175 protein-coding genes, 7 tRNA genes, 1 rRNA gene and 3 pseudogenes are annotated in these 191,393 nt (G+C 66.7%); 96 read left to right on the forward strand and 90 right to left on the reverse strand.

The features are described 5' to 3' along the window. The 15 genes from ING98_13240 to folD all read left to right on the forward strand — a co-directional run. The coding region (locus ING98_13240) for a CTP synthase (protein ID MCA3102832.1) at positions 1 to 1,508 on the forward strand (1,508 nt) is incomplete at its 5' end. Next, positions 1,508 to 2,350, forward strand: a complete 843-nt coding sequence (gene kdsA / locus ING98_13245) for a 3-deoxy-8-phosphooctulonate synthase (GenBank protein ID MCA3102833.1) — start codon at positions 1,508 to 1,510, stop codon at positions 2,348 to 2,350. The genes ING98_13240 and kdsA, both read left to right, overlap by 1 nt. Before the next feature lie 55 nt (positions 2,351 to 2,405). Beyond that, positions 2,406 to 3,689, forward strand: coding sequence for a phosphopyruvate hydratase (gene eno, locus ING98_13250; protein ID MCA3102834.1), 1,284 nt, complete (start codon positions 2,406 to 2,408; stop codon positions 3,687 to 3,689). A gap of 58 nt (positions 3,690 to 3,747) precedes the next feature. Beyond that, positions 3,748 to 4,089, forward strand: a complete 342-nt coding sequence (ftsB, locus tag ING98_13255; protein MCA3102835.1) for a cell division protein FtsB — start codon at positions 3,748 to 3,750, stop codon at positions 4,087 to 4,089. A 135-nt stretch (positions 4,090 to 4,224) separates the two neighbouring features. Further along, a complete protein-coding gene (locus tag ING98_13260) occupies positions 4,225 to 5,439 on the forward strand; it encodes a methyl-accepting chemotaxis protein (GenBank protein MCA3102836.1) in 1,215 nt (404 codons plus the stop codon). 27 nt (positions 5,440 to 5,466) lie between these two features. Next, entirely contained in the window at positions 5,467 to 5,832 is a 366-nt protein-coding gene (locus ING98_13265) for a response regulator (protein MCA3102837.1), read from the forward strand. A gap of 53 nt (positions 5,833 to 5,885) precedes the next feature. Then, entirely contained in the window at positions 5,886 to 8,180 is a 2,295-nt protein-coding gene (locus ING98_13270; GenBank protein ID MCA3102838.1) for a chemotaxis protein CheW, read from the forward strand. A gap of 517 nt (positions 8,181 to 8,697) precedes the next feature. After that, a complete protein-coding gene (locus ING98_13275; GenBank protein MCA3102839.1) occupies positions 8,698 to 10,290 on the forward strand; it encodes a HAMP domain-containing protein in 1,593 nt (530 codons plus the stop codon). 25 nt (positions 10,291 to 10,315) lie between these two features. After that, the gene (locus ING98_13280) at positions 10,316 to 10,840 is read left to right on the forward strand and encodes a chemotaxis protein CheW (protein ID MCA3102840.1); all 525 of its coding nucleotides are present in this window, start codon (positions 10,316 to 10,318) and stop codon (positions 10,838 to 10,840) included. 26 nt (positions 10,841 to 10,866) lie between these two features. Then, a complete protein-coding gene (locus ING98_13285; protein MCA3102841.1) occupies positions 10,867 to 11,751 on the forward strand; it encodes a chemotaxis protein CheR in 885 nt (294 codons plus the stop codon). After that, a complete protein-coding gene (gene cheD, locus ING98_13290) occupies positions 11,748 to 12,362 on the forward strand; it encodes a chemoreceptor glutamine deamidase CheD (protein MCA3102842.1) in 615 nt (204 codons plus the stop codon). The genes ING98_13285 and cheD overlap by 4 nt, the downstream gene beginning before the upstream one ends. Further along, the gene (locus tag ING98_13295; GenBank protein ID MCA3102843.1) at positions 12,362 to 13,477 is read left to right on the forward strand and encodes a chemotaxis response regulator protein-glutamate methylesterase; all 1,116 of its coding nucleotides are present in this window, start codon (positions 12,362 to 12,364) and stop codon (positions 13,475 to 13,477) included. Before cheD ends, ING98_13295 begins: the two co-directional genes overlap by 1 nt. A 71-nt stretch (positions 13,478 to 13,548) precedes the next feature. Next, positions 13,549 to 13,854, forward strand: coding sequence for an STAS domain-containing protein (locus ING98_13300; GenBank protein MCA3102844.1), 306 nt, complete (start codon positions 13,549 to 13,551; stop codon positions 13,852 to 13,854). 63 nt (positions 13,855 to 13,917) lie between these two features. Further along, the gene (locus ING98_13305) at positions 13,918 to 15,699 is read left to right on the forward strand and encodes a SpoIIE family protein phosphatase (GenBank protein MCA3102845.1); all 1,782 of its coding nucleotides are present in this window, start codon (positions 13,918 to 13,920) and stop codon (positions 15,697 to 15,699) included. 81 nt (positions 15,700 to 15,780) lie between these two features. Further along, positions 15,781 to 16,623 carry a bifunctional methylenetetrahydrofolate dehydrogenase/methenyltetrahydrofolate cyclohydrolase FolD gene (gene folD, locus ING98_13310; protein ID MCA3102846.1) on the forward strand — a complete coding sequence of 281 codons (843 nt, stop codon included), beginning with the start codon at positions 15,781 to 15,783 and terminating at the stop codon, positions 16,621 to 16,623. A 54-nt stretch (positions 16,624 to 16,677) separates the two neighbouring features. On the opposite strand, the gene ING98_13315 is transcribed toward folD, so the two are convergent. After that, on the reverse strand, positions 16,678 to 20,214 hold the full coding sequence (locus ING98_13315; protein ID MCA3102847.1) for an FAD-dependent oxidoreductase: 3,537 nt from the start codon (positions 20,212 to 20,214) through the stop codon (positions 16,678 to 16,680). 266 nt (positions 20,215 to 20,480) lie between these two features. On the opposite strand from ING98_13315, the gene ING98_13320 reads away from it, so the two are divergent. Beyond that, positions 20,481 to 21,542 (forward strand): patatin-like phospholipase family protein, encoded by a 1,062-nt coding sequence (locus ING98_13320; protein ID MCA3102848.1) that lies wholly within the window; start codon positions 20,481 to 20,483, stop codon positions 21,540 to 21,542. Positions 21,543 to 21,582: 40 nt separating this feature from the next. Here the strand turns inward: ING98_13320 and ING98_13325 are convergent, their stop codons facing one another. Next, positions 21,583 to 22,827 (reverse strand): alanine--glyoxylate aminotransferase family protein, encoded by a 1,245-nt coding sequence (locus ING98_13325; GenBank protein MCA3102849.1) that lies wholly within the window; start codon positions 22,825 to 22,827, stop codon positions 21,583 to 21,585. A 258-nt stretch (positions 22,828 to 23,085) separates the two neighbouring features. Between ING98_13325 and malQ the strand changes: the two genes are divergently transcribed. Further along, positions 23,086 to 25,305, forward strand: coding sequence for a 4-alpha-glucanotransferase (gene malQ, locus ING98_13330; protein ID MCA3102850.1), 2,220 nt, complete (start codon positions 23,086 to 23,088; stop codon positions 25,303 to 25,305). Between the two features lie 7 nt (positions 25,306 to 25,312). Here the strand turns inward: malQ and ING98_13335 are convergent, their stop codons facing one another. Then, positions 25,313 to 26,251 (reverse strand): tripartite tricarboxylate transporter substrate binding protein, encoded by a 939-nt coding sequence (locus ING98_13335; GenBank protein MCA3102851.1) that lies wholly within the window; start codon positions 26,249 to 26,251, stop codon positions 25,313 to 25,315. Positions 26,252 to 26,536: 285 nt separating this feature from the next. On the opposite strand from ING98_13335, the gene ING98_13340 reads away from it, so the two are divergent. Further along, a complete protein-coding gene (locus ING98_13340) occupies positions 26,537 to 27,352 on the forward strand; it encodes an aspartate dehydrogenase (GenBank protein ID MCA3102852.1) in 816 nt (271 codons plus the stop codon). A gap of 30 nt (positions 27,353 to 27,382) precedes the next feature. Here the strand turns inward: ING98_13340 and ING98_13345 are convergent, their stop codons facing one another. From ING98_13345 to ING98_13370, 6 genes and pseudogenes are all read right to left on the reverse strand, one after another. After that, complete coding sequence (locus ING98_13345; protein ID MCA3102853.1) at positions 27,383 to 27,976, reverse strand: HNH endonuclease; 594 nt, start codon at positions 27,974 to 27,976, stop codon at positions 27,383 to 27,385. A gap of 97 nt (positions 27,977 to 28,073) precedes the next feature. Then, positions 28,074 to 28,169, reverse strand: a tRNA-Sec gene (locus ING98_13350). Positions 28,170 to 28,189: 20 nt separating this feature from the next. Next, positions 28,190 to 30,142 (reverse strand): selenocysteine-specific translation elongation factor, encoded by a 1,953-nt coding sequence (gene selB / locus ING98_13355; GenBank protein ID MCA3102854.1) that lies wholly within the window; start codon positions 30,140 to 30,142, stop codon positions 28,190 to 28,192. Positions 30,143 to 30,149: 7 nt separating this feature from the next. After that, positions 30,150 to 31,556: an L-seryl-tRNA(Sec) selenium transferase gene (locus ING98_13360; GenBank protein MCA3102855.1), complete on the reverse strand. Its 1,407-nt coding sequence runs from the start codon at positions 31,554 to 31,556 to the stop codon at positions 30,150 to 30,152. Continuing rightward, positions 31,544 to 32,104 (reverse strand): DinB family protein, encoded by a 561-nt coding sequence (locus ING98_13365; GenBank protein ID MCA3102856.1) that lies wholly within the window; start codon positions 32,102 to 32,104, stop codon positions 31,544 to 31,546. The genes ING98_13360 and ING98_13365 overlap by 13 nt, the downstream gene beginning before the upstream one ends. Positions 32,105 to 32,134: 30 nt before the next feature. After that, positions 32,135 to 32,233 (reverse strand): annotated as a pseudogene (locus ING98_13370) (NrdH-redoxin). Positions 32,234 to 32,521: 288 nt separating this feature from the next. Between ING98_13370 and ING98_13375 the strand changes: the two are divergent. The 5 genes from ING98_13375 to ING98_13395 are packed head-to-tail and all read left to right on the forward strand — an operon-like array spanning position 32,522 to position 37,421. Beyond that, the gene (locus ING98_13375) at positions 32,522 to 33,325 is read left to right on the forward strand and encodes a 2,4-dihydroxyhept-2-ene-1,7-dioic acid aldolase (protein ID MCA3102857.1); all 804 of its coding nucleotides are present in this window, start codon (positions 32,522 to 32,524) and stop codon (positions 33,323 to 33,325) included. An 18-nt stretch (positions 33,326 to 33,343) separates the two neighbouring features. Then, positions 33,344 to 34,516 carry a hypothetical protein gene (locus ING98_13380; GenBank protein ID MCA3102858.1) on the forward strand — a complete coding sequence of 391 codons (1,173 nt, stop codon included), beginning with the start codon at positions 33,344 to 33,346 and terminating at the stop codon, positions 34,514 to 34,516. Beyond that, positions 34,513 to 35,406: a succinate--CoA ligase subunit alpha gene (locus ING98_13385; protein ID MCA3102859.1), complete on the forward strand. Its 894-nt coding sequence runs from the start codon at positions 34,513 to 34,515 to the stop codon at positions 35,404 to 35,406. Before ING98_13380 ends, ING98_13385 begins: the two co-directional genes overlap by 4 nt. Positions 35,407 to 35,443: 37 nt before the next feature. Next, positions 35,444 to 36,610, forward strand: coding sequence for an acyl-CoA/acyl-ACP dehydrogenase (locus tag ING98_13390; protein MCA3102860.1), 1,167 nt, complete (start codon positions 35,444 to 35,446; stop codon positions 36,608 to 36,610). Between the two features lie 31 nt (positions 36,611 to 36,641). Next, entirely contained in the window at positions 36,642 to 37,421 is a 780-nt protein-coding gene (locus ING98_13395; GenBank protein ID MCA3102861.1) for an SDR family oxidoreductase, read from the forward strand. A gap of 55 nt (positions 37,422 to 37,476) precedes the next feature. Here the strand turns inward: ING98_13395 and ING98_13400 are convergent, their stop codons facing one another. The 6 genes from ING98_13400 to ING98_13425 all read right to left on the reverse strand — a co-directional run bounded on the left by ING98_13400 (position 37,477) and on the right by ING98_13425 (position 43,362). Next, positions 37,477 to 38,673 carry an alkaline phosphatase family protein gene (locus ING98_13400; protein MCA3102862.1) on the reverse strand — a complete coding sequence of 399 codons (1,197 nt, stop codon included), beginning with the start codon at positions 38,671 to 38,673 and terminating at the stop codon, positions 37,477 to 37,479. Positions 38,674 to 38,677: 4 nt separating this feature from the next. Then, positions 38,678 to 39,214: a hypothetical protein gene (locus tag ING98_13405; GenBank protein ID MCA3102863.1), complete on the reverse strand. Its 537-nt coding sequence runs from the start codon at positions 39,212 to 39,214 to the stop codon at positions 38,678 to 38,680. Positions 39,215 to 39,437: 223 nt separating this feature from the next. Further along, the gene (locus tag ING98_13410) at positions 39,438 to 40,139 is read right to left on the reverse strand and encodes a VIT1/CCC1 transporter family protein (protein ID MCA3102864.1); all 702 of its coding nucleotides are present in this window, start codon (positions 40,137 to 40,139) and stop codon (positions 39,438 to 39,440) included. 16 nt (positions 40,140 to 40,155) lie between these two features. Further along, the gene (locus ING98_13415) at positions 40,156 to 41,055 is read right to left on the reverse strand and encodes a DMT family transporter (GenBank protein ID MCA3102865.1); all 900 of its coding nucleotides are present in this window, start codon (positions 41,053 to 41,055) and stop codon (positions 40,156 to 40,158) included. A 14-nt stretch (positions 41,056 to 41,069) separates the two neighbouring features. Then, positions 41,070 to 41,687 carry a methyltransferase domain-containing protein gene (locus ING98_13420; GenBank protein MCA3102866.1) on the reverse strand — a complete coding sequence of 206 codons (618 nt, stop codon included), beginning with the start codon at positions 41,685 to 41,687 and terminating at the stop codon, positions 41,070 to 41,072. Positions 41,688 to 41,778: 91 nt separating this feature from the next. Beyond that, complete coding sequence (locus ING98_13425; GenBank protein MCA3102867.1) at positions 41,779 to 43,362, reverse strand: alkaline phosphatase D family protein; 1,584 nt, start codon at positions 43,360 to 43,362, stop codon at positions 41,779 to 41,781. Positions 43,363 to 43,419: 57 nt separating this feature from the next. Here ING98_13425 and ING98_13430 point away from each other — a divergent pair, with 57 nt between their 5' ends. Both ING98_13430 and ING98_13435 read left to right on the forward strand, forming a co-directional pair. After that, the gene (locus ING98_13430; protein ID MCA3102868.1) at positions 43,420 to 43,944 is read left to right on the forward strand and encodes a YeeE/YedE family protein; all 525 of its coding nucleotides are present in this window, start codon (positions 43,420 to 43,422) and stop codon (positions 43,942 to 43,944) included. Further along, positions 43,941 to 44,402 carry a YeeE/YedE family protein gene (locus ING98_13435; GenBank protein ID MCA3102869.1) on the forward strand — a complete coding sequence of 154 codons (462 nt, stop codon included), beginning with the start codon at positions 43,941 to 43,943 and terminating at the stop codon, positions 44,400 to 44,402. Before ING98_13430 ends, ING98_13435 begins: the two co-directional genes overlap by 4 nt. A gap of 87 nt (positions 44,403 to 44,489) precedes the next feature. Here ING98_13435 and ING98_13440 read toward each other — a convergent pair whose 3' ends face one another. The 3 genes from ING98_13440 to ING98_13450 all read right to left on the reverse strand — a co-directional run bounded on the left by ING98_13440 (position 44,490) and on the right by ING98_13450 (position 48,045). Then, complete coding sequence (locus ING98_13440; protein MCA3102870.1) at positions 44,490 to 45,158, reverse strand: hypothetical protein; 669 nt, start codon at positions 45,156 to 45,158, stop codon at positions 44,490 to 44,492. A 90-nt stretch (positions 45,159 to 45,248) separates the two neighbouring features. After that, a complete protein-coding gene (locus ING98_13445) occupies positions 45,249 to 46,238 on the reverse strand; it encodes a tripartite tricarboxylate transporter substrate binding protein (protein ID MCA3102871.1) in 990 nt (329 codons plus the stop codon). A gap of 91 nt (positions 46,239 to 46,329) precedes the next feature. Then, complete coding sequence (locus ING98_13450) at positions 46,330 to 48,045, reverse strand: amidohydrolase family protein (GenBank protein MCA3102872.1); 1,716 nt, start codon at positions 48,043 to 48,045, stop codon at positions 46,330 to 46,332. Positions 48,046 to 48,332: 287 nt separating this feature from the next. Here ING98_13450 and ING98_13455 point away from each other — a divergent pair, with 287 nt between their 5' ends. The 12 genes from ING98_13455 (at position 48,333) to pnp (ending at position 62,010) form a co-directional block, all read left to right on the forward strand. After that, on the forward strand, positions 48,333 to 48,890 hold the full coding sequence (locus ING98_13455) for a hypothetical protein (protein MCA3102873.1): 558 nt from the start codon (positions 48,333 to 48,335) through the stop codon (positions 48,888 to 48,890). Between the two features lie 94 nt (positions 48,891 to 48,984). Further along, a complete protein-coding gene (gene rpoE / locus ING98_13460; GenBank protein ID MCA3102874.1) occupies positions 48,985 to 49,584 on the forward strand; it encodes an RNA polymerase sigma factor RpoE in 600 nt (199 codons plus the stop codon). A 1-nt stretch (position 49,585) separates the two neighbouring features. Further along, a complete protein-coding gene (locus ING98_13465) occupies positions 49,586 to 50,059 on the forward strand; it encodes a sigma-E factor negative regulatory protein (protein ID MCA3102875.1) in 474 nt (157 codons plus the stop codon). Then, positions 50,056 to 51,156, forward strand: a complete 1,101-nt coding sequence (locus ING98_13470; GenBank protein ID MCA3102876.1) for a MucB/RseB C-terminal domain-containing protein — start codon at positions 50,056 to 50,058, stop codon at positions 51,154 to 51,156. The genes ING98_13465 and ING98_13470 overlap by 4 nt, the downstream gene beginning before the upstream one ends. Positions 51,157 to 51,326: 170 nt before the next feature. Next, the gene (locus tag ING98_13475; protein ID MCA3102877.1) at positions 51,327 to 52,802 is read left to right on the forward strand and encodes a DegQ family serine endoprotease; all 1,476 of its coding nucleotides are present in this window, start codon (positions 51,327 to 51,329) and stop codon (positions 52,800 to 52,802) included. Positions 52,803 to 53,039: 237 nt separating this feature from the next. Next, entirely contained in the window at positions 53,040 to 53,483 is a 444-nt protein-coding gene (gene rimP / locus ING98_13480) for a ribosome maturation factor RimP (GenBank protein MCA3102878.1), read from the forward strand. Between the two features lie 13 nt (positions 53,484 to 53,496). Then, positions 53,497 to 54,984: a transcription termination/antitermination protein NusA gene (gene nusA, locus ING98_13485; protein MCA3102879.1), complete on the forward strand. Its 1,488-nt coding sequence runs from the start codon at positions 53,497 to 53,499 to the stop codon at positions 54,982 to 54,984. Between the two features lie 92 nt (positions 54,985 to 55,076). Further along, the gene (gene infB, locus ING98_13490; GenBank protein MCA3102880.1) at positions 55,077 to 57,908 is read left to right on the forward strand and encodes a translation initiation factor IF-2; all 2,832 of its coding nucleotides are present in this window, start codon (positions 55,077 to 55,079) and stop codon (positions 57,906 to 57,908) included. Next, positions 57,908 to 58,273: a 30S ribosome-binding factor RbfA gene (rbfA, locus tag ING98_13495; GenBank protein ID MCA3102881.1), complete on the forward strand. Its 366-nt coding sequence runs from the start codon at positions 57,908 to 57,910 to the stop codon at positions 58,271 to 58,273. Before infB ends, rbfA begins: the two co-directional genes overlap by 1 nt. Positions 58,274 to 58,289: 16 nt before the next feature. Next, entirely contained in the window at positions 58,290 to 59,348 is a 1,059-nt protein-coding gene (gene truB, locus ING98_13500; protein ID MCA3102882.1) for a tRNA pseudouridine(55) synthase TruB, read from the forward strand. Between the two features lie 72 nt (positions 59,349 to 59,420). Continuing rightward, positions 59,421 to 59,690 (forward strand): 30S ribosomal protein S15, encoded by a 270-nt coding sequence (gene rpsO, locus ING98_13505; protein ID MCA3102883.1) that lies wholly within the window; start codon positions 59,421 to 59,423, stop codon positions 59,688 to 59,690. A gap of 223 nt (positions 59,691 to 59,913) precedes the next feature. Further along, positions 59,914 to 62,010, forward strand: a complete 2,097-nt coding sequence (pnp, locus tag ING98_13510; GenBank protein MCA3102884.1) for a polyribonucleotide nucleotidyltransferase — start codon at positions 59,914 to 59,916, stop codon at positions 62,008 to 62,010. 69 nt (positions 62,011 to 62,079) lie between these two features. On the opposite strand, the gene dksA is transcribed toward pnp, so the two are convergent. Then, positions 62,080 to 62,502 carry an RNA polymerase-binding protein DksA gene (gene dksA / locus ING98_13515; GenBank protein MCA3102885.1) on the reverse strand — a complete coding sequence of 141 codons (423 nt, stop codon included), beginning with the start codon at positions 62,500 to 62,502 and terminating at the stop codon, positions 62,080 to 62,082. Positions 62,503 to 62,709: 207 nt separating this feature from the next. Here dksA and ING98_13520 point away from each other — a divergent pair. Beyond that, positions 62,710 to 62,786: transfer RNA gene (locus tag ING98_13520), tRNA-Arg, on the forward strand. Positions 62,787 to 62,877: 91 nt separating this feature from the next. Next, positions 62,878 to 62,953: transfer RNA gene (locus ING98_13525), tRNA-His, on the forward strand. A 223-nt stretch (positions 62,954 to 63,176) separates the two neighbouring features. Here ING98_13525 and ING98_13530 read toward each other — a convergent pair. The 3 genes and pseudogenes from ING98_13530 to ING98_13540 form a co-directional block, all read right to left on the reverse strand. Continuing rightward, a pseudogene (locus tag ING98_13530) lies at positions 63,177 to 64,006 on the reverse strand (nucleotidyl transferase AbiEii/AbiGii toxin family protein). A 531-nt stretch (positions 64,007 to 64,537) separates the two neighbouring features. Then, complete coding sequence (locus tag ING98_13535; protein ID MCA3102886.1) at positions 64,538 to 65,680, reverse strand: twin-arginine translocation pathway signal protein; 1,143 nt, start codon at positions 65,678 to 65,680, stop codon at positions 64,538 to 64,540. 1,132 nt (positions 65,681 to 66,812) lie between these two features. After that, positions 66,813 to 67,457 (reverse strand): hypothetical protein, encoded by a 645-nt coding sequence (locus tag ING98_13540; protein MCA3102887.1) that lies wholly within the window; start codon positions 67,455 to 67,457, stop codon positions 66,813 to 66,815. Between ING98_13540 and ING98_13545 the strand changes: the two genes are divergently transcribed. The 5 genes from ING98_13545 (at position 67,431) to ING98_13565 (ending at position 72,454) form a co-directional block, all read left to right on the forward strand. Next, positions 67,431 to 68,402: an ornithine cyclodeaminase family protein gene (locus ING98_13545; protein MCA3102888.1), complete on the forward strand. Its 972-nt coding sequence runs from the start codon at positions 67,431 to 67,433 to the stop codon at positions 68,400 to 68,402. The two genes, ING98_13540 and ING98_13545, sit on opposite strands and share 27 nt — an antisense overlap. An 88-nt stretch (positions 68,403 to 68,490) precedes the next feature. After that, on the forward strand, positions 68,491 to 69,501 hold the full coding sequence (locus ING98_13550; GenBank protein ID MCA3102889.1) for a tripartite tricarboxylate transporter substrate binding protein: 1,011 nt from the start codon (positions 68,491 to 68,493) through the stop codon (positions 69,499 to 69,501). 36 nt (positions 69,502 to 69,537) lie between these two features. Beyond that, complete coding sequence (locus tag ING98_13555) at positions 69,538 to 70,980, forward strand: amidohydrolase family protein (protein ID MCA3102890.1); 1,443 nt, start codon at positions 69,538 to 69,540, stop codon at positions 70,978 to 70,980. 23 nt (positions 70,981 to 71,003) lie between these two features. Continuing rightward, entirely contained in the window at positions 71,004 to 71,402 is a 399-nt protein-coding gene (locus ING98_13560; protein MCA3102891.1) for a hypothetical protein, read from the forward strand. Further along, positions 71,399 to 72,454, forward strand: a complete 1,056-nt coding sequence (locus tag ING98_13565; GenBank protein MCA3102892.1) for a GTP-binding protein — start codon at positions 71,399 to 71,401, stop codon at positions 72,452 to 72,454. Before ING98_13560 ends, ING98_13565 begins: the two co-directional genes overlap by 4 nt. A gap of 7 nt (positions 72,455 to 72,461) precedes the next feature. Here the strand turns inward: ING98_13565 and ING98_13570 are convergent, their stop codons facing one another. From ING98_13570 to smpB, 4 genes are all read right to left on the reverse strand, one after another. Continuing rightward, positions 72,462 to 73,823, reverse strand: a complete 1,362-nt coding sequence (locus ING98_13570) for an MmgE/PrpD family protein (protein MCA3102893.1) — start codon at positions 73,821 to 73,823, stop codon at positions 72,462 to 72,464. Positions 73,824 to 73,825: 2 nt separating this feature from the next. Further along, entirely contained in the window at positions 73,826 to 74,824 is a 999-nt protein-coding gene (locus ING98_13575) for a tripartite tricarboxylate transporter substrate binding protein (GenBank protein MCA3102894.1), read from the reverse strand. A gap of 141 nt (positions 74,825 to 74,965) precedes the next feature. Then, complete coding sequence (locus ING98_13580) at positions 74,966 to 75,541, reverse strand: rhomboid family intramembrane serine protease (protein ID MCA3102895.1); 576 nt, start codon at positions 75,539 to 75,541, stop codon at positions 74,966 to 74,968. 61 nt (positions 75,542 to 75,602) lie between these two features. Further along, positions 75,603 to 76,043 carry an SsrA-binding protein SmpB gene (gene smpB / locus ING98_13585; GenBank protein MCA3102896.1) on the reverse strand — a complete coding sequence of 147 codons (441 nt, stop codon included), beginning with the start codon at positions 76,041 to 76,043 and terminating at the stop codon, positions 75,603 to 75,605. Positions 76,044 to 76,385: 342 nt separating this feature from the next. Between smpB and ING98_13590 the strand changes: the two genes are divergently transcribed. Together ING98_13590 and ING98_13595 are read left to right on the forward strand one after the other, a co-directional pair. Continuing rightward, positions 76,386 to 76,823: a type II toxin-antitoxin system RatA family toxin gene (locus ING98_13590; protein ID MCA3102897.1), complete on the forward strand. Its 438-nt coding sequence runs from the start codon at positions 76,386 to 76,388 to the stop codon at positions 76,821 to 76,823. Further along, complete coding sequence (locus ING98_13595) at positions 76,820 to 77,149, forward strand: RnfH family protein (protein ID MCA3102898.1); 330 nt, start codon at positions 76,820 to 76,822, stop codon at positions 77,147 to 77,149. The genes ING98_13590 and ING98_13595 overlap by 4 nt, the downstream gene beginning before the upstream one ends. Before the next feature lie 69 nt (positions 77,150 to 77,218). Here ING98_13595 and ING98_13600 read toward each other — a convergent pair whose 3' ends face one another. Beyond that, on the reverse strand, positions 77,219 to 77,767 hold the full coding sequence (locus ING98_13600; GenBank protein ID MCA3102899.1) for a DUF4124 domain-containing protein: 549 nt from the start codon (positions 77,765 to 77,767) through the stop codon (positions 77,219 to 77,221). A gap of 280 nt (positions 77,768 to 78,047) precedes the next feature. On the opposite strand from ING98_13600, the gene guaB reads away from it, so the two are divergent. From guaB to ING98_13630, 6 genes are all read left to right on the forward strand, one after another. Continuing rightward, positions 78,048 to 79,508 (forward strand): IMP dehydrogenase, encoded by a 1,461-nt coding sequence (gene guaB, locus ING98_13605; protein ID MCA3102900.1) that lies wholly within the window; start codon positions 78,048 to 78,050, stop codon positions 79,506 to 79,508. A 45-nt stretch (positions 79,509 to 79,553) separates the two neighbouring features. Beyond that, positions 79,554 to 81,143, forward strand: a complete 1,590-nt coding sequence (guaA, locus tag ING98_13610) for a glutamine-hydrolyzing GMP synthase (protein ID MCA3102901.1) — start codon at positions 79,554 to 79,556, stop codon at positions 81,141 to 81,143. Between the two features lie 491 nt (positions 81,144 to 81,634). Beyond that, positions 81,635 to 82,618, forward strand: coding sequence for a hypothetical protein (locus ING98_13615; GenBank protein MCA3102902.1), 984 nt, complete (start codon positions 81,635 to 81,637; stop codon positions 82,616 to 82,618). Continuing rightward, positions 82,612 to 83,388 carry a hypothetical protein gene (locus ING98_13620; GenBank protein ID MCA3102903.1) on the forward strand — a complete coding sequence of 259 codons (777 nt, stop codon included), beginning with the start codon at positions 82,612 to 82,614 and terminating at the stop codon, positions 83,386 to 83,388. Before ING98_13615 ends, ING98_13620 begins: the two co-directional genes overlap by 7 nt. Positions 83,389 to 83,835: 447 nt before the next feature. Then, positions 83,836 to 84,183, forward strand: coding sequence for a hypothetical protein (locus ING98_13625; GenBank protein ID MCA3102904.1), 348 nt, complete (start codon positions 83,836 to 83,838; stop codon positions 84,181 to 84,183). A 204-nt stretch (positions 84,184 to 84,387) separates the two neighbouring features. Continuing rightward, a complete protein-coding gene (locus ING98_13630; protein MCA3102905.1) occupies positions 84,388 to 85,164 on the forward strand; it encodes a hypothetical protein in 777 nt (258 codons plus the stop codon). 272 nt (positions 85,165 to 85,436) lie between these two features. Here ING98_13630 and ING98_13635 read toward each other — a convergent pair whose 3' ends face one another. From ING98_13635 to ING98_13655, 5 genes are all read right to left on the reverse strand, one after another. Continuing rightward, positions 85,437 to 87,359, reverse strand: a complete 1,923-nt coding sequence (locus ING98_13635; protein MCA3102906.1) for a potassium transporter Kup — start codon at positions 87,357 to 87,359, stop codon at positions 85,437 to 85,439. A gap of 89 nt (positions 87,360 to 87,448) precedes the next feature. Continuing rightward, on the reverse strand, positions 87,449 to 88,153 hold the full coding sequence (locus ING98_13640) for a winged helix-turn-helix domain-containing protein (protein ID MCA3102907.1): 705 nt from the start codon (positions 88,151 to 88,153) through the stop codon (positions 87,449 to 87,451). Beyond that, positions 88,150 to 89,631 carry a DUF4118 domain-containing protein gene (locus tag ING98_13645; GenBank protein ID MCA3102908.1) on the reverse strand — a complete coding sequence of 494 codons (1,482 nt, stop codon included), beginning with the start codon at positions 89,629 to 89,631 and terminating at the stop codon, positions 88,150 to 88,152. Before ING98_13645 ends, ING98_13640 begins: the two co-directional genes overlap by 4 nt. Before the next feature lie 356 nt (positions 89,632 to 89,987). Then, a complete protein-coding gene (locus ING98_13650) occupies positions 89,988 to 91,154 on the reverse strand; it encodes a twin-arginine translocation pathway signal protein (protein MCA3102909.1) in 1,167 nt (388 codons plus the stop codon). A 40-nt stretch (positions 91,155 to 91,194) separates the two neighbouring features. Beyond that, entirely contained in the window at positions 91,195 to 91,794 is a 600-nt protein-coding gene (locus tag ING98_13655) for a DUF3313 family protein (protein MCA3102910.1), read from the reverse strand. 165 nt (positions 91,795 to 91,959) lie between these two features. Between ING98_13655 and ING98_13660 the strand changes: the two genes are divergently transcribed. From ING98_13660 to ING98_13680, 5 genes are all read left to right on the forward strand, one after another. After that, positions 91,960 to 92,907 carry a LysR family transcriptional regulator gene (locus ING98_13660; protein ID MCA3102911.1) on the forward strand — a complete coding sequence of 316 codons (948 nt, stop codon included), beginning with the start codon at positions 91,960 to 91,962 and terminating at the stop codon, positions 92,905 to 92,907. Between the two features lie 170 nt (positions 92,908 to 93,077). Next, a complete protein-coding gene (locus tag ING98_13665; GenBank protein ID MCA3102912.1) occupies positions 93,078 to 93,359 on the forward strand; it encodes a type II toxin-antitoxin system RelE/ParE family toxin in 282 nt (93 codons plus the stop codon). Positions 93,360 to 93,370: 11 nt separating this feature from the next. Next, positions 93,371 to 93,691: a HigA family addiction module antidote protein gene (locus ING98_13670; protein ID MCA3102913.1), complete on the forward strand. Its 321-nt coding sequence runs from the start codon at positions 93,371 to 93,373 to the stop codon at positions 93,689 to 93,691. A 281-nt stretch (positions 93,692 to 93,972) separates the two neighbouring features. Further along, on the forward strand, positions 93,973 to 94,557 hold the full coding sequence (locus ING98_13675; GenBank protein MCA3102914.1) for a cysteine hydrolase: 585 nt from the start codon (positions 93,973 to 93,975) through the stop codon (positions 94,555 to 94,557). 52 nt (positions 94,558 to 94,609) lie between these two features. Then, positions 94,610 to 96,331 carry an EAL domain-containing protein gene (locus ING98_13680; protein MCA3102915.1) on the forward strand — a complete coding sequence of 574 codons (1,722 nt, stop codon included), beginning with the start codon at positions 94,610 to 94,612 and terminating at the stop codon, positions 96,329 to 96,331. Between the two features lie 20 nt (positions 96,332 to 96,351). Here the strand turns inward: ING98_13680 and ING98_13685 are convergent, their stop codons facing one another. From ING98_13685 to ING98_13700, 4 genes are all read right to left on the reverse strand, one after another. Then, positions 96,352 to 97,113: an SDR family oxidoreductase gene (locus ING98_13685; GenBank protein MCA3102916.1), complete on the reverse strand. Its 762-nt coding sequence runs from the start codon at positions 97,111 to 97,113 to the stop codon at positions 96,352 to 96,354. 92 nt (positions 97,114 to 97,205) lie between these two features. Then, positions 97,206 to 98,681, reverse strand: coding sequence for an alpha/beta fold hydrolase (locus ING98_13690; GenBank protein ID MCA3102917.1), 1,476 nt, complete (start codon positions 98,679 to 98,681; stop codon positions 97,206 to 97,208). A gap of 34 nt (positions 98,682 to 98,715) precedes the next feature. Further along, on the reverse strand, positions 98,716 to 99,132 hold the full coding sequence (locus ING98_13695) for a hypothetical protein (protein ID MCA3102918.1): 417 nt from the start codon (positions 99,130 to 99,132) through the stop codon (positions 98,716 to 98,718). 3 nt (positions 99,133 to 99,135) lie between these two features. Next, positions 99,136 to 99,984, reverse strand: coding sequence for an amino acid ABC transporter substrate-binding protein (locus ING98_13700; GenBank protein MCA3102919.1), 849 nt, complete (start codon positions 99,982 to 99,984; stop codon positions 99,136 to 99,138). A gap of 536 nt (positions 99,985 to 100,520) precedes the next feature. Between ING98_13700 and ING98_13705 the strand changes: the two genes are divergently transcribed. Beyond that, positions 100,521 to 102,029 carry a trypsin-like peptidase domain-containing protein gene (locus ING98_13705; protein MCA3102920.1) on the forward strand — a complete coding sequence of 503 codons (1,509 nt, stop codon included), beginning with the start codon at positions 100,521 to 100,523 and terminating at the stop codon, positions 102,027 to 102,029. A gap of 9 nt (positions 102,030 to 102,038) precedes the next feature. Here ING98_13705 and ING98_13710 read toward each other — a convergent pair whose 3' ends face one another. Further along, on the reverse strand, positions 102,039 to 104,615 hold the full coding sequence (locus ING98_13710; GenBank protein MCA3102921.1) for a cation-translocating P-type ATPase: 2,577 nt from the start codon (positions 104,613 to 104,615) through the stop codon (positions 102,039 to 102,041). A gap of 194 nt (positions 104,616 to 104,809) precedes the next feature. On the opposite strand from ING98_13710, the gene ING98_13715 reads away from it, so the two are divergent. Both ING98_13715 and ING98_13720 read left to right on the forward strand, forming a co-directional pair. Then, on the forward strand, positions 104,810 to 105,673 hold the full coding sequence (locus ING98_13715; GenBank protein MCA3102922.1) for a hypothetical protein: 864 nt from the start codon (positions 104,810 to 104,812) through the stop codon (positions 105,671 to 105,673). Positions 105,674 to 105,878: 205 nt separating this feature from the next. Then, on the forward strand, positions 105,879 to 106,925 hold the full coding sequence (locus tag ING98_13720) for a tripartite tricarboxylate transporter substrate binding protein (protein MCA3102923.1): 1,047 nt from the start codon (positions 105,879 to 105,881) through the stop codon (positions 106,923 to 106,925). Positions 106,926 to 106,944: 19 nt separating this feature from the next. Here the strand turns inward: ING98_13720 and ING98_13725 are convergent, their stop codons facing one another. Next, positions 106,945 to 107,772: a cupin domain-containing protein gene (locus tag ING98_13725; protein ID MCA3102924.1), complete on the reverse strand. Its 828-nt coding sequence runs from the start codon at positions 107,770 to 107,772 to the stop codon at positions 106,945 to 106,947. Positions 107,773 to 108,017: 245 nt separating this feature from the next. Between ING98_13725 and ING98_13730 the strand changes: the two genes are divergently transcribed. Beyond that, on the forward strand, positions 108,018 to 108,602 hold the full coding sequence (locus ING98_13730) for a hypothetical protein (GenBank protein MCA3102925.1): 585 nt from the start codon (positions 108,018 to 108,020) through the stop codon (positions 108,600 to 108,602). A gap of 397 nt (positions 108,603 to 108,999) precedes the next feature. Beyond that, positions 109,000 to 111,549, forward strand: coding sequence for a chemotaxis protein CheW (locus ING98_13735; GenBank protein MCA3102926.1), 2,550 nt, complete (start codon positions 109,000 to 109,002; stop codon positions 111,547 to 111,549). Between the two features lie 155 nt (positions 111,550 to 111,704). Here the strand turns inward: ING98_13735 and ING98_13740 are convergent, their stop codons facing one another. Further along, entirely contained in the window at positions 111,705 to 112,808 is a 1,104-nt protein-coding gene (locus ING98_13740; GenBank protein MCA3102927.1) for an alpha/beta fold hydrolase, read from the reverse strand. A 123-nt stretch (positions 112,809 to 112,931) separates the two neighbouring features. Further along, positions 112,932 to 113,855 (reverse strand): NADP-dependent oxidoreductase, encoded by a 924-nt coding sequence (locus tag ING98_13745; GenBank protein MCA3102928.1) that lies wholly within the window; start codon positions 113,853 to 113,855, stop codon positions 112,932 to 112,934. Positions 113,856 to 113,966: 111 nt separating this feature from the next. Here ING98_13745 and ING98_13750 point away from each other — a divergent pair, with 111 nt between their 5' ends. Continuing rightward, entirely contained in the window at positions 113,967 to 114,656 is a 690-nt protein-coding gene (locus ING98_13750) for a substrate-binding domain-containing protein (GenBank protein MCA3102929.1), read from the forward strand. A gap of 43 nt (positions 114,657 to 114,699) precedes the next feature. Here the strand turns inward: ING98_13750 and phnE are convergent, their stop codons facing one another. Genes phnE through ING98_13770 form a run of 4 tightly spaced genes read right to left on the reverse strand, consistent with a single transcriptional unit; the run spans position 114,700 to position 118,121 of the window. Continuing rightward, on the reverse strand, positions 114,700 to 115,497 hold the full coding sequence (phnE, locus tag ING98_13755) for a phosphonate ABC transporter, permease protein PhnE (GenBank protein MCA3102930.1): 798 nt from the start codon (positions 115,495 to 115,497) through the stop codon (positions 114,700 to 114,702). After that, positions 115,494 to 116,327, reverse strand: a complete 834-nt coding sequence (locus tag ING98_13760) for an ABC transporter permease (protein MCA3102931.1) — start codon at positions 116,325 to 116,327, stop codon at positions 115,494 to 115,496. Before ING98_13760 ends, phnE begins: the two co-directional genes overlap by 4 nt. Beyond that, complete coding sequence (locus ING98_13765) at positions 116,327 to 117,163, reverse strand: ATP-binding cassette domain-containing protein (GenBank protein ID MCA3102932.1); 837 nt, start codon at positions 117,161 to 117,163, stop codon at positions 116,327 to 116,329. The genes ING98_13760 and ING98_13765 overlap by 1 nt, the downstream gene beginning before the upstream one ends. A gap of 16 nt (positions 117,164 to 117,179) precedes the next feature. Further along, positions 117,180 to 118,121, reverse strand: a complete 942-nt coding sequence (locus ING98_13770) for a putative selenate ABC transporter substrate-binding protein (protein ID MCA3102933.1) — start codon at positions 118,119 to 118,121, stop codon at positions 117,180 to 117,182. 178 nt (positions 118,122 to 118,299) lie between these two features. On the opposite strand from ING98_13770, the gene ING98_13775 reads away from it, so the two are divergent. The 8 genes from ING98_13775 to ING98_13810 all read left to right on the forward strand — a co-directional run bounded on the left by ING98_13775 (position 118,300) and on the right by ING98_13810 (position 124,814). Further along, positions 118,300 to 119,001, forward strand: coding sequence for a maleate cis-trans isomerase (locus ING98_13775; GenBank protein ID MCA3102934.1), 702 nt, complete (start codon positions 118,300 to 118,302; stop codon positions 118,999 to 119,001). An 88-nt stretch (positions 119,002 to 119,089) separates the two neighbouring features. After that, positions 119,090 to 120,043, forward strand: a complete 954-nt coding sequence (locus tag ING98_13780; GenBank protein MCA3102935.1) for a tripartite tricarboxylate transporter substrate binding protein — start codon at positions 119,090 to 119,092, stop codon at positions 120,041 to 120,043. 31 nt (positions 120,044 to 120,074) lie between these two features. Continuing rightward, the gene (locus ING98_13785) at positions 120,075 to 120,761 is read left to right on the forward strand and encodes a hypothetical protein (protein MCA3102936.1); all 687 of its coding nucleotides are present in this window, start codon (positions 120,075 to 120,077) and stop codon (positions 120,759 to 120,761) included. A gap of 36 nt (positions 120,762 to 120,797) precedes the next feature. After that, positions 120,798 to 121,796 (forward strand): quinone oxidoreductase, encoded by a 999-nt coding sequence (locus tag ING98_13790; GenBank protein MCA3102937.1) that lies wholly within the window; start codon positions 120,798 to 120,800, stop codon positions 121,794 to 121,796. 10 nt (positions 121,797 to 121,806) lie between these two features. Further along, positions 121,807 to 122,202: an ArsC family reductase gene (locus ING98_13795; protein ID MCA3102938.1), complete on the forward strand. Its 396-nt coding sequence runs from the start codon at positions 121,807 to 121,809 to the stop codon at positions 122,200 to 122,202. A gap of 75 nt (positions 122,203 to 122,277) precedes the next feature. Further along, positions 122,278 to 122,841 carry a tRNA adenosine(34) deaminase TadA gene (gene tadA / locus ING98_13800; protein MCA3102939.1) on the forward strand — a complete coding sequence of 188 codons (564 nt, stop codon included), beginning with the start codon at positions 122,278 to 122,280 and terminating at the stop codon, positions 122,839 to 122,841. Then, the gene (locus ING98_13805; GenBank protein ID MCA3102940.1) at positions 122,828 to 123,805 is read left to right on the forward strand and encodes an LD-carboxypeptidase; all 978 of its coding nucleotides are present in this window, start codon (positions 122,828 to 122,830) and stop codon (positions 123,803 to 123,805) included. Before tadA ends, ING98_13805 begins: the two co-directional genes overlap by 14 nt. 268 nt (positions 123,806 to 124,073) lie before the next feature. Then, positions 124,074 to 124,814, forward strand: a complete 741-nt coding sequence (locus tag ING98_13810) for a glucose 1-dehydrogenase (GenBank protein ID MCA3102941.1) — start codon at positions 124,074 to 124,076, stop codon at positions 124,812 to 124,814. An 18-nt stretch (positions 124,815 to 124,832) separates the two neighbouring features. On the opposite strand, the gene ING98_13815 is transcribed toward ING98_13810, so the two are convergent. Continuing rightward, a complete protein-coding gene (locus ING98_13815; GenBank protein ID MCA3102942.1) occupies positions 124,833 to 125,936 on the reverse strand; it encodes an NADH:flavin oxidoreductase/NADH oxidase in 1,104 nt (367 codons plus the stop codon). A gap of 10 nt (positions 125,937 to 125,946) precedes the next feature. After that, on the reverse strand, positions 125,947 to 127,323 hold the full coding sequence (locus ING98_13820; protein ID MCA3102943.1) for an anion permease: 1,377 nt from the start codon (positions 127,321 to 127,323) through the stop codon (positions 125,947 to 125,949). Between the two features lie 177 nt (positions 127,324 to 127,500). Between ING98_13820 and ING98_13825 the strand changes: the two genes are divergently transcribed. Together ING98_13825 and ING98_13830 are read left to right on the forward strand one after the other, a co-directional pair. Next, positions 127,501 to 128,421: a dihydrodipicolinate synthase family protein gene (locus tag ING98_13825; protein ID MCA3102944.1), complete on the forward strand. Its 921-nt coding sequence runs from the start codon at positions 127,501 to 127,503 to the stop codon at positions 128,419 to 128,421. A 68-nt stretch (positions 128,422 to 128,489) separates the two neighbouring features. Next, positions 128,490 to 128,924 (forward strand): heme-binding protein, encoded by a 435-nt coding sequence (locus tag ING98_13830; protein ID MCA3102945.1) that lies wholly within the window; start codon positions 128,490 to 128,492, stop codon positions 128,922 to 128,924. Between the two features lie 49 nt (positions 128,925 to 128,973). Here the strand turns inward: ING98_13830 and ING98_13835 are convergent, their stop codons facing one another. The 18 genes and pseudogenes from ING98_13835 to ING98_13920 all read right to left on the reverse strand — a co-directional run bounded on the left by ING98_13835 (position 128,974) and on the right by ING98_13920 (position 149,412). Further along, a complete protein-coding gene (locus ING98_13835; GenBank protein MCA3102946.1) occupies positions 128,974 to 129,978 on the reverse strand; it encodes a tripartite tricarboxylate transporter substrate binding protein in 1,005 nt (334 codons plus the stop codon). A 130-nt stretch (positions 129,979 to 130,108) separates the two neighbouring features. Then, positions 130,109 to 130,546, reverse strand: a complete 438-nt coding sequence (locus tag ING98_13840; GenBank protein MCA3102947.1) for a DUF126 domain-containing protein — start codon at positions 130,544 to 130,546, stop codon at positions 130,109 to 130,111. Then, entirely contained in the window at positions 130,543 to 131,799 is a 1,257-nt protein-coding gene (locus ING98_13845; GenBank protein MCA3102948.1) for an aconitase X catalytic domain-containing protein, read from the reverse strand. The genes ING98_13840 and ING98_13845 overlap by 4 nt, the downstream gene beginning before the upstream one ends. Before the next feature lie 39 nt (positions 131,800 to 131,838). Continuing rightward, positions 131,839 to 132,852 (reverse strand): succinylglutamate desuccinylase/aspartoacylase family protein, encoded by a 1,014-nt coding sequence (locus ING98_13850; GenBank protein MCA3102949.1) that lies wholly within the window; start codon positions 132,850 to 132,852, stop codon positions 131,839 to 131,841. Continuing rightward, on the reverse strand, positions 132,849 to 133,838 hold the full coding sequence (locus ING98_13855) for a Gfo/Idh/MocA family oxidoreductase (GenBank protein MCA3102950.1): 990 nt from the start codon (positions 133,836 to 133,838) through the stop codon (positions 132,849 to 132,851). Before ING98_13855 ends, ING98_13850 begins: the two co-directional genes overlap by 4 nt. A 75-nt stretch (positions 133,839 to 133,913) precedes the next feature. Further along, the gene (locus ING98_13860; GenBank protein ID MCA3102951.1) at positions 133,914 to 135,599 is read right to left on the reverse strand and encodes an amidase; all 1,686 of its coding nucleotides are present in this window, start codon (positions 135,597 to 135,599) and stop codon (positions 133,914 to 133,916) included. A gap of 68 nt (positions 135,600 to 135,667) precedes the next feature. Continuing rightward, on the reverse strand, positions 135,668 to 136,264 hold the full coding sequence (locus tag ING98_13865) for a hypothetical protein (protein MCA3102952.1): 597 nt from the start codon (positions 136,262 to 136,264) through the stop codon (positions 135,668 to 135,670). 4 nt (positions 136,265 to 136,268) lie between these two features. Then, positions 136,269 to 137,426 carry a thiolase gene (locus ING98_13870; protein MCA3102953.1) on the reverse strand — a complete coding sequence of 386 codons (1,158 nt, stop codon included), beginning with the start codon at positions 137,424 to 137,426 and terminating at the stop codon, positions 136,269 to 136,271. Further along, positions 137,426 to 137,809: an OB-fold domain-containing protein gene (locus tag ING98_13875; GenBank protein MCA3102954.1), complete on the reverse strand. Its 384-nt coding sequence runs from the start codon at positions 137,807 to 137,809 to the stop codon at positions 137,426 to 137,428. The genes ING98_13870 and ING98_13875 overlap by 1 nt, the downstream gene beginning before the upstream one ends. Positions 137,810 to 137,867: 58 nt before the next feature. Then, positions 137,868 to 139,976 carry an acetate--CoA ligase family protein gene (locus tag ING98_13880; GenBank protein ID MCA3102955.1) on the reverse strand — a complete coding sequence of 703 codons (2,109 nt, stop codon included), beginning with the start codon at positions 139,974 to 139,976 and terminating at the stop codon, positions 137,868 to 137,870. Between the two features lies 1 nt (position 139,977). Then, positions 139,978 to 140,979 (reverse strand): tripartite tricarboxylate transporter substrate binding protein, encoded by a 1,002-nt coding sequence (locus ING98_13885; GenBank protein ID MCA3102956.1) that lies wholly within the window; start codon positions 140,977 to 140,979, stop codon positions 139,978 to 139,980. A gap of 23 nt (positions 140,980 to 141,002) precedes the next feature. Beyond that, positions 141,003 to 141,743 carry an enoyl-CoA hydratase/isomerase family protein gene (locus tag ING98_13890; protein MCA3102957.1) on the reverse strand — a complete coding sequence of 247 codons (741 nt, stop codon included), beginning with the start codon at positions 141,741 to 141,743 and terminating at the stop codon, positions 141,003 to 141,005. Positions 141,744 to 141,746: 3 nt separating this feature from the next. Continuing rightward, entirely contained in the window at positions 141,747 to 142,517 is a 771-nt protein-coding gene (locus ING98_13895; GenBank protein MCA3102958.1) for an enoyl-CoA hydratase/isomerase family protein, read from the reverse strand. Positions 142,518 to 142,552: 35 nt separating this feature from the next. Beyond that, positions 142,553 to 144,205, reverse strand: a complete 1,653-nt coding sequence (locus ING98_13900) for an AMP-binding protein (GenBank protein MCA3102959.1) — start codon at positions 144,203 to 144,205, stop codon at positions 142,553 to 142,555. 1 nt (position 144,206) lies between these two features. Beyond that, positions 144,207 to 146,522, reverse strand: a pseudogene (locus ING98_13905) (acyl-CoA dehydrogenase). 29 nt (positions 146,523 to 146,551) lie between these two features. Then, a complete protein-coding gene (locus ING98_13910; protein ID MCA3102960.1) occupies positions 146,552 to 147,412 on the reverse strand; it encodes a MaoC family dehydratase N-terminal domain-containing protein in 861 nt (286 codons plus the stop codon). 13 nt (positions 147,413 to 147,425) lie between these two features. Continuing rightward, positions 147,426 to 148,331, reverse strand: a complete 906-nt coding sequence (locus tag ING98_13915; GenBank protein ID MCA3102961.1) for an SDR family NAD(P)-dependent oxidoreductase — start codon at positions 148,329 to 148,331, stop codon at positions 147,426 to 147,428. 97 nt (positions 148,332 to 148,428) lie between these two features. Then, on the reverse strand, positions 148,429 to 149,412 hold the full coding sequence (locus ING98_13920) for a tripartite tricarboxylate transporter substrate binding protein (GenBank protein MCA3102962.1): 984 nt from the start codon (positions 149,410 to 149,412) through the stop codon (positions 148,429 to 148,431). Between the two features lie 189 nt (positions 149,413 to 149,601). Here ING98_13920 and ING98_13925 point away from each other — a divergent pair, with 189 nt between their 5' ends. After that, positions 149,602 to 150,060 carry a GNAT family N-acetyltransferase gene (locus ING98_13925; protein ID MCA3102963.1) on the forward strand — a complete coding sequence of 153 codons (459 nt, stop codon included), beginning with the start codon at positions 149,602 to 149,604 and terminating at the stop codon, positions 150,058 to 150,060. A 45-nt stretch (positions 150,061 to 150,105) separates the two neighbouring features. On the opposite strand, the gene ING98_13930 is transcribed toward ING98_13925, so the two are convergent. Both ING98_13930 and ING98_13935 read right to left on the reverse strand, forming a co-directional pair. Next, positions 150,106 to 150,888: an NRDE family protein gene (locus ING98_13930; protein MCA3102964.1), complete on the reverse strand. Its 783-nt coding sequence runs from the start codon at positions 150,886 to 150,888 to the stop codon at positions 150,106 to 150,108. A gap of 12 nt (positions 150,889 to 150,900) precedes the next feature. Beyond that, positions 150,901 to 151,989: a folate-binding protein YgfZ gene (locus ING98_13935; protein ID MCA3102965.1), complete on the reverse strand. Its 1,089-nt coding sequence runs from the start codon at positions 151,987 to 151,989 to the stop codon at positions 150,901 to 150,903. A gap of 218 nt (positions 151,990 to 152,207) precedes the next feature. Between ING98_13935 and ING98_13940 the strand changes: the two genes are divergently transcribed. Further along, complete coding sequence (locus tag ING98_13940; protein MCA3102966.1) at positions 152,208 to 153,062, forward strand: metallophosphoesterase; 855 nt, start codon at positions 152,208 to 152,210, stop codon at positions 153,060 to 153,062. 13 nt (positions 153,063 to 153,075) lie between these two features. Here ING98_13940 and ING98_13945 read toward each other — a convergent pair whose 3' ends face one another. From ING98_13945 to ING98_13960, 4 genes are all read right to left on the reverse strand, one after another. Continuing rightward, positions 153,076 to 153,582: a M48 family metallopeptidase gene (locus tag ING98_13945; protein MCA3102967.1), complete on the reverse strand. Its 507-nt coding sequence runs from the start codon at positions 153,580 to 153,582 to the stop codon at positions 153,076 to 153,078. A 37-nt stretch (positions 153,583 to 153,619) separates the two neighbouring features. Beyond that, the gene (locus ING98_13950) at positions 153,620 to 154,084 is read right to left on the reverse strand and encodes a hypothetical protein (protein MCA3102968.1); all 465 of its coding nucleotides are present in this window, start codon (positions 154,082 to 154,084) and stop codon (positions 153,620 to 153,622) included. Between the two features lie 221 nt (positions 154,085 to 154,305). After that, positions 154,306 to 154,381: transfer RNA gene (locus ING98_13955), tRNA-Asn, on the reverse strand. Positions 154,382 to 154,454: 73 nt separating this feature from the next. Beyond that, the gene (locus ING98_13960; GenBank protein ID MCA3102969.1) at positions 154,455 to 155,633 is read right to left on the reverse strand and encodes an aspartate/tyrosine/aromatic aminotransferase; all 1,179 of its coding nucleotides are present in this window, start codon (positions 155,631 to 155,633) and stop codon (positions 154,455 to 154,457) included. Positions 155,634 to 155,852: 219 nt separating this feature from the next. Here ING98_13960 and uvrB point away from each other — a divergent pair, with 219 nt between their 5' ends. After that, on the forward strand, positions 155,853 to 158,006 hold the full coding sequence (uvrB, locus tag ING98_13965; protein MCA3102970.1) for an excinuclease ABC subunit UvrB: 2,154 nt from the start codon (positions 155,853 to 155,855) through the stop codon (positions 158,004 to 158,006). Positions 158,007 to 158,069: 63 nt separating this feature from the next. Here uvrB and ING98_13970 read toward each other — a convergent pair whose 3' ends face one another. Then, a complete protein-coding gene (locus ING98_13970; protein MCA3102971.1) occupies positions 158,070 to 160,943 on the reverse strand; it encodes an Rne/Rng family ribonuclease in 2,874 nt (957 codons plus the stop codon). A gap of 496 nt (positions 160,944 to 161,439) precedes the next feature. Here ING98_13970 and ING98_13975 point away from each other — a divergent pair, with 496 nt between their 5' ends. Genes ING98_13975 through ING98_13985 form a run of 3 tightly spaced genes read left to right on the forward strand, consistent with a single transcriptional unit; the run spans position 161,440 to position 164,097 of the window. Then, positions 161,440 to 162,462: an RluA family pseudouridine synthase gene (locus ING98_13975; GenBank protein ID MCA3102972.1), complete on the forward strand. Its 1,023-nt coding sequence runs from the start codon at positions 161,440 to 161,442 to the stop codon at positions 162,460 to 162,462. Beyond that, the gene (locus ING98_13980) at positions 162,446 to 163,102 is read left to right on the forward strand and encodes an HAD-IA family hydrolase (GenBank protein MCA3102973.1); all 657 of its coding nucleotides are present in this window, start codon (positions 162,446 to 162,448) and stop codon (positions 163,100 to 163,102) included. Before ING98_13975 ends, ING98_13980 begins: the two co-directional genes overlap by 17 nt. Before the next feature lie 35 nt (positions 163,103 to 163,137). Then, positions 163,138 to 164,097: a S49 family peptidase gene (locus ING98_13985; GenBank protein MCA3102974.1), complete on the forward strand. Its 960-nt coding sequence runs from the start codon at positions 163,138 to 163,140 to the stop codon at positions 164,095 to 164,097. Between the two features lie 19 nt (positions 164,098 to 164,116). Here the strand turns inward: ING98_13985 and maf are convergent, their stop codons facing one another. Then, positions 164,117 to 164,728 (reverse strand): septum formation protein Maf, encoded by a 612-nt coding sequence (gene maf / locus ING98_13990; GenBank protein MCA3102975.1) that lies wholly within the window; start codon positions 164,726 to 164,728, stop codon positions 164,117 to 164,119. A 31-nt stretch (positions 164,729 to 164,759) separates the two neighbouring features. Between maf and ING98_13995 the strand changes: the two genes are divergently transcribed. The 17 genes from ING98_13995 to ING98_14075 all read left to right on the forward strand — a co-directional run bounded on the left by ING98_13995 (position 164,760) and on the right by ING98_14075 (position 179,108). Continuing rightward, on the forward strand, positions 164,760 to 165,284 hold the full coding sequence (locus ING98_13995; GenBank protein ID MCA3102976.1) for a DUF177 domain-containing protein: 525 nt from the start codon (positions 164,760 to 164,762) through the stop codon (positions 165,282 to 165,284). 10 nt (positions 165,285 to 165,294) lie between these two features. Further along, entirely contained in the window at positions 165,295 to 165,474 is a 180-nt protein-coding gene (gene rpmF, locus ING98_14000) for a 50S ribosomal protein L32 (protein MCA3102977.1), read from the forward strand. Between the two features lie 112 nt (positions 165,475 to 165,586). Then, a complete protein-coding gene (gene plsX / locus ING98_14005) occupies positions 165,587 to 166,606 on the forward strand; it encodes a phosphate acyltransferase PlsX (protein MCA3102978.1) in 1,020 nt (339 codons plus the stop codon). A 26-nt stretch (positions 166,607 to 166,632) separates the two neighbouring features. After that, entirely contained in the window at positions 166,633 to 167,589 is a 957-nt protein-coding gene (locus ING98_14010) for a ketoacyl-ACP synthase III (GenBank protein ID MCA3102979.1), read from the forward strand. Positions 167,590 to 167,638: 49 nt separating this feature from the next. Beyond that, the gene (fabD, locus tag ING98_14015; GenBank protein MCA3102980.1) at positions 167,639 to 168,586 is read left to right on the forward strand and encodes an ACP S-malonyltransferase; all 948 of its coding nucleotides are present in this window, start codon (positions 167,639 to 167,641) and stop codon (positions 168,584 to 168,586) included. Continuing rightward, a complete protein-coding gene (gene fabG, locus ING98_14020; protein MCA3102981.1) occupies positions 168,583 to 169,338 on the forward strand; it encodes a 3-oxoacyl-ACP reductase FabG in 756 nt (251 codons plus the stop codon). The genes fabD and fabG overlap by 4 nt, the downstream gene beginning before the upstream one ends. A 181-nt stretch (positions 169,339 to 169,519) precedes the next feature. Further along, the gene (gene acpP / locus ING98_14025; GenBank protein ID MCA3102982.1) at positions 169,520 to 169,756 is read left to right on the forward strand and encodes an acyl carrier protein; all 237 of its coding nucleotides are present in this window, start codon (positions 169,520 to 169,522) and stop codon (positions 169,754 to 169,756) included. A gap of 31 nt (positions 169,757 to 169,787) precedes the next feature. Next, positions 169,788 to 171,026: a beta-ketoacyl-ACP synthase II gene (fabF, locus tag ING98_14030; GenBank protein MCA3102983.1), complete on the forward strand. Its 1,239-nt coding sequence runs from the start codon at positions 169,788 to 169,790 to the stop codon at positions 171,024 to 171,026. A 60-nt stretch (positions 171,027 to 171,086) separates the two neighbouring features. Next, the gene (gene pabC / locus ING98_14035) at positions 171,087 to 171,929 is read left to right on the forward strand and encodes an aminodeoxychorismate lyase (protein MCA3102984.1); all 843 of its coding nucleotides are present in this window, start codon (positions 171,087 to 171,089) and stop codon (positions 171,927 to 171,929) included. A gap of 25 nt (positions 171,930 to 171,954) precedes the next feature. Further along, positions 171,955 to 172,953: an endolytic transglycosylase MltG gene (gene mltG, locus ING98_14040; protein MCA3102985.1), complete on the forward strand. Its 999-nt coding sequence runs from the start codon at positions 171,955 to 171,957 to the stop codon at positions 172,951 to 172,953. A gap of 24 nt (positions 172,954 to 172,977) precedes the next feature. After that, on the forward strand, positions 172,978 to 173,589 hold the full coding sequence (locus ING98_14045) for a dTMP kinase (protein ID MCA3102986.1): 612 nt from the start codon (positions 172,978 to 172,980) through the stop codon (positions 173,587 to 173,589). An 8-nt stretch (positions 173,590 to 173,597) separates the two neighbouring features. Next, the gene (locus ING98_14050) at positions 173,598 to 174,662 is read left to right on the forward strand and encodes a DNA polymerase III subunit delta' (protein MCA3102987.1); all 1,065 of its coding nucleotides are present in this window, start codon (positions 173,598 to 173,600) and stop codon (positions 174,660 to 174,662) included. A 50-nt stretch (positions 174,663 to 174,712) separates the two neighbouring features. Next, positions 174,713 to 175,492, forward strand: a complete 780-nt coding sequence (locus ING98_14055; protein ID MCA3102988.1) for a TatD family hydrolase — start codon at positions 174,713 to 174,715, stop codon at positions 175,490 to 175,492. Then, positions 175,489 to 176,163 (forward strand): ankyrin repeat domain-containing protein, encoded by a 675-nt coding sequence (locus ING98_14060; GenBank protein MCA3102989.1) that lies wholly within the window; start codon positions 175,489 to 175,491, stop codon positions 176,161 to 176,163. The genes ING98_14055 and ING98_14060 overlap by 4 nt, the downstream gene beginning before the upstream one ends. Beyond that, positions 176,163 to 176,354 (forward strand): hypothetical protein, encoded by a 192-nt coding sequence (locus ING98_14065; protein ID MCA3102990.1) that lies wholly within the window; start codon positions 176,163 to 176,165, stop codon positions 176,352 to 176,354. Before ING98_14060 ends, ING98_14065 begins: the two co-directional genes overlap by 1 nt. Beyond that, the gene (locus ING98_14070; protein ID MCA3102991.1) at positions 176,354 to 177,187 is read left to right on the forward strand and encodes a class I SAM-dependent methyltransferase; all 834 of its coding nucleotides are present in this window, start codon (positions 176,354 to 176,356) and stop codon (positions 177,185 to 177,187) included. Before ING98_14065 ends, ING98_14070 begins: the two co-directional genes overlap by 1 nt. A 229-nt stretch (positions 177,188 to 177,416) precedes the next feature. Beyond that, entirely contained in the window at positions 177,417 to 179,108 is a 1,692-nt protein-coding gene (locus tag ING98_14075; protein ID MCA3102992.1) for a thiamine pyrophosphate-binding protein, read from the forward strand. 5 nt (positions 179,109 to 179,113) lie between these two features. On the opposite strand, the gene ING98_14080 is transcribed toward ING98_14075, so the two are convergent. The 18 genes from ING98_14080 to rrf all read right to left on the reverse strand — a co-directional run bounded on the left by ING98_14080 (position 179,114) and on the right by rrf (position 191,373). Next, positions 179,114 to 179,605: a DUF1178 family protein gene (locus ING98_14080; GenBank protein ID MCA3102993.1), complete on the reverse strand. Its 492-nt coding sequence runs from the start codon at positions 179,603 to 179,605 to the stop codon at positions 179,114 to 179,116. Between the two features lie 6 nt (positions 179,606 to 179,611). Continuing rightward, positions 179,612 to 179,700 (reverse strand) — tRNA-Leu (locus ING98_14085). 13 nt (positions 179,701 to 179,713) lie between these two features. Next, positions 179,714 to 179,787, reverse strand: a tRNA-Cys gene (locus ING98_14090). A gap of 133 nt (positions 179,788 to 179,920) precedes the next feature. Continuing rightward, a tRNA-Gly gene (locus ING98_14095) sits at positions 179,921 to 179,996 on the reverse strand. A 95-nt stretch (positions 179,997 to 180,091) separates the two neighbouring features. Beyond that, complete coding sequence (gene pgsA / locus ING98_14100) at positions 180,092 to 180,670, reverse strand: CDP-diacylglycerol--glycerol-3-phosphate 3-phosphatidyltransferase (protein MCA3102994.1); 579 nt, start codon at positions 180,668 to 180,670, stop codon at positions 180,092 to 180,094. A 4-nt stretch (positions 180,671 to 180,674) separates the two neighbouring features. After that, entirely contained in the window at positions 180,675 to 182,549 is a 1,875-nt protein-coding gene (gene uvrC, locus ING98_14105; GenBank protein ID MCA3102995.1) for an excinuclease ABC subunit UvrC, read from the reverse strand. A 57-nt stretch (positions 182,550 to 182,606) separates the two neighbouring features. Beyond that, positions 182,607 to 183,020, reverse strand: a complete 414-nt coding sequence (locus ING98_14110; protein MCA3102996.1) for a DUF3135 domain-containing protein — start codon at positions 183,018 to 183,020, stop codon at positions 182,607 to 182,609. 190 nt (positions 183,021 to 183,210) lie between these two features. Then, positions 183,211 to 184,278 carry a beta-N-acetylhexosaminidase gene (nagZ, locus tag ING98_14115; protein MCA3102997.1) on the reverse strand — a complete coding sequence of 356 codons (1,068 nt, stop codon included), beginning with the start codon at positions 184,276 to 184,278 and terminating at the stop codon, positions 183,211 to 183,213. Next, positions 184,275 to 184,673 (reverse strand): holo-ACP synthase, encoded by a 399-nt coding sequence (locus ING98_14120; GenBank protein ID MCA3102998.1) that lies wholly within the window; start codon positions 184,671 to 184,673, stop codon positions 184,275 to 184,277. Before ING98_14120 ends, nagZ begins: the two co-directional genes overlap by 4 nt. Further along, entirely contained in the window at positions 184,670 to 185,407 is a 738-nt protein-coding gene (locus ING98_14125) for a pyridoxine 5'-phosphate synthase (protein ID MCA3102999.1), read from the reverse strand. The genes ING98_14120 and ING98_14125 overlap by 4 nt, the downstream gene beginning before the upstream one ends. A 43-nt stretch (positions 185,408 to 185,450) precedes the next feature. Next, positions 185,451 to 186,173: a DNA repair protein RecO gene (gene recO, locus ING98_14130; protein ID MCA3103000.1), complete on the reverse strand. Its 723-nt coding sequence runs from the start codon at positions 186,171 to 186,173 to the stop codon at positions 185,451 to 185,453. A gap of 1 nt (position 186,174) precedes the next feature. After that, positions 186,175 to 187,077 carry a GTPase Era gene (gene era / locus ING98_14135; GenBank protein MCA3103001.1) on the reverse strand — a complete coding sequence of 301 codons (903 nt, stop codon included), beginning with the start codon at positions 187,075 to 187,077 and terminating at the stop codon, positions 186,175 to 186,177. Beyond that, complete coding sequence (rnc, locus tag ING98_14140; protein ID MCA3103002.1) at positions 187,074 to 187,733, reverse strand: ribonuclease III; 660 nt, start codon at positions 187,731 to 187,733, stop codon at positions 187,074 to 187,076. The genes era and rnc overlap by 4 nt, the downstream gene beginning before the upstream one ends. 44 nt (positions 187,734 to 187,777) lie before the next feature. After that, a complete protein-coding gene (locus tag ING98_14145) occupies positions 187,778 to 188,098 on the reverse strand; it encodes a DUF4845 domain-containing protein (GenBank protein ID MCA3103003.1) in 321 nt (106 codons plus the stop codon). 47 nt (positions 188,099 to 188,145) lie between these two features. After that, the gene (gene lepB, locus ING98_14150) at positions 188,146 to 188,949 is read right to left on the reverse strand and encodes a signal peptidase I (GenBank protein ID MCA3103004.1); all 804 of its coding nucleotides are present in this window, start codon (positions 188,947 to 188,949) and stop codon (positions 188,146 to 188,148) included. Positions 188,950 to 188,968: 19 nt separating this feature from the next. Continuing rightward, the gene (lepA, locus tag ING98_14155; protein MCA3103005.1) at positions 188,969 to 190,762 is read right to left on the reverse strand and encodes an elongation factor 4; all 1,794 of its coding nucleotides are present in this window, start codon (positions 190,760 to 190,762) and stop codon (positions 188,969 to 188,971) included. A 151-nt stretch (positions 190,763 to 190,913) separates the two neighbouring features. After that, positions 190,914 to 191,159 carry a glutaredoxin family protein gene (locus ING98_14160; protein ID MCA3103006.1) on the reverse strand — a complete coding sequence of 82 codons (246 nt, stop codon included), beginning with the start codon at positions 191,157 to 191,159 and terminating at the stop codon, positions 190,914 to 190,916. Positions 191,160 to 191,258: 99 nt separating this feature from the next. Beyond that, positions 191,259 to 191,373 (reverse strand): 5S ribosomal RNA (rrf, locus tag ING98_14165). Between the last annotated feature and the right edge of the window lie 20 nt (positions 191,374 to 191,393).

Consider the following 191,393-nt stretch of genomic DNA (forward strand, 5'->3'; position numbering starts at 1 on the left):
AGGTGTTCGTGACCGAGGACGGTGCCGAGACCGATCTCGACCTCGGGCACTACGAGCGGTTCGTGTCTACCCGGATGCGGCGGGTGAACAACTTCACTACCGGCCAGATCTACGAGTCGGTGATCAAGAAGGAACGGCGCGGCGAGTACCTCGGCAAGACCGTTCAGGTGATTCCGCACATCACCAACGAGATCCAGGACTTCATCGAACGCGGCGCCCGTGCGGCCTGGAGCGGCGAAGCCGATGTCGCGATCATCGAGATCGGCGGCACGGTCGGCGACATCGAATCGCTGCCCTTCGTCGAAGCCGCAAGACAGATGAGCCTGCGGCTCGGCCGCGGATCCTGCTGTTTCGTGCACCTCACGCTGGTTCCTTTCATCCCGTCGGCGGGTGAACTGAAGACCAAGCCGACGCAGCACAGCGTCCAGAAGCTGCGCGAGATCGGCATCTCTCCGGACGTGCTGCTGTGCCGGGCCGACCGCCCGATCCCGGAGGACGAGCGAGCGAAGATCTCGTTGTTCTCGAATGTGCAGCTTGACTCGGTGATATCGGTCTGGGATGCCGACTCGATCTACAAGATCCCTTCGATGCTGCACAAGCAGGGGCTCGACCAGATCGTCTGCGACGTGCTCGGGCTGAAGGCAGGGGCTGCTGACCTTGCCGACTGGGACGCCCTCGTGCACGGTCTCGAGCATCCCGAGCGGACGGTCCGCATCGGCATGGTCGGCAAGTACGTCGACCTGTCCGACTCCTACAAGTCCCTGAACGAAGCGCTCAACCACGCCGGCATCAAGACCCGTACGCGCGTGGTGATCGAGTACGTCGACTCCGAGCAGATCGAAAGCGGCGCCGCGTCTTCGCTCGATCATCTCGATGCGATCCTCGTCCCGGGCGGCTTCGGCAAGCGTGGCACTGAAGGCAAGATCCAGGCGATCCGCTTCGCACGCGAACGCGGGGTGCCCTACCTCGGCATCTGCCTGGGCATGCAACTGGCCACGATCGAGTTCGCACGAAATGTCTGCGGGCTGACCGGAGCAAACTCCACCGAGTTCGATCCCGACACGGCTCACCCGGTGGTCGCGCTTATCACCGAGTGGAAGGACCGTACCGGGCAGATCGAAAAGCGCACCGAGAAGTCCGATCTCGGCGGCACGATGCGCCTGGGTGCGCAGCGCTGCCCGGTGCTGGCGGGCACGCTCGCCGCGCGCATCTACGGCGCGGAGGTGAACGAACGGCATCGGCACCGATACGAGGTGAACAATGCATATGTGCCCCAGCTGGAAGCGGCCGGGTACAAGGTGTCCGCGCGCACCCCGAGCGAGTCGTTGCCCGAGATGATGGAACTTCCTGCGCATCCGTTCTTCGTGGGTGTGCAGTTCCACCCCGAGTTCAATTCCACGCCGCGAGCCGGGCATCCGCTCTTTACCGCATTCGTCAGGGCGGCGATCGTGCGCGCCGAGCAGGTGCAGGCGGCAGCCTGCGGCGTCGCGGCACCGGCGGCAGCCTGATGAAACTCTGCGGCTTCGAGGCTGGCCTCGACCGACCGCTGTTCCTGATCGCCGGCCCGTGCGTGGTCGAGTCGCGCGATCTGGTCGAGGAGATTGCCGGTCGCCTGAAGGAGATCGTCGCGCCGCTCGGCATTCCGCTGATCTTCAAGGCGTCCTACGACAAGGCCAACCGCAGTTCGGGGAAGTCCTTCCGCGGGCCCGGCATGCAGAAGGGCCTCGAGATCCTGTCTGGTGTGCGCAGTACCTTCGGCCTGCCGGTACTGACCGATGTCCACGAGGCGGCGGACGTGGCCGAGGTGGCGGCAGCAGTCGACGTGTTGCAGACGCCCGCTTTCCTCTGCCGACAGACGGATTTCATCCAGGCAGTTGCCAGCGCCGGCCGGGTGGTCAATATCAAGAAGGGCCAGTTCCTGTCGCCCCAGGAAATGGGTAACGTGGTCGACAAGGCGCGCGCGGCGAGCGGTGTCGACAACATCATGGTTTGCGAGCGCGGTTTTTCCTTCGGTTACCAGAACCTGGTGTCCGACATGCGATCGCTCGCGATCATGCGCGACACCGGTTGCCCGGTCGTGTTCGATGCAACGCATTCGGTGCAGTTGCCGGGCGGGCAGGGCACCTCCAGCGGCGGGCAGCGTGAATTCGTGCCGGTGCTGGCGCGTGCGGCGGTGGCGGCCGGCATCTCCGGCATTTTCATGGAGACGCATCCACGTCCTGAACAGGCGCTGTCCGACGGTCCTAATGCCTGGCCCCTCGGATTGATGCCGGAACTGCTCGAGACGCTGGCCGCGCTCGATGCGCAGGTCAAGTCGAGGCCGCTCGCGGAACGCCGGATCACGCGTTGAACCGCGATCCGGACGGCCTCCCGGAACCCAGAAACACAGCCTTGAGAGAACAGCGATGAGTGCAATCGTAGAGGTGGTCGCGCGCGAGATCCTCGATTCCCGTGGTAACCCGACAGTCGAGGCCGATGTACTCCTCGAATCGGGCGTGATGGGCCGCGCGGCCGTGCCATCAGGTGCCTCGACGGGAGCCAAGGAAGCCCTCGAGATGCGCGACGGCGACCAGGCGCGCTATGGCGGCAAGGGCGTACTCAAGGCAGTCGAGCACGTGAACACCGAGATCTGCGAGGCGATCATCGGGCTGGACGCGGTCGAGCAGGGGTTCATCGACCGTGCGCTGATCGAGCTCGACGGCACTGACAACAAGGGCCGCCTCGGCGCCAACGCGCTGCTTGCCGTGTCGATGGCCGTGGCGCGCGCCGCAGCCGAGGAATCCGGCCTGCCGCTGTATCGGTACCTCGGGGGTGCTGGGCCGATGCGGTTGCCGGTGCCGATGATGAACGTGATCAACGGCGGGGCGCACGCGAACAACAATCTCGACATGCAGGAGTTCATGATCGTGCCGTTGGGCGCGCCGAGCTTCTCCGAGGCGCTGCGCTACGGCGCGGAGGTGTTCCAGACGTTGAAGAAGCTGATCGACGGCCGTGGGCTTTCGACCGGGGTTGGCGACGAGGGTGGCTTCGCGCCCGACCTGCCCAACAACGAGTCGGCAATCGAGCTGGTGCTGGAGGCGATCGAGAAGGCCGGGTACCGGCCCGGCGAGGACATCGCCCTCGCGCTCGATTGTGCGAGTTCCGAGTTCCACGAGGACGGCAAGTACCGGCTGGCATCCGAACGGGCGATACTCGGCGCTGGCGAGTTTGCCGATTACCTCGGCCGCTGGGTTGCCAAGTATCCGATCATCAGCATCGAGGACGGGATGGACGAGGCCGACTGGAGCGGCTGGAAGCTGTTGACCGACCGGCTGGGCGACAAGGTGCAACTGGTCGGCGACGACCTGTTCGTCACCAACAGCCGCATCCTCCAACAGGGTATCGACGCAGGTGTGGCCAACGCGATCCTGATCAAGGTCAACCAGATCGGCACCCTGAGCGAAACGCTCGAGGCCGTCGACCTTGCGCGCCGTTCGGCCTACGCGTCGGTGATCTCGCACCGCTCGGGCGAGACGGAGGACACCACGATCGCCGATATCTCGGTGGCCACCAACGTGCTTCAGATAAAGACCGGATCGCTGTCCCGGTCGGACCGCATCGCCAAGTACAACCAGCTGCTGCGCATCCAGGAAGACCTGGGTGATGCCGCCGCATATGGTGGCCGATCCGCGTTCCGTCAGCTGCGGTGATGCTCGCCTGCCGTCCCCGGCCGCACGGGGCGGCGTTTTCCCGCATCGGGGACCATCGATGAGACTGCTCAGTCTGGGGCTCGCCGTGCTGATTGCCTTGCTGCAGGTGCCGCTCTGGATCGGCAAGGGCAGCTGGCTGCGAGTCTGGGAGGTCGATCGCCGGCTCGTTGCCCAGCGTGAGGTGAACGGGCGCCTGCTGCACCGTAACGAGACGCTCGACGCGGAAGTCCGTGACCTGAAGACCGGGTACGAGGCGATCGAGGAGCGGGCACGCGCCGAACTGGGCATGATCCGGCAGGATGAATTGTTCATCCAGGTTCTGGGTAGTGAGCCAGCACCCGCGCCGCGTCCCGCGAGCCCTGGCAAGGGAGTTCTGACCCCGCCTACAGGGGGGCGCTGACGGTCGGATGATGTCGATCTGAAGGGCGGCGGGCCGGCGTTCGGCCGCAGGCGGGCCTTTCGGAAAGGCTGTCGCCGGACCGCTCAAGTTGTGCATCGCGCTGCCGCTAACAGGTCCACTTGATCTGGAGGCACGATGCATTCTTCGTCCGTTTCCCGGCCATTGTCCGGCTACCTGACGGCGACCCTGGTGTGCGCCGCAGCGGCCTGCGTGGCTCAGGCCGTCTGGCTGGTGGCGATGTCACTGCCCTGGCAGGCCTTGCCCGGCCTGCTGGCCCTGCTCGCCGTGTCGACCTCCATGCTGCTGCTTCGCACGCACGGCCCCGCGCCGGCCGATCGCGCCGTGGCTGGGGTCGAGGCCTACGGTAGCGGCCTCGCTGCCACCCCCCTCGGACGGGCGTTCTCTGTCCACCGCGACGCAATCGCCCACGGCGTTCAGGCCGTCGGTGACGACATCGGCCGGACCAGCGGGCTGCTGCAGGAAGCCGTCACCAGCCTCGCCGACAGCTTCAGCCAGATGCACGAACTGACGCAGGAACAACAGCGCATCACGCTGGCGATCACCGCCGGCAGTCCGAACGGCAATGCGACCGGCGAGCGCATCACCTTCGAACGGTTCGTCGAACACTCTTCTTCTGCGATGCAGGCGCTGGTTCAGAACATCCTGAACAACAGCCAGGTCGGCATGAAGCTGGTGGGGCAGATGGAAACCGTCGACACTCAGATCAAGAGCGCCCTTTCGATCCTCGCCGAGGTGGAGGGCATCTCCAAGCAGACCAACCTGCTGGCCCTCAATGCGGCGATCGAAGCGGCACGTGCCGGCGAGGCCGGGCGTGGCTTTGCGGTTGTCGCGGACGAGGTACGCAAGCTCTCCGGGCGCACCCACCATTTCAGCGACCAGATCCGCCAGGAGATCGGACAGGTCTGCGAATCGCTGAACGAAGCCGAGAAGGCGATCCATTCGATGGCTTCTCAGGACATGACGTTCGCGCTGCATGCAAAGCGCGAGGCCGACGACATGACGACGCAGGTGGCACAGATCAACGAGGAACTGGCGCGCGCCATGGCGCGTACCTCCGAACTGGCTGGCGACATGGAATCGCGCGTCGGCAAGGCGGTCACGGCACTGCAGTTCCAGGACATTACCACGCAGCTGCTGGCGAACTGCCAGGGGCGGGTGGAGGTGGTCGAGCATCTGTTCGAGGCGATCGGGCGCGAGTTTTCGGCTGTGCCGGGCAGGCCGCCAGTGGAGGAAGTGGTGGCAGAGTTGGTCGCGCGGACCGATGCCATGGAGGCACGCAATCCGGTCGCCCAGAAACAGATGGCCGGCGGCGATATTGACCTTTTCTGAGCAAGACTGAATACGGGCTGAGACAACATGGCGAAGATGATCCTTGCAGTGGATGATTCCGCATCGATACGGCAGATGGTTGTGTTTACCCTGAAGAGCGCCGGGTATGACGTGATAGAGGCGGTCGACGGGCAGGACGGTCTGGAGAAGGCCAAGACGAAGGCGGTCAGCCTGGTGCTGACCGACCAGAACATGCCGAGGATGGATGGCATTTCGCTCGTCAAGGAGCTGCGCGCGCTTCCCCAGCACAAGAGCACGCCGATCCTGATGCTTACCACCGAGTCCAGCGACCAGATGAAGGCCCAGGGCAAGGCGGCGGGCGCAACCGGCTGGCTCGTCAAGCCGTTCGACCCGGCGAAGCTGCTGGAGGTCGTCAAGAAGGTCATCGGCTGAAGCGCGCAGGCGCTCCGGACGTACAGACCTCAACCCGACGACAGGAAAACCCGATGTCGATAGACATTAGCCAGTTCTTCCAGGTGTTCTTCGAAGAATGCGCGGAACACCTCGCAAGCATGGAGAACCTGCTTCTCGAACTCGATCCGTCCGACCCGGATCCCGAGCAGCTCAATGCAATCTTCCGTGCAGCCCACTCGATCAAGGGCGGAGCGGGGACGTTTGGTTTCACCGATATCGCGAACACCACGCACTCCCTGGAAACCCTGCTCGATCGCCTGCGCAAGGAGGAGATCGCCTTGCGCCCGGAGATGATCGATGCCTTTCTCCATGCCAAGGATGTGATCGCGGCTCAACTCGCCGAGCGTCGGGGGGAGTCGACCAGCGAGCTCGATGCCGATGCGGCCGAGGGCGTGATGAAGTGGCTCGACGTGCTGGCAGGGGCCGATGGCCATGCACCCGGCGATGCCGGGACCGGACAGGCGTCCCCACCGTCCGCGCCCGCAGCGCCGGATGCGTCTCGCATACCGCTTGCCCGCTTCGACATCGCCGTGCATTCCGACGCGGTCGACGAGGCCGTCATCGAAGGGCTGATCGGGGAACTGCGTTCGCTGGGCTCGCTGGAAGTCACCGCCGAGCCGGATGATCGCCACTCGCCTAGCCCTCGGCCGGCGCCCCGTACCTGGCGCATGGTTCTCACCGCCGCCGTGGCAGAAGCGGCCGTGCGCGAACTGTTCGAGTTCGTCGTCCCGCCCGAGGATGTCGAGGTCTCGGTCGTGCTGCCTGGCGAAGTACTGCCTGCGTCCGATCTGCCCCAGGTGCCTGCCGCCGCCGAGGCAGCCTATGGTTTCTTCGACGACGATGAGGCGGGTCCGGGCATCGCGGGCGGCATGACTGCGGCCAGTGGCGACGCAGATCCGGACGAGGGATTCGGCTTCTTCGACGATGCGCCCGGTGTGCCGGCCGCGTCAGCTGCAGGTGAAGCTGAAACGCAGGGTTTCGGTTTCTTCGACGAAGCGCCAGGCGCGCCTGCGGCGGCTGCGCCCCATGGCGCCTCGACAGCGCCGACCACAGGCCCTGCGTCGGTCGGCCGGAGGGTGTCGGACCGGGCAGCGGACGCGCCGGTGCGCGCAGGCCGGCGGGCGACCGACAAGCAGGTGACGACTGCAGCCGACAGTGCCTCGATCCGGGTCGGCGTCGAGAAGGTCGACATGTTGATGAACCTGGTGAGCGAACTGGTGATCACTCAGTCGATGCTGATGCAGTCGGCCAGTGCGCTCGATCAGGCCGCCAACGAGCGCCTGCTCGCCGGGCTGGGCCTGCTCGGGCGCAACACCCGCGACCTGCAGGAAGCGGTGATGTCGATCCGCATGTTGCCGATTTCGTTCGTGTTCAGCCGCTTCCCGCGCGTGGTACGCGACCTCGCCAGCAAGCTCGGCAAGCAGGTCGATTTGCGTACCTGCGGCGAGAGTGCGGAACTGGACAAGGGCCTGATCGAGAAGATCGCCGACCCGCTGACCCATCTCGTGCGCAACAGCCTGGACCATGGCATCGAGGCACCGGAGGTTCGCGTGGCCGCAGGCAAGCCGGCGACCGGAACCATCACCCTGAACGCGATGCATCAGGGCGGCAGCATCGTGATCGAGGTGAGCGACGACGGCGGTGGCCTCAACCGCGAGCGGATCCTGCAGAAGGCGCGCGAACGCGGCTTGCCGGCAAATGACGGTATGACCGACGGGGAGGTGTGGCAGCTCATCTTCGAGCCGGGTTTTTCGACCGCCGATGTGATCACCGACGTATCCGGCCGTGGCGTCGGGATGGACGTGGTGAAGCGGAACATCGCCGAGATGAACGGCAGCGTATCGATCGAATCGAAGGCCGGCCAGGGTACGCGAATCGCGATCCGGCTGCCGCTGACGATGGCGATTCTCGACGGGTTGTCGGTCAAGGTGGGCGGCAGCACGCTGATCCTGCCGCTGAACTCGATCGTGGAATCGATCCGGCCAGGCAAGGAGGCTATCCGTACCGTTGGCGGTCGGGCACGGACCATCGCGGTGCGCGGCGAGTACCTGAACGTGATCGAACTGCGTCGCTTGTTCTGCGCAGCCGATGCGCCAGCAGCCGAGATGCCGGTGATGGTGATCGTCGACGCGGCGGGCCAGAAGGCGGCGCTTTGCGTGGACGAGTTGCTGGGACAGCACCAGGTCGTGATCAAGAGCCTGGAGACGAACTACCGGAAGGTCAACGGGGTGTCGGGCGCAACCATCATGGGTGACGGAAGGGTGGCCCTGATCGTGGATGTACCCGCTGTGATGCGGACCGGAAACGGCCTCGCGCACGCAGCCTGAAGGTGCGCCGGAACCGGATGCAGTGCCAGCGGCAGTTCCGGCGCTGAACATGATCGTACGAAACGGAGAAGTGCAGATGAAGATGCAATCGGTGAAGGTGGGTACCCGGCTTGCAGCGGGTTTCGGTCTCGTGCTGGTGCTGTGCGTCGTACTCGCCTGGGTGGGTTACGCGAGCATGGCGAAACAGGCGGTCCAACTCGATGCTATCGGCGGCAACATCCTGCCGAGCATCACGATGCTCGGCGAAATTCAGGGCAAGCAGGACCAGTATCGGCGCTGGGGTCTGCGGGCCACATACAGCTCCACTGACGAAGGACGAAATCAGGGGATGCAGGAGATGGCCAGCGCGCGTGAAGCGCTGTTGAAACTGGCCGCTACCTACCGGAAGGATGGCTTCCTGCTGGTCGGTACCGCGGAGGAGCCCCTGTTCAAGGCATACGAAGAGGCGTTGCAGGGCTACTTGAGGATGGAGGAGCAGAAGCTGCTGCCGCAACTGGCCAGTGGCTCGAAGGGCCGGATGGAGGCGGAAGCCGTCATGACTACGGATTCCTTCACGATGTTCGGCCTCGTGTCGAAGGCGCTTACGGATGTGATCGTGTACAACACGAAGATCTCCGACGAGGCAGTGGCCTCTGCGCACGCCGCACACGAAGAGGGGGTGCGAACGCTGTCTTATGTACTGATCGCGACTCTGGTGATCGGTCTGCTGGCAGCGTGGTTGATCACACGCTCGGTCACCCACCCGTTGCGCAAGGCGGTTGCCGCCGCAGACGCGATTGCAGCCGGCGACCTGACCACTCGCATCGAAGTCGACGGACGCGACGAAGCGGCTGCGCTGATGCAGTCGATGCGGGCGATGACCGGCGTCATCGAAGCGCTGGTGTCCGCGCAGGCCGAGATGGCAAGGCAGCACGAGGAAGGCTGGATCGACCACAGGATCCAGGCAGACGCGTTCCCGGGGACGTTCCGGCAGGTTGCGGAGTCGGTGAATGACCTCGTGGCCGCCCACATCGCGGTGAAGTACCGGGTCGTGGAGATCATCAGCGCATACTCGAAGGGCGACCTCACGCCGAAGATGGACCGCTTGCCGGGCAAGAAGGCCGAGATCACGGCGGCGGTGGACGCGGTGCAGAGCAGCCTGGTCACCATCGTCGGGCAGATCAAGGAAGCGACCGAGTCGATCAACACCGCGGCGAAGGAGATCGCGCAGGGCAACACCGATCTCTCGCAGCGCACGGAAGAGCAGGCGTCGAGCCTCGAGGAGACCGCTTCCAGCATGGAAGAGCTGACCTCGACGGTGAAGCAGAACAGCGAGAACGCGAAGCAGGCGAACCAGCTGGCGATCGGCGCCTCGGAAGTCGCGGTACGCGGCGGCTCGGTCGTCGGCGAGGTGGTGCGCACGATGGACGAGATCACTACCGCATCGAAGAAGATCTCCGACATCATCGGCGTGATCGACGGCATTGCGTTCCAGACCAACATCCTTGCGCTGAACGCGGCGGTGGAAGCGGCCCGTGCCGGCGAGCAGGGCCGGGGCTTCGCGGTGGTGGCGAGCGAGGTGCGCAACCTTGCACAGCGCTCGGCCGCGGCAGCGCGCGAGATCAAGGCGCTGATCGGCGACTCGGTACAGAAGGTCGAGGGTGGTTCGAAGCTGGTCGGCGAGGCGGGAAAGACCATCCAGGAGGTGGTGCACCAGGTCAAGCGTGTCACCGACATCATGGCGGAGATCTCGGCTGCCTCGATGGAGCAGAGCTCCGGCATCGAGCAGGTGAATACCGCCGTCACGCAGATGGACGAGGTGACTCAGCAGAACGCGGCGCTGGTCGAAGAGGCCGCGGCCGCAGCCGAATCGCTGCAGGAGCAGGCGGAGGTGCTGGCCGATACGGTGTCCGTGTTCCGGCTGTCCGAGGATGCAGCGCCGGTGGCCTACAGCGGCGCCGAGCGTCGCGGTCCGAATCGCGCCAAGAACGTTTCGCGCCTGAAGCCGTCGGCATCGTCGCCCGTGCCTGTATCGGCGCCGGCGGCAGAGGTCGCCCGGCCTGTGGAAGCAGCGCCCCTGGCGCGACCCGCCAGGGCCGTGAACGCCGATGAATCGTGGGAAGAGTTCTGAACAACCGCAGCCTGGAGAAACGCATATGAGCAACATCAATCGAGCACCCTCGGCAATCGGAGGAACCGCTGCCACTGCTGCGGTCCCCTCGGGCACCAGCGAATTCCTGACGTTCAAGCTCGGTGCTGAAGAGTATGGGGTCGAGATCCTGAAGGTGCAGGAGATCCGCGGCTACGATGCGGTCACCGCGATCGCAAACACGCCGGATTTCATCAAGGGCGTCATCAACCTGCGAGGCGTGATCGTCCCGATCGTCGACCTGCGCATCAAGTTCAGCCTGGGCAGCGTTACCTACGACCCCTTCACCGTGGTGATCATCCTGAACATCGCAGGCCGTGTGATGGGCATCGTGGTCGACGGGGTGTCGGACGTACAGGAACTGGACGGCTCGCAGATCCGTCCGGCACCGGAGTTCGGTGCCGGCCTGGATACCGAGTACATCATCGGCCTGGGCACGGCGGGCGAGCGCATGTTGATCCTGGTGGACATCGAGCGACTGATGACCAGCCGCGACATGGCCCTGATCGACGAGACAGCCTCGGTCCACTGAGCGGTACGAAGAGCGAAGACAGAACCATGCCGATTGCGCCAGTACGCTCCAACGAGCCGGATGTCGATGCACATCCGGTTCGCAAGGAGTTCTCCTTCACCCGGGATGATTTCGAGCGTATCCGCCGGCTGATCTACGACCACGCCGGCATACAGCTCAACCCGGGCAAGATGGAGATGGTGTACAGCCGGCTGGCTCGCCGTCTGCGATCGAACAATCTGTCCAGTTTTCGCGATTACCTGCGCCTGCTCGAGGGGCCGCGCGGCCCCGAGTGGGAAGCTTTCACCAATGCGCTGACCACGAACCTCACCGCGTTCTTCCGGGAAGCCCATCACTTCGTCGAACTCGAGGGGCTGATCCGGCGGGCGAGTGCGACGCGCGAGGTGTCGCTCTGGTGTTCCGCCTGCTCGACCGGCGAGGAAGCATACTCGATGGCGATCAGTGCGATCGAGGCCTGCGGAACGATGGCGCCACGTGTGAAGATCATCGCGAGCGATGTCGATACCGCCGTCCTCGCGAAGGCACAGGCAGGTGTCTACACGATGGATCGGGTCGATCGGATGGCTCCCGAGCGCCTCCGGCGCTTCTTCCTGCGCGGTTCCGGCGCGAACGAAGGGATGGTGCGGGTGCGCCCCGAACTGGCGGCGCTCGTCCGTTTCGAGCAGGTCAACCTGCTAGAGGCGAGCTATCCGGTCACTGGTCCGTTCGACGCGATCTTCTGTCGCAACGTGATGATCTATTTCGACAAGCCCACGCAGCACGGCATCCTGCAGCGGTTCGCGCCGCTGCTCAGGCCGGATGGCCTGTTGTTCGCCGGTCACTCGGAGAACTTCTACCATGCGGCAGACCTGTTCCGGCTGCGGGCCAAGACGGTCTACGAACTGGCGCACGCCCGCGCGGAGACTGCATGAGCCATGAGCGCCCCGAGACCATCGAAGGGTTTGCGAAGACGCTGTACTTCGACCATACCTTCGAGGCCCCCGCCGCGAAGCTGCTGCCAGGCGAGTTCTATGTCACGGGCAGCGACATGGTGCTGGTGACCGTGCTCGGGTCCTGCGTGGCCGCGTGCATCCGCGATCCCCAGACCGGCGTCGGGGGCATGAACCATTTCATGCTGCCCGAAGGCGGAAACGCCGATGAGGTCGCCAATGCCTCCGCCCGCTACGGCACATATGCGATGGAGGTGCTGATCAACACCATCCTCAAGCAGGGTGCACGCCGCGCCAGCCTGGAGGCCAAGGTCTTCGGCGGCGGCAATGTACTCGAAGGGCTGACGGTGGCCAACGTCGGGCCGCGCAATGCGGCCTTCGTGCGCGCATTCCTGAACACGGAGGGTATCCCGGTCAGGGCCCAGGACCTCGAGGACATCTATCCGAGGAAAGTGTACTTCTTTCCCCGCACCGGGCGGGCCATGGTGCGCAAGCTGAAGAGCGCCAACGACAAAGGCCTGATCGCGCGTGAGCGCGAGTACAGCCGGCGCCTGGTCACCAGGCCGGCCAGCGGGGCGGTGGAGCTTTTCTGATGAATTCCGCGACGCCTCCGTCCCAGCCCGGGGTACGCGCCCGCATCCGCGTGGTCGTCGTCGACGACTCCGCACTGATCAGGCGCGTGCTGACCGAGATCATCAATTCGCAGCCAGACATGGAAGTGGTGGCCCAGGCGCCGGATCCGCTCGTCGCACGGGAACAGATCCGGGCGCTCAACCCGGACGTGATCACGCTCGATGTCGAAATGCCCAGGATGGACGGCCTCGCCTTCCTGGAAAAGCTGATGCGGTTGAAGCCGACGCCGGTGGTGATGGTGTCGACGCTGACCGAACGGGGGTCGGAGACGACGCTGCGCGCGCTCGAACTGGGCGCGGTCGATTTTGTCGCGAAGCCCCGGATCGATATCGTGCATGGCATGCAGGAATATGCTGGCGAGATCGCCGACAAGATCCGCGCGGCTTCGGTGGCGCGGGTGCGAAAGCTCGTGGCGCCTGCGTCCGAGCCCGCGGACGGTGCATTGGAGGCGCTGCCGTCCCGGCCGGTGTCCGGATGGTCGACAGAGAAACTGATCATCGTCGGTGCGTCGACCGGCGGTACCGAGGCCCTCCGCGAGTTGCTTGAACCTCTCCCGCCGGATATCCCCGGCATCCTGATCGCACAGCATATGCCGGAAGCGTTTACCCGCTCGTTCGCGCGCAGGCTCGACGGACTGTGCCGGATCACCGTCAAGGAAGCCGAGGACGGAGAGCGGGTGCTGCCCGGGCATGCGTACATCGCGCCCGGGCATTCGCATCTCCTGCTACGTCGAAGCGGCGCGAACTACGTGACGGCGCTGTCGCAGTCGGAGCCGGTCAATCGCCATCGCCCTTCGGTCGATGTCCTGTTCCGCTCCGCCGCGACACATGTCGGCCGCAGCGCGATCGGGGTGATACTCACCGGGATGGGGCGCGATGGCGCGGCCGGGATGCGCGAGATGCGCGATGCCGGTGCGTGGAACATCGCGCAGGACGAGGAAAGCTGCGTCGTGTTCGGCATGCCGAAGGAAGCCATAAACAGCGGCGGGGTCGATGAGGTCCTGCCGCTGAAGTCGATCGCCCGCGCCGTCATCGGTCAGATCACCGCAAGAGGTGGTCGTCAGAACAGGGTCTGATCCCCCGGCTGCTCTACAGCCGTTTTCTCTACCGTCCATGCCACCCGGCATCCACTTTCCAAGGAGCTTTCATGCAGACTCGAGTCAGCGTCATCAACGAACGTGTACGGATATCGCTGTCAGGCCGTTTCGACTTCAATGCCCATCGCATCTTCAAGTCGGCCTATGAAGGTCAGATCGGCTCGAGCGAGATCTCGGCGATCGAGATCGACCTCGGCAACGTCGACTACCTGGACAGCGCAGCGCTGGGCATGCTCCTGCTGCTTCGCGACCAGGCGAGCGGCACCCACAAGACGGTGATCCTGAGCAACTGCCACGGCGTGGTACAGCAGATTCTCGACATCGCGAACTTCAAGAAGCTGTTCACGATCCAGTAGTCGGCACGGGCTGCGGCCGTGACTACGATGCCGCCCGCCTGTCCTTACCAGGGTTGACCCAGGATGGACCTGACCTCTCCGCCGCTGCCTGCCGGTCACGCAGCGCCTGAAAAGGCTGCCCGGGCCGGCGTGATCCTCATCGACAGCGATCCGGTCGTGCGACGCGACTTGCAGGCGATGCTCGAGGCGAACGGAGCGCGGCTGCTGGCCGTATCGTCCGCCGCCGAGGCAGTGGAACTGGCCGATCGCGGCGAGGCCGCCGTCGTGCTGTGCGCGATGTCGGCCGGAGATGGTCCGCTGCGCGCGCTTGCGGAACGTCGGATGGACAGCCGACCAGCGTGTCCGTGGACGCTCGTCGCGCTGGTGCCGGCGTCCGCCGGCGAAGCGGACATCGAACGCCTTCACAGGCTCGCGGACGACTTCCTGCAGTTGCCGCTCAGCGCGGGATGGCTCGGTGCCCGGCTGCGGATGTACCTGCGCATGGGCGCGTATGTCGAGCGCACCCAGGCGCAGCGCACCATGCTCATGCGGCACCAGGACGAGGCCGAGGAGGAGCAGCGCATCGCGAGCTACCTGATCTCGCGGCTGGAAGGCCTCGATCCGCTGGCCGAGCGCCTGATGCATGCCTGGGTATCGCCCGCGCACCACCTGAGCGGCGACGTCGTTGCCGTCGCGCGCTCGCCGGATGACCGGATCAACGTGCTGCTGGCCGACGGAACCGGCCACGGCCTGGCTGCGGCGATCTCCGTGCTGCCGGTCAGCGAGGTGTTCCACCGCATGACCGACCGCGGTTTCGACATTGCGAGCATCGTCACCGAGATGAACCGGAAGCTGCGCAGCTGCATGCCTGCCGACCGCTTCGTCGCCTGCGCGGCTGCCTCGATCGACATGCGCGATCGGGTTGTCGAATTGTGGAACGGAGGGTGTCCGCCCGTCATGCTGCTGGGCAGCGACGGTTGCATGGAGCATATCTGGCGCTCGCGCCACATGGCGCTCGGCATCCTCGACGACAAGGACTTCGACAGCACGATCGAGCGGTTTTCGTATCGGGAGCAGTCCCAGTTGATGGTCGTATCCGATGGCCTTTCGGAGGCCCTCGGGCAGGACGGCAAGCACCGCTTCGGCGACCGCGAGCTGCTCGAGGCAGTGCGCGGCGAGGCCCCGTCCCGGCTGTCCCGGGTCATCAGTCGCCTCCAGGCGTTCACCGGCGGACGCGCCCTGGAGGACGATGCGTCCGTGCTGCTGGTCGATTGCCTGCTCGAGCCGCTTGCCGAGCCTGTCGTCGAAGCGCCTGCAGGCGCTGTCGGAATGCCCGCGGCACCAGGCAGCGCGCGCACGTCGCACTGGGCACTGGAGATGCGGCTGGGTCCGACGCAATTGCGCAAGCTTACGCTGGCACCGTTCGCCAGCAGCGTGGTCGAGCAGCTCGGAATTCCCCGCAGCCTGCGCTCGAACGTGTACTGCGTGCTGTCGGAATTGCTCGCCAACGCGCTCGACTACGGCGTGCTCGGCCTGGACCCAGCCGTACTCGACATGCCCGGCGGCCGTGAGCGGTTTCGCGAAGACCGGGCGGCCAGGCTGGCCGGGCTGTCGTCGGGCAGTCTGTGGATCAAGGCCGCCGTCGAGCCGTTCGGCGGTAGCGAGTACCTGCAGATCGAGATCGAGGATTCCGGTGCCGGCTTCGACATTGAAAGCCTGGAAGCCCGGCTGGCCGGACTCGGCGGTGCGGATGCGGTACGGCGCGGCCGCGGCCTGGAACTCGTACGCTCGGTGTGCACCGAACTGCGCTTCGACCAGCGGGGTCGGCGCGTTGTCGCGATCATCGCGCTGTCCGCGCGCCGCTGACGGCGCTGCCGGGGCTGCAGTTGCCGGGACCCGCGTTTTTGCACTAAAGTCCGCGCGGATCGAATGACGGGACAGGCAACGATGGCTGCACAGCGGATTGACGGCAAGGCGCTCGCCGAACAGGTACTCGCGGAGTGCCGTACCAGGGTGGACGCGCTCGCGGCGCGCGGGATCCGTCCGGGGCTGGCGGTGGTGCTGGTCGGCGACAACCCAGCCTCGCGCGCATACGTGCGCAACAAGGTCAGGGCCTGCGGCACGGTCGGCGTCCATTCCGAGGTGGTCGAACTGCCTGCCACGACGTCCCAGGCCGAAGTGCTCGAGGTGGTGCGCCGGTTGAACGACGACGGTTCGATCCACGGCATCCTGGTGCAGCTGCCGCTGCCGTCGGGACTGGACGAGGCTGCGATCCTCGCCGAGGTACTTGCCGCAAAGGACGTCGACGGCTTTCATACGCTGAACCGTGGCGACCTGCTCGGCGGGCACACCCGGTTCCCGCCGTGCACGCCCGCAGGCATGATGCGCATGCTCGATTCGATCGGCGCGAAGCTCAGCGGCAAGGATGCAGTCGTGGTGGGGCGCAGCAATACCGTCGGGAAGCCCATGGGACTGCTCCTGCTGGGGCGGGACGCCACCGTCACGCTCTGCACGTCGAAGACGCTCGACCTCGCCTCGCACACCCGCCGGGCCGACGTGCTGGTGGTCGCAGTCGGCCGTCCGGGCATCGTCACCGGCGACATGGTGAAGCCGGGTGCGATCGTCCTCGACGTCGGCATCAACCGCACCGCCGACGGCAAACTGGTCGGCGACATCGATTTCGGCTCGGTCGAGCAGGTGGCCGGTTACGTGACGCCAGTGCCGGGCGGTGTGGGTCCGATGACGGTGGCGATGCTGGTGGTCAACACGATCGAGGCTGCTGGCGGCTGAGCAGCCTCGCGGCTGGGAACGGCTGGCACCGTGGCTGGACGAGCACTGCGCCAATCAGGTCGTTGCCGGTGCCGGTTGTTGCTCCAGCCGGGACAGACAGCGGCCGATCCACTGGGCAGTGAGTTTTTCCTGCACCGAGTTCTGGCGCAGCCGCTCGTTCAGCGCCGGGAAGTCCACCCGGTCGAGCGACTGGTCCTGGTTGAAGCACGAGAAGACATAGGTGATCCGGCCGGTCTCGCGGTCGCGGTGGGGCTGAAGGCACTGCGCACAGATCTCCTTCATCATGCACTGCATCGGCGAGTTGATCGAACCGATCGCCGTGTGGGTCGACTTCAGGTGGCGCGCCAGCACGCCGTGCCGCGCCGCGCCGACGGCAGCCATCATCCGGTCGGAACCGATCGCGACGATACGGTCGACGTCGGCCACCCGGATCGATGCTTCGCCGAGCCGGCCGTCGGCATATGCTGCGATTGCCTCCACGATGTTGGCGCTGATGGTCCTGTCCTGTGGCCGGCCGGGCTCGAAACCCGGGGACTCGTCGCAGCACCAGATCACGGTATCGGCCGCGGCCTCGATCTCCTCGACCTTGTAGCGGTCGATGCGCTTCTTGTATCCGGCGAAGTAGAGCACCTTCGATCCAGCGGCGCGCAGCGCCTGGCCGATAGAGAACAGCACCGCGTTGCCCAGCCCGCCGCCTACCAGCATGACGGTTTCGCCCGCGACGATCTCGGTCGGCTCGCCGGTGGGCCCCATCAGCACGATCGGCTCGCCGGGACGCAACGTCTTGCACAGGTCCGACGAGCCGCCCATCTCGAGCACGATGGTCGATACCAGCCCGCGCTGCGGATCGACCCATGCGCCGGTCATCGCCAGGCCCTCCATCGCGAGACGGGTACCGTCGATCCTGGCGGCGTTCATCTCGTAGTTCTGCAGGCGATAGAACTGGCCCGGCCTGAACCGGGACGCCGCGCGCGGGGCCTTTACCACTACCTCGATGATGGTCGGCGTCAGGCGGTTGACCGCATGCACGGTCGCGCGCAGTTCGTCGTTCAGGCGATCGAGGAAGGCGATGCTGTCCGGCGCCGTGCAGGCGGGCAGCGCAGCGAGCACGCGCGAGACGGTCGGGTAGCCCTGTTTGGCCGAACCCATCGCCTTCACCACGTTGCCGAAATAGGACGGATGAAGGTCGCCGAAGAAGCTGATGAACCGGCCGTCGTCGCGGCGGGACATGAATACGTTGGGCTGCTTCGGCTTGGAGATCGACCGCTCGGGCCGCACGGGATTGCCCTGTTCATCGCAGGCCCTGAAATAGCGGCCGTCGAGCACGAACGTCTGCGCATCTTCCCGCGCCAGCACCGTGTTCGGGTTCGTACCGGCCGCGATCAGCACGGTACGCGCTGGCAGCCGCACGTCCCCGGCATCGGCCCAGTTGCCGTCGTCCGACCGCGACTGGCGGGTCATTGTGATCGACTGCACATGCTGCATTTCATCGACATCGATGCGCAGCGGCGACAGCCCTTCCGCGAAGACGATGCCTTCCTCCAGTGCCTTGTGCACCTCCTCGTGGTTCAGGGTGTATGACGGCGAATCGACCAGGCGCTTGCGATAGGCGAGCGTGACGCCGCCCCAGCCGGCGATCATCGCAGCGAGCCGGGGAGGGCGGCTCTCGTTGGCGGCCGATTGGCGTTCGGCGCGCATCGCCATTGCATGGGCGATGAACTCGTCGGCGATCACGCGCTCCTCCGCGTTCCAGCGTGCGCGCACTGCATCGCGGCCCTGCTCCGCCACCAGCGTCTCGAAGCGGGACAGGAACTTCTCGACCTGCACCGGATAGTAGGCGAGCGATTCGGTCGCAGTGTCGACGGCAGTAAGCCCGCCGCCGATCACCACCACCGGCAGGCGCAGCTGCATGTTGGCGATGGAATCGGCCTTGGCGGCACCAGTCAGCTGCAGCGCCATCAGGAAATCGGAGGCGGTACGCACGCCGCGGGCCAGCCCGTTGGGCATGTCGAGGATGGTCGGCCGGCCGGCACCGGCGGCCAGCGCGACATGGTCGAAACCGAGGTCGAACGCATCCTGCGCGGTGAGCGTGCCGCCGAAGCGCACGCCGCCGAACATCGCGAACTCGGCGCGGCGCTCGAGCACGAGCCGGATCACCTTCAGGAAGTTCTTGTTCCAGCGCACGGTGATGCCGTATTCGGCAACGCCACCAAAGCCGGCCATCACCCGGTCGTCGAGCGACTCGTACAGGTCCTGCACGTCGCGTACCGGATGGAAGGGCACCCGCCGACCGTGGCCATCTACGCCGGACAGTTCCGGCGGCAGCGGCTCGATCTTCAGGCCGTCGATGCCGGCGACCACATGGCCGTCGTTCAGCAGGTGGTGTGCCAGCGTGAAGCCGGCCGGACCCAGACCGACCACAAGGACCTTGCGGCCGGTGGAGGCGCGCGGCAGCGGCCGCCGGAGGTCGAGCGGGTTCCATCGCGTCAGCAGGCTGTAGATCTCGAAGCCCCAGGGCAGCTCCAGAACGTCCTTCAGCGTGCGCGTCTCCGACTCCGGGATGTTGACCGGTTCGGTCTTCTGGTAGATGCAGGCCTTCATGCAGTCGTTGCAGATCCGATGGCCAGTGGCCGGCATCATCGGGTTGTCGATGGCGATCATGGCCAGCGCGCCGATCGCGTGTCCCATCGCTTTCACTTCGTGGAACTCGGAAATTCGCTCCTCGAGCGGACAGCCGGCCAGGGTCACCGCAAACGGCGACTTCTTGAAGTGCGCGGCCGCAGGCAGCGCATCGATGGCCGCCGCGTCACCCTTGAGCTTTTCCTTCAGGCCCTTCGAGCAGGAGTCCTTGCCCTGGTGGTGGCACCAGATGCAGTAGTGCGCCTGGTCGAGCGCACCGACCAGGTCGGTACCGCGATCGGTCAGCGCGAATCCCTCGCGATGCCGCTGGTGCGCTTCGCCCAGCGTGAATGCCTGGTAGCCGCCCGACGTATCGGTCTCGACCGGGACCAGGTGCATCGGGTCGGTCTTGTGCGGCGTCTTGAACAGCACGCCGGCAGCATGGCGGCGCCGGCCTTCCGGCGTGGTGAGCGCCCAGGCAGCGTAGTGCAGGGCGAGGCCAACGCGTTCGGCGTGCACAGGGTCTGCCTGCCATGCGGACACGTGCCGTGCGAATGCGAGCTCACCGAAGGGTTCGCCGAACCACCGCTCCAGCGTGGCTGCTGCCGCTTCCGCATCGAAACCGGCCAGCGCCTCCGCCTTCACCTTGGTCGCTGCCTGACGCTGCACGAACTGGCGTTTGCATTCGTAAAGGGGCGCCAGCTCGCTGTGGCGCGCCGAAAGCGCGCGTACGGCTTCGCCGATACCGAACAATTCGCCGACGAAGTCGTCTACCCAGGGCGAGAGCTCGATCAACAGGGCAGCCTCGGCCGCAGCGTCCAGTGCGTTCGGTGCCTCGCGCGCACAGCGCAGCCGGGCACCCAGCCCGGCATCGCCGGCGTCGAGCCATTCGAGGAAGGCTGCGTCGAGCGCGCAGAGGCCTTCGTGTTGATACAGTTGTTCGAAGTGGAGCCCGTGGGCGAGAGAGAGCATCGGAGAGCGTTCGCAGTTGCGGGTAGGCGGGGATCCGGCGGCACCGGGCGGCACGAGGCACATCCGCCCGTACGACGGGTCGCGCCGAGACCCGGGCCGGTCGGCAATGATAGTGCGGATCAGGCGACTGCGACCTGCGGTCGGCGTGCGTACCATGGATAGTCGCTGGGGCCGGCCGGAGCCGAGCCTTCGCCGCCAGACGGCTGGCAGCAGGCGTGGACGCGCGGTAAGCTCCTGCGTTGCACTCTTCGAGCATCTCCACTGCCGTGACGTCCACTCCCGAATCCGATCATCCCGGCATTGCCCTGTGCCTTTCCGGTGGTGGCTATCGCGCAGTGCTGTTCAATGCCGGGGCCGTGCTGCGACTCGCTGAGGCCGGACTCCTCGCGCGCGCGACCCGCGTCTGCGGGGTGTCCGGTGGCGCGATCGTTGCCGCACTGGTCTCGGTGCAGTGGTCGCGACTGTCAGCAGACGGCTTCGCCCCGGCTTCTGTCCGACGCGAGATCGTCGGTCCGCTGCGCGCGCTGGCCGGTCGGACGCTGAACGGGCGTTCCGTGGTCGGTGGCCTGCTGTTCCCGCGCTCGCTGAGCGAATGGATCTCGCACAACCTCGACCGTGAGCTCTACCGCGGTGTCCGGTTCGGCGACCTGCCATCGGGGCCGAGCCTGTCGATCGGCGCCAGCCAGCTGAACTCGGGCTGCCGCCTGGTGTTCGGCAACGAAGTACGCAGCCGTGCAGGGGCGATATCGATCGGAGATCCGAGCTACCCGGTGACCGACGCGGTCTGTGCATCGATCGCGATGCCGCCGGCGTTTCCGGCGCTGCGCGTGAGTGGCAGCGCGATTGACGGCGACTCGCATGCGATGCAGCTGGCCGACGGCATGCTGTGCGATCCGCTCGCACTGGCCGATGCACAGGACTGCAGGACGCTTTGGGTCAGCGACGGGGGCGGCGCGCTGGTCGACGAGGCGTCCTTCGACGGCAAGAGCGAGCAGGCCGCGCGTGTGATCGAAGTGTTGCAGCACTCGTTGAGCGTGGCGCCCAGGGACGCGTTGTTGTCGGCCTTCCGGGATGGTCGACATGCCGGCGCCTACTGGTCGCTGCGCGCGGCCACTGCCGACTACCCTGCCGATACCTGCCTTGTCTGCCCGCCGGCGCGCGCGGCCGAGCTGGCGGCGCTGCCGACCTTGTTCACCGCGATGCGCGATGAGCTGCAGGAGCGACTGATCAACTGGGGCTATGCGATCTGCGACATTGCCCTTCGCTCCTGGTGCGACGAGGCGCTGCCGCGCCCAGCCGAGTTCCCGTACCGCGACCGGGGCCTCTGAACGCCGCCTCGGCGCGTACCGCGGGCAGCTGCCGCCGCGTTCAGCCGGCCTGGTACACCGCACGTGCCGCGTCGACGCCCGCACCGCGGGTGAACCGGTGGTGCTCGCCCGCGAGTACTGCTTCCAGGGCCGCCAGGGTGGTCAGCACCGCATCGCGGCGCGCGTTGTAGCCCATCGCGCCGATGCGCCAGATGCGTCCGTGCAGCGGACCGAACGAGGTGCCGATCTCGATGTTGAACTCGTCCAGCATCGCGGTGCGGACACGGTCCCCGCTGACGCCCTCCGGTATCCAGACGCCTGTGACGTTTGGCATCTTGTTCGCCTTGTCGCCGAAGATCTTGAGGTTCATCGCCTCTAGGGCTGCGACGATCGCGCGGCTGGCGAGGGCATGTCTTGCGAACACTGCCGCATGGCCCTCCTGCAGGAAGATGCGCGCGCATTCTCGTGCCGCGTAGAGCATGGAGGTGGCTTCAGTGTGGTGGTTGAGCGCTCGCTCGCTCCAGTAGTCGATGATCATCGCGAGGTCGAAGTAGTTCGACGCGATGATGCCTCCGGCGCCTGGCTGGTAGTTGGCCGGTCGCAATCCCTCCTCGACGTGGCGGCGCCGCATGATCACCTCGCACAGAGAGTCGGACAGCGTGATCGGCGCGATGCCGGACGGGCCCGCGAGGCATTTCTGCAGCGCTCCGGTCACGCAGTCGATCTGCCAGGCTTCGACCGGCAGGGGGGTGCCGCACAGCGATGCAGTAGCATCGACCTGGAGCATCACACCGTGGCGCCTGCACAGAGCGCCCAGTTCGGAGAGCGGCTGGAGCATGGTCGTCGAAGTGTCGCCCTGGCAGCAGGCCAGCAGCTTCGGGGAGAACGCGCGGATCTCGGCTTCGATCAGCGCCAGGTCGAACACCGTGCCCCATTCGGCCTCGATCACCCGCACTTGCGCGCCGACCCGACGCGCGATCTCGGCCTTCAGCTGGCCAAACCGTCCGAAGCTCGCCACCAGCACACGGTCGCCAGGCTCGACCAGCGACACCATCACGGTCTCGATCGCCGAGCGCGCCGTACCGTCGATGCACAGGGTCTGCGCGTTGGACGTCTCGAACACGCCGCGATAGAGATCCTGGGTATCGCGCATGTACTGGCGGAACTGGGGGTCGAACTGCCCGAGCAACTGCGCCGACATCGCGCGCAGCACGCGCGGATCTGCGTTGATCGGGCCGGGCCCCATCAGCAGCCGGGGCAGCGGATTGAGTTCGGACAATGCCTGCGTGGGTATCGAAGGTGACATGGTTCAACCGTGGCGTGGGAAGTTCAGGATACAAGCTGCACCGGACAAGTGTAGAACAGCGTCGGGCGGATCGGTCGAAATCGGCTTGCGCCCGTGTCGGATGCCAGCCGACGGCACTGGCGCGCGGGGGCCAGGGGACTACAATGGGGGCGGCCGTCGAGGCAGGGTCCGCAACCTGCGCGATGCCCGTGTCTGCCCGTCACCTCTTCGGCCGTCCATGCCCGACCCTTCCATCCCTTGCTGCCTGGCGGAGCACGCGTGCAACTGAGCGATGCCGCCCGCGCGGCCGGTATCGCGACTGGTTACCACGACATCTGGGGCCAGTGGCGCGACGTGCCGGACGATACGTTGATCGCGCTGCTCGATGCCCTCGGTTATCACGGCGCCCCCGATGCAAGGGCGCTCGCGCAGTCGGTCCAGTCGCAGCGGCGCTCCGAAGAACGGCGTCTGTTCGCCGAAACGGTAGTGGTTGAGGCCGGTGCGGCGGTGGCTATCCCGCTGTCGCGAGCCGGCTTGCGTGCGCTTGCGGGTGATGACTGGCCGGCAGTCGTCGCCCGGGTCGACTGGACGGTGTCGACCGAATCGGGTGCACGGCTGTCGGGCTCCTGCATGCCGTCCGAGCCGGATCCCCTGCTTGCGCTGCCCGCACTGCCGGCGGGCCGGCATAGGCTGTCCGTGTGCGTCGAAGGCATGCCGGTGCCCCCGGGCGGCGTGCCGTGCCAGCCTGCGGCGTCTGCCGTGCTGCTGTGTGCGCCGCCGCGCTGCCATCTTCCTGAGCCCCTGCGCGAAAGCGGCCGGCAGTGGGGAATCGCGGTGCAACTCTACGGCCTGCGTTCGCTGCGCAACTGGGGTATCGGCGACTTTACCGACCTGGGCTTGCTGGCCGAGTCCGCCGCAGCCTTGGGGGCCGGAGTGGTCGGGTTGAACCCGCTGCATGCGCTTGCGCTGGACCGTCCCGAGCAGGCCAGTCCGTACTCGGCGGTGAGCCGCCTGTTCCTGCATCCGCTCTACATCGATCCCGAACGCATCGACGTGTTCACCGATCCGGCGGTCGTACCCGCGCTCTGCCGGCAGTTCGCACCCGAGGCGGAGCGGGCACGCCTGCGTGCCGCCGAGCGGGTCGATTACCCGGGCGTCGCACGATTGAAGCTTGCGGCGATGCGCGCGATCTACGACGCATTCGTACGCGACGAGTGCGCCGGAACGGGCCCGGGTTCGGCCGCTCATGCGCCAGGCCGATGGCAGCGCGAGTTCGAGGCGTTCGCCGCGTCGAACGACGCGCTGCGCCTGCATGCCACCTACCAGTCGATCCAGTCCACGCTGCATCGGGCGGATTCTTCGGTCTGGGGCTGGCCCTGCTGGCCTCTGCCGCTACGCGACCCGTCGGGTGAAGCCGTGGCGCAGTGGCAGAGGGAGCATGCGCACGACACCGGGTTCCATGTGTTCCTCGAATGGCAGGCATCGCGCCAGTGGCAGCAGGTGCGTGCCTGCACCACGCGCGCCGGCATCCTGCTGTACGGCGATCTGGCGCTCGGCGCCGACCGTGGCGGTTCGGAAGTCTGGGCTGCACAGGGCGCGCATGCGCTGGCCACCAGTGCCGGGTGCCCGCCGGACGACTTCAACCTGCAGGGGCAGGACTGGGGTCTGCCGCCACTGCGCCCCGACCACCTGCGTGCCGATGGGTGCGCGGCCTTCCGGTCGGTGGTTGCGGCCAGCATGGCCCGCTTCGACGCGCTGCGCCTCGATCATGTGATGAGCCTGATGCGGCTGTTCTGGATACCACCCGGGGCAGGCCCGGTGGCCGGCGCATATGTGGATTATCCGTTCGAGGCGATGCTGGCGACGCTGCGCATCGAAAGCGAACGTCATGCGTGCATGGTCATCGGCGAGGACCTCGGTACGGTCCAGCCGGCGGTGCGCGAAGGGCTGCGGTGCGCCGACGTGCTGTCCTACCGGTTGCTGGTATTCGAGCGTGACGGGACGGATCACTTCCGGCGACCGCACGATTATCCGCGGCTGGCGCTGGCTTCCATCGGCAGCCACGACCTGTCGCCATTGCAGGGGTGGTGGGTCGGCGATGACCTCGACCAGCGGCGCTGCCTCGGCCTGCTCGACGAGGGCCAGTACGAACGCTTCGCCTCGGACCGCAGTCAGGCACGCGCGGCGCTGCTCGGCGCGCTCGCCGAAGCCGGGTTATTGCCGGAGGGTGAGTCCACGGATGCCGGTCGCTATGCGGTGCTGCCGCCCGGCCTGGTCGACGCAGTGCATACCTTCCTCGCTCGCACCGCCTCGATGTGGACGATGGTCAATCCGGAGGACGTGTTCGACCTGGTCGAGGCGACCAACCTGCCCGGCACGACCTTCGAGCACCCCAACTGGTCGCGCCGGCTGCCGGTACCGGTCGAGGAGTGGGTCGCGCATCCGCGCTGGCGGGCTGTCGCGGGAACCCAGCGCGAGCGCTCCGGCGGGCTGCGCTGAGCGCGTATCAGTCCGCCTTCGCGCCGGACACGCGCGCGACTTCCGCCCATCTGGCGATCTCGCGTCGGATGAAGGCACCGAACTGTTCCGGAGTCTGCGCGGCCGACGGCGTGGCACCCTGCTGGGCGAATCGTTCGCGCACCTCCGGCGATGCAACGGCCTTGAGCACCTCGAGGTTCAGTCGCTGCACGATCGGGCGCGGCGTGTCGGCCGGGGCCAGCATGCCGAACCAGATCATCAGTTCATAGCCGGGCAGGCCCGCTGCCTCGACGACCGTCGGCAACTCGGGCAGGATCGGCAACCGGGCCCGCGAGGTGACGGCCAGCGCGCGCACCTTGCCGGAACGGATATGCGGTATCGCCGTTGGCAGCGGTTCGATCTGGATCTGCACCTGGCCGCCGATCAGGTCGGCGATCGCGGCCGCGCCCCCCTTGTACGGCACATGGACCATGTCGATCTTGGCCAGTGCCTTCAGCAGTTCGGCACCCATGTGCTGCGAGGTGCCGGCGCCTGCCGAGGCGTAATTGAGCGAGCCCGGCTTCGCGCGGGCCAGCGCGATCAGATCCCGCATCGAGCCGGCCGCAACCGAGGGCGTGACCAGCACGACGCTCGGCACTTCGGCCAGCGGGGCGATCGGTGCGAACGCCTTGACCGGGTCGTAGGGCAGATTGCGGTACAGCGCCGGGCTGACCGCGACGGTACTGGTCGCGCCGAAGGCGAGGGTGTAGCCGTCCGGATTGGCGCGCGCGGCGATGCCCAGCCCGAGCGTGCCACCGGCGCCCGCCCGATTGTCGATGATGACCGTCTGCTTCATCTGTTCGCCGAGGCTCTGGCCGATGATGCGCGCGACCAGGTCGTTGATGCCGCCCGGCGGGAACGGCACGACCAGCCGGATCGGGCGATCGGGATAGCTGTTCGCGGCCGGTGGCTGCGCGGCGGCGGCCATGCCCGCCGTGCCGAACGTGGCAAGCGTCGACAGCGTGACGATCCAAGCGGCGGCCATGGCCACCTGCACTGCACGGGTGCGGCGAGTCCGGCCGCTGATGGTGTCGACACAACCGGTGGCGCCGCTGCCTGCTGCCATGCTCATCTCCATGAAGTTTCCGGTGGACGACGACTGTGCGCCCCTGCGGGCGTACATGCATCGCGCGGCGCGGAGCATGGCACACTTGGAGCCCTTCGGCGAACCCCTGCAGGGATCCTGCGCGGGGCCGGTTTCAGGGAGCAGCACATGCGGGTGGCGATCATCGGGGCAGGCAGCATCGCGCGCATCGCGCTGGAGCACACCCAGCGCGGCACGCTCGGCGATGTCGAGGTCGTGGCGCTGATGGGGCGCAGCATGAACTCGCGCGGCCGCGCGCTGGCGCAGGCGAATGGCTGTGCGTTCGTCGCCGATATCGACGGGCTGCTGGCGACCTCGCCGGACGTGGTGGTCGAGGCGGCCGGCCATGAAGCCGTGCGCCTCTACGCCGAGGCTGTGCTCGCGCGTGGCCTCGCGCTGGTCGTGCTTTCATGCGGCGCGCTGGCGGACGACGCGTTGCGCGGCCGGCTGGAGGCGGCTGCCCGTGCCGCCAGGGGCCTGCTGTACGTACCGTCTGGCGGCATCTGCGGACTCGACGGGGTCAAGACGATGGCCCTTGCCGGCATCGACGAGGCGTCGATCGCGGTGACCAAGCCACCGATCGCGTGGAAGGGCATCGCGTATGTAGACCGACTGGGCATCGACCTGGCGGCGCTGCGCGAGGCAACCGTCCTGTACGACGGACCGGTGCGCGAGGGCGCGGGCCACTTTCCGGCGAACGTGAACATCGCCGCCGGGCTGGCGCTGGCCGGCATCGGCTTCGATCGCACGCGGTTGAAGGTGGTGGCCGATCCCGCGCTCACGCGCAACACCCACTTCATCGAGATCCGCGGCAAGGCGAGCGATATCTCGATCCGTCTGGCGAACGTCGCCGACCCGGAGAACCCGAAGACCGCGTGGCTCGCCTGCTACAGCGCACTGTGTGCGATTCGAGAGGCGAGAAGCAACGTCCGTTACGGCACCTGAATCACCTGAGCGGGCCGCGCCGGGGCCGGCTCAGCCGTACAGACGACTGTGTTTCGGCACGCGCGCCATCAGGTATTCCATCTGGTCGACGAGGATGCGGCGGTTCTGAAGGATCATATGCTCATGCCGGTTGGGCACATACGGCAGGTAGAGCAGCGGCATGCGCGCGGCCTCGGGCGTGCGGTTGTCTTTCTTGCTGTTGCACGCCCTGCAGGCGGTCACCACGTTCATCCAGCGGTCTTCGCCGCCGCGCGACAGCGGCACGATATGGTCGCGTGACAGTTCCCGCTCGCGCAGGCGGTCGCCGCAGTACGCACAGACCTGCCGGTCGCGCACGAACAGCGCTGCGTTGATCAGTGCCGGTTCGCGCCGGAACTCCCTCGCGAACGAGCCCGACCCCTTGATCGCGATGATGCTCGCGGTCGAGAGTTCGGAGCGCTCTCCAGTGCTGCGCGACAGGCCGCCGTGGTAGGTGCGCACGATGCTGCCGATCGACCATGCCACCTGGTGCTTGGCGTGGTAGGTGATCGCCTCTTCGACCAGCAACCAGCGACGCGGTATCCCGCCTGGATCGACTTCCAGGATCAGCGGCTCACCTCGGGCGCGACTACCGAATGCAGTCATGGTTCCCGAACATTAGGAACGATGGCGCGCGATGTCAAGCCGGATCGGCCTGGCAGGCAGGGCAGGGGCTTCGCATGTGGCCTGGCATGACGCCGGCTGGCGGAAGAGAGTGCGAGTCGAACGCACGGAGGACTGGATCACAGCCCTCACCGGGTTTGAAGTCCGGCCGTCCCACCGGGGACGTTTCCCTTCCAGTGCTGCGCGTGGATTATCTCACGCGTCTGGCCGTGCGTCCGTCTGCGCTGCCTCGCGGTAGACGTCGGACACCTTGCGCCGGAGCTTGCGTGCGTCGCCGACGCGCAACGTCAGCCCTGCGCTGTCGAAGTGTTCGAGGATCTGGATGGCGAGGCTGCGGCCGATGCCCGCCTGATCGCGATACTGCGCTGCATTGAACTGCCCGCCAGGGACGGCCTGGGCAGTCGCCTCGACCAGCCGTGCGAGCGCCACGATCGCCGTCCGCAGGTAGACGCGCTGCGGGTCGATGCGCACCAGTTCGCCGCGCTTGATCCGGCGCTGGAGCATGGCCTGCAGGGCCTTCTCGTCGAGTTTCAGCGTGGCGGCAATCTCGCGCACCTGCGGCGGCGCATTCGGGGTCTTCGACAGCAGCGGCCGGACCCGCTTCCACATCGCCTCGTCGGCGCTGTTCGCCGCCGCGTCGAAGCCGGGCAGGCGGGCGAGGCCACCGGTGAGCTCCAGCGTGCGTGCCTGTACTGCATCGCGCAGCACTGCCTGCAGGATCTCGTCGGGCAGCGCGAGGCCCGCATTCTTCTGCAGCACGGCCAGTTCGATGCCCGTTGCCTGCGGGGATTTCACGTGGAAGCTGCGCACCTCGGCGAGCAGGGCCTCGCGCATCGTGGCGAGCCGGGCGGGCTCGAATGCGCGCCGCGACTCGCGTCCGAGTACCTGCAGGCCGGCCGCCTTGTACAGACGCTGAGCGGCCTCGGCGGTGAGGTTGAAGCGGCGCTCGAACAGCGCGACATCGATGCCGGCCGTGGCGTGCGGCAGCAGGGCCTGAAGCACGTCCGATGGCGCTCCGCCATCGAGCGCCGCCAGTTCCAGCTGGCGCTCGGCGATCCGCCGGCGGCGCGGCGGCGGGAACGGATCGATCACATGCCCGCCGCCGATCGTGCGCTGGGCAGAAAAGTCGCGCACGATGAAGCGGTCCCCGGCGATCGCACCGACCGGCTGGTCGAGCACGATCTGCGCGACCTCTGCGGTGCCCGGCGCGACGGACAGGTCGCGCCGCGTCGACAGGCGGCCGGTGACATCGGCGGTGCCCAGGTGCAGGTGCACCGGCGTCCAGTGGCGCAGCGGGTTCGCTTCGGTCGCCAGCGCGCGCAGGTGCACGTCGATGCGGCTGGTCGGGGCATGGATGGCGGGATCCACCAGCCACTCGCCCCGTGTGATCGAGTCTTTCTGCAGGTCGGCGCCGGTGAGGTTGACCGCGCACCGGGCACCGGCCGTCGCCTGTTCCACCGTTCGTCCCTGGACCTGCAGCCCGCGCACCCGTACGGTGACGCCGGACGGCGACAAAGACAGCGTATCGCCAACCTTCACGCGTCCGGCGAAGATGGTGCCGGTGACCACGGTTCCGCTGCCGGCCACCGTAAAGCAACGGTCGATCGCGAGCCGGAAGTGCCTGCCTTCGGAAGCCCCCAGCCGCTGGGCCGACAGCCTTGCCACGAGCGTCTCGCGCAGGGCGTCGACGCCGTCCCCGGTCATTGCCGACACCGCCAGCACCGGGGCGTCGCGCAGCACGGTATCGGCGACCAGCGCGCGCAGTTCCGCGGTCACGGCCTCGATCCGCTCGGGTGCGACACGGTCGACCTTGGTGATCACGAGCAGGCCCTGGCGTACGTCGAGCAGGTCCAGGATCGCCAGGTGCTCGCGCGTCTGGGGCATCACGCCGTCATCGGCGGCGACCACGAGAAGCACGAAATCGATGCCGGATACGCCGGCGAGCATGTTGCGCACGAAACGTTCATGGCCCGGCACGTCGATGAAGCCGATCGCGCTGCCGTCGGGCAGTCGCAAATGCGCGAAGCCGATGTCGATCGAGATGCCGCGCCGTTTCTCCTCGGGCAGGCGATCGGTGTCGATCCCGGTGAGGCGCTTGACGAGCAGCGTCTTGCCGTGGTCGATATGGCCTGCGGTGGCAACGATCATCGCCGGGTCAGGCCGCCAGTAGCGGCAGTTGCGCGACCAGCACCGCCTCGCCGTCGGATTCGAGGCAGCGCAGGTCGAGCAGCAGGGCGTTGTCGTGGATGCGGCCGACCACCGGCCGCGGCAGGGCGCGTAGCCGTAACGCGAGGCGGTCCAGGTGGCCGCCCCGGCCGGCGAACCGGATCGCGAGGGCGGCCGAGGGCAGGCGGTCGACAGGCAATGAGCCGCTGCCGATCTGGCTCGAACAGTCGACCACCTCGACCGTCGCGCGTTCGCCGAGTACCGCGGCGAACGCGGGTTGCAGGCGCATCGCGCAGGCACGGATATCCTCGCGCGGCCGCGTCAGCAGCCGCAGCGCCGGCAGCCGCTGGCGCAGCCGGTCGGGATCGAGGTACAGACGCAACGTGGCTTCCAGTGCGGCGATGGTCATCTTGTCGAGGCGCAGCGCCCGCTTGAGCGGGCATTTCCGGATGCGGTCGATCAGCGCCTTGCGGCCGACGATCAGTCCGGCCTGCGGACCGCCGAGCAGCTTGTCGCCGCTGAAGGTGACCACGTCGGCGCCGTCGGCCAGTGCTTCCTTCGGCGTCGGTTCGTGCGGCAGACCATAGGGAGTCAGATCGACCAGCGAACCGCTGCCGAGGTCCTCCAGCATCGGCAACTCGTGCGCGTGGGCGATGCCGGCGAGGGTCCTGGTGTCGACCGTCGAGGTGAAGCCCTCGACCTGGTAGTTGCTCGGGTGCACGCGCATCAGGGCGGCGGTCGAGCGCCCGATCGCCTCTTCGTAGTCGCCGCCATGGGTGCGGTTGGTGGTTCCCACTTCGCGCAGCTTGCAGCCGGCACGGCTCATGATGTCGGGCATGCGGAATGCACCACCGATCTCGATGAGTTCGCCGCGCGACACGATGACCTCGCGGCGCGCCGCCAGCGCGGTCAGCGTCAGCAGTACCGCAGCCGCATTGTTGTTTACCAGAGTCGCGGCTTCGGCGCCGGTGATCCGGCACAGCAGCTTCTCGACGTGGCTGTCCCGTTCGCCGCGCCGGCCGGTAACGAGATCGAACTCGAGGTTGGACGGCTGGCCCATCACGGCCATCACTGCCTCGATTGCCTCCGGGGCCGCCCACGCGCGGCCGAGGTTGGTGTGCAGCACCGTGCCGGTCAGGTTCAGCACCGGCATCAGCCCGGGCCGGGTGTCCTGTTCCAGCAGTCGTTCACAATCGTCGAAGAGGGTGGCCGGTTCGAAGACCGTGGCCGTCGCCCGAAGCCGTTCGATTCCGGCGCGCACGGCATCCAGCGCGAGCGAGCGGCCATGCCGTTCGATCAACCGCTGGCCCTCGACCGATCGCAGCAGGCGGTCGACCGAGGGCGGATGGTATGTTGCAGCGGCTGGATCGTTCACGGCATGGTCTAGTCTTCCCAGACCTTTTCGGGCAGCGGCAGTCCCTTCAGGTCTTCCGCCGTCAGCGGCTGGTCGGGCTCGATACCCATCCTCGACAGCAGGAACTGAAGCTGCCGGGTGTGCTGGGCCGAATGCCAGGCGCAGCGCTCGAGCAGGACGGACAACGGCTGCGCCCCGAAATAGGTCTGCACGACCTGCTTCGCTGTGGGGTCTGTCTTCTCGTGCTGCGCCCACCAGTCGTGAACCCGCTGGCGTACCTCGGCCGCATAGTCGGCCACCTGCTGCGGGCGCGTGATCGAATCCGCCGGCGGTTTCACCGGCTGTTCGATCGTGAACTCGATCCCCTGGACTGCTTCCAGCATGGCTTCCTGGATGCGGACCAGATGGTGCGCCAGTTCGCGATAGGTACGTTTGCGGCCGGACATCGGCAGCAGTTCATTGAACTTGTCGAGGGGTAGCTGCGGCACGAAGCGCTGTGCCCCGGCCAGTACCATCTCTGCGCGCTGGACCAGCTGGGCAGGGGTGAGTGCCGGCCCGCCGTCGAACTGCAGGCCGAGGAACTTCGCCACTTCAGGGATCACCTGGCCGAGTACCCACTGGTCGCCGCGCGCGACTACCGGCGTGGTCTTGGCACCGAGCGCCGTCAGTTCTGCAAGCCCTGCGGGGTCGTTGAAGATATCGATGATGTCGAATTCGATATCGAGTCGCGAAAGAAACTCTTTCGTCCGGAGGCAGCTCGTTCAGCCGGGCTTGGTGAAGAAGCGGATGCGTTGTGCCTGGGCCATCGTGACCTCCCTCGATCGGTTGCGCCGCGCTATGCCGCGACGAGTCCGATATTTTAGTCCATCGTGGCGTTCATCGTGCGGTCATCGTCGGCCGCAATTGCAGGACGGCTGCTCACCGTGGATGCCGGCGGGGCCGGACGTATACTCTGGGATGACCGCGGATGCACTGCGGCGTCCATCGACGACAAGGGGGGAGTGATCATGCGCAGGAACCGTATCAAGCAGCTCTGGCGCGAAGGAAAGCCGGCAGTCGGCGGATGGCTGTCGATCCCCCACTGCTTCGCGGCCGAAGTGATGGCGCATACCGGCCTCGACTGGCTGTGCATCGACATGCAACACGGCTGCATCGATTACTCCGATGCGGTTCCGATGCTCACCGCGATCTCCACCACCGACGTGACACCGCTGGTGCGCGTGCCGTGGAACGAGCCGGCGATGATCATGAAGGTCCTCGACGCAGGGGCCTATGGCGTGATCGTGCCGATGGTCAGCAATCGCGCCGAGGCAGAGCGGGCGGTGGCGGCCTGCCGCTACCCGCCGCGCGGCATGCGCAGCAACGGACCGAACCGGGTGCTTTACTACGCGGGTGCCGATTACCAGAAGCATGCGGACGAGGAAGTCGCCTGCGTGGTGATGATCGAGACGCCGGAAGGCATCGAGAAGATGGACGAGATCATTTCGACGCCCGGGGTCGACGCCGCCTACATCGGGCCGACCGATCTTGCGCTCGCGCTCGGCCTGCCACCGGTGATGGACAATGACGAGCCCAGGCATGTCGCCACGGTCGATGCGATCCTCGCGTCGTGCAAGCGCCACGGCGTGGTCGCCGGCATCCACACCAACAGCTCGAAGTTCTCGCAGCGCTACATCGACCAGGGCTTCGGCATGGTGATGCTGGCACCCGACCGTGTTGCGATGTCGAACTACGTGAAGGCCGAGGCCGCGCGTCTGACCGGCTGGTCGCCGATGAAGCCGGTCGGGGCTCCCTCTGGTGGTGGCTACTAGGCCGGCGCGGAGCCATCGATGTTCCTGTACGAACACGACGCGAAGTCGCTGCTCGAGACGTTCGGCGTCGCAGTGCCGCAGGGTTGCTGGGTAGGCGCCGATGGCGCGCTCGAAGGCGCGATGCCTGTGGGCCCGCTGATCGTCAAGGCACAGGTGGCCGCCGGTGGGCGCGGCAAGGCCGGGGGCATCCGGCATGCCGCCGATGGCGTGGCTGCGCTCGAGGTGGCGCAGGCCCTGCTGTCGGTGCCGCTCGCGGGGCTCGCGGTCGCCGGCTGCCGGGTCGAGCAGGCGATTGCCGGCGCGGCCGAAGTCTATCTGTCGCTCACGCTCGATGCATCGCGCGCGCAGGTCCAGGTGCTGGCGTCCGACCATGGCGGGGTCGACATCGAATCGGCCGCGCCCGACGCGCTGGTGCGAGAGTGGGCTCCGATCGATGCGGCTGCGATCGCTGCAGCGGTGGGCCGCGCGGCGCAGCGGCTGTCGCCGGCGAACCGCGAGGCGGTGGCCGATGCCGGCGAACGGCTGGCTGCGGCGTTCGTCGGGCTCGATGCACAGGTGGTCGAGATCAATCCGCTGTTCGTGCTGCCCGCAGGCGGGCAGGCGCGATGGCTGGCGGCCGATGCGAAGCTGATTACCGACGACAACGCCCTGTACCGGCAACCGGTCCTGTGCGGGCTGCTCGAGCGCGCGGCCGCGCGCTACCCGGAAGCGGCGCGCAAGTGGCGGCATGGCTGCGACTACGTGGTGGTCGATCCGGCCGGCGAGATCGCGCTGCTGACCACCGGGGCCGGCCTGAGCATGATGCTGATCGATGAACTGCGTGCGCAGGGACTGCATCCGTACAACTTCCTCGACGTACGCACCGGAGGGCTGCGCGGCGATCCGCAGCGGCTGGTCGACGTGCTCGGATGGATGCGCGACGGCGCGCAGGTGCGCGTGCTGCTGGTGAACATCTTCGCAGGGATCACCCACCTCGGTGAATTCGCGCGCCTGCTGGTGCAGGCGCTGGACGCGGTGCCGGAGTTCAGCGTGCCGGTGGTCGCACGGCTGGCCGGTCCGGGTTTCGGCGAGGCGGTCGAGATTCTCGGTGCGCGGGGCGTCAAGGTCGAGACCGACCTGGCGCGGGCGATCGACGCGGTACGCCGCGAACTCGCCTCCGCAGGCGTCCTGGCGCCCGGGGTGCTGCAGTGACCCCGCGCCCGCCTTTTGCGCTGTCGGTCGACCGCCACACCCCGGTCCTTGTGCAGGGCATCACCGGGCGCGCCGGGCAACGCCATGCGTGCATGATGCGCGATGCAGGCACCTCGATCGTGGCCGGTGTCAGCGCACGCGCCGACGCGCGTCCGGTGGAAGGCATCCCGGTGTTCGCCGATTGCGCGTCTGCGGTGGCGGCCACCGGTGCGGTAGCCAGCGTGCTGCTGGTTGGTGCTGCGCAGGTCCTTCCGGCGGTGAGCGAAGCACTGGCTGCCGGCATCCGGCTGCTGGTCACGCCGACCGAAGGGGTGCCGGTGCATGACGCCGTCGAAATCCGCAACCGCGTCGACGCGGCAGGCGCGACGTGGATCGGCGCATCGACGCCCGGCATGGCGATACCCGGCGAGGCCAAGCTGGGTTTTCTCCCTGACGTATCGCTGGCACCCGGACCGGTCGCGATGGCCTCGAAGAGCGGCACGCTGTCGTACGAGGCGGGCTTTCGCCTCGTGCAGGCCGGGCTCGGGCAGTCGGCGTGGATCGGCGTCGGCGGCGATCCTGTGAAAGGCACGCGCTTCGCCGACCTCGCGCCCTGGCTCGCGCGGCACGGCCGCACCGAAGCGGTGCTGCTGGTCGGCGAAATCGGCGGCGACGAGGAAGAATCGTTTGCGCGCGCGATCGCCCCCAGCGGCCTGGACAAGCCGGTGGTGGCGCTCATCGCCGGACGCACGGCCCCGGGCGGGGTCAGCATGGGCCATGCGGGCGCGCTCACCTGGGGCAGCTTCGGCACCTGGGAAGCGAAGCGGGCGGCGCTGGCCGATGCCGGCGTGGACGTATGCGCGACGATCGACGAGGCGGTGCAGGCGCTCGCGCGCGCGCTCGGGCGATGACACTCGAACAGCAACAGGCAGCTGAACGGAGGACACCTTGGATTTTCGACTGACCGCTGAACAGCGGGCGCTGGTGGATGCGGTGGCACAGGTCAGGCGCGACGTGCTCGAACCGAACGCGATGAGATGGCTCGACGGCACCTGGCCCGCCGAGAACCTGAAGGCACTCGCCGGTATCGGCGTGATGGGCATGGCGGTGCCCGAAGAGTACGGCGGATCCGGCATGGGCATCTTCGAGACCGCGCTCGCGCTCGAGGAGATCGGCAAGGCGTGCTACGTCACGGCCATGGCGGTGCTCGGCGAGGTGGGTACCCAGACGCGAATCATCTCGACCTACGCGCCCGAGCATGTCAAGCGTGCGATCCTGCCCCGGGTCGCCACCGGCGAGGCCATCCTTTCGATCTGCATGACCGAGCCCGATGCCGGAACCGACGTCGCGAACTACCGGACGAACACGCGCATCGACGGCGAGAAGGTGGTGATCAACGGGGTGAAGACCCTGATCAGCCGCGCCGACATCGCCGACATGATGGTGGTATTCACCCGGGTCGACAACGTGCCTGGCGGCGCGGGTATCGGTTGCGTGCTGGTCGAGAAGGGCGCGCCCGGTGTCACAGCGACTGCCAAGTATCACACGATGGGCGGCGAGTACCTGTGCGAGGTGGTGTTCGACAACTGCGTGCAGCCGCGCGAGCACCTCGTGATCACCGACAACGGTATCAAGCGCCTGATGAGTGCGTTCAACACCCAGCGTATCCTCAATCCGGCCATCTGCCTCGGCCTGGCCGAAGGCGCGCTCGAGGCGTCGGTGCGCTATCTGCGCGACCGCTCGGCGTTCGGCAAGCCGATCGGCGAGTTCCAGGGCATGCGCTGGAAGGCGGCCGACATGTTCGTCGACATCGAGGCTGCACGCAGCCTGCTCTGGCGGGCCGCGCACTCCGGCGACCAGTTCCCGGACCCGACGCTCGCGGCGGCGGCGAAGATCTACTGCAACGAAATGGGCATCCGCGTGACCAGCGAAGCGGTCCAGGTCCACGGTGGCTACGGCTTCACCGACGAATTCGCGGTGTCGCGCTTCTTCCGTGGCGTGCGCTACGGCAGCCTCGGCGGCGGCACCACCGAGACGCTGCGCAACCTGGTCGCGCGCAAGCTGGTCGACGACATGGACCTGGCGACCGGGCTGGCGGGCCTCGGTACTTTCTGATCATCCGACTACACACACTGGGAGAACGGCAATGGATCTGGGACTCGGCGGCAAGGTCGCCATCGTCACTGGCGGCAGCGAAGGTATCGGCCGTGCGACCGCCATACGGCTGGCCGCCGAAGGCGCGAAGGTCGCCATCTGCGCGCGCCGGCAGGGACCGCTGGACGAGGTCGCGGCGACGATAAGGGCGGCGGGCGGCGAGGTGACTGCGGTCAGCGTCGACGTGATGTCGGCCGAGGCACTGAAGGCATTCATCGATGGCGTCGCAGCAAAGTACGGTCGAATCGATATCCTGGTCAACAACGCCGGGACGTCGATCTCGAAGCACTTCAGCGAGATCGACGACGCTACGTGGCACCTCGACCTCGAACTCAAGCTGATGGGCGCCGTGCGTGGCTGCCGTGCGGTGATCCCGTACATGCAGAAGCAGGGCGGCGGGCGCATTGTCAACATCACCACCATCGGTGGCAAGCAGCCGCGGCCCAGTTCGACACCGACCTCGGTCACGCGCGCCGCCGGCCTGGCCCTGACCAAGGCGCTGTCGAAGGACTATGCGAAAGACAACATCCTGGTGAACACGGTCTGCATCGGCCTGATCAAGAGCGGCCAGCACGAGAAGCGCGCCGACAAGGCGGGCACCCCGCGCGAGGTCTACTACGCCGACAAGGCGAAGGCGGCGGGTATTCCGCTCGGGCGCTTCGGCGAGGCGGCGGAGGCGGCGAACGTGATCGCATTCCTGGCCTCTGATGCGGCCAGCTATGTCACCGGCAGCAGCGTCAACCTCGATGGGGGGACCTCGGGCGCGCTGTAGGCGCAGGCATCGGCGGCGTCCATCATCGTCTGCACGGCAGCGGCGCCGCCCTGGCTCAGCACTCGCGAACGACCAGCGGCACCCACATCTCGGCCGGCGTGGTGCCGCCGTGTACCCCGATCAGCCGATGGCGGTTCTCGCCGGGCAGCCAGTCCTTGATCGTCCATCCGGGACGCATCATCAGCAGGTAGTCGCCGATGCGGCGGGCGAAGGCCGGGTGGTCGGCACCGGTCGGTTCTCCGAACCATCCCTCCGAGACGGCCTGGGCCGAAGGCAGCAGGTCGAGTGCGTGCCCGAGTTCCGCGACGACTGCGTGCTCGAAGGCAGTTGCCATGCCGGGCTTCACATAGGCATACGAGAGCCGCCGTTCGCCGCACAGCGGATGCGCCAGCATCGCTGCGATGCCCGGATGGCGCTCGATCTCGATGCCGCGCGCTTCCGGCGAATCGATGAACCCGTGGTCGGCCGTGACCAGCACCAGCGTATCGGTGCCGGCCAGCCGCTCGATCATCGAACGGAAGCCCTGGTCGAACCGCCATAGTTCCGAGGCCACCTCCAGGCTGTGCGTGCCGTGGTCATGGCTGTTGGAGTCGATCTCCGGGTAGTACGCGTAGATGAACTGGCGCGCGTCGGACGCATGGACCGCGCGCACCACCTGGTCGAAGAACTGGTCGCGCGTCTGGTAGGGGAAACGCAGTGCCGGACCGTTGTGCGCGAGGTTGTAGTCGGAATCGATGATCCAGCGTGGCGACACGGTGGCCGTGCCGCTGCCGAGGCGCGTCGCCAGCGGCACGGGATGCTCGAAGAAATGCAGCGGATTGATGCCGATCTCGCGCAGGAAGCGGCGGTCGCCACGGGTGCGGAACGGCAGGATGGTCGCCACTGCCGCGATCTCGTCGAGCCAGATGTTCCAGCCGGTCAGCCCGTGTTCGCGCGGCGAATGGCCCGTCAGGAAGGTGGTGATTGCCGTGGCCGTGGTCGACGGGAACACGGAATTGATGCGTCCTGCCCTGTGCGCCATGAACGCGGTGTCGCGGCCGTGCGCGCAGAGATAGTCGTCGCCCAGGCCGTCGATGACCATCAGCACCACCCGGCGCGCTGCCTGTACTCGTGCCGGGGGCAGCAGGTCCAGCATCGGATGCCCGGTCGCGCGCTGGCCGGGACGGGTACCCAGGCCGGCCTCGATCGAGGCCATCAGATTGACGAGGCTGCGTCCGCGGTAATCGGGACGTACCGCCTCGGCTGCGTTCAACGGGTCAGGGCCGCGTGGACGTACTGCGCTCGACCGCACTGTCGGACGTAGCGCTCCGGACCACGACCGGAATGGCATGCCGCCCGAGACGGACCTTGGCAACCTGCGGGATCGGCTCCGCCCGGAACGACGGGCAGGCGTACAGATCGATGTCGCCCTTGCTTATCGGGTAATCGGCACAGGTGAGCTGTCTGAAGAACCAGTTGCCGTAGATCCTGCATCTGGAGTGTCCCTGCTCGTCACGGTCGAGGAACACGCAGGCCTGGAACAGGCAGCATTCGCCGCAATGGCTGCACTCGCCCTCGATCTTCCAGGACGTGCCCTGCTCGGCGGCACGCTTTTCGCCGTAGACGCGGCGGGCGATCACCTCGGCCTTTGCCATCGCCTGAAGCGTACGCGCAAGCCGACCGATGGTCTGGCGATAGTTGCGCACATAGGCGCGATCCCAGGCCAGCAGGCTGGCGAAGACCGGGGACAATGGAAGCCCGACCCACATCACCGAGAGGAGGATGGTTTCTACGACGCGACCGAGGGCATGCATCAGATTCAGGAGTTCCAGTGCCTGTCATTGCCCGGCGCGCAGCACCGGGATGTCACGTCCGCGGGTGCGAGGCGACACTACGAGTGGGCGGGATGATACCGACTGGGCGTGCATCCGGAAACCGAAATCGGCGTGCACGAAGGCAGGCCGAGGCGCAGCCACAGCATGCCTTAACCCCGGTTTAACGCAGTGGCGGTGCGCGCGTGCGGGGTGCCCGGGCCGGTCAGACCGCTGCACCGACCAGCGCCCCGATGGCCGAGGTGACTGCCATCGCCAGCGCCCCCCATGCGCTGACCCGCCACGTTGCGCGCCCGACCGGGGCGCCACCGATGCGCGCAGCTGCAGCGCCGAGCAGCGCGAGGGCGCCGAGCGAACCGGCTGCGATGACCGGCATCGCGCTGGCTGCGGGTGCAAGCAGCGCGCACAGCAGCGGCAGCACGGCGCCGGCCGCGAAGCTTGCAGCGGACGCGAGCGACGCCTGCAGCGGACGCGCAGCCGTCAGGTCCGAGATGCCCAGTTCCTCGAGGGCGTGGGCGCCCAGGGCATCGTGCGCCATCAACTGCGAGGCTACCGTCCGTGCGACCTCGGGTTCCAGACCGCGACGGACATAGATCGCGGCAAGCTCGTCCTGCTCCAGGACGGGATCGGCATGCAGCTCGGCGCGCTCCCGCTCGAGGTCGGCCTGTTCGGAGTCCGCCTGCGAGCTCACCGACACGTATTCGCCGGCTGCCATGGACATCGCACCGGCGACAAGACCAGCCACGCCGGTCGTCAGCATCACATCGGGTGGAGCCGATGCGGCGGCAACCCCCAACAGCAGGGATGCGGTGGACACGATGCCGTCGTTCGCGCCCAGCACGGCCGCCCGCAGCCATGTCGTGCTGCCGAATCGGTGGCGTTCGAGGTGAAGCCTGTCGTGACGCATGTCTTCTCCTGCCTGCTCAGGCGGTGCCGGGGCGCTCGGCACGGATGGCGAGCCAGATGCCCGCCAGCACGATCGTACCCCCGGCGACCTGCAGCACGCCCACCGGTTCGCCGAGAAACTGCCACGCGAAGGCGGCCGCTACCACCGGCTGCAGCAGCAGCCCGACCGAAGCGAGGGTGGGCGTCAGGTGCGCGATCGCATGGGCGATCAGGCTCTGCCCGGCCACATGGGAGACCAGCGCCAGGCCGGCGAGGATGGTCCAGCCGTACAGCGTCGCCGGCAGCAACTGCTCTCCGCTCGCGACGGCCACCGGCAGGAGGACTGCCGCGCAGGCGAGGCTGCTCCACGCCATCACGCTCGCGGTCGACACCGCGCTGCGCACCCGTGCGACGAACAGCTGGTAGGCCGCATAGAACATCGCGGTACCGATGCCCAGTGCGTCGCCGATCAGCCGCAGCGTGCCCTCTGCCGCTGGCGCGCGTCCGGATGACGGCACGGAGGATGCCGTACCGATCGACGAGCCGACGAGCACGATGGTGCCCGCCAGCGCCACGGCGAGCGCGAGCAGGAAGCGCGCGTGCGGCCGCCGCCCGGACAGCAGCCAGACCGCCAGTGTGACGAACACCGGCGCGAAGTTGGCAAGCAGCGTCGCGTTGGCCACGGACGTGAGCACGATCGACCCGTGCCAGAGCGCAAGGTCGCCAGCGAAGCAGACGCCGGCGGCCGCCAGCGGCCAACCGAAGCGCCGGCCTGCCTCGAGATGGTCGGTCAGCGATACCCGCGCGGCCCATGCCCACAGCAGCGGCAAGGCGAGTGCCACCCGCCAGAAGGCGGTAGCGACAGGCCCCAGTTCGGACAGGCGCACCCAGATCGCGGACGAGGCGATGCAGAAGGCACCGACGAACAGGGCCAGCAGGCCCGCGTGAAGCCTCACGCGGGCTTACGGCACTCGACCAGGTACCAGAGCCCCAGGGGTGGCACGGTAGTGACGCGCGTTACCTGCAGCGGCGTGCCGGCCAGCACCGCCTCGAGCGAGAGATCGGTGCGCCATCCCAGGTGTTGCGTGATCGGCGACAGCAGTCGCTGCCCGAACGCGACCAGCCGGTTGCGATGATGCAGATGGCTGACGATGACGATGCGTCCACCGGGCTTGCAGACGCGGACCATCTCTGCCATGAGTTGCCGGCAGTCGGGCACTGCCGTCACGACGTAGGCAGCCATCAGGGCGTCGAAGCAGGAGTCGGGGAACGCCATGCGCATGGCGTCCATGCGCAGGATGCAGGCATTGGTGACCCCGTGCGTACCTATGCAGGCCTGCGCCTCGCGCAGCATGCCCAGCGAGAAGTCGACCCCGACCACGAACGGGCCCGGGCCATACATCGGCAGTGCGATGCCGGTGCCGACGCCGACCTCGAGGATGCGTTCGCCCGGCCGGGCGTCCAGCCATTGCACCGCGGCCTTGCGCGGCCCATCGAACACACGACCGAACAGGCGATCGTAGATCTTCGCGTACGCGTCGTAGATCCGCTCGAGGCGGGCAAGATCCAACGGAAGGCTCCGGAGGCTGGAAAGGTGCGGATTATGCCATGCACGCAGCGCGCGGCTGCTGGATGCCGGTGCGGCCGGGCGGCTGCACCGGTCAGTCCCGGTTGAGGTCGGGGCGGCCCGACTCGACGACGAACGACGCCACCGTACGGATCGCCGACTGATCGTCGGCCGCGTCGGCGATGCCGAGGAACCCTGTCTGCCAGCGCGTGGGCGTGACCTCGCAGCGGGCATAGCCGCGCTGGCGGCTCTCGAAGAACCGGACGTGCGGATTGGCCGGCAGCACCTTCATCGTCGACTCGTAGGGTATGCCGCGCGAACTGATCGAGGTGCCGACGAATTCCGGCATCACGATCGGCGAGCGCGGATCGTCGAAGTCCGGCCTGAGTTCGTTGGCCCAGAACGAATGGATGTCGCCGCCGATGGTCACCGGGTTGGCGACCTTCGTGGCCGCGAGCCGGGCCAGGAAGCGCGCGCGCGGCGCCGCATAACCGTCCCAGCCGTCGGTCCAGTGGACCGGCTGGCCGGCGGCATCGCGGTTGGTCAACTGGGCCATCATCAGCGACTGCGCGAGCACGTTCCATCGGCCGCGGCTGGTCGCGAGCCCGTCATCGAGCCATGTCTCCTGTACGCTGCCCCAGAGTGTCGCCGACGGGTCGAAGCGTGCGCCGCAGTTGGGCACCATGTTGCCACCGCCGCGCCGTCCCTCGCCACACGGCTGGTCGGAACGGTACTGCCGGTTGTCGAGTACATGGAAGGTGGCCAGATCGCCGAACGCCACGCGACGGTACAGCAGCATGTCGGGACCGCGCGGCAGGCTCGCGCGCCGCAGCGGCAGGTGCTCGTAGTAGGCCTGGTAGGCCGCCGCGCGCCGCTGCAGGAACCACTTCGGATCGTCGCGGTTCTGCGACTGGTCAGCCGCATAGTCGTTCTCGACCTCGTGGTCGTCCCAGGTCACCACCCAGGGAAAGTTCCGGTGTGCTGCGCGCAGGTGCGGATCGGTCCGGTAGCAGGCATAGCGGTTCCGGTACTGCGCCAGGGTGACCGGCTCTTCCTTCGTCTCGTGCCGCCGGGCGACCTTGCCGGCACTCGATCCTTCATAGATGTAGTCGCCGAGATGGAGGACGAGGTCGAGGTCGTCCTGGGCCATGTGCCGGTAGGCGCCGAACTGGCCGTGCTCGTAGTGCTGGCAGGAAGCGAACGCGAAGCGCAGCCGCGCGGCGGGCGCGCCCGGTGCCGGCGACGTCCGACTGCGCCCGGTCGGGCTGACCGCGCCGCCTGCGGTGAACCGGTACCAGTACCAGCGATCGGGATCGAGGCCGTCCACCTCGACATGCACGGCGTGGCCCAGGCGCGGGTCGGCGGTCGCGCGGCCGCGGCGCAGGACGCGGGTGTGCGCTTCGTCTGCGGCCACGGTCCAGTCGACGGCGACCGGCAAGTCGGGCATGCCGCCGCCCTCCGTGGGCCGCGGCGCGAGCCGGGTCCAGATGACGAAGCCATCGGCAGACGGATCGCCGGAGGCCACGCCGAGCGCGAACGGATCGTCCTGCGTTTTCCATTCGGCGGCTGCCGCCGGGGTAACCGTGCTGGCAAAGATGGCCGACAGGCCGAGCAGGCAGCGCCGGCGCGCCAGGGAGTCGAGGGTGGCGTCGCGGGAGAGACGGGGAGGCTGTCGCATGCGAAGGTTTACGTCCAGTGGGTATTGAAATTGTGTCGCTGCCACGCATGCCGGTGCCTGGCACGATCCACGGCAAAGGTATCATTGCGCAATACAACACAGGCGTGCGAAAGAGTGATGACGATCGACTGGCATGCATTCACACCCGGTGCCGCGCTGACCGGCGGACTGCTCATCGGTTTCGCCGCCGCCTTCCTGGTGCTGACCATCGGCCGGATTGCCGGCATCAGCGGCATCCTCGGCAACGTGCTGCCCGGTGCGCTCGCGGGCAAGCCGGGCTCCGGCGGCGAGCGCGGCTGGCGCATCGCCTTCCTGCTCGGGCTGGCGGCTGCGCCAGGCCTCGCCGCCGTGTCGGCGGTGCCGATGCCGCCGGTGGAGTCCCTGGTCGACTGGCCCTGGCTGATCGTGGCAGGCCTGCTGGTCGGGGTGGGCACGCGCATCGGCAGCGGCTGCACCAGCGGTCATGGCGTCTGCGGCCTGGCGCGAGGCTCCCTGCGCTCGCTTGCAGCCACGCTGACCTTCATGGCATTTGGCATCGCGACCGTATGGCTGCTTCATCACGTGCTGCAGGTGCCGGCATGAAGGCAATCGCGGCGTTCCTCTGCGGACTGATGCTCGGCGTCGGTCTGATCGTTGCCCAGATGACCAATCCGGCCAAGGTCATCGCCTTCCTCGACGTCAGCGGACACTGGGATCCCAGCCTGGGACTGGTGATGGGCAGCGCGCTGCTTGCCGCGTTCGTCGGCTTTGCGTGGGTCGAGCGGCGGGGCCGCCCGATGCTGTCCGGAGAACTTGCGTTGCCGCCGCGCTGGCCGGTCGATGGTCAACTGCTGGGCGGGGCCGCCCTGTTCGGCGTCGGCTGGGGTATCGGCGGCTTCTGTCCCGGACCGGCGATCGTCGGCACCGCGGCGCTGTCGGGCGACGCGGCCGTGTTCACCGCAGCAATGCTGGTGGGCATGCTCGGCGCCAACCGGCTGGCCGCAGCGACCGCTGCCGCCCGCCGCACGTTCTCGCGCGAATCGTCCGACGCCGCGCAATGATAGGCGCGCGCGCCGGGTAGCCTGCGCGCTCGACCGGCAAGCCGTGCGTGGCGGTTGCCGTCCCTCGCCTGCGGCTGCAGCCCGCGGTCAGAGCAGTGAATTCGCGCGGAACGTTGCCAGTGCCTGCCGGGTCGCAAAGTCGCCGAGCGAGGGCGGGATACTGCCGCCAGCAGTCCCTGCGCGCTCGCCGGACAGCGTCGAGCGGTCGAGAAGGGAGCCCGCGCGCTGGGCGAACAGGCCATCGAGGTTTCGTGCGTAGTCGGTGACCAGTGCCAACACGCCGGCCGGGTTGGTGCGGAAAGCCTGCTCCAGTGCAGTGCGGTCTACCTGGAATCCGCCGCCGGGCGTGGGCGTCAGCCCGAGCGCAGTCAGCGACCCTGCGGTTGCGCGGCCATTCACGGAGTCGGTGAGTCCGGAGGCGAGCAGCCGCTGACTCAGTTCCGCCCCCGACAGGAAATCGAGTTCGTCCCCAGTGCCGTCGCTGAGCTGCCCGAGGCTGGATATCGACTGGTCAAGCACTGCGATCGCCTGCGCAATGCGGGTGGCGTTCGTGGCTGCCGCAGCGATGTTGTCGCTCGATGCCGACGCAAGCAGCGCGCCGACGGCGCCAGCAACCTCGCCCAGCGGGGACAATTGCACGCGCGCGCTCTGCGCCGCTGCCGCAGCCGAGGGCGCGGCAAGCGACAGCACTGGCAGCGCCGGGGCAACGGCCACCCGCAGCGCCGGTCGCATCGCTGCGATGGTCTGGTAAGCCACGCTCTGGGGCGACGCGATATCCATCAAGGCAGTATAGCGACTGCAGCCGTCGTGCTGCCGGCCGGCATCCGGCCCCCTGCCCGTTGATGCTTACTGCAGTGGCGCCAGCTTGCCCTCGCGCACCAGCCGTGCATAGCGTTCGACGTCGCTCACCAGGAACTTCGCGAACTCCGCACCCGGATGCGGCACCGGCTCTGCAGCGATCTGGGTGAGCCGGGTCTTCAGACGATCTGTCTGCATCGATCGGATCACCGACTGCTCGAGCGTGGCCAGCACGTCCTTGGGCGTGCCATTCGGCGCGAACAGCGCGAACCAGCTGCCGAACTCGAATCCGGCGAACGTTTCCGATATCGACGGGACGTCGGGCATGGCCGGCGAACGCTTGCGGGCGGTCGTCGCCAGCGCCCGTACCTTGCCGCCGCTGATCTGGCCGACGGCGGATCCGGCGAGATCGAACAGCATGTTGACGCGGCCGGCGATCAGGTCGGGGTACACGGCACCGCTACCCTTGTACGGCACATGCGTGATCGTGACGCCGCCGCGATCCTGGAACAGCTCGCCGGCGAGGTGACTGCTCGTGCCCGGACCGGAGGAGCCGAAGAACAGGGCCCCCGGCTTCGCTTTCGCAGCGTTGACCAGGTCGGTCACGGTCTTCCACGGACTGTCTGTGGCGATTACCAGCAGGTTGGGCACCGTGGCGATGCCGGCGACCGGCACCAGGTCCTTGCGCGGGTCCCAGTTCAGGCGCATCAGGCTGACGTTGGTGGACACGGACAGCGACCCGAGCAGCAGCGTGTATCCGTCCGGCCGACTCTGCTTGGCCACGTACTCGGCACCGATATTGCCGCCGGCACCCGGGCGGAGTTCGATGATCACGTTCTGGCCGAGCAGTTTTGTCATCTCGATGCCGAATTCACGGCCAAGCACTTCGGCGGAGCCGCCGGGTGCGAAGGGCACGATCATCGTGATCGGGCGCGTCGGGAACGTCGGGGCAGCGCCCTGGGCAAGCGCGCTGCCAGCCGCCGCGAGCGCGGCGGCTGCCGTTGCGAGGGAAAGAATTGCGGAACGGGTATTGGTCATGAGGGTCTGTCTCGGGTGGAAGCAGCGCCTGCACGGCGCACAACGGATTGCATCATACAAAACGCGTCAACTATGCCATTAGTCGGGCCGTTCAACCGTCCGGCGCGACCGGCGGTGCCGGCCATACGACGCGTCCGCCGACCAGGGTCAGCTCCGAACGGAGATCCATCAGCTCGTCGTCGGCGACCGCCAGCGGATCGCGATCGAGCACCGTGAGATCGGCGAGCAGGCCCGGCGCGAGCGTGCCCTTCCGGTCTTCCTCGAAGGTAAGCATCGCGCCGGATACCGTCGCGGCATGCAGGGCCTGGCTGCGGCTGATCGCTTCTTCCGGTGCCACCGGAGCGCCGCTGTAGCGGTTGATCCGGGTGACTGCCTGCCATACAGGCCAGAACATGGATACCGGCACGTTGTCGGTGGCCAGCGATACCGGCACGCCTGCATCGATCAGCGACCGCAGCGGCGAGATCTCGTGCGAGCGCCCCGGGCCGAGCTTCTCCGCCAGCAGGTGGCCTTCCTTGTATACGTAGCGATTGGTGTGGCTGGTGGTGACCAGCCCGAGGTCGCGTACGCGGCCGATGTCTTCTCGCGCCAGCGAAGACAGGTGGCCGAGCACCCAGCGCTGGTCGCGGATCGGCACCACTCGATCCACCTCCTCGAACAGGTCGAGCATGTTCGGCCAGATCGCCACCACCCGGATGCGGCGCTCTGCGCAGGCGATGAGCAGGGCGCGCGCCTTCTCCCGCGCGAGCGCGGTGTCGTAGTTGAAGCCGGCCCAACCGGTATAGGGCATCGAGCGCGCCCGTACCCGGTTGTCGGCGACGATGTCGATATCGACGAACAGCCCGGTGATGCGCAGCAGCGCGTCGCCGCAGGCCGGCTCGGTCAGACCGGCGCACCAGGCGTCGAGTAGCCGACCATAGCCGTCGGGATGGGTGCCGCCGGACAGCGCGCCCCAGTCGGGGCTGGCGACCAGGGCGGTTCGCATGGTCAGCGCGCCGCGCCCGTGCACCGACTTGTACGCGCGGATCAGTTCGGCGGCCGCGCCGTGCTCCTCGAAGATGCTGGTGGTGCCGAATGCGTGGTACGCAGCCATGGCCGCCGGCAGTGTCGCCGCACGGTCGGCCTCGCTGAAGCCGGGCACGCAGCGCATCAGCGAATGCTCGACGATCGGCATCATCGTCTGTTCGAAGAACACGCCATCGGGTTCGCCGCTGGCATCGCGTCCGATCGTGATGGTCGGCGTCGGCGACACCGTGCTGCGGTCGATGCCGGCGCAGGCGAGGGCGCGCGAGTTCGCGACCGAAACCAGCGGCGGGGTATGGCGCCAGTAGCCCCAGATGGGACGAATGAACACCGGATGGTCTGGGGCCGCTTCGTCGAGTTCGTGCCGTGTCGGCCAGCGGTTTTCGCGCAGGCAGCCCGGTGCATCGAAGTAGGCTGGCGGAGTACCGATCGGCATGGTGACGATCCACTCGCCCGGCGCGCGCGCGCGCGCCAGGGTGGCGATCCGCTCCTGGATGTCGGCGATCGAGCGCACCGGCCCGAGCGACGGGAACACCTGCTTGAGGCCCTCGCGGTCCATGTGGGCATGCCCGTCGATGAGACCGGGCAGCACGGTCCGCCCGGACAACTCGTGGACGTGCGTGCCGGGACCGATGTGCTGGGTGATCGCTTCGTTGCTGCCCACCGCCAGCAGCCGGTCGCCCTCGATCGCCAGCGCCTCGGCCAGCGGGCGCGCAGGATCCTGGGTGAGCACGCGCCCGCCGCGAAGGACCCGGTCGGCGGCGCGCGGGGGCGCTCCGGTCATCGCTGACTCGCGGTCGGGGGCATCGGGCTCACCTGTGACAGTGCGGAGGGCGGATGATAACCGCGGGCGCACCCATCCCGGCGCGGACAGGCGATGGACTGATCGGCACTGGGCGCGGCCGTCGCGGGGGGAACCTTTGGTGCGATACGCAGCCGATGATTGTTCTCTGACCGGCTGTTGGCGCGACTTTGAACGGTCGGTGATGCCGTATAGACTCCCGCCCTGTTCGTTCCTCCTCAAGTGCCCTGTGCACCAATCCCGTGCCAATACTGCACCGATACCGCACGATGACCGACCGTCCGACGACCCGCTCGACCGACCAGCCGCACGCAGCCGGGCGGGCGGACATGGCCGCGTGCGACGGGCGCGAGGGCGCTTGCGGCTTCGATGCGCCTTGGGTGGTCGCGGTCGGTGCGTCGTTACGCCTCACGATGGTGATCGCCGGTGGCCATGCTGCGGCGGCGGCAGCGGTGATGGTCGCGCAGGCACCGCTTGGCCTCGCCGTGGCGCTGTACGCCGCGATCGCCGCCAGCGCCGTGCTGCACCTGGCACGGCTGGCGCGGGTAGCGCTGCCGCAGTCGATCGTCGGACTCGAAGTGGCCGGGAACGGCCGGGTGCAGGCAAGACGCCGTGACGGGCAGATGCGCGGGGCCTGGCTGCTGCCATCGACAGTGGTGGGCAGCCGGCTGACGGTGATCCGGCTGCGGCTCGACGGGCAGCGATTGCCCTGCGACTGCCTGCTGCTGTCCGACAACTGCGAGCCCGAAGCGTTCCGGCGGCTGCGCGCCGGGCTGGTCTGGCAGGCCGGGCCGGCCCTGCAGCGGCGCAATTTGCGGGCAGATTGAACTAATTGGGCCCGTTCGCTGTCTGTTGGAGGGTGGCAGGGTGTTCCGTTGCCGCGGGGCACCGGACCCCGTCTACCCGCGCGAGCGCCTGTAGATGAGCGACCGCGAGATCGATCACCAGTTGGTGTTGCGGGCGCAGCGCGGCGACAAGCTGGCGTTCGAACTGCTGGTGAACAAGTACGAACGCAAGTTGCAACGGCTGTTGTCAAGGCTGGTGCGCGATCCGGCCGAGGTCGAGGACGTCACCCAGGAGGCGTTCATCAAGGCCTACCGCGCACTCCCGACGTTTCGCGGCGAAAGCGCTTTCTACACATGGCTCTACCGCATCGGCATCAACACCGCGAAGAACTACCTGACCGCCCAGGGCCGCAAGGCCCCGGCGACCGTGGATATCGACCCGGAGGATGCCGAGGCGGCGAGCGAGAACGAACTCGCGCGCGACAGCAGTACGCCGGAGCAGGAAATGATGAGCCGGCAGGTCGCCGAGACGGTGAACGCAGCGATGGATGCGCTGCCAGAGGAATTGCGCTCGGCCATCATGCTGCGCGAGATCGAGGGCATGAGCTACGACGAGATCGCGGCAATCATGAACTGCCCGATCGGCACCGTGCGCTCGCGGATATTCCGGGCGCGCGAGGCGATCGCCGATCAGTTGCGGCCTTTGCTCGGTACCCACAAGGACCGGAGGTGGTGAAATGAAGGACGTCTCCGCCCTGATGGACGGCGAACTGGAACGCCGTCGTGTGCGCTCCACCATCAGCAGGCTCGAGGGGCAGGACGAACTGCGCGATGCGTGGGCAACGTTCCATGTGATCCGCGATGCGCTTCAGGGTAACGCAGTCGGCTCGTCGCGCTTCATCGAGAAGTTCCATGAACGCCTCGAACAGGAGCCGTTATCCGTCGTGCCGCGATGGCGTTCCAGGCTGCCAAGGCTGCGCACGATGGCTCTGGCGGGCCTGGCCGCGTTGCTGATAGCCGGCATGTTCGCATGGCTGGCACCCGACGAGCGGGTGCCCCCCTCGACGTTCATCGACGCTGGTCTGAGCGACTCGGTGGCCATCGAGTATGCAATGGCGCACCGGCAACTGGTACCAGCCTTCGTGGCGGGACCGCCGGCGCATGCGCCGGCGGCACCGGGCGCCGGCGCAACGGCCGGTGGTGCGCGATGAGGCGCCTGTCCGCGCGCGCGGCAGGGGCGGTGTCGCCCGTTGTCAGTCAGCGCAGGCGGCTGGCGCACGCGGGTGCCCTGCTGCTGCTGGGTACGCTCGGGGCCGGTCCCTTTCAGGCACCGGCGGCTGCGGCCGCGCCAGCCACCGACGCGCAGGCCTGGCTCGTGCGTGCCTCTGCCGCCGCCCGTACTGCCAGCTACAGCGGTGTCTATGTCTACACCTGTGCCGGCATCACCGAGACCGCGCGGGTAACGCGCCTGCGCAACGCCAGTGGCGATGCCGAGCGCATCGAGTCGCTCGACGGTACTCGCCGCGAAGTGGTGCGCCGCGGTGACGAGATCCACTACTTCTTCGTCGATTCGAAGACGGTGCGGGTCGACCGGCGCGTGTCCGGCCGCAGCTTTCCCGACTTCCTGCCACAGGATCCGTCGACCTTGGCAGCCTACTACTCGATCGAGGTGGGGCCGGTCGACCGCGCGGCGGGGCGTGCGGTCCAGGTGATCCGGCTGCGCGCGAGGGACGGCAGCCGCTACACGCAGGAGGTCTGGGCCGACCAGCAGTCGGGCCTGCCGGTGAAGCGACGAGTCATCGACGAGCGCGGGGACATCATCGAGCAGTTTGTTTTCACCGAACTGTCGGTGGGCGAGCGTCTGAGCCCCCGCCATGCGATGCCCAGCCGGCGCACCGGCTATGCGGGCTGGACAGTCGAGAACAGCTCTGTCGAGGAAGCTCGGCAGCCAGGCGCGGGCCCGCTCGCCCAGTTGCCGGCAAAAGGGGGCGATGCTGCTCCAGCGCCCTTCCCGGAGCCGCGGATGCTGCCGCCGGGCTTCCGCAAGGTGATACAGGTATCGCGCACGTTGCCAGGGCACGATCGCCCGGTTATGCAGTCCGTCTACAGCGATGGCCTCGCCACGCTTTCCGTATTTGTCGATCCCGACGTGGCACGCGTGGCTGGCCATGAGGGCATCAGTCAGCGGGGAGCGGTCGGCGTCATCACCCGCGCTGCGGGAGACCGGGCGGTGATCACCGTCGGTGAAGTGCCTGCAGCCACGCTGCGCAAGGTGGCCGATTCCATCGGTCCGCTCGCTTCGCGCTGAAGAGGCTTGCGCTGTTGCAAGACGCGGGCAGGTCGGCCGGACTTGTTTTTGGCGGTCTCGGCGCCTATGTTCCATGCGCGCCGTTCACGCGCAGCGCGCCGGCCTGGCTGAAGCGAGCGCCGCTGTCCTGCCCGGTCCCGGGCTGTTTTCCACGCATCCATGGTTGCCAAATGATCCGTCGTCCGTATGCCTGCCTGACTGCTGCGCTGCTGGCCCTGTCCCTCCTGCTTCCGGTCGAACCGGCGCGTGCCCAGGTGGTGTTGCCCGATTTCGCCGACCTCGTCGAACGGCAGGGCGGTGCGGTGGTGAACATCTCGACGACCCAGGTCGTGCGCAGCGGCGGACGCGGGCTACCGCAGCTGCCCAACATCCCGGAAGATGACCCGTTCTTCGAGTTCTTCCGTCGATTTCTGCCGCCGAATCAGGGCGCCCCGGGTCCGCGCGACCTCGAGTCGCGCTCGCTGGGTTCCGGCTTCATCATCAGTGCGGACGGGTTCATCCTGACCAATGCACATGTGGTCGAGGGCGCGGAGGACATCACGGTACGCCTGACCGACAAGCGGGAGTTCCGGGCGAAGGTGGTCGGGGCGGATCGACGAACGGATATCGCGCTGCTGAAGATCGACGCTACCGGATTGCCGCGCGTCGCACTGGGCGATGCGAGCCGTCTGCGGGTCGGTGAATGGGTGGTCGCGATCGGTTCCCCGTTCGGATTCGACAACAGCGTGACGGCGGGCATCGTCAGCGCGAAGGGCAGGGCCCTGCCGCAGGAAAATTTCGTACCTTTCATCCAGACCGATGTCGCGATCAATCCCGGCAATTCTGGCGGGCCGCTGTTCAACCTACGTGGCGAGGTGATCGGCATCAACTCGCAGATATATAGCCGTACCGGCGGATTCATGGGCCTGTCGTTCGCGATCCCGATAGACGTGGCGATGGAGGTCGTCACGCAGTTGCGAAACACCGGGCGTGTTGCACGTGGTCGGATCGGCGTCGTCATCCAGGAAGTGACCAGGGAACTGGCCGAGTCATTCGGGCTCAAGAAGCCCATGGGTGCGCTCGTGAATTCCCTCGAAAAGGGCGGGCCGGCCCAGTCGGGCGGGATCGAGCCCAGTGACATCATCCTGCGGTTCGATGGCAAGGTGGTCAATACGTCGGGCGATCTGCCGAGAATCGTCGCGGCAACGCGGCCCGGCAGCAAGGTGCCGGTCGAGGTGTGGCGCAAGGGGCAGTCGCGCGAACTCTTCGTTACGGTGGCCGATACGCCGGATGAGCGAGCCGCCGCGCGCGGTCCGCAGCGGGGCCAGCCCGGACCGCAGGGTCAGGCGCCGCAGGCGCAGCCGCCCAACGTGTCCGGGCGCGTCCAGGCGCGGCAGGGGCTCGCCGTGATCGACCTGACCCCGGAACAGCGCGCGCAGTTGCGTCTGGCGGCCGGCGTGCTCGTCGACGAGGCACAGGGAAATGCGGCGAGGGCCGGAATCCGGCGCGGCGACGTGGTGGTCGCCATCAACAATGTTGAAATCAAGACGGCCGAGCAGTTCAACGCGCTGATGGGTCAGTTCGAACGTGGCCGCAACGTCGCATTGCTGGTGCGTCGCGGCGAGAACTCGATCTACATTCCGCTGCGGATCGAGCCTGGCAGCTGATTCAAGCCGGCTGCGGCGACCGATTCTCGCCGCCGCAGCCGGCAGGCATTTCAATGGCGCAGCTTTTCTGCTAGGATTCAGTGTGTTATGTGGGCTGCGGCCCACTTTTCATTTGTGCGCCGGTTTCTCGCGCCGCGGCGGTCGTTCTGCGCCCGCTCGTGGCTGCGTCGCATCCGGCCGGTCGGGCCTGCCGATCGGCCCGCTAGTTACTTTCCGAACGATCCTGTTGCCCCTACGATGACTGTCACTGCTTCCGTTGCCCACATAGTCGAGACTGCCCTTGGCGGGCTCGGCTACGAACTGGTCGACCTCGAGTTCGGCCAGGGGCGCTCGCGGTTGCTGCGGGTGTTCATCGACAAGCCGGAAGGCATCGGCCTCGCGGATTGCGAACGGGTCAGCCGCCACCTCACGCAACTGTTCGCGGTCGAGTCGATCGACTACGACCGGCTCGAAGTGTCGTCGCCGGGCCTGGACCGACCGCTCAGGAAAGTTGCCGATTTCCAGCGCTTTGCGGGTGAGCAGGTCAGGGTCACCATGCGGGCGCCGATCGCCGGGCGGCGCAATTTTTCCGGCGCGATTCGCGCGGCAGACGAGCTTGCGTTCGAGCTCGACGTCGAAGGTCAACCGGTCAGGCTGGAGTTCGCGAATCTCGATCGCGCCCGGCTCGTTCCGAAGCTGTAGTGGAGGGAAAGAAATGAGTCGCGATATCCTGCTGATGGTCGATGCGCTGGCGCGCGAGAAGAATGTCGAGCGCGAAATCGTGTTCACTGCGCTCGAGATGGCGCTTGCCTCGGCCACGAAGAAGCGTTTCAAGGAAGACGTCGACGTGCGCGTCTCGATCGATCGCGAGAGCGGCGACTACAGTGCCTTCCGCCGCTGGCTCGTCGTGCCCGAAGAGACCGAAGAAGTGATCATGGAGCAGCAGTACCTGCTCTCCGAGGCGAAGGAAGAGCAGCCCGACATCGAGGTCGGCGACTACATCGAGGAGGCGCTCGAGCCGGTCGACTTCGGACGCATCGGCGCGCAGGCAGCCAAGCAGGTGATCCTGCAGAAGATTCGCGACGCCGAGCGCGAGCAGATCCTGAGCGACTTCCTCGCGCGCAAGGAACATCTGGTTTCGGGCGCGATCAAGCGTCTCGAACGGGGCAACGCGATCATCGAGACCGGACGGCTCGAAGCGGTGCTGCCGCGCGACCAGATGATCCCGAAGGAGAACCTGCGTGTCGGTGACCGCGTGCGCGCATGCCTGCTGCGCATCGACCGAGGTGTTCGCGGGCCGCAGTTGATCCTCTCGCGGATCTCCCCCGAGTTCCTGATCCGCCTGTTCCAGCTCGAAGTACCGGAGATCGAGGAAGGTCTGCTCGAGATCAGGTCGGCCGCGCGCGATCCCGGCGTGCGCGCGAAGATCGCGGTCAAGTCGAACGACCAGCGGATCGACCCGATCGGTACCTGCGTAGGCATGCGTGGTTCTCGCGTGCAGGCAGTCACCGGCGAACTGGCCGGCGAGCGCGTGGACATCATCCTGTGGTCGGCCGATCCCGCGCAATTCGTGATCAATGCGCTGGCGCCGGCCGATGTCAGCAGCATCGTCGTCGACGAAGAGAAGCACACGATGGATATCGTCGTGGACGGCGAGAACCTGCCCCAGGCGATCGGACGTGGCGGACAGAACGTGCGCCTGGCGAGCGAACTGACTAGCTGGCAGCTCAACATCATGACGCTTGACGAGTCGCAGCGCAAGAAAGAGCAGGAGACCGCATCGGTGCGCGCTCTGTTCATGGAACGTCTCGATGTCGACCAGGAAGTCGCCGACATCCTGGTGGAAGAGGGCTTCAGCACGCTGGAAGAGATCGCCTACGTCCCGATCACCGAGATGCTCGAGATCGAATCGTTCGACGATGACACCGTGAACGAGCTGCGTACGCGTGCGCGCAATGCGCTGCTTACCGAGGCGATCGCCAGCGAGGAACAGGTGGGCCATGACGTCGAGGACCTGTTGACGCTCGAGGGCATGGACAATGCAACGGCACGGCAACTGGCGCGCAGTGGCGTCAAGACGAAGGACGACCTGGCCGACCTCGCCGTAGACGACCTGGTCGAGATCACCGAGATGGATACGGACCGCGCGAAGCAGCTGATCATGGCTGCCCGGGCACCGTGGTTCGCGCAGCAGTCGAACTAGTCGACAGAGACACAGAACTTGCGGGCAGACGGCCAGGACACGGTGGCCGTGCGCAAAACCAGGCGGGATGATCCCGCCGACCGGAGCATCAGATGGCAGAAATGAACGTATCCCAATTCGCGAAAGAGCTGGGCGTGCAGCCAGCACTGCTCCTCGAGCAGTTGCAGGCCGCCGGCGTCAGCCGGCCGCTCGCGGAGAACGCCCCGCTGACCGAACAGGACAAGACCCAGTTGCTCGACTACCTGCGCCGTTCGCATGGTGCTAACGAGAGCAAGGGCAAGATCACGCTGACCCGCAAGCAGACGACCGAGATCAAGAAGGCCGATGCCACCGGCCGCCCGCGCACGATTCAGGTCGAGGTGCGCAAGAAGCGCGTGTTCGTCAAGCGCGATGCGAACGAGGCGGTACCTGCGGCAGAGGCCACCGCCGCCGCCCTGCCGGCGGCCGCCGAGGCTGTACCGGAAGCGATCGTCGAAGATGTCGTCGTCGCTGCGCCGGTACCTGAGCCGATGCCGGAGCCGGAGCCAGAACCCGTCGTGGTTGCCTCGCCCGAGCCCGAGCCCGAGCCCGAGCCTGAGTCCGTACCTGTGCCTGTGCCGATGGCAGACGCGGCGATCACACCCGAGGCGCCCGTCCCGGCCACCGAGTCCGCCGCGCCAGCGGCAGCGACCCCGACGCGGACGGTCGTGCGCAAGCGTCCGGGCCCGGTCCTGGACGCGGCTGAACTGGCCCTGCGCGAAGCCGAGACAAAGCGGGCCGAAGCCCTCGCTGCACGCCAGCTGGCCGAACTGAAGGCCAAGCAGGAAGCCGAAGCCCGTCGTCGGCAGGCAGCCGCGGCGGCGGCGCTCGCCGCCGCCCAGCCGGCCCCGGCGCCGGCCGCTGCGCCCGCGGCCACCGCCAGGCCGGGCACCGAACAGCTGGCGCCGACCCAGCCCGGCACGCTGCACAAGCCGATCGTGAAGCCCGAAGACCGGGCAGCGAAGGCCGAGAAGAAGACCGTCAAGAAGAAGGAAGTCACGCCCTGGCAAGACCCGAACCTCCGGCGCCGTTCGATCAAGACGCGCGGCGACGTGATGGGCGCCCATGGTTGGCGTGGCGGACGCGGGCCGGGTGGCCGTGGCCGTGGCGACGACGACGCTTCCAGTGGATACAGCGCGCCCGAGCCGGTCGTGCATGAGGTGCTGGTTCCCGAGACGATCACCGTCGGCGCGCTGGCGCAGAAGATGTCGATCAAGGCGGCCGAGGTGATCAAGCACCTGATGAAGCTCGGCACGATGGCGACCATCAACCAGGTGCTCGACCAGGAGACTGCAATGATCCTGGTAGGCGAACTCGGCCATGTCGCGAAGCCGGCCAAGCTGGACGATCCGGAGGCGTTCCTGGTCGTGACCGAGCCGCACGCCGAAGTGGTGCTGGAGCCGCGCGCCCCGGTGGTGACGGTAATGGGCCACGTCGACCATGGCAAGACGTCGCTGCTCGACTACATTCGCCGCACCCGCGTCGCCAGCGGCGAGGCTGGAGGCATCACCCAGCATATCGGCGCCTATCACGTCGAAACGCCGCAGGGCATCATCACCTTCCTCGATACCCCGGGCCATGAGGCGTTCACCGCGATGCGTGCGCGTGGCGCCAAGGCCACCGACGTCGTCGTGCTGGTCGTTGCCGCGGACGACGGCGTGATGCCGCAGACCGTCGAGGCTGTCCGCCATGCGAAGGCTGCAGAAGTCCCGCTGCTGGTCGCGATGAACAAGATCGACAAGCCGGAAGCAAATGTCGAGCGCATCAAGCAAGAGCTTGCAGCCCAGGGCGTCGTGCCCGAAGACTGGGGCGGCGACACGCAGTTCATCGGAGTGTCCGCGAAGACCGGGCAGGGCATCGACAAGTTGCTCGAAGGCCTGCTCCTTCAGGTCGAGATCCTCGAGCTCAAGGCACCGCGCGTCGCACCGGCACGCGGCCTGGTGATCGAGGCACGGCTCGACAAGGGTCGCGGCCCGGTCGCCACCGTGCTGGTGCAGTCGGGTACGCTCAAGCGCGGCGACGTGATCCTCGCCGGTACCTCGTTCGGCAAGGTGCGCGCGATGCTCGACGAGAACGGCAAGCAGGTCGCGGAGGCGGGGCCATCGATCCCGGTCGAGATTCAGGGTCTGTCCGACATCCCGAGCGCCGGCGAGGAAGTGGTTGCGCTGTCCGACGAGCGCAGGGCACGCGAGATCGCGCTGTTCCGGCAGGGCAAGTTTCGCGATGTGCGGCTCGCGAAGCAGCAGTCTGCCAAGCTCGAGAACCTGTTCGACAACGTCGGCGAGGGCGCGGCGAAATCCCTCGCGCTGGTCATCAAGGCGGACGTGCAGGGTTCGGTCGAGGCCCTGGTGCAGTCGTTGCTCAAGCTGTCCACCGACGAGGTGAAGGTAACCATCGTGCACAGCGCGGTCGGGGCGATCACCGAGTCTGACGTCAACCTCGCGCTCGCCTCTCGGGCGGTGGTCATCGGCTTCAACACGCGTGCAGACGCCACCGCGCGCAAGCTTATCGAGAGTTCCGGCGTCGACGTCCGTTACCACGACATCATCTATGACGTGGTCGATGAGGTGAAGGCTGCGCTGTCGGGCATGCTGACGCCCGACCGTAAGGAGTCGATCCTCGGGCTGGTGGAGATCCGCCAGGTGTTCCGCATTTCGAAGGTCGGCGTGGTCGCCGGCTGCTACGTGACCGAAGGCCTGGTCAAGCGGGGCGCGCAGATCAGGCTGCTGCGCGACAACGTCGTGGTCTACACCGGGGAACTCGATTCGCTGAAGCGCTTCAAGGACGACGTGCGTGAAGTCAAGGCCGGCTTCGAGTGCGGCCTGTCTTTGAAGAACTACAACGACATCGCGGTCGGCGACCAGCTCGAGGCGTTCGAGGTGGTCGAAGTCGAGCGTTCCCTGTAGTGCGGCGAGCCAATCCAAGGGCGCGGCGTGTCTCCGAACAGTTGCAACGCGAGCTGTCCGGGCTGATTCGCCTCGACGTGGACGACCCGAAGATCGGGCTGGTCACGATCACCGACGTCGAGGTGACCGGCGATCTTGCGCACGCGAAGATCTTCTTCACCGTGCTCGATGAAGAGGACGCGTGCAAGGCCGACACGCTGGCAGGCTTGCAGCGAGCAGCCGGTTTCCTGCGCGCGCAGCTGGGCCACCGCCTCCTGTTGCGCAGCGTCCCGCAGCTGCATTTTACCTATGACGAGTCGGTCGAGCGAGGCGTCAGGCTGTCGCGGCTGATCGACCAGGCCAACGAGCCCGGGTCGCAGTCCTGATCGGGAGCGGTTGAACATGGTCTCCGGCAAGGCTGGCGGTCAGCGCCGCCGGGCTCCAACCGTCGACGTCGACGGCGTTGTCCTGCTCGACAAGCCCGAAGGGCTCAGTTCGAACGCGGCGTTGCAGCGTGCGCGACGCAGCTTCAGCGCCGCCAAGGCAGGACACACCGGCACACTCGATCCTATGGCCTCCGGACTTCTGCCCGTGTGCCTCGGGGACGCGACCAAGTTCTCCCAGGGATTGCTGGACGCCGACAAGGGCTACCTGGCCACGGCACTGCTCGGCGTGGCTACGGACACCGGCGATCGGGAGGGCAAGGTGGTCGCGCAGCGGCCGGTCGACGCCACTGCCGCCCAGGTCGTGGCCGCCCTGGCCTCTCTGACGGGCCCGCTGGAACAGGTGCCGCCGATGTACAGCGCGCTCAAGCACCAGGGTCAGCCGCTCTATGCGATCGCCCGGGCCGGCGGAGACGTGGCGCGTGCTCCTCGCGCGGTCGTGATCCACGCACTCGACCTCGTCGAATGGGACAATCCGCGCCTGACCTTCAGCGTCAGCTGCAGCAAGGGGACCTATGTCCGCACGCTGGCCGAGCAGATCGCGGAGCGGCTCGGAACGGTCGCACACCTGATTGCGCTGCGGCGCACAACTGTGGGTCAGTTCACTCTCGGGTCGTCGGTAACGCTGGCTGCCCTCGAGGCGGCGGAATCGCCGCAGCGACCGCAATACCTGCGCCCGGCCGATACCCTCGTCGAATCGTTGCCGGCAGTCACGCTGTGCACAAGCGATGCGCTGGGGCTGCTGCAGGGGCGCGCGCTTCAGCCTTGTCCGGCGGCATCGGCCGCGCTGCCGGCCGACGGCGACCCGCCCGTCCTCGTGCGACTGTACGGTCCTTCGAGCCTGCCAGGCCTGCGCGGCGCGGCCGATTCGGACAGGGCCTTCCTCGGGGTGGGAGCGGTCGAGCCGGGGCCCGATGGGGCCGCGCGCGTGCGACCGATGAGGCTGATTGCCCACGCTGCGTTGCCGGCTGGCGGCGAAAACGACGCAATCCGCCCGCCGCTGGGCGAAAGGGCTTGAGTGTCCCCCTGATTTCAAAGTAAAATCCGGGGCTTTTCTATTCAACTCAACACATCGGGGCTTTTCATCTCCATGGCTCAAACCGCAGAACAGAAGGCCGTTGTCGTCAAGGAGTACCAGCGTGGTACTGCCGACACCGGTTCGTCGGAAGTGCAGGTTGCGCTGCTCACCGCGCGCATCAACGACCTGACTTCCCACTTCCAGAAGAACATGAAAGACCACCACTCGCGCCGCGGCCTGCTGAAGATGGTCAGCAAGCGGCGCAAGTTGCTGGATTACCTGAAGGATCGCGATCTCGCCCGCTACCGCGGCCTGATCGAACGCCTCGGGCTGCGCAAGTAGAGACCCTGATGGCCGCACGCGATGCCTGCGGCCGTGTCGGGGCGTGTGCGTCTTCGCCGGTGCTTCGCGATCGTTGCCGGTGGCAGCGGTCGGCGAACACTTCGAAAGCCACGCCGGAGGTCGCCTGGAACGAGCTGCAGTCAGGGCGTGGATGACCTCTTCCCGCATCCCCCAACTCCCTGCTCATCGATGATGAGCCTTAACTGAGTTCGAAAGGTCGACCTTGAATCCAGTGCGCAAAACCCTGCAGTGGGGCCGGCATACGCTGACCCTCGAAACCGGCGAGATCGCCCGCCAGGCCGATGGCGCCGTGATGGTGAACATGGACGACACGGTGGTGCTGGTCACCGTCGTGGGCAAGCGGCAGGCCGATCCGGGCAAGGACTTCTTCCCGCTCACCGTCGACTACCAGGAACGCACCTACGCTGCTGGCAAGATCCCGGGCGGCTTTTTCAAGCGCGAGGGCCGGCCGTCCGAGAAGGAAATCCTGACTTCTCGCCTGATCGACCGTCCGATCCGCCCGCTCTTTCCTGAAGGCTTCTTCAACGAAGTCCAGGTCGTCGCAACCGTGATGTCGTCGAACAGCGAAGTCGACTCCGACATCCTGTCGATGATCGGCACCTCGGCTGCGCTCGCAATCTCGGGCATTCCGTTCGAAGGGCCGATCGGCGCCGCCCGCGTCGGCTATGCCAACGGTGAATACCTGCTGAACCCGACGCTGACCGAACTCAAGACCTCGCAGCTGAACCTCGTCGTTGCCGGCACCTCGCAGGCGGTGCTGATGGTCGAATCGGAAGCCCTCGAGCTGTCCGAAGACGTGATGCTGGGCGCCGTGGTCTACGGCCATCAGCAGATGCAGCTGGTGATCGATGCGATCAACGAGCTGGCCGACGAAGTCGGCAAGCCAATGTGGGACTGGACGCCGCCGGCCAAGGACGAGGCGCTCGTCGCGCGCATGCGCGGGATGGTCGAAGCGGACCTGCGCGCCGCATACGCGATCCGCGAGAAGCAGACCCGCTCGAAGCTGGTGTACTCGATCCGCGACAAGACCATCGCCGCGCTGTCCGAAGGTGCCGATGCGCCGTCTTCGCAGACCCTCAAGGGCATCTTCGGCGACATCGAATCGGGCATCGTGCGCAACCAGGTTCTGTCCGGAGAGCCTCGCATCGACGGCCGCGACACGCGTACCGTGCGTCCGATCAACATCCGCACCGGCCTGCTGCCGCGTGCCCACGGCTCGGCGCTGTTCACCCGCGGCGAGACGCAGGCACTCGTGGTCGCCACGCTCGGCACCTCGCGCGACGAACAGATCATCGACGCGCTGCAGGGCGAGTACCACGACCGCTTCATGATGAACTACAACATGCCGCCTTACGCGACCGGCGAGACTGGCCGCGTGGGTTCGCCGAAGCGCCGCGAGATCGGTCACGGGCGTCTGGCAAAGCGCGCTCTGCTGGCCGTGCTGCCGACGCCGGAAGAGTTTGCATACTCGTTCCGCGTGGTATCCGAGATCACCGAGTCGAACGGTTCCAGCTCGATGGCGTCGGTCTGTGGCGGGTGCCTGGCGCTGATGGACGCCGGCGTACCGATCAAATCGCACGTAGCTGGCATCGCGATGGGCTTGATCAAGGAAGGTAATCGCTTCGCGGTCCTGACCGACATCCTTGGCGACGAAGATCATCTCGGCGACATGGATTTCAAGGTGGCGGGTACAGAGCAGGGGATCACCGCTCTGCAGATGGACATCAAGATCACCGGTATCACCAAGGAGATCATGAACGTCGCGCTTCACCAGGCGCGCGAGGCACGCATGCACATCCTCGAGGCCATGCGCGGCTCGATGTCGACCGCGCGCGAGGAAATCTCGAACTTCGCCCCGCGCATGATCACGATGAAGATCAAGCCTGAGAAGATCCGCGATGTGATCGGCAAGGGGGGGGCGGTGATCCGTGCGCTGACCGAAGAGACCGGCACCTCTATCGATATCGGCGAAGACGGTACGGTCACGATCGCCAGCGTCTCGGCCGAGGGCAGTGCCCTGGCCAAGAAGCGGATCGAGGAAATCACTGCGGACGTCGAGGTCGGCCGCATCTACGAAGGCACGGTGCTCAAGCTGCTCGATTTTGGCGCGATCGTCAGCGTGCTGCCGGGCAAGGATGGCCTGCTGCACATCTCCCAGATCGCCAACGAGCGCGTGGCCAACGTATCCGACCACCTGAAGGAAGGTCAGTCGGTGCGGGTCAAGGTGCTCGAGGCCGACGAGAAGGGTCGGTTGCGGCTGAGCATGAAGGCTGCTGCAGCGGACGCGCCGGCGACCTGATCGCAATCATCGACCCAGAAAAAAGCCGGGCAGTTGCCCGGCTTTTTTCATGCCTGCAACGGCGGGCGCCTACTTGGCGATCTGGCGTTCGCGCATCTCGTCCAGCGTCTTGCAGTCGATGCACAGGGTGGCAGTTGGACGCGCTTCCAGGCGCTTGAGACCGATCTCGATACCGCAGCTGTCGCAGTAGCCGTACTCGCCGGCATCGATGCGGGCGATGGTCTCGTCGATCTTCTTGATCAGCTTGCGCTCGCGGTCGCGATTGCGCAGCTCAAGTGCCATGTCGGATTCCTGGCTGGCCCGGTCGTTCGGGTCGGCGAAGATGGTGGCTTCGTCCTGCATCATCTGCACGGTGCGGTCGATATCGTGGGACAGCTCGCTCTTCACCGACGCAAGGATCCTGCGGAAGTGGTCGAGCTGTTTTGCATTCATGTACTCCTCGTCCTTCTTGGGCTTGTAAGGAGCAACCTTGTTCTGGAAATCGACCGCCATGATCCCTCCGCGAGCCACGAGGAAGCTGCCAGCCCAGGCGGCGGTTACGCCGCGTCCAAGCCTGACAACGCCAACCAGTAGGAAAGCTAAACGAGTTTGATAGCATGAAGTCAACACGCCCGCAAGCGTCCGAGCAGCGTTGATCCAGCCTGCACCGAGCAAACACGCAGGGCGCACGATGGCCACTCGCGTAGAATACGGGTGCGGGTGCCCGTAGCTCAACCGGATAGAGCACCGGCCTTCTAAGCCGGCGGTTGCGCGTTCGAGTCGCGCCGGGCACGCCAGCGCCCCATTCGCGCATCGCGAACCCGGTCAGTCACGGGAGTCGCGCAGAACCGGAACGCTCGCTATAATCGCGAAGTTGTCTGGTCAGTGGTGGCTGTAGCTCAGCTGGTAGAGTCCCGGATTGTGATTCCGGTTGTCGTGGGTTCGAGTCCCATCAGCCACCCCACTTCGCTCCTTTATAATCAAGTGCTTAAGGCGGTATAGGCGACATTTGGACCAAATTTGGACCAAATTCGCAAATGGACGAGCTCTTGAAGCGGGGTGAATAAGCCCCTGGCAGCGGCGATGGTGCCGGCAGGGACGGACCGATCGGAGTCCCGCTGTTCAGCATCCGCGCGTCGTGTTCGCGGCGGGCTGGCTGTGCGTTGCGCATCAGCCCTTCAGAGCGCCTATTGGAGCGGCCCATTGATCTGCTGTAGTCTGAGGGCAAGCGCTGCGGCGTGGGCCGAGAAGTCTGCAGGTCTTCGTTCCCTGAATGTCTGCAGGTTGGCGAGCTTCCAGCGCAGGGCAGGCAACTGCGACGCGTGCGGACACTGCACCAGCGCCCACTCGGGCTCGGTCCGTACGAGACCGCCCAGGAACCGTCCGTGCTGCGCCGTGAGGCGACGAGACAGGTCGTGTCAGATATGCTGTCGTGCGACGAGTAGCGTGTCCAGCGAGCACGGCAACTGCGTCATGCCGGCGAACGCACGCTGTTAGTCTTGGACGATGTTCTTGTCGCGTCCGAACAGGACCTCGTGCGGCGGACGGTTGTGACCGGCCAGGTAGAGCACGAAGCACTCGACCATGACCGTCGGTCAGACCTCCCGATTCGTAGAGCTGCCACACGTCAAACAGATCGCGTGGGTGCTGTCGATCGAGGGCTGCCACGAGCTTTCCGGCATACAACTCGTCGCGAGCGAGGGTCGGCACCTCGAACTCGAAGCCGAACAGGTCGCGGCTCTTTGGGTTCAGCGGCTTGCGTTCGACCAGGAGCAGCATGCCGCGGAAGACGACGCTCACCTCGATCTTGACCTGGCTCGTGTCGTTCTCGACGAGTAGGCGTGTGTCCTCGTCGCTATTCTTGCGAGCGCGTCGCGTCGGCAGGTCGAGGGGCGACGACGCGCCCTGAAATCGAGGCCAGTTCTGCCTCGATTGCCTCGAGCGCGTCCTCGCGCGGCGACTGCCACGGTCGGTACACCACGTCGATGTCGACCGACAGGCGCGGCATGTCCTGCATGAAGAGGTTGATGGCTGTACCCCCTTCATGGCGAAGAGATCGCCGGCGTGACTTCGGACTCGGCCGCCGGAGCACGGATCCGGGTCGGTCCTGCCGGCACGACGCCGGGGACGGTTGTGCCCAGGCCTGCCGGCCCGGGGAGGGGAGCCGCGGCGACCGACCTTGTTGGCCGCAGACACGATCCGTCGGGCGGACATCGAGCGCCGAGCTACATGTCGCCGATCGGCCTATTCCGGCGACTGCAGAGTGGGCACGTGCGGGTCCGACTGCAGCTGGCATGTGCCAGGCCAGTTACCGGGACTAGAGCGCACCGGGTGCACTGTCGGACTGAACTTGGGCGATTGAAGCCTCCAGCCGCTCCATCTCGTGGCCATTGTGTTCTCCGTCCAGCGACTTGGCATAGGTGCGACAAGACATCTCGGCAGAGTGTCCGAGTTGTCGGACGCAGAACGCCGGGCTTATCCCCGCCATCGGCATCACCGTGGCATCGATATGGCGCAGATGTGTTCCGGGCGCGCACCACAGGCTGCTTCAGGCGGTGGTGAGGTGCGCGTCCACGCCACGCCGGGGTGACGGTCCGACCGCTGGCCCGTAGCCGACCCGCGCCCACATCTGTACCGTCTCGCCTGGCGCTCCGACCAGCCGGTGGATGGCCGCGTACGGCAGAGCCTGTTCCGGGTACTCCTGCAAGGCCTGCTGCATGGGGTGCATCGCCACACCGTGCGCCGTGGCCGCCAGTTGTACCCGCACCCAGGCACGGCCGGCGGCCAGTTGCGTCAGGCGCGTGTTGTCGCGGCTGGTCATCCAGTGGAATGACGGCGTCGAGGCCAACGCCCGCTCGAAGTCGCGGATCTGTCCGCGAATCTCGCGGCTGTCAGGGGCCGACGGCTTCGTCCGGTCGAACAGGCCGGCGGCGGTCAGCGCGCGCACCATCGGGTCGTTCAGGGACAGGCCGTCGCGGTGCCGCTTGATCTCCTCCGGACCGATACGCAGCCACCGGTAGGTCTCCAGCAGCACACGCGGCGTGGTCAGCTCGATGCGCCAGGCGTCGGCGGCAATCCGGCGGTGTGCGTCGGCCCTGCCGGCATCGCTGAATCCTACCGTGACGGGCAGGCCGGCTGCCGCTGCCCGCATCGCCGTGAGTGCCTCAGCCGATGGGGCGCGCCCATCGTAGGCCGCGCGGTTGGTGCGACGGGCGAACACCTGGCGAAATAGCGGATCGGGCTCCAGCGAGGCGTCGGGCACCAGGCGCACCCGGGCTGTCGGCCGGTGGTCGGGGCGGCGATCTTCGAACGGCCCGTCGGGGAAGGGCACGATCTCGGCGCGCAGGCCACGTTCCCGGGCCGCGAGGTCCAGCAACTCCAGGAAGGTGCCCTGGCTCATTACCATCTGGCGCGAGCGAGGGTCGGTATCGGGCAGCAGGCGCTGCAGGTCCAGGCGAAGCACCACCGTGTCAGGCTCGCGCAGGTCGACCAGCCACGACTGCAGATTGTGCGAATGTGGCGCGAGGATCGCGTGGGCCAGGATCCATCGCCGCGGATCCGCTTCGGCGCCTGGGCCCCGCCAGGCGGCCACTGCTGCATCCGGCAGGGTGGTGTCACAGCCGACCAGTGTCGGCACGGCTGCGGCGATGAAGCCGCCGCCTGCCAGCCGCAATACGTCGCGTCGATGCATGGTGATCTCCATTGATCTGGACGTTGACTCGGATTGTCGGGGCGGACAGCTGCTGAGAGAATGCACGAACGAGGATACCGATCATTCGAAAATGAATGAACATGAATTCGACTGGAGCCTCGCCCGATCCTTTCTCGCAGCCCTGGACAACGGCAGCCTGATGGCTTCCGCCTGGGCGATGGGCACAAGCCAGCCGACTCTCGGCCATACAGCCGGTCAAGTTGGGCCGTGCTCTGCAAGCCCGCCACCACGCACAAGCCGTGTTTGCGGCCTAGGGTCAGCCCGGCCTCCAGGCCATTCAACTTGCCGAGCGCGGCCAACTCGTCCAGCACCAACCACACGCGCCGCGTGGGGTCGAGCGGCAGCATGAGCACGGCATTGGTCACGATGTCAGCCCAGCTCGCCAGCAGCGGCGCGAGCGCGGCTTGCATGTCCGCGCGCCAGGTCAGGAAGAAGCTCCCATCCTCGCGCTCCAGCCAGTCGCGCAGGCTGAAGCCGCCGGCCTTGATGAATCGGTGCGGCGACAGGTGCGCGGTCAGAACGAACCTCATGCTGGCAAGCGCCTTGTCAGCCCCTTCATCAAGCAGCCCCGCCGCTGCCGTGCCCGCCAGCAGCGCGCCCAGTTCGCGGGCCGATGCGCTGGTGCACCAGTGCAGCAGGCGCTCGGTCGTAATCTCGCCGCTGCGCACCAGCGCTCGCAGCACTTCCGCGAGCAGAACCTGCGCATAGTGATGCCAGGGCGCCGACTCGCCATGCCCAGCCGGGACGATGCTGGCGGCCAGGCGGTCGGCATCGAAATCCGCGCGCATCTCATTGAAGACGGTCCACCCTTCGCTGCGGGCGTCGAACGGGTTCAAACGCCGGTCGCCGTCCCGCGCAAAGTGGCGCAGGTACCCGCCATTCGGGTCGCAAACGATGGCGCGTTCATCGCGTGCTCGAACGCCGTCAAGTAGTTTTTCGATGAGCGTCGATTTGCCGGCGCCTGTAGTGCCGGCCGTCAGCAGGTGCAGGGTTTCCAGCTCGGCGGGCCAGGGCTGGCCGCCGAGGGGCGGGAGCCGATGTCCGCCGGACATGGGCTCGGGGTTGCGCCCTGGTGCTAGCCACGAGAAGAAGCGCTCCCAGGCCGCTTGCCTCATCGGTCGTTCTCCCACCGGGCGCCGCGCAGGCGCATCACATCGAGTTCTGCCCGGCGCTGCCAGCGACCGAACGGCCAACCGCCCGCCACGGAAGCGCCCATGACGCCGACTAGGGCGCACAGCACAAGCAACGTCAGCGCCGTGCGGTCGGTCTCCCGCCCGAGCAGGGCGAGGCCGAGCACACGCCAGCCGTCCAGGGCGGGCAAGCCCAGGCCGCGCTCCCAGGCTGCGGTCCATGTCACGGCGGACAGCACCACGGCGAGCACCGTCCAGACCGTCGCGCGGTCAACTGCGCCGAGCAGATGGCGCAGGAATGCGTCGTGCGCCTTCATGCCGCGCCTCCGCGCTGCTGACACACCTGTTACACGGTAAGCTTGTGGCGCCATCAGCCACCCCACCTGCGCCTTTCTGATCAAAAGGCGTGAAAGCGGACTTGCGACGCTCTGGGTCCGATCCTGGTCAATTCGCAAGCGGATGCGGTCCGGAATCGAGGGCCAGAAGTCCTTGCTGGCGGTGTTCATGCCCGCCACATCGAGCCTCGGGCAGGGTGTCACTTTCAGCACCGCCGTTTTTCGATATCCTCCGGCCTGGTTTGAAAAGAGACGAGGAGCCCGATGGCCACGCTGCTGAAGGAAGTCCATGTGCGCGAACTGCTGACCATGGCGGATGCGCTGCCGGCGGTGGAGCAGTCGTTCCGCGATGTCTCGACCGGCGATGCGGTGAACGTGGCTCGGCACCGCGGTGCCCTGAAGGGCGTGACCGTGAACGCGATGGGTGCGATCTCGAATGCACTCGACCTGATGGCGATGAAGGTGTACCCGATCGTGCGCCAGGACATCACTGTCGGCTCTAGTTTCCAGGTGCTGTGCTGGCGGATATCGACCGGTGCGCTGGTCGGGGTGCTCGAGGCGGAACTGCTGGCGCAGATCCGTACCGGTGCGGCCAGCGGCGTGGCGACCCGCTTCATGGCGCGTCCCGACAGCCGTGTGATGACGCTGTTCGGCGCCGGATGGCAGGCCCGCGCCCAGCTGGAGGCAGTGTGTCGGGTGCTGCCGTCGCTCGAGCGGGTGAACGTGATCGGGCGCTCTCCGGAACGGGTGGCGTCGTTCATCTCCGACATGGCTGCAGTCCTTGGCGTTGGCGCTCCCGGGCTAGTCGTGGCTGCGGACATCGAAGCGGCTGTTCGCGAAGCGGACGTGGTCACCACCATCACCGGGTCGAAGGTGCCGTTGTTCGACGGGACATGGCTTTCGCCCGGCGTACATGTGAATGCCGCAGGCTCGAACTTCGCCGAGAAGCGCGAACTCGATGCGCTGGCCGTGCAGCGGGCTGACCGCATCGTTGCCGACGATGTGGAGGTCGCGCGGATCGAGAGCGGCGACCTGATCGCCACCCCCGGCCTCGACTGGGGACGTGTGATGTCGTTGTCGGACGTGGTTGGTGGACGCCAGCCGGGCCGCAGTTCGGCCGAAGAAATCACCTTGTTCGAATCGCAGGGCCTCGGGCTGGAGGATCTCGCGGTTGCCGCGGTGCTGCTTGACCAGGCCGCGAAGCGCGGCATTGGCATCGAGATCCCGCTGCAGTGAGCTGAGCCGCCGCCAGCCGGTGGCGCTACACTGGGAGCCGCGCGAGCGCATCACCCGACCGCCCCAACCTGATCCGGAACCACTGACCATGTCCTGTACGCACTCGATCGGTTTTCCCGCTGCGATCCTGAACGGGCTGTTGCGCCTCGGGCTTCCGGTCGCGCTGTGTACGGGTGCTGGAAATGCATTGGCGGCCGAGGCTGCACGGTTCCCCATGCAGCCGATGCGGATGCTCGTCGGCTTCGCGCCCGGCAGCCTTACCGATATTCTCGCGCGCACCGTGGGCCAGAAGATGACCGACACCTGGGGGCAGCAGGTGGTGGTCGACAACCGCCCGAGCGGCGGCGGCGTTGTGGCGTCGCAGACCATGATCAACGCCAACCCTGACGGCCATACGATGCTGATGGTGTCGGCGCAGCATGCGATCAGCGCCACGCTGTTCCCGAAGCTGCCGTACGACACGGTACGCGACTTCGCGGGCATCTCGCAGGTTGTCACGGGCGCGCATGTGCTCGCGGCGAGCCGTGAACTCGGGGTGAAGTCGGTAAAGGAGCTGATCGCCGCGGCGAAGGCAAAGCCTGGACAGATCAGCTACGGTTCCGCCGGCGTTGGCAGTGGCGCGCACATCAACGGCGAGATGTTCAACCTCGAGGCCGGCATCAACGCGCCGTACATTCCCTACAAGGGACCGCTGGAGGCGATGAACGACGTGATGAGCGGGCGCATCGGCTTCACCTGGCTGTCGCTGGGCGTGGCTGCGCCGTTCATCCGCGACGGCCGGGTGGTGGCGCTGGGCGTCAGCACGCCGAAGCGCTCGCCGATGTTCCCGAACCTGCCGACGGTGGGCGAGGGGCTGCCGGGGCACGAGTTCGACCAGTGGTTCGGATTGCTCGGCAATGCGAAGGCGCCGCGCGCGGTCATCAACCAGGTCTCGAAGGAAGTGGCGCGTATCGTACAGCTGCCCGACGTACGCGAGCGGCTGCAGAACCTGGGCACCGACCCGAAAGCGAGCACCCCGGAGGAGTTCGACCGCTTCATCCGGTCGCAGATCGAGCGCCTGGGCAAGGTGATCAAGGCCGCCGGCATCAAGAGCGAGTAGGGCTCGGCAGACAACAACGACAAGGGGACAGATGCGATGCTCGACCTGGTGATCAGGGGACGGAGAGTCGTCACGCCGATGGGTGCCGGTGCATTCGACGTGGCGATCCAGGGCGAGCAGATCGTCGCCGTGGCCAGCGCGGGAACGTACGACGCCGCCAGCACCCGCCGGCTGATCGACGCCGGCGAGCGCATCGTGATGCCCGGTGGCGTCGATCCGCACGTGCATTGTCTGTGGCATGTGCCTAACCCGGACGGCACGGCCGGATTCTCCGATCCACCGGAGACCGTGAGTCGGGCCGCGCTGCATGGCGGAACCACCACGCTCATCGATTTCGTGCGCTGGACCCACGGCAATACCCTGCCTCAGGCGATCGCGCGGCGCGACCAGGACTGGATCGGCAAGTGCTACTGCGACTACAGCTACCACCTGATGGTCGAAGGCCAACTGCCGCCCGAACTGTTCGGCCAGATCGCCGAGGCGATCCGCGCCGGCTACCCGACGATCAAGATCTTCACCACCGACATCACCCCCAGTCGCAAGGGGCGCATGGTCGACTTCGGTGACATCTGGGAGGTGTTCCAGGTCGTAGCGAAGGAAGGCGGCATGTGCGTGATGCACGGCGAGGACAACGACATCGTCATGCACATGTACGAGAAGCTGATCAGGGAAGGCCGTACCCACTTCCGCTACCTGCCGGAGGTGCACAACACGTTGTCCGAGGACTTGTCCTTCCGGCGCGTGATCCGGCTCGCGGAGAGCGTGCCGGGCAAGGCCGCGATCTACTTCATGCACGTGAGTGCGGCCACGGGTGTCGAGGCGATCCGCGAGGCTCGCGCCAAGGGCAGCCCGGTGTACGGCGAGACCCTTCACCAGTACATGATGTTCAACGCCGACGACTACCTGCGTCCGAACGGCCAGATGTACCACACCTATCCGTCGCTGAAGTCGCAGGCCGACCAGCAGGCACTCTGGAAGGGCGCAGCCGACGGCTCGCTGCAGACCGTGGCCACCGACGAGCTCTGCTGTTCGCTGGCGACCAAGGTTCAGGGCAGCCGGTTCGACGACACCACCGGCGGAAACTCCGGCGTCGAACCCCGCCTGGCGGTGATGTACACCGAGATGGTCGGCAAGCGCGGCTGGTCGCTGGAGAAGTTCGTCGACCTCACATCGACCAATGCCGCGAAGCTGATGGGCCTGTATCCGCGCAAGGGGGCGCTGGCGCCCGGCAGCGATGCGGACATCGCCGTGCTCGACCCCGCGCTGCGCCGCACGGTACGCGCCGAGTTCCTGCACGAATCGGACTACACACCATGGGAAGGGCACGAAGTCCATGCCTGGCCGGTGCTGACCGTCGCGCGCGGCAAGGTGGTCGTCGAGGAGGGTCGGTTCACAGCGGAACTCGGCGATGGTCGGTTCCTCGCGCGCAGGCTTGATCCGTCCCTGCTGGCCGGAGCCGGCCTGCACGGCACGCGCTGACACAGCGGCGCGCGTCCGGCACCATGACGACGGGACAGCTCGAGGCGCTGCTGCGTGCCAGCATCGAACTCTGGCAGGTCGAAGCTGTGCTGCAGTCGACGCCGGAGGGGGGCGGCCCGCCCGCGCAAGATTCGGGTGCATCGCTGCGGGCCCGGCTGTCGCTTCCGGACGGCACTTCGATCGTGGTGGCCGAGGCGGCTCCGCACGAGGAACCGTTCCGATGGTGGTTGCTGTGGCACGCGCCCGGGGCGTGCGTCGACCTGCCCGTGACGAGGCGCAAACCGTGCGCGTCGACGCTCGGGCTGCTGCGCAGCCTGCGCGAAGCACTTGGCGTACCGCCTGCTGCCAAGGTGCGCGTAGGCACGGGTGCACGTATCGGTGGCGAGATCGACATGAGTGACGGGTCGGGAGCGTTGCAGTGACCGTCGGCGCAGCGGCGACGCCCGTCTCGGTGATCACCGGCTTCCTCGGCAGCGGCAAGACGACCCTGCTGCGCCATCTGCTGCGCGATCCGGCCATGGGGCGCACCGCTGTGATCATCAACGAGTTCGGCGAGATCGGGATCGACCACGACCTGATCGAATCGAGCGACGAGAATTTCATCGAACTGACCACCGGCTGCCTGTGCTGCAAGGTACGCAGCGACCTGGTGATGACCTTGCGCGATATGGCCCGGCGACGCGCCACCGGTACACTGCCGGGGTTCGAACAGGTACTGATCGAGACGTCCGGGCTCGCGGATCCGGCCGCCATCCTGCAGGCACTGATGGTCGATCCGGAACTCGCAGGGCTTTACGTGCTCGGCGAGGTGATCACCACCGTCGATTCGCTGCTTGGCCTCGCGACGCTCGACCACCACAGACAGTCGGCACGGCAGGTTGCGGTGGCCGACCGGATCCTCCTGACCAAGGCAGACCTGACTGCGGTATCGCCGGCACTGGATGCGCGACTGCATCGGCTGAACCCGGGCGCCCGTCGATTGCCGGTAGCCCACGGGGCCATCGGGGCGTCGACCCTGTTCAACGAGCCTGCCAGGGGCACTGGTTCGATCGCCGGCTACCTGCCTGTCGAGGGTAGCGCCCGGGCCTCGATCGCCGGCCTTGCAGCCATCGACCCCGCCGCGGTCCACGATCCACGCATCGCCTCCTGGTGCCTGCTGCGCGAGAGGCCGCTGCATGCGCTGACGCTGGCCCTGTTCCTCGAAGGGCTGATGGAACACTGCGGCGACCGGCTGCTGCGCGTCAAGGGCCTTATCGGCGTGGTGGAACGACCGGAGGGGCCGGCCGTGCTGCACGGCGTGCAGCATGTGTTCCATCCGCCGCAGTGGCTCGACCGCTGGCCTTCGGCCGACCGGCGCACGCGCATCGTGTTCATCGGGGAGGCGATCCCCGCGCAGTGGATCTCGACGCTGCTCGAGGTGCTGGACGACGATGTCGCCCGCGAGCAGGCCCGCCACGCGGCTGCGGCCCGCTGAAGGCCCTTCAGCGCGCGCCGCAGGTCCTGATCACCGAGTACAGATCATCGACGTCGTGCCATTCGTGGGCGCGGTCGATCGCCGCCTCGAGCCGTGCCACGCCGTCGTCCGACAGCACGAGCCCGGCGAGTTCGCGGAACTTCGCGCGCAGGGCCGATTCCGGGTGCGGATTCTGGAAATCGCCGCGCGCGCTCTCGATGACATGGGTGCTTCTGCGCCCATCGGTCAGGGTCAGCGTGACACGAGCAGGCTTCAGGCGGGGCACCTGGGCGCTGAATGCAGGATCCTCGCGGATGTGCACCTTCCGGCGCAGTGCCGCGAATGACGGATCGTCGACCTTGTCTGCCGTGAACGCCTGGTAGCCCGCATGTCCGAGCAGTACCAGCGCGGCGGCGGCATGCGGCAGCGAGTACTTGGACGCGAAGTAGTTCGCCGGGGCCGGATCGTTCATCACTGCGGCGAATGCATAGGTCTCGACATCGATGCGTTCGACCTGTTCCGGCGTCGGGGCGAGTCCCGCCAGCGCTGCCTCGAGGGCATCGAGCGCCGAGTAGATCGGATTGCAGCAGGCGCGCAGACGGAAATGGTTGCGCGCGATCTCCCATTGCGAGCCTAGTTCCTCGGTTACCGGGGCCGGGTCGAACCCGTCCCCGACCAGTTGGGCAAGGGCTTCGTCGACCGCATCTGCGCGTCCGGTGAAGCCGGCAGCGACCAGGTCTGCCACCAGCGCGCCGTTGAAGCCGCTCATGCCGCCGGCGACGTTCAGCGCCGTGGCACCGGCGACGGTATGGGAATAGGAGGGCACGAGGACCAGCGGTGCGCCGATTCGCAGCGCAGACGCGATGCCGGCGGCGTCGAAGCCACGCAGCCGTGCGCCGGCCGCGATCGCGCCCAGCATCGCGGTCTGGCCGTTCTGGTGCGCGCGCGGGCGTGCCGCCAGGCCCGCGCCCAGGCGAACCCCGATGTCGTAACCGACCACCAGCGCTGTCAGGAGTTCGGTGCCGGGCGAGCGCATGCGCTCGCCCACCGCCAGCACCGCGGGAAGCACCTGCACCCCGGCCTGACAGGAGACGAATCGATGCCCTTCGCACAGCTCGACCGAGCGCCCGGCGATACCGTTGAGCAGGGCGGCGGTACGCATGTCTGCACGGACCGGCGGCGCGCAGACCAGCGTCGCGTCGCAGTCGGCTGTCCCGTGCACGCGCAGCGCGTCGCGCAGCAGCGCCACCTCGGGCTGCAGCGAGCCTGCGAGCATCACGCCGACGGTGTCGAGAAGCACCAGCCGCGCCTGGTGCTGGACTGCCGCAGGCAGATCGCGCCAGTGGGTGTGCGCAGCGTGGGCGGCCAGCCGGTCTACCGTCGTGCTCATGGTCAGTCCACCTTGATCTTTGCTTCCCTGACCAGGCGCGCCCACATGGCGATCTCGCCGCGCACGAGCTTGTCGAGCTGCGCGGGCGTGCCGCCGACCGGTACCGCCCCTTCGCTCAGGAATCTCTCGCGGAACTCAGGCACCTTCATCGCGCGGGCTACCTCCGCCTGGATTCGGCCGACGATGTCGGTCGAGGTGCCCGCTGGTGCGAACAGCGCAAACCAGCCCTGCGCCTCGTAGCCCTTCAGCCCCTGTTCGCCGACGGTCTGCACGTTCGGAAGCGCGGGCGAGCGCTCCGCCGTGGTCATTGCAACGGCGCGCAGCTTTCCGGCACGGATCTGCGCCATCACCGTCTCGATGGTGGCGAACATCACTTGCGTCTCGCCGGTAAGCACGCCGGTCATCGCCTGGCCGCCGCCCTTGTACGGTACCTGGGTCAACCGTGTCTGGGTGACCGACATGAACGACTCCCCGGCGAGGTGGATCAGGCTGCCCGGCCCCGCGGTCGAGTAGAGCAGTTCGCCCGGCTTGGCCTTCGCCAGCCGGACCAGGTCGAGCACCGTCTTCACCGGCAGCGATGGGTGGGCGACGACGACCAGCGGTACGGTGGTGACCACCGAGATCGGCGCGAAATCCTTCACCGGGTCGTAGCCGAGCTTCGGATACAGCGCCGCCGCAGCGCTGAAGGCTGCGGACGACAGCAGCAGCGTGTAGCCATCGGCGGGGGCGCGGGCAACGAACTCGATGCCGACCGTGCTGCCGGCGCCCGGCCGGTTTTCGACGATCATGGTGCCCAGCGTCTCGCTCAGCCGCTGTGCGACCAGTCGGCCGAAGATGTCGGCACCGCCGCCGGGAGCGAATGGCACAACCAGCCGGATCGGCTTTTCAGGGTACTTCTGCGCTTGCGCAACCGACAGCCCGGTGCCCGCGAGGACGCCGACCAGGACGGTGATTGCAAGGGGCTGCAGCAGGCGGTGCCGTATCGGCGTGGGCTCGGACAAGATCGCTCTCCTGGTGGTGCGGCGCGCCGCGCCGCATGAGTCGGCTGACGATACCACTTCGGAATCCATGTACTGCCAGCCATGTGCCGATCGGTGCCGAGGGCTCCCGGCAGGCACCGGGCCGGCCGGCGCTTCGCCGGACTACTCGCGCGGTCGCCTCGACCCGAGTTGCAGCAGCAGGTACCCGCCCAGCATTCCACCCAGGTGCGCGAAGTGCGCGACACCGGCCTGCGAGCCGGTGACCCCCAACACCAACTCGAGCGCTGCGTACAGCGACACGAACAGCCAGGCGGGCATGGGGATCGGCGGGAACAGCAGCATCAGTTTCCGGTACGGGAAGAACAGGCCATACGCGAGCAGCAAGCCGAACACGCCGCCGGAGGCCCCCACCGTCGGGTAGGGCATCGCGCTGACATAGGCGACCAGCAACTGCAGCAGCGCTGCCGACACCACGCACCCGAGGTAATACTGCAGGAAGCGGCGGCTGCCAAGCACCCGTTCCACGTCCCGGCCGAACATCCACAGGGCCAGCATGTTAACGCCCAGGTGCAAGATGCCACCGTGCAGGAAGCTGTAGGACACCAGCTGCCAGAACATGAAGTGAGGCTGTGTATCCGGACCGGGCGGCCAGAGCCCGAACCAGTAGAGCAGGAAATCGCCGTAGAAGGTCTGCGCACAGAACCCGGCGATGTTGAGGAAGAGCAGTGTACGGACCATGGACGGATACCTTAACGCAGACGGTCCTGGGGCGTACAGGACGCTGCGCCATGCGGCACATTCACACCCGCATCAGGCGCTGCTTCTGCCGCTCCCACTCCCGGTCTTTCTCGCTGGCGCGCTTGTCGTGCTGTTTCTTGCCCTTGGCCAGCCCGACCGCGAGCTTCACCCGACCGCGCGTCAGGTGCAGGTCCAGCGGCACCAGGGTGTAGCCAGCCCGTTCGACCTTGCCGATCAGGGTGGCGATCTCCTCTGCATGCAGCAGCAGCTTGCGGGTGCGCGTCGGGTCCGGCGTGACATGGGTCGACGCCGATGTCAGCGGGCTGATATGACAGCCGATCAGGAACACCTCGCCGTTACGCACCACCACGTACGCTTCCTTGAGCTGCGACCGACCGGCACGGATCGCTTTCACTTCCCAGCCCATCAGGGAGAGGCCGGCCTCATGACGTTCTTCGATGAAGTAGTCGTGGGAGGCTTTGCGGTTTTCTGCCAGGCGCATGTCAGGTCCGGAAGTGTTGCGGTGCGGGAATCGAGGTCGGAGGCTGTCCGGAAGCTGCTCCGGGCACCGCAATGGCGCCCGAAGATGCACGGGGCACATCGAAAGGGGGTGAGAAAATCGCGGAAACCCGTTATTCTACGAGCTTTTGCGCGGGGTACTCCGCGCTTCTTGATGTTGCAGCATGACATCCACGGTCGCACCAACACAGTGCGGGTCGTTACGCGAAGGAAACAGCACGCGAGCGGACGGGCGCAAGGCCGGGTCCGAGGCGCACCGAAGCGCGGTCAGGATGCGCGTCCGTCGGCGTGCGCGACCTGCATTTACAAGTCACGGATCGGCTAGATGGCATTGGTTGAAAAGTCGGTCCTTGTTCAGTTCACACCGGAACAGATGTTCAGGCTGGTCGACCAGGTAGAGGATTACCCGGCGTTCCTGCCATGGTGTGGTGGCAGTTCGGTCGCTGACCGTGGTGCGGCAAAGCTCCGCGCGACGGTCGTGATCGACTACCACCGGATTCAGCAGAGTTTCACGACGGAAAACACCCGGGTCGAACCGGAGTCGATCGACGTGAAGCTGGTCGAAGGGCCGTTTCGGCAACTTGACGGGTCCTGGCGATTCAAGGCCCTGGGTCAGGCGGCTTGCAAGATCGAGTTCCGTCTCCATTATGAGTTTGCGAGCCGGATCCTTGAGAAGTTGCTTTCACCGGTGTTCAATCACATAGCGAACACCTTCGTCGATGCGTTCGTGAAGCGGGCCGAACAGGTCTACGGTAAACAATGAGTGATTTTCGAGTTGAAGTGGTTTACGCGCTGCCGCAACGGCAGACCCTCATCGCCCTGACCGTCGATGAGGGAACGACGGTCGCGCAGGCGATCCGGCGGTCCGGCCTGCTCGAACAGCACCCGGATCTAGATCCGAAGACTGCGCAGGTCGGTGTGTGGGGCAGGGCTGTCGAACTGGATCACCGTCTCCGCGATCGCGACCGAGTCGAGATACACCGGCCGATCACTGCTGACGTGAAGGAAGTGCGGCGCGAGCGAGTGCAGTCGAGTCGGGCGTCGGCAGCCACTGGCAAACGTACGAGTCCGGCACGCCGACGCGCCTGACAGGGCGAATGCGAACAGACGGCGCTCTGAAGAGTCGGGCGCGCTGATGCGTTGCGCCCGGGATATGCGTCAGCCTGGTTGATTGGCTGACGCGCCTGCCGGCGCAGGGGGCTTGCACCACGAGTCGGCGGAGCGTCGGGCATCGGCCAATTCGACCTCCCGCTCCTTCTCGTCGAGGAATATCCGCTCGCCGGTCTTGGGATCCAGCCGGGTCGCCCGGCCGCCGGCCTGAAGGTTGCGCACATAGGCTTGAGCCTGCTCGCACCGCTGCGCGCGTTCCTTCGCCTCAGCCTCCGCCTTCTCCTGTTTCACCCGACTTTCCTCACGCTCGAGCTGGCGCTTGCTGAATTCGAGAGACTTCTCGTTGAGCGTCTGCGCCTTGCGCTCGTCACCCTTTGGCAGCGGCGTACTGGTACTGGTGCTGGCGGCGCTGGAGCTCGTCGGGCGCCCGCCCTTGACCTTGAGATCCTTGACCACGCCTTCCGGCGGGCGGTCGGAGATCTGGCGCCTTCCTTGCTCGTCCGTCCAGCTGTAGATCTGGCTAAGTACCGGCGGCGTGCCGCCGAGCAGCAGCAAGATCGACAGCGTGGCAGCGATGACAGCCTTGATGCGTGACATGATTGCTCCTCTGGGGCGTCCATCCATCTCGGACAGTCGCAGGTGCCACGTTCGTGGGCAGGCGGTGCATAACGAAACCTGCGAAAAATCGGTTGCATGCAGGCAACAGGCCGTTTAAGCAGGGCGGCGCGCGAGGATACAAGGCGCCAGCCAGTAAGACAATAATGGCAGCGGCCTCTTGGGTCAAACCGCTGCGCCACGCCGTACCCACGACCGCGTCCGGCAATTGTCGGCGCCGGTGGCCGAGTCGTATAATCGCGGCTTTGGAAGGGTCTCCGGCATGCCTGTCGTACAACGCGCGCTAACCTTCGATGACGTATCGCTGCTGCCTGCCCATTCCACGGTCCTTCCCAGAGAGGTCAGCCTCTCTACGCAACTGACCCGCAGGATCCGCCTCAACGTGCCGGTCGTGTCGGCGGCAATGGATACGGTAACCGAGGCTCGCCTCGCGATCGCGCTGGCCCAGGCCGGCGGCATCGGCATCCTGCACAAGAACATGTCGCCGCGCGACCAGGCGCTGCAGGTCACGAAGGTCAAGCGGTTCGAGTCCGGGGTGGTGAAAGACCCGATCACCATCCCGCCCGACATGACCGTGGGGGAGGTGATGGCACTCACGCGCCAGCACAAGATTTCCGGCCTGCCAGTAGTCGAGGGTAGCCGCGTGGTCGGCATCGTCACCAACCGCGACCTGCGGTTCGAGACCCGCCTCGATCAGCCGGTGCGCAACATCATGACCCCGCGCGATCGCCTGGTCACCGTGCGCGAAGGCGCCGGGCGCGAAGAGGCGAAGGCCCTGATGCACCAGCACCGACTCGAACGCGTGCTGGTGGTCGACGACAAGTTCAACCTGCGTGGCCTGATCACGGTGAAGGACATCACCAAGTCGGTCGAACATCCGCTGGCCAGCAAGGACGGCCAGGACCGGCTGCAGGTCGGTGCCGCGATCGGCGTCGGCGACGGCACCCGCGAACGCGCGGCGATGCTGGTCGATGCCGGTGTCGATGTGATCATCGTCGATACCGCGCACGGCCATGCGCAGGGCGTGCTGGACACCGTACGCTGGGTGAAGACGACGTTCCCGGCGGTCGAGGTGGTCGGCGGCAACGTCGCCACCGCGGCCGGTGCGCTCGCGCTCGCCGAAGCCGGGGCTGACGCGGTCAAGGTCGGCATCGGCCCCGGGTCGATCTGCACGACGCGCATTGTTGCTGGAGTCGGTGTGCCGCAGATCACCGCCATCATGAACGTGTCCGAGGCGCTGCGCCCCCTCGGCATTCCGCTGATCGGCGACGGCGGCATCCGCTATTCCGGCGACATCGCGAAGGCACTGGCGGCCGGGGCGAACGCCGTGATGCTCGGCGGCCTGTTCGCGGGAACCGACGAGGCGCCCGGAGAGATCGAGCTCTACCAGGGCCGCTCGTACAAGTCGTACCGGGGCATGGGTTCGCTCGGCGCCATGCAGCAGGGCTCCAGCGACCGCTATTTCCAGGACGTGGAAGACGGCATCGAGAAGCTGGTGCCCGAGGGCGTCGAAGGCCGCGTGCCCTACAAGGGCAGCGCGCTGGTCGTCATCCACCAGCTGATGGGCGGCCTGCGCGCGAGCATGGGATACCTCGGCTGCGAGACGATCGACGAGATCCACCGCAAGGCGCAGTTCGTCGAGATCACCGCAGCCGGCGTGCGCGAGTCGCACGTGCACGATGTCACGATTACCAAGGAAGCGCCGAACTACCGTGTGGAATGATGTTTCGAACGACGTCTCGAGCGCCCCGGGCGCGGGCGGGGCACGATGACAGCCGCGAGCCATGACTGCATCCTGATCCTCGATTTCGGTTCGCAGGTGACCCAGCTGATCGCACGCCGCGTGCGAGAGGCGAACGTGTACTGTGAAGTGCATCCGTGCGACCTGCCGGAGGCCGAGATCCGCCGGATCGCGCCCAAGGGCGTGATCCTGTCCGGCAGCCACATGTCGGCCTACGAAGAGTCGACCGATCGCGCGCCCCAGACGGTATTCGACCTCGGCGTGCCGGTGCTGGGTATCTGTTACGGCATGCAGACGATGGCGCAGCAACTGGGCGGCAAGGTCGAGAGCGGCGCGAACCGCGAGTTCGGCTTCGCCGAAGTTCGGGCGCGCGGCCACACATGGCTGCTCGACGGCATCGAGGATGCACGCAACGCCGAAGGGCACGGCCTGCTCAAGGTCTGGATGAGCCACGGCGACAAGGTCACCGAACTGCCGCCTGGCTTCAAGCTGATGGCCTCCACCGACAGCTGCCCGATCGCAGGCATGGCCGACGAGGCACGCAACTTCTACGGCGTGCAGTTCCACCCCGAGGTGACGCATACGCTGCAGGGCGGGCGGATTCTCGAGCGCTTCGTGATCGACATCTGCGAATGCGCGCCCGACTGGGTGATGAGCGACTACGTCGCCGAGGCGAGCGAGCAGGTGAAAGCGCGGGTGGGCAGCGAAGAGGTGATCCTCGGCCTGTCCGGCGGCGTCGATTCGGCGGTGGCCGCTGCCCTCATCCACAAGGCGATTGGCGACCGCCTGACCTGCATCTTCGTCGATACAGGACTGCTGCGGCTGGGCGAGGGCGACCAGGTGATGGAGACGCTGAACCGCCACCTCGGTGTGAAGGTGATCCGCATCGACGCCGGCCCACGCTTCCTCGGCGCATTGGAAGGCTGCGCCGACCCGGAAGCCAAGCGCAAGATCATCGGTCGCGAGTTCGTGCATGTGTTCCAGGAAGAAGCCGCGAAGCTGCCGAACGCGAAGTGGCTGGCGCAGGGCACGATCTATCCGGACGTGATCGAGTCGGCCGGGGCCAAGACGAAGAAGGCCACGACCATCAAGAGCCACCACAACGTCGGTGGCCTGCCAGACACGCTGCACCTGAAGCTGCTCGAGCCGCTGCGCGAACTGTTCAAGGACGAGGTGCGCGAGCTCGGCCTCGCACTCGGGCTGCCGCGCGAGATGGTGTTCCGGCATCCATTCCCGGGACCGGGGCTGGGCGTGCGCATCCTCGGCGAAGTGAAGCCCAAGTATGCAGAACTGCTGCGCCGCGCCGATGCGATCTTCATCGACGAACTGCGCAAGACCTCGCACGAAGGAGTGAGCTGGTACGACCTGACCAGCCAGGCCTTCGCCGTGTTCCTGCCGGTGAAGGCGGTGGGCGTGATGGGCGACGGACGCACGTACGAGTATGTGGTTGCGCTGCGCGCGGTGCAGACCCAGGATTTCATGACTGCGCACTGGGCGCACCTGCCGCACGAACTGCTCGGGCGCGTGTCGAACCGGATCATCAATGAAGTACGAGGGATAAACCGGGTCGTTTACGACATATCGGGGAAGCCGCCGGCGACGATCGAGTGGGAGTAGGTCGTCGAGGGCTGAATTAGAGCGTATTAAAAATCAACAGGTTATGTTTTTTATCACCTATCCGAGAGACATCATGAACAGGATAGAGGTCACGGTCTAAGTACATGAATCGAATAGGGATGGGTCCTTTTTGACGCTTCCTTCAACAAAAAGGGTTGACGTCAGATTGACGGTATTCTTGACGGTAGAAATTCGCGCCGATGTAGTTGCCGATAATCTACCGTCACACGAACTCCGGACCTGACGGCAGAAAAATCGACAGCAATCGCTGGCAAAACATGAAGTTGCCGCTTGTGTAGCCTGAGATTTTTCGTGACGGTAGAAGTTGTGGTTCATGGAAAAAGGCATCCACGGCCAACGTCGCCTCTATCCGTTGCTGGAGTTTTCGCCTCGCAGGGAAGGGGCCTTAGCGTTAGTACCAAAAACAATAAACGATAACATTGGATATGTTATCGTGCAGGGTCCTTGTTTCACTTAGGCCCTCAATCAGCATGGAAGCCGCCGTTCGCGCGTACCTGAAGAACACGCTCGGAATCGACGCTCCGACCACCCTCTGGTCGGGCGTGGGCAGCTTGCCGTACTTCCTCGTGGATGCCTTCGAACTGAAGGCTCTGGCGATCCTGGGTCACCCCGTCCTGCTCGCCATCGACAAGCGAGCCGATCGCCCCGGCCTTGCCAGCATTCGCGCGCAGATCGACAAGATCCGCGAGGTAACCGGGCTCCCGGTGCTTTACGCAACCGAGGCACTGGCCTCCTACGAACGCAAGCGGCTCATCGAGCAGAAGGTACCCTTCGTCGTCCCTGGCAACCAGCTCTATCTGCCCGACCTTGGCGTGGATCTGCGGGAGTACTTTCGCAAGCCGGCGACGCAGCCCCAGAGCGAGCTCAGCCCGGCCGCCCAGGCCATGCTGATCGCAGTGCTGCTGGGCAAGCCGTGGCGGGGGGAGTGGGAGCCTGCCGAGGTGCTCGGCCGTCTCGGCTATACCGCCATGACCGCCTCGCGCGCCTCGCGCGAGCTGGTGGCAACCGGGATAGCGCGTTCGGACAACGTCGCGAGGGTGCGGCGGCTGAAGACCGAGCGCACCGCCCGCGAGACCTGGGAGCATATCAAGCCCCTGCTGCGCAACCCCGTGAAACGCCGGGTCTGGGTGCTGCCGACCAGCGATCTTGTCGTGCCGGAGCTCAGGCTTGCGGGTCTCAGCGCCCTTGCGCGGCAGTCGATGCTGGTCGAACCCTCTTGGCCGACTTACGCGCTCAGCCCTTCGCAATGGAAGCTCGCTTCCCAGCAGGGCGCGAAGACGGTGCCCGAGCCTGAGCCCGGGGCCCTCCAGATGGAGCTTTGGAACTACAGCCCGGCCTTGGTGCCGGACACTTCGCTGGTCGATCCGCTGTCGCTGATGCTGAGCCTGCAGAGCGATGGCGACGATCGGGTACAGCAGGCGCTGGCCGAGCTTGAGGAGCACTTGCCGTGGTGAAAGGCCTGGATGTCTTTCGGAGCTGGTTCGCCGCGCATGGGGATGAGTTCGTCCTGATCGGCGGTACGGCCGCAACCCTCGCCCTAGAAGAGGCGGGGCTTGAGTTCCGCGCCACGAAGGATCTCGACATCGTGCTGCATGTGGAGGCTCTGACCCCGCGCTTTGGCGAGGTGTTCTGGAGGTTCATCGATGCGGGTGGCTACGAGATCCGCCAGGCCGCCGACACGGGCAGGCCGGTCTTCTATCGATTCCAGAAGCCGGGCAACCCGAGCTTTCCGGCGATGCTGGAACTGTTCAGCCGCGCGCCCGAAGGCCTCACGCTTGCGCAGGGCAGTCACCTGACCCCCATCCCGATCGATGAGGCGGTGGAAAGCCTTTCGGCGATCCTTCTTGACGAGGACTACTACGACTTCATCCTGACCGGCAGGCGCGATCTCGATGGTCTGCCTTGGGTGGGCGAGGATCGGTTGATCCCGCTGAAGGCGAGCGCCTGGCTGGATCTTGGGCAGCGCCTCGCCCGCGGCGAGCAGGTGGATTCGCGCAATGTGCGCAAGCACGCGAACGACATCCTTCGACTGTCCCAACTGCTCGCACCCGAGGTTCGGGTGCCGCTGGTGCCCAGGATCGCCCAGGACTTGAGCCGCTTCCTCGATGCCATCGAGACCGATCCGTCGATTACGCCGGCGAGCGTAGGCGTGCGCGGTTCCCTGAAGGACGTGATCGGCCGGATCGCGCTGGCCTACTTGCTCGATCGGGGCGCTCAGCCATGACGCGGACGGTCAAGGTCGGCTGTTGACGGTAGAAAAAGCGCGTGAAAATCACGTTCAGACAAGCACTTAGATTGCTCGATGACGGTACGACGAAAGCTGGTCGGAGGCTCGAAAGAGCAGGGTGGATGCTGTGCTTCGATGACCTCGCAAGGCCTGATAGTCCTCGATAGATCCCGAAAGGTGTATCCCGCGCCGATCGCCCGGAAACCCGCGCCAATGCTGAACCTCATCAAGATGACGGTATCTTTGACGGTATCCAGTAGCCTTCCGCCCAAGAACGCATGGCGCAACAAGGACTTAGCGGCTCAATTGATGTTCGAGTGGGAGTAGGGGACATGTTCCCGGTGGCGACGGCTCCCGGGATACGAGTCTGGGCACCGAGCACGCGGTAACGTGCCGACACCGCAGTGACGCGCTCCTTCCGGAACAGGGTGTGGGAAATCGCAGATGGGTGAAACGCTACTGAAGTTGGTCGTTGTCGGTTTCGGCATCTGGTTTCTCGTGGGTCACGTGTCCGATGCCCTCACGCGAGGTTGCGCGCGCCTGCGCGGAACCAGGGAGTTCACCGTGGCGCAGCCATGGAGGTTCTCAGTCGCCCTGGGGCTGAACATTGCGTTCGGCCTCTTGCTGTTCAGCGTCCCCTTCTTCGCTGACGCCGTGGTTTGGGCCGTTCCGGGTTGGATCATGCACCGTGCAACGACGGCAGGCCTTCCCTGGTTGGCGGTGATGGTCACCGTCACGGTGTATGTCGTCGCTGCCACGCGCATGCTTGTCTTCATGGCCACGCGGAAGTGAGCTCTCCGATGGCTCCGATCGTGTCAAACAGGCCGAAGATGTACTGCAGAGGAAGAAGCGCCGACCGAGCCGATATACTCGACAGCTTCATGCACAGACATCCGGATACTCCCACCCCGATGAATGCACTGCCGCTTCTTGACATGCCCTGCCTGCCGAGCCGCCTCACCGCGCGGGCGAGGTTCTCGACGCGGTAAGGCCTGCATGTTCTCGATTACGGAGAGACCACTTTCCTCGGCGGCAAGAAAGGCCCTTGCCAAGTCGGCGTCCTATCACGGTTCCCTGACCAGGCTGCGATTGATCGCCATCGCGAAGATGACTGGGGTCTTCGCAGGGCTGCTCGCCGTCGTCGCCTGCATCGCGCTCGTGGGCTTCTGGTGGTTTGATTCCCTGCCGGATCTGATTCGACGAGCACCGAGTTTGGCATGGCAAGTCGGTGCGATGTATTGCTTCGCGTTGCTCGTGGCGGTTTGGGACAGCCGGGAGAACCACGAGGCTCTTTGCGATCTGAAGGCGCACGCGCAGTCGACCCTGAACGACGGCAAGGAGTCCGAAGCCGTGGTCGAGTTCGACGAGACGAGCTTCGCCGTGCCGCACGAACACGGCGTGCTCTACTTCGTCGACGATGGCGGAGGCGGATCGGTTGTGCTGGATGTTTCCACGGTCGCTGACGATCCACGCGAGCCTCAGGCAAGACAGGACAGCATCTCGACCCGATGGCGACTGGATTGCGTGGGCGGTGGTGTGCGTCAGGCCCGCTTCTCCGGTCGACGGATTCCCATCCGGCGCATGGAAGGTCTGGATGAGTGCGAGGAGGCGGGCCCGGAGAAGATTCTGGAAGCGCTCGGATGCTCTGGCTCTCTGGACCTTGCGCGGGTTCCGCTCCCGATTCGGGAAGTCGAACGGCGTATGGGTTCGTTGCTTATGCGTCCCCGCGGCACGAATGAAACCCGACGGCCAGGTCCGGATGTGCGCGAGTGATCTCGTGGCAGTGTCCAGCGCGACTGCGTCACTTGTTGCCAGGGCCAACCGCCGTTTGAGGACATCGCCGCGAGAATCCAAGCACACATCCAGCGGCTGTAGTCCTGACCCGGTGATCAGACAGGGCGTGGGCTTCTGGCCGATAGCTCACCCGGGAGGGTCGATTGCCGGCACCGTTGGTGTTCGAGTCGGTGCGGAGTAGGATTCGAGGTCTACGTGGTGCCAGACGCCCCCGGTGGCCCCCCTGAGCCTGCAGGAAGCCGCTGACCAGCTCAGATCTGCACCCGCGTGCCGAGCTCGACCACGGCGTTGCTTGGCAGCCGGAAGAACTCGACCACGCCCCCCGCGTTGCGGGTCATCGCGGCGAACAGCCGTTCGCGCCAGTTCGCCATGCCACCACCAGACGTCGGCACCACGGCTTCGCGGCTCAGGAAGTAGCTGGTTTCGAACACCGGAATATGCAGCCCGTGGGACTGCGTGAGCTCCAGTGCTGCGGGAACGTCGGGCGTGTTCATGAAGCCGAAGTTCAGGGTCACTCGCCAGAAGCCGTGGCCCAGCGGTGCCACCTGGACGCGCCGGTCCATCGGAATCCAGGGCACTTCGTGGAACACCACCGTGAGGATGACGTTACGCACATGGAGTACCTGATTGTGCTTCAGGTTGTGCAACAAGGCCTGCGGAACAGTGGTCGGGTCGGCCACGGCATAGACCGCTGTTCGTTCGGCCCGGTTCAGCGCGCGCGGGTCGAGACCGTCGATGAAGGACTGCAGTTCGAGCCCATCGCGGCGGATGGCCTGAACCAGTCGCGCCCGCCCGCGCGACCAGGTGCTCATGACGCCGAACAGGAGCAGCCCGAGCGCCAGCGGAAACCAGCCGCCGTCGAAAAACTTCACCGCGCAGCCGGCGACCAGCAGCGCGTCGATGGCCAGGAAGAAGGCGGTGGCGCCGATCGCCACTGGCGCCGGCAGCTGCCATGCCTTGCGCACGACGAAGTAGGTCAGCATGGTCGTGATCATCATCGTCAACGTGACCGCGATGCCGTAGGCCCCCGCCAAGGCCGACGAGCTGCCGAAGAAGAGCACCGCCGCGATCACGCCTGCCAACAGCGCCCAGTTCACCGCCGGCATGTAGATCTGGCCCATCTCGCGTGCAGACGTGTAGCGGATCGTCATGCGCGGCAGGAAGCCAAGCTGGATGGCCTGCTTGGTCATCGAGTAGGCGCCCGAGATCACCGCCTGCGAGGCGATGATGGCTGCCAGCGTGGCCAGCACCAGCGCAGGCAGGAGCAAAGCATCGGGAAACAGGCGGTAGAAGGGGTTCTCGATGGCTGCTGGGTTGCCCATCAGCAGCGCCCCCTGTCCCAGGTAGTTCAAGGCCAGGCCTGGCAGCACGAGGCCGGTCCAGGCCAGCTGGATAGGCTTGCGTCCAAAGTGCCCCATGTCGGCATACAGGGCCTCGGCACCGGTGAGCGCCAGCACGATGGCGCCCACCGCAGCAAACAGGTGCCAGCCCCGCTCGGCGAGAAAGTTCCAGGCGTGCAGGGGGTTCAGCGCCGCCAGTATGGCGGGCTGCTGCACGATATGTACGACTCCCATCACCCCGAGCATGACGAACCACAGCACGATGATCGGGCCGAAGTAGCGGCCAACGAACGCGGTACCGAAGCGCTGCACGAGAAACAGGCCGACGAGGATGGCCACCGTGATGGGTACGACATAGGGCTTGAGCGCCGGCGTGACTAGCTCGAGACCTTCCATCGCGCCGAGCACAGAGATGGCTGGCGTGATGAGGCTGTCGCCATAGAACAGCGTGGCGCCGAATACGCCCAACAGCAGCAGTGCGTGGCGCAGCGCGGGCTGATCCTTGACGGCCTGCGCTGCCATGGCGGTCAGCGCCAGCCCGCCGCCTTCGCCATGATTGTCGGCGCGCAGGATTAGGATGACGTACTTGAGCGTGACCACCAGCATCAGGGCCCAGAAGATCACCGACACGGCCCCGACCAGATTGTGGGCATCCAGGGGCACCCCGGTGTGCGGCGCAAAGACCTCCTTCATGGTGTAGAGGGGGCTCGTGCCGATGTCGCCGTAGACGACACCGATGGCGCCTAGCGTCAGCGCCCCCAGGCCCTGCCGGGCGGCCCGCGAGGGGGTGTCAGGCGCCGGGGCGGAATGGGTGGTGCTGGCTGTGGTTGTCATGCGCTGTCCGGGCAGGTTCGACGTTGCGCAGCATCGGGGCCTGGCCATCAGGAACGCATAAGTACGCGTCATGACGTGGCGCGCCGACCCTAGTCCTCCGGCTCGACCAGTCGATAGCCCACGCCGGGTTCGGTGAGCAGCAGGCGCGGGTCGGCCGGCTCGGCCTCGAGCTTGGCGCGCAGCTGTGCCATGTAAAGGCGCAGGTAGTGGGTGTGCTCGGTGTACTCGGGGCCCCACACGTCCACCAGCAACTGGCGGTGCGTGACCACCTGGCCAGCGTGGCGTACCAGCCGTGCCAGTAGCCGGTACTCGGTGGGGGTCAGGTGCACCTCGGCACCCGCGCGCCGCACACGCCTGGCTTCAAGGTCTACGGCCAGGTCGGCGCGGTCGTAGCGCACGATCGCCGGGTGTACCGTGGTGCCTCGGTGGCGCAGGGCTACCCGCATGCGGGCCAGCAACTCGGCCAGGCTGAAGGGCTTCACAAGGTAGTCGTCTGCGCCCTCGTCGAGCAGCCGTACCTTGTGGTCCTCGCCTGGACGGGCCGAGATCACGATCACCGGCGTGCCGTGCTGGCGCCGGAGGTCTGCCAGCAGCGATGCGCCATCTCCGTCCGGCAGGCCGAGATCGAGCAGCATGATGTCGAGCCCGCCCTGGGCCAGCGCATTGGAGATGACGGCCCGTGCATCGGCCAGGCTGGCCGAGGAGAAGACTCGGTACCCCTCGACCTTCAATGCGTCGCGCAAGGTGGTGCGTAGTTCACGGTCGTCCTCGACCAGGAGCACGCCAAGGCTCACGGCGGCGCTCCTTCGTCACCGTCGCGCGCTGTGCCCTCGGGGCACTTCTCCACCGGCAAGGTCACTTCGAAGCTCGAGCCCCCGTTGCGGCGGGCGCGCAGGCTAAGGTCGCCACCGTGCACCCTCGCGATGGCCTGGCATAGTGCGAGCCCCACGCCGGCGCCGGGTCGTGGATGGTCATCGGCACTTCCGGCGACGGCGTCAGTGTCACCGCGTTGGAAGGTATCGAAGATGCGCCTGCGCTGCGCCGTGGGCACGCCGGGTCCACGGTCCCGTACGGCGATGAGTACGGAAGGCCCGGCCCGCCGGGCCATGACCTCGACGGGCGTATCGCCAATGCCATGCTTCAGTGCGTTGTCGACGAGGTTGTCGAGCAACTGGACCATCAGAACGGCGTCGCAGCGCAGCAAGGGCAGACCGGCTTCCACGCTAGCCTTCACCCGGTGTTGCGGGGCGCGCTGCCTCACGCGTCGCAATACGGTGCCGACCATTTCCTCGACAGACTCCCAATCGCGCTGCAGCGCCACCCCGACCTGGCCCAGGCGCGCCAGCTGCAGGGTGTTGTCCGTCAGGCGAGACAGTTGCGTGGCCTCATCGACGATGGTGGCCGCGAGACGGCGACGCTGCGCAAGGGACAGGCGCTCGTCCTGATCGTGCAAGGCGCTGGCTGCGCCCAGGATGGTGGCCAGTGGCGTCCTGTGGTCGTGCGAGATGGCCGTCAGCAGCGTGTTGCGAAGCGCGTGGCCCTGGGCCTGCTCGCGCGCCGCGGCAGCGGAACGCAGGGCGTCGCTGCGCTCCAGCGCAGCCCCGAGCTGGTCGCACAGCAACTGCACATGGTTACGCAGTTCGCCGCCGGCATCAGTCGTACCCCGGACGAGAGCCGCACCGAACGCGCCGCTGACGCCGCGCATAGGCAGGTACCACGACGGCTGCTCCTCGTGACGTCCCGTGCCTGGCCCCATGGGCCGACCCTCCTGCAGACAGAGACGCAGCCCCGATGACTCGTCGGGTGTCACGGGGCCAAGCAACTGAGTCCCGCTGGCCTCGACGGTATCGACGGATGGGCTGGACACAAGCACTGTGGGTTCTGCGCCGATCAACCTGCGGACCGTGTCTCGCAGGATCGAAGCCTGCGCGACGGGTTCATCGGCCACGCGCAGGGCCTCGGCGAATTCCCGAAGCTGATCGGAGCGCAGGGCCTGCGCCGTCGCCTGAGCCGTATGCCAGCGCAGGCGAGCCACCAGCAGCGTCACGATCCAGCTGACCGTCAGCATCGTGACGAGCAACAACGCGTGCTGGTGAAGGTCAACGGCGAAGGCGCCGCGCGGCGGGACGAAAGCGAAGTTGAAGGCCAGCACGGCGATTGCGCTGGCAACAAGCGACACCAACGGCATCGACCAGATAGCGGCGATGGCTGCGCTCAGCACGAGGATCAGCGCCATGTTTGCCAGATCGATCCGACCGTCCAGCTCGAACATCAGGAGCCAGGAAACTGTCCAGACGATACTGGCAGGCAGCCAACGGCGCTTCGCCGCACTGCCGCTTTGGATGTGAGATTGCGACACGCTGACAAGCTACCACGGCAGCCATCAGGAATCCGTAAGCGGCTTCTCTCCGTGGCGATCGCTGCACAAGGAATGGGCGGGATCTCGCCGACAAGTGTTGCCCCCGCTGTCGCAGCGCGACCCCGGGGGCCACCCCAGAATTACCCACCTGAGCATCGATAGCCGCGCGTGCTGCGCGGAGCACTGAAGACGGGACGTCAGCCTCAGCCCCCTCGACTGAGGTGCAGAGGCTGGCCGACAGCCATCGACAGATACGAGTATCCCCCGGTTCAGGCTCGGAGCAGATTACTCAGCGGCCGCCGGGGCGAGTGCCCGGCAGGCTCCATCGCATAGCCGACGCGGGAAAGCATCTGCAACGTCTGCGCCACCGCGTCCAGGCCCAGGGTGGCATGCAACGCACGGCGCTGCTCGCGCATGGCGTCGAACTCCTGCAGCGCTTGCGACAGTGGGTGCAGTGAGAACCCGTCGGCCGTGGCCTGCAACTGGGCACGAACGAAGACCCGGCCCACGGCGATCTGGTCGCGCCGGCTGTTGCCCTGTGTCGCGATCCAGAAGTAGCCGCTACCCGTCTCGGAAGGCTGCCAGTGCTCAAGCATGCGCTGGTGCGTATCGTTGCCCCGTTTGGGTACCGCGAAACGATCGAACAGGCCCACCGCGTCAAGCAGACGCGGCATCATGCCGATTATCGAGATTCCGTCGCGGTGCTGCGCGATCTCGGCCGGGCCGATGCGCAGAAGCCGGGCAGACTCGAGATACGTGGCTGGCGTGAGCATTTCGATCTCGAACGCAGTGCGGGTGAGTTGGCGTAGCGTGGCCATGCGCGCAGGTTCGCTCACCTGCCCCAGCAGCAGCGACGGCTGCTTGACCGATGCGCCGAGCAGGCGTTGCCAGAGCGGCGGGGCCACCACCCGCTGGTTGTCGTAGACGCCCTTCTGAGTACGGCGTTCACGCACCTGGGCGAACAATGGGTCAGGCTCGGCGCTGCCAGGCTCGCCCACCACTAGCCGGGCCACGCGCACGCCACGCGGCAGGGTTTGGTCCGGCGGATCACCGTCGGGGAACAGATTGACCTGCACTGCGCGGCCGCGCTGCGACGCCGCCTGCACCGCCAGCTCCAGGAAGGCGCCGCAGCCGATCAGGATCTGGCGTCCGAACGGATCGGTCTCGGGAAGAAGTCGATCACTGTCGCAGAACAGGGTGATCGCCCCGGGTTCGTACAGGTCGGCGATCCAGGGCTGAAGATTGTGCGGGTTGGGTGCGAGCAGCGCGTGGGCGAGCATGAACTCGCGAATGTCCAACGTGTCGGTCGGCTCGCTCCAGGCCTGCAGCGCGGCAGCGGGCATGCCGGCGGTGCAGCCGATCACCGTCAGCGGAGTGGTGGCCGCGAGCACAGCGCCCCCACCCGCGAGGCGGATGAAGCGGCGTCGGTCGGGCATCATTTCGTGAGAAGGCGAGGGGATAATGGTCGTCTCCCGTTCAGCGTGCGGACCCGGTCGCCCGCTGCAGCAGCACGTCGGCAAACTTGCGAGCCGCGACCTCGGCCTGCAACTCGGCGTGACCGATCCCGCTGAACGCCGAGCCCACGTTGTTCACGCCAGCCTGACCCTTGAAGGACAGCGCCGCGACCCTTGACGTGCCGGACACGGCTTCCACGTCCAGCGATACTCCGCCGCGCGACAGCGGCGCCAGCAGCAGCAGGGTCGTGACCGCGTTGAGCCCCGGGCTTGCCAGTTCCACGGCGGTGACCGTGCCGCGTACCTGCACCGCATCCGGTCTGGCCGTGTCGACTTGCCGCAGCCCCGCGTCCTGCAGTTCCTTCGTCAGAGTCTGAACAAAGGCCTTTCGCAGGGCGGCCTGCTGTCCGTCGTCGAGCTTGACTGCCCCCCCGAACGCCAGGGCGTCTGCCGGCAGATGAAAGGCCGACACGCGCAGCTCGGCCACCCGCCAGGCGCGGGTGCCGTCTGGCTGGGCGCTCAACTGCTCGGCATCACTGAGGCTGCTCTCTTGCGGGCTCCCCACGCTGGCACAGCCGACCAGCGTCAGGCCGCTGGTCAGAATCAGCGTCGACAGGAACACTCGCAGACGCGCGTGGGAGTGGGGGATAGGGGAGTGGGGGAGAGACAAGGCGCGACTCCTTCGCGGTAGGGGCCTGCGATCTGCCGGCCGAGCAGACACTTTGGCCATCGCCCGCCGAAGTCACCAGACTCGGCAAAGCATGCGAGTCATGCAAAAATGCATGCCATGCCTGTCCGTACCATCCCTGGTGACACCACTCCTGTCCAGCCCTCGCCCGGCCCGCTGCTGGACAACTGGAACCTCCTGCGCTCTTTCATCGCCATCTACGAGACCAGCACCCTCACGGGTGCCGCGCAGCGCCTGGTCACCACTCAGCCCAGCATGGGCCGCCACCTGCGCGAACTCGAGAAGAGCCTGGGCGAGACCCTGTTCGTGCGCTTGCCCGGCCAGCTAAAGCCGAACGCCAGAGCGGACGCGCTGTACGCCGCCATCGCGCCAATGTACCAGGCCGTTCGCGACGCCGAGCGGCTATTCGGCGAGGGCGCCGAGCAGGTTGCGGGCGTGGTGCGAGTCGCGGTGGGAGAGGCCTACGCTCATCACGTCGTACCGCAGATTCTGGCACCGCTGCTCAACGAGCACCCAGAGCTCGAGATCGAGCTGTCGGTCTCCAACCAGAGCGACAACCTTCTTCGCCGCGATGCCGACATCGCAGTGCGTTTCTTCCGGCCGCAGCAGGACAGAATCATCGCCCGCAAGCTCGGGCGCGCAGATATGGGTCTGTACGCGCACGAGTCGTACCTCGCCCGCTTCGGAGAGCCCGTCGGCTTCGAGATCCCGCCCGGTGGCGTGCTCGCCGGTTTCGACCGCATGCCCATGCAGCTGAGCGCATCGTTGCGCGGCGGGGAGCCCGCCCGGCCGCTGCAGTTTCGCTGGCGCAGCGATGCCGTGCTGGCCTTGCAGGCCGCGATCGAGAGCGGCGCCTGCATCGGCATGATGTTCAACCACATCGCGGCGACTCGGCCCGGGCTGAGGCGGGTGTTGGCCAGTCAGGTCGGCTTACCCAACGAGGTATGGCTGTGCGCCCACGATGATCTGCGCCGCAGCAGCCGTATGCGCTTGGTGTGGCAACACCTCGGGGACGCCCTGGAGGCTTTATTGACTCCACCTGATTGATTCTCGCTGAATCGGGAAGCTCAGGTCGATGTCCGGTGAATCCGCAGTAGCGCGCGCCAGTCGAATCCGCCCCTGCAAAGACGCGTTTCGAAGGCTGACTTGAAGGCGGCAGGTGCTGTAGTCGACCGCCACGCTTGACGGTCATAACGCGAGGCAATACTATTTTGCGAATGGCAATCAGGACGTTCAAGTGTGCCGATGCCGAAGCGCTGTTCCACCTGCGCCGGTTGGGTCGCTTTGTCGGTTTCGATCGTCCGACACTGCACAAGTTGAAGCAGCTGGACCTCGCGCGATGCATCGAAGACCTGCGCGCGCCGCCGACGAATCGATTGGATCGGTTGAAGGGCGATCGCGCGGGCCAGTGGAGCCTGCGGGCGAACGATCGGTGCCGAATCTGCTTTCGCTGGACAGGCAGCGATGCCGAAGAGGTCGAGATCGTGGGCTATCTCTGAGGCGCGACGCAATGACCAGGAAGGCCAAGCCAGTGTCGCCCGGCGAGATGCTCGCCGAGGAGTTTCTGAAGCCCTTGGGGATGAGCAATTATCGCCTTGCCAAGGAGATCGGCGTGCCCGCGCAGCGCATCGGCGAGATCCTCGCCGGCAAGCGCGCTGTGACCGCCGACACGGATCTGCGACTGTGTCGATTCTTCGGGCTTTCCGATGGCTGGTGGTTGCGTCTGCAAGCCGACTACGATACTGAAGTCGCGAAGGTGAGCCTCGCGAAGACACTCGCAACCATAAGGCCATGGAAGGAGACTCTGGAGCACACGGCAGATGCGCGCTGACGCGCCGTGCCTGCGCGGGAGCGTAGCGTCGAAGTTCGCTGTCGAGTGAATAACTCCAGCTGGACTGGCCAGATGCGGAGGGAGGTGATCCGCGACCTGCCGATGGTCAGAGATCTCGATCGGACTACGAGATCGGATCCACTCTTCGCGATCGTTCAGCTCGGAGTGCACGAGGCCTCGAACAAAAGTCGAAGCCGATGGAGCTGAAGATGTCGCCAGCGGTCGGAGCTCGTCCTGATTGTCGGTGCCGGGTAACCTCAAACCACGAAAGGAAGCGCAACATGGACTACAAGCATACCGCCCTGATTCTGGTGGGATACCAGAATGATTACTTTGCGAAGGACGGTATCCTGCGCGGCGTGGTCGAAGAGCCAGGGCGTGTCGATGAAGTCCTGACAAACACCCTGGCACTGATCCGCCGGCTGGTACCCACGGATGTCAGCATTCTCTCCACCCCGATCGTACTGACACCGGACTATCGCGCCTTGGCCAGTCCAGTTGGCATTCTTCACGCAATCAAGGAATCTGGAGCGTTTGCAGCTGGAACCCATGGTGCCCAGAGTATTCCCGAGTTGAAGGCATTCGGCGATCGTATCCAGTACGTCAAAGGCAAGGTCGGCTTCAACGCTTTCTCTGACACATTGTTGGACGATGAATTGAAATCCAGAGATATCAGGGAAGTATTGCTGGCTGGCATGGTGACATCCTTGTGCATCGACTCGACCGGTCGCGCCGCCTATGAGCGTGGGTACAGCGTGAAGGTGCTTTCTGACTGCACCTCTGCCCGCACCACGATTGAACAGTCGTATTTCTGCAGTAGCGTGTTCCCGCTTTATGGCGCTGTGGTTTCCAGTGCTGAAGTCTGAATCTGCCTTGGGTACAGAAGTATCCGACCCAATGCATCTCTGAAGACCTTCAATGGGAACTGACTCCCTTTTCAACGACATTCAGGTTGCGGCCACCAACCAACTGGTGGAGGCGCTGGCTGAGAGCGATGGGCGCATGCGTCGACGTCTCGAGCTGATGTCTGATGTCGTGTTTGAGCTCGACAGGCAGGGCAGGATCGTTTTCCTGAATCCTGCGTGGGCGTTCTTGACGGGTATTCCCCTCGCGCAGGTGACAGGCCATTCGTTTGAAGGACATGTCCTGCCGGATGACCGAGCCACCTTCTGCAAAGCTTTGCAGAGCGCCGGCACCAAGAACTCGGGTCACAAAACCCTGCTTCGGTTTGTTCACTCGTTTGGACATACTGTCTGGACAGAGCTCACCCTTGTTGCGATTGACACAGGACACGTCGGCGCACTTCACGACATCAGCGCGCAAAAGCGTTTTCAGGACCAACTCGAATACAACGCGAACTACGACTCTCTGACCAGATTGCCGAACAGGGTCCTGCTGGCCGATCGAATAAGCCAGGCCCTCACCAGCTGCAAACGACATCAGCGCATGTTGGTGATCGGGTTCCTGGATCTGGATGGGTTCAAGGAAGTCAACGATGAACATGGGCATGCTGCTGGAGATCAGCTACTCGCGGCAGTGGCTGACCGGTTGCGATCAGCGCTTCGCGATTGCGATTCCATTGCCAGAATCGGTGGCGATGAGTTTGTGGTGGTTCTCGTCGATTTGGAGACGCCGACCCAAAGTTATCCGATCCTGGATCGCCTGCTTGAAGTCACGTCTGAGCCTGTGCAGATCGGAGATGCCTGGTTGCAGGTATCGGCCAGCATCGGGGTCACCGTGTATCCCCAGGATGATGCCGAGGCGGAACATCTCATCAGGCATGCAGATCAGGCAATGTATGCGGCGAAGCAGGCTGGCAAGAACCGCTACCAGTTTTTTGATGTAGCGCATCACATCGCCCTCGGAACTGCCGGTGCCACTCTGGAACGCCTGCAGCAGGCACTGGCGAAAGCGGAATTTGTACTGCATTATCAGCCGCAGTTGAGCTTGCATGACGGACGGATCTTTGGGGCCGAGGCGCTTATCCGTTGGCAGCACCCCGAGGACGGATTGCTGTTCCCCGGCGCGTTCCTGCCGGCCATCGAGAACAACGCTGCGAGTATCGCAGTCGGCGAGTGGGTTATCGCTTCCGCGCTCGCACAACTCGCTGAATGGGAGAGGCAGGGGCACGACCTGGTAATCAGCGTGAATATTGGTGCCTACCACCTGAAGCAGGACAGTTTTGTCAACCGGGTACGAGATCTGCTCGCGGCATGTCCATTGCCCAAACCGGGTGCACTGGTTTTTGAGATACTGGAAACCAGTTCCCTGGGTGACACCCAGCGGGTATCGAAGGTGATCCGTGAATGCCAGTCGAAAGGCATCGTTTTTGCGCTGGACGATTTTGGAACAGGTTATTCGTCGCTCACGCACCTCAAGCATTTGCCTGCGGAGACATTGAAGATCGACCGCAGTTTCGTGTGCGACATGCTTGACAGCTTCGATGACGTTGAAATAGTCAAGGGCGTGATCGCATTGGCCAAAGCTTTTGGACGCTCTGTTATTGCCGAGGGCGCAGAAAGCACTGAGCACTTGGTGAAGCTCAAGAGTTTGGGCTGCGACAGCGCACAAGGTTATGGTATTGCGCGACCGATGCCCGCCGCTGACTTCTTGAACTGGGTCCAGGATAGACGCCGATAGATGTCGAAACGCGCAGTTGTCTACTGCGGCGTGATCGCCAGGCCGCCGTCGGCCACGATGACCTGTCCCGTGACGTAGCGCGCAGCGTCCGAAGCCAGGAAGAAAATCACGTCGGCGATGTCTTCCGGCTCGCCTACACGTCCCAGTGGCACGCGCGCGGCGGCGAGTTCAACCCCTTCCGGCCCCAGGGAGTGCTCGGCCGACAGCAGTTGTGCGGTCCGCACATAGCCCGGCGACACGGCATTCACCCGCACGCCGTCGCAGGCCACCTCGGCCGCCAGCCCGCGCATCAAGCCGATCACGCCAGACTTGGCCGCCGAGTAGTGGACGTGCTCGGTCCAGCCCCACGCCACGCCCATCAGCGATGTCAGGCACACCACTGCACCGGCGCGGCGCGCGCGCATCGACGGCAGCGCCGCACGCGCTACGCGGAACATGCCCTTGAGGTCGATGTCCACCGTATCGTCCCAGCGTTCGTCCGACAGTTGCGCGAGCGGTACCTTGCGCGCGATGCCGGCATTGAGCACAAGGGCGTCGATGGCCCCGCGCTCGGACAGCACCGCCGCGACCACGGCGTCGGCCTGTTCGGTGGAGCGTACGTCCAGGGCCGCGAAGCTGGCGCTGCCGCCTGCGGCGACGATCTGCGCGGCCACGGCCCGGCCCTCGGCTTCAAGAATGTCGGTGACGACGACGTGCCAGCCGGCTTGCCCAAAGGCCAGCGCGCTGGCGCGGCCAATTCCGATGCCGCCGCCAGTGATGAGCAGGGTACGGGGTGGGCGCATGTGACCAGGCTCCTGCGGCGTGTGATGGGACGCAGGCATGGTAAGCGGGCGGGGGCTGCCTCGCAACGGACGCGTGCAAGACTGCACCGGAATTATCGCCTCGGGACGGCGAGGTCTGCGCTGACCAGTGCATCGACATCGGCCTGGATCAATGCCCAGAACGGGTTGCTGCGGAGCCGGGTCAGCGACCCGAGCGCAATGGTCGTCGCCCCGTTCTCCCCGCGCACCAGCCATGAACCGATGCTCGGAATGCCTTCGCGTCCGCTGCCGGCGATGAAGCCGTAAACCGGGTCATCGGGCGGGAACGGCAACGCGACATGACTGAGCGACACCAGACCTGCCGGCCAGGAGAACCCGGTTTCCTGCGTGGCCCGTGTCCCGTCGGGCGTGCTGCGTTCGAGGTCCACCCGTTCGTCACCGGTGCGGGCGTTGGTCACGATGTCCAGCGTGTATCGGCGCGGCATCTGATGCAGTCGTGCGATCAGCGCGCCGGCTTCCGGGCGCTGTACGCCGTTCATGACCGCAATGCGATTGACATCGAACATCACCAGCCGATGCCTTGCATCGGGCAGGCGCGCGTACAGCGAGTCGACGACGCCGGTCGCGCCGACCGAAGCATCGACAGCCGATTGCCAGGTGATCACCGACGGCAACCGCGCGATGCGCCCGGATTCAACGGCGCTGGCGAGCGACCTGCTCAGTGAGCGGGTCGCTCGGTTGACCTGGCGCGCAGCGTTGACCGGAAACGAGTTGAACTTGAACGGGTCGTACTCGGCCATCACTTGCTGCCAGCGCACCTTCTCCAGCACCGGGATCGGCACCACGCTGAACAGATCGATTACTTCAGCCAGACGAGCGACCTGGGTGAGCGCGACCGCCGGTGACACCAGCAGGACCCGGTCCGGCTTGCGCAGGGTGCTGTCTTCGAGCGCATCGAGTGCATAGAGCAGCGAAAGCGTGCCGCCGGTCGAGTAGCCGCCGATGTAGAACGGCCGGCCTGAAGGCGTGCGCGCCGCCACATCGCGAGCTGCCATGCGCACCGCCGCTGTCCAGTCGCGAGTGGACATCCGGACCATCATCGACGGCAGCGTGCCGTGTCCGGGCAGCCGCAGGACGGTGACCTCGAAACCGCGGGCATGAAGCGTGTCCGCGAGCGCCTTCATCGAATAGGGAGAGTCGGTCAGCCCGTGGATCAGCAGCGCCGAGCCAACCGGGCGCGCCGGTGTGAGCCGGAACGACCGGTTGTACCCAGTCCCGCCGGCCAGCCGGTTCAACGGGCTGCCTTTGTAGAAGCGACTGAACTTCAACGGCTCCATGGCGGGATCCCACCCCGCAATGGTCCGCTCGAGCTCTGCGAACAGTCGTTCCTCCAGTCGCTGATAGCCTTCGAAATCGAGATCAACCTGTCCGAACGCGGTGAACTCTTCGTGCAGGCGATCGGTATGCCAGCGCTCGAGCGGCGGCAGTGCGCCAACCGCATACAGCGTGAAGCCGAAGACGACGGCGAGTCCCAGCGACGTCGCAGCTGCGGCGAAGCGCCATGCAAGCCGCGCGACCCGCCGGGACATCGCCCACTTACGACGCGTGGCCTGAGGCAGCGATCTACCGGATCGGATGGATCACCCCGCTGTCGACCCGCACCCGTTGCCCGGGACGGTAGGCAGGAAGCTCCTTGACGCGCACCGTGCGATCGATCCCGTCGTCGAAGCGGATCTGCACGATCCAGACCGACGTCGCGCTGGCGCGCGCGGCCATCGAACTGCCGGCCATCGAACCGCCGACGCTGCCCGCGGTCGCGGCCACGGTCTGCCCGAAGCCTCCTCCGATCTGCCCGCCGAGCACTGCGCCGACAACCGCGCCACCGATGGCCCCGGCCACCGTGGCACCGGTCGACGCTTCGGTGGTCTCCTGGATCGCCAGCACGACACCGGCACCACTGATGTTCGCCCCCGGTGAGGTCGTCGCACACCCGGCCAGCGCGAGTACGGAAACAACGAATACCGCCATCAGTCGACGCATGGCCTATTCTCCGAGCGCGTTCAGGTAGTACATGGACGCGAGCAACGGTCCGGGACGACCCAGGCTGGAGAACCAGCGGTCATACACCTCGACGATCTGCTGCCCCCTGTAGACCTCTGCGAGGGCCCGGTTCACCGCCAACCGGAACGGCGCATCGCGGCGCATCATCAGCGCGTATGGCTCGAGCGAGAAGTCCTCATCGGCGAGGGTGAACTCGCCGCCCTTGCTGCCGAGCAGTATCCGGCCGATCAGCGCCAGCCTGTCGTTGGCGAACGCATCGATCTTCTTGCCGGTGAGCGCGCTCGCCACTTCGCGATCATCGCGCAGAACGACCACCTGCGCGTCGATCTTGCGTTCCTTCAGGACGCTGCGCAATCGAGGCTCGGTCGTGCTTCCGGCGAGCACGCCCACCCGCTTGCCGGCAAGGTCGGCAAGCGTGCGCGGCCCGATGCCGGCGGTCACGAAGCTGGCGCCGTCGACGAAGATCAGATTGGAGAAATCGACCTGCTCGAGCCGGCCGAGGGTGACCGTGGTCGTACCGCACTCGAGGTCCACACTACCGCCAGCAACCTGGGCAATGCGGTTGTCTGCGGTCACCGGAACCCACTTGATCGCCAGGCCTGGTGCGTTCAGCTGCTGCTCGAGGCTCGCCACCACCCGCTTGCACAGGTCGACCGAATAGCCGGCCGGCTGCCCATCGGGTGCTGCAAACGAGAACGGCGCTGCTTCGGTGCGATAGCCGAGGACGATGCTCTTGCTGTCCGCGATCCGCTTGAGCGTGCCGCCCGACTGCGCTTGCACGCTGCAAGCGATCACCATGCCGAGGATGCAATACAGGACACGGATGTTCATTCAGTTTCTCCAGACGTGGTTTGAGGTGACGGCATGACGAAGTGAAGTGGAGTGAAATGCGGATCGGCCAGCAGCGGGTCCATGAACAGCCACAGCACAGAGGTGACCACCGAAACCATGTGCTCGGGGCAACTTGTTTCGACAGACTGAAAACCGGCGAATCCTACAGGCAGGCGCGCAACGGGACCAGTATGCCGCCCTCTACCGGGCGGTACCGAACAGTCGCCGGACAGAGCCCACCGCGCCCTCGGCTGCGGTGCCGCGTTCGTCCTCGGCCACCCAGCCCGAGAGCGCCGTTCTGCAGTGTGCGCGATCGGCCCGGTTCGGCGTGCTGCGCGCCAGGCGGTGCTTGCCTTCGCACAGTGCCGCTCGCGGGCGTGCGGCGCGGTGAAGGGGATGCTGGCGTATGATCATCGGCGATGCCGGGCGTCGCTCGGCAACTACCGACTGGAGTCGACGTGAGCATGCTCAGGCGTGCGTTGGTCATGTGCGTTCTAGCTTTACCCTGTGCAGCCAGCGCCAATGTGCCCGAGGGCGTGGATGCGTTCGGCAAGTCGCGCTTCGCGGACGCGCGCAAGGTGCTTGCTGCCCCCGCCGAGGCCGGCGAAGCGCAGGCGATGGCATACATGGGCGAGATGCTGATGCGCGGGCTGGGCGGGAGCCGCGACGAGCTCAAGGCGCGCGACTACATCACGCGTGCGCATGCCGCCGGGAACCCGCGCGCCGGATTCCTGCTCGGCAACATGTATCTGACGGGCAACCTCGTCGAGCGCGACGGACCCAAGGGCGCGGACATCATGCGCATCGCGGCGGAAAAGGGCGAACCGGCTGCACAGAACGCGATTGGGGCATGGCTCGCCAACGGTACCAACGGCTTCGCCAAGGACGACGACATCGCCCTCGGCTGGTTCAAGCTGGCCGCCGACCAGAAGCACCCGGCCGCCCTGGGTTGGCTCGGCGCGTTTGCCGAGAGCGGGCGCGCGGGAGTTCCGCAGGACAACCTGGTCGCGCTGGACTGGTACAAGAAGGGCGGCGACCTCGGCGACGCCGCTTCGATGGTTGCCGCCGGGCGCATGTATGCGCTGGGGCGCGGCGTAAGCCCGAATGGCACCGAGGCGCTGGCCTGGCTGCACCGCGCGGCCGCGCTGGCCAACAGCAGTGCGTTCGCGTGGATTGCCAATGTCTACGAGTTCGGCCGCGGCGGCATCTGGAAGAATCCGACGCTCGCCTACGTGTGGTATTCCGCCGTGCCTGCCAACGGCACGCCGGCTGCCGTCAAGGCCGCAGCCGAGGGCAAGGAACGCCTGTCGAAGACGATGTCGGCCGCCGAAATTGCCGACGCCGAGAAGCGATGGAAAACGGTGGTGTTGAACACCATCATGAGTACCATTAACCCGCAGATCGCGACCGGCACGGCGCCGGCGGGGGCGGGGCGCACCGGCGTCTACGGCAGCGGTGTCGTGGTCAGCGAGGCTGGGGAGGTGCTGACCAACGAGCACGTGATCAACAGTTGCGCACGCGTGCGCATCCAGCCGTCCGGGGCCATGATGAAGGTCGTGGCGAGGGACGCTCGCAACGACCTGGCCCTGCTTCGTGGCGAGGGCCTCGCGCTGCCTCCGGTCAGACTGCGCGCGGGGCGCAACGTACGCCTGGGTGACGAGGTGGTGGCCCTGGGCTATCCGTTAAGGGGCATGCTTTCCTCGGGGACCGTGGTAACTACCGGGATAGTCAATGCCCTGACCGGTCTGAACGACGACACCTCCATGTTCCAGATTTCTGCCACCGTCCAGCCCGGCTCGAGCGGCGGGCCGATCCTCGATCGAGGTGGAAGCCTTGTGGGCATCGTACGCGCACGCCTGCTGCCCACCGGGCCGGCGAGCCCTCAGAACGTGAATTTCGGCATCAACCTCGCGACGGTCAGCAGTTTCCTGGATACGCACTCGGTCGGGTACCTGATGGCCCAGCCCGGGGCGAAGCCCCCCGCGGACACCGCCGACCTCGTGGAGCGCGCACGCAGATCGACCGTGCAGGTGGAGTGCTACTAGGACTGCAGTTCATGGGCCCGGCGGATTCGGAGCAGTAGCCCGGCGACGTCCCAGGAGCCACCGGGTGAGCTCGAACCAGGCAAGGGCGCCGAGACAGAGCGCCGCACCGATCAGCAACAGGGATACCGACGGTGTAGTGAACTGGAACAGAACGCTGACTGCGGGCACCGTCAGCACGAGCACCAGGAGCACGCAGGTCGCCGCCGCGATCCAGCCAAAGGCGGCGTTCCAGGGGCGAGAGGCATCGGCGCGTCGTGTCAAGGTCCTGTTCACATGGATGAGGGCCAGGCTGCTGACCACGAGCACGGTGAAGGCGAGCGCGCGTGCGGTCTGGTCGGAGCCCGATGCCGAGCGAGCAACCATATAGGCGACGAGGGCAATGCCGAACAGCCCGCCCCCCTGTAGCATCCCGCGCAGCAGCACCGGCGCATCGAACAGGCGTGCGTCTGGTCTGCGCGGTGGCGTGCGCATCGCGTCGGCCTCCAGCGGCTCCGCCTCGAACACGATGGAGCAGGCCGGGTCGATCATCAGTTGGAGGAACAGGATGTGCACCGGCATCAGCACCATCGGCCAGCCGAGCACCAGCGGTACGATGGACAGGCCGACGATCGGCAGGTGTACCGCGATGACGAAGGCGATGGCCTTGCGCAGATTCGCGAACACCCGGCGGCCGTAGCGCACGCCGGTCACCAGCGACGCGAAGTCGTCGTTGAGCAGGACCAGGGCTGCGGCCTCGCGGGCGACATCGGTGCCGCGCGCACCCATCGCCACGCCGATGTGGGCGGCCTTCAGCGCCGGGGCATCGTTCACGCCGTCGCCCGTCATGGCGACCACGTCGCCACGTGCCCGGAAGGCCTGTACCAGCCGGAGCTTCTGCTCGGGCTGGACGCGGCAGAAGACGTTGGTGTCGGCCAGGCGAGCAGCGAGGCTGGCGTCATCCAATCGGTCGAGTTCGTCACCGGTCACTGCATGACCATCGACCACGAGACCGGCCTGCCTGGCGATGGACAGTGCCGTCTTCGGATGGTCGCCGGTGATCATCACGACCCGGATTCCCGCGGCCCGGCACTCCGCGATGGCCGCCGGCACGTCCGGCCGTACCGGGTCCTCCAGGGCCAACAGCCCGATGAACTCGAAGGCGAAGTCGTGCTGCGCATCGGGCAGGTCGCCAGCGGGGAAGATCGCACGCGCGACGGCCAGTACGCGCAGACCCTCACGGGCCATCCCTTCGACCTGTCGGGCAATGGGCACGTGCCGCGCTGCGTCGAGGTGACAGAGATCCATGATGGCCTCTGGCGCACCCTTCGCAGCTACCAGGCGGTCCTGGAGATCTGGCGACTGCCACACACGCGACATAGCCAGCAGTTGCGGTGAGAGCGGGTAGTCGTCGATCACCTTCCAGTTGTCATGCAGGTGCCCGGTCCCGGCGAGATGGTGCTGACCGGCCTCTCCGATGGCCGATTCCATCGGATCGAAGGCCCGGCGGTGGCTCGCGAGCACTGCATACTCCAGCACCTGGTGCAGCGCTTCCGGAAGGTCCGGCGAGGCGTCTCCAGACAGGATCTGCTCCGCGTCCTCGGTCCATAGCCTGCGGACTGCCATCCGGTTCATCGTCAAGGTGCCGGTCTTGTCCACGCACAGAACGGTCGTGGCGCCGAGCAGTTCGACGGCCGGCATGCTGCGCGTGAGCACCCTCTCGCGCGCGAGCCGCCAAGCACCCAGGCCCAGGAAGATGGTCAGTACCACGGGGAGTTCCTCGGGCAGGATGGCCATCGCGAGCGTGAGGCCGGCCAGCACACCGTGCAGCCAGTCACCGCGCGTCAGGCCCCACGTCAGGGCCAGCCCGGCAGCCACACTCAGACCGATCGCCGCGACCCAGCCGACGATGCGTCGCGTCTCGCGCTGAACGGGCGTGGCGTCCGTCGAGATGGCCTGCAGCGAGGCACCGATACGGCCCAGGGCACTGCGTCCGGCGGTGGCGGTCACGATGCCACGCCCTGTGCCCTGTGTCACCAGCGTTCCCGAAAAGGCCTGCCTGCGAGATGCCGGAGGTAGGCTGGACGCGGCGTCTCCCGCCTGCTTCATCGCCGGGGCCGACTCGCCGGTCAGCAGCGACTCGTCGATCGACAGGTTCGACGCCTCGACCAGGTCAAGATCGGCTGGTACCCGATCGCCCTCGGCCAGCAGGACGATGTCCCCGACGACCAGCTCGCGACCGGCCACGCGAATCGATCGGCCATCTCGAACCACCTGCGCGCGCGGGCTGGACAGGTCGCGCAACGCCTCCAGGGACTGCTCGCTGCGGCGCTTCTGGACGTAAGTGATGGCGATGACGACCAGCACGAACGCCAGCAGCATCAGCGCTTCATGGAGATCGCCGAGCGCGAGATAGATGGCGCCGCAGGCCACGAGCAGCAGGAACATCGGCTCGAGCACCACGTCGCGCAGCAGTCCCCATGCCCGCCGCCGCGCCGTGGGGGGCAACTCGTTCGGACCGTCGCGCGCCAGGCGCGCTCCGGCCTCGGCTGCACTCAGTCCTGGCCGGGCTGCGGCGTCAACTTCGATATGCGTATCGCCCCCGGTCATGTCACCCATCTTACGCGTGCAGATGGCGCAAACACCTTCCATGGCCGGTGTTCCTTCGACAGCGCGGGAAGGGCAGCGAACTCCGCTTGCCGGTCCGGCTGCTTCTCTTGCATCAACACAGGTGTTTCGTGATATCAGGTTTCGCAGCAGGAATCCTGGCGTTTGTCGGGATGCGTCCAGAAAGGCACTGGTCGATGAAAACGACGTTCTGGCCCTATCGTGGTCGGCAGGCCAGCCTCGCGACCCGACACGGGAAGGAGCGAGCCGTGGCACTGCCCATGCGCCTGGAACTCGGGCTGGATCTCGCCGTGCCGCCAGACCTGGATACGGACGCGCTCGGCACGTTTTGCGGTGAGGTCGCGCGCCAGGGATCCCCCGAATCAGTCTGCCTGCGCAAGGCCCGCCTGGGTATGGCTGCGACCGGGCTGGCGCTCGGGGTCGCCAACGAGGGTAGCTTCGGACCTCACACGACCGTGCCCTTTATCGCGGCAGACATCGAGACGATGACTTTCGTCGACGACGAGCGTGGCCTCGTCGTCACCGAGACGCTGGTATCCGAGCGCACCAACCATGGCCATCGCGAGGCCCGCAGCGTCGACGACCTCACCGCGTGGCTGCCGGCCATGGGTTTCCCCTCGCATGCGCTGATCGTGCGGCCGAAGTCCGTCGCACCCAGTGGGCCGGTAGAAAAGGGCATCGTCTCGATCGAGCAACTGGCGGCAGCCATCGACCAGATGGCCAGGATGTCGCCTGACGCCGTGGCCTGGGTTCAGACCGATATGCGGGCGCATCTCAACCCCACGCGCATGGCCGTCATCCAGCAACTGGCGTTTCGGCTGGCGCGCCGCGTGGCCTCGTCATGTCCCGCCTGCACGACTCCTGGATGGGGACGCACCGCGACCGTCGCGGGCCTGCCGTGCGAGCTTTGCGATGAGCCTACGAGCATGATCCGCTTCGAAGTATTCGGCTGCGGCGTCTGCGCCCACCGCGAAGACAGGCCGCGTGGCGACCTCCGTCAGAAGGCTCCGGCCCAGTACTGCCCGGCGTGCAATCCGTGAATCCGTGAGCTCGCCGCAACCGCAAGACCGCGCTGGCGGAGCGTCCCCGTATGCCTGCCACGATGATGGGGCAGGGGATCGGCGGGATTTCACGGGAGTATCGATACGAACCAGCCAAAGGTCCGTGATGCGGAAAGCTGCGTTCGATTTGCAGCGGCGCCGGACGCCGCGTATTCTGCGTGGGTTTCCTTGGAGGAGATGCCCGATGGTCCCGCAGAAGGCCGCATGGGCAGTCGCGCGCGGCGCGCGCGCGCGCGTTCCGCGCAGGTTCGCCGATTCGGTGGTCGCCTGCGCAGCCGTCGCGAGTGCATTGGTGCCGACGTTGGTCGTCGCGGCAGCCCCGGTGGGCGGTGCCTGGCCCAACCGGCCGATCCGCGTGCTGCTGCCGAATTCCCCGGGTAGCGCCACCGATATCCTCGGCCGTATCGCCTTCCAGCGCATGGCGGACGTGCTGGGCCAGCCGCTTCTGGTCGACAACCGGCCCGGTGCAGGCGGAACGACCGGTGTCGAGATCGGCATGCGTGCGCAGCCCGACGGCTACACGATCACCACCGTCACCCTGGCGGTGCTGGCAGTGGCGCCGCATACCTTCAAGTCCGTCGGCTACGACGTGTTCCGCGACATCCAGCCGGTCTCGGTATTCGCGATCGCGCAGACGGGTGTCTGCGTCAACGCGCAGCTGCCTGTGCAGTCGGTGCGCGAGCTGGTCGAACTCGCACGGGCGCGCCAGGGCCGCCTGCTGATGGCCTCGGCCGGCATCGGTTCCACCAGCCACATGGGCGGGCTGCTGTTCACTTCTCTGGCGAAGATCGAGGCGACCCATGTGCCGTACAAGGGCGGTGGCCCGTCGATGGCCGCCGTGGCACAGGGCGAGGCAGACTTCACCGTCGGGCCGATCGTCGCGGCCATGATGCATGTGAAGGCCGGGCGTACGCGTTGCCTCGCCACTGGTGGCGAACGGCGCTCGCCGCTCTATCCCGATCTGCCGACCCTGGCCGAGGCCGGCGTGCCTGGTTACCGCTACAGCGGGTGGAACGGCATCGTTCTGCCGGCTGGCACGCCGCGCGTGGTCGTCGACCGCCTGCATGGCGCGCTGGTATCGGTGCTCAGGCGTGACGACGTGCGCCAACTGTACGCGGCCCAGGGCGAGGAGCCGGCCTGGAATGCACCGGATGCATTCGCACGCCTGATCCGCGAGGACTTCGACGCGATGGGCAAGCTGGTGAAGGCGGCGGGCGTCAGGGCGGAGTAGGCGCGCGCCGCCCCGGTGCTCAGCCGCGCCAGTTGTCGGCGGCGCCGTTGCGGTCGATGTGCGACTCGAGCCGCTCGGTCGAGCGCACCCCGGCATAGCGTGTGTTGCCGCCCTCGGCCGCGGTCAGCCCATACGCCTTGCCGCGCGGCACCTGGATGATGTCGCCGACGCCGGCTCGACGGCGCTCCCCATCGACCTCGGCGTCCAGCGCGCCCGAGATCACGTAGAAGAAGATCTCGTGCAGCGCCTCCGGACAGCGCATGGCATGGCCGGGCGGTGACTCGATGAAGCCGAACGCCAGGTGCGTGCCCTCGACCCAGCGCTCGTCATGGCCGGATGACGGTGGCGCATCGAGAGAGGAGATCATCGGATAGAAGCAGTTGCCCAGCCCGTCGAGGATGGCCTGCGACTTCTCCGTGTCCTTCTCCTGGCCCGGATAGCGTCCCTCCGCGATCTCGCGCTTCACTTCGACGGCAGACAGCGCGCGTTCCGGCAGTGCCTCGTCGGCTGCGGCACCGATCAGCGTCCAGGTACGGTCCTTGATGTACAGGTAGCGCATGTCGCCGTCTTCGGTCGCCATGAACTGGTGGCGCGCAAAGGGCGGGATGTGCACGAAGGTGCCAGGCGGGACGATGCGCCGCTCGCGCCCCACGCACAGGTTGATCTTGCCCTCGAGCGGAAAGGTCATCAACTCGTTCGGATGGTAGTGCAGGGTAGATCCGGTGCCCGCCCGCTTGGTGACGATGCGGAAGTACAGGTACTGGCCCTCGATCACCGGGCCTTCCGCGGTGGACAGATGCGGATTGAACCGGTGGGACTGGTAGTCCTCTATACGGTGGAATGGCATGCTCTCCTCCTCGTCTGCGGACCCTACGGTACCGATAGTTTAACAGCGCGCCGGGCGTGCACTTCGCAGGCACCTCGCCTTCGAGATGTCGGCTGGAAGATGCTGACAGGCTCCAGTCGATGATCTGTTTATCCGTACCGCGCGACGGGCGAACGTCAATCGGGCATTCTTCCGCAGGATCATCCGGCTGGCCCGGATGGACATCGGACGCAATCTGTCGAAACTTCACGAGGAGAGGAGCGTCAATGCCAGGCAGCAGCAGTGAACTGACCATCCGTGAGTGCGCGTTCGAGATCATTCGTCTGGGCGAGGCGCTCGCCCGGGACAACGCCGCGCTTGCCCGAGCCTTGCAGGCACCTCTGCAACGCATCGTCTCGCTGCCCGACCTGCTGGCGCTCGGAGTGAAGCGCCAGGGCAACCACATCGACAACTCGAAGTACCTGTACTACGACGGCCAGCTGGTCATCTCGCTAGACGAGTTCCCGAAAGGCAAGCGCATTCCACCGCATGACCACGGTGTCTGGGAGGCGATCGCGATGTACCGCGGCAGCGTCGAGCACACCGTTTACGAGCGGCTCGACGATGGCAGTCGCGAGGGACATGCCGAACTCGCGGTGGTGGACGATCGGCGCCTGGGTCCCGGCGACGTGTGCGTGCTGATCCAGCCTGCGGAAATCCACAGCTTCACTGCGCTGGAAGAGGGCACGCATTCGCTCACCGTCGTCGGCGGACATTACGCCGAACTGCGTCACTACTTCAATCCTGCGGACAAGACCTGCGTGGTGCGTCGGCCACGTCCGGTGACCCAGGCGGGCGTTGTGGCGAGCTAGGCGCGGTCGCAGGCGACCGGGACGCGCGGCGCATCCTGTGGCCATCCCACTGCTGGCCGCACCAGCAGCGGCCTTCGCTGTCGATAATGCAGGCGCCGCTGCCGCAGCAGCGTGTGTCTTCAGTCATCATGTGTTCCTTGAGTTCGCGACCCGACGGCAGGATAGCGAGGAGCCGAGGCGTCTGTCCGGTTGGCGCGAAAGCGTGTTGACCGGCCTGCACGCAACCGATTCGCATCCGGCTGCGGCGTGGCGTCGGTTGCAACGTCAAGGTTGCAACGTCAGGTTGGCGGCGGATCGCAAACGCCAGCCGTACCGGTACCGGAAACCATCCGCGAAACCGGGGTCAAGTTCGATGGCGAACTGCCGTAATCACGGACTGGACCACGGAACCCGATCGATGATTCCTCCAAACGAGCTCGTCACCCATATGCCCCGCGTTCAGGCGGGGGAGACCGACCTGCGCGACCTGTTCGTCGTGTGGCAGATGATCGAATCGAGTGCGGCCATCAGCTGCCCGGAAGCGGTCGCTCCGATCCTTCCGGCCCTGCTGCGCACCCGGGAGCGATTCAACAGCCTGCGCGTCCGGGTGATCGAAATGATGGTGCGCGAGAACCTGGGTGCGCTGGAGGACGAACTGGCGGCCAAGGCCCAGTGCGCGATCGACATCCTCGTGAGAAACCTGTTCGAGCGTACCGCGGATGTCGGCTTTCTGGCCACGGACGAGGTGGTACGCGCATTCTGCGCGGCGCCCGAACGGAGCGAGGCGGATCGACAGGCAATGGTTCGACGACTCGCCGAATACCAGTCAAAGTACACGGTCTACGACGATGTCATCCTGCTCGACGCGGACGGCAGGGTGCTCGCGCGGCTCGATGACAGCGCCAACCTTCAGACGAGCCGCGATCCGCTGGTTGCCGATGCACTGGCAAAGGACGGTTACGTCGAGCGGTTCGGCCGCAGCGACCTCGGTACCTCCGGCGAGGCTTCGCTGCTCTACGCCCAGCGGATCACCCGCAGTACCGGTCGGGACGCCGCGGTCGGCGTGCTGGTGCTTCGCTTCCGCTTCGCCGACGAGATGGAGCGCATCTTCGAGGGCATCAATGCGGACAATCCGCGACTCGCACTGGTGCTTATCGACGAACAACAGCGCGTGGTGGCGACCAATGACCAGGCGCACGTCCCCACTGGCGCGAAACTGGCGCGGCAGGAGGGCAATGCCGTAGCGCTGTGTTCCTATGCCGGCCGCGAATACCTGTCGGTCTGCCGGTCGAGCAATGGTTATCAGGGGTACGCTGGCCCGGCATGGCGCGCACAAGCCATGGTCTCGCTGCTCAACGGCTTCAAGTCGCCGGCGGGGAACCAGGATGACGACACCGACCTGCAGGCTCCGCTGGACAACGCCGACCTGGCGACCATGATCGGCGATGCCGAAGTGATCAGCAGGGAACTGCGCCGGGTGATGTGGAACGGTCGTCTTATGGCCGGCGAGCATGGCGGCGACCAGTTGCGGCTGAAGGCAGTCCTCAAGCAAGTGAACGAAGCCGGACAGCGCACACGCGAGCGCGCGGGCCTGGGGCTGGACGACATCCACCGCACGGCTGTGGCGCGTGTTCGCCGGCAGACGCGCGAACTGGCACGGCTGGCGGGCGACATCATGGACCGTAACCTGTACGAGCGGGCAAACGACGTGCGCTGGTGGGCGTGCTCCCCGGTACTGCGCGAGGTGCTGGCCGGACCCGCAAGCACGGAAACGAGCGGCCGTCTGGCGCAGGTCCTCGACTACATCAACGGGCTGTACACGGTCTACAACCGGCTGGTCGCCTTCGACGCGCAGGGCGTCGTGCGTGCCGTATCCCATGCGGGGGAAGGCCCGGTACTGACAGGCTCGTCCGTGCCCGAGGCCTGGCTGACCTCGGTCACGCACCTTCGCGACACGCATCAGTACGCGGTCACGCCGTTCGAGGACACATCGATGCATGCCGCCGGGCCGACCTATGTCTATCTGGCAGCCGTCAGGTCATCGGGCGGAACGCTGTCGGGCGGTATCGCCATCGTCTTCAATGCAGCCACCGAGTTCCCGGCGATGCTGCGCGACATCATCGGCGATCTTCCAGGCGCGGCTGCGTTCGTCGATGACCAGGGCCATGTGATCGCTGCCACCGATGCCGACCTGACGCGCGGACTGTCCGGAGGCTTCAGCGGCGGATCGGGCATCGTCGAGCAGGACGGCGTGCACTATGTCTGTGCGCGCGTGAAGGCCCCCGGGTACCGCGAGTTCAAAGGCAGCGATCGGTATGACAACGGCGTCGATGTGATCGTCGGCATCCGGGTCGGTACCAGCGCGGACTATCTCTCGCGGACCGATTCGCTCGAACTGCAGCCGATGGCGGTCACGATGGGTGCGCCGACGCGAGAGGTCGCCGTCTTCGATGTCGGCGGCGCCCTGTATGCGCTTCCGGCCTACGAGGTCATCGATGCGATCCTGCCGCGAGGGCTGGCACGTACACCCGGTGCTGACGGTGCGGCGCTCGGCCTCATCGAGGTCGGGTCCGGCAGTGCGGCGCGCGTGATTCCGGTGATCTGCGCGCGCCGGCTGTTCGGTATGCCTGACCGCGCTGCCGAGGCTGAAAGCCTGCTGATCGTGTTGCGCTCGACAGTACAGAAGGAGATTCCCGCCTTTGCCTTGCGGGTGGACGATGTCGCGACGGTGCTCGACGTTGCCCACGAGCACGTTCACCCCGCTCCCGAGGGCATGGCGTCCTTTACGCCTTGGATCACGTCGGTGATCGACGCGGATGTCATCACCCGCGCCGGACAACGTTCATCGCTGGTGCAGTTGCTCGACTGTGCGAAGTTGCTCGAAGTCATCACCAACAGGAACGCAGGCACTGCGGCAGACGGGAAGGTCGATACGGTCACTGAATCGGAAATGGTGGGAGAAAGCTGACCACGGGAGTGATCGTACACCTGCGCGGTCGATCGCTGTCGTCGACGCCATCGACTCGGCAGGGCGTGGTACAGCGCTGGAGACAGGCCGGAGCAACAAGGATCGAGCGCGCGCCTGATCACGGAGGGTGCGGGAGATTCCTTCGTGACGTACCCTCACGCCGCTGCGCCGTACAGCCTGCCGGCGGTGTCGGCCGCGTATTCGCCGGCCTCGTTCCCCATGAACGCGCCTTCGGACAACCATTCGGAGGTGGCGCGGTACAACAGGTGCCTGGCCCGCTCGAACTGCATGAAGTGCGAGCAGCCGGCGACGCGCACGAACATCCGCTGCGGCGCCGCCAGCGCATGCCAGGACTCCAGCCGCCGCGCGTAGTTGTCGTGTTCACCCAGCAGATACAGCGTCGGCGCCGAGATGCGTGCGAGGCTTGACCGCCAGCCGAAGTTCATTCGGTTCGGCGCACGCATGATCCCGAGACCCTCGCGCCCCCAGCCCGCGCCGATCTCATCGATCGCCATGAGTTCGCGCCAGAAGGCATCGCAAACGGCCGGGTCCTCGATCTGCCCGTCATCGTGCACGTGGTCGCGCCAGCGCCGGTCGAGCAGGAACTCCCGGGTCTGCAGCAGCGTCGGTGATCCCGCTTCGGGCATGGTGGCTGGCGGATCCTCGCGATCGAAGAACTGCGACGGCCCGTACAGCAGTATGCGCCCGACCTTGTCAGGGTGCAGCGCTGCATAGCCACCGGCTCGAGGCGCCCCTGTCGACCATCCGACGAGGTGTACACGCGCTACGCCGCGCAGGTCGCGGATGAAGTCGACGATCGTCTCGATCTCGTCCCATTCGGTGCGGCTCGACACCAGCTTGAACGGGTAGCGGGGCGCCTGCGGCCCTGACAGTACATGCGGGACCAGGTGCGGTTGGAAGGATGCGTCCACGTTGACCGGATCGTCCATCCTTGGCCGCGGCGACGGTGCATAGCCAGTATGCGAGAACGTGAAAACATCGAAGCCCGCGCGCGCCATCTGCTCCATGAAGCTGTAGTCGCGATAGCGCAGGTCGTAGGCGACGATCGACGGGGCGAAGCCGCCATGCAGCATCAGGATGACCGGTCGGGACGCATCGCCGCCACTGCCGGACGCCAGAAGCCGCTCGCGCAGGAACAGCCCCACTGTCTGTCCCCGGTTCGCTGCGACCGTGGACACATGAGGCACGAAGCGGTCGATGCAAAGGACTTCGCCGGTGGCGACAGTGGAGATGGACATGGAGCTGGGAACGCCAGAGAGAAAGTTGGTAGGGCCGGGCGCCGATCGGAACACGCGCCGCCCAGTCGAGCGCATCGGCGCAGCCGACACTACGCCATCCGGAGAAATCTCCTGGCGGGAGGTTCAGCGAACCTGCAGGACGAGTTTGCCGCGGAAATGCCGGCCCCGGCTGACGGTATTGGCGCGCGTGGCCTCGGCCAGCGGAAACACGGTGATCTCCGGCACCCGCACCGCACCCGCTGACAACAGCGCGGAGATGCGCTCGAGATGGGGCCGGTCGCGCCCGACCGCCGGACGCAGCCCGGTGACATCCGTGCGGGACGTCGGCGGCGGCTTCGGGCCCGAGGCGATGAACGCCGCCCGCCCGCCAGGCCGGAGCACGAGGTAGGAGCGGCTGGCGACGTCGCCGCCAACCGTATCGAACACGGCGTCCACGCCGGACACCACTTGCGCGAAATCATCCCGGTTGTAATCGATCACCGTTTCGGCACCGAGGCTGCGCACATAGTCGACGTTCGCCGCACTCGTCGTGCTGATCACCCGGCAACCCGCGTGCCGGGCCACCTGGATCGCGAAACTGGCGACACCGCCAGCGCCGCCCTGCACCAGTACCGTCTCGCCCGCCCGGACCTGCAGGGTGTCTTCCACGGCGCACAGCGCTGTCAGCCCGATCAGAGCCACCGAGGCTGCTTCGATATGGGACAGGGCGGCCGGCTTGCGGGCGAGCAGCGACGCCCTGATCGCCACCTTCTGCGCGTAGGCTGCCTCGATGCCCACGTCGCAGACACCGAACACCTCGTCGCCAACCTGGAAATCGGTGACGCCGTCGCCGAGCGCGCTGATCACGCCGGAGAAATCACGGCCTGGCGCGTACGGAAAGAAGGCGACCGGTCCGTAGGAACCCGCAATCACCCGCCAGTCGGCGCCGTTCACGCTCGCTGCGTGGACCTCGACCAGCACCTCGCCCGGCTTCACGACGGGATCGGGATAGTCACCGAACTCGAGCACTTCAGGCCCGCCATGCTGGCGGAAAAACGCTGCTTTCATGGATCGTCCCTGCTCTGCAGATGTGTAAAGGTCGCTCGGTGAACGATAACCGGAAAGCGTGCCGACCGCAGCACGCCGCACCCGAACAGCGACGACCTGCGATAATCGGCTATGGCAATCCTGACCGTCCTGCAGTCGATCGCGTTCCGCGAGGCCTTTCTGGAACTCGCCGGGCAGTTCCACCGCGCCAGTGGCCACACGACACGCGCGGTGTTCGACGGCGGACTCAACGTTTCCGCGCGCATCGCAGCCGGCGAACGGGTCGATGCAGTCGTCATGTCCGCCGATGCGATAGACGAGATGGCCCGCGGCGGACACATCGCGCCGGGCGGGCGTATCGACCTCGCGATTTCGCCGATCGGGTGCGCGGTACGAGCGGGTGCTGCCTGTCCGATGCTAGAGACCGAGGCTGATTTCATCAGCCTGCTCCGTGCGTCGCGGTCGATTGCCTATTCGACCGGCCCGAGCGGCGTACATCTCATCAAGGTCCTCGACCGTCTCGGACTGTCCGGCGAACTCGCGGCACGCCTGCGGCAGGTGCGCGGCGAGCCTGCCGGTGCAGCGGTCGCGCGCGGCGAGTGCGACCTGGCCTTTCAGCAGATGAGCGAGTTGCTGCCGGTGCCCGGGATCGACATCGCAGGCCTGCTGCCCGAGACTGTGCAGAAGACGACCCTGTTCTCGATCGGCCTGCATGCCGCGGCCCCGGAACCGGACGCCACGCGCGCGCTGATGCGTTTCCTCGCCTCGCCCGAGGCTGCACCGGTGATCCGCGCGAAGGGCATGCAGCCGCTCGCGGGCTGAACCGGGCACGAAGTGTGTCGCCAGGGTGCCCGCAGCCCGGCACTCAGCGCATCATCGCCCGCCGGGCGAAGTAGGAGAGCAGGTCGACCAGCACGACCAGACCTACCATGGCCACCAGTACAGAACCGGTCTCGCTCATCTGGAACAACCCCATGTGGAACGCGAGCATCTGCCCGAGTCCGCCGGCGCCCACGACGCCCAGCACCGCCGCCGCGCGGATGTTGTTCTCCCAGCGATAGAGCGTGTAGGACATCACCTGGGGCAGCACCGCTGGCAGGATCGCGTACAGGAACACCCGGCCGCCGGGCACCCCCTGTACGCGCAGCGCGTCGGCCGGCTCGCGCGGGGCGTTCTCGATGGCCTCGGCAAACAGCCGGCCCAGCACACCCGTGGTATGGAAGGCAAGGGCCAGCGTACCGGACAGCGGACCAAGGCCGGCTGCGATCAGCAACAGCGCGGCCCAGGCCAGTTCGGGGATCGAGCGCAGCACATTGAGCAGCAGGCGGGTCGGCCCGCGCGCGATGCTTCGCCGGCCATCCGGCGCCCGGCTTGCCGGCAACGCGAGCGCGAGGCCCCCGGCCACGGCCAGCAGAGTGCCCAGTGCCGACATGGCGAGCGTCTCGACGCTGGCGATCGCGACGCGCCGAAGAAATTCCGGATCGGTCGATGGCGACGCGAGTTCACCCAGGAAACGTCCCATGCGCGCGGCTGCATCGGCCGACAGGAAGACGCCCCACTTGAGGTCGAGCGTGGCGAAACTGGCGACCACGAGCACGGCGATGCCGGCGACGATCCAGCAGGCCGTGCAGCGCGCATGCACCAGCGGCGGTGCCGGAATCATCCGAGCACCCGGCGCAGTTGGCCGCTGGCCCAGTCGGCGACCCAGACCAGCGCGACGAAAACCAGCAGGATCGTGCTCACCTCGGCGCCATTGAACATCTTCAGCGAGGTGATCAACTGCTGCCCCAGACCGCCCGCGCCGACGAAGCCGAGCACCGCCGACGACCGGATCGCACACTCCCAGCGATACACGGTGTAACTGGTGAGCTCGGCAGCATTGGTCGGCAGCAGCCCATACAGAAATGCGCCGGTGCGGCTGGACCCGTTGCGCAGCAGCGTTGTGGTGGCATGCGCATCGCCGCTCTCGAGGATCTCCGCGTACACCTTGCCGAGCATGCCGGCGTAGGTAAGCGCGATCGCAAGCACCCCGGCAGTCGGCCCGAGGCCGACCACGCGGACGAAGACCAGCGCCCACACCAGTTCCGGCACGCTGCGCAGAACGATCAGCAGCCAGCGGATCGCCTGCCGCATCATGAAAGGCAGCGCATGCATCCGGCCCGGAAGGGCGGACACCGAAAGCACGGCGGTCGAGGCCAGCGTCATCGGGATCGCCAGCGCCAGCGCGAGCACCATGCCGCAGGTGGCGATCGCGACGGTACGCCACGCCTCGTAGGCGACCATCTTCAGGAAGGCTGCGTCCGAATGCGGGGGAAAGAAGTCTGACAGGAACCGCACGGTCGAGCGCAGGCTCTCCGGCTCGAACAGGATCCACGGGCGGAACTCGGTCGCCCACAGCATCGGCACCAGCAGTGCCACGCCGGCGAGCGTCCAGAACACCCGCCCGCTCCACGCCGGGTCGCGCAACGAGGGTGCCACCCCTTCGCCTGCCATCAACGGCAGACCATGACCGTCACCGGGCGCATGGCCGGCTCAGCCGGCACCGGCGGCGCACCCGCAAGCTCATGTTCGAATTGCGCATACAGCCGCAGCAGGTGCTCCCGCGTCACTTCGGCCGAGGGCAGGTCGAACGCGAGTTCGCCGTTGCGCAGCCCGATGATTCGCGGAAAGGATGCGATCGCCACATCGACCTGGTGCAGGGTGGCGAGCAGGGTAACGCCGCGCAGGCGTGCTTCGCCGGTGAGAGTCTCGATCACTATCCGAGATCGCGTGGGGTCGAGCGCCGACAGTGGCTCGTCGACAAGCCACAGGCCGGCAGGCGCCAGCAGCGCGCGCGCCAGCCCGACGCGCTGGCGCTCGCCACCAGACAGGCGATCGACGCGCGTCCACAGCTTGTCCGACAGGTCGAAGCGAGCGAGCGCGGCATGCGCCTGTGCCACCCCCACGGGATACACAAGGGAACGCAGGCTCGACCACAGCGACAGGACCGGCAGCCGCGCGGCCAACACCGCGGTCACCGTCCGCTGGCGCGGCGGCAGCGGCGGCACCTGCGGTGCGAGGAAGAGCTTCCCGCGCAGGCGCTGCAACTGGCGCACCGGCAGCGACCAGGGGTCCACGGCATCCAGGCGAAGCCGGCCCGAAGAAGGACGCAGTGCACAGGCGACCGCATGCAGCAGTGTCGTCTTGCCCGCCCCCGACGGGCCGATCACCGCGACCTGCTCGCCAGCCTCGATTTTCAGCGACAGCGGACGCAGCGCTGCGGGTACCTGTGCGGACGCCGCAGGATGCCGGACTTCGAGCCCGTCGAGCGTCACTGCCAGCCCGGCCATCTCCAGATACCGCGGGCTACTTGATGAGACCGGCACTGCGGCCCGCCTGCTCCAGGCCCTTGTAGTTCGATGCCTGGGTCGGGATGAAGCGCGCCGCGCGCGCGAGGCCGAGGATCTCCTTGCCTTCGGCATCGGCGGGGTTCAGCGCGAGCAGTGCCTTGGTCACCCGCTCGCGCAGCGCTACCGGCATGTCGGCATGGACCGACCAGTTGTAGTTGAAGTAGGCGGGCGTCGTGTAGAACACCTCGACCTTCGACAGGTCGACCTTCTTCTCTTCGACGAACTTGCGCCACACCGTGATGTCGAGCGCGGCGGCGTCGACGCGGCCGGTGACGACCGAGGCGATGGTCGCATCATGGGCACCCGAGTAGGCGATGCGCTTGAAGTCGCGCTCCGGGTTGAGGCCGGCCTCGAGCAGGAAGTTGCGCGGCATCAGGTGGCCTGACGTGCTCGACTGCGAGCCGAAGCTCACGTTGCGACCCTTGAGGTCGGCGAGCGACTTGATGCCCGACCCGGCCAGAGTGATGAACACCGACCGGAACTGCGAATCCTCCTCTCGCTGCGCGATCGGGATCACCTTGTCGCCGGACCGGAGCCTCGCCTGCACGAAGGTGAAGCCACCGAACCAGACCATCTCCACCTGCTTGTTGACCAGGGCCTCGACCGCCGCGGGGTAGTCGGTGACGGGCGTGAACTCGACCTTCATGCCGAGCTGACGCTCGAGGTATTTCACCAGCGGCGCGAACTTGCGCTGCTGCTCGCTCGCCGCTTCCTCCGGGATCGTGGTCACCCGGAACACGTTCTGGGCGAACGCGGTCGTGGTAGTCAGCACAAGCGCCAGCAGCCCGGCACCCGCGCCGGCAAGCACGCGCTGCACGAGGGAAATCGAGCGGCAGGTCGTACGCTCGGCAGGACGGAAATCGAAGCTGGTCGGGCGGGCGGAAACGGTGGCGATCATCGGCAGCATGCAGGCACCTGTGAATCAAGGATGACGGTTGGACGGGGATGGAAGATATGACGGAACAGGATACCGGATTCGGCCGCAGCCCTTTCGTGTTCATCGCAGGCCCGCTATCCTTCGCCGGGAACATGATCGGGTATCCGATCGAGCCGGCAACACCCGGGGGGAGATGGCAATGGGTTGGGATCTCAAGCTTGGCATCATCGTGCCCTCGTGGAACACAGTGATGGAATACGAGTGGCAGCGTCTGGCCGGCGAAGGCGTCTCGGTGCACTCGCAGCGCATCTGGCACCTTGCAGACACCGAAGCGGACCTCGCCTGGCTCGGAACCCAGGCGCCTGCCGCCGCCGAACTGCTCTCGCATGCGAAAGTGAATGCGATCTGCTACGGATGCACCGCCAGCGGCTTCCTCGAATCCCCGGCCGAAGACCTGTTGCATGAAGCCGCGCTGACTCGGACGACCGGCATCCCGACGGTTGCGTCTTCCGCCTCCATCGTGCGCGCGCTGCGCGCTGTGGGCGCGACACGCATCAGCGTCGCTTCGCCGTACGAGCCGTGGCTCAACGACCGGGTCAGGCGGCATCTCGAAGCAGCCGGGTTCACGGTGGTCGCGATGAAGGGGCTGGGCACGCAGGCTCACGGCAGCATCTCGACCGAGACCGTACGCGCGCTGGCGCTCGATGTGGTGAGGCCCGAAACGCAGGCGATCTTCATCAGCTGCTCGAACTTCCGCACCCTCGATATCCTCGCGCAGGTCGAGCAGGCGACCGGGCTGCCGGTGATCACCAGCAACCAGGCCGCCCTATGGGGTACGCTGCGGGCGATCGGCGACCGGCGCGGGATGCCCGATGCAGGCAGGCTGTTCGCTGTTGCCTGATCGGCGAGCCCCTCGGAATAGAGTGACCCAGGCCGCATCAGGAGGAGCAGTGATGAAAAACGACACGAGTCTGCGCGGGTTCTCCGTCATGCTTGCCGCAGCGCTGCTGTGCTGCGTCACCGGCCCAGGCGCGGCGATGGCGCAGGACTATCCGACCAGACCGGTACGTATCGTCGTACCGTTCCCGGCAGGCGGCACCACGGACATCATAGGGCGCATCGTCGGGCAGCGACTGACCAAAGACTGGAAACAGCAGGTGCTGATCGACAACCGACCGGGTGGTGGCGCGAACATCGGTGCCGAGCTGGCCATGCGCGCCGCGCCCGACGGCTACACGCTGTTCATGGCATCGACCGCGCACAGCATCAACGCGACGCTGTACCCAAAACTCGCCTACGACCCGGTCAAGGACTTCAGCGCGATCTCGATGATGGCCGATACCGCGCAGGTGCTGGTCGTGCATCCGTCACTGCCGGTGAAGGACGTGCGCGGCCTCGTCGCGCTGCTGAAGCAGCGTCCGGGCGATCTCAGCTACAGTTCGGCGGGCAACGGCAGCCAGCCGCACCTGTCGGCGGAGATGTTCCGGATGCTGACCGGAACCCGCATGACCCACATCCCCTACAAGGGCGGGCCGCAGGCGATGACCGACCTGATCGCCGGTTTCGTCGCGCTGTCCTTCGCCACCGCGCCTTCGGCCGTGCCCCACGTCAAGTCCGGCAAGGTGAGGGCGCTCGGCGTCAGTTCGCTCGCGCGCATACCGGCGCTGCCGCAGGTACCGACGATCGACGAATCCGGCCTCGCCGGTTTCGAGGCCACCAACGTCTTCGGCATGGTCGGACCGCCCGGCCTGCCGGCCGCGCTGATCGAACGCATCAATGCCGATCTGGTCGCGGCGCTGAAAGACCCGGGCATACGGGGCGCGTTGAGCGAGCAGGGGGCCGAAGCGCGGTCCAGCACGCCCGCGGAGTATGCTGCGCTGATCCGCAACGAGGTCGCGAACTGGGGCAAGGTGGTGCGCCAGTCCGGTGCGCGGATCGACTGAAGGCGGTGGCCGTACGCGGCACGGAGGCAGGATGACATCGGCAGTGAAGCAGAAGATGGCGCGCGGCCAAGTGGCGGTCGCGGTGAACCTCGCCGGCCACAACCCGGACCTGCTGGAACCCCTTGCCAGGTGGGGCGCCGACGTCGCCTTCATCGACTGCGAGCGTACCGGCATCGGCATCGATGCGGCGACCGATCTGATCCGAGCCGCGCGCGCGGCTCGGCTGCCCGCTGTCGTGCGCAGCTGGTCGCGCGCACCCGAGGTTCTCGTGCAGTATTTCGACCGCAAGGCCGATGGCATCGTCGTGCCGCACATCGACTCGGCGGCGGAGGCCGCCTCGGTGGTCGAGATCGTGCGCTATGCATGCGGCGATTCGGCGGCGCGCGACAAGCTGGTGTTGGTGCAGATCGAGACGCCGGCCGCGGTGGCGGCGGTCGATGCGATCGCGGCGGTGCCGGGCATCGACGTCGTCCTGCTCGGGCCGAACGACCTGTCCTACGAGATGACCGGCATCCGGGGCAACATGACCGCGGAGGTCGAGCGGACCATCGAACACCTGGCGGGGCGGCTGACTGCAGCGGGCCGCGCGTTCGGCATGCCGGCGCGCCTCGAACAGGTGGCGCGGTTCCGCGCACTTGGTGCAACCTTCCTCTATTACCCGGTCGAGTGGCTGATCGAGCGCGCGATGCAGGAACTGCAGCGCGAAACCGGGCGCTGAGGGCGCGCGCCCGTGACTGTAACCGGCATGGCCAGCATGAAGGCGATCACGATCGACCGTTACGGCGGCCCGGAGGTGATGCAGTTGCGCGACATCCGGATTCCCGAGCCGGGCCCTGGCGAGGTCCTGGTGAAGGTCGCGTTCGCCGGCATCAACTTCATGGACATCCATACCCGGCAGGGCAAGTACCGCGAATCGCGCAGCTATCCGGTGCGCCTGCCGTGCACGCTCGGCATGGAAGGTGCCGGCGAGGTAGTGGCGACCGGCCCATCGACGCATCGCGTGAGCGTCGGCGAGCGCGTGGCCTGGTGCATCGCCTGGGGCAGCTATGCCGAGTACGCCTGCGTGCCGGAGTCTCGGCTCGCGCGGCTGCGGCACGACACCGCCTTCGACATCGCCGCGGCCAGCGTGTTCCAGGGCAGCACCGCCCACTACCTGGTGAACGACGTGGCGCGGCTCGAACCGGGCATGACCTGCCTGGTGCATGCCGCGTCGGGCAGCATCGGCCAGTGGCTGGTGCAGATGGCATCGCGCGCGGGCGCGCGCGTCCTGGCAACCGCCAGTACGGCGGAGAAACGGGCGATCGCCACCGAACTCGGCGCGGACAGGACCTTCGCCTATGGCGAGGGCAGGTTCGCCGTCGACGTGCGCGCGGCCACTGGCGGCAGGGGCGTCGACGTGGTTTTCGACCCGGTGGGCCGGACGACGCTGCGCGACAGCTTCCGCGCGACCCGTACGCGCGGGCTGGTCGTGAACTACGGCAACGTGTCGGGCTCGGTCACCGACCTCGACCCGATCGAACTCGGCGAGGCGGGCTCGCTGTTTCTCACCCGTCCACGCCTGACCGACCACCTCGCCGATGCCGATACCGTGCAGCGGCGCGCCGATGCGCTCTTCGAAGCCATCGCCGCCGGCGGCATGCGGGTGCCGATCGACAGCCGCCGCCATACGCTCGATGACGTACACCTCGCGCATGAGCGACTCGAACGCCGCGAACAGATCGGCAAGGCACTGCTGGTACCGCGCTCAGGATGAGGCCTCGACGATGACGCGCAGCAAGAGCCTGGATGGCCTGCCTTCCCCGCACGTGACGCTGTATGGCATCCGCAACTGCGACACCATGAAGAAGGCTCGCGCGTGGCTCGATGGCGCGGGCATTGCCTACCGCTTCCACGACTACAAGGCAGACGGCATCGACGCGCCCACGCTCGACCGCTTCACCGCGGGGGTCGGGTGGGAGCGGTTGCTCAATCGCGCCGGCACCACCTTCCGCAAGTGCGTCCCTGAAGCCGACCGCGCCACGATCGGCGCCACGCACGCCCGTGCGCTGATGCTCGAGCATCCGTCCATGATCCGGCGGCCTGTGCTCGATATTGAAGGCCGCCTGCTGGTGGGCTTCGATCCTGAGGTTTACGAGCAGGCATTTGCGGTGGCTGGCTGAACCGGCCGGCTGCGGGCCGCGGTATGCTTCAGCACCTTCCAGCGGGCAGGACGCACGGTGACAGACGCTCCGGCGATGGCAGCAGAAGCTCCGGCGATGCCGGCGTTACACCACGATCCGCAGCAGCCGGATGACGAACGCTGGATGCGCGAGGCGCTGGCGCTTGCGCAGATGGCAGCGGCAGCGGGCGAAGTCCCGGTTGGCGCACTCGTGCTGCAGCAGGGCCGGGTGCTCGGCCGCGGCTTCAACCAGCCGGTTCACATGCACGACCCGTCGGCGCACGCCGAGGTGCTGGCCCTGCGCGATGCAGCCCGCATGCTGGGGAACTACCGGCTGCCCGGCTGCACGCTGGTGGTGACGCTGGAACCCTGCGCCATGTGCGCCGGGGCGATCCAGCATGCGCGCATCGAGCGGCTGGTCTTCGGGGCGCGTGACCCGAAGACCGGTGCCTGCGGCAGCGTCGTCGACCTGTTCAGCGAGCCCAGGCTCAACCACCATGCACGGGTGACCGGCGGCGTGCTCGCCACCGAATGCGGGCAGCAGTTGTCGACGTTCTTCGCCGATCGGCGCCGGGCAGCCCGTGCCATTTCAGCCTTTGTGGGCGGGGCGCTGCCAGCCACCCGCGATGGCACGGGCTGACGTGTCCCCGTCCGACCGGAAACGAGTTGCGCCCGCCGGGCGGGCCCGCCCGGTACGCATCGGACTGGTCGCGCCCTCGGGCTGCCTGCCGGATCTGCGGATCGTGGACAGGGCGGCCGGGGTATTCGCTGCGCGAGGCTGGCAGGTGAGCGCCGGAGACAGCGTGTTCGCCCGGGAACAGCGTTTCGCTGGACCGGACGACCTGAGGGCGGGCGACCTGCAGTCTTTCTGCACCGACCGTGCGCTCGATGTGGTGCTGAGCGCGCGCGGCGGCTACGGATTGTCCCGGTTGCTCGATCGCCTCGACTTCGCCGCGATCCGCGCGCGGCGGCCGATCGTGGTCGGCTACAGCGATTTCACCGCCTTCCACCTCGCTTACCTGGCGCACGGAGGCATCAGTTTCGCCGGCCCTGGCGCAAGCGACTTCGCCGCCACCACGCCCGATCCGTTCACCCTGGAGCAGTTCTTCGCGGTGCTCGGACAGCCCTCGCACCAGTTGTCGTTCGACGTCGAGGGGGCGCGCCGGATGCAGGTCGCGGGACGGCTGTGGGGCGGCAACCTGGCGATGGTTGCCGCGATGGCGGGGACGCGTTACATGCCAGCCGTCAAGGGTGGCATCCTGTTCCTCGAGGACGTGAACGAGAGCGCCTACCGCATCGAACGGATGCTCTATCAGTTGTTCCATGCGGGCATCCTGCAGAGCCAGCGCGCGATCCTTCTCGGCAGCTTCGCGCCCGTGCCGGCGATGCCGAACGACGGTGGCTTCGGACTGGAGAGCGTCGTTGCGCACTTCCGCGAGCGCCTCGAGCTTCCCGTGATGAGCGGGCTGCCGTTCGGCCATGGTGCGCGCAGAGCTACGCTCCCAGTGGGCGCGCCTGCCGTGCTGGCGGTCGCGCGGGGGATGGCAAGGCTCTCGTTCGAGCGCTATCCGAGTCTCGCTCGGCGCCGCAGCGCAGCGAAGTAGCTGCAGTTGGTTGCTGCAGCTTATGCTGCGCAGCATTACGCACGCCCGAGACCACAGCGCTTGTCTAGGGCAAAGCCGCGCCAATGCTGGGAAGTAGTCGGTTGTGCGGCGCAGAATATTCGGCTAGAGTCCTCGCAGCTGGGCTCCCGTTCAGACGCCCGAAGCCTCCCTGGAGGCTCGCCTTCCGGACCTGTTCCGGGGCTTTCAGCGCTCCGACGTTGCTGCGCAACACCAACGGCGACGGCGATCATGACCAAGGGAGATTCGGGTGCGCCTGAAAAACAAGGTATCAATCATCACCGGTTCGGCACGCGGCATCGGTCAGTCAACTGCCCTCAAGTTCGCGCGCGAGGGGGGCAAGGTAGTCGTCTGCGACCTGACGCCGGAACTGATCCAAGAGACCGTCGCCACTATCAGGAGCGGCGGGGGCGAGGCGATCGGCTGCCTCGTCGATGTCCGCGACATGCAATCGATCCGCAGGATGGTCGATGAGGTCCTGTCGACCTTCGGCCGCATCGACGTGCTGGTGAACAACGCCGGTATCGTCAAGGATGCGCAGCTGAAGAACATGACCGACGAGCAGTTCGACCTGGTGATCGACATCAACCTGAAGGGTGTCTACAACTGCACCCGTGCGGTCGTCGACACGATGCTCCAGCAGCAGTCGGGCGTGATCCTCAGTTCTTCGTCGATCGTCGGGCTGTACGGAAACTTCGGGCAGACCAACTATGCGGCCACCAAGGGCGCGGTGATCAGCATGACCAAGACGTGGGCGAAGGAACTCGGGCGCAAGGGCATCCGCGCGAACGCGGTCTGTCCGGGGTTCATCGGCACCACGATCCTCAATTCCATGCCGGAGCGGGTGTTGCGTGCGATGGAAGAGAAGGTACCGCTGGGTCGCCTCGGCAAGCCGGAAGAGATCGCGGACGCGTTCGCTTTCCTCGCTTCGGACGAAGCGAGCTACATCAACGGCATCGTCCTGGAAGTCGGCGGCGGCGTCACGCTCTGACAGCTGCCTGGGACGGCCTCACGCCGCCCCGGTCGGGATCGTGCCGCGCCAGGTCGCGGCAGCGGCCCTTGCGTACTGCGGTGGCATCGCGTTCGAGGCGCCCAGGGCGGCGGCGGCAGCCCAGGGCCAGTGCGGATTGAACAGCATCGCGCGCGCGAGCGCGACCTGATCGGCCCGGCCCTCTGCAAGGATGGCTTCGGCCTGGGCGGCACCGGTTATCATGCCGACCGCGCAGGTAACGATGCCGGTTGCGCGGCGCACCGCCTCGGCAAGGTCCACCTGGTAGCCCGGTCCGACCGGGATCTGCGCGGCGCTCGCCACGCCGCCACTGGAGACGGTCACGTAGTCGCAGCCCAGCGCCTGCAGGGCGGCCGCATAGGCCACGGCGTCGTCCACGCCCCAGCCGCCGTCCGTCCAGTCGCTGCCGTGGATGCGTACGCCCATCGGACGCTCCGCCGGCCACGCGGCACGCATGGCCGCAAAGATCTCGAGCGGAAAGCGCATCCGGTTCTCCCGGCTGCCGCCGTACTCGTCGGTGCGGTGATTGGACAGCGGCGAGAGGAAGGTCGACAGCAGGTAGCCGTGCGCGGAGTGCAGTTCGATCAGGTCAAGGCCCAGTGCAGCGGCCCTCTCGGTCGCGCGCACGAAGGCCTCGCGTATCGCACTCAGTGCGTCGCGGTCCAGTACCGCCGGTACCGGCCAGTCCTGCGCGAACGGAAGGTCGGACGCGGCCACCACTGGCCAGGGATCTGCGCCGGCTTTCAGGCTGCCGCGGCCTTCCCACGGCCGCTCGCTCGATGCCTTGCGGCCGGCATGCCCGAGCTGGATGCCGATCGGCATGGTGGAATGGGCTCGGCAGAAGCCGAGCACGCGGGCCAGCGCAGCTGCGTTGTCGTCGCTGTAGAGGCCGCTGCAGCCATGGGTGATTCGCCCCTGCGCGCTCACGTGGGTAGCTTCGATCACCAGCAGGCCGGCACCGGACAGGGCCAGGCTGCCGTAGTGCATCAGGTGCCAGTCGTTCATCGAGCCGTCGACCGCGCTGTACTGGCACATTGGCGATACCTGGATACGGTTGGGCAGTTCGAGCGCGCGCAGGCGCAACGGGGAGAACAGCAGGCTCATCGGGACCTCTTCAGACAAAGTAGCCGAGCAGCCACCACCAGGCGAAGTTCAGCGGCCACAGCAGCAGCAAGGTGAGCAGCGCCTGCACCGGGAATACTCGCGCGGCTTCGCGCACCGGGATGCCGGCGGCATAGAGCCCGACGATGACCGGGGGCACCTGGTACGGCAGCAGGATGGTGGAGAAACCGATGCCATAGAGCATCAGCACGGTCTTGACGTTCCAGCCGGTGATCGCCGCGAGGTCCCCGGCAAGCGGCCCGAGCAGCGCAGGCTGCCCCGGACTCGTCGCCAACATCGAGGTGAGCGTTGCCACCAGCGACAGCATCTGGAAATTCCAGTAGTCAGCCCCGGCGGCAAGGCCGAGCAGCGACGGCAGCCAGGCGCCGACGACGGTCGACAGCTTCGCCGCGTCGATCATCGCGGCCACGCCAAGCACCGCACCGATGTAGAAGAAGCCGGACAGCTTCACCCGGTCGTTCATCGCATGCACGTCGATGATGCCCAGCCGAGGCAGCAGGCATGCGAGCCCGGCGCCCATGCCGATCCAGCCTGGGCGTATGTGATGCACGAAGTCGGTGGCCCACAGCGCCAGCGCGCTGGCCAGGATCACCGCCATGCGCCACTCGACCGGAGACATCGGCGGCAGCGGGGCAGACACCCGCGGCGGCGACACGCGGTCGCGGAACAGCCAGTCGATCAGCAGGACCGTCATCACCGCCTTGGCGAACCCCTGTACCGGAAAGTGCAGCTTCAGGTACTCGAGGTAGAGGATCTGTACGCCGTACATCGATTCGGCGGATCCGGCGAGCACGAGGTTCGGGATGTTCGCCGGCAGGATCGCCGCGCCCACCTGGAAACTGCCGATCAGCATCACGAGCATGATGCCGTTGAAGCCCTTGCTGCCGGGCTTCAGTCCCAGCCTTTCGCAGAATGCCAGCAGGATGGGCACCATCAGCAGGATGCGGCCCACCGTCGCGGGCATCACGAAGCAGAGCACGGTGGTGACCAGCATGGTGCCGATCAGCGCACGCCGATAGCTTCCACTGAAGGCGCCCAGCAGGTGCGAGGCCAGGCGCAGGCCCAGGCCGGACGCGCGCACCGCCTCGGCCATGATCAGCCCGCCGAACACCAGCCAGAGGGTGCTGGTGGTGAAGCCCGAGAAGACGACCTCGTTCGGAACGACCGCGGTGACCGCCGCGAGGAACAGGAAGGCGAGGGCGACCAGGTACTCCGGTACCGCCGCCGTCGCCCACAGGCCGATCGCGAACACGGCAAGCGCGACGACCTTGAGCGTGGTCGCCTGCGCGGGATCGGCGGCCGGCCACAGGAACAGCGTCGCTGCGCACGCCAGTACGATCATGGCCAGCGCCTGGGAAACTCGATGCATCCTGAACCGATCCGGGAGTCCGTGGAACACGCGCGCGGCCGACTCGACCGCATGCTGCCCGGAACACCGGGCTCCGAGCAGGCTACCGCAGCCTGGCCAGAGCCCGCAACCGTGGTGGAGGCGGCGTGGCTATAATCCGGTTCCCCTTCCGTGGCACGCGATTGCGCCGAGGACCCGATGAGCCAAGCCCCCCTTCTTACCGGCGTTCTTGCGCCGGTCATCACGCCCTTCAAGCCGGACCTCTCGCCGGATGTCGAGCGCTATGTCCGGCATTGCAAATGGCTGCTCGCCAACGGCTGCAGCGGCCTGGCGATCTTCGGCACCAACAGCGAGGCGAACTCGCTCTCGCTGGACGAACGGAAGATGCTGCTCGAGTCGCTGCTCGAAGCGGGCGTACCGGCATCGAAGCTGATGCCGGGCACCGGTTGCTGCGCGCTGACCGACTCGGTCGCCCTCACCCGCTTCGCCGTCGAGCGCGGAGTGGCCGGTGCGCTGATGCTGCCGCCGTTCTTCTACAAGGGTGTGAGCGACGAGGGCCTGTATCGCAACTTCGCCGAAATCGCGCAGCGCGTGGGCGATGCACGCCTCAAGATCTACCTGTATCACATCCCGCCGATGACGGCGGTACCGTTCTCTCTCGGGCTGGTCGAGCGCCTGCTCAAGGACTATGCTGGTACCGTCGTCGGCATGAAAGACAGTGGCGGCGACTGGAAGAACATGGAAGCGATGCTCAAGGCATTCCCCGGCTTCCAGTTCTTCCCGGGCAGCGAAGAGTTCCTGCTCGCAGGCATGCGCCTGGGCGCGGTCGGCACCATTACCGCCACCGCGAACATCGGGCCGGCAGCCATCGATGCGCTGTTCCGCAACTGGCAGGATCCGAAGGCAGACGCGATGCAGGAAGCGATCACCGACTTCCGGCGTGCGATCACGAAGTTCCCCCAGATTCCGGCGCTCAAGCACACGACCGCCCTGTACACCGGCCATTCACAATGGGCAGTGACCCGCCCGCCGCTGGTCCAGCTCGGTGAAGAGCAGGGCAGGGCGCTCGCGGCCGAACTCGAGAAGCGCGGCTTCGACATGCCCGGCATCCGCGGCTGAAAGGGCGGCTCGTCCGCACACGCCATCCGGCAACCGCCACACCAGACAGACGAAAGAGGGGAATAAACATGGCTGCACTTACGTTGAAGCAGGCAGGCATCATCGTCGACAAGGCGATCGAGAAGGCGCGCGAGATGAAGATCCCCGCACTGGGCGTGATCGTGCTCGATGCCTCGGGCCACACGGTCGCCTACAAGCGCGAAGACGGTGCAACCATGTTCCGCGAGGATATCGCCCGCGGCAAGGCCTGGGGTGCGGTCGCGATGGGCTGCTCCAGCCGTTCGCTCGCCAAGCGGGCACAAAGCAACCCGAACTTCATGATCACCCTGGCCGCGACGGCCGAGGGCAGGTTCCTCCCGCAGATGGGCGGCGTGCTGATCAAGGACGCCGCCGGCAACATCCTGGGTGCGGCCGGCGCCAGCGGGGCCAGCGGGGACCAGGACGAAGCGTGCTGCGTGTTCGGCATCGAGCAGGCAGGGCTTGTCGCGGACGCTTCCGAATAGGATGCTTCGATGGTTCCGGAGCCCGCGAGGGCTGCGGGACCATCTGCTCTCAATCGGCGCGGATGTTCGCCTCGCGTGCGATCTTCGCGAAGCGCTCGAGGTCGACCGCGATCCGCTTGCGGAAGTCTTCCGGCGTGCTGCCGATCGGCACCGTGCCGTCGCCCTGCAACCGCTCCAGCACGTCGGGCATGCGCAGCGCACCGGTGTACTCCGCGTGCATCCGGGTGACCAGTTCCTTCGAAGCCTTCGGCGGCAGCAGCAGGCCGAACCAGGTGCCGATGTCGAAGCCCGGGTAGCCGCTTTCGGCGATCGTGGGCAGGTCAGGCAGGACGGCCGAGCGCTTGGCGGTGGTCATCGCGATCGGCCGCAGCTTGCCACCCTTGATATGGCCGATGGCCGCGTTGATCGGCGAGGAGAACAGCTGCGCTTCGCCAGCGATGACCGCAGCCAGCGCCGGGCCGGCGCCCTTGTACGGCAGGTGCACGGTGCGGATCCCCGCAGCACGGTCGAGCATCTCGCCGGAGAAGTGGCTGCCGGCGCCGATGCCCGAGGATGCGTAGTTGAGCGAGCGGGTGCGCGCCAGCGTCACCAGCTCCTTCAGGTTGTTGGCCGGCACCGTCGGGTTCACCACCAGCACATGCGGCACTTCGGCGATCAGCGACACGGGGCTGAAGTCGACCAGTGTGCGATAGGGCAGTTTCTCCTGGATCGCGGGCGCAATCACCGCGCTGGTCGACTGCGTGAGGATGGACGTATAGCCGTCGGGTGCCGAGCGAGAGGTGATGTCCATCGCGATCGTGCCGGCGGCGCCGGGACGGTTGTCGATCACCACCGGCTGCCCGAACCGCTCGCTCAGCCGGGGCGTGAGCACCCGTGCGAGCGTGTCCGCGCCGCCGCCCGGCGAGGCCGGGATCAGCAGGCGTATCGGCCGTGCAGGCCAGCCGTCGCCCGACTTCTGCGCGAGTGCCGCAGGTATGCCGGCAAGGGTAGCGGCGGACAGTAGAACAAGGGCGCAGGCGCGGGGCGCGCAGCCAGCTGTGGCGAAGCGGGTCATCGTGGACTCCTGGAACATTCCGGGCGGCGATGCGTGCCACCACCCTGTAGATATCGCGAGATTGTACCCGCCGCCCCGTTTCCTGACAGTTGCTGTCACGAGATCTGATCGTCCCGCGCCGGCAGGCAGGTCAGGGTGCCCGCTCCAGCAGTTCGATCACCCGCCGCGCGGGATCCACGCGCACCCGGTCTCCGGTGCGGATCACCGCCAGCGGATCCGGCGACCAGCCCTCGGTGATCGCGATGTCGGCAAAGATCGCGCCCTGCACCATGACCGGGTTCGTCACGCCGAAGACGAACGCCTTCGGCGCGATACCCTTGCCCTTGATGTCATGAAACGCCCATCCGGCAGCAATGCCACCCTTGGCGGTCGGAAAGAACAGGACCTTGTCCCGGATGCTGACGCCTTCGAGCTTGTGGCCGGGCTTCGAGATCACCCCGGTCCAGCGGTCCAGGTCGTAGCGCGGGCTGAAGCCCTCGGTCGAGATCACCGCCTCGCCTTCGACGACTGGCCCGGCCGCACGGTCGACGGCGATGGTCAGCAGCACCGGCTTCACGCTTGCAGTCATTTCACGGCTCCGGTCAGGGCGGTCTCGATGCAGTCCTCGGTGCGGCGCAGGATCGTGTTGAAACGGTGCGCGGTGATCGTGTTCACCAGTTTTGCAGAGTTGGTCACCAGGCTGCTCCAGCCCATGCGCTGTTTCATCGGGGTCAGGTCCTGCAGGATGTAGAAGCAGACGCCTTCCAGCACGATACCGCCCGCAGCCTCGATCCGTTCGATGTAGCCCAGTTCGGAGGCACTGCGCTTCATTGCGTTGCTGGTCGTCACGAAGAGCTTCGAACCCGGAGCGACCTTCTTTCCGTCCAGCAGTTCCGAGATGCGCTTGAGTTCGAACAACGACAGTTGCGGCGCGGAGAACACCACCAGGTTGCAGCGGCCGTCCTTCACATCGTATCCGGCGTAGACCCGATCGATGTCCGCGCGGGTGATGCGCATGCGGTCTGTCGGCATGTTTCCCCCGAGCGCGGCCTCGACCGAGGGTGCTTCCGGCGTTACCCCGACCATGTGGAACATCGCATGCGAGCCATAGCTGGCAAGCGACGCACCCAGGTGCTTGAGCTCGTCCGCGGTCGGGGCTCGGCGCAGCGGCGTACCGCCCGGCCCGGAGAAAACCGGTACCGCGTAATAGCTCTGATGCGGCTCGCCGACGAGCCGCCCGATCGCGCCCCAGTCAGCGTGGTCTGTCGGATCGACGTCGAGCTCGACCGTGAAGTTGCCGCGCCGGACCGCATCGAGGTGGAAGCCGTACTCGGGGGTGCGGCCGGTGATCGCGCTGGCCAGTGCGGACGGACCGCCCTCGAAATTGGTGCGCGCACCGAACACCGAGTTGGCGTAGATCACCGTTCCGGTGTCGCCCCAGGCCACGTGCTCGCCCAGGTGCGGCTGGTAAAGCGTCTGATAGTTGATGCAGGTGTCGGCGGTGATCACGTTCATCTGCCGCAGGTGCGCGATGATCTGCCGCTCCTTCTCGACTTCGTCCTCTACCTGCCCGAGTTGCTTCACATGGCCGAAGTCCACGCAGCGCGCATTGGTGGTGATGCCCACCGCGCAGTGGGTGCCGGCCTCGGCCATCTGCTTCAGGCGCGACAGACCGGCGTCTCCCATTACCTCGATGTCGCCCATCATGTGGGCGTTGCTGATCGGCACGAAGCGCTTCGCGCCGAAGAACGTACCGACCGCGACCTGGAAGTCGATCGCCTCCTTGACCGCCACGCCGCGCTCGCCGCGCTGCATCGCCTGCTCTTCGTCGTTCAGTTGCATGGCTTACCCCCCATGGTGCCGCGCGCAGAGTGCGAGCGGTCAGGACAGCTGCTGACTCTTGGCCGCCTCGGCCAACGCGAACGCCTGGGTGCCGGCGCTCACCGTGCCGCTGTAGCGCGAGAAGAACAGGAAGCCGTCGAACGGTGCCTTGATCTCTTCCAGCACCGCATAGCTGTAGAGGTCGATCACCCGACCGAGCAGCGTCCCTGCCGCGATCGGCCGCCCGATCTCCTCCGGCCGCTCGAACAGCGACTCCAGGTAGCCGCTGTTGTGCGGGCGCAGTTCGCGCCGCGCCACCAGGTCGAAGTGGATCTGCTTCACCGGCGGCACGGGTGCGTCGAACAGTCCCAGATGCGCCGCCAGGCGGTTGAGCCCGTCCATCGACTGTTTTGTGTAGGTGGCGGTGCTGTCCGGTCCGAGGAAGGTGCCACCGACCTCCGGGTTGCAACTGGGGATACCGCGCTTCGTGGTCACGTAGTGCGCGGAGGTGCCGCTCAGGTCATTCTCGTGCACGAACGGCTGGCCGAACGCGCGTGCCATCTCGAAGCAGCGCTGCTTCACCTCGGCCGGTGCCTTGCCGTTGTAGTCGACCCGCCCCTGTAGCCTTCCGCCGGTTCCGCCAGCGTGGAAATCGCAGTGGAAGTCGATGTGGTCGAGCACCTGCTCGGTAATGACCGCAGCGATCATCTGCGTCGTGTTGCCGCGGGCGTTGCCGGGGAATGCCTCGTGCAGGTCCGTGCGGCCATGCGGCTCGGGCGTAAGCCGCTGGCAGGCGGCCGTGGCCAGAGGGTTGGCCACCGACACCACCACGATACGGCCGCAGAGCTTCGAGGTATCGAAGCCCGCCAGCCACTGCCGGATCACCATCGTCGGCAAGAACTCGTCGCCGTGCTGGTTGGTGATGATGCCCAGCGTCGGGCCGGCCTTCGCCCCGGTCACCACGTGCAACGGCACGGTGAGCTCGGCACCGTTGAGCATGGTGGTCACGGGCAGGCGCCGGAAACTGCGGCCTTCGGGTTCGCTTGCCCAGGCGGGCGACGGTGCAGCGCTCATTGTTCCACCTTCACCGGCAGGTCGGACTCTATCGACTTCAGGATGGCCTCGAGGCCGCACACGCCGGCCACGATGTCCTCGACCGGCATCACGTAGGGCTGGCCAGCCTCGATCGCACGGGCGAACGCCTCCAGTTCCAGCTTCTCGGTGCGCTCGGCGGTGAACTTGCGGACCTCGCGTGGCTGGTCGATCATCTGCAGCGTCATGTCCCAGGTCGGCAGGTGCTCGATCGCGCCGACCTCGACCATGCCCTTGGTGCCGAAGAACTGCATGCGCCAGCATTCGGCACTGGCCAGCACCATGCCCAGGTAGGCAGTGACGCCGCTGCGGAAGCGGTAGAGCACCGAGGTGGTGTCGTCGACGCCACGGTCGAGCACCTGGCGGAAGCTCTGCGCGTAGACCTGCTCGATCGGGCCAGCCAGGAAGATCATCGCGTCCATGTTGTGGACGCCGCGGCCGGTGAGGCCGCCGCCGGGGCTCTCGGTGCGATCGGGACGCCAATGGTCGGGCGCATAGCGGAACACGCTGGGCCCGTTGAAGTTGCCTTCGATGTGCAGCAGCTGGCCGAGCGTGCCGTCCTGGAACATGCGCCGGATCTCGAGCATCGCCGGCTGGAAGCGCCAGTTGAAGCCCAGCGACAGCGTGACCCCGCCCGCCTTGCAGGCCTCGATCGCGACCAGCGCGTCCTTCTTGTTCAGCGTGAACGGCTTCTCGACGAACACATGCTTGCCGGCCTTCGCGGCACGGGTGATCACGTCGACATGGCTCTTGTGCGGCGTGGTGATCACCACCGCGTCGACGTTCGGATCGTTCAGCACGGCATCGAGGTCGCCATGCAGCGCGAAGCCGTGCTCGTCCGCGAAGGCCTGTGCCTTGGCTGGGGTGCGCGTCGCGCCGGCGACGAACCGGATCCGGGTGCTGCCGCTGGCGCAGGTGACCATGTTCTGGCCCCAGCGGCCGAGGCCGATGATGGCGGCTCGTATCATTTGCGTGTTTCCTTCAGGCGGGGCGGGCGCAGGCGCGCCCGGGATGGCGGAGACGTGTCGCGCGGACGTGGCTTGTCAACGGCGCGCGCGCGAAAGGATGGGGTCGGGGAACTGGAAGACGTTGGCTGGGGACTCCTCGAAGCCGTGGTCGCCCTTCAGACGAGCGACCATCTCGAGCGCGAACGGGGCAGCACGGTAGAGCAGGATGCGCTGCGAATCGTTCAACCGCAGCCCGGCCCGCTCGGCCATTGTGTCGCACAGCGCGCGCGTCTTCGCATCGGTGTCCGGGGCATCGGTCGGCACCGGGATCGCCGCCAGCGTCGGCTGTGCTGCGCCCGGCACGAGCGTCGGTTCGCGCCGATGGAAGTCGGTCGCCAGCTGGAATGCATGACCCACGCGCAGCACGGTGGATTCATCGAACGGGCGGCCGATCACCTGCATGCCCAGCGGCAGGCCGCTGGCCGAGAAGCCGCTGCACACCACGAGCGCAGGACCGGCGGCGACGTTCGATGGCGTGAACAGGTTCGGCTTCTTCCAGAAGTTGAGCGGATCGTGGTGGTCCAGGCGCGGCGCCGCGCCCTGGCCGACGGTGAGCAGCACATCGTAGCGGTCGAACACCTCGGCCATCTGCGACACCGTGCGCCGGTGCTCGCGCGTGGCCCGGAAGTAGTCGCTGGCCGAGAAAAGGCAGGCCGGCAGCGCACGCTGAAGGAAGTCCCAGCCGAAGTCGCCTGGCCGCTCCTGCAGCGCCTTGAGGTGGATGGTGAAGATCTCGGTCTCGGCGATGATCACCTTGATGTCGAACGATTCCTTCAGCGGACGAACCCGTGCGTCCTCGACGATCGCGCCCAGGCCGCGCAGCACGCCGATGGCATCGTCCAGCGCCGCCACCACGTCGGCCGGTGCCGGCTGGTCTTCTTCCCAGTAGTGGCGCAGCACGCCGATGCGCACGCCCTTGAGGTCGGAGGTCAGTGCCGCCCGGTAGTCCGGGATACTGCAGCGCACGGAGCCGCTGTCGGCCGGATCGAACCCTGCGATCGCCTGCAGCAGGATGGCGCAATCCTCGACCGAGCGTGCCATCGGACCGCAATGGTCGAACGAGAACGAGTTCGGAATCACCCCGGCGCGCGACACCAGGCCGAACGTGGGCATCAGGCCGGATACGCCGCACCACGAAGCAGGGCCGCGAATCGAGCCACCGGTGTCCGAACCGAGCGCTGCCGGCACGAAGCCGGCAGCCAGGGCCGCCCCGGACCCGCTGCTCGAGCCGCCGGTGAAGCACGCGGTATTCCACGGATTGCGCGCTGGCGGCCAGGGCAGGTCGAACGACGGCCCGCCATGCGCGAACTCATGCGTGGCCAGTTTCCCCAGCAGCGTCGCGCCCGCTTCATAGAGCTTGCGCGTCGTGGTCGAGTCCTGGGCGGGGATGCGATCGATGCACACGCGCGAATGGCCAGAGGTGAGGATGCCGGCAGTGTCGTAGATGTCCTTCAGCGCGAAGGGCACGCCGTGCAGCGGACCCTTCCAGCGCCCGGCGGCGATATCGGCATCGGCGGCACGGGCCTGCTCGAGCGCCAGCGTGGAGGTGGGTGTGATGAACGCATTGATCTGTGGCTCGAGGGTATCGATGCGCTGCACCAGGGTCTGGGTGTATTCCACCGCGGACAGCCGCTTCGCCTGAATCAACGACGAGACTTCGGCGATCGACAGCCGATGCAGGGAGGACAGGGCCTGACTGGGCACGGTGGGAACTGAGGACATGCGCACCTCGAGCGGATCGGAAAGGCGGATTATCCCGCGTCCGGGCAATGGCTGCTGGCGCGCTCGCCTCAGCAGCTTCCCGGCGGCGTCTCGTCGACCCGCTCAACCACGAAACGCTCGCCTGCCCAACGGTAGACGAGCGAGCGACGCCCGTTGTTGCGTACCTTCCCGGACGGGCAGGGTGCCCCCGCCACGGCAAACCAGCGCACCAGGCGACCGTTGATCAGTTCCAGCCGCAGCGGTCCGGTCATGCCGTTGAACACCGGGTCGTTCGAGCGCACCGCATGCTCGGTGGGCAGTTCCCGCACGCTGTCGGGATGCTGGTACTTGTAGACGCCGATCAGGTCGGCCGTGCCGTCCGTGGATTGACAGGTGGTGGCCTCCACCACGGCCTCCTCGGCATTGTCGCCGTCGAGGTCGGCGTAGCGTACGTTCATCGACAGCACGCGTCTGGATTGCACGCAGATCGCGGCCAGGCCGCGGATCCGCATCACATGGTGCGACAGACTGATCTTGCGAATGGTGCGGTCGAGCCCTTGCGCACTGGAGGCCCGCTCCACGCCGAATCCGGCCGCCAAGGCTGCCGGAGAGCCGGCGGGCAGCGGCACGAATGCCGCCGCCAGCAGCGCACCCGCCGCACACCGAGCGCGCAGGCCGCTCAACATCGCGTCAGACCGTCGATGGGCCACCCAGGATGCAGGTGATCTGGCTCGACAGCACGCCGCCGTTGCCATGCACGATCGCCGTCTCGGCGCCCTTCACCTGGCGCGCGCCGCACTCGCCGCGCAACTGGCGCACCGCCTCGATCAGGATGAAAAGGCCGTACATGCCGGGATGGCAGTAGGACAGCCCGCCGCCGTTGGTATCGACCGGCAGCTCGCCACCCGGCGCGATGCGTCCGCCCGACACGAAACGTCCGCCTTCGCCCTTCGGGCAGAACCCGAGATCCTCGAGGAACAGGATCGGCGTGATCGTGAACGCGTCGTACAGTTCGACCACGTCGATGTCCTTCGGACCGAGCCCGGCCATCGCATACGCGCGCGGCCCGGACACCGCGGCGCCGGTGACTGTGAGATCGGCCATGTTGGCGATGCTGTTGTGCGAGATGCCCTCGCCATAGCCGATCGGGTATACCGGCTTCTTCTTCAGCGTCTTCGCACGCTCACCGGAGGTCATCACGATCGCGCCGCCCCCATCGGTCACCAGGCAGCAGTCGCGCACCGACAGCGGATGGCTGACCATGCGCGAGGCCAGGACCTGCTCGACGGTCAGCGGCTCCTTTTCCCAGGCGGCCGGATTCATCAGCGCCCACTGGCGGGCAGCCACGGCGACCTCGGCGAGCTGCTCGCGCGTGGTGCCGTACTGGTGCATGTGGCGCGCCGCGGCCATCGCATATGCGGTCGGCGGCATGAACGGCTTGAACGGCGCCTCGTAGTAGTTGTACTCGCGCGGGCTGGCCGCCGCTCGCGATACGGAACGCTGGGTGCTGCCGTAGGTGATCACCGCGACTTCGCACTGGCCGAGCTGGATGGCTGCCCAAGCGTGGGCGACATGGGCTTCGAAGGATGAGCCACCGATCTGCGTATTGTCGTTCCAGGTCGGGTTCAGGCCGAGGTATTCCTTCAGCATCATCGTCGAGAACCGGGCCTGCGAAGTGGCGGCGAACAGCGCATCGACGTCGGACAGTTGCAGCCCGCAGTCGTCGAGCGCGCGCATGACGCCCTGTGCCATCAGGTCGATCGGGCTGGTATGGGGCGCCACCAGGCCCAGGTCGGATTCCGCCACGCCGACGATCGCGGCACTGCCTCGCTTCAACAGGTTCTGCATCATGCGCCCTCCACGGCGGTGAACACGGGGTAGGGTGGGTCTTCCGGCTTGTCGCCCGCATGCGCGCGGAATTTCACCCGCATGCCGATCTTCACGTCCTTCGCGCCGATGTCCTCGACCCGGCTCATCAGGCGGAAGCCCTCGTCCATGTCGATCAGCGCGACGTTGTACGGCTGACCGTCCTTCACGGGGATCCACGTGGTCGAATACACGGTGCCCAGACCCTTCGAGACTTTCCATTCGAGCGCACTGCCGCTGACCGGCGCGACCACGCGCGGGTAGAAGAACGCCTTGCCGTCGGCGGCGCTGTACTGGTAGGCGAACTCGCCCGCCTTCAGGTGCTCGATGAACTTGCCGAGCGGGGATTGCTGCTTCAGGTCCATGGTCCGGTGGGTCCTCTCTGTTCGATGAAGGGTTCTTGCATGCGCGACAGGTCGGCGCTCATGTCGCCGGCTTGAGTGCCACCAGCGCATCGGCGGCGACGATGCCGCGTTCGCCGAGGAACAGCGGGTTCAGGTCGATCTCCGCGATCCGGCCCGCATGGTCAGCCACCAGCCACGATACCCGCGACAGCACGTCGGCGAGCGCGTCCACATCCAGTGGCGGACGACCGCGATAGCCGGTCAGCAGCGGCGCGGACCGGATGCGACCGATCATCGCACGTGCCGTCACGGTGTCGAACGGCGCGAACTCGTGGGTGACATCGCGCAGCAGTTCCGTCGCGATGCCGCCGAGCCCGAACATCACCACCGGCCCGAACACGGGATCGACCACCGCACCGACGATCACTTCGGTGCCGCGCGCCATCTCGGTCACCAGGATGCCGTCGATCCGTGCCCCCGGGTTATGCCGCCGAGCGTTGTCCTCGACTTCCCGCGCGGCCGCCTTCAGTCCCAGCAGGCCGGCGACGCCCAGACGCACGCAGCCGGCTTCGGTCTTGTGCGGGATGTCCGGCGACTCGATCTTCACGGCCCACGGCGCGTCGAACGGCAGCGCCGACAACCGGCCGATCTCGGCCGGCGACAGCAGGACCTCGTGCGTGACCGGGATGCCGTACGCGGCCAGGATGGCCTTGGAACGATGCTCGCCGAGCGTGCCGCCCGCGGCAGGCAGGTCGAGCCGCACCGGCGCGACGCAGCGCGGTGCCGGCACGGGGCGCAGGGCGTGAGCCCTGCGGCGCGCGGCGAAGCTCGACAGCGCCCCGGCCGCGACTGCGCAGCGCGCCGGCGTCGAGATAAGCGGTACGCGCGCCGCCCGCAGCATCGCGATCATCGACTGAATGCGCTCGGGCGGTTCGTTCTGGCTGATGATCACCGGCTTGTCGGTGCCCTTCAATATCTCGAGCAGTTCGGCGCACCAGGGCTCGGCATTGGCACCGCCGATCGAGCGCGGGATCAGCATGTCGACAGACGGGTCGGCGAGCAGCGTGCGGATGATCTGGTTGTATTCCTTCCAGGCCGCCGAGAAATGCGCGGTCACGTCGACCGGGTTCCCGAGCGACGCGAAGTCGGGCGCTACCGGCCGTATCGCATCGATCGATGCCTGCCCGGGCAGTGGCAGTTCCAGCCCGGCCTCCTCGCAGCGGTCCGCCATCAGCACGCCGGCCCCACCGGAGGTGGTCAGGATGGTCACGCCCTTGCCCTTGGGCAGGCGGCCACCGAGGAAGACATGCAGCGTGTCGATGAGATCGTCGATGTCACGGATCTGCACGAAGCCGCCACGCTCGAACGCCGTGCGGTACAGCTCGGCGCTCGCGGTCAGGTTGGCGGTGTGCGAGGCCACGGCACGCCGGCCGGCGACGGTGTTGCCGACCTTCCAGACGAGGATCGGCTTGCCCAGCTGCAGCGCGCGTTCGCCCAGCGCGAGCAGTGCACGCCCATCGGTCAGTCCTTCCATGTAGGTGACCAGCACCTCGACCTCCGGGCGCTCGATCAGGCAGGCCATCATCTCGAGCGAGCTGATGTTGGCCTCGTTGCCGGTCGAGAACACGTAGCTGAAGCCGATGCCCTCGCGCTGCGCGGCGGAGACCACCGAATAGCCGAAGCCGCCGCTCTGCGTGACCATCGAGACCGGCCCCGCCTTCAGCGCCGGATTGGCGAACGAGTGGCCGAAGCCCAGGTAGGCGCGCATGCGGAGGTTCATCACGCCCTGGCAGTTCGGGCCGATGATCCGGATACCCGTGTCGGCCAGGGCGCTGTCGAGCTCACGCTGGAGGCCCATGCCACGTTCGCCGAGTTCGCGAAAGCCCGCAGACAGCACGATTGCGTGGGGCACGCCTGCGCGACCGAGGTCGCGGATCGCCTGCGGCACCGAAGCGCCCGGCACCGCGATCAGGCCGATGTCGCATGGCTGGGGCAACTCGGCCGCGCTCGCATAACAGCGCAGCCCGCGCACCGTCTGGTAGCGCGGATTCACCGGATAGACGGCGCCTTCGTAACCGAATTCGGTCAGGAACCGCATCGGCTGGCCGCCGATCTTGCGCGCGTCCTCGGTGGCGCCGATCACCGCGACGCCGCGGGGCTCGATCAGCCGGGAGAAATCCGCCGTCATGTCAGTCCGCCTTGATGCCAGCCGTCTTGACGATCTTCGCCCAGCGATCGATTTCCGACTTCACCAGCGCCAGGAATGCCTCCGGGGTCCCGGTGGCGATCTCGATGCCCTGGATGGCAAAGCGCTCCTTCATCTCGGACGATGCCATCGCGGTGCGCACACCGGTGTTGATGCGGGCGAGCAGCGGACGTGGGATGCCACCCGGGCCGGCGATACCCCACCACGGCGTCGCATCGTAGCCTTTGAACCCTTCTTCGGCGATCGTCGGCAGGTCGGGCGTGACCGGGCTACGCTTGGCGCTGGTCACGGCGAGGGCGCGCAGCTTGCCTGCCTTCACGAACGGCCCCACGGTCGACCAGCTGCCGAAGCTGTACTGGATCTGGCCGCCGATCACCTCGGTCAGTGCCGGCGACAATCCCTTGTAGGGCACGTGGATCACGTCGATGCCGGCCATGCTCTTGAGGAGTTCGCCCATCAGGTGCGAGGTACCGCCAGAGCCGGTGGACCCGTAGGCGAGCGTGCCCGGTCTGGCCTTGGCCATGGCCACGAGGTCGCGCACGTTCTTGACCGGCAGCGAGACATTCGAGACGAGCACGAACGGCGACTCGCCAGTCTGCGCGACCATCGTGAAGTCGCGCAGCGAATCGTAGGGAAGCTTCGCGATCACGCTCGGATTGACGGCATGCGCCAGGCCGATCTGCAGCAGCGTGTAGCCGTCGGCCGGGGAGCGCGCGACCAGGTCGCTGCCGATCACCGTACCACCGCCCGGCCGGTTGTCGACCAGCACGCTCTGGCCCCAGATATCCGCCAGCTTCGAACCGACCGCACGCGCGATGAGGTCGTTCGCTGCACCCGGTGCGAACGGCACGATGAAGCGAACCGGCCGCGAGGGCCATTCGTCACCGCCTCCCCGGGGTGCCTGGGCCAGCGCCATGGGCATCGCCAGCAGGGATGCCGCGCCAAGCGCAGCGATGAACGGAAGCGTCTTCGATGTCGGGTTCATTCGGTGGATCCTCTGCGAAACGTTCAGTCGGCAGGTCGCCGGGCTGCAGCATGCAATTCGGCGTGGGTCTCGTGCGCGAGCTGCATCGCCCGCGCGAACTCGGCGTCGAGCGCGCGATAGAAAAGGCGCTTGGTCGCCTGCAGGGCAGGCCCGGGAAGCGCCGCCAGTTCGGCCGCGAGCGCCAACGCCGCGTCCACTTCTGCACCGTCTTCCACCACGTCGTTGATCAAGCCGAGTTCGAACGCACGTGCAGGCTCGATCGACCGTCCGGTGGCGAGCAGTTCGAACGCTGCCTTGGTGCCCACCTGACGCGCGAGGTTCGGCGTCACCGAAGCGGCCAGGATGCCCCGCCTGACCTCGGGATAGCCGAAGCGGGAGCTGCGGGCAGCCACCACCATATCGCAGGCAAGGGCGAGCGCGCAGCCACCGCCGAGCACGTGTCCCCGGGTGGCGGCGACCACCGGCTTTGCAAGGCCGGGCAGCAGCAGCTGAAGCGAGGCGGTGAGGGCGCTGCGTCGTTCTACGCCCAGACGTTCCGCGGGCGGGACATCCCTGAACTCCGCCATGTCGGCGCCGGCCGAGAACGCGCGCCCGGCACCGGCCAGGACGATCGCACCGATCGCCGCGTCCGTATCGGCCGACTGCAACGCGGCGATCAGTGCTTCGATCATTACCGTGTTCATCGCGTTGAGCTTGTCGGGGCGGTTCAGCGTGAGCAGCCGGACCGCGCCCCGGGTCTCGACGAGCAGTACGTCCGTGGCCATCGTTCAGCGTCCCTGGAAGCGCGGCGCGCGTTTTTCCTTGAACGCCGCCACGCCTTCCTTGTGGTCCTCGGACAGACGTACGTGCGTCTGCATCAGCGCCTCGTAGTCGAGCAGCTGTTCCAGGGTCGGCGTGTACATGAACTGGAACATCTTCTTGGTGAGCCCGAGCATCCAAGTGGCCGATGCGGCCATCTCGGCCGCCAGCGCCCGGGCCTCGGCCTGAAGCGCGACGTCTGGCACCACCTTCATCGCGATGTTCAGCGCGGCGAGTTCGTCGGCGCCGACCTTGCGCCCGGTGTAGACCAGTTCCTTCGCCTTGGCGATGCCGAGGTACTGTGAGAGAAAGAAGATGGCGCCGCCGTCGGGCACCACGCCGACGCGCTTGAACGACAGCGCCAGTGTCGTACTCTGCGCGGCCAGGATCAGGTCGCAGGCGAACATGAGGCTGGTGCCGATGCCGTAGACCGGGCCATGCACCGCGGCGATCACTGGCTTCTCGATTGCCGCCAGCGCGAGGAAGGTGCGATGGCGCGACTTCGAGCGCGCGCGCGAGCCGGTGAGATCGGTCTTTGCCATGTTGCCGATATCGCCTCCCGAGCAGAAGCCCTTGCCGCTGCCGGTCAGGATGATCGCGCGCACCGCCGGATCCGCCGACAGCTGGTGCGCGTAATCGTGCAACAGGTCGTACATCTCGTCGGACATCGCATTGAGCTTGTCGGGGCGGTCGAGGGTGAGCGTGGCGATGCCATCCGATTGTTCCATCCGTACCGTCATCATCGTTCCTTTCGTGTCCGCGCTGCGCCCGACGATCAGGCCAGCCCGAAATCGCGCAGCGCGTGCTCGCGCAGTCGGTTCTTCTGCACCTTGACGCTGGCCGTCATGCCGATCGCCTCGAAGCCGTCGACGATCTTCGCGTAGCGCGGTACCTTGAAGCCCGCGATGCGCGGGCGCGTCCATTCGATCAGCGCAGCCGGCTCCAGCGAGGCACCTTCCCTGAGTACCACATACGCGGCACCCACCTCGCCAAGGCGGGCGTCGGGTACCCCGACGACCTGCGCCTGCGCCACCGCCGGATGCCGCAGCAGCAGGTCTTCCACCTCGGCCGGAGCGACGTTCTCGCCACCGACGCGGAACACCTCCTTGATCCGGCCGATGAAATGCATGCGGCCCTGGTCGTCGAAGGTCCCGAGGTCGCCGGTGCGCAGCCAGCCGTCGGCCGTGAGGGTCTGCGCCGACTGCTCTGGCATCCCGTAGTAGCCCTTCATCAGGCTCCAGCCGCGCACCTGGATCTCTCCGGTTGCGCCCGGCGGCATCGCCTGGCCCGATTCAGGGTCGACCATGCGTACCGAAAGACCCGGCAACGGCAGCGCGTAGCTGTTCCATCGTTTCTCGGGCGGGTCACGCCAGTCGGACATGCAGACGTTCGGCGAGGCTTCGGACAATCCGTAGGCGTGGCAGATCGTCATGCCGAGGGTCTCTTCGGCCGCCTGCATCATCTGCGGGGTGCACGATCCCCAGCCGCCGCGCAGCGCAAGCTGCCGCACCGCGAGCGACGGGTGGCTCAGCATCATCTGGAACATCGGGTCGTTGCCGGACAGGAAGGTGCAGCGCTCGGCCTCGATGGCATCGAGCGAGGTGCCTGCGTCGAACACCGGGGTGGATACGAGGCACGCGCCTTGCGACAGCGCGGCCAGGATCGACAGCGTGGTGCCGGCCACGTGGAAGAACGGCCGCGCGCTGAAGTAACGCTCGCAGGGCCCCAGGCCGATCCGGCGCGCGATCGCGTCGGCATTGCGCAGCATGTTGTCGTGGCTCAACTGCACACCCTTCGGAAACGAGGTGCTGCCCGAGGTGTACTGGATCAGCACCACGTCATCGGGCGCGGCGCGGCCGGTCGGCACTGGCTGGCCGTCGCCTGCGGCGAGGAAGGAATCCCATCGGCGGGCGCCGCCAGGCACGTCCGCGCCGAGTACCGCGACATGGCGCAATCGCGGCAGGGCAGTGCCTGGAAGCGCCCCATCGATCGCCGGCTCGATCCCGCGCAGCATCTCGATGAAGTCGACCTTCAGGAAACGGTCGGCCACCGCAAGCACGGTCACGTCTGCCTGGGACAGGCAGTAGCGCAGTTCGTCCGACTTGAATCGGGTATTGACCGGGACGGTCACCGCCCCGGCGAGCGCCGCCCCGAGGAAGAAGGCGACCCATTCCACCCGGTTGCCGGTGCAGACGCCGACATGGTCGCCGGGACGTACACCGTGCGCGACCAGTGCGCATGCGACACGGCGTGCCTCCTGCCGCAGCCGCTCGAAGGTCCAGCGCACACCGTCGATCACCAGCGCCTCCTGCGCCGGCCAGCGCGCGGCGGCCGCGTCGAGGGCCTGCTCGAAGGTCGCGGGCGTCCAGCGGCCGGACGCCGGTTCTGGCACCTGCACCACGTTGCCGAGGATGGTCGCGGTATCCATGCTATTGCGGCAGGCCGAGCACGGCCTTGGCCAGGATGTTGCGCTGGATCTCGTTCGAGCCGCCGTAGATGGTGCCCGGGCGTGAACTGTAGAACGGGGCGAGCATGTTCATCGGCGTGCCGTCGACATCGGTGTCGCCACCGAGCGCGCCGTACTCGTCGCCCGCTTCCAGCATCAGTTCCGAGCACCGCTGCATCGTCTCGGTCGCCCAGATCTTCAGCAGGGAGACGTCGGGGCCGAGCGCTTCACCGCGGCGTACCTGTTCGACGAACACCTCGTAGGTGGCCGACAGGTCGACGATGTCGAGGCGCAGCGCGGTGAACCGATCCATGAACAACGGATCGGCGAACAGCCCGCGCGCCCGCGCCAGTTTTTCCAGGCGTGCGAATGCAAGTTGCGGGCGCCGCGGACTGCCGATCCCGAGCCGCTCGAAACCAAGCAGCGACTTCGCGATCGCCCAGCCCTGGCCGGGTACGCCGACCAGGTTGGCCTTCGGCGTGCGTACGCCGTCGAAGAACACCTGGCAGAACTCCTCGTCGCCGGCGATGTTGCGGATCGGCCGCACGGTGATGCCGGGTGACTTCATGTCCAGAAGCAGGAAGCTGATGCCTTCCTGCTTCTTCCCGCTGCGGTCGGTCCGCGCAAGCACGTACATGTGCGTGGCGTCCATCGCGAGCGTCGTCCAGATCTTGCTGCCGTCGATCACGTAGTCGCCGCCATCCTCCACCGCCGCGGTCTGCAGGCTGGCGAGGTCGGATCCGGCGTTCGGTTCGGAATAGCCCTGGCACCAGATCGCCTCGCCGGACAACGTTCGCGGCAGGAACCATTCCTTCTGGTCCGGCGTGCCGTAGCGGATGAGGATCGGCCCGACCTGGGTGATGCCCTGATCGGGCATGCGGCCGCAACCATGCCGCTCGAGTTCCTCGACCATGATGATCTGCTTGAACGGCGACAGTCCCATGCCGCCGAGCGCGGTCGGCCACGACGGGGCGATCCAGCCCTTGCGGTAGAGCATGTCCCACCAGTCCCGGCACTCGTGCCAGTGCATGCGGCCGGCGGGGAAGCGCACATGCTCAGGGCAGTTCGCCTGCAGCCAGGTACGCACCTCCGTGCGGAAGACCTCATCGGCAAGTGCATCCCATTCAAGGGGCGCATCGCCGGCGGTACCGTTTCGCGGGTCGATCATCAGGCGTCCTCAGGCTGCGGCGGCATCCAGCGGCACCAACGCGGCATAGCGGGTGCGGTGAAGCCGCGCATTGCCGAGCCAGGCTGAAAGTACCAGCGCGCGCTTCACGTACAGGCCGACATCGCAGTCGTCGGTAAAACCGATTGCACCATGCATCTGGACGGCCTCGCGCGTGATCCGGTGCGCGGTCTCGCAGGCACGCGCCTTGGCGCGACTGGCGGCCGCGCTGCGCAGCGGCCCGTCGTCCAGCCCTGTGGCCGTGTGCAGCGCGTGGTCGAGCGCGGCATCGCCGATACGCTGGTGGATGTAAAGATCGACCGCTCGGTGCTGCAACGCCTGGAATGCGCCGATCGGGCGCCCGAACTGCGTGCGGGTGCGCAGGTAGTCCAGCGTCACGTCCAGCAAGCGTCGCGACAGACCCAGCAGTTCGGCTGCGAGCGCGAGGTTGCCGTCGTCGACGGCTGCGGCGACCGCGCGCATGGCGCCCGCCCCCATCGCGAGCCGATGATCGGCCGGCAGTTCGACACCGTCGAAACGCAGGTCGAGCACGGGACGGCCATCGGCGAGTCGGTGCGCGACGCAGCGGATGCCAGTCATTGTCGCCGGAACCCAGTAGAGCGCCGTCTGCGCGCACTCGCGCACCGACACCACGTAGCCGTCTGCACCGGCTGCACCGACGACGAAGCGCTTGGCACCTTGCAGCATCGCCCGGTGCCCACCAGCGGACGCCGGCTGCGGCGAGGCGGTCGTGGCGAGGTTAGTCGGATCGAGGTCCCCGGCCGCTTCCTGCCAGGCAAGGGCAGGGATGATCTCACCCGAGGCGATGCTCGACAGCAGGGATGCCTTCAGCGCACCCTGGCCGCAGTTGGCGATCGCACGCGTGGCGATCATCGCTGCGGTCAGCGGCTCGGGCATCAGCGCGGCCGCCGTGCCCCTGGCCAGGATCGCATGTTCGGCCACCGACAGCCCCAGCCCGCCGTACGCTTCTGGTACGACGAGACCGGTCCAGCCGAGGCTTGCCATCGCCTGCCATGCTGAACGGTCGAATCCGGGATCGGTATCGCGCAGCGCACGCGCCCTGCGCAACGGATCGGATCGGCGACAGTAGTCCGTCACGCTGTCGGCCAGCATCCGCCGCTGGTCGGCCGCGCCGCCATCGGTCATCCCGAAACCTCGGCCCAGCCGTTGCTGAGGACGACCGCATTGCGCGCTGGCACCGTGCAGCGAAAGAAGACCTCGCCACCCTCACGCCAGATCTCGGTGCGGATGGTATCGCCCGGATACACCGGTGCGGAGAAGCGCGCCTCCATCGCGGTGAGCCGCTCCGGGTTCCAGCCGCAGAGCTGCCGCAGCAGGGCGATGCCGGCGATGCCGAAAGTGGCCCGGCCATGCAGGATGGGCTGGCTGAAGCCAGCCTTCGCGGCAAACGCCGGATCGGCATGCAGCGGGTTGTAGTCGCCCGACAGGCGATAGATGAGGGCGAGCTGGGGGATGACCGGCCAGTCGTCAGTCAGGTCAGGCGCGCGCGCGGGCAGGGTACGCGGCACCTTCGGCGACGCCGACGGGCCGCCGAAGCCACCGTTGGCCCGAGCGAAGCTGGTCGAATCGGTAGTGGCGATGCACTCGCCGGTCTTCGCATCGAGGATGCGCGTCTCGGTGAGGATCAGCGCGCCCTTGCCTTCACCCTTGTCGATGACATCGACCACGCGCGTCTCGCCGCGCAGGCTGGCCTCGGCCGGCAGCGGCCGATGCAGCCGGAAGCCCTGTTCGCCATGGACGACCTTCGTTCGGTCGACGCCGGTACGCGGGTCGCCCGCCCAGCCCATCGGCTGGCACAGCACGACCGACATCATCGGCAGCGCCTGCAGCCCCTGCTCGTAGACGAAGCGCAACTGGTGGAGGTCCATCGGATCCGCGCCGACGCCGAGCCCCAGCGCGTACAGGATGGTGTCTTTCTTAGACAGTTCGAAAGGAAGGTCCGGGATCTGCCAGTTCTTGAGGGTTTCGTAGTGGATGGTCATGGCAGTGCGCCTGTCAGATCGCGTCGTACGGGAACACGTTCACCGTCCGTTCGAGCGGCGTGAGGCTGGGCCGGAAGCTGGGCAGTGCATGTTCGGCGATGGTAGCCGGCGTCCAGCCTTCGCTGCGGTGGACGCCGCGCACGGGTCGGTGCTGGCTGAACAGGAAGAGTTCGTTCTTGCGCACCGAAAACACCTGGCCGCTGACTTCGGCCGCAGCGTCGCTGCAGAGGAAGACCGTCAGCGGGGCGTTCATCTCCGCCTTCACCGTCATGCGCTGCGCGACGCGTTTCTGCTGCGCCGGGTTGTCGGTTGGAATCGAGGCGATCATCCGCGTCCAGCCCGAGGGCGCCAGGCAGTTCGAGCGCACCCGGTACTTCTCCATGTCGCGCGCGATGCTGTTCGACAGCCCGACGATGCCCAGTTTCGCCGCTGCATAGTTGGCCTGGCCGACTGCGCCGATAAGGCCCGCGGTGGAGGTCATGTGCACGAAGGCGCCCGCTTCCTGCTTGCGGAAATGGTTGGCGGCGTGGCGCGACACGTTGAACGAGCCCTTCAGCATCACGTTCACCACGGCGTCGAAGTCGGATTCGGTCATCTTGTGGAAGATGACGTCACGCAGGATGCCGGCGTTGTTCACCACTGCATCGATGCGGCCGAACGAATCGAGCGCGCACTGGATGATCTTCTCGGCGCTGTTCCAGTCGGACACGCTGTCGTAGCTGGCGATCGCCTCGCCGCCAGCGGCCTCGATCTCGTCGACCACCTCCTGCGCCGGCGTCTGCTCGCCACCCGAGCCGTCGAGCGCCGCGCCGATGTCGTTCACCACCACCTGCGCGCCCTCGGCAGCCATCAGCAGCGCCACGCCGCGACCGACGCCGCGACCGGCCCCGGTGACCACCACGACCTTGCCATCCATCATTCCCATCGCGCTTCTCCCGTGTATTCGATACGGCACGGCGGCACGATCAGCCGCCCATGTGAGTTGACCCCGCGCCACCAGGGGCGCGCCGAAGTCGCTACTCGGGCCTTGCGCCGGAGTCTCGTACCACCTTCGCCCATCGAGCGAGTTCGCCGCGCAGGAACTCGACCGTCTGCTCGGGCGTCGTACCCATCGCCTCGGCACCCATCTGGTTGAAGCTCTCGACCGTGTCGGGCGCCTTCAGTCCCTTCACGACCACGCTGTTCGCCCGGTTCACGATCTCGCGCGGCGTTCCCGCTGGCGCCGACAGCACGTACCAGGTGCTCACCACGTAGCCCGGCAGGCCGGACTCGACCATCGTCGGAACGTCGGGGGCAAGCCGCGACCGCTTCTCGAGGGTGGTCGCAAGGGCACGCACCCGGCCAGCCCTCACGTGCGGCAGCAGCGCGGGGATACCGCTGAGCAGGAAATCGATCTCGCCGCCGAGCAGTGCCGCCGTGGCCGGTGCCGCGCCCTTGTAGGGAACGTGGACGGTGCGGATGCCAGCCATGCTGTTGACCATTTCCGCCATCAGGTGCGATGCGCCACCGATGCCGACCGAGCCGTAGTTCATCCGGCCGGGACTCCTGCGGGCGAGCGCAATCAAGTCCTTCACGTTCTTCGCGGGCACGGCGGGATGCACGACGAGGAAGTTGTCGACCATCGCCAGCAGCGTGACATGGTGGAAGTCCTTGAGGACATCGTAGCCGAGCTTCGGGTACAGCGACTGCGCGATACCATGCGTCGACAGCGAGCCGACCAGCATCGTGTAGCCGTCGGCCGGGGAGCGGGCGACGAACTCGGCGCCGATGGTGCCGCCAGCGCCGCCACGATTCTCGATGACTGCGGCGTGGCCGTAGGCCTCCTCGAGCTTGCGCGCCGCCGCTCGTCCGATGATGTCGGTCGGCCCCCCCGGCGGGAACGGAATCACGATCCGCATCGGCTTGACCGGCCATGCCGGCTGCGCAACCGCAGCGGGCGGAAGACTGGCGCAATAGGCCAGCGCGAGGGCGGCACCGCATGCCGCGACAGGGTTACGCATCACGATCCTCCGAACTGCGCGCGATCTTCTCTCCCGCGCTGTCTGTGTCTGCGACTTCGTTCGTCGCACGGGCGGGCCCGCCGCCGATGCGGCCGAAGCTTGTAGTGTTCTGACGCCCGGCCGGAGTTTACGCTGGGGGGCTGACGGTGACAAACGCCTATGGGCCGTGGACGCCGCTATCATCGCGAGATGAAAAGCACAGGCACGGCATTCAAGGTACGCGCGGCCAGCTGGGCCGAGGACTTTGCCGCGCTGCGGACCGTCCGCGAAACGGTGTTCGTCGTCGAACAGGACGTTCCCGTCGAACTCGAATGGGACGGTCTCGACGAGGGCTGCCGGCACCTGCTGGCCGAGGATACGCATGGCCGGCCGATCGGGTGCGTACGGCTGCTCCCCGACGGTCACATCGGGCGCATGGCGGTACTCGCGCCGTGGCGCGGCCGCGGCGTCGGCCGCGCGCTGCTACGGGCCATGCTCGTGCAGGCCGCGGCATCCGGGTTTGCCGTGGTGCGGCTCAATGCACAGGTGCAGGCGCTCGGCTTCTACGCGCGCGAGGGCTTTCAGGCCTGCGGAGACGTGTTCGACGACGCCGGCATCGCGCATCGCGCGATGCAGCTTGCGCTGCAGGACCACCGAAGCGACCGCTGACGCGGCAGGCTCACGCTGCGTGCGGCAGCGTGCCGGCAAGCACAGTCAGCCGATCGTGAAGCGATGGCGCACGCGGCCCGAAGGCTTTGCGTGTCGGTCCCAGGTGTGCTCGATGAACTCCACCTGGCCGCTGCGAGCGACCGACAGCAGCGTCGAACAGCGCGTGCCGTAATCGCGCTCGGGCGCGTGGATGAATGGCGCGGCCAGCGCGCGCTCGAACGAGAGCGGCGCCCCCTGCGCGGGCAGGTCGCGATCCTCCGGCGGCCGACGGTCCGAAAGCGCCGCGATGAGCGCCGCCTCTCGAGCGGAAGGATCGAGCGAAAGTGCCTCTTCCAGCGCCCGTCGGCCCCGCACCACCTTCAGCCACGGGGTGTCGAGCAGGTGGTTGCTCAGTCCATGCACCCCGGCCTCGATCGGCATGCCACCCGCACCGCCTCCCTCGAGCCGGTTCGAGTAGTAGAACAGGGAGGTCGCGTCGCCGAGCAGCACGCTGAATCCCTGGTAGTCGCCGGCGCGTCGCGCCAGGCCCTCGATGAACGCCGGCGGGGGCAGGTCGCCCTGCAGGTAGTCGGCGGCGAGCGCACCACGCGAAGGCCCGCCGGGAACCGGCGGCGCCCCGCGGTAGTTCGTCACCGCCGCGAAGCGACCGTCGAGGCCGACGCCGAACCAGGTACCGCCGCGGTCAAGGTCGCGACCGGCAAGTACATGCGGCGTATCCGTCCAGTAAGCGGCCGGCGCGGACGGACGCGCGAAATGTTCATCGCGATTGGCCGCGACGAGCAGGCGGTAGTCGGGATGCGCATCGACCGCGAACAGGATCAGGCACACGCTGGCTGGACCTCAGCGAGCACCATCGGAGACCGCTTCTGGATGGACGGGGACAAGCGACTGCAACAGCGGCCCGTCGATGGCGGACAGATGCAGCGGGTGGACCGCGGCGCTTTCGGTGCGCACCACGGCGAGCAGGTCGATGCCGCCGGCCGGCGCCCATGCCGACTCGACCACAATGCCCGTCGCCTGGCCTTCGAGGTCGGCGCTGCACAAAGCCGTGCCCGGTGCGGGAAGAGGTTCCGCCCCGGCGATGTGTGCCCGGTACAGGCGCTGCTTCAATCGGCCGAGGTACTGCGTTCGGGCCACGATCTCCTGCCCGGTGTAGCAACCCTTGCTGAAGCCGATGCCGCCGGTCAGGTCGAGGTCGATCATCTGCGGCACGAACTGCTCGCGCGTTGCCTCGTGCAGCGTTGCTTCACCGGCGTGGATCGCCGCCCAACGCCAGGCCGGTTCACCGGCGGGCGTGATCGTCGCCGCCAGCGTCGTCCAGAGGTCGGCTGCGGCGTCGGGCTGCACCACAAGTTCGAAGCGACCGCCGTCCAGGGAGAGCCACTGCATGCCGTGGGCCTGCACGATCGCGCCAGCAGTCGGCAGCGCCTCTGGCGCGGCGCCCAGCGCGGCGGCCAGGCGCGCGCCCGCCTGAGGCCCGGCCACACCGATACGCACGCTCTGGCCGCTGCGGTCGGACACGGATACCTTCGATCGGAGCACATACATCGACAGCCGCTTGCGAATCGGTTCGAGCTGGCCGACAGGCAGCTGCATGCAGTAGCCGTCGGCGTCCTGCCAAAGCCTGAAGGTCGCCAGCGCACGGCCTTTCGGCGTGCACAGCGCCCCGGGGCGGCTGGCCCGCGTGGATGCTTCGCGCACATCGCAGGTCAGCTGCCCTTGCAGGAACACCTGTGCATCGCTTCCGGCAAAGCCGATCACCCCGAGATGCGAGAGATCGCACAGCACGGCACCTTCGCTGGCGGCCAAACGCTCGGCGGCGGGATCACCGAAGGTCTCGACGTCGGCGGATTCAGCGCCTGCCCGGGCACCCCGAGCGCGCAGGAAGACCTGCCAGTCGCTATTCAAGGCGCCATTCATGGTCGTCATTCGTCATTCCGGTGGTCATTCAAGGCCCGCCGATTATAGAGCGCGGCTGCGCCGAAGCCGGCGCCACAGGACGTCGATGGACGACTGATCGAGGCTAAGATGTGACCCACCGACGGCGGGGGGAGAGTGAAGACGATCATGTTGGAGGCCACCAGTGGTGCGGGCTTCATGCGGCTGCTCGAGCCAGGCACGGCGCCGGGCAAGGTGGCGTCGCAGCCATGAACGCCCGGTCGCACAGCCACCCGATCAGCATGGACATTTCCGGCTGGCGCGAAGCGCCGTTCGCCCCCGGCGGCGAATGCGTGTTTGCCGTTGGTGACGTGCATGGCTGCGCGGCACAGCTGGGCGAGCTCCTCGACACCGTGGCCGGCATCGCCCGCGCCGTGGACGCACCTTCGCGGCTGGTCTTCCTGGGCGACCTGATCGACCGGGGACCGGACAGCCTCGGCGTGCTCGACCTGTGGGCGACGGATGCATCGGCGCGCAGCGTCGATCGTATCGATCGGTTGATGGGCAACCACGAGATGTCGCTGCTGCTCGCGATCGGCGACGGCCCCCATGCGCCGGCCGCGCGCCAGCTGTGGCTGGGCGAACACATGGGCGGCGGCGCGGTGCTGGGCGAGATGCGCCGGCGTGCAGGGCGCCCGGATGCAGCCCTCGACCACTCGCTGCTGCAAGCGACCATGGGCAGCACGGTGACGACCTGCCTGCATTCGATGCAGACGCACCTGCAGCTTGGCAACGTGCTGTTCGTGCATGGTGGCCTGAGGCCCATGGTCGACGCAACGGCCTACCTGTCGCAAGCCTGGACGCGGTTCCGGGAAGCCGAATGGGCCTGGATCATGGCCGACTTCCTGCAGTGGAAGGAAGGCTTCGGTGGCCTGCGGGTAGTGCACGGACACACCCCGCCGGCACGCCATCTCGAACTTACGGGCCAGGACGATCCCCATTGCTTCATGTACGACCGCCTCGGCCTGGACGGCGGCAGCAGCCGCAACGGTATCGTGACTGCCGCGCAGATCGAGGAGGGCCGGTACCGCATCCTGCGCGCGCTGGGTCCCGCCGCGCGCTGACGCTCGATGCTCGTCAGGGCTGGTATTCGATGGCGGTGAGCCAGAGACGGGTGTCGAACTCCAGTTGATGGTAGGCCGGCTCCATGTGCCGGCAAAGCGCGTAGAAGGCCTTGTCATGAGACCGTTCCTTGAGATGCGCGAGTTCGTGCACCACGATCATCCGCAGCAGGGGTTCCGGAACCTGCCTGAACAGGCCAGCTACGCGGATCTCGCGCTTGGCCTTGAGCCTGCCGCCCTGTACGCGCGAGACGGCGGTATGCATGCCGAGCGCGTTGCGAACGGCATGCAGCCGGTTGTCGTATGCGACCCGCGACAACGGATCGGCGGTGCGCAGGTAGCGGCTCTTGATCTGCATCACGTAGCCGTACAGCGCGCCGTCGGTACGGAGATCGTGGGATGGCCCGTGGCGCCGCGAGAGGGTATCCAGCAGCGTGCCCTGCCGGAGCAGTGAAGCTGCGCCGGCAAGCAGGTCGGGCGGGTAGCCCGCGAGATAAGGCAGCAAGGGAACAGGACAGTCCACGCAGGATTCTCGCCGACAAAGCCGTGCCTGTAGTGCGCTACGGCGTGCGAGTGGAACTCGCGGTGCCGGCGCCCTTTGTGTTCCGGTAGACGACAGGATAGCCTTCGCTCGGATCCACGATCCTGATCACGCCGTCGGCCAGCGAGAAGCCCAGCGTCCTGGCAGGCGTGGAGGGATCGGCCTGGTCCTTGCACTCTGCTTTCGTGAGATCGGCGTTGAGCTTGCAATCCAGCATCGCCAGGCGGAACTGGGAGCCCTCGATCGTGAGGGTTGCCGCAAGCTGGCCGAACACCTGCAGACCCATCGTCGCGGTCCCGCGCGACTGTCGATCCTTTGCCAGGAAGTCCGGGCTGGCCCTGGTGGCGCCGATATCGATGGCGTAAGTGCCGTCGACCGGGTTGCTACAACCACCGAGCATCAACAGACTCAGCGCAGATGCGCAAATGACCTTTTTCAAGGCAATCCTCAAACTCAAGATGCGACGGGGAGGGGGAGAATACATGTAACTCGGCGGACATTTCATGACTGTCGGTACAGTCATCCTTGACCTTGACGGTTCTCAAGGCCGAAGCGGCATGCCATTCCCGGTCGTTCGCAAACCACCGCCGCGCGGACCGGTGCGCCTCCCCGGGAGTCGCGCATCGTGACGGGGGGGCGAACGGAGCAACACGGCGATCACGAAAACAAAAGCCCAGCACGCGGGCTGGGCTATTCGCTTTCGGATGGCTCCCCGACCTGGGCTCGAACCAGGGACCTGCGGATTAACAGTCCGTCGCTCTACCGACTGAGCTATCGGGGAACAGGCAAGCCCACGAATATAGCGAACCCGCCGCGGGTGGTCAATGCACTTTGCAGCGACCGCCCCGCGAAGCCTATTTGTCGAGCACGGCTGCGATCGCGTCGGCGACGTAATCGAGGTTGCGGCTGTTCAGCGCCGCCACGCAGATCCGCCCGGTGTCGATCGCATAGATCGAGTACTCATCGCGCAACCGGTTGACCTGCTCGGCGGTCAGCCCCGAATACGAGAACATCCCGCGCTGCTCGATGACGAAATCGAAGTCGGCGCCAGGCACCCGCGCCTTGAGTTTCTCGACCAGTTGCCGGCGCAGCGACTTGATGCGATCGCGCATGTGGGCAAGTTCGCTGTCCCACAATGCACGGCCGTCGCCGGAATTGAGGACGCTGGCCACGATCTTCGCCCCGAAACCAGCGGGATTCGAGTAATTCGTCCGGATCACGCGCTTGAGCTGACTCAGCACGCGGCCGGACTCCTCTTTCGATGTGGTCACCACCGACAGCGCGCCGATACGCTCGCCGTAAAGCGAAAACGACTTAGAGAAAGAATTCGCGACTACCGACGGTCGGCCGGTTTCGGCAAAGCGCCGGACGACCTCGCCATCGGCATCCAGTCCGTCGCCGAAGCCCTGGTAGGCGATGTCGAGGAAGGGGATCAGTCCGCGGCGGGTCACCACATCGATGACCGTCGTCCACTGGTCGCGGCTGAGGTCCGCCCCGGTCGGGTTGTGGCAGCAGGCATGCAGCACGGCGATCGAGCCGGCAGGCATGCGCTCGAAGTCGGCCATCATCCGGTCGAAGGCTACGCCACGGGTCGCAACGTCGTAGTACGCGTAGTTCTCGACCTGGAAGCCGGCGGCTTCGAACAGGCCGCGGTGGTTTTCCCAACTCGGGTCGCTGATGTAGACCTTCGCGCCCGGGGCGAAACGCTTCAGGAAGTCTGCGCCGATCTTCAGGCCGCCCGTGCCGCCGAGCGACTGCACGGTCACGACGCGGCCCTCGGTCACCACCGGGCTGGCGGCGCCGAACACGAGGTCGCGCACCGCGCGGTTGTAGTCGGCGAATCCGTCGCCCTGCAGGTAGACATGCGGGGCAGGCGACTCCTCCATCCGGCGTTCAGCCTGGCGAACACACTCGAGCAACGGTACCTTGCCGTCCTCGTCATAGTAGACACCGACCCCGAGATTCACCTTCTTCGGGTTCTTGTCGGCGTTGTAGGCCTCCGTCACACCCAGGATGGGGTCACGTGGGGCCATGGACACTTCGGCGAGGAACGACGGCGTTGCGGGCGGGTTCATGATCGCTTTGCAGATATGATGTTCGGTTGAATTTCGACAAAGAGTTTACCTGCAATGGAACGTTCGAGGCGCAATCCCCCCCGGTCAGGCGGCGCGACCGCCGCGCGCGGCGGTGCCCGGGCCGGCAGCGGCGATGACAACGGCACGGAACTCGCGCTCGCCGAACTTGCGCCGTTCATGCGGCGCGCCGCGCAGAACCGCGACGCGGCGGCGGCGGTCGGCGAGAGCGCTGGCGCGCCGGCCACGCCGGCGGGCGCGCCGTCGAAGGAACCCGTCGAGGTGAAGACCTGGCCCGGGAGCCCGTTCCGGCTCCACCTGATCTATCCGCCGGCCGGCGATCAGCCGACGGCGATCGAGAAGCTGACCGAAGGCATCCGTGACGGCCTGGCGTTCCAGACGCTGCTCGGGGTCACCGGCTCGGGCAAGACCTACACGATGGCCAACGTGATCGCACGCATCGGACGCCCGGCGCTGCTGCTCGCGCCGAACAAGACGCTGGCTGCCCAGCTCTATGCCGAGATGCGCGAGTTCTTCCCGGAGAACGCGATCGAGTATTTCGTCTCGTACTACGACTACTACCAGCCCGAGGCGTACGTACCCTCGCGCGACCTGTTCATCGAGAAGGATTCATCGATCAACGAGCACATCGAGCAGATGCGGCTGTCGGCGACCAAGTCGCTGCTCGAGCGGCGGGACACGATCATCATCGCCACCGTCTCCTGCATCTACGGCATCGGCGACCCGGTCGACTACCACAGCATGATCCTGCACCTGCGCGCGCAGGAGAAGATCGCGCAGCGCGAAGTGATCAGCCGCCTTACCACGATGCAATACCAGCGCAACGACATGGAGTTCAAGCGGGGAACCTTCCGGGTGCGCGGCGACACGATCGACATCTTCCCGGCCGAGAGCGCGGAGATCGCGGTACGCGTGTCGCTGTTCGACGACGAGATCGAGGAACTCTCGCTGTTCGACCCGCTGACCGGGCATATCCTGCGCAAGACCACGCGCTACACCGTCTACCCGTCCAGCCACTATGTGACCCCGCGCAGCACGACGCAGCGCGCGGTCGAGGCGATCAAGCTGGAGTTGCACGACCGGATCAACCATTTTGCCGAAACGGGCAAGCTGATCGAGGCACAGCGCATCGAGCAACGCACGCGCTTCGACCTCGAGATGCTCAACGAGATGGGCTTCTGCAAGGGCATCGAGAACTACTCGCGCCACCTGTCGGGCCGGGGTCCCGGCGAACCACCGCCGACGCTGATCGACTACCTGCCGCAGGAGGCGCTGCTGATCATCGACGAAAGTCACGTAAGCATCCCGCAGGTCGGGGGCATGTACCGCGGCGATCGCGCACGCAAGGAGAACCTGGTCGAATACGGCTTCCGCCTGCCCTCCGCGATGGATAACCGGCCGCTGAAGTTCGAGGAGTTCGAGCAGTTGATGCCTCAGACCATCTTCGTCTCGGCGACGCCGTCGAACTATGAGCGGGACCACGCGGGCCAGGTGGTTGAACAGGTGGTGCGCCCCACCGGCCTGGTCGACCCGCAGATCGAGGTGCGCCCCGCTGCCACGCAGGTCGATGACCTGCTGCTGGAGGCGAAGCTGCGCATCGCGAAGAACGAGCGGGTGCTGGTGACCACGCTCACCAAGCGCATGGCAGAGGACCTTACCGAGTACCTGTCCGAGCAGGGCATCGCGGTGCGCTACCTGCATTCGGACATCGATACCGTCGAGAGGGTAGAGATCATTCGCGACCTGCGTCTGGGCCAGTTCGACGTGCTGGTCGGCATAAACCTGTTGCGCGAAGGACTCGACCTGCCGGAGGTTTCGCTGGTGGCGATCCTGGACGCCGACAAGGAAGGTTTCCTGCGCTCCGAACGATCGCTGATCCAGACCATCGGACGCGCGGCGCGGCACCTGAACGGCCGGGCGATCCTGTACGCAGACCGGATCACCGACTCGATGGAGAAGGCGATCGGCGAGACGAACCGTCGGCGCACACGCCAGGAAGCACACAACCTGGAGCAGGGCATCACGCCGCGCGGCGTCAAGAAGGAGATCCGCGACCTCATCGACGGCGTCTACGACACCGAACATGCGCACCAGAAGTTGAAAGCCGCGCAGGACGATGCTGGCTACGAACTGATGAGCGACAAGGAGTTGACGCGGGAGCTCAAGCGCGTCGAGAAGGAGATGATGGAGCGGGCGCGCAACCTCGAGTTCGAAAAGGCTGCCCAGGCACGCGATCGGCTCAATGCGCTCAAGGAACTGCTGTTCGGACGCGGTCGGGAGACCGAACCCTCCGCGGATCCCGGCAGCCGCTGAGGCGGCAAGGAGAAAAAAAGCCCGGCTCCTCGCGGGGCCGGGCCTTCGACAGCAGTACGCCGACTACGACCTCCGGGTCTCGATCTGCACCAGGGCATCCGCATCGGCCGCGGCCACAGGCGCGACGGGCCTCGGACGCGGCGCACGCCGCTGCACCGGCGCCGCTTCGACGGCTGCCGGCGGTACCACTGCGGCACTCGGCCGGGTCTCGATCATGACCAGATCGGAAGGCAGTACGATCGGCTCGGGTGCAGTCGCGATCTGCTTGCGGCGCTCTGCTGGTACCGTCTCGACGGGCGCGGCGGCAGTGGCAGCGGCAGGCACCACATCGGCGGACGGCCCCGTTGCGATCGATTCCACCTGCACGAGGTCGCTTGAGAGCGGCGCAGACGGTACCGGCAACACCGCGACCGGCTGAGGTACCGGCTCGGCTGCAGCCCCGGCCGCATCGGCAACCGGCGCGGCTGCGGCTGGAACCGGCAGCACCTCGACAGTCGCCGCTGCAGACGATGAGGTCGCAACCGTCGAGGCTGTCGCCTCCGCAACGGCAGGCGCCGCCACCGCTTCGATAGCCGCGGCAGCGAGTGTCGCCGACGCTGCCATTTCGTCACTTCCGGCAGCGCCTTCGGCCGCGCGGGCGGTGTCGGCCGCGCCTGCATCGCCTTCGTTGCGACGCTCGCCACCACCACCTCGGCGTCCACGCCGACGGCGCGGGCGCCCTTCGCGGCCCTCGCGCACTTCACCTGCCGCATCGGCTGCGGGAAGGCCTGCATCTGTCACCAAACCTTCGGCTGCACTGGCGTCCGACGCGCGCTCGCGCGGGGGACGCTGTTCGCGCTCCGCCCTCGGCTCCCTGGGTTCCCTCGACTCGCGCGGCTCACGGGCTGGACGTGCTTCAAGCGCCGCACCCGTCGCGCCGGCCGGTACATCGGTGCGCGGAGCGCCATCGCGCCCGCCACGGTTGCGCTCGCCGCGGGCAGGGCGCTCGCCGCGGGCATCGCGTGCTCCCTCCGCGCGTGGCTCGCCACCGCGGCCTTCACGCCTCGGTTCGGAAGAGCGTTCGCCGCGCTCGGGCCGGTCGCCCCGTCCACCACGGCGACGCTCGCCGTCACGCGCGCCGCCACGGCGGCTGGCGTCGCCGCTCGGCGACCGCGCAGCCGGAGTTGCCGGCGCGGCTGCGGCCGGTGCAGCCTCTGCCTGTACGGTTGGCGCTGACGGTTTGCTGCTGAGCCAGCCGAACATCTTGTCGAACAAAGAGCGAGGCGCCGGTGCAGGCGCTGCAACAACCGGAGCCGGGACCGCCACGGGCGAAGGCGTCGGCGGCGGTGCCTCCGGGTTGATGCCCTGCACGGCAGCCTGCGGGCGCTGCGGGCGCTCGGCCGGCATTCCGGGCAGCGTCTCGGGCGCCTCCGGTGCCACGACCAGCTGGTAGCTGGCCGCCGGCGGCTCGGACGCGTTCAGTTCGTCATGGCGCAGCCGGACCACCGTGTAGTTCGGCGTCTCGAGGTGCAGATTCGGCACCAGCACCACGTTGACCTTCTGCCGCAGCTCGATGCTCTGTATATCCTGCCGCTTCTCGTTCAGCAGAAAGGTCGCGACATCGACCGGCACCTGCGCGTGGACGGCGCCGGTGTTCTCCTTCATCGCCTCTTCCTGCAGGATACGCAGGATGTGCAGCGCGGTCGACTCGATGCCGCGCACGAAGCCGGTGCCATGGCAGCGCGGGCATGGAATGTGCGCCGACTCGCCCAGCGAAGGACGCAGCCGCTGGCGAGACAACTCCATCAGGCCGAACCGGGAAATCTTCCCCATCTGCACGCGGGCTCGATCGACGTGCAACGCATCGCGCAGGCGAGTTTCCACCTCGCGCTGGTTGCGGGCGTTCTCCATGTCGATGAAGTCGATGACGATCAGGCCGCCGAGGTCGCGCAAACGCAATTGCCGAGCGATTTCGTCGGCCGCCTCGCAGTTGGTGTTGAACGCGGTGGTTTCGATGTCACCACCACGCGTCGATCGTGCCGAGTTGACGTCCACCGACACCAGCGCCTCGGTGTGGTCGATGACGATCGCACCGCCAGAGGGCAGCGTGACCTGGCGCGAATACGCACTCTCGATCTGATGTTCGATCTGGAAGCGGGAGAACAGCGGGACGTCGTCGCGATAATGCTTTATCAGATCGAGGTTTCCAGGCATCACTGCGGCCATGAACGAACGGGCCTGATCGTAGATGTCCGGGGTATCGATCAGGATTTCGCCGATGTCCTGGCTGAAGTAGTCGCGGATCGCGCGGATGACCAGGCTGCTCTCGAGGTATATCAGCGAGGGCGCTGATTCGCGTTTCGCCGCCGACTCGATCGCCTCCCACAGCCGCAACAGATAAGCGAGGTCCCACTGGAGTTCTTCCAGCGTGCGGCCGATGCCGGCGGTGCGCGCGATCACGCTCATGCCGGAGGGCACGTCCAGCTGGGCGACCAGGTCGCGCAGCTCGTTGCGGTCTTCGCCTTCGATGCGCCTGGAAACCCCGCCGCCCCGGGGGTTGTTCGGCATCAGCACGATGTAGCGGCCGGCCAGGCTTATGTACGTAGTGAGGGCCGCACCCTTTGTGCCGCGTTCGTCCTTGTCGATCTGGACGATGACTTCCTGGCCTTCGCGCAGCGCGTCCTTGATGGTGGCGCGTGAGGGATCGGTCTCGGCGCCGCTGCGGAAATTGGAGCGTGCAACCTCCTTGAATGGCAGGAAGCCGTGGCGGTCAGCGCCGTAATCGATGAAGGCAGCTTCGAGGCTCGGCTCGACCCGGGTGATGGTGCCCTTGTATATGTTGCTCTTGCGCTGCTCTTTTCCTGCGGTTTCGATATCGAGGTCGATCAGCTTCTGGCCATCGACGATTGCGACGCGGAGCTCTTCCGCCTGCGTCGCATTGAACAACATGCGTTTCATTGATTCAGACTCCCGCGATCAAGCACGGGGTCGCTCGAAGCAGGGCGCGCAGGGCAACCGGAGGCCGGTTGCAGTTGCGTCAGGTCAGTGGTGAGGGGTCTCGCACCTTTTCTGTCGGGGACACGCTTCTGACGGGCATCCGGGTCCCGTCGCTCGACCCGGGGTCGACATGCGTGGTACCTGAGTAAATGACCGGAAGCAAAGGAAAGACATCGAACGGACCAGCCAGGCTTCTGCGTCTGCATGCCGCGTTGGCGCGCTGCGGAAAGGCCGCTGCAACACACTCCCGCGGTGTTACGCACTTGATCGAGTAAGATCGCTGCTTGTTCAGGTGAGCGAAAGTAACCTGTGGATATCACGGAAAACCGGTTTGGGTGTAACACTTCGGCCGGAAGGTTGTCCAGCACCATGATCGAGCCTAAAGGCTTGATCGTTCAGCAAGTCTCTCGCGTGCGAGGACTGTCCGCGGGTTTCGACCCGTCAGCAGTATAGCAAGATGGAACCCGCAGGCAAAGCGGCCGTTCGGCTGGAAATCGTTGACGAATCAAGCGCGAACCAGCGACTCGACAACTTTCTCCTGAAGATCCTCAAAGGGGTGCCCAAGAGCCACGTGTACCGTCTGCTGCGGCGCGGCGAGGTTCGGGTGAACGGGCAGCGCGCCCAGCCCGAGCGAAGGCTGGTGCTCGATGACAAGGTTCGGGTGCCCCCTGTTCGCCTCGGCGCAGCAAGCGCCAGCACCGCGCCGCGCAACGGGAGCGAAATGCCAGTGCTCGGCGCGCACGTCATCTACGAGGACGACTGGCTGCTGGTGCTCGACAAGCCGTCGGGATGGGCTGTGCACGGCGGCAGTGGCGTCGCCCGGGGCGTTATCGAACAACTCAGGGCCGAGCGGCCGACCGCGAAGTTTCTCGAACTGGTCCACCGGATCGACCGCGATACCTCGGGGTTGCTGCTGCTGGCCAAGAAGCGCAGCGTGCTTACCGCGCTGCACGAAGATCTCCGCGAGGGACGGGTCACCAAGCATTACCGTGTGCTCGCCCATGGAACGTGGCGGAAGGGGCGCCGGATGATCGACGCGCCGCTGCAGGAAACGCTTCAGGGGGTCGCGGAGAAACGCATGCGGGTGCCCGGGGCAGGGGATACCAGTCATTCTGTCAGTGCGAAGACAGAATTTACACCACTGTCCGTCTGGAAGGCCTTCAGCCTGCTGGACGCACATCTCTTTACCGGCAGGACGCACCAGATCCGTGTACACCTCGCGCACGTGTCCCATCCGATCCTCGGTGACGACAAGTATGGCGACCCGGAGCGCGACAAGCCGTTGAAGAAGCTCGGCATCCGCCGGCTGATGCTGCATGCGTTCAGCCTTTGCTTCAGGCATCCCGGCACTGGCGCGCCGATGTCGATCGAAGCGCCGCTGCCCCCCGATTTCATTTCATTCATCGAGCAACTCGACGCCCGCGCGGCCGAAGAGCGGCTCCTGCGTACCACGAAAGCCCCCGATGCCCACCCGGTTTGACCTGATCGTATTCGACTGGGACGGCACGCTCGCCGATTCCACCGGCCTGATCGCGCGTTGCATCCAGCAGGCCTGTGCCGACATCGGTGCGCCGGTGCCGACTGAACAAAGGGCGCGTTACGTGATCGGACTCGGCCTCGACGATGCGCTCGCCCACCTCGTGCCGGAACTCCCGCAATCGGACTACCGCAGGCTCGCCGACAGTTATCGTGCCCATTACTTTTCCGGTGACGCGCAGATTCCTCTGTTCGAGGGCGCGAAGGCGGCACTGCACGACCTGCGCGCGAACGGATTCCGGCTTGCGGTAGCCACCGGAAAGACACGGCGGGGGCTGGACCGGGCCATGCTCAACCTGGGCGTCGAAGACTGCTTCGATGCAACCCGCTGTGCGGACGAGACAGCCTCCAAGCCCGATCCCATGATGTTGCACGAACTTTTCGCCGAACTGGGTATCGGTGCCGATCGCAGCGTGATGGTGGGCGACACCACCCACGATCTCGACATGGCGCGGGCAGCGGGCGTTGCCGGCGTGGCTGTGACGTATGGCGCCCATCCCGGGCCGCACCTGGCGGCGGCATCGCCAATCGCCTGCATCGACCGATTCGACGAACTGCACCACTGGCTCAGGCAGCACGCCTGACCTGCCGCACGACCGCATAGGGGGAGAACGATCGCATGAGCCATTCCGAAGGCAATCCAGAGAACTGGGAACGCAAGGTGCTCGAGAAACTCGCGCTGTCTGCGCTGCAGGAGCAGCGGCGCGGGCGTTACTGGGGCATCTTCTTCAAGTCCCTGACGTTCCTGTACCTGTTCCTGCTGCTTTTCATCGCTACCGGCTGGTTCGGCGCGCGCGAGATGACCTCACCCGGGAAGCACACCGCGCTTGTCCAGGTAAACGGGGTGATCGCCAACGACAGCGCCGCTTCGTCCGAGCAGATCACCGCCGGCCTGCAGGCAGCGTTCAAGGACAGCAACACCCAGGGAGTCGTGCTGCGCATCAACAGCCCCGGCGGCAGCCCGGTACAGGCCGGCCAGATCAACGACGAGATCCGGCGGTTGCGCGAGCAGTATCCGAACATACCGCTCTATGCGGTGGTGGAGGACGTGTGCGCCTCCGGCGGCTACTACGTCGCCGTGGCTGCCGACCAGATCTTCGTCAACCGGGCAAGCCTGGTCGGCTCGATCGGCGTGCTGATGGACGGCTTCGGGTTCTCCGGCGTGTTGAACAAGCTGGGCGTCGAGCGCCGGTTGCTGACAGCCGGCGACAACAAGGGCTTCCTCGATCCGTTCTCCCCGCTCGACCCGAAGCAGCGTGCCCATGCGCAGCAGATGCTCAACGACATACACGCGCAGTTCATCGACGTCGTCAAGCGCGGCAGGGGCGACCGGCTCAAGGCCGACCCGCAGATATTCAGCGGGCTGATATGGACCGGCGAGCGGAGCATCGAACTCGGGCTGGCAGACGCCCTCGGCAGCGTCGAATACGTCGCGCGCGAGGTGATCAAGGCGGAGACGATCGTCGACTACACACCCCGCGAGAACATCGCGGAGCGCGTGGTGCGGCGATTCGGTGCCGCCTCGGCGGAAGCGCTCTGGGGAGCGGCAACGGCCCCGCGCACCTCGCCGGTCCGGTGAACGGCGGGCGCGCTCGCAGCTAGACGACCTGGATGCCGAACTCCGGCAGGTGGCGGGTCAGTGCAATGAGCGGCAGGCCGATCAGTGCGGTCGGATCGTCTCCCCGGACGGTTTCGGTGAGCGCAATGCCCAGCCCCTCGACCTTCGCGCTGCCCGCGCAATCATAAGGGGTGTCCCGCAGCAGGTAGCGCTCAATGAAGGCAGCGTCGAGTATCCGATAGCTGACATCGGTCGCCACTACCGTTTCGACGCAATGCGCAGGATCCAGCCGGATGACGGCCATGGCGGTGTGGAACCGGAGAGTACGACCGGAAACCATGCTTAACTGCGCCACGGCCGCCACGTGGCTCTCCGGCTTGTTGACCGGCAGGCCGTCGAGCTCGGCAACCTGGTCGGAGCCGATCACTACTGCACCCGGTGCCTGCGCGGCCACGGTGAGCGCCTTCGCCCGGGCGAGCCGACACGCGAGCGCGGCTGGAGTCTCCCCGTCATCCGGAGTCTCGTCGATGCGCGGCGCGACCACGTCGAACGCCAGGCCCAGGCGTTCGAGCAGGGTCCGCCGATAGGGCGAGGTGGAAGCGAGGATCAGGCGGGGCGGGATTGACGGGAGCATCGCTGCGATCTTTGACATCGGCGGGAAAGCGCAATATTATCCGACGTTTATGTCGCACACCCCAGTCATAGACAGCATCGCTTTCGCGCGTGCCGGCAGCCATTGTCAGGGCACGATGCAGGGCGAGCGGCTGACCCGGCTCGATGACAGTCTCGTCGACCGTGCCGGGGAGGTCAATTACGAGGTGCACGGCATTCTGTGGGATGAAAAGCCCGCGCTCGAACTGAAGATCGAAGGCTGGCTGATGGTCCGCTGCCTTCGCTGCCTCGGGCCGATGCGCTGGCCGGTGCAGATCGAGAACAGGATCAGGCTCGCACGCGATGATGCCGATCTCGATGTAGCCGACGAAGAAGGGGTGGACGCGATCCAGGCTTCGCAGGAGTTGAATGTCGCGGAACTGGTGGAAGATGAATTGCTGCTGCAGTGGCCGATCGCGCCGCGTCACGATATGCATGGCATGACGCCGTGCGACGCCGATCTGACCTTCGGCGGCACAGAGGCAGTCCATCCGTTCGCGGCACTCGAAAAGCTGTCGCCTCGACGCGGCGGTACCAAACAAGGCAATCAAGACTAAGAGGTTCATCATGGCAGTCCAGCAGAACAAGAAATCGCCGTCCCGCCGCAACATGCGTCGTGCTCATGACTTCCTCACCGCAGCACCGCTCGGCGTCGAGCCGACCACCGGTGAAGTGCACCTGCGCCACCATATCAGCCCGTCGGGCTACTACCGCGGCAAGAAGGTCACGGCAGGCAAGAAAGACTGATCGACGGTCCCGGTATCCCGGCCAGCACGCGGGCAGACGGATTGGACTTCGGCGGACCGGCAGGCTGCATCCGGTGCCGGGCACGTCCGTCCGCGCCGGCCGGACACTGATCATGTCGCGGGTTGTCGTCGCAGTGGACTGCATGGGCGGTGACCACGGGCCGCGCGTGACCGTCGCCGCTTCCGTGGCGGCCGTCGATGCGGATCCCGAACTGTCGATCGTGCTTGTCGGCTTGTCGGATGCGATCAGCGCAGCTCTTTCCGAGGCAGGACGGATCGAAGGTGGTCGGCTGCGGATCGTCCACGCCCCCGAGGTGGTGGCGATGGATGAACCTCCCGCCAACGCTCTCCGCAACAAGAAGAAATCCTCGATGCGGGTCGCCATCAACCTGGTCAAGGCGGGCGAGGCGGATGCTTGCGTCAGCGCCGGCAATACAGGAGCCCTGATGGCCACTTCGCGCTTCGTGCTGAAGACGCTGCCGGGCATCGAGCGCCCGGCCATCTGTGGCGTGCTGCCATCGGTCAATGGTCGCACCTACATGCTCGACCTCGGCGCAAACGTCGACTGCACGCCGGTACAACTGCTGCAGTTCGGCATGATGGGCGCGAGCCTCGTTGGCGCCCTCGACCATGTCGATGCGCCCAGCGTCGGGCTGCTCAACATCGGCGTCGAGGACATCAAGGGCAACGACACCGTGAAGCAGGCGGCGGAACTGCTGCGCCTGAGCGGTCTCAACTTCTACGGCAACGTCGAGGGCGACGACATCTACAAGGGTACGGTAGACGTCATCGTGTGCGATGGTTTCGTCGGCAACGTGGCGCTGAAAACCTCGGAAGGGCTGGCGCAGATGCTCGGCGCGGTGCTCCGCCGTGAGGTCAATCGCACCTGGCTCACCAGGCTGGCGGGTCTGTGCTCGCTGCCGGTCATGCGTGCCTTCAAGCGGACGGTGGACCATCGCCGCTACAATGGCGCGAGCCTGCTCGGGTTGCAGGGTGTCGTGGTCAAGAGCCATGGTTCGGCCGATGCCTTCAGCTACGGTTTCGCGATCGGTCGCGCGGTAGAAGAAGTGCGCATGGGCCTCGCCGGCCGCATCAGCGAGCGCGTGAACCTGCTGCAGCAGGGGGCGGCGTGAGCCGTCCGGCACCAGCCCGGATGCCGATGCATTCGAGGATCAGCGGCACCGGCAGCTACCTGCCGGCCCGATGCGTGAGCAATACCGAACTGGCCGGGCGGGTCGATACCTCGGACGAATGGATTTCCACGCGTACCGGTATCCGCCAGCGGTATTTCGCCGGCGAGGGTGAACTCACGAGCGACCTGGCCCTGCCTGCAGCGCGCCAGGCCATCGAGGCAGCCGGACTGCAGCCCTCCGACATTGGTCTCGTGATCGTCGCGACCACGACACCGGACGCGGTGTTTCCGAGTACCGCCTGCATCCTCCAGCAGAAACTGGGCATTTCGGGCTGCCCGGCCTACGATCTGCAGGCTGTCTGCAGCGGCTTCGTGTATGCGCTGTCGTCGGCCGACCTCGCCGTACGCGCGGGGCAGTGCCGCCACGCACTGGTGGTCGGAGCCGAGGTGTATTCGCGCATCCTCGACTGGAACGACCGCTCGACCTGCGTACTGTTCGGAGACGGCGCTGGGGCCGTTGTGCTCAGCGCCACCGATGGCCCGGGCATCCTGTCGTCGCACCTGCATGCCGACGGCAGCTACAACGGTATCCTCGGGGTGCCGGCACGCATCGAACAGGGCGCCGTGGTCGGGTCGCCGTTCGTCCACATGGACGGAAACGCCGTGTTCCGCTTCGCCGTGCGTGTACTGGCCGAGGCCGCGTACGAGGCGCTCGAGGCCAACGGCCTTGCGCCGGCGGATGTCGACTGGCTGGTACCGCACCAGGCGAATATCCGCATCATCGAATCGACAGCGAAGAAGCTCGGCATGCCGATGGAGCGTGTCGTGGTCACCGTCGACCGCCATGCCAACACGTCGGCGGCCTCGATTCCCCTGGCGCTGGATACCGCAGTACGCGACGGCCGTATCCGGCCCGGGCAACTCGTACTGCTCGAAGGTGTCGGCGGCGGATTCACCTGGGGCTCGGTGCTGCTGCGGTGGTAGCTTCCCGCACACACAGCGAGCCCGTTCGATCAACGGAGCGTTCGACCGCATGACTGCCTCGACAATACCTTTCTCGATCGTCTTTCCCGGCCAGGGGTCGCAGTCCGTCGGCATGATGCGCGGCTTCGCCGATCGCCCGGGCGTGCGCGCAACCTTCGACGAGGCGTCTGCTGCGCTTGGCGAGGATCTCTGGGCGATGGTCGAGAATGGCCCGGACACAGCACTCAACGCGACCGTGAACACCCAGCCGGTGATGCTGACCGCCGGGGTGGCCGTCTGGCGCGAATGGCTGGCCAGCGGAGGCCCCGCGCCGATGGTGGTCGCGGGGCACAGCCTGGGCGAGTATTCGGCCCTGGTCGCCGCAGGGGCGCTCACGCTGCCCGATGCCGTGCGAACCGTCCGCTTCCGTGCCCAGGCCATGCAGGAAGCCGTGCCGTTCGGCACCGGTGCCATGGCCGCAATCCTCGGTCTGGATGACGATGCCGTGCGCGAAGCCTGTTCGAGCGGCGCGCAGGGCGAGGTCGTGGAAGCGGTGAACTTCAATGCACCGAATCAGGTCGTGATCGCGGGTCACAAGGCAGCGGTCGAGCGTGCCGCGGATCTGGCCAAGGCCGCGGGCGCGAAACGCGCGGTCCTGCTGCCCGTGAGCGCGCCGTTCCATTCGACCCTGCTGGCACCGGCCGCCGACCGTCTGGCCGGGTTCCTGCGCGACGTGGCGCTTTCGGCACCCGTCATTCCCGTCATCAACAATGTCGATGTGGCCTGCGTGTCCGACCCGGCGGCGATCCGGGATGCGCTGGCAAGGCAGGCACGGTCCCCGGTGCGCTGGGTGGAGACCATCCGGGCCGTCGCCGGCATGGGCGCAACGACCATCATCGAATGCGGTCCGGGCAAGGTCCTCAACGGATTGACGCGTCGTATCGACGGCAGCCTGCAGGGCTTTGCCGTGGTCGATGCCGCGTCACTCGACGAGGCCCTGAAGGCGGTGTGCGCATGAGAGAACAGGATCGGTTGCAATCGGAGGTGGCGCTGGTCACCGGCGCGACCCGTGGCATCGGGCAGGCAATCGCCCAGGCCCTTGCGGGCGCGGGTGCCAGGGTCATCGGCACGGCGACCAGCGCGGAGGGCGCGCGTGCGATCGACGCTGCCTTCGCGCAGGCCGGGCTTGCCGGCCGGGGCGTACAGCTGGACGTTAACGATGGCGCCGCAGTAGACGCGCTGCTCGAATCGATCACGGGCGCAGAAGGTGGCGTATCGATCCTGGTGAACAATGCGGGCATCACGCGCGACAACCTGCTGATGCGCATGAGCGAGGACGAATGGGACGCGATCATCGACACCAACCTGAAGTCGGTCTGGCGGCTTTCCCGGGCGGTACTGCGGCCGATGATGAAGGCGCGCCGCGGCCGGATCGTCAATATCGGGTCGGTGGTCGGATCGATCGGAAATCCCGGCCAGGTGAACTACGCGGCATCGAAAGCTGGCATGCTCGGGTTCACACGGGCGCTTGCGCGCGAGGTCGGGAGTCGGAACATCACGGTCAACTGCGTGGCGCCCGGTTTCATCGATACCGACATGACACGCTCCCTGAAGCCGGAACAGAAGGCCGCGCTGCTGGGCCAGGTACCGCTGGGCAGGCTGGGGGAGGCCTCGGACGTGGCAGCGGCCGTCCTGTTTCTGGCCACGCCCGCGGCAGGTTACATCACCGGCAGCACCCTGCACGTCAACGGCGGCCTCTTCATGGAATGAGCACGCCGGTACGCCGATCGGGCGGCGGGTTTCGCCGGCTGACTGGTCGTTCCGTTCTTCGCGGAACGGGGGTTCGTTTTTGGTAGAATCCGCAGCCGTTTCGCTGTGGGCAGCGCGGGAACATTCTCGAGAACACTTCCCGGTGCCTTCAAACGATTCACACTATCGATAGGGGTTTGCAATGGAAAACGTGGAAAGCCGTGTCAAGAAGATCGTCGCCGAGCAACTTGGCGTGAACGAAGCGGACGTGAAGATCGATTCGCGCTTCGTGGACGACCTCGGTGCGGATTCGCTGGACACGGTGGAACTCGTGATGGCGCTCGAGGAAGAGTTCGAGACCGAGATTCCCGATGAGGAAGCCGAGAAGATCACCACGGTGCAGCAGGCGATCGACTACGTCACCTCGCACAAGAAGTAATCGCGGCATTCACGGACCGGCAGGCGAGCGAATGACACGTCGTCGTGTAGTGGTGACAGGGCTGGGGGTCATCTCCCCCGTCGGAAACAGTATCCCGGAGGCCTGGGACAACCTCGTTGCCGGGCGTACCGGTATTGCCGACGTGACCCGTTTCGATACGACCGGGTTCTCATGCCGGTTCGCGGGCGAGGTGAAGGGGTTCGACGTCGAGCAGTACATGCCGGCGAAGGAAGCCCGCCACATGGATACCTTCATCCATTACGGAATGGCTGCGGGGATCCAGGCTTGGGTCGACAGCGGGATAGAGGTCACCGAGCAGAACGCCGAGCGCATCGGTGTGATCGTCGGCTCGGGTATCGGCGGGCTGCCGCTGATCGAGCAGACCCATGCCGATCTGGTGGCGAAGGGTCCACGGCGCATTTCCCCGTTCTTTGTGCCAGCGTCCATCATCAACATGATCTCCGGCCACCTGAGCATCCGTTTCGGCCTCAAGGGACCCAGCCTTGCAGTGGTCACTGCCTGCACGACCGGCCTTCACTGCATCGGCGAGGCGGGTCGGCTGATCGAGTATGGAGACGCCGACGTCATGCTCGCCGGCGGCGCCGAATCGACGGTGTCGCCCCTGGGCATCGGCGGCTTCGCAGCTGCACGGGCTCTGTCCGGCCGCAACGATGATCCGAAGACGGCGTCCCGTCCGTGGGACAAGGACCGTGACGGCTTCGTGCTGGGCGAGGGCGCCGGCGTCCTGGTGCTCGAAGAGTACGAGCACGCTCGTGCCCGTGGCGCGCGCATCTATGCCGAGCTGTCCGGTTACGGCATGAGCAGCGACGCCTACCACATGACCGCGCCGAACATGGACGGTCCGCGCCGCTGCATGGTCAATGCAATGCGCAACGCGGGCGTCGATCCGACGGACATCCAGTATCTGAACGCCCACGGCACCTCGACGCCGCTGGGGGACAAGAACGAAACCGAGGCGATCAAGGCCGCTTTCGGCGCCGAAGCCGCGAAGAAACTCGTCGTCAACTCGACGAAGTCGATGACCGGCCACCTGCTCGGCGGTGCCGGCGGGCTTGAATCGGTGGTGAGCGTCCTGGCGATCCACCACCAAGTCTCGCCGCCGACGATCAACATCTTCAACCAGGATCCGGAGTGCGACCTGGATTACTGCGCCAACGAGGCACGGCCGATGAAGATCGACGCTGCACTGAAGAACAACTTTGGCTTCGGTGGCACCAACGGGTCGCTGGTCTTCCGGCGCCTGCGCTGACCGGTCCGTGCGGGTGCGCGATCGGGTGACCAACCCGGCGTGCGACACGGACAGCACGCGATGAGCGACGACGGAACGCTGTTCCTCAGTGTGGACGGTGTGGACGTCGATCCGTTCGCCACGGCGGTGACGGCATCCGATCGCGGGTTCAGTTATGGCGACGGCGTGTTCCGTACCGTGCGGGTCAGGGATGGGCGCGTCGCGGCCTGGGGACGTCATGCTCGAAAGCTGGACGCCGATCTGGCCCGGCTCGCACTCGGCCCAGCCAACCTGCGCCGCATCGTGGCAGACCTTGACCGACTCGGTACAAGCCATCCCGATTGCATCGCGCGCATCAGCATCACCGCCGGCGCATCCGCGCGGGGCTATCGCCGCATGCACGGTACCGCGCTGACCACCGTCGTGCGTGCCACAGCGCTGCCGCTCTGGCCAGCCGAGATCGGAACGCTGGGTATCGCACTGCGCCTGTGCAAGCTGCGCCTCGCCGACCAACCAGCCCTGGCGGGCGTGAAGCACCTGAACCGCCTGGAACAGGTACTGGCACGCGCCGAATGGGATGACGACCGGATCGCCGAAGGCCTGACCCTGGACGTTGCAGGCCACGCCATCTGCGGCACGATGAGCAACCTGTTCATCGTCGAAGGCGGTTGCCTTGCGACCCCCGACCTCGCGCGCTGTGGCGTCGAAGGCGTGCAGCGCGGCCGTATCATCGACTGGGCGCGCCAGCGCGGGATCCCGGCGACCGTGGAGGCGTTGCCGCTCGAGCGGGTATGCGCCGCCGACGCACTGATCCTCTGCAACAGCGTGATCGGTGCATGGTGGGTGAGCCGGTTCAACGGCCGTACCTATTCGCGGCCGGCATGGCATGACGAACTCGCCACCGATCTCGAACGCGATGACTAGGCGCCGCCGCCGCGGGCTCGGCCGGATGGCGTGTTTCGTCCTGCTGCCAATGGCAACGGTGGCAGCGATCGCAGCCGCTGCCGCCCTGTACCTGTTCGCCTGGCGCCCGACGCTACCGTCCACGCCCGTGGAGTTCACCATCACGGAGGGCCGGGGCCTGCGCGCCGCGGCAAACGGAATGGTGCAGGTCGGAGTGCTCGACCATGCACTGCCGATGGTCCTGCTCGGCCGACTCACCGGCGCGGATACCCGGATACGCGCCGGCCATTACGAACTGCAGGTGGGCGCAACAACCTGGGAACTGCTGCAGAAGATCACCAGCGGCGATGTCACGCTGAGCGGGATCACGTTCGTCGAGGGGTGGACGCTGCGCCAGTGGCGCGCCGCGATCGCCGCGAGTCCGGATATTCGTCGCGAGAGCCCGCCGATGGCCGATGCAGAGCTTGCGCAGGCACTCGGCCTCGACGCCGGCTCGCTGGAAGGGCGCCTTTTTCCCGACACCTACCTGTTCACCCGAGGCAGCACGGAACGCACGCTGCTGGCGAGGGCGCTGCGCGCGATGGACGGGCACCTGGAGCGCGAATGGGCGGCACGCGGCGCCAACCTCCAGGTACGCACGCCCTACGAGGCGCTGGTGCTCGCCTCGATCATCGAGAAGGAGACTGGCAGCCCCGGTGACCGCAAGCGCATCTCGGGCGTGTTCCACAACCGTCTGCGCATCGGCATGCGCCTGCAGACCGACCCCACGGTAATTTACGGCATGGGCGAAGCCTTCGACGGCGACCTGCGCCGGCGCGACCTGCGCGAAGACACGCCGTTCAATACCTATACGCGTGCGGGGCTTCCGCCGACGCCGATCGCGATGCCGGGGCTCGCTTCGTTGCGCGCGGCGCTGCATCCCGAGCCGACGCGCGCGCTTTACTTCGTCGCACGCGGCGACGGCACATCGGAATTCTCCGAGACGCTCGCTGACCACAACAGGGCCGTGAGAAAATACCAGCTAGGGCAGCGCGAGGGGCGCTAGGCGGCACATCCGATCGGACACGCGATGGCAGGACTGTTCATTACCCTTGAAGGCATCGACGGTGCGGGCAAGAGCACGCATGCCGACTACATCGCACGGCGCTTCTCCGATGCCGGGCGCACGGTCGTACAGACGCGCGAACCGGGCGGCACCGTCGTCGGCGAAAGGATCCGTGCGCTGGTCCTCGGCGACGCGATGGACACGATGGCCGAGACGTTGCTGGTCTTCGCCGCCCGGGCGCAACACCTGCGCGAAGTCGTCCGTCCTGCGCTGTCTGCGGGATCGGTGGTGCTGTGCGACCGGTTCACGGATGCAACCTTCGCCTACCAGTGCGGCGGGCGCGGTGTCCCTGAGTCCGCGGTTGCAGCGCTCGCCAGCATCACCCATGGCGATCTGGCGCCGCACCTGACGTTGCTGTTTGACACCGACGCCGGGACCGCCCGGGCGCGCGTGGTCGCGCGCAGTGCGACCGACCGGTTCGAACGGGAAGATCTCGGGTTCTTCGAGCGGGTGAGGGCGCGCTACCTTGAACAGGCCAGGCTCGAGCCCGCCCGCTTCTGCGTACTCGATGCAGGCCAGTCGATCGCTGACGTCCAGACTGCGATCGCTCGGGCCATCGCGCCGCACGCCGGCTGAGCCTGCCGATGGCACGCGCACCTGCAGCCGCGATTCCCGGCCGTCCCGGCGTACCGAGGCCGATGCCCTGGCATGTGCAGGCATTGCAGAGAGCGGTGCGCTCGGATGTGCCGTCGATACTCCTGCATGGGCCAGCCGGCATCGGGGAACGAGACTTCGCCCTGGCGCTGGCAGCCCACTGGCTCTGCGAGGCGGACGCGACCGCCGACGTACGCCCCTGTCTGGATTGCGCCAGTTGCAAGCTCGTCGAGGCGGGCAACCATCCCGACCTGCGCATGATCGAGCCCGCATCGATGGCGGCGGAATCGGAGGACGCCGACGGCGACGACGAGGGAGGCGAAGAAAAGGGCAAGGGCAAGGCCGCCAGTCAGGCGATCCTGATCGGGCAACTGCGCCCGCTGCATGACCTCGCCCGGATCACCAGCCATCGTGGCGGCGCACGCGTGGTGGTGATCCATCCCGCCGATGCGATGAACATCGCCGCGTCCAACGCGGTACTCAAGCTGCTCGAGGAACCGCCGGTGGGTATGCGCTTCCTGCTGATTGCGCATCGGGTGCAGCGTGTCAGCGCCACGGTGCTGAGCCGGTGCATGCGGGTGGCCCTGCCAGTGCCTGCGGCGGACCAGGCAGTGCCCTGGCTGCAGGCGCAGGGCGTCGAGGACGCTGCCACCGCACTGGCGCTCGCCGGCGGGGCGCCGCAAGCCGCGCTCGACAATGCAGACCCGGTGCGCGCTGCGTTGAGCAAGGCCTGGCTGCGCTGCGTTTCGGACGCATCGATCACGGCGCTGTCGGCTGCCCGCGACACCAAGGAAGCTGGTGCCCCGCAGGTCCTGTCGTGGCTGGTCCAGTGGACGCATGACCTGGCCCGGGTCAAGGCAGGGGCGGCACCGCGCTACCACTCGGCGCAGTCCGCGACGCTGCAGCGGTTGTCGGCATCGATGACGCTGCGCGCGATCACGCGCCTGCACCGTACACTTGCGCTGCGCCAGCGGTGGATCCGGCACCCGCTGAACGCCCAGCTCACGCTCGAGGCACTCTGGCTCGACTACCTGCAGGGCACTGGCGGGCGCTGATGCCCAAGCCTGCGCCCGTCGGGGCAGGGTCTCCCCAACTCGAGTCCACCATGTACATCGATTCGCATTGCCATCTCGACTATCCCGCACTTGCCGCCGACAGTGAAGGCGTGCTTGCGCGGATGCGCGAGGCTGGGGTCACGCATGCGCTCTGCGTGGCGGTGAACCTGGAAGACTTTCCGCGTGTGCATGCACTGGCGTGCGCGCACCCGAACCTCTACGCGTCGGTTGGCGTTCATCCTGACCAGCCTGCGAGCGACGCAACCACCGTCGAGCAACTCCTGGAACGTGCGGCACTGCCGCGGGTGGTCGCCATCGGCGAGACCGGGCTGGATTACTTCCGGGCTGACGATCCGTCGACGCCGTCCGCCGCCGCGCAGCAGGAGCGATTCCGGCGCCATGTGCGGGCCGCGCGCGCCTGCGGCAAGCCGCTGATCGTGCATACGCGCTCGGCAGCCGACGATACGCTGGCCATCCTGCGGGAGGAGGGCGCTTCCGAGGTCGGCGGCGTGATGCACTGCTTCACCGAGACGCTCGAGGTCGCGCACGCGGCGATGGCGCTCGGCTTCATGATCTCGTTTTCCGGCATCGTGACCTTCCGCAATGCCGCAGCGCTGAAGGAGGTCGCACGCGCGGTGCCGCTCGAGCGCCTGCTGATCGAGACCGATGCTCCTTTCCTGGCGCCGGTGCCGCATCGCGGCCGTACCAATGAACCGTCCTACGTGCCACTGGTCGCAGCGGAGATTGCACACCTGCGATCGGTACCTGTAGAAGCGATCGCCGAGGCCAGCACGCGCAATTTCCGTACGCTCTTCAAGGTTCCCGCATGAAAGACCGAGACCGCCCCCAGGCGATAGAACGCAGGCTCGTCGCTGCAGCAGTTGGCGTCCTGGCCGCGCTTGCGGCACTACCCGTGATCGCGCAGTCAGCGTTCGACCGGATGTTCGAGGCAGTGGATGCCGATCAGGCCACCGAGGTGCGTGCGCTGCTCGCCCGTGGCATCGACGTCAACACCGTCGACCGCGATGGCAACACGCTGCTGGCCCGCGCCGCGCAGCGCGGCAACCGCGCGGTGTTCACGGTGCTGCTCTCAGCAGGTGCGCGCATCGAGTCGCGAAACCGCTTCGGAGAGACGCCACTGATGTACGCGGCCCTGGGCGGTAACGAGGCGATCGTGCGCGAGTTGCTCGGCAAGCGGGCGCGTATCAACGCCGATGGGCCGGGCTGGACGGCGATGCATTACGCCGCCCTGCGCGGGCACGCGGGTGTGCTGTCGCTGTTGCTCGACGGCGGAGGCGACGTCAATGCGGCCGCCGAGAACGGTACGACGCCGCTGATGATGGCGGCCTCCGAAGGGCGCAGCGAAGCCGTCGCGCTGCTGCTCAAACGCGGTGCCGATGCGACACGCGCGACCGATGCCGGGCGCACTGCGGTAGCCTGGGCACGCAGTGCAGGGCAACTGCGCATCGCGGAAATGATCGAGGCTGCGGAGAAGAAGTGATGCCTGGAGCACACGGCGCGCTGCCTCTTCTGCAGGCGCCCGCAAGCGAAGCTGAAGCCGCCGCAAGGCTTGTCATGCACAGCGTCATCCGCGCAGAGATCGTGCCGCCACGACCGGCCAAACGCGATATTCTCTGGCTGATGGTGGCGGGGTGCGTCGCCTTCAACCACAGGGAGAACGAGACATCATGATGCACAGTTTCCGAGGCGTGGCTGGCCTCCTATCAATCAGCCTCGGCCTCGTCGTTGCCGGTCCGGCTTTCGCACAGCTCTACACCGAAGACCAGCGTCCGTCCGCTTGCCACAAGAAGTATGACGACACCGGGCCGGGCCGTGACGTCATCTACGTTCCCACGCGCCTGCAGACCGTCGAGCGCATGCTCGACTTCGCGGAACTGAAGGCAGGCGAAACGCTGGTCGACCTGGGTTCCGGCGACGGCCGCATCGTGCTGGCGGCAGCCAAGCGCGGCGCCAATGCCCGCGGCATCGAGCTCGACGACGGCCGCTTCAACATCGCCAATTGCTGGGCCAACGAGATGGGGCTGACCGGCAAGGCGCGCTTCCTGCAGGCCAACATCTTCGAGCACAACTTCACCGACGCGGCGGTGGTCACGATGTACCTGCTGCCCGGCCTCAACCTGAAACTGCGCCCGACGGTTCTCGACATGCGTCCGGGAACCCGTGTGGTATCGCACGCGTTTACGATGGGCGACTGGGAAGCAGACCGCACCGAGTCGGTCGCGGGAAGCAACCAGACGATCTACCTCTGGATCGTTCCGGCGAAGGTCGCCGGAACGTGGACGATCACGCCGGCTTCGGGCGCACCGATGACCGTCTCGCTGACGCAGCAGTACCAGAAGTTCGAGGGCGGCAGCGGTTCGGTGAAGGTCGCGAGGGGCAGCCTGCGCGGTGACCAGATCAGCTTCGCGCTGGTCGACGGCAGCGGCGCTTCGCGCGATTATTCCGGCCGTGTGGCGGGCGATCGCATCGAAGGCAAGGGCTGGACAGCCGTACGGTCGAAGTAGGCTGCATGTGTCGAGGGAGAGCGCGCTTCGGCGCGCTTTTCTTCGACACGTAGTTTTACATAATCATCATTCACTGCCCTGCAAATGCGGTTGATGTTTGCGGCCATCGACCGCAGCCCCTCGAACGTTGTACGTTACCGGATTGCATCACGATCGTGCGCCCGGGCGTGGCTGCGATCGCCGCATACCGCGCCGGCCTGCCGGCAACCGCTTAACGGAAACGCGACAGATGACCAAGCTCAACGGCGCAGACGCCATGGTTCGCATGCTGCAGGCACATGGCGTGCGGCATATCTTCGGATTGTGCGGCGATACCAGCCTGCCACTCTATGACTCGCTCGCCACGCTCGACCACGGCATGCAGCACATCCTGACGCGCGACGAGCGTTCGGCGGCCTACATGGCCGACGCCTATGCGCGGGTGAGCGGCCGCGTGGGCGTCTGCGAAGGTCCGAGCGGTGGCGGCGCGACCTACATCCTGCCTGGCATCGTCGAGGCCAACGAGAGCTCGATACCGGTACTCGGAATCACCACGGACATCGCCACGACCTCGCGCGGCCGCTACACGCTGACCGAGCTCGACCAGCGTTCGCTGTTCAAACCGCTCACGAAGTGGAACGCGGTGATCGACCGCGCCGACCGTCTGCCCGAAACGGTACGCGCGGCATTCCGCGCAATGACCAGCGGCAAGCCGGGCGCGGCCCACCTCGCGCTGCCGTTCGACATACAGAAAGATCTTTCGGTCGAGGCAGACGACATCTGGGCGCAACCGGAACACGCGACCTATCCGTCGTGGCGATGCAGCCCCGATCCCGCGGCAGTCAGCGCGGCGGTCACCGCACTGCTGTCGGCCAGGCAACCACTGATCATCTGCGGTGGTGGCGTGGTCATTGCCCGCGCCGAAGCCGAACTGGCGAGCGTCGCCGAGCGGCTGGGCGCACCGGTTGCCACGACCATCTCCGGCCAGGGGTCTTTGCCGGAGACGCATCCGCTATGCCTGGGGGTCGTGGGCAGCAATGGCGGAACCCTGCCCACCCGCGCGCTGGTCGAACAGGCCGATCTCGTGATGTTCATCGGCTGCCGCGCCGGTTCGGTGACCACCGAGCGCTGGCGTTTCCCTGCCCGCGGCACACGAATCGTGCATATCGACGCCGATCCGCAGGTAATCGGCGCGATCTACCGGACCGAGGTCGCCCTGGTCGGCGATGCGCGTCTCGCGCTGCATGCGATCGACACCGAGCTTGGCCGCCGCGCACCGGAGGTGAAGTCGGGAGACGGCGCGGCCAGGGTTGCGCGCGCGCTGAGGGAGAAGTTCGCCGCTTTCGACCAACTCGCGACAAGCGGCGAGACGCAGGTGCTGCCGGAGCGACTGGTGGCGACGCTGAACGAGGTACTGCCATCGGATGCGGTGGTGGTATGCGATCCCGGTACGCCCTGCCCCTACTTCTCCGCCTTCTACCGCTTCCGCGAATCAGGTCGTCACTTCATCTCCAACCGGGCGCATGGCGCACTGGGTTACTCGATGTCGGGCGCGATCGGCGCCCACTTCGGCCGGCCGCAGGCGAAATGCGTGTCGGTGATGGGCGATGGAAGCTTCGCGTTCACAGCCGGCGAACTTGAGACGATCGTGCGTCTGCGCCTGCCGATCATGATGGTCGTCGTTTCCAACAGCGTGTTCGGCTGGATCAAGGCTGGCCAGAAGACGGGGTTCCGGCAACGCTACTTCTCGGTCGACTTCACCCGCACCGACCATGCGAAGGTAGCCGAGGCTTATGGCGTGCGTACCTGGCGGGTCACCGAACCGTCGATGCTGCGCGCAGCTTTCGCCGCTGCGGCAGAACATGCGGGACCGACACTCGTCGACGTGGTGACCCAGCCACTGCACGAGGCGCGCGCACCGGTCAGCGAGTGGGTTGCATGACCCTGTCAGTGCTGCTTGTCGACGAGGTGCGCCGGTAGCGGAAGCACCGGGACCCCTTCCTCGACCAGTGCCCTTGCCTCGGCGCGCGTGGCCACGCCGCGGATGGCGCGCTCCGGTGCCTCCTGGTTGTGGATGCGGCGTGCTTCCTCCGCGAATCCCCGGCCGACATCTTCCGTGGATGCGACCCAGCGACGCAGCCTTTCCATGGCCTCGCGCAATTCGGCGGGCGCCTGCGGCACGGCCGCGTCCGGTACATCCCTCTCCGCCTGCGATGCCGAGTGCGCCGAACCGCTTGCGACAGACGTACCTGTCGAGGGCCCGACATCTCGCGCGGCGCTCTTCACGTGAAGCGCGCTGGGCAGGCGCGATACCGTCGAGGAGTCGCACACCGGGCAGTGGACCTGTCTCGCCTGCAACTGGCGCTCGCAATCATCCTGCGAGCCGAACCAGCCCTCGAACCGGTGCTCGAGTTCGCAGTGAAAGTCGTAGATGATCACGGTGACTGGTGCCCGGAACCGGACTCGAACCGGTATGCCCTTTGAAGGGCGACGGATTTTAAGTCCGTTGTGTCTACCAATTTCACCACCCGGGCAGCGAAATCAATATGGAGGCGGGGGTCGGAATCGAACCGGCGTACACGGCTTTGCAGGCCGCTGCATGACCACTCTGCCACCCCGCCCTGCTTGCCCGTCTGAACGGTCCGGACTGGTGATCGACCCATGCTCCGATCGCACGAACGTCGGCGTTTTCGGAGCAATGCAGACCGATCAAACAAAAATGGGAAGCGCGACGTGCGCTCCCCAGGGAATGATTGGAGCGGGAAAGGAGGCTCGAACTCCCGACCTCAACCTTGGCAAGGTTGCGCTCTACCAGCTGAGCTATTCCCGCATCACAGGAGGACGGATTATAGATTCGGCGGCAAGGATGTCAAGGTGTCGGTGATCGAAACATGCAACTGATCGCATGCTTCAGCGTGTTGAACTTCAACCATCCTGCCCGGGCCCGGCGGCAGCGGGCTTTGCGCGGCGCAGGTAATAGAACATCGACCAGAGCGTCAACACGGCTGCCAGGTAGATCAGCCACGTGCCGAACATCTGCACGTCGATGCCGAACAGGGGCGCCCCGTACAGGAGCATCGGGATGGCGATCATCTGCGCGGCGGTCTTCACCTTGCCGATCATCGACACCGCGACACTGCGGCTTGCGCCGACCTTGGCCATCCATTCCCGCAACGCGGAGATCGTGATCTCGCGCCCGATGATGATCGCGGCGATCACGGCGCCGACACGATCCAGCTCCACCAGGAGGATCAGTGCGGCCGCGACGATCAACTTGTCGGCGACCGGGTCCAGGAAGGCGCCGAACGGTGTCGTGAGCTTGTAGCGGCGTGCGATGTAGCCATCGAGCAGGTCGGTGACGGCGGCGCCCACGAACAGCAGGGTCGACAGCAGGTTCTTCTGCTGTAACCCGAGCCAGTCGTCTGGCAGGTAGAAGATGCCGATGAAGATCGGGATCGCGACGATGCGCGCCCAGGTGAGGTGGTTTGGCAGTGCGGGATACATCTGCTCAGTGTAGCGCCCGATAGATGCGTTCAGCGAGCGAATGACTGATGCCCTCCACCTGCATCAGATCCTGCGCGCTCGCGGCGGCGACGCCGCGCAGCCCGCCGAAGCGCGCGAGCAGTTGCTGGCGGCGCTTCGGTCCGACGCCGGCAATCCCGTCCAGCGCGGAGCCGACGCGCTTCTTGTCGCGGCGGGCGCGATGCCCCTGGATGGCGAACCGGTGCGCCTCGTCGCGGATCTGCTGCACCAGGTGCGCGCCCGGATGGTCCATCGCCAGTTGCAGGCCTTCTCGGCCGTCGGTGAAGACCAGGGTCTCAAGGCCGGGCTTGCGGCCCTCCCCTTTCGCCACGCCGACCACCGGGAGGTCGTTCACGCCAAGGTCGTCCAGTACCTCGCGCGCAATGCGCGACTGGCCAGGTCCGCCATCGATCAGAAGCAGGTCAGGCAGGCGGCCCTCGCCAGCCACTGCCCGCCGGAAGCGCCGCTCGAGCGCCTCGCGCATCGCGGCATAGTCATCGCCCGGTGCATCGGGCGACACGTTGTACCGGCGATACTCGCCCGGCCGCATGCCGTCGCCGTCGTAGACCACGCAGGACGCGACCGCCGCCTCCCCCATCGTGTGGCTCACGTCGAAGCATTCGATGCGGCGCACGACGTCAGACAGGCCCAGGGCTTCCTGCAGCGCCGACAGGCGCGCCTCCTGGTTCTGCTGGCTGGCGAGGCGGCGCTCCAGTGCGAGGCGCGCATTCTGCATGGCCATCTCGAGCCAGCGCCGCCGCACCTCGCGCGGATTCGAAGACAGCTGCACCCTGCGCCCGGCCTGCTGCGACAGGACCTCGACCAGTCCATCCGCCTCGATCGCGGGATGCACGATGATCTGCTCGGGCACATCCGCGCCAAGGTAGTGCTGCGACAGGAACGCCGAGAGCACCTCGGACGACGCAGCACCATCGGCATGGTCGGGAAACAGGCTGCGGTCGCCGACGTGGCGCCCGGCGCGGATCATCGCGATGTTCACGCAGAAGCGCCCGGAGATCGATTCGCAGGCCACCACGTCGGCATTGGTCGCGGTGCCGGCGTCGACGAACTGAGATTCGCGGACCTTGCGCAATGCCTGGATCTGGTCGCGCAGCGTCGCGGCCTCCTCGAACGCCAGGCGCTCGGCTGCAGACTCCATGCGGCGCACCAGCTTCTCGATCACGAGGTCGTCGTGCCCTTCCAGGAACAGCGTGGCGTCGCTCACATCCTCGGCGTAGGTCGCCGTGTCGACCAGCCCCACGCATGGACCAGTACAGCGGTGGATCTGCTGCAGCAGGCAGGGGCGGGAACGGTTGCGGAACACCGTGTCCTCGCAGGTGCGCAGCCGGAACACCTTCTGGATGAGCTGGATGCTGGCCCGCACCGCACCAGCGTTCGGGAACGGTCCGAAGAATCGGGATTTCTGGTCGAGCGCACCGCGATAGAAGGCCAGGCGCGGAAAGTCGCCCGGGCCGATGCGCAGGTACGGGTAGGACTTGTCGTCGCGATACAGTATGTTGTACCGCGGCTGCAGCGACTTGATGAAGTTGTTCTCGAGCAGGAGCGCTTCCGATTCCGAACGCGTGACGGTCACGTCGAACCGGTATACCTGACGCACCATCAGCTCGATCCGGGGCGACGCATGCCGGCCGGCCTGGAAGTACGATGCCACACGCTTGCGCAGGTCGATCGCCTTGCCGACGTAGAGCACCTTCTCGCCGGCACCGATCATCCGGTAGACCCCTGGCAGGTGCGGCAGTTCGGCCACGCGCTTGAGCAATACGTCGCGTTCCGGTTGCGCGACGATCGGCAATCCCTCGCCTGAAGCCGGACCGTCAAGCTCCGGAGACAACGGACTCATCAGCGTCGGATACCTTCGTTCACCTTCGGGAGCAGCTGGCAGGGCATTGCTGTCCCGTCACTGCTCGGCCTCGGGTGGGTGCCCGGCAGGGGCAGTCCGCCGCGCAGCACGGAATGGAATCACCGTGGCCTTCGGCGCCTCCGCCCGCGTGCGGGCGACTGCGGCGAGCATTCCGTCTTTCTGGATACCCGACAGTTCGGACAACGCATCCTGCAGTCGGATCAGGCTGTCCCACATCATCGACTGCGCCTTCAGGCACGCACCCAGGTCGCTGCCTGCACGGGAACGCTCCATGTCGACCCGGAACTGCAGGCCGCGCAGGCGTGGCTGCATGCCGGCCGGTGCGGACTGGATGACCGCCTCGAGTGCCTCCTTGCGGCGCAGTTCGAACACCTCGGGATCGGTCTCATGGAGGCGCTGCCAGTCCTCGAAGACGTAATCCTCGGGTTTCCGGTCGGAGAGATTGGACATGGGGTAAACAGGCTGCCGTCGGAAGGCCATCAGCGGCCCGGCAGCAGCGCCGGGGACGCGGGATCGGGAACACGGATCGAGCGTGCCCTGCTCGATCATCCAGGCTACAAGGTAACAGGTCCGGGCGCGGGTGGGTCATTGCGTGCAGGCGTTCTGCGACCGGCAAGGATCGCCGTCGCGGGGATCCGGATCACCCCGCCGCCAGCGCCTGAAGTTCGGCCGCATGGCCAGGCGATGCCTGCAGGCGCCCAAGGTCTTCAGCCGCAGGATCGATGCCGGCCCCTTCACGGGCACGCAGGGCGGACAGGCGGCGGGCACCCACGGCATCAACCAGGGGCAGCCGCGACGCCAGCAACTGGTCGGCCAGGTCCGGACGGTTGCAGATGAGCACGAGATCGCAACCCGCAGACAGTGCGGCGCGAGCCCGCTCGCCGACGTCCCCGGCGACCCGTGCCCCCTCCATCGACAGATCGTCGCTCAGGATCGCCCCGTCGAAGCCCAGCCGCCGGCGCAACACCTCTTGTAGCCAGTAGCTGGAAAAGCCAGCAGGCCGCGGATCGACGAGCGGATAGATGACATGCGCCGGCATCACCGCGGCAAGATCGCCTGGCGCCAGCCGCGCGTAGGGCAGCGCGTCGCATGCGAGTATTTCGTCCAGCGGGCGTGGGTCCACCGGAACGTCGACATGCGAATCCGCTTCGGCATATCCATGTCCAGGAAAGTGCTTGCCCACGGAGGCCATCCCCGCCCGGCGCAGCCCGCGTACGAGCGCTCGGCCGAGCATCGTGACCGCGGACGGATCCTTGTGGAAAGCACGGTCGCCGATCACGCCGCTGCGGCCGAAGTCGAGGTCGAGCACCGGGGCGAACGTGAAGTCGACGCCACAAGCGCGCAGTTCGGCAGCCAGCACATGGCCTGCAAGTTCAGCCCGCCGGCACGCACCTGCCGGATCTTCTGTCCAGCGAGCGCCGATAGAACCCATCGACGGGATGGCGGTGAAGCCGGCGCGGAAACGCTGCACGCGCCCCCCTTCATGGTCGACACCGACCGGGAGCGCGGGGGTACGCAGCGCATGGATCGAGGCGACCAGCGCGGCCAGCTGCGCCGGAGATTCGAAGTTGCGCGAGAACAGGATGACGCCACCGCAGCTCGGATGCAGCAGCCGCCGACGGTCATCTGCGTCGAGCGCAAGGCCGGCCACGTCGAGCATCACCGGACCCAGCGGACGCGGTGCGGAACGCAGCAGTGCCGGGCTCATCGTGCGCCGCCTGCATCGGCCCGTTCGAGTACGACCATCGCGCACGCCATCCCGCGCTCGTCGGTGAGCGACACATGCCCGCCGAGTACCCCCTCGCGCGCAGCGTGCGCCGCGAGAGCGTCTCCGAACACCAACAGCGGCTTGCCTCGCGGATCGCTCGCCAATCCCATCTGGTGCAGCGTCGCCGGATAGCGCAGGCCGAGGCCGAACGCCTTCGAGCAGGCTTCCTTCGCGGCGAAGCGCTGGCCGAGGAAGTTCACCGGCCGGGACGATCGCGCGAAGGCATCGCGCTCCGCCGGCATCAGCACGCGCTCGACGAAGCGCTCACCGTATCGGGTCAGCAGGCCTTCGACCCGATCGAGCGCGACCAGGTCGGTTCCGATACCGTAGATCATGCTCCAACCTCCCCGGCCGACAGTGCAGCCACATATGCGCGCACGGCGGCGTCCAGCCCCATCTCGAGCGCATCTCCGATCAGTGCATGACCGATGGATACCTCGTCGACCGGCGCCGCGGCCGCGACGAACCTGCCGACATTGGCGAGGTTCAGGTCGTGTCCCGCATTGACGCCAAGTCCGGCGGCGCGGGCCGCCTGTGCGCTTTCGACAAACTGCGCCAGCACTGCCGGATCGTCAGAATGGCGCGCATAGGCTTCGGTGTACAGCTCGATCCGGTCGGCACCCAGTTCGCGCGCAAAGCGCATCGAGGCCGGATCCGGATCCAAGAACAGGCTGACGCGAATACCCGCGTCCTTCAATGCCTGAACCACCGGCTCGAGTTCTGCCGCGCGCGCGGGCAACGACCAGCCGAAACTGGACGTAAGCGCGCCCGCCTCGTCCGGTACGAGCGTGCACTGGTCGGGCACGATGTCGAGGGCGATCTTCATCAGGTTGTGGAACGGATTACCCTCGATGTTGAACTCCACGCCGCGATAGCCCTCGAGCAGCCGCGACAGGTCGAGTACATCCCTCGGGCGAATGTGCCGCTCGTCGGGGCGAGGATGCACGGTGATGCCTGCGGCGCCTGCCGCGATCGAGATCATCGCCGCCCGAGTAACGCTCGGCAGCCCGCTTTCGCGCGAGTTGCGCAGCAGGGCGATCTTGTTCAGGTTGACGCTCAGTCGGGTCATCGTTGTGCAGATCGCGGATGGAACCGCGCTCCCAGCTTCGGTTTCAGAGGTTCTGCAACGAACGCAGCAGGTCGCGGGTGTGCAGCGGCTGGTCGCCAAGGTAGTGCGCCAGCACATGGCGGGTCAGCAGCTTGCTCTCCTGCAGGCTCTGCGCATCGGCATAGCGATCGTGTGCCATGTCGATCAGTGTCTGTCCCGCCAATTCTATGCCCTCGCGGTCGCCGTCCGCTGGAACTGGTCCGATGCCGACCTGATAAACATAGCGCGCGCCAGGATCGATCGCGGCACCCGAGGACGCGTCGCGGTCCAGCACCAGCCCGTAGCCGATCCCGGCAAGGAGGGCACGTTCGAAGCGGCGCAGCGTCGCGGAGAGCCCGCTGCCGCCGGACAGCTCGACCAGCACCCGTGCATAGTCCTCGAACAATTGCTCATGCGGATCCTCGCGCCGAAGCAGCCTCAGCAGCAGTTCATTGACGTAGAGGCCACAGAGCAATGGCGTCGCGCTGAGCGGCGGCAGCCCGCCGATCCACTCGACCTTGTGCAGGGTGCGCAGCTCGCCCCGGCCGCCCCAGCCGGCCGCCATCGGCTGGAACGGCAGCAGCAGGCCGCGCATCGCGGAGCCGGCGCGCCGTGCACCACGCGCCACCCATGCGATCCGCCCGTACTGTCCGGTGAACGCCTCGACGATCAGGCTCGTCTCGCGGAACGGATACGTATGCAGTACGAAGGCTGGTACCTGTGTGACCCGGGTTCCACCGCCAGCCATGTCAGTCCTGCCCGGGTTCGCCCGGCAGGGCGATGTCCTGGCTGGCCGTCGGGCGCCCACGCGCACGCTGGACCTTCACCCACAGTTCCATGAACACCTTGCAGCCGAACAGCGCCTCCATGTCGCCCCGCGCCGCAGTGGCGATCGCCTTCAACTGTGCTCCTCGATCGCCGATCACGATCGCCTTCTGGCCGGGCTTGGCGACCGTGATGGTCGCGTAGATCCTGCGCAGCCGCGGCAGTTCCTCGAACTGGTCGATCGACACGTCGCATTCGTAAGGCAATTCGGCGCCGAGGAAGCGGAACAGCTTTTCGCGCAGTATCTCGCCCGCGAAGTAGCGTTCGCCGCGGTCGGTCAACGCCTCCGGGTCGTACAGGGCCTCCTGCTCGGGCAGGTGGACGGCAAGCGCATCGAGCAGGGAATCGAAGTTGGCATCGTGCTCGGCACTGACCGGGACTATCGCCGAGAAGTCGCGCTCACGGCGGACGCGGTCGATGAACGGCAGCAGGCGACGCTTGTCCTGCAACTGGTCGATCTTGTTGATCACCAGCACCACCGGCAGTGATGCAGGGAGCGCCCGACCGACAGCCTGGTCTTCAGGTCGGAAGCGGTCGGCTTCGACCACCCAGGCAACGGCGTCCACGCTCTCAAGCGCCTGGATGGCCTCACGGTTGTAGGTACGCGACTGGTGGCCGCTGCGGTTGTCCTGCAGTCCTGGCGTATCCACGAATCCGAACTGCTGGTCGCCCCTGGCGAGAATGCCGAGCAGGTTGGAGCGCGTGGTCTGCGGCCGCTTCGAGACGATGGCGAGCTTCGCGCCGATCAACCGGTTGAGCAGCGTCGACTTGCCCACGTTCGGCCGGCCGACGATCGCGATACGACCCGATAGCCGAGGCTGGATCATGGGCGCTGCGCCAGTTGCAGCCAGGCGGCCTCGGCGGAAGACTGCTCCGCAGCCCGGCGGCTGGTACCACTGCCGCGGGTGGCAAGACCAGGGACGTCGATCACGCACTCAACCTCGAAGCGCTGCGCATGCGCCTCGCCGCTGATTCCGACCACAGCATAGCGGGGCAGTGGGTGCCGGCGCGCCTGCAGCCATTCCTGCAGGCGGGTCTTCGGATCCTTGGCCGGCGCATTGATGTCGATTGCACCCAGGCGCGCGCGCAGGTTGCGGGTCACGAAGGCGGACGCGGCATCGTAACCGGCGTCGAGGAATACCGCACCGACGACCGCCTCGAACGCATCGGCAAGGATCGACGGACGCCGGTGTCCGCCAGTCCGTGCCTCGCCCTCGCCCAGCCGCAAGGAAGCACCCAGGTCGAGATCCAGTGCGACCTCGAACAGCGCCTGCTGGTTGACGAGATTGGCGCGCAGACGCGACAGTTCCCCTTCGGCGGCAAAGGGGAAACGCTCCAGCAGTTCCTGCGCGACGACGCAGTTCAGGACACTGTCGCCGAGGAACTCGAGCCGCTCGTTATTGTCGGCGCCGAAACTGCGATGCGTGAGCGCCCTTTCGAGCAGCTTTGGGTCCGAGAATGCGTGCTGGATCGCGCGGGACATCTTCAGCGGCAAATGCGGACGCGGCGCGTGGCGGCAAGGCCGCCTCAGCGCGAGGTCGCCTGGAAATCCACCAGCAGGCTGATGTTCGAGATCAGCGGGATCGTGACCCGGTAGCGTGTCTCGATGACCAGTTGCCCGGCTTCGCGGGTGATCACGAGGTCGGACGGGGAAACAGCATTCACGGAGTCGACCGTCGTCTGGCGCCTGAAGGCGGCCTGCACATCTGCAGCCGTAGCGTTGGCGTACGCCGGGTTGTTGGCGATCTGCCGGAAGATCTTGCCGATGGTGTACCGCTCGATGTAGGCCGGCACCAGCTTCATGGCCAGGATCGAGACGAACACGAGTCCGATGCTGACGCAGATCATTCCGACGATCGTTATGCCCTTCTGCCGGTTGCGCATGGCGAAAGCTTTCACTGTATCCGCGTGCCGATTCGGGACATTGCGTCGAAATTCCACCAGATCATCACTGCCTTGCCGACGATGTTGCGTTCGGGTACGAAGCCCCAGTAGCGACTGTCGGCGCTCGCATCGCGGTTGTCGCCCATCGTGAAATAGTGTCCTGGCGGAACCGTGCAGGTAAATCCTGCTTCATTGTATTCGCAATTCTCGCGCATCGGAAAGCGCCGGACACCACTGGTCTGGATGGTCGGCATATCCGGTTGCACCAGGATATCGTGCGGCCTTTCCGCGATCGTTTCGGACAGGCGCCGTGCATTCACGAAGGACAGCCCGCCCTCGACATAGCTGTAGTCGCCGACCGGCTTCAACGAAACGGGCTGGCCATTGAGCTCAAGTCGCTTGTCGCGGTACGCCACGCGGTCGCCGGGCACGCCGACCACCCGCTTGATGTAGTCGAGCGACGGATCGTCCGGATACCGGAACACCATCACGTCGCCGCGTTGCGGCGATCCCATGTCGAACACCTTCACGTTCGCCACCGGGAGCCGGATACCGTAGGTGTACTTGTTGACGAGGATGAAGTCGCCCACGAGCAGTGTCGGAATCATCGAGCCGGACGGGATCTTGAACGGTTCGACGAGGAAGGACCGAAGCACGAACACGATCAGGATGACCGGGAAGAAGCTTTTCGGGTACTCGATCCACCAGGGTTCGCCCTTGCCCTCGGGCCGGTTGCGCCTCAGCACGAACCTGTCTAGCAGCCAGATGGCACCGGTGATGACCAGCAGCACCAGCATGATCAGGGGGAAATTCACTGTCCACTCTCTTCCATGGTCACTTGCTGTCGGTCCGAAGGACGGCCAGGAAGGCCTCCTGCGGAATCTCCACCCGCCCCACCTGCTTCATGCGCTTCTTGCCGGCCTTCTGCTTCTCGAGCAGCTTGCGCTTGCGCGAGATATCACCGCCGTAGCACTTGGCCAGCACGTTCTTGCGCAGCGCCTTGATGGTCTCTCGCGCGATAATGTGCGCGCCGATCGCCGCCTGGACGGCAACATCGAACATCTGGCGCGGAATCAGTTCACGCATCTTCACCGCGAGTTCACGGCCGCGGCTCTGGCTGGTCGAACGGTGCGCGATGACCGACAGCGCGTCGACCTTCTCGCCATTGATCAGGATATCGAGCTTCACCAGGTCGGAGGAACGAAAGTCGGTGAACTCGTAGTCGAGGGAAGCGTAACCACGACTGACCGACTTCAGCTTGTCGAAGAAATCCATCACCACTTCGTTCAGCGGCAGCTCGTAGGTGAGGATCACCTGGCGCCCGGAATAGTGCATGTCCTTCTGGGCGCCACGCTTCTGGTTGCACAGCGTCATCACCGGACCGACATAGTCCTGGGGAACGATGATGGTGGCCTTGATCATCGGCTCCAGGATATCGTCGATCTTCGACTGCTCCGGCAGCTTCGACGGGTTGTCGATCTCGATGGTCTCGCCGTCGCGCATCAGGATGCGGTAGACCACCGTCGGCGCAGTAGTGATGAGGTCGATGTCGTACTCGCGCTCGAGTCTCTCCTGCACGATTTCCATGTGCAGCAGGCCGAGAAAGCCGCAGCGGAAGCCGAAGCCCAGCGCCTGTGATGTCTCCGGCTCGTAGCGCAGCGAAGAATCATTGAGGTGCAGCTTCTCGAGGGCATCGCGCAAGGCCTCGTAGGCATTCGACTCGACCGGATACAAGCCGGCGAACACCTGCGACTTGATTTCCTTGAAGCCCGGCAGCGGCTCTGCTGCCGGACGCTCTGCCAGCGTGACCGTGTCACCGACCATCGCCGCCTTCAACTCCTTGATGCCAGCGATGATGTAGCCTACGCCGCCCGCCGAGAGCAACTCGGTCTGCCTGCCCTTGGGCGTGAACACGCCCACCTGCTCGCAGGTGTAGGCCGCGCCGGTGGCCATCAGCAGTAGCCTGTCCTTCGGGCGGAGCGTGCCGTCCTTGACCCGGACGAGCATGACCACGCCCACGTAGTTGTCGAACCATGAATCGATGATCAGCGCCTTGAGGGGAGCATCCGGGTCACCCTGCGGCGGCGGGATGCGCGCAATGACCTGCTCGAGGATGTCGTCGATACCGAGACCGGTCTTTGCGCTTGCACGGACCGCATCGTGCGCATCGATGCCGATGATGTCCTCGATCTCCTGGATCACTCGCTCGGGTTCGGCGGATGGAAGGTCGATCTTGTTCAGTACTGCGACCACCTCCACGCCCAGTTCGGTCGCGGTGTAGCAATTGGCGACCGTCTGCGCCTCGACGCCCTGCGATGCATCGACCACCAGCAGCGCCCCCTCGCACGCCGACAGCGAGCGAGACACTTCGTACGAGAAGTCGACGTGGCCAGGCGTGTCGATCAGGTTCAGGCTGTAGGTATGGCCGTCACGGGCGACATACTTCAGCGCCGCCGTCTGCGCCTTGATGGTGATGCCGCGCTCGCGCTCGAGATCCATCGAATCGAGCACCTGCTCGTCCATCTCGCGGTCGGATAGACCGCCACAACGCTGTATGAATCGGTCGGCCAGCGTTGACTTGCCATGGTCGATGTGGGCGATGATGGAGAAGTTGCGGATGTACTGCATCGGGTATGCGTCGATTCCTGTGTGACTTCGCGCTGGTCCCTGCCGACCGGAAGTCCGCAGAAAGCAGGCACGAGGATTCTAGCCAAGTTGCCGTACCGCCGGGGTCTTCGCTGGCGCACCGCTGGCGTGTACGCGCACCGGCAATCGGGCTTCACCGCATCAACGCGCGCGCCAGGGCGATTCGGTCCAACTGGCCGAAGCAGATCAGTTGGTCATCGTCGTGGGTCAGCACTGGCACCCGCTCCGAGTACAGAGGTTCCAGTTCGGGGTGCTCGTCGAGATCGACGATCCGCAGAACGATTCGCCCGGCATCGACCAGCGGTTGCAACTGCGAGATCATGGTCTCGCAGAGATGGCAGTAATCGTGGACATGGATGACCAAGGTCGGGATCTTCATGCTGCGCAGCCTTGCTGAGTTGGTAGCGGAAACGAAAACGCCCCGAACCTTTTGGGACGGGGCGTTTGAGTGGCTACGGGTGAGGTAGCCGGAAGGGGAGTCTGACGATGACCTACTTTCGCGCGAAAAGGATCGCACTATCATCGGCGCTGGAGCGTTTCACGGTCCTGTTCGGGATGGGAAGGGGTGGTTCCACTCCGCTATGGTCGTCAGACATTGGGCGGTTGCGAGGCC

The organism is Rhodocyclaceae bacterium, assembly GCA_020248265.1.
Lineage (GTDB): Bacteria > Pseudomonadota > Gammaproteobacteria > Burkholderiales > CAIKXV01 > CAIKXV01.

What these genes read in the sequence shown, in the direction of transcription:
- kdsA (MCA3102833.1), top strand. Translation starts at nt 1,508, where the DNA reads ATGAAACTCTGCGGCTTCGAGGCTGGCCTCGACCGACCGCTGTTCCTG.
- eno (MCA3102834.1), top strand. Translation starts at nt 2,406, where the DNA reads ATGAGTGCAATCGTAGAGGTGGTCGCGCGCGAGATCCTCGATTCCCGT.
- ftsB (MCA3102835.1), top strand. Translation starts at nt 3,748, where the DNA reads ATGAGACTGCTCAGTCTGGGGCTCGCCGTGCTGATTGCCTTGCTGCAG.
- ING98_13260 (MCA3102836.1), top strand. Translation starts at nt 4,225, where the DNA reads ATGCATTCTTCGTCCGTTTCCCGGCCATTGTCCGGCTACCTGACGGCG.
- ING98_13265 (MCA3102837.1), top strand. Translation starts at nt 5,467, where the DNA reads ATGGCGAAGATGATCCTTGCAGTGGATGATTCCGCATCGATACGGCAG.
- ING98_13270 (MCA3102838.1), top strand. Translation starts at nt 5,886, where the DNA reads ATGTCGATAGACATTAGCCAGTTCTTCCAGGTGTTCTTCGAAGAATGC.
- ING98_13275 (MCA3102839.1), top strand. Translation starts at nt 8,698, where the DNA reads ATGGAGGCGGAAGCCGTCATGACTACGGATTCCTTCACGATGTTCGGC.
- ING98_13280 (MCA3102840.1), top strand. Translation starts at nt 10,316, where the DNA reads ATGAGCAACATCAATCGAGCACCCTCGGCAATCGGAGGAACCGCTGCC.
- ING98_13285 (MCA3102841.1), top strand. Translation starts at nt 10,867, where the DNA reads ATGCCGATTGCGCCAGTACGCTCCAACGAGCCGGATGTCGATGCACAT.
- cheD (MCA3102842.1), top strand. Translation starts at nt 11,748, where the DNA reads ATGAGCCATGAGCGCCCCGAGACCATCGAAGGGTTTGCGAAGACGCTG.
- ING98_13295 (MCA3102843.1), top strand. Translation starts at nt 12,362, where the DNA reads ATGAATTCCGCGACGCCTCCGTCCCAGCCCGGGGTACGCGCCCGCATC.
- ING98_13300 (MCA3102844.1), top strand. Translation starts at nt 13,549, where the DNA reads ATGCAGACTCGAGTCAGCGTCATCAACGAACGTGTACGGATATCGCTG.
- ING98_13305 (MCA3102845.1), top strand. Translation starts at nt 13,918, where the DNA reads ATGGACCTGACCTCTCCGCCGCTGCCTGCCGGTCACGCAGCGCCTGAA.
- folD (MCA3102846.1), top strand. Translation starts at nt 15,781, where the DNA reads ATGGCTGCACAGCGGATTGACGGCAAGGCGCTCGCCGAACAGGTACTC.
- ING98_13315 (MCA3102847.1), bottom strand. Translation starts at nt 20,214, where the DNA reads ATGCTCTCTCTCGCCCACGGGCTCCACTTCGAACAACTGTATCAACAC.
- ING98_13325 (MCA3102849.1), bottom strand. Translation starts at nt 22,827, where the DNA reads ATGTCACCTTCGATACCCACGCAGGCATTGTCCGAACTCAATCCGCTG.
- ING98_13335 (MCA3102851.1), bottom strand. Translation starts at nt 26,251, where the DNA reads ATGGCCGCCGCCGCGCAGCCACCGGCCGCGAACAGCTATCCCGATCGC.
- ING98_13340 (MCA3102852.1), top strand. Translation starts at nt 26,537, where the DNA reads ATGCGGGTGGCGATCATCGGGGCAGGCAGCATCGCGCGCATCGCGCTG.
- ING98_13345 (MCA3102853.1), bottom strand. Translation starts at nt 27,976, where the DNA reads ATGACTGCATTCGGTAGTCGCGCCCGAGGTGAGCCGCTGATCCTGGAA.
- selB (MCA3102854.1), bottom strand. Translation starts at nt 30,142, where the DNA reads ATGATCGTTGCCACCGCAGGCCATATCGACCACGGCAAGACGCTGCTC.
- ING98_13375 (MCA3102857.1), top strand. Translation starts at nt 32,522, where the DNA reads ATGCGCAGGAACCGTATCAAGCAGCTCTGGCGCGAAGGAAAGCCGGCA.
- ING98_13380 (MCA3102858.1), top strand. Translation starts at nt 33,344, where the DNA reads ATGTTCCTGTACGAACACGACGCGAAGTCGCTGCTCGAGACGTTCGGC.
- ING98_13395 (MCA3102861.1), top strand. Translation starts at nt 36,642, where the DNA reads ATGGATCTGGGACTCGGCGGCAAGGTCGCCATCGTCACTGGCGGCAGC.
- ING98_13405 (MCA3102863.1), bottom strand. Translation starts at nt 39,214, where the DNA reads ATGCATGCCCTCGGTCGCGTCGTAGAAACCATCCTCCTCTCGGTGATG.
- ING98_13410 (MCA3102864.1), bottom strand. Translation starts at nt 40,139, where the DNA reads ATGCGTCACGACAGGCTTCACCTCGAACGCCACCGATTCGGCAGCACG.
- ING98_13425 (MCA3102867.1), bottom strand. Translation starts at nt 43,362, where the DNA reads ATGCGACAGCCTCCCCGTCTCTCCCGCGACGCCACCCTCGACTCCCTG.
- ING98_13435 (MCA3102869.1), top strand. Translation starts at nt 43,941, where the DNA reads ATGAAGGCAATCGCGGCGTTCCTCTGCGGACTGATGCTCGGCGTCGGT.
- ING98_13445 (MCA3102871.1), bottom strand. Translation starts at nt 46,238, where the DNA reads ATGACCAATACCCGTTCCGCAATTCTTTCCCTCGCAACGGCAGCCGCC.
- ING98_13450 (MCA3102872.1), bottom strand. Translation starts at nt 48,045, where the DNA reads ATGACCGGAGCGCCCCCGCGCGCCGCCGACCGGGTCCTTCGCGGCGGG.
- ING98_13455 (MCA3102873.1), top strand. Translation starts at nt 48,333, where the DNA reads ATGACCGACCGTCCGACGACCCGCTCGACCGACCAGCCGCACGCAGCC.
- rpoE (MCA3102874.1), top strand. Translation starts at nt 48,985, where the DNA reads ATGAGCGACCGCGAGATCGATCACCAGTTGGTGTTGCGGGCGCAGCGC.
- ING98_13465 (MCA3102875.1), top strand. Translation starts at nt 49,586, where the DNA reads ATGAAGGACGTCTCCGCCCTGATGGACGGCGAACTGGAACGCCGTCGT.
- ING98_13470 (MCA3102876.1), top strand. Translation starts at nt 50,056, where the DNA reads ATGAGGCGCCTGTCCGCGCGCGCGGCAGGGGCGGTGTCGCCCGTTGTC.
- ING98_13475 (MCA3102877.1), top strand. Translation starts at nt 51,327, where the DNA reads ATGATCCGTCGTCCGTATGCCTGCCTGACTGCTGCGCTGCTGGCCCTG.
- rimP (MCA3102878.1), top strand. Translation starts at nt 53,040, where the DNA reads ATGACTGTCACTGCTTCCGTTGCCCACATAGTCGAGACTGCCCTTGGC.
- nusA (MCA3102879.1), top strand. Translation starts at nt 53,497, where the DNA reads ATGAGTCGCGATATCCTGCTGATGGTCGATGCGCTGGCGCGCGAGAAG.
- infB (MCA3102880.1), top strand. Translation starts at nt 55,077, where the DNA reads ATGGCAGAAATGAACGTATCCCAATTCGCGAAAGAGCTGGGCGTGCAG.
- truB (MCA3102882.1), top strand. Translation starts at nt 58,290, where the DNA reads ATGGTCTCCGGCAAGGCTGGCGGTCAGCGCCGCCGGGCTCCAACCGTC.
- rpsO (MCA3102883.1), top strand. Translation starts at nt 59,421, where the DNA reads ATGGCTCAAACCGCAGAACAGAAGGCCGTTGTCGTCAAGGAGTACCAG.
- dksA (MCA3102885.1), bottom strand. Translation starts at nt 62,502, where the DNA reads ATGGCGGTCGATTTCCAGAACAAGGTTGCTCCTTACAAGCCCAAGAAG.
- ING98_13535 (MCA3102886.1), bottom strand. Translation starts at nt 65,680, where the DNA reads ATGCATCGACGCGACGTATTGCGGCTGGCAGGCGGCGGCTTCATCGCC.
- ING98_13545 (MCA3102888.1), top strand. Translation starts at nt 67,431, where the DNA reads ATGGCCACGCTGCTGAAGGAAGTCCATGTGCGCGAACTGCTGACCATG.
- ING98_13540 (MCA3102887.1), bottom strand. Translation starts at nt 67,457, where the DNA reads ATGGACTTCCTTCAGCAGCGTGGCCATCGGGCTCCTCGTCTCTTTTCA.
- ING98_13550 (MCA3102889.1), top strand. Translation starts at nt 68,491, where the DNA reads ATGTCCTGTACGCACTCGATCGGTTTTCCCGCTGCGATCCTGAACGGG.
- ING98_13555 (MCA3102890.1), top strand. Translation starts at nt 69,538, where the DNA reads ATGCTCGACCTGGTGATCAGGGGACGGAGAGTCGTCACGCCGATGGGT.
- ING98_13560 (MCA3102891.1), top strand. Translation starts at nt 71,004, where the DNA reads ATGACGACGGGACAGCTCGAGGCGCTGCTGCGTGCCAGCATCGAACTC.
- ING98_13570 (MCA3102893.1), bottom strand. Translation starts at nt 73,823, where the DNA reads ATGAGCACGACGGTAGACCGGCTGGCCGCCCACGCTGCGCACACCCAC.
- ING98_13580 (MCA3102895.1), bottom strand. Translation starts at nt 75,541, where the DNA reads ATGGTCCGTACACTGCTCTTCCTCAACATCGCCGGGTTCTGTGCGCAG.
- smpB (MCA3102896.1), bottom strand. Translation starts at nt 76,043, where the DNA reads ATGCGCCTGGCAGAAAACCGCAAAGCCTCCCACGACTACTTCATCGAA.
- ING98_13590 (MCA3102897.1), top strand. Translation starts at nt 76,386, where the DNA reads ATGGCATTGGTTGAAAAGTCGGTCCTTGTTCAGTTCACACCGGAACAG.
- ING98_13595 (MCA3102898.1), top strand. Translation starts at nt 76,820, where the DNA reads ATGAGTGATTTTCGAGTTGAAGTGGTTTACGCGCTGCCGCAACGGCAG.
- ING98_13600 (MCA3102899.1), bottom strand. Translation starts at nt 77,767, where the DNA reads ATGTCACGCATCAAGGCTGTCATCGCTGCCACGCTGTCGATCTTGCTG.
- guaB (MCA3102900.1), top strand. Translation starts at nt 78,048, where the DNA reads ATGCCTGTCGTACAACGCGCGCTAACCTTCGATGACGTATCGCTGCTG.
- guaA (MCA3102901.1), top strand. Translation starts at nt 79,554, where the DNA reads ATGACAGCCGCGAGCCATGACTGCATCCTGATCCTCGATTTCGGTTCG.
- ING98_13615 (MCA3102902.1), top strand. Translation starts at nt 81,635, where the DNA reads ATGGAAGCCGCCGTTCGCGCGTACCTGAAGAACACGCTCGGAATCGAC.
- ING98_13625 (MCA3102904.1), top strand. Translation starts at nt 83,836, where the DNA reads ATGGGTGAAACGCTACTGAAGTTGGTCGTTGTCGGTTTCGGCATCTGG.
- ING98_13630 (MCA3102905.1), top strand. Translation starts at nt 84,388, where the DNA reads ATGTTCTCGATTACGGAGAGACCACTTTCCTCGGCGGCAAGAAAGGCC.
- ING98_13635 (MCA3102906.1), bottom strand. Translation starts at nt 87,359, where the DNA reads ATGACAACCACAGCCAGCACCACCCATTCCGCCCCGGCGCCTGACACC.
- ING98_13645 (MCA3102908.1), bottom strand. Translation starts at nt 89,631, where the DNA reads ATGTTCGAGCTGGACGGTCGGATCGATCTGGCAAACATGGCGCTGATC.
- ING98_13650 (MCA3102909.1), bottom strand. Translation starts at nt 91,154, where the DNA reads ATGCCCGACCGACGCCGCTTCATCCGCCTCGCGGGTGGGGGCGCTGTG.
- ING98_13660 (MCA3102911.1), top strand. Translation starts at nt 91,960, where the DNA reads ATGCCTGTCCGTACCATCCCTGGTGACACCACTCCTGTCCAGCCCTCG.
- ING98_13665 (MCA3102912.1), top strand. Translation starts at nt 93,078, where the DNA reads ATGGCAATCAGGACGTTCAAGTGTGCCGATGCCGAAGCGCTGTTCCAC.
- ING98_13670 (MCA3102913.1), top strand. Translation starts at nt 93,371, where the DNA reads ATGACCAGGAAGGCCAAGCCAGTGTCGCCCGGCGAGATGCTCGCCGAG.
- ING98_13675 (MCA3102914.1), top strand. Translation starts at nt 93,973, where the DNA reads ATGGACTACAAGCATACCGCCCTGATTCTGGTGGGATACCAGAATGAT.
- ING98_13680 (MCA3102915.1), top strand. Translation starts at nt 94,610, where the DNA reads ATGGGAACTGACTCCCTTTTCAACGACATTCAGGTTGCGGCCACCAAC.
- ING98_13685 (MCA3102916.1), bottom strand. Translation starts at nt 97,113, where the DNA reads ATGCGCCCACCCCGTACCCTGCTCATCACTGGCGGCGGCATCGGAATT.
- ING98_13690 (MCA3102917.1), bottom strand. Translation starts at nt 98,681, where the DNA reads ATGTCCCGGCGGGTCGCGCGGCTTGCATGGCGCTTCGCCGCAGCTGCG.
- ING98_13695 (MCA3102918.1), bottom strand. Translation starts at nt 99,132, where the DNA reads ATGCGTCGACTGATGGCGGTATTCGTTGTTTCCGTACTCGCGCTGGCC.
- ING98_13700 (MCA3102919.1), bottom strand. Translation starts at nt 99,984, where the DNA reads ATGAACATCCGTGTCCTGTATTGCATCCTCGGCATGGTGATCGCTTGC.
- ING98_13710 (MCA3102921.1), bottom strand. Translation starts at nt 104,615, where the DNA reads ATGACCGGGGGCGATACGCATATCGAAGTTGACGCCGCAGCCCGGCCA.
- ING98_13715 (MCA3102922.1), top strand. Translation starts at nt 104,810, where the DNA reads ATGAAAACGACGTTCTGGCCCTATCGTGGTCGGCAGGCCAGCCTCGCG.
- ING98_13720 (MCA3102923.1), top strand. Translation starts at nt 105,879, where the DNA reads ATGGTCCCGCAGAAGGCCGCATGGGCAGTCGCGCGCGGCGCGCGCGCG.
- ING98_13725 (MCA3102924.1), bottom strand. Translation starts at nt 107,772, where the DNA reads ATGCCATTCCACCGTATAGAGGACTACCAGTCCCACCGGTTCAATCCG.
- ING98_13730 (MCA3102925.1), top strand. Translation starts at nt 108,018, where the DNA reads ATGCCAGGCAGCAGCAGTGAACTGACCATCCGTGAGTGCGCGTTCGAG.
- ING98_13735 (MCA3102926.1), top strand. Translation starts at nt 109,000, where the DNA reads ATGATTCCTCCAAACGAGCTCGTCACCCATATGCCCCGCGTTCAGGCG.
- ING98_13740 (MCA3102927.1), bottom strand. Translation starts at nt 112,808, where the DNA reads ATGTCCATCTCCACTGTCGCCACCGGCGAAGTCCTTTGCATCGACCGC.
- ING98_13745 (MCA3102928.1), bottom strand. Translation starts at nt 113,855, where the DNA reads ATGAAAGCAGCGTTTTTCCGCCAGCATGGCGGGCCTGAAGTGCTCGAG.
- ING98_13750 (MCA3102929.1), top strand. Translation starts at nt 113,967, where the DNA reads ATGGCAATCCTGACCGTCCTGCAGTCGATCGCGTTCCGCGAGGCCTTT.
- phnE (MCA3102930.1), bottom strand. Translation starts at nt 115,497, where the DNA reads ATGATTCCGGCACCGCCGCTGGTGCATGCGCGCTGCACGGCCTGCTGG.
- ING98_13760 (MCA3102931.1), bottom strand. Translation starts at nt 116,327, where the DNA reads ATGGCAGGCGAAGGGGTGGCACCCTCGTTGCGCGACCCGGCGTGGAGC.
- ING98_13765 (MCA3102932.1), bottom strand. Translation starts at nt 117,163, where the DNA reads ATGGCCGGGCTGGCAGTGACGCTCGACGGGCTCGAAGTCCGGCATCCT.
- ING98_13770 (MCA3102933.1), bottom strand. Translation starts at nt 118,121, where the DNA reads ATGATCGCCACCGTTTCCGCCCGCCCGACCAGCTTCGATTTCCGTCCT.
- ING98_13775 (MCA3102934.1), top strand. Translation starts at nt 118,300, where the DNA reads ATGGGTTGGGATCTCAAGCTTGGCATCATCGTGCCCTCGTGGAACACA.
- ING98_13780 (MCA3102935.1), top strand. Translation starts at nt 119,090, where the DNA reads ATGCTTGCCGCAGCGCTGCTGTGCTGCGTCACCGGCCCAGGCGCGGCG.
- ING98_13785 (MCA3102936.1), top strand. Translation starts at nt 120,075, where the DNA reads ATGACATCGGCAGTGAAGCAGAAGATGGCGCGCGGCCAAGTGGCGGTC.
- ING98_13790 (MCA3102937.1), top strand. Translation starts at nt 120,798, where the DNA reads ATGAAGGCGATCACGATCGACCGTTACGGCGGCCCGGAGGTGATGCAG.
- ING98_13795 (MCA3102938.1), top strand. Translation starts at nt 121,807, where the DNA reads ATGACGCGCAGCAAGAGCCTGGATGGCCTGCCTTCCCCGCACGTGACG.
- tadA (MCA3102939.1), top strand. Translation starts at nt 122,278, where the DNA reads ATGGCAGCAGAAGCTCCGGCGATGCCGGCGTTACACCACGATCCGCAG.
- ING98_13805 (MCA3102940.1), top strand. Translation starts at nt 122,828, where the DNA reads ATGGCACGGGCTGACGTGTCCCCGTCCGACCGGAAACGAGTTGCGCCC.
- ING98_13815 (MCA3102942.1), bottom strand. Translation starts at nt 125,936, where the DNA reads ATGAGCCTGCTGTTCTCCCCGTTGCGCCTGCGCGCGCTCGAACTGCCC.
- ING98_13820 (MCA3102943.1), bottom strand. Translation starts at nt 127,323, where the DNA reads ATGCATCGAGTTTCCCAGGCGCTGGCCATGATCGTACTGGCGTGCGCA.
- ING98_13825 (MCA3102944.1), top strand. Translation starts at nt 127,501, where the DNA reads ATGAGCCAAGCCCCCCTTCTTACCGGCGTTCTTGCGCCGGTCATCACG.
- ING98_13830 (MCA3102945.1), top strand. Translation starts at nt 128,490, where the DNA reads ATGGCTGCACTTACGTTGAAGCAGGCAGGCATCATCGTCGACAAGGCG.
- ING98_13835 (MCA3102946.1), bottom strand. Translation starts at nt 129,978, where the DNA reads ATGACCCGCTTCGCCACAGCTGGCTGCGCGCCCCGCGCCTGCGCCCTT.
- ING98_13840 (MCA3102947.1), bottom strand. Translation starts at nt 130,546, where the DNA reads ATGACTGCAAGCGTGAAGCCGGTGCTGCTGACCATCGCCGTCGACCGT.
- ING98_13845 (MCA3102948.1), bottom strand. Translation starts at nt 131,799, where the DNA reads ATGCAACTGAACGACGAAGAGCAGGCGATGCAGCGCGGCGAGCGCGGC.
- ING98_13850 (MCA3102949.1), bottom strand. Translation starts at nt 132,852, where the DNA reads ATGAGCGCTGCACCGTCGCCCGCCTGGGCAAGCGAACCCGAAGGCCGC.
- ING98_13855 (MCA3102950.1), bottom strand. Translation starts at nt 133,838, where the DNA reads ATGATACGAGCCGCCATCATCGGCCTCGGCCGCTGGGGCCAGAACATG.
- ING98_13860 (MCA3102951.1), bottom strand. Translation starts at nt 135,599, where the DNA reads ATGTCCTCAGTTCCCACCGTGCCCAGTCAGGCCCTGTCCTCCCTGCAT.
- ING98_13865 (MCA3102952.1), bottom strand. Translation starts at nt 136,264, where the DNA reads ATGTTGAGCGGCCTGCGCGCTCGGTGTGCGGCGGGTGCGCTGCTGGCG.
- ING98_13870 (MCA3102953.1), bottom strand. Translation starts at nt 137,426, where the DNA reads ATGCAGAACCTGTTGAAGCGAGGCAGTGCCGCGATCGTCGGCGTGGCG.
- ING98_13875 (MCA3102954.1), bottom strand. Translation starts at nt 137,809, where the DNA reads ATGGACCTGAAGCAGCAATCCCCGCTCGGCAAGTTCATCGAGCACCTG.
- ING98_13880 (MCA3102955.1), bottom strand. Translation starts at nt 139,976, where the DNA reads ATGACGGCGGATTTCTCCCGGCTGATCGAGCCCCGCGGCGTCGCGGTG.
- ING98_13885 (MCA3102956.1), bottom strand. Translation starts at nt 140,979, where the DNA reads ATGAACCCGACATCGAAGACGCTTCCGTTCATCGCTGCGCTTGGCGCG.
- ING98_13890 (MCA3102957.1), bottom strand. Translation starts at nt 141,743, where the DNA reads ATGGCCACGGACGTACTGCTCGTCGAGACCCGGGGCGCGGTCCGGCTG.
- ING98_13895 (MCA3102958.1), bottom strand. Translation starts at nt 142,517, where the DNA reads ATGACGGTACGGATGGAACAATCGGATGGCATCGCCACGCTCACCCTC.
- ING98_13900 (MCA3102959.1), bottom strand. Translation starts at nt 144,205, where the DNA reads ATGGATACCGCGACCATCCTCGGCAACGTGGTGCAGGTGCCAGAACCG.
- ING98_13910 (MCA3102960.1), bottom strand. Translation starts at nt 147,412, where the DNA reads ATGACCATCCACTACGAAACCCTCAAGAACTGGCAGATCCCGGACCTT.
- ING98_13915 (MCA3102961.1), bottom strand. Translation starts at nt 148,331, where the DNA reads ATGATGGATGGCAAGGTCGTGGTGGTCACCGGGGCCGGTCGCGGCGTC.
- ING98_13920 (MCA3102962.1), bottom strand. Translation starts at nt 149,412, where the DNA reads ATGCGTAACCCTGTCGCGGCATGCGGTGCCGCCCTCGCGCTGGCCTAT.
- ING98_13925 (MCA3102963.1), top strand. Translation starts at nt 149,602, where the DNA reads ATGAAAAGCACAGGCACGGCATTCAAGGTACGCGCGGCCAGCTGGGCC.
- ING98_13935 (MCA3102965.1), bottom strand. Translation starts at nt 151,989, where the DNA reads ATGACGACCATGAATGGCGCCTTGAATAGCGACTGGCAGGTCTTCCTG.
- ING98_13940 (MCA3102966.1), top strand. Translation starts at nt 152,208, where the DNA reads ATGAACGCCCGGTCGCACAGCCACCCGATCAGCATGGACATTTCCGGC.
- ING98_13950 (MCA3102968.1), bottom strand. Translation starts at nt 154,084, where the DNA reads ATGTATTCTCCCCCTCCCCGTCGCATCTTGAGTTTGAGGATTGCCTTG.
- ING98_13960 (MCA3102969.1), bottom strand. Translation starts at nt 155,633, where the DNA reads ATGGCCCCACGTGACCCCATCCTGGGTGTGACGGAGGCCTACAACGCC.
- uvrB (MCA3102970.1), top strand. Translation starts at nt 155,853, where the DNA reads ATGCGGCGCGCCGCGCAGAACCGCGACGCGGCGGCGGCGGTCGGCGAG.
- ING98_13970 (MCA3102971.1), bottom strand. Translation starts at nt 160,943, where the DNA reads ATGAAACGCATGTTGTTCAATGCGACGCAGGCGGAAGAGCTCCGCGTC.
- ING98_13975 (MCA3102972.1), top strand. Translation starts at nt 161,440, where the DNA reads ATGGAACCCGCAGGCAAAGCGGCCGTTCGGCTGGAAATCGTTGACGAA.
- ING98_13980 (MCA3102973.1), top strand. Translation starts at nt 162,446, where the DNA reads ATGCCCACCCGGTTTGACCTGATCGTATTCGACTGGGACGGCACGCTC.
- ING98_13985 (MCA3102974.1), top strand. Translation starts at nt 163,138, where the DNA reads ATGAGCCATTCCGAAGGCAATCCAGAGAACTGGGAACGCAAGGTGCTC.
- maf (MCA3102975.1), bottom strand. Translation starts at nt 164,728, where the DNA reads ATGTCAAAGATCGCAGCGATGCTCCCGTCAATCCCGCCCCGCCTGATC.
- ING98_13995 (MCA3102976.1), top strand. Translation starts at nt 164,760, where the DNA reads ATGTCGCACACCCCAGTCATAGACAGCATCGCTTTCGCGCGTGCCGGC.
- rpmF (MCA3102977.1), top strand. Translation starts at nt 165,295, where the DNA reads ATGGCAGTCCAGCAGAACAAGAAATCGCCGTCCCGCCGCAACATGCGT.
- plsX (MCA3102978.1), top strand. Translation starts at nt 165,587, where the DNA reads ATGTCGCGGGTTGTCGTCGCAGTGGACTGCATGGGCGGTGACCACGGG.
- ING98_14010 (MCA3102979.1), top strand. Translation starts at nt 166,633, where the DNA reads ATGCATTCGAGGATCAGCGGCACCGGCAGCTACCTGCCGGCCCGATGC.
- fabD (MCA3102980.1), top strand. Translation starts at nt 167,639, where the DNA reads ATGACTGCCTCGACAATACCTTTCTCGATCGTCTTTCCCGGCCAGGGG.
- fabG (MCA3102981.1), top strand. Translation starts at nt 168,583, where the DNA reads ATGAGAGAACAGGATCGGTTGCAATCGGAGGTGGCGCTGGTCACCGGC.
- acpP (MCA3102982.1), top strand. Translation starts at nt 169,520, where the DNA reads ATGGAAAACGTGGAAAGCCGTGTCAAGAAGATCGTCGCCGAGCAACTT.
- fabF (MCA3102983.1), top strand. Translation starts at nt 169,788, where the DNA reads ATGACACGTCGTCGTGTAGTGGTGACAGGGCTGGGGGTCATCTCCCCC.
- pabC (MCA3102984.1), top strand. Translation starts at nt 171,087, where the DNA reads ATGAGCGACGACGGAACGCTGTTCCTCAGTGTGGACGGTGTGGACGTC.
- mltG (MCA3102985.1), top strand. Translation starts at nt 171,955, where the DNA reads ATGGCGTGTTTCGTCCTGCTGCCAATGGCAACGGTGGCAGCGATCGCA.
- ING98_14045 (MCA3102986.1), top strand. Translation starts at nt 172,978, where the DNA reads ATGGCAGGACTGTTCATTACCCTTGAAGGCATCGACGGTGCGGGCAAG.
- ING98_14050 (MCA3102987.1), top strand. Translation starts at nt 173,598, where the DNA reads ATGGCACGCGCACCTGCAGCCGCGATTCCCGGCCGTCCCGGCGTACCG.
- ING98_14055 (MCA3102988.1), top strand. Translation starts at nt 174,713, where the DNA reads ATGTACATCGATTCGCATTGCCATCTCGACTATCCCGCACTTGCCGCC.
- ING98_14060 (MCA3102989.1), top strand. Translation starts at nt 175,489, where the DNA reads ATGAAAGACCGAGACCGCCCCCAGGCGATAGAACGCAGGCTCGTCGCT.
- ING98_14065 (MCA3102990.1), top strand. Translation starts at nt 176,163, where the DNA reads ATGCCTGGAGCACACGGCGCGCTGCCTCTTCTGCAGGCGCCCGCAAGC.
- ING98_14070 (MCA3102991.1), top strand. Translation starts at nt 176,354, where the DNA reads ATGCACAGTTTCCGAGGCGTGGCTGGCCTCCTATCAATCAGCCTCGGC.
- ING98_14075 (MCA3102992.1), top strand. Translation starts at nt 177,417, where the DNA reads ATGACCAAGCTCAACGGCGCAGACGCCATGGTTCGCATGCTGCAGGCA.
- pgsA (MCA3102994.1), bottom strand. Translation starts at nt 180,670, where the DNA reads ATGTATCCCGCACTGCCAAACCACCTCACCTGGGCGCGCATCGTCGCG.
- uvrC (MCA3102995.1), bottom strand. Translation starts at nt 182,549, where the DNA reads ATGAGTCCGTTGTCTCCGGAGCTTGACGGTCCGGCTTCAGGCGAGGGA.
- ING98_14110 (MCA3102996.1), bottom strand. Translation starts at nt 183,020, where the DNA reads ATGTCCAATCTCTCCGACCGGAAACCCGAGGATTACGTCTTCGAGGAC.
- nagZ (MCA3102997.1), bottom strand. Translation starts at nt 184,278, where the DNA reads ATGAGCCCGGCACTGCTGCGTTCCGCACCGCGTCCGCTGGGTCCGGTG.
- ING98_14120 (MCA3102998.1), bottom strand. Translation starts at nt 184,673, where the DNA reads ATGATCTACGGTATCGGAACCGACCTGGTCGCGCTCGATCGGGTCGAA.
- ING98_14125 (MCA3102999.1), bottom strand. Translation starts at nt 185,407, where the DNA reads ATGACCCGACTGAGCGTCAACCTGAACAAGATCGCCCTGCTGCGCAAC.
- recO (MCA3103000.1), bottom strand. Translation starts at nt 186,173, where the DNA reads ATGGCTGGCGGTGGAACCCGGGTCACACAGGTACCAGCCTTCGTACTG.
- era (MCA3103001.1), bottom strand. Translation starts at nt 187,077, where the DNA reads ATGATCCAGCCTCGGCTATCGGGTCGTATCGCGATCGTCGGCCGGCCG.
- rnc (MCA3103002.1), bottom strand. Translation starts at nt 187,733, where the DNA reads ATGTCCCGCGCGATCCAGCACGCATTCTCGGACCCAAAGCTGCTCGAA.
- ING98_14145 (MCA3103003.1), bottom strand. Translation starts at nt 188,098, where the DNA reads ATGATCTGCGTCAGCATCGGACTCGTGTTCGTCTCGATCCTGGCCATG.
- lepA (MCA3103005.1), bottom strand. Translation starts at nt 190,762, where the DNA reads ATGCAGTACATCCGCAACTTCTCCATCATCGCCCACATCGACCATGGC.
- ING98_14160 (MCA3103006.1), bottom strand. Translation starts at nt 191,159, where the DNA reads ATGAAGATCCCGACCTTGGTCATCCATGTCCACGATTACTGCCATCTC.